We start from the raw sequence: 216,388 nt of genomic DNA, 5'->3' as shown, positions 1-216,388 counted from the left end.
GAGCATTCCGACCCGGGCATTACGGCACCAGCGCGGGCGCCGGCATGCTGGCGATGCGGTTATCAAACCGCAGCTCCAGCAACCAGTCCTTCGGCCGGGCGCGGTACTGCGCGATCTGCTCAGGTGTCAGGGCGAACTCGGCCTGGGTCGATTGGCCGATGGGAGCCCGGCTGCCGCCCCCGCCGCCGAAGGGAAAGCTGATGCCCACGCCGGTGCCGAAGCCGCCGCTCGATCCGGCCGAACCGCCGACGCCGACGGTCGGCCGGTTCCAACTGTCGCTGCCGGCGCTTTGCAGGGTTTCGGGCTGGCTCAGGCGCTGGGTCAGGATGTGACGGCCGTCAGGCATGGTCAGGCGCGCATCGCGCAGCGGCTGTTCGGCGATCACGCGCATGAACAGCAGGCCGCTCTGTTCGCCCTGCCAGACCGCGACGCGCGGCGGCGCCGGCTCAGATGTGGAGCAGGCCGCGAGGGCGACCAGTGACAAGGCTGCGAGGACGCTACGGAAGGTCATGACATCCTATATAGGGGCTGTGGCTGCGGGTTCCCAGAGCCCTCACGCTGTGTTTAAGCTGCGGCCCTAATCGTCAAAAAACACAGGAAACGTCATGTCTGGCACGCTGTTCGATCTCAAGGGCAAGGTCGCGATCATCACCGGCTCCAGTCGCGGCATCGGCCGGGCCATCGCGCTCCGCATGGCCGAGCATGGCGCGAAAGTGGTGGTGTCGAGCCGCAAGGCCGAAGCCTGCGAGACGGTGGCCAGCGAGATCAAGGCCGCCGGCGGTGAAGCCATCGTCGTACCCTGCAATGTGTCCGACAAGGCGCAGTTGCAGGCGCTGGTTGATGCCACGCAGAAACAGTGGGGCCGCGTCGACATTCTGGTCTGCAACGCCGCGGTGAACCCCTTCTTCGGGCCTTCGAAGGATATCCCCGACGACGCCTTCGACAAGATCATGGCTGTCAACATCAAGTCGAACCACTGGCTGGCCAACATGGTGGCGCCGGGCATGGCCGAGCGCAGCGATGGCGCAATCATCGTGATCTCGTCCGTGGGCGGGCTGTTCGGCTCCAACACGCTGGGCGCCTATGGCATCTCCAAGGCCGCCGACATGCAACTGGTCCGCAACCTGGCCGTCGAATGGGGGCCGCAGAATGTGCGGGCCAACTGCATCGCGCCGGGTCTGATCCGCACCGATTTCGCCCGGGCGCTGTGGGAAAACCCCGATATCGCCAAGAAGGCGACCAAGGGCTATGCGCTACGCCGCATCGGCGAGCCCGACGAGATCGCCGGCGCCGCTGTTTTCCTCAGCTCCGCTGCGGGCCGTTTCATGACCGGCCAGACCATGGTGATCGATGGCGGCGGCATGGTGAATTTCCAGGCCGTCTGAATATAGGGATCGGTAAGGAAAAGCCCTATATAGAAGGCTATGAGCTCGTTCCGGCCCCTCATTCCCGATCCGCGCCAGATCATCGACCGCAAGGCGCTGACGCTGCAGCTTGATGCGCTGGGCGGCGAGGGTGCCCATGGCACCCGGGAGCAGCGCGCCCAGGCGTTGGTGCTGCTGAAGGCGGCGCTCAGCCAGGGTCGCCAAGTGGTGCGCGACCGCTTCCAGGCCGGGGCCTCGGCGCTGGCCACGCGTCAGTCGCTCGCCTTCCTGACCGACCAGGTCATCCGGCTCGCCCATGACTTCACCATCAACCGGGTCTACCGCCTGCCCAATCCCACGGCGGCCGAGAGGCTGTCGGTCGTCGCCGTCGGCGGCTATGGCCGCGGCGAGATGGCGCCGTTTTCGGATGTCGATCTGCTGTTCCTGTTCCCCTACAAGCAGACCCCCTGGGGCGAGCAGGTGGTGGAATACATGCTCTACCTGCTGTGGGACCTCGGCCTCAAGGTCGGCCATGCCACGCGCTCGGTGGATGAATGCATCCGGCTTTCCTTGGGTGACATCACCATCCGCACCGCGATCCTGGAGCAGCGTTGGATCTGGGGCGACCAGGATTTGGCGGTGCAGCTCAAGACCCGCTTTCAGAGCGACGTGGTGGCCAAGACCGGCCCTGAGTTCATCGAGAAGAAGCTGGCCGAGCGCGACGAGCGCCACCGCCGCATGGGTGACTCGCGCTATGTGGTCGAGCCCAATGTGAAGGAAGGCAAAGGCGGGTTGCGTGACCTGCACACGCTGGTCTGGATCAACAAGTATGTCTACGGCATCGACGACGCCAGCGAACTGGTGGTGCGCGGCCTGCTGCTGCCCGAGGAGCAGCGCTCTTACGTCCAGGCGATGGAATTCCTCTGGACCGTGCGCATCCATCTGCATTATTTGGCCAACCGGCCGGAAGAGCGCCTGACCTTCGACATGCAGGTCGAGATCGCCAAGGCGATGGGCTACGCCGACCGGCCTGGCCGCAGCGACGTCGAACGCTTCATGAAGAAGTATTACCTGGTCGCCAAGGAAGTGGGCGACCTGACGCGCATCTTCGCTGCCGCCCTGGAAGAGCGTCACAAGAAGAAAAAGCCGCTGGCCGCCATCCGCGCCAAGATCAAGCGACCCAAGCAGCTCGATGGTTTCGAGGTCGACAACGGCCGCCTCAATGCCGGCAAGGCCGACCTGTTCGAGACGCAGCCGATGAAGATGCTGCAGCTGTTCCATGTGGCGCAGGAGCATGGGCTGGACGTCCATCCCGAAGCGCTGCGTCTGGTGCGTCGTCATCTCAAGCTGATCGACGGCAGGATGCGCAACGATCCGGCCGCCAACCAGCTGTTCATGGACATGCTCTGCTCGACGCATGATCCGGAAACGACCCTGCGCCGGCTCAACGAGGCCGGCGTGCTCGGGCGGTTCGTGCCCGATTTCGGCCGCGTGGTGGCCCAGACCCAGCACGACATGTACCACACCTACACCGTGGACGAGCACACCATCCGCGCCATCGGCCTGCTGTCGAAGATCGAGAGCGGCGCGCTGAAGGAAGATCATCCGCTGTCGGTCAACGTGATCAAGGAAGTGATCTCGCGCCGCGTGCTCTATGTTGCCGTGCTGCTGCACGATATCGCCAAGGGCCGCGGCGGTGACCATTCCATGCTGGGCGAGAAGGTGGCCGAGAAGCTCGGGCCGCGTTTTGGCCTCAATGCCGGCGAAACCGAAACGGTGGCCTGGCTGGTGCGCCAGCATCTCGCCATGTCGGCCACCGCCTTCAAGCGCGATCTGGGCGATGCCAAGACAGTCGTCGATTTCTCGCAGCTGGTGCAGAGCCCGGAACGCCTGCGCCTGCTGCTCTGCCTCACGGTCGCCGATATCCGCGCTGTTGGTCCGACGATCTGGAACGGCTGGAAGGGCCAGCTGCTGCGCGAGCTCTATTATCGCGCCGAGGAATATCTCTCGGGCGGCTTCGCCGGCCGCGGCCGCGATCAACGCATCGCCGAGACCAAGGAGAAGGTGCGCGCGGGCTTGAGCGGCTGGAGCAAGGCCGATGTCGACCGCCTGCTCAAGCGCCATTACGAGAATTACTGGTACTCCAACGAAGCCGACGCGATCCTGCGCCATGCGCAGATGATGCGTGAGGCCGACGCCGCCAGCCGCACGCTAACCACGCTGACCCGGGCCGACAAGTTCCGCGCCGTCACCGAGTTCACGCTCTACGCGCCCGATCATCCTGGTCTGTTCGCGCGCGTCGCCGGTGCGATGGCGGCGGTCGGCGCCAATATCGTGGACGCCAAGGTCTTCACCACCAATGACGGCATGGCGCTCGACAGTTTCTATATTCAGGATATGGACGGTGCTGCCTTCGACAAGGCCGACCGGCTAAAGAAACTGTCCACTGCCATCGAACGCGCGCTCTCGGGCGATCTCAAGCTGCGCTCGGCCATCGCGCTGGAAAAGCCGGGCCAGAACAGCCGCACCCGCGTCTTCAAGGTGGCGCCGCGTGTGCTGGTCGATAACACGGCATCGAATCGCTACACCGTGATCGAGGTCAACGGCCGCGACCGACCGGGCTTCCTCTACGACGTCACCCGCGGACTCTATGATCTCAATCTCACCATCGGCTCGGCGCATATCGCCACCTACGGCGAGCGCGCCGTCGACGTCTTCTATGTGCAGGACCTGACCGGCATGAAGCTGACCGACAAACGCCGGCTGCAGCAGATCGAGAAGCATCTGCTCAAGAAGATCTCGCCGGCCGCCGAAGAGAAGCCGGCAACCAAGGCCGCCGCGGCCGCCAGGGCGGCGTAACCGCCGCGTAATCGCGTGCCATAATCGCGTGACGTAATCGTCATCACCAAATCGGCCGCATGGTTGCCGCTGCGGCATCTAAGAGTGGTGCGGTGTCGGAGGCTTGCCTATACTGACGGCCTTCGCTTCGAGAATCCGTCCCTCATGTCCCTGTTCCGCGCCATTGCCACGATCGGCGGCCTCACCATGGTGAGCCGTATTGCCGGTTTCGTGCGCGACCTGCTGATTGCGCGCTACCTGGGCGCGGGTCCGGTCGCCGACGCTTTCTTCGTCAGCCTGCGCCTGCCCAACTTCTTCCGCTCGCTGTTTGCCGAGGGTGCTTTCACGGCCGGCTTCCTGCCGCTGTTCAGTCGCACCGAGGAGAAGGAAGGCCGGGCGGCGGCGCAGAATTTCGCCGAGCGCGCGCTGGCGCTGCTGCTGCTGGTGACGCTGGCCTTCACGCTGGTGGCGCAGATCGCCATGCCGCTGGTGATCCTGGTACTGGCGCCGGGCTTCGCCGGCGACCCGCTGCGCTTCCCATTGTCGGTGACGCTCACCATCATCACCTTCCCCTATCTGCTGTTCATCAGCCTGGCTTCGCTCTATGGCGCGGTGCTGAACTGCCTGGGCCGCTTCTTCGCCATGGCGGCGACGCCGATCCTGCTCAACCTGGTGATGATCGCGGGCATGCTGTGGCTGACGCCGCACATGCCCAATGCCGGCTATGCGCTGGCCTGGTCGACGCTGGTCGGCGGCATCCTGCAGTTCCTGTGGCTGGCCTGGGACGCGCATCGCGCCGGCATGGCGCTGCGTCTGCGCCGCCCGGTGATCAATGACAAGGTGCGCCGGCTGTTCCGGCTGGTGCTGCCGGCCGCGCTCGGCGCCGGCGCGACGCAGGTCAACCTGATGGTCGGGCTGATCCTCGCCTCGCTGCTGCCCGCCGGCGCGGTGTCGTATCTCTTCTATGCCGATCGCGTGAACCAGCTCACCGTCGGCGTCGTCGGCGCGGCGATCGCCACGGCGCTGCTGCCCACCCTGGCGCGCCATCTGGCGCGCGACGATCACAAGGCGGCGACCTACACGCAGAACCGCGCCATCGAATTCGGTCTGATGCTGGGCCTGCCGTCCTGCACGGCGCTGCTGGCGATTCCCTTCCCGATCATCTCGATCCTGTTCCAGCGCGGCGAATTCGATCTCGTCACCGCGCAGCAGACCGCCTACACGCTGTTCGCCTATGCCTTCGGCCTGCCCGGCTTCGTGCTGTCGCGCACGCTGACGCCCAGCTTCCATGCCCGCCAGGATACCCGCACGCCGGTCAAGCTGGCCCTGGTGTCGATCGCGGTGAATATCGGCCTCAGCATCGCCCTGATGCCGGTACTGGCCCATGTCGGCCTGGCGCTGGCCACCGCGCTGGCGGCCAACACCAACACCGCGCTGCTGCTCTATACCCTGCACCGGCGCGGCCACTGGCGCAGCGATGCGCGCCTGACCACCCGCAGCCTGCGCCTGCTGCTGGCCGCCATCGTGATGGCGCTGCTGCTGGTGGCGCTGGACCAGTGGGTGCTGCCGCCCTGGTATGCCGGCGGTTTCTGGATGCGGGTCTCGGCGCTGGTGGTGCTGGTCGGCAGCGGCGTCGCTGCCTATATCGCCGGCATCCTGCTGTTCGGCGCCAGCCGCCCCAGCGAATGGAAGGCGATCTTCCGCCGCGACTGACGCGGGCCTATTGACCATCCGCCTATTGACCATTCTGGCGCATCCGGCGATAACCGGCCGCCTTCAATCCTTCCCATCACCGGGGCCTTCCACCGCCCCATCTCATCAGGGATATCCATGGCCTTCCAACGGCGCATCTTCTCGGGCATCCAGCCCACCGGCAATCTCCATCTCGGCAATTATCTCGGCGCGGTGCGCAATTGGGTCGCGCTGCAGAACGAATACGAGTGCATCTTCTGCATGGTCGACATGCATGCGATCACTGCTTCGCTCCAGAATGCCGACGAGCTGCGTCGCAGCACGCGCGAACTGGCCGCAGCCATGATCGCCTCCGGGATCGACCCGAAGAAGAACATTCTGTTCAACCAGTCGCAGAATCCCGACCACGCCACGCTGGCCTGGATCTTCAACTGCGTTGCCCGCCTCGGCTGGATGAACCGCATGACGCAGTTCAAGGAAAAGGCCGGCAAGGATCGCGAGAATGCCTCGCTCGGCCTCTATGCGTATCCTGCCCTGATGGCTGCCGACATCCTGGCCTACAAGGCGACCCATGTGCCGGTCGGCGAAGACCAGAAGCAGCATCTGGAGCTGACGCGCGACATCGCGCAGAAGTTCAACCACGATTACGGCCAGGACTTCTTCCCGCTGACCGAGCCGCTGATCTTCGGCACCGCGACGCGCGTGATGAGCTTGCGCGACGGATCGAAGAAGATGTCGAAGTCCGATGCGTCCGACCAGTCGCGCATCAACCTGACCGACACGGCCGAGCAGATCGCCGACAAGATCAAGCGCGCCAAGACCGATCCCGAGTTGCTGCCGGCGACAGTGGAAGGCCTGGAGGGCCGCCCGGAAGCGCAGAACCTGATGGGCATCTATGCCGCGCTGTCGGGTCAGACGCTGGAGCAGGCGGTGGCCGACACCGCCGGCAAGGGTTGGGGCGATTTCAAGAAGATGCTGACCGAGACGGCCGTTGCCGTGCTCGGCCCGATCACCGCCGAGATGCGCCGCCTGATGGCCGATCAGGCCTATGTCGACGGCATCCTGCGCGAGGGCGGTGAAAAGGCGCGCGCGCTCTCGGCGCCGATCATCCGCGAGGTTTACGATACGGTTGGATTCTTGCGCCCGTAAGGGCGCGGGTGGATTCCTACGCCCGTAATCAGCACTGGCATCTTGAATGCATCGCAAGGCGCGCCCACATTAAGGACCCGCCTTTTTTCCGAACGGCAGTGATCCCATGCTCGACGACGCGAATACCGGCGCTTCCATCAAGGCCTGGCTGCGTGCCCGCTGGCTGCCCGTCGCCGTCATCGCGGTGATCCTGATCTTCGGCCTGTATTATCCGGTCGGCATGCTGCTGACGCACAAGATCGACGACCGTCTGGATTACCAGGTGGCTGCTTCCGATCTGCCGCCGGGTGGCAGTCGCACCGTGGCGATGGCGGCTTCGCTGATCGACCGCGAGGTCAACCGCAACGGCTGGGTCGCCAACGATCCTTTCTTCATGCCGGGTTCGATGCTGGACAACATGCCGAACTACCAGCTCGGCATGATCCATGCGATGGGGCGCTTCGCCTTCCAGCTGGTCGACCAGATCGGCCGCACGCGCGGCTCCAGCCAGACCGACCGCGACCTGCAGGAAGCCGCCGGGCTGCTGCAGTATTCCGGCACCAAGTGGATTTTCGATTTCTCGACCTCGCTGCTGCCGACGGCGAAATCGGAAGAGCAGTACCGCAAGGCCCGCAGCTCGCTGCTGGCCTACAACCAGCGGCTTTCGGCTGGTCAGGCGGTGTTCGAGCGCCGCGCCGACAATCTGCAGGCCACGCTGGATCGCATCGCGCTGGATATCGGGTCCAGCGCGGCGGCGCTGGATCGCCGCATCCAGGACGGTAGCAACGCCTTCCTCGACTGGGAAGGCGACGATGTCTTCTACAGTGTGAAGGGGCAGCTTTACGCCTATTACATGATCCTGCGCGAGCTGAAGCAGGATTATCCCAATCTGGTGCGCGACCGTGAAATGGGCGCGACCTGGGATCAGATGCTGGAATCCTTTGCGGCCGGCGCCAGCCTGAAGCCGCTGGTTGTCTCGAATGCCAAGCCCGACGCGGTGATCCTGCCCAATCACCTTGCCTCAATGGGCTTCTATGTCGAGCGTGCCCGCACCCAGATCTACGAGATCATCAATATCCTGCAGAAATAGGCGCGGGCGGCGTTGCCGTCAGGTATCGCTGCCGCGCTGCTGCGCGATCGCCATGGCGAACTTGCCGTTGCCGACCGACCAGTCGGAATAGTCATTTTCATGCGTGAAGATGAAAACGTCGCGTGGGCTGACCTTGGCGTCCTTTTCCAGGTTGGCGGCGATGGCTGCGTAAAGGTCGCGCTTCATCGCATCGCTGCGGCCGCGCCGCATGGTCAGTTCCACCACCACCAGATCGTCTGAGCGTTTGATGCCATTGAAGCTGCGGCTGTAGGAAAAGTCCTCGGGCGCATATTCGGCGACCGCGTTGAACAGCTCATCCTCCGGCATGCCGATTGCGCTGATCAGCGCGGCATGGATGCCCATGACAATGGCGTGCTTGCGGGCGGGCGTGGTGCCTTGGCGGACCAGGGTGCGGACGAATGGCATGACGAACAGGCTCCTGAAAGAGGGTTGTGTGATCTATGATCACGATGCTGCTGTCATAACGGCTGGTTTATTAATTGAAAAACGATCAATTTTCTGGCTTTCTGTGAGAATTACTCACAGGACAGGGTCATGCGCCGCCGTTTGCCCTCACTCAATGCGCTCCGCAGCTTCGAGGCCGCCGCCCGCCATGGCAGCATGACGCGCGCTGCCGATGCGCTGGGCGTCACCCATGGCGCGGTCAGTCGGCAGGTGCGCGGGCTGGAGGCGACGCTCGACCTGTCGCTGCTGGAGAACCGGCGCGGGCGTCTGCAATTGACCGAGGCCGGCACGCGCCTGCTCGGCGTGCTGGAGGATGCCTTCAGCCGCATCGCGCGCGGCATCGACGAGATCGCAGCGCAGGCCTCCACCGATATCGCGGTGTCCAGCTTCGGTACCTTTGCAATGCGCTGGCTGATCCCGCGCCTGCATCGCTTCCAGAGCGCGCGGCCCGAGCTGATCGTGCGGCTGACGACATCCGACAGCGACGTCGATGCGGCGCGGGGCGCTTTCGATCTGGCCATCCGCGTTGGCGAACCATCGGCCTTTGACGACGATGTCGAGGTCGTGCCGCTGTTCGCCGAATATGCCGGGCCGGTGCTGTCGCCGTCATTGGCGCTGCGCCAGGGCATCGCGACGCCGGCAGCCCTGGCGCGCGCGCCGCTGCTGCATACCACCACGCGCCGCGCGGCCTGGCCGGAATGGTTTGCCGCGCAGGGTGTCGCGATGCCATCCGAGGCAGGCGATGCCCAGAATTTCGAGCATGTCTATTTCATGCTGGAAGCGGCGACCGCCGGCCTCGGCGTCGCCATCGGATTCTGGCATCTGGTCGCTGACGACATGACCAGCGGACGCCTGGTCGCGCCGTTTGGCTTCACGCCCACCGGTCGTCAGTATCTGGCGCTTCTGCCGCGGCCCGCATCCTCAGCGGCACGGATATTTGCGCAATGGCTGCAGGAAGAAGCGGCGGTTTTCATGCGGGACCAGCCGCCGGCCGCTTGATCGCCCACCGATGACGGCTTGCATAATTGCCACCCGCAGTGGCACGCTGCCGCCATGAGCGACAGCAAACAGCCGACCGCCGCCGAACTGCGACGCCGCAGCAAATTCCTTGTCGTTGTCGACGACACCGCCGAAGTGCGTGTCGCCGTGCGCTATGCCACGCGGCGCGCGCGCAATGTCCGCTGCGGCGTGGTGATGCTGCGTGTGGTGTCGCCGGTCGATTTCCAGCAATGGGCCGGCGTGGCCGAGATGATGCGCTCCGAGGCGCATGAAGCAGCCGAGGATTTGCTGCAGAAATTGGCCGAGCAGGTGAATCAGGAATCTGGCCTGCTGCCCGAACTGGTGATCCGCGAAGGCGTGGCCAAGGACGAGATCCTGAAGCTGGTCGAGGACGATCCCGATATCCGCATGCTGGTGTTGGCTGCCGCGCCGGGCGGCGAGGGACCGGGTCCGCTGGTCAGCGAACTGGCCGGACAGAAGGCGGGCGAGCTCAGCTTCCTGGTCACCCTCATCCCCGGCAGCCTCACCGATGAGCAGATCGACCGTCTCACTTGAACGGCGCCATGGCGCACCCTAGATCCGCTGCGTCTCGCATATCTCTTGAGGGGGAAATCATGCTCAATCATCTGTCGTTCGGCGTCAGCGACCTGCAGCGCGCCACCGGTTTCTACGATGCGGTGCTGGGCGCGCTGGGCTATCGCCGCACCCGCAGCACCGCCGAAGACGTCGCTTATGGTCCGGGTGAGGACCAGACCTTCTGGCTCTATCCGACCGATGGCGCGGTGGCCGGCGCGCGCATGCATCTGGCTTTCGATGCGCCCGATGAAGCGGCCGTGCGGGCCTTCCATGCCGAGGCGCTCAAGCGCGGGGCGCGCAGTGTGCGTGAACCAGGTTTGCGGCCCGATATCAACGATACGTATTTCGGCGCGATCATCGACGACCCGGACGGCCATCGCATCGAGGTCGTGGTCGCCCCCTCCACGATGCACTAGGCGATGATGCCCTAGTCGTCGTAGCCGGCCAGTCTTTCCTTCGGCAGGCCATACAACTCCTGCGGCTCGCGCACGCCGCGCAGCGCATGGAAGCCCAGGGATTGCAGGCGCTGATCGGGCAGGCTGTCTGGCGCGTTGATCTCGGCGGCAAAGGCCGCCGAGGCCAGCAAGGGCCGGCCCAGTGCCTTGGTTTGCGCCTCCAGGCGCGCCACTTCATTCACTGCGCGGCCGATCACGGTGAAGTCGAGGCGGTCGCGCGCGCCGATATTGCCGAACACCACCTTGCCCAGATGCAGGCCGATGCCGACGCGCAGCGGCGGGGCGCCGGCAATCGCACGGCCCTGGTTCAGTTCATGCAGGCCGGCGAAGGCGCTTTCGGCTGCCGTGAGTGCGCGCCGGCAGGCGGCCTCCAGCGTGTTGCCGTCTTCCACGCGGAAGATCGCCAGCATGCCGTCGCCGATGAATTTCAGCACCTCGCCTTCATGATTCTGGATTGGCACCGCCATGGCGTCGAAATAGCGGTCCAGCGTCGCCACCACCTCGGTCGCCGTGTTGCGGTCGGAATATGCCGTGAAGCCGCGCAGGTCGGACAGGAAGATCGCCGCCTCCACCTCGTAGCCTTGACCGCGCAGGATATTGCCGTTCAGCACGCGCTTGGCCGGGCCATGGCCCAGATAAGTGGTCAGCAGGTCCCGGGTCATGCGCCGCGAGGCCTCGAGTTCCAGCCGCAGGGCCACGATGGGCATCAGCTCCATCAGGTAGCTCAGGTGCTCGGGCCGGAAGCCGCCCTGAGCGTCGGTGGCGAAGCTCATGAAGGAGACATTGGCGCCTTCCTCGCGCCCGATCATCCCCGGCCCCTGGGTGAAGCGCATGGGCAGGATCAGGTAGTCGGTGACCCCCATCTCTTTCAGTTCGGCCAGGATGCCGAAATCCATCGGGGTCTCGGGCAGCTCGAGCTGCCGGCGGATCGCCGCCACCCCCTGGTGGATCACGGCGATGGGGCTGTTGAGGTATTCGGCCGTCTTCAGCACCCCGTGCGGGCGCTCGGTCATCGTGACTCCCACATTCCGTTGCCAGGTGAAGCCGCGTGTATAGGTCTGGGGGTGCATCGAGGGCAGTCCGGTCATCAGCCGGAACAGCGGAATGCCCTCGTCGACCAGATGGCGGCAAAAACCCTCGATCAGATCGACCAGCGGCATGGCTTTTCCGTCGTGATCGACCAGCCAGCGGGCCGCCGGGGTCATCGAAATACGCGAATCGGGCCAGGTCGGGAGGCGCAAAACGCTCTTCGCCGAGTCGGTCATTGCTCCACAGCCCTGGGGACAACTCGCAGTTTTATCCACATCGCTTTAAATTCTTCCAAAACTGGCGTCCGGAACGCAACTTTATTGCTGTGCCTCGGTTTTGCCACGGTCTTCGTCCTTGATATTTGAGGACCCCCCACCCAATTTCCAGTCCAGCTTTCAACCACCCAGCTTCTGGCTCACCCACTATCTAATGTTCATTCAGACCGAGACCACGCCAAATCCGGCGACCCTGAAGTTCCTCCCCGGCCGCGACGTGCTGGGCGGAGACTTTGGCTCGGTGGATTTCACGGATGCCGAGGCCGCCAAGGCCTCCCCGCTGGCCACCCGCCTGTTCGCGGTCGCCGGGGTCGAGGGCGTCTTCCTGGGGGCCGACTTCATTACCGTCACCAAATCCGATCCCCGCGACTGGACCGAGCTGAAGCCGGCCCTGCTGGGCGGGATCATGGAGCATTTCATGGCCGGGCTGCCGGTCATGAACGATGCCGCCGGCACCGGCAGCGTCGAGGAGACTTTCGACCCGGCGGATGCCTCGCTGGTCGTCCAGATCAAGGAATTGATCGACACGCGGGTGCGTCCCGCGGTCGCTCAGGATGGTGGAGACATCATCTTCCGCGGGTTCGAGCGGGGGGTGGTTTTCCTGCAGATGCAGGGCTCCTGTTCGGGTTGCCCCAGTTCGACGGCAACCCTGCGCTACGGCATCGAGAACATGCTGAAGCATTACGTGCCTGAAGTATCCGAAGTTCGGGCTGTCTGAGTTCGTCACCCGGTTTCTGGGGTCTTCAGGAACCGAATAGTTTTCACTGCGTTTCCTGGTGGGGGATCGCACATAGGGCAGCGCCCGGCGCAGTCCCGACGATGTTTTGTCGGCTGTGTCGCGGGATTGGCGCTGATAACTGTGGAGGTTTGACCCATGACGGCACATCGCGATCGGCGGTTGCTTGCCATTGGATCAGACGTACGTCTGATTGTTGCCGGTTTCGGCCTGTTACTGGCCGTCGGTTTGATTTCGGGAGTGGGGGTGGGCCTTATGTCCAGCCGTCAGCTCTCGCGCGTTCCCGATATTCAGGTCCAGCAGGCCTCGCTCGGCGATGGCGTGCATGATGCCTGGGATCGCCTGCGTCAGGTGACCCAGCTCGATTGGCGTGCGCTGATCGAGCCGCGCAGCGTCGCGACCGCCGATGCCGCCAAATCCGCGCCGCGCAACGGCGACGAGCAGCCGGCCGTCAGCGCCGCCGATGCCTCGCGTCGCATCGCCGAAGTGCGCCAGTTCTCGCCGTACCGCACGGCCCTGCGCGCCGATTCCGACCGCACCGTCGATGCGATGCTGCGTCGCTTTGAACAGGAAGGCTTTGACCTCGCCGAGCTGCGCAATGCCGCCGGCCAGGTGGAGGTGCCGCGCATCTTCCTGGCCTCGCTGCCGGTCGATATCGCCGACGTCAACCTGACCGAAAAGCGCAAGCGTGCCTTCCTGAAGGTGATGCTGCCGCATATCCTGCGTGAGAACGAGCGCATCAGCGCGGACCGCGAGCGTCTGCGCGACCTGCGCAAGCGCACCGAATTCGGCCAGAGCCTGTCCGTGCGCGACCAGCAGTGGATCGAGCGGATGGCTGACCAGTATGGCGTCGATGACGGCGACCTGGGCGAACTGCTGATGCGTGTCGACGTCATCCCGCCGGGTCTGGCGCTGGCGCAGGCGGTGGAAGAGTCGGGCTGGGGCACCTCGCGTTTTGCCTTGATGGGCAACGCCGTCTTCGGCATGTGGACCTGGAATCCGGGTTCGGGCCTGGTGCCGGAAAACCGTCCCGATGGCGAGACCTATGAAGTGCAGCGCTTCAAGAGCCTGGAGCATTCGGTCGCCGCCTACATGCGCAACCTGAATTCCAAGGCCAGCTATCGCGACTTCCGCGACAAGCGCGCCACCATGCGCGAGAAGAATACCCTGGACAGCTATCAGCTCGCCGGCACGCTGCATCGCTATTCGGTGCGTGGCGCGGATTACATCCGCACCATCCGGTCGATCATGAAGTCGAACAGCCTGGATACCTTTGACGCCGCCAAGCTGGCCGACGAGCCGGCCCCGCTGTTCTCGACCCTGGATTTCTTCAGCAAGTCGTAAATTGAGCGATGCGCTAACCATAAAAAGCCGGCCGATGCTGATTCGGCCGGCTTTTTCATGCCTGCTGCGGAGCAGGGGTTACCGGCCCCGGTCTTGCAGGCGTCTGAACCCGACCAATATACTGTAGGGACCGGATTCGCCGGCGCCCCGGCCCCCGGAACATCTCCAGGGGCAAGGCGGCGCCTGAGGCGGATACAGGCCGGTCGGCTTACGAGGACCACCCATGATCACCCGTCTTTCTACCCGTCTCCTGCTGGTGCCCGCCCTGCTGGGCAGCCTGGCGCTTGCCGGCTGCCAGAACAGCGGCAGCGGTCAGGGTCCGCAGATGAACAAGGAAAACGTCGGCACCGTGCTCGGCGGCATCGGCGGCGCCGTGCTGGGCGCCCAGTTCGGCAGCGGCACCGGCCGTCTGGTTGGCGTCGCCGCCGGCGCGCTGGCCGGCGCCTATCTGGGCAACCAGATCGGCAGCTCGCTCGACAAGGCTGACAAGGCCCATATGGAACAGGCCAGCCAGAAGGCCACGACGGCTCCGATCGGCCAGCCGATCTCCTGGCGAAACCCCGACAGCGGCAATGCCGGTACCGTGACGCCGACCCGCGAAGGCACCGCGTCGAATGGCGATTACTGCCGCGAGTTCCAGCAGTCGGTGACGGTCGGCGGCAAGACCGAGCAGGCCTTCGGCACCGCCTGCCGTCAGCCCGATGGCAGCTGGAAGGTCGTCAACGGCTAAAGGCATGCACAGCAGCGTAACGACGTCGCGCAGGCGGGGTCCGGCCGGCGGCCTTGTGGCCGCCGTCTTGCTGTCGGCTGCGCTGCTGGTGTCGGCTCCCGCGCGCGCCGATTTCGCCGACGGCGTGCGCGCCTACGAGGCCGGCAATTACGCCGATGCCTATGCCTACTGGCTGCCGATCGCCGAGAAGAACGATGTCGCCGCGATGCGCAACATCGGCCATCTCTATCGCTGGGGCCAGGGTGTCGAGAAGGACATCGGCAAGGCGATGGACTGGTATCGCCGCGCCGCCGAACTCGGCTTCTCGCGCGCCCAAGCCAATCTCGCCGCCATCTATCTGCAGGGCGAGGAGGGCGTGCCGGTCAATTACGAGGAAGCGCATAAGTGGTTCGCCGCCTCGGCCATCCAGGGGCTTGCGGTCGCGCAGTATAATCTCGGCCTGATGTTTGAACTCGGGCTCGGTGTCGAGAAGAGCGAACCGCGCGCGCTCGGCTGGTACAATCTCGCTGCCAAGGCCGGCCAGCCCGAAGCGCTGGAGCGCCTGTCGCAACTGGTGAAGAAATCCGAGACGCCGCTGGTCTCGGGCGTCAATCTCGCCACGCCCCAGACACTGCCGCTGGCTGCGACGGCCGATAGCAAGACTGAGACCCGCACAGAGGCCCGCCCCGAGACTCGCCCTGAGACGAAGCCGGAGCCGATGCCGGCCGCATCTGCGCCAATAGCGACTCCCACATCGACGTCCGTGCCGGCACCCGTGGAGGCGCCGAAAGCCGACGCGCCGGCTGCCGATGCTGCGCCTGCAGCCGACAAGCCGGCCGAGCCCGAACGGCCCGGTCTGCTGTCGCGCTTTTATTCGGCGATTTCCTCGGGTGGCGGTGCCTCGATTCCTGATATCTTCGGCGCCAATGACGACAAGCCCGAAAAGCCCGGCACCGACGCGCCCCAGCCCGAGCCGGCTGGCAAGAACTGGCCATGAGGATGCGGCATGCGTGATCCCTATACGGTGATCGGCGTCGCCCGCGGCGCTGCCCAGGACGATATCCGCAAGGCCTATCGCAAGCTGGCCAAGGAATTCCATCCCGATCGCAACCAGGGCAACGAAAAGGCGTCCGACCGGTTCAAGGAAATCTCGGCCGCCTATGACATCATTGGCGACCCCGACAAGCGCGGCAAATTCGACCGCGGCGAGATCGATGCCGCCGGCCAGCCGCAGCGCCGCGGCTTCAATCCCGGTGCCGGCGCGCGCGGGCCGTTCGGCGGCACGTCGCGCGGCCCCTACACCAGCACCGGCGGGGCCAGCGATTTCTCCGGCTTTGATGCCGGCGGCGCGGAAGACATCTTCGACGAGATCTTCAGCCAGATGCGGCGCGGCAAGCCCGGCGGCGGCTTCGGTGCGGCCGGAGCGGGCGCGCGCAGCAACCGGCCGCTGCGTGGCGGCGACCGCCACTTCAATCTGAAGATCGGCTTCATGGACGCGGCGCGTGGCACCAAGCGCCGGCTGACCATGCCCGACGGCAAGCAGCTCGATGTCACCATTCCGGCCGGCCTGATCGATGGCCAGCAGATCCGTCTGCGTCATCAGGGCGACGGTGGCCGCCATGGCGGCGAGGCTGGCGATGCGCTGATCGAGGTGACGGTCGAGCCGCATCCCTTCTTCACCCGCCAGGGCGACGACATCCATGTCGAGCTGCCGGTCACCATCGACGAGGCCATCCTGGGCGCCAAGATTCCGGTGCCCACCATCGACGGCATGGTCGCTGTCGCCGTGCCCAAGAGCGCCAGCTCGGGCACCACGCTGCGACTCAAGGGTCGCGGTTTCCCGGGCAAGACCGACCAGCGCGGCGACCAGTATGTGAAGCTGAAGGTGGTGCTGCCCGAAAAGCCCAATTCGGCGCTCGAAAAGCTGATCGAGGGCTGGGTCAAGGGCAACAAATACGACGTGCGCGCCAAATACACGGTCGACTGAGTCCGGTCAGGGCACATCCGGGCCTTAACGAAGCCTTCACCATCTCCTGAGAGCCTAGGCTACGGACTTCTCTTCACACGCCAATTCTGTTGCGAGGGAGTCCGACGGATTCTATCGTCCGCCGCATCGTCACCGATTCGCGGCGACCACCTGATTCGTTCGGTGCAGAAGCTCGATGTACACACGGCGTCTTGTCATTTCCTCGCTTCTCGGCCTGCTCGGCAGTACTGCCCTGCCGGGCCTGGGGCTGGCTGCCGCCAATAACGCCGACCGCAGCCCGCCGCTGCCCGGCCGCAAGCCGGCGGCCAAGGAGCTGCCGAAAACGCCGCCGCGCCCGCCCGCCATCGTCGTGCTCGATCCCGGCCATGGCGGCCGCGATCCCGGCGCCATCGGCGTCACCGGCACGGAAGAGAAGGACGTCACGCTGTCGATCTGCCTCGCCATCAAGCAGGCGCTGGCATCCAATCCGAATATCAAGGTCTTCGTGACGCGCGAGCGTGACAGCTATATCGCCCTGCCCAGCCGCGTCGCCTTCGCCCATGACAAGGGCGCCGACCTGTTCATCTCGATCCATGCCGATGCCGCGCCCAACCGTTCGGCCCGCGGCCTCTCGGCCTATACCCGCGCCGAAAAAGCGACCGACGATTTCTCCCGCCGCCTGGCCGACCGCGAGAACCAGGTCGATGCGATCTACGGCTTCGACGCTCATGGCACCGACAAGCAGACGGCCGCCATCCTGATCGATCTGGCGCGTCGCCATGGCCATAATGCTTCGTTGAACGCCAAGCGCCGCATCGTCACCGGCGTCGGCCGCCGGGTCGAGCTGCTGGAGAACCCCATGCGCGCCGCCAACTTTGCGGTGCTGCGTTCGCCGGCGCTGCCCAGCGTGCTGATCGAGACCGGCTTCCTGACCAATCCACAGGACGAGAAGATCCTGCGCAATCCGAAAAGCCGCGCCGAGCTCGCGCGCTACCTCGCCGACCAGATCAGCCCTGTCGCGCTCGACCTGCGCGAGGCGTGATCGCCACCTTCATTGTCGCCTGACAATTCCGCGGATACACCCCGCTGTGCCAGCTGCTAAGGTTGCGGCTGCTGCCCACCTTCGCATTCCCGGGATGCTCCATGCACAGCAACGCCGCCCTCGTCATCATCGATATGCAGCGCGGCATGCTGCCCGAGAATACCGGGCCGAGAAACAATCCTCGCGCAGAAGACAACATGGCGCGGCTGCTGCATGTCTGGCGCGAGCAGGGGCGGCCGGTCGTGCATGTGCGGCACATGTCGCGCCGGCCCGAGGGATCATTCTGGCCCGGTTCGCCGAACTGCGAGTTCCAGCCCCGCTTCGAGCCTTTGGCGTCCGAACACAGGATGGAGAAGAACGTCAACGATGCCTTCGCCCATAGCGGCCTGGAGCGGTGGCTGCGCCTGCGCGACATCAATGATCTGGTCATCATCGGCGTCAGTACCAATAATTCGGTGGAGGCCACCGTGCGCGCAGCATTTTGCCTGGGCTTTAACGTCATCCTTCCTGGCGACGCCTGCTACACCTACGATAAAGCGGATTATCTGGGTGTCATGCGGCCGGCCGAGGAGTGGCATCTGATGGCTCTGTCCAACCTGCATGGCGAATATGCCACGGTGAAGCGGACTGATGAAATTTTGACGTAAGAACCGGCATGCTGCCCGATATTCTTCCGCTGTTCCTCGCGCTTTCGGGCGTGGCCCTGATCGCCTTCATGCGCGGTGCCTTTGGCGGCGGCTTCGCTATCGTCGGCATTCCGCTGCTCTCGCTCAGTCTCGATCCGATCACCGCCGGTGCGCTGCTGGCGCCGCTGTTCATCGTCATCGACCTGTTTGCGCTGCGCTACTGGAAGCCCAGCACCTGGTCGAAGCCCGATCTGAAACTGCTGCTGCCCATGCTGCTGTTGGGCATTGCGACGGGGGCCGTGCTGATGCGCGTGCTGGATCGCCATGTGATCGAGATCGCCATGGCGCTGATCACGCTGCTGTTCGCGGGCCTGTGGTTCAAGGGCGGCGGCGAGGTGCGCGTGCAGCCGCGCAAACCCGTGAAAGGCCTGGCTGCCGGCTTCTGCTCCGGCATCACCACGATGGTGGCGCATGCCGGCGGCCCGCCGCTCGCCATGTATCTGCTGCCGCTCGGGTTGTCGAAAATGGTTCTGGCTGGCACCACCAGCCTGTTCTTCACCGTCGCCAATGCCGTGAAGGCCGGGCCGTGGCTGTGGCTGGCACGGCCAGGTGTCGATGTATGGATTTTGATGGCCTGCTGCTTGCCGGTGATTCCGCTCGCCGTCTGGGGTGGCTGGCGCCTGCATGAGCGGCTGGACCAGCGCCAGCTCTATCGTATCTGCTATGGGCTACTGGTCGTCACGGCCTGCAAGCTGCTGTGGGATGGCGCCAGCGGTCTACTTTACGGCTGACCAGAAATCCTCGGCGATCTTCGTCGCGCGTTCGCGCCCCCGGTACAGTCTGATCTCGACTGGGATGATCCAGCTGTCATCGCCGGCCGGCATCAGTGCTTTCGACGCAAGGTCATCGGCGATCAGGCTTTGCGGCAGCCAGGCGAGGCCGCGGCCATCTCTGGCCATCGCCTGCAGCACGGTGGCCAGTGGCGAGATGAACACAGGCTTCAGCGCCGGCGCGGCGCTGCGGCGGGCCAGCACGGCGGTGACGATACGGCCCAGCCCTGAATCCTCCGCGTAAGACAGATAGGCGGCTGAAGCCGCATCCAGCGAATGATCCACTGCTGCTGCCGCGCGCACCGGGATCAGGCGATCCTCGGCCAGCACGCGATGCTGGAAACGGTCGGGCGTCAGGCGGTTCATCACGGTGGCATGGCCATGGCAGAGCAGGAACTGGCTCTGGCCCGCCATCAGCGCTTCCTCTCCGGCCTGCATGCTGCCCGACATCAGGCGGATGGCGCCAAGGCGCGCGGCGATGTCGAGGCTGCGCAGCCAGTCGGGGAAGTAGGTGAGCGACAGTGCCTGCGTGGCCGCAAAGGTCAGCGTCGCGGTTTCGGCCTGCTCGGCTTGACGCGCTTCCTCGCGGCCCTGCATCAGCTTCCGCAATACATCGCGGACAGTGGGCAGGAACTGCTCGCCGGCGGCGGTCAGTTTCACCGGCTGGGTCGAGCGGTCGAACAGTCCGACGCCGGCCCAGTCCTCCAGTGCGCGGATGCGGCGGCTGAAGGCCGGCTGGGTCATATGGCGGGCCTCGGCGGCGCGGCTGAAATTGCCGGTTTCCGCGAGCGTGAGGAAATCCTCCAGCCAGTTCAATTCCATAAGGCGATGCTTTCCACGAATGGCGCGATCAGAACTTGGCATTGGCCACGGGTTCCTGTCCACGCCTAGGATGCCGGCCATAGACACAGGAGCCGCCTAAATATGCGTATTGTCGAAGTCCGTGAAAAAACCGCCTCGATCGCCTCGCCGATCGCCAATGCCTATATCGATTTCTCCAAGATGACCTGCTCGGTCGTTGCCGTGATCACCGATGTGATCCGCGATGGCAAGCCGGTGGTGGGCTTTGGTTTCAACTCCAACGGCCGCTACGGTCAGGGCGCGCTAATGCGGGAGCGCTTCCTGCCGCGCCTGATGGAGGCCAACCCCGAGACGCTCATCGACAAGACGAATGACAATCTGGATCCCTTTGCGATCTGGAAGGTGCTGATGAGCAACGAGAAGCCCGGCGGCCACGGCGAGCGTTCGGTCGCGGTCGGCACGCTCGACATGGCGGTGTGGGATGCCGTGGCCAAGATCGCCGGCGTGCCGCTCTGGCGCCTCTTGGCCGACCGCTATCGCGGTGGCGTCGCCGACGACAAGGTCTGGGTCTATGCCGCCGGCGGTTATTACTATCCGGGCAAGGACCTGTCGGCCCTGCAGGACGAGATGAAAAGCTATCGCGATCGTGGCTATCGTGTCGTCAAGATGAAGATCGGCGGCGAGCCGCTGAAAGATGATCTCAAGCGCATCGAGGCGGTGTTGAAGATCGTCGGCGATGGCCAGAATCTCTGCGTTGATGTGAATGGCCGCTTCGACATCAAGACCGCGATCGAATACGGCGACGCGATCAGGCCTTACAATCTCTTCTGGTATGAGGAAGTAGGCGATCCGCTGGATTACGCGCTGCAGGCCGAGCTCGGCAAGCATTACGACAAGCCGATGGCGACGGGCGAGAACCTCTTCTCGCATCAGGATGCGCGCAACCTGATCCGTTTCGGCGGCATGAACAAGGATCGCGATTTCCTGCAGTTCGACTGCGCGCTCTCTTACGGTCTGGTCGAATACCTGCGCACGCTGGATGTGCTGAAAGAGCATGGCTGGTCCAGCCGGCGCGTGGTGCCGCATGGCGGCCACCAGATGTCGCTCAATATCGCGGCCGGTCTGCATCTGGGCGGCAACGAGAGCTACCCCGATGTGTTCAAGCCCTTCGGCGGTTTCGCCGACGGCATCGCGGTGAACGACAGCTATGTTTCTTTGCCGCAGATTCCCGGCGTCGGTTTCGAGGCCAAGGCCGAACTCTACAAGGTCATGAAGGGCTTGCTGGATTAAGCCTGCGTAACTTTCGCTCCGCGGGACCGCTCGCGGGGCGATTGACAGTCTACGAACTACCCGGCACCCTCTGGTGCATAAGGCGGCGGGCGATGACCCGCTGCCAGAGGAAACACCGGAGACTTACCATGCGCCATTCCCATCTGCTGGCTGCCGCCGCCATTGCCGTCGCGACCACCTTCGCGGGTACGGCTATCGCCCAGACCACCATCAAGCTCGCCTATGCGCTGGCGCCGAACTCGCATTACGGCGTCGCCGCCAATTCCTTCAACGATAACCTGCAGAAGCTGGCGCCCGGCCGCTTCAAGGTCGAGCAGTTCCCCTCCAGCGCGCTGGGCGGTGAACGCGAGACCATCGAGAGCCTGCAGCTCGGCAATCTGGAAATGGTCGTCACGTCGTCGGGCCCGGTGATCAACTTCGTGCCGGAAGCCGGCATCATGGACATTCCTTTCCTGTTCCGCGACTCAGCCCATGCGCGTGCCGCGCTGGATGGCGCGCCGGGTCAGGAAATCCTCGCCAAGTTCCCGGCCAAGGGCCTGGTCGGCCTGGCCTGGGGCGAGCAGGGCTTCCGCCATCTCACCAACTCCAAGCATGCGGTGAACACGCCGGCCGACATGAAGGGGCTGAAGCTGCGCACCATGGAGAATCCGGTACACATGACCGCGTTCCGCACGCTGGGCGCCAGCCCGACGCCGATGGCCTGGCCGGAAGTGATCCAGGGCCTGCAGCAGGGCACCATCGACGGCCAGGAAAATCCGATGTCGGTGATCGTCAGCGCCAAGCTGCCGGAAGTGCAGAAGTATCTGACGCTGTCGCGCCATGTCTACTCGCCGGCCATCCTGATCATGTCCAAGCGCACCTTCGACAAGCTGAATGATGCCGACAAGAAGGCGGTGCAGGATGCCGCCAGGATTGCCGCCAGGGACATGCGCGCCTGGGTCGATGGCGTCGAAGCCAAGGCGGTGGCCGATGTGAAGGCCGCGGGCATGACCGTGGTCGAGAAGGTGGATACCGCCGCCTTCCAGACCGCGCTGGCGCCGGCGTTCGAGGAATATGCCAAGCGCTTCGGCAAGGACAAGATCGAAGCCATTCGCAACTTCAAATAACGCATCGCCTTTTGTAAGAGTCCCGGGCGCGGCTTCAGCTGCGCCCGGTTTCATTTCGGGAAGCCCTCATGCTGCTGTTGCGTCAGATCGACCGCGCCATCCTCCAGGTCAATCGCCTGATCCTGATCATCGCCATGGCGGTGATGTCGGTGATCGTCTTTGCCAATGTGGTGTTGCGCTATACCACCGGCGATTCGATCCTGTGGTCCGAGGAAGTGGCGCGCTACCTGATGATCTGGCTGACCTATCTGGGAATAGGCCCGGTGCTCAGGCTCGGCGGCCATATGGCGATCGACACGCTGCAGGCCGGCCTGGGCGAACCGCGCGCCAAGATCCTGCGCGCGCTGATCGTGGCGCTGATGCTGGGCTTCTGCGTTGTCATGGTGCTGGTCGGCATCGATTTTGTCGACCGCACCTCCGTGCAGTCGACGCCGGTCACCGACATTCCGTTCAGCTATATCGCCGCCGCCATCCCGGTCGGCTTCGCCCTCACCATCTGGCATCTGCTGGCAGTGGCCAGCGGTTTCGTCAGTGACAAGGCCTTTGAAGAGTCGGCCGATCTCGATCCCGACCAGGCGGCCTCCGTATGATCACCGCGATCCTCTTCGGCAGCCTCATCGTCCTGCTGGCACTGGGCATTCCCGTCGCCTTCGCCATCGGCATGTCCAGCCTGGCCGCCATGCTGGCCAACGGGCTTCTCCCGATCAGCCTGGCGCAGAAACTGCTCACCGGCGTCGACAGCTTCCCGCTGATGGCGCTGCCCTTCTTCCTGCTCGCGGCCGAACTGATGACGGGCGGAGCCCTCGCTGAAGTGCTGCTGCGCTTTGCCGCCATGTTCGTCGGCCATCGTCGCGGCGGCCTTGGCTATACCAACATCCTGACGCTGACTTTCTTCTCCGGCATCAGCGGCTCTGCCTTGGCCGATGCCGCCGGTCCGGGCTCGATCCTGATCCGCATGATGCGCAAGTCGGGCTATCCGGCGCCCTATGCGGCGGCGCTGACCGCCAGCACCGCCGTTGTCGGCCCGATCATTCCGCCGTCGATCATCATGATCATCTACGCGCTGCAGGATCAGAATGTCTCGGTGGTGAACCTGTTCATCGCCGGCATCATCCCGGGTCTGCTGATCTCGGGCGCGCTGATGGGCTACAATTTCTGGGCCAGCCACACCCGCAATTTCCGCGGCGAAGGCCAGGCGCCCGATCTCAAGACCATCATCGCCACGACATGGCGGGCTTTACCGGCGTTGGTTCTTCCCGTGATCATCGTGGTCGGCATCCATGGCGGCGTCTTCACGCCGACCGAGGCCTCGGTGATCGCCGTCTTCTATGCGCTGGTCTGCGGCATGTTCGTCTACCGCACGCTCACCTGGTCCATGCTGCCCGGCATCCTGGCGCGCGCCGCCTTCATGACGGCGGCGGTGCTGGTGATCGTCGCCATGTGCTCGGCCTTTGCCTGGGTGCTCACCATCCTGAAGGTTCCGCAGGGCCTGGCGCTGTGGATCGGCAGCCTCGGCCTCGATCCGCTTACCTTCCTCTTGGCGGTCAATATCCTGCTGCTGCTGTTCGGCATCTTCATCGAGCCGCTGCCCGGCGTGATGGTGCTGGTGCCGATCCTGGCGCCGATGGCCTATGCGCTCGGCATCGACCCGATCCATTTCGCCATCGTGGTGATCGTCAACCTCACCATCGGCATGATCACGCCGCCGGTCGGCGGATTGCTGTTCGTCACCGCGATGGTGGCCAAGATCAGGCTCAGCGAGCTCAACAAGGAACTCTATCCGATGCTGGCGGTGCAGCTGGTCGTGCTCGCCCTGATCACCCTGGTGCCGCAGATCAGCACGTGGTTGCCCCAAGCCTTGAAGTGAAGCGATCCTGCAATGAACCAGATGACAATGAAACCCGCGCGCCGCAAGCTGCCGGCGCGCTTCAACGCCATCGCCGTACCCTTCCTGCTGTCGCTGCTGATGACCTGTGTGGTCTCCGGGATTTCCACCATCAACGGCATCGGCCTTGCCGATGGCGTGGTCGGCAAATGGATGCAGGCCTGGGGCCTGTCCTGGATGATCGCGTTTCCGGTGATGATGGTGGTGCTGCCGCTGGTGCGGCGCATCGTCGCGCTGGCGGTGGAACCGGTCGGCTTTACGCCGCCTTCTGAAGACTGACGGCGAAAAAGCCGTCCATGCCGCCGCGCCCCGCCCACATCGAGGGCAGGGTGCGTAGCGCGCCGTCATGGGCCACGGCTTCCGAGGGCAGATGCAGCGCCGCTGCGTCTGCCGGTATCAGTGTTGCGCCTTGCAGGGCCAGCAGATGGCGGATCTGGTATTCGGCTTCCTCGGGCTGCAGCGAGCAGACGCAGTAGACCATGCGGCCCCCGGGCACCAGCAGGCTCCAGGCCTTCGCAATCAGCCGGCGCTGCAGTTCGGCCAGTTTGGCCACATCGGCCTCGTCCTTCAGGTAGGGCAGGTCGGGATGGCGGCGGATGGTGCCGGTCGCCGAGCAGGGCGCATCCAGCAGCACCGCATCGAATTGCCGCGTAGTGTTCCATTCGGCGATCTCGGCGGCCACCACTTCGGCCTGCAGATGCAGCCGCGTCATGTTCTGTTCCAGGCGGCGCAGGCGCTGGGCCGAGCGGTCCACCGCCGTCACCGTCGCGCCCAATGCCGCGAGCTGCGCGGTCTTGCCGCCGGGTGCGGCACAGAGATCGACCACGCGTTTGGCCTTCACTTCGCCCAGCATCTTCACCGGCAGCGCAGCCGCCGCATCCTGCACCCACCAGGCGCCCTCGGCGAAACCCGGCAGGCTTTCGACGCCGCCGGCAGCGGCGCGGCGCAAGCTGCCGCTCGGCAGCAGTTCGGCTTCCAGCTTTTCCGCCCAGCCTGCGGCATCGTCCTTCACGCTGATATCCAGCGGCGCTTCATTCAGATGCGCAAAGGCGATGTCGCGTGCGGCGTCCTCGCCATAGGCGTTGATCCAGCTCTGCCAGAGCCAGTCCGGCGTGTTGGCCTTGGCAGCGTCCTGTTGCGCCACGATGGCGGCACCCTCGGTGGCGACCTTGCGCAGCACGGCATTGATCAGGCCGCGCGGCTTCTTCTGCTCGGGATGCATCAGGTTGACGGCTTCGCCGACAGCGGCATGTGGCGGCGCATCGAGGAACAGCAGCTCGGCCGCGCCCAGCCGCATCGCCTCGCGTGGCAGGCCCTTGGGCCAGAGCGTGAGGAACTTGCGCAAGACGCCATCGATCTGGCCGCGCCGCCGTAAACAGGTCGCCACCAGCCGGCGCACGAAGGCGCGGTCGCGCTCGGACAGCTCGCGGAAGCCGTTCTTGCCGTCCAGCAGCGCATCGTCGAGCGCCCGGCCATGGCCCAGCACGCCGTCCAGCAGGCTGGCGGCGACTCGCCGCGCGGTGGGCGGGGCCGGGGGCGTCTGGTCGAGAGACTGATCGGGGGTGTCGGACATGGCGCTGTTCTAGCGCCGGGGTAGCGCATAGTCGAGCGACTCGCCCTGAAGGGTCATGGGCGGGGTGACGAATCCGGGGTTTCACCAGGACGTGCCCCCTTCGGTCCCGGCCCCTTGCTTGGCGGCGGCGGCCAAATTTGCTACGCCTGCACTATGCCGCAGCAACCCACCCGAATCGCCCCGTCAATCCTCTCGGCCGACTTCGCCCAGCTGGGTTCGGAAGTCGTCGCCATCGACAAGGCCGGCGCCGATTACATCCATATCGATGTGATGGACGGCCATTTCGTGCCCAACCTCACCATCGGGCCAGGCGTGGTCGGCGCGTTGCGCAAGCACACGAAAAAGGTCTTCGACGTGCATCTGATGATTTCGCCCATCGATGCCTTCATCCCGCAATTCGCCGAAGCCGGCGCTGACATCATCACCGTGCACCCGGAAGCCGGCCCGCATGTGCATCGCACGCTGCAGCTCATCCGCTCGCTGGGCAAGAAGGCCGGGCTGTCGCTCAATCCGGGCACGCCGGTCGAGGCCGCGCTGTCGGTCTTGGACATGGTCGATCTCGTGCTGGTGATGAGCGTCAACCCCGGTTTTGGCGGCCAGAAGTTCATTCATACCCAGCTCGACAAGATCAAGACGCTGCGCGCCGCCATCGACAAGAGCGGTCGCGCCATCGACCTGGAAGTCGACGGCGGCATCAATGCCGAAACCGCGCAGCTTGCCGTCGATGCCGGCGCCGATGTGCTGGTGGCTGGCACCGCCACCTTCCAGGGCGGCCCGTCGGCCTATGCCGACAACATCGCGCGGGTGCGCGCGTCCCGTACCAAGTGAGCTGACGTGACTGCGGCCCTGCTGCAGGACTCACTGACGAGCAAGCTGCGCCGGCATCTCGCCGGCCTGTGGCATGGCACGCGGTTGTATGGCATCACGCTGCCGCGCAAGGCGCCGCTCGAATTGCCGCTGCTCCCTGATGATTGTTTCCCCGGCACAGTCTCCAATGCCGATCGCCTGTTCCAGGGCCGCTTCGTCTTCGCCGGCGCCGAGATCGTTTCGCCGCATGCCGCCCCCTGGGCGATGACCGCCGATCAGGCCAGGCTCGATGCGCAGAATTTCGCCGCCTGGGCCGCCGGCCTGCATGGTTTCGGCTGGCTGCGCGATTTCGCGGCGCAGGGCGGCGACATGGCGCGCAAGATGGCGCGGTCGCTCACCGCCGACTGGATCGCCAGACACGATCGCATCCATGGCCTGCCCTGGCGCGTCGATGTCGCCGGCCGCCGCCTCACGCACTGGATCCTGGCGGCGCATTTCCTGCTCGATGGCGCGGATGAGCGCTTCGCCCATGATTTCCTGCTCTGTATCGCGCGCCATCGCGCCCATCTGGGCCGCGCCGCGCTGCATGCGCCGGTTGGCCTGCCGCGCTTCCATGCCATGCTCGGCCTGGTCTATGGCGTCGAGGCGATGGGCGAGGGCGACAAGGCCGGCGCCGCCGCCATGCGCGAACTCTGCGACAGCCTGGAGGCACAGGTCTTCGCCGATGGCGGCCATGTCTCGCGCAATCCTTCCGCGCTGCTGCGGTTGACCCGCGATGTGATCGCGCTGTGGCGTTTCTTAAGCGCCGTCGATCCCGAACGCGCCGGCCCGTTGCAGATCATGCTGGACCGCATGGCGCCGATGCTGCGCTTTTTCCGCCACGGCGATGGCGGGCTGGCGCTGTTCCATGGATCGGAAGAAGAGCTGCCATCGCAGATCGACCTCACGCTCGATCTGTCGGAGGCGCGCGGCAAGCCGCTCAGTTCTGCCAGCCACAGCCGCTACGAGCGCGCCGCCGCCAAACGCGCGCTGCTGCTGCTCGATGCCGGTCCGACGCCGGTCGGCATGGCGCCGCAGCCGCATCGCGGCCTGCTCTCGGCGGAATTCAGCCATGGCAAGGATCGCCTGATCGTCAATTGCGGCGCCGCGCGCCAGGTCAGCGGCAGCTGGGCGGTTGCGCTCAGCGGTATCGCCGCGCATAGCACGCTCAGCCTTGGCCCGGTCAATGGAAAGCTGTGCGAGCCGGCGCTGACGGCTGCAGTCACGGTGACGCGCAACGAACTCGACGGCGCGATCTGGTTCGAGGCCGAACATGACGGCTGGCATGCCAGCCACAATCGTATTCACCGCCGCCGCCTCTATCTGGCGGCGGGCGGCGAGGATCTGCGCGGCGAGGATATCGTCACCGAAGCAGCCGGCATGCCGGCCGAGGCCACGCTGCGCCTGCATTTGCATCCGTCCGTTCACGCCTCCCTGATTGGCAGCGGCGACACGGTTATTCTGAAAGCGTGCAGCGGCCAGGGCTGGCGCTGGCGCGGCGCAGGGGGCATGGTGCGCCTGGAAGACAGCATCTATTTTGGCTTGGCTGGCGAAGCGCGCCGTACCCAGCAGATTGTCATGACCGGATCGGCCGGCACGGATGCCCTGGTGTTCAAATGGGCCCTTACAAAAATAAACTAGGCAAGTTCGGACCGGTGCATGTGCTGACCGAGGGTCAGCAGGCCGGCCCCGGCGCGGCCACCGACAGCCAGCTGCTCAGCCTCGCCTCGCTGCCGTCGCAGCCGTGGAAGAATGGCTGCGGCGTCACCACTGAAATCGCCATCGGTCCGGTCGGCGCGACGCTGGAGAATTTCCGCTGGCGCGTTAGCCGTGCGGTGATTGACCGCGAAGGGCCCTTCTCGGTGTTTCCCGACGTCAATCGCTGGATCGCGCTGATGGAGGGGCCGGGTGGCCGCATCGATTTTTCCGACGGCACCGGCTTCGATCTGGTGCCGCATCGCGTTTTCACCTTTCCCGGCGATCTCAAGGCGATGTGCCGGCTGAAACGCGGGCAGGTTTGCACGGTGATCAACGTGATGGCGCGCAGGGACATGGTGATGCGCGTCAATATCGCGCGCAGCACGCAGCCGATCCCCTCGCGCGGCCATGCGGCGGTATCGAGCTCCGGCGTTGCCGTGCGCCTTGATGCCAACCATGTGCTGACCGCGGATGCCGACCAATGAGCGGTGGCCAATGAGCGATGATGCAATCGAAATGGGGCTGATCGACCTGGCCGCGCTGCCGGCGCGGCCGTGGAAGAATGGCGGTGGCGTCACCACCGAGATCGCCGTGTATCCGCCGGGCGCGTCGATGGATACCTTCAGCTGGCGCATCAGCCGGGCGCAGATCGATCAGGATGGACCCTTCTCGGCTTTTCCGCATGTCACGCGCTGGATCACGCTGCTCAGCGGCAACGGCTTCGAACTCGGCTTTCCCGGCGGCCGCGCGCTGGTGGTGAACCGGCCTTTCGTGCCGCATCGCTTCGACGGCGGCCTGGCGACGCAGTGCCGCCTGCTCGACGGCCCCTGTGTCGATCTCAATGTGATGGCGCATAAGAGCCTCAGTGTCGCCATCAGCGTCGATGCCCCCACGCCTGATGCTCCGCCCGACGGCCATGCCCTGCGCCGGCCCGGTGCCATGCTGATCCGGCTCAGCCCGGATCGCGTCATGCGGCTGTTGATTTCCGGCTGATGTTTCCTATATGTTCTATTTAGCGCTTCGCTCAGGTGATTAACCTGAGCGAAAACAGTGGCTTATGCCTTGAGATCGGCGGGCTGTTCAAATCCGGCGGGAAGCCAAACGAACGCAAACGAGCCGAAACGAACGGAAACGAAGCCGAACGAACGGAAACGAAGCAAAACGAACGCAAACGAACGCCAGCGACGCCAAACGAACGAAAACGAAGCCCTTAACCCTTTGCCTTGGCGACCAGCGGCTTCAGCGGCGCGGCCGGGCGCGGGCCGATATGGGCGATCACTTCTGCGGCACAGAGCGAGCCCAGCGTGCCGGCCTGATGCAGGTCGAAATCATGGGTGAAGCCGTAGAGGAAACCGGCCGCGTACAGGTCGCCCGCACCGGTGGTGTCGATCACCTTCACGCCCTTCACGGCATCGATGATATGCACGGCCTCGCCGGCGATGATCACCGAGCCTTTTTCCGAACGGGTGAGGGCTGCGACATCGACATGGCCGCGCACATGCTGCAGCGCCGCGTCGAAATCCTGCACCTGGTAGAGCGCGGTGATCTCGGCCTCGTTGGCGAAGAGGATGTCGATGTGATGTTCGACCAGATGCATGAATTCCGCGCGGTGACGGTCGACGCAGAAGCTGTCCGAGAGCGACATCGCCACCTTGCGGCCGGCGTCATGCGCCAGCGAGATGGACTTGCGCATGGCGTCCTTCGCCTTGGGCTGGTCCCACAGATAGCCTTCCAGATACACGATTTCCGCGGCATTCACGGCATTCGCGTCGATGTCGTCGGGCGTCAGGTCGATGCTGGCGCCCAGATAGGTGTTCATGGTGCGCTGCGCATCGGGCGTCACCATGATCAGGCAGCGCGCGGTCGAGGCGCCTTCGGTGGCGGCCGGCGTGTCGTATTGCACGCCCAGCTTGCGGATGTCGCTGGTGAAGCTGACGCCCAACTGGTCGTTGCGCACGCGGCCGATGAACTGCACCGTGCCGCCCAGTGCGGCGAGGCCGGCGGCAGTGTTGGCGGCCGAACCGCCCGAGGCTTCGACGCGCTCGGGCATGGCGTTGTACAGCTGCTCGGCGCGACCGCCGTCGATCAGGGTCATGCCGCCCTTGGGCATGCCATGTTCATCGAGGAAATGGTTGTCCACCCGTGCCAGCACATCGACGATGGCGTTGCCGATGGCGAGGACGTTGTTGCGGGGAGCAGTCATTGGCGTCTTTCCGGATGAGGGTGAATGCCGTTACTCTGTAAACAATCGACAGAAGGAAGGCAAATATGGACGCGTTGATCCGGATGACCGCCCGCCAGGCCGTGGCGGCCCTGAAAAAGCGGGAGGTGACCCCGGCGGAGCTGATCGACGCAGCGGCCGCCCGCATCGCGGCGGTCGAGCCCCAGATCAACGCCCTGCCCACGCTCTGCCTGGACCGCGCCCGGGCGCTGGCCGCCAAGCTGGTGCCGCCCGATCCGGCCCCGCCGGGCTACCTCTACGGCCTGCCGATCGCCACCAAGGACTTGGTCGATGTGGCCGGTGTGCGCTCCACCCAGGGCAGCCGGATCTTCGCCGACCATGTGCCGACCAAATCCGGCTGGTCGGTCGAACGGCTGGAAAGTAACGGCGCGCTGATCGTCGCCAAGTCGAACACGCCCGAATTCGGCGCCGGCTCGCAGACCTTCAATGATGTCTTCGGCACCACCACCAATCCGTGGAACACGTCGACCACGCCGGCGGGATCCTCGGGCGGTGCTGCGGCCTGCCTCGCGGCCGGCGAGGTCTGGCTCGCCGATGGCTCCGATCTCGGCGGGTCTTTGCGCATTCCGGCCAGCTTCACCGGCGTGGTGGGATTGCGCCCGTCGCCTGGGCGCGTGGCCTTCGGTCCGCGCGCCCTGCCGTTCGATCCGCTGTCGGTCTATGGCCCGATGGCGCGCAATGTCGGCGACTGCGCGCTGATGCTCGATGCGATGAGCGGGTTCGATCCGCGTGATCCGCTGTCGATCCCCGCGCCAGAGCGCAGCTTCGTTGCGTCGGTCGATCACGCCATGGTCACTGGGCGGCTTCCGAGTCGGTTTGCTAGTGGCTGTCGTGTCGGCTGGTCGCCGGACCTCGGTCTGTCGCCGGTCGATCCGGAAGTCCTCAGCCTGTGCGAAGCCGCGGTGAAGCGGATCGAGGCATTGGGCGCTGCGGTCAGCGAGGACGTGCCGGATTTCAGCGGGGCGGAAGAGTGTTTCCAGACATTGCGCGCGTCGAATTTCGCAACCACCGTTTGGCCCAAGATCAAGGACAAGCAGGATCTGGTCAAACCGGAGGTGATCTGGAATGCCGAGAAGGGCTTGAAGCTCACCGGCGTCGAGCGCGCCGAGGCCATGCGTGTGCAGGGCCTGATCTACAATCGCGTGGCGGCCTTCTTCGAGAAGAACGATTTTCTGGTGCTGCCCACTTGCGTGGCGCCGCCCTTCGATCATCGCAAGCGCTATCTGGAAGAAGTCGCCGGCCGCAAGTTCGATACCTATATCTCCTGGCTGGTGCTCACTTTCGCGATCACCATCACCGGCACGCCGGCGATTTCGATTCCCTGCGGTGTCACGCGCAAAGGGTTGCCGGTTGGGTTGCAGATCGTGGCGCGGCCGCGCGGCGAGGCCGAACTCTTAGCCTTCAGTGCGGTGCTCGAAGCCACGCTCGGCCTGAGCGGCAAGGTACCGCTCGATCCGATCAACGGCAGTCCGGACTAGAGCGCTGCCATGATCGCAAGCTCCTTCAGCCGCGCACTCTCGCAACTGCCCGATCCGGCCTTCCAGCGCGTGCTGGTCAAGTCGCTGCTGATCAGCATGGTGGTCTTCGGCCTGCTGGCCGTCGGCCTGTGGTCGGCGCTACTGCTGCTGCCCGACACCCAGCAGACCTGGCTCGACTGGCTGATCGGCACGCTGTCGGCGCTCGGCTTCTTCCTCGGCATGATGCTGCTGTTCCCGGCCGTGATGACGGCCGCGATCGGCTTGTTCCTCGACGACATCGCCGATGCGGTGGAGCAGCGCTATTACCTGGGCGAGGCGCCCGGCCGCCCGCTCAGCTTCTGGCCGGCGCTGGGCAGCGCGTTGCGCTTCCTCGGCACCGTGCTGCTGATCAACGGCCTGCTGCTGCCCATCTACGCCGTGCTGCTGTTCTTCCCGCCGCTGTCCTTCATGCTATCGCTGCTGGTGAACGGCTGGCTGGTCGGGCGGGAATATTTCGAGCTGGTGGCCTTCCGCTACCTGCCACGCTCCGATGCCGACCGGCTGCGCCGCCAGAAGCGGGGCGACGTCTGGCTCTGCGGCGTGCTTATTGTTCTTCTGTTAACCATTCCGCTGGTAAACTTTCTCGTCCCGATAGTAGCAACCGCGTTCATGGTTCACGTCTACAAACGGTTACGGACGACGGAACGGCCTTAACACGCCGGCAGTAACAGGCTGCTGGACGGATCGGAGGAGTACCGCGCATGTTTGGTCGCAAGAAACCGAGTACCGAGAGCGCCGCTTTCCCGCCGGCGCCCGAGCTGGAGCTGAAGCAGCCCGAAACGGCTGCAGCGCCGGCCGCAGCGCCGACGCCGATCAAGGCGGTCGATGACGAGCTGCCGCCGATGCCCAGTCACCTGCGCGCCGTTGGCAAGCCGGTCCTACCCACTGCACCCACCGCCGTATCCGCTACCGCTGGAGCTTCCGCCATGACCGAACCAACCGCACCGACCCCGACCTTCCGCCCCGAAATCGCCAAGCGCCCGGTCGACCTGGCGCCCAAGGCCGTCGTGCAGGCCACGGCTGGCGCCGCGCCGGCGAGCGGCTCGCAGTCGTCCAGCAATGCCGAGCCGAAGGTTCTGCTCATCGGCCGCGAAATCAGCCTGACCGGCCAGATCACCGCCTGCGACAAGGTCGTCGTCGAAGGCCGCGTCGAAGCCCAGCTCACCGACAGCCGTTTCGTCGAGATCACCGAGAGCGGCCAGTTCAAGGGTTCCGCCGAAGTGGACGAGGCCGAAATCCGCGGCCGCTTCGAGGGTCGCTTGAGCGTGCGCGGCCGCCTGCTCATCCGCGGCTCGGGCAAGGTCTCGGGCGAGATCGCCTATGGCCAGGTCGAGATCGAATGCGGTGGCGAAATCTCCGGCACGGTGCAGACCGTGGCGGCGGGCCGCACATCTTCGTCATCCGCGGCGGCTGAATAACTTTTCTTCCGCCTCACGTCTGTTTAAGCTGCGCGGCGTGAAAACGCCGCGCATTCTTTTTGCCCTCATCCTGCCGCTCGCCCTGGCGGCCTGCGGCGGCCGTTCCGCCGGGCCCGCCGCATCCGGCGAGGTGCTCGACCTTTCGCTGGTCCATGCCCGGCCCAACGATCCCCCCCGCCGCGCCGTGTCGGCCGATGTGGTGCGCAAGTCCGAGGCCGAGGCGCGCGCGCTGTTCGGCACACCGACCACGCTGCGCCGCGAACCGCCGGGCGAAGTCTGGCAGTACCAGGCCGAGGCGCCGCGCTGCACGCTGCTGCTGTTCCTCTATCCCGATGATGCCGCCGCGCGGCTGCGCGTCAGCCATGCCCAGGTCTTGAGCCGCGTGCGTGGCCAGACCGTGGATGACAGCGACTGCCTTGCCGCTCTGCTGAAAACCCCGCAGCCCGGCCGTCCGGTTTCCTAAGACAGAAATTCCCTTCTGAAGGCGGCGTAGGTCAGCACACGCAGGCCCGATTGCGTTATCCCTGTGTCGTCGGTCACCAGCAGATCGCAATGCTGCGCCGCCGTGGCTGCGATCACCGCATCGCGCGAGGCATCCATCGGCAACTCTACAGCTGGCACGCGCTGTGCCTTCAGCTGATGCAATAAATCGAACAGCCTCTGCCGCCGCGTCGCATCGGCGATCTGGTGCAGCTCTTCCGTCTGCACGGAAGTGATCACGATGGTGATGTCTGCAGCCAGGATTCTCTCGGCGTCGTCATGCGCCAGCGCGGCATCGAAGGCGTTGCTGTCGAACATCACGCGGGTCATGGCGCGCTTTTACGCCATTCCGCCGGCGTTTGCCCGGTCCAGCTCTTGAAGGCACGATGGAAGTTGGCGACATCGGCAAAGCCCAGCCGCGCCGCGATTGCCGGCACGCTGCGCTCCGCGTCGCGCAGCAGGTCTTTCGCCAGCGCACAGCGCAGGCTGGTCACTTCCGCCTGAAAGCTGGTGCCGCGCTCGGCCAGCCGGCGCTGCAGGGTGCGCGGCGTCATGCGTAAGGCGGTTGCCGCGCCCTCGATGCCGGGCTGTGTGTCACCCGCGAAAGCCGCGCGGAGGCAGTCGGCCAGGTCGCGCAGCAACGCATCGCCGCCATCGTTCAGGCGCGATAGCTCGGCCTGCGCATAGCCCGACAGCACCGACTTCAGCCCGGCATTGGCCTGCCGCACCGGCAGTGCCAGCACCTCCTCGGAGAGCAACAGCGAGTCATCCTCTGCCCCGAAGATAATAGTCACCGGCCCGAAGATGCGGCGGTGTTCCTCCAGGCTGGCGGGCGCCTCGTGGCGGAAACGCACCGCCTGCGGCAGGATCGCCTGGCCGCAGAGCCAGCGTGTGAAGGTGAGTGTCGCCGTGAGCACCGCTTCCACGCGCTGCCGCCGGCAGGGCCAGTCAGGATCGAAGGGCAGATACAGCAGCCGGATAGCGCTGCCTTCGTCGCGCGCCGCGAACCGCCCGCCGCCGCCGACCAGCGGCGCGAAGCGTTCGGCCTGGGTGGCCGCCTCGCGTAAGCTCTCACAATTCATCAGGAGCTGGCCCAGCGCATCGAAGGAGCCCGGCCGCGCCTGCTCGCCCACATGCAGGCCGAGCGCCGTATCGCCGGTCAGCCGCTGGGCGGCGAGCCAGATATTCGAGACCGCGTCATGGGGCAGGCGCGGAGCCGGGCCATCGAGAAGCCCGGCTGGCAGCCCGGCTTCGGCCAGAATCATGGCCGGTGCAGCAGCACGATGGCCATGTGCCTGCACCGCATCCAGCAGGGTGCGCACATAGCCCGCCGCCACGCTGCGCGACCAATCCTCAGGCCCGGTATCCGTCATTGCGTCCTCAGGGGCCGGCGGGCTGGCGCGGAACGACAATGCCCTGTCGCGTTGCGCCATCGCCTCCCGGCCGGTTTGGCCCCAGAATGCCGCAGCAAGCCGGCGGGAACAACCACAGCCGGCAGGGAGGAAATCATGGCCGATGCATCGCTTGATGCCGTGCTGATCCAGATCGATTCAACCGGCCAGCTGGTTCTGGGGCTGGTTCTGGCCCTGATCATGTTCGGCGTGGCGCTGGATTTGCGCTTCAGCGACTTCGCTGAAGTGCTGCGCCGGCCGCTGGCGCCGCTGTCGGGCCTGGTGGCCCAGCTTGTCCTGCTGCCGGCGGTCACCTGGGCGATCACCATGATCATGCAGCCGCTGCCCAGCGTGGCGCTGGGCATGATCGTGGTCGCCGCCTGCCCGGGCGGCAACCTGTCCAACCTGATGACCCATATGGCGCGCGGCAACACCGCGCTCTCGGTCAGCATGACTGGCATTTCCAGCCTGTTGGCGGTGGTCACCACGCCGCTCAACATCATCTTCTGGGCCTCGCTCAACCCGGCCACCGCCGTGCTGCTGCGGCAGGTGAGCATCGAGCCGGTGTCCTTCATCGGCTCCACCGTGCTGCTGCTCGGTGTGCCGATGGTGGCCGGCATGACCACGGTGCGGCTATGGCCCAGGCTGGCGGAAAGGTTGCGCCGCCCGTTCCAGATCCTGTCTTTCCTGTTCCTGATCGTCTTCATCGTCGGCGCCACGGCGTCGAATGCAAAGCATCTCACCGCCTTCCTGCTGCAGATCCTGCCGCTGGTGGCCCTGCACAATACCGTTGCCGTGCTGCTCGGCTGGCTGACGGCGCGGGTCTGGCGCCTGAGCGACTTCGACACCCGCGCCATGACCATCGAGGTCAGCATGCATAACTCCGGCCTGGGGCTGGCGCTGATCCTCAACCATTTCGACGCGCTGGGCGGTGCTGCCCTGATCGCGGCCGGCTGGGGCGTGTGGCATATCGTGTCGGGCTGGGCGTTGGCGGCCTGGTGGAAGCGCAAGGACCGCCTGAAGGAACAGGCGGTATGAGCAACGCCAATAGTTATGGGGGCACACTGGTCACCGGCGCGGCCGGCTTCATCGGTCATGCGCTGATCAAGGCGCTGCAGCATGATCCGGCCGCCCAGCCGCTGATCGCTTTCGACCTGCGCGAGGTGCCGGCGGAGAAACGCTTGCCCGGCGTGACGTATCTCACCGGTGATATCCGCGACGCCAGCATAGCCGTGCTGTTCGCGCAGTACCGGCCGCGCTGCGTGGTGCATCTGGCCTCGGTGGTGGCCGCCGGCGGTGATGAGAAACGCGACTACGAGATTGATGTCACCGGCACCGGCCATGTGCTGCAGGCCTGCCTCGCGGCCGGCACCAGCCATGTGATCGTCACCTCCAGTGGTGCGGCCTATGGCTACCATGCCGACAATCCGGTTCCCTTACGTGAAAATGATGCGCTGCGTGGCAATGAGGATTTCGCCTATGCGCGCCACAAGCGCCTGGTCGAGGAACTGCTGGCCGGCTGGCGCGCGAAATACCCGCAACTGAAACAGACCGTGTTCCGGCCCTGCACCGTGCTGGGTCCGGGCACGACAAACCAGATCACCGCGATGTTCCGCCGGCCGCTGGTGCTGGGCCTCACCGGCACGGCGACGCCGTTCTCGCTGATCAGTGATGGCGATGTGGTGGCGGCGCTGGCGCAGGCGGTGCGCGATGGCCGCGCCGGCATGTATAATCTGGCCAGTGACGGCACCATGAGCCTGCGTGCGATCGCGCAGCGTCTGGGCAAGCCGTATCTGGCGATCCCGCCAGCGCTGCTGAAAGCCGTGCTGTGGCTGCTCAATCTGCTGGGCACCACCAAGCTCGGGCCTCAGCATGTGAAGTTCATCCAGTACCGCCCGGTGCTGGACAATACGCGGCTGAAATCCGAGTTTGGCTATGCGCCGGTGCTGGATGCAGCGGCGGTGTTCGAACGCTTCGTGCAGGCGGAAAAGTCATGACCTATCTGGTGATCGGTGCCGGCCCGGCCGGCCTTGCCGCACTCAAGAGCCTGAAGGCCGCCGGCCTGCCTGTGGAGGCCGTCGAGCGTCATGCCGATGTCGGCGGGCAATGGTTCTATGGTGGCTCGGCCAGCGCAGTCTATGCCTCCACCCATCTGATCTCGTCCAAGCGCACCACGGCTTTTGCCGATTACCCGATGCCGGAAGACTGGCCGGCCTATCCCGGCCGCGCCCAGGTGCTGGAGTATTTTCGCGGCTTTGCGAAACATTTCGATCTGTATCCGCTGATCCGTTTTGGTACGGGGGTCAAGACACTCACGAAGCAGGGCGAGGGCTGGCGCGCCAGCTTCGATGACGGCAGCAGTCGCGATTATGCCGGCGTGGTGATTGCCAACGGGCATCTCAGCGATCCGCTGCAGCCGCGCGTGCCCGGCGATTTCACCGGCACCGTGATGCATGCCAAGGATTACAAGTCACCTGATATCTTCAAGGGCAAGCGTGTGTTGGTGGTCGGCATGGGCAATACCGGCTGCGATATCGTGGTTGACGCCATTCACCATGCGACCCAGGTGCTGTGGAGCGTGCGCGGCGGCAATCACTTCGTGCCGAAATTCCTCGCCGGCAAGCCAGCCGATGAGGCCAACCACAAGCCCAAGCGCTTTATCCTGCCGCCGAAGCTGCGCGCCATGCTGCATGAGCCACTGTTGCGCCTGCTGGTCGGTCCGCCGGAACGATTCGGCCTGCCGAAGCCGCAGCATCGCCTCTATGACCGCACGCCGATCGTAAACTCGCTGGTACTGCAGCATCTGGGGCAGGGCGATGTGGCGCTGCGTAAACAGGTAAAAGCGTTCAAGGGCGAGCGCGTGGTCTTTGCGGATGGCGTGGAAGACGCCGTCGACCTGGTGCTCTTCGCCACTGGCTATCGCATCACCTTCCCATTCCTCGACGACTTGGCGCTGTTGAACTGGCAGCCGTTGCAGGCCGCGCCGCGGCTCTATCACAACATCTTCCCGCCACAGGATAACGGCTTGTTCGTGGCCGGGCTGCTGGAAGGGGCGGGTGTCGGCTGGCCGGGCCGGGCGCTGCAGACCGACCTGATCGCCGCCTATCTAACCGCGAAGCAGAAGCGCCCGCAGGCAGCCGCAGCATTTCGCCGCAAAATCTCCGATACGTTGGCCGCGCCGGCCAAGGATGCCGGCGCCCATGGCATCTTCGTGGATTTCCTGACCTACAAGCGCGATCTGCAGAAAGACATTGTGGCCCTGCAGTGACTACCGTTCGTCCGGCGCCTTGGTCTTGGGCTTGAAGTCGCAGTCCATGGCGACGACGCAGCGCCAGCAGTCCGGGCTGCGCGCCTTGCAGATGTAGCGGCCATGCAGGATCAGCCAGTGATGGGCATGCTGGCGATATTTCGCCGGCACGACTTTTTCCAATTTCAACTCCACGGCCAGCGGGGTTTTGCCCTTGGCCATACCGGTGCGGTTGCCGACGCGGAAGATATGTGTGTCGACCGCGATGGTATGTTCGCCCCACAGCACGTTCAGCACCACATTGGCGGTCTTGCGCCCCACGCCGGGCAGCGCTTCCAGCGCGGCGCGGTCGTGCGGCACCTCGCCGCCATGGCGGTCAATCAATAGCTGGGAAAGGGCAATGACGTTCTTGGCCTTGGAATTAAACAGCCCGATCGTCTTGATATGCTGCTTCAGGCCCTCTTCGCCCAGCTTCAGCATCGCCGCGGGGGTGTTCACCGTCTTGAACAGCGTCTCGGTCGCCTTGTTGACGCTCACATCGGTCGCCTGGGCCGACAGCGCCACCGCCACCAGCAGTGTATAGCCGTTGACGTATTTCAGCTCGGTCTGCGGCTCCGGATTGGCGGCCGCCAGCGTGGCGAAGAAATGTTCGATCTGGGCGGGCTTCATGAGGCTTGCTTGGACGGGGGCTGGTGCATGATCTTTAGACCGTCATGAAACCCTTAGGCAAGCTCGCTCTCCTCTTGGTGTTCCTGTCCGCCACCGATGCCGTGGCGCAGGAACAGTGCCGCCTGCCGTCGCGCATCGAAACGAATGCCTGTCCTGCACAGGCCCGCGAAGGGTCGCGCGGCACGAAGGGCGATTTCGATCACTATGTCCTGAGCTTCAGCTGGTCGCCGGCTTTCTGCGAGACGCCGGCCGGGAAGCGCAGCGCCATGCAGTGTCGCGACAACCGCTTCGGCTGGGTGGTGCATGGCCTGTGGCCGCAATATACCGACCGCCGCGCGGGACAGTTATGGCCGCAATACTGCGCGCCGGTGCAGCCGGTGCCCGAAGCTGTGCTGCGCCGCCATCTCTGCGCCTCGCCCGATCCCCGGCTGATGCAATGCGAATGGGCCAAGCATGGCAGCTGCAGCGACTTCGCCGATCCGGCCGGCTATTTCGCCGCCATCGAAAGGCTGCGCGCGGCGCTCAGCCTGCCGGAACCGCAGCCGGGCCAGAATTCGGCTGCGTTGGCAACCGCGGTGCTGAGTGCCAATGCGGGCCGTGGCCTTGAGCGCCGGCATCTGCGCGTGCTGGGCGATGGCCGGAGTGGCATTCGCGAGCTGCGCCTGTGTTTCGACCGGAATCTCGAGCGCAGCGTCCCCTGCGGACATTAAATAGCGATAACCTCTGCGCGTATCGAGATTGTCCTTACACGTCCTGTGCTATTGTTTACGCGGATAATCCGTGTGAAATTTCCAGGAACGGCATCGTCGCCGCTGGGGGGATAAAACCATGTTTCAACGCTCAATCGGGGCGCGGCTGATCGCGGCCATGCTTGGCATCACCTTCGCCGCCATTGCGGTGATCGCCGGCTACATGTTCATCAAGCAACTGCGCACTGCTGATGAGGACCTGCGCGACGATCTGATGACGAAATACGAGGCCGTCCAGGAAGGCATCGAATTCGAGGGCCGCTCCATTTCCGCCGCCAGCGCCATTCTCAGCGGTATGAAATCGCTGCAGGAGATCGTCGCCCGCGCCGATCGCGAGGCGGGCCTGGCGCTGCTGGCCGAACCGATGAAAAATGTCCGCGAGCGCCTTGGCATCGGCCTGATCACGGTGCAGCTGCCGACCGGCGTTGCGCTGCTCCGTGCCCATTCTCCGGCCAACCACGGCGACAACGTGTTGAGCCGCCGCCAGACGGTGAAGCAGGCCATCGAGACATCCAAGCCCTATACCGGTATCGAGCCAGGCCGCGAGACGCTCAGCCTGTTTTCTTCGCATCCGATCATGCATGAGGGAAAACTGGTCGGCGTTGTCGATACCGGCACCAACCTGGGCGAGGATTTCCTGCAGCGCATGAAGCGTCGCCTGAATGTCGACCTCACGCTGCATCTGCTGAGTGACGACAAGATCATCGTCTATTCCAGCACCTTTGCTGAGAAGACGCTGACCGGCGAGGCCGATTATCGCGCGGCGCTGGCCGGCGAGCGGCCGGTCAAGCGCGGCGTGCTGAAGGGCCACCAGGTCACTGCGATGCTGGCCCCGGTGAATAATTTCTCGGGCAAGGCCATCGCCGTGCTCGAGATCGTGCAGAATACCGAGAAGCAGGCAGCCGAAGCACGCAACGAGCTGATCATTTTTGGCCTGATCGCATTGGTCACCCTGCTGCTGAGCGGCGGCATCGCCGTCTGGATCAGTCGCGGCTTGACGCAGCCGATCTCGGCCATGACGGAAGCGATGCAGACTTTGGCCGCCGGCAATCTGGATTGCACCATTCCGGCGCAGGATCGCGTCGATGAGCTGGGTGCCATGGCCAAGGCCGTGCAGGTCTTCCGTGAACAAGGCGAGGAAAACCGACGCATGTCGGCTGAACGCGCCAGCCAGCGCGAGGCTTTTGAGGAGCAGCGCAAGGCACAGGAAGCCGAACTCGACCGCTCGATCGGCGGCATCGTTGCCGCCGCGGCCCAGGGCGACCTGAGCCAGCGCATCGCCGTCGACAATATGGAAGGCGTGATGCGACGCCTGGGCGATGGTGTCAACGTGCTGGTATCCACCACTGACGGTGCGCTGAAGGAACTGGGCGTCGTGCTGAACCGGCTCGCCGAAGGCGATCTCGGCGGCCGCGTGCAGGGCAATTATGCCGGCGTCTTCGCCGAGCTGCAGCGCGCCACCAACAGCATGGCCGAGCGCATCAGCGACGTGGTGCGCAGCCTGTCGCAGAATGCGGAATCGGTGAATGCGGCGGCATCGGAGATTTCCTCGGGTAGCCAGGATCTGGCCAGCCGCACGGAAAGCCAGGCGGCTTCGATCGAAGAGACGGCGGCCTCGATGCACGAGATCACCACCACCGTGCGCCAGAACGCTGATAACGCCCAGGCTGCCAACCAGTTGGCGCTGGCGGCGCGTGATACGGCGGAGAAGGGTGGCAAGGTTGTCGCTGACGCAGTCACTGCCGTGACGCAGATCGAGGGCAGCGCCCAGAAGATCTCCGATATCGTGTCGCTGATCGACGAGATCGCCTTCCAGACCAACCTGCTGGCGCTGAATGCCTCGGTTGAGGCGGCCCGTGCGGGCGAGGCCGGCAAGGGCTTTGCCGTCGTGGCACAGGAAGTGCGAGCATTGGCGCAACGCTCGGCCAATGCCTCGAAGGACATCAAGGCGCTGATCTCTGAATCGAATGCGCAGGTGAAATCGGGCGCGGCGCTGGTCAACCAGACCGGCAGCTCCCTGGCCGAGATCGTCAATGCGGTGAAGAAGGTGTCGGATATCGTGGCCGAGATCGCGGCGGCGTCGCGTGAACAGGCCACCGGTCTCGATCAGGTCAACACCGCTGTCGGTTCGATGGACGAGATGACCCAGCGCAATGGCGCGCTGGTGGAAGAGACCTCGGCCTCGGCCCAGGCGCTCTCCGGTCAGGCGCGCGAGCTGGCGCAACTGGTCGGCTTCTTCCGCCTCAAGTAACTGCTGTCCGCTGCAGGTCGTATCCGGACGATATGGCCTGCACGCGGGAGCTGCGTCGATAGGCGCATGCTCTTATGGAAGTATACACCAGTTACTAGTTTTTAATGACACATTGTACAACCTGAATCGCGTATTCTGATCCCGGGTTTTGGCAGGGGTCGGACGGTGAGCCTTTCAGGGGAAAGCAAGCGATTGCGGCGCGAGGCGCTCGGTCTGCTGGCGCAGGTCGAGAAGCAGGGGCTGGAAATTGCCCGGGCCTATCAGCATGGCGCCGAGGCATCGGGCAGCTTCGTCGATTTCCGCCGCTTCATCGAGAAAGTCGACCATTTCTACGTTTTCGTCGATCTGGTGGAAGACCGCCTGCCGCGCTTCGAGGATGAGCGCCGCGCGGCACTGATGCGACATCTGGCCGATATTCGCTGGCGTATCGTCATCGTCGAGGTCGATACGACGCAGATCTTCCTGGTGCGCATCGGCGAGTCGAGCCAGCCTTGGCCATTGGGCAGCCGTCAGTTCCTGCAGCGTCGTCTTGAGCGGCTGAACGAGATCGGCGCCTATTACGACGTTTTTGGTGAACGCTACAATCTCTCGCCGCTCAGCGAGACGATGGTGCGTGCGGTGGGCGATCTGCTGAAGGCGCAGATTCCGAAGACCACGGCGCTGAACGATTTCAGTATTGATGCGCCGGTCGAGCGGGTTCGTTCCGGTGACATGTCGATCCAGCTCGATCGTGGCGCGTCACCGCGCAAGGCGTCTCCCCGTCCGTTGCCGCCGAGCCCCTCGCCGCCACCTTTCCGGGTGCGCGAGATGGACGGGCGGTTCTATGTGGATCGCGAAAGCCTGATCGCGGTGACCGAAGCCTGCCGCACGGCAGATCTGGGGCTTGACGATCTGGCGCGTCAACTGGGCATCAACCGCCCCACGCTGGTGCTGCTGCTCAATGGCAACGATCCGATTGCGCGCGGCCCGATGGAGGAGATCCGCGCCTTCGTCAGTCGCCACGGTGGCCGCTGTGCCTGACCCACTCCCGCCTGGTTCGGCGACTGTCGCGCCCGGCGGGTCCAGTGCGCAGTTGGCCTATGAAGTCGATGAAATCAGCCGCGTCATCACGGTCGCCTATATCGGCGAACTGAATGATCAGATCGTGCTGGATTTCTATCGCGGCCTGGTCGTCCACCGGCCCGATGCCCCGGATTACGACTTCCTGCTCGATCTGCGTTACACTGTATGGGCGGCCCAGATGGAGACTATCGTTGCAATCGATAGCCTGTTCGACGATACGGGCGCGCCCGGCCGGCGTGTCGCCGTGGTGCGCAAACCGCATACACTGACAACCGACGAACGCAACAGCGCCCTCATCCGCCATGGCATCGGCCGTCGTGAAATCCGCTACTTCGGTGCGCTTGATCAGGCGACGGATTGGCTGACTGGGCGTCGCGGGTGAAACTCATCCGCATCCGACGCAATGGTCCATGGCAATCGCAGGGCCGATCTCAGGAAAGTGAGGCCGGCCCTGCAAATACTCCTGCGCGGTATCGCTATTCGCGCTTAAGCTTTAGCCGGGCGCAGCGCCCAGAGGGTAGTTGGTGATGGGCGGGGGAACAGGCGATGGCCACGCGGCAGCGCTGGGTCTGATCACGCAGTTCGAGCGTCAGTCGCTCGGTCTTGCGCGCGACTACAATAATGGCGACGGCATCGCCGACAATTACACCGCCTATCGTTCCCTGACCGAGCGGCTCGACGAATTCCATGTCTTTGCGCGACTGGTGGAGAACCGCCTGTCCGATATCGATCCGGCCAAGCGCGCAGCCCCGACACGGCAGGTTGTGGATGTGCGCGCCCGTGTCCTGCTGATGGAAGTCGATGCCATGCATAATTTCCTGGCGCGCTTCGCCGATGGCGGCAAACCCTGGCCGCTGGGCAGCAAGGCCTTTCTGACAAAGCAGCAGTCCCGGCTCGAGGAAATCGCGGAAGACCATCGCGACCTGGCGGAGCGGCATGGACTGGAGCCCATGGATGCAGCCCGGATCGCCGAGATTGTCGCGCAGTTTGTCGCGCAGTTCGAGCGCATCCAGGGACAGGAAAGCTTTGGCACCCGTGATTTCAGCGCGGGCCTGGAGGATTTCTCGCTCTCGATGCGCCGCCGTCCGGAGCCGGAGCCGGAACCGCCTGCGGCACCGGCGGTCGCTGCCGCACCGCCGGCTGAAGATGAACCACAAGCCGCAGATGCGGCGCCGTTCGTCGCCGAACCGGTGGGAGAGAGTGTCGAGGAGTTCCCGATACCGCTGTCGCCCACGCCGCCGCCGCCACCGCCTGCTGCCGCAGCGCCGCGTCCAGGCAAGGCGGCCGCCGCGGCGGCCGCGGGTAGCTTCCTGAAGCCCAAGCAGAAGTTCAAGGTCAAGAACAGCAACGGCAACAACTATGTCGAGGCCGGCGGCCTCGCCATCGTGGAGGATGCCTGCAAGCACGCCAAGCTCACGCTGAACGACCTGGCCCGTGAGATGGGCATCAATCGCGCGGCCCTGGTGCTGATGCTGAACGGCAGCGATGCAATCGAGAAGAAGCCGCTGACGCAGCTGCGCGCCTTCATCATGCGCAACGGCGGCTTGATCTGAGGCTCAGGGCTACTCGGTCAGAATTCGACGTCGAGTTCGTCGAGGTCTTCCGGTTCGGCCTTCGCGTCGGCAATCCAGTCCTGCATGATCGGCCAAGCCATCACGGTCTGGCAGTAGGCGGTGCAGGCCGGATCAAGTTTCACATCATAAGTCAGGAAGCGCGTGCAGACCGGCGCATACATCGCATCGGCCACCGTCGGCTTCGATCCAAACAGCCAGGGACCGTTATAGGCGGTGAAGCAGTCGCGCCAGATGGTGACCACGCGGTCGATATCGGCCTGGGCGCCGGCCCAGACCTTGAAGCCCGGATACTGCGCCTTCAGGTTCATCGGCAGGGCCGAGCGCAGGTTTGAGAAGCCAGAATGCATTTCGCCGCTGATCGAGCGGCAATGCGAGCGCTGCACCTTGTCGACGGGCAGCAATCCGGCATCAGGGAAGATTTCGCCCAGGTAAGCGGCGATTGCCAGCGTGTCCCACACGGAAATCTGTCCATGGGTGAGTCGCGGCACCAGGAAGGACGGCGACAGCAGCAGCAGTTCGGCCCTGGTGGAAGGGTCGTCACTGGAAAGCAGCTTTTCCTCGAAATCCAGCCCGGCCATGCGGCAGAGCAGCCAGCCGCGTAGCGACCATGAGGAATAGTTCTTACTGCTGATGGTGAGCGTGGCCTTCATCAAGCGGTCCCCCGGACTTTCGTCTGATACATATATCTCGCATTGCAGCACAAACTGCATTAGCTTTTTTCATGAAACCGGAACGGCAGCCGTGGGGGAGTGCCGCCGGTGGGGGCACAGGGTGAACCCCGCGCCCCCGGACCATCGAGGCCCATGCTTTATTTCGCCTATCAGACCCAGGCCGACCTCATGGCCCCGCTGCGCCGGCTGGCCGAAAGCGCCCTGCCGGGCCTGCAGCAGATGGCTGCCTTCAATCCGGGCCTGCGGGCGCTGGCCGCCTATACCGAGATGGTGTCGCGCGCCGGCATCAGCCATGCCCGGCCGCCCTATCACATCGATAGCGTGCGGGTGGGCAACCGCGAGGTGGGAGTCATCGAGGAGCCGTCCCTGGTCACGCCGTTTGGCACGCTTTTACATTTCAAGAAGGACATTGACGCCAGCCAGTCGCATATCGGCGTGCAGCCACGCGTGCTGGTGATCGCGCCGCTGTCAGGCCATTTCGCCACGCTGCTGCGCGACACCGTGCTGACCATGCTGCCCGATCACGATGTCTACATCACCGACTGGCATAATGCGCGCGACGTGCCGCTCAGCGCTGGCCGCTTCGGCTTCGAGGAATATGTCGAGCATCTGATCACCTTCCTGGAGACCATGGGTCCGGGCGCGCATATGGTGGCGGTGTGCCAGCCCTGCGTGCAGGCGCTGGTGGCGGCTGCCGTGATGGCCGAGAGCAAGAACAAGGCGCAGCCGCGCTCGATGACGCTGATGGCTGGGCCGATCGATACCCGCCTCAATCCCACCAAGGTGAATGTGCTCGCCCAGGAGCATCCGATCGAGTGGTTCCGCGAGAAGCTGATCTCCACCGTGCCGCCGGGCCTGCCCGGTGCCGGCCGCAAGGTCTATCCAGGCTTCGTGCAGCTCACGGCTTTCATGAGCATGAACATGGACCGCCATGTGAAGGCGCATGTCGAGCTGTTCGAGAATCTGTGGCGCGGCGATATCGAGCCGGCGATGAAGACCAAGGATTTCTACGACGAGTATTTCGCCGTGCTCGATCTGACGGCGGAATTCTATCTCGAGACCGTGCAATGGGTGTTCCAGGAGCATCGCCTGCCCAAGGGCGAACTCACCTATCGCGGCAAGCCGGTGAACCCCAAGGCGATCAAGCGCACGGCATTGCTCACCGTGGAAGGCGAGCGCGACGACATCTGCGCCATCGGCCAGACGGTGGCGGCGCATGACCTCTGCACGGGGCTGAAACCCTACATGAAGCGCCATCACCTGCAGGCCGGCGTGGGCCATTACGGCGTGTTCAGCGGCAAGCGCTGGGCCAACCAGATCTATCCGCTGGTGAGAAACACCATCCTGGCGAGCGAATAAGGCTTAAAGCTCCGCCATCGATCCGGCCGGATAGGTCGCGTCCTGCGACCGTCTCTCACCTGCAGGGGCATTCGCCGCCCACGGCGCGTTTTCATTTGCCCATGTCTGAATCTCAACCTGACACACGCTGCCATCCTGCGGCATAGCTGCGTTCGCAACGAACAGTCCCGTTCCGGAGCGCAGTATGATTATTGCCGCCAATCCAGTGCTCAAGGCTGCCCATGACTTCTGGCGTAGCTTGCCGCAACCGGTGAACATTCCCGATATCCGCCTGCTGGATGTGGCGACGATCCCGCGTGCCATCCTGCCGCATCTGGTGATTGCCGAAGTCACCCGGGCGAATTTCGATTTCGGCCGCCTGCGGCTGTGTGGCAGCGAAATTATGCGCTGGTTCCGCGAAATGCCCGAAGGCATGGATGTGAAGGCGCTCGCCGCCCTCACCGAACCCACTTATATCCAGCATCTGCGCGATCTGATGGCGGAACTGATCCAGCGCCGCAAGCCGATCTACAGCCGCAGCATTTACACTCTGCCCGGGCTGACCGAGGGTGATCCGGAAAACGTCATCACCGCCGAGCGCCTGGTGCTGCCGATGGCCGATGGTGGCACGCCGGTGGAATGCCTGGTGATGGTGCAAACCCTGCACGCCAGCGATAGCCGCGCCGCGCCGATCCGCTTTCTGCCGCCAGAGCCAGGCGTTGCCATGCGGCACGATCCGTTCGAACCAATCTCCTGATCATCGAACCCGGCGTGGGCCAGCGGCTGGCGATGGAGTAGGGCTGGAAATTGGTGGAGCCGAGGGGAATCGAACCCCTGACCTCCTCATTGCGAACGAGGCGCTCTCCCATCTGAGCTACGGCCCCAAGCCGGTGCGCCAGCCGATCAGAAAGGGGACCTCGCAAGGGTCCCGGCCGGGCGGGCTAGCAAGTACCAAAGCGGCCGGGTTTTGTCTACCGCCCCCGGCATGATTCGGCGGTCTGCCCGGCTCCGGCTCCGGACCCTGACCGGGCCTGATCCGGGGTGCCGGTTCTGGCGGCCGGCATGCTTTTCCGGTCTTTTCGAGGGGACGGAGACACCCGTCACGCCGGCTCGGGTTGCGTTTCCCGGGCCCTGCCGGTATCACTCGGGGCCATCACCGCGCCTGTCCGCGATCCCGGAAATGCCCCGGGTACCCGGGCGGCCCAGAGGAGCCCGGAAAGGTCGATGCATTCGTTATTCTGGCTGCTGGATACCATCCTCGAAATCTACACCTGGCTGCTGATCGCCTCGGCGATCCTGAGCTGGCTGGTCGCCTTCAACGTGATCAACACGCGCAACCGTGCGATCTATCTGATCGGCGACTTCCTCTATCGCGTCACCGAGCCAGTGCTGCGCCCGATCCGGCGCATCCTGCCCAACTTGGGCGGCATCGATATCTCGCCGGTTATCCTGATCCTGCTGATCCTGTTCCTGCGTCAGCTGATCCGGAACGACATCGCGCCGCTGGTGCTCTAAGAGCCGCCGCTGATCGCAGCGAAACCATACCGCCTGCAACAGGACGGCCTACGGCTGTTCGTACGCCTGACCCCGAAAGCCGGTCGCGACAGTATCGATGGGCTGAAGCCCACGGTGGATGGCGGCGTCGAGCTCGTGGCGAAGGTCACCGCCGTGCCGGAAAATGGCAAGGCCAACGCGGCCCTCCTGAAGCTGCTGGCCAAGAGCATGAAGCGTCCGGTCTCGCAGTTCGATCTCGTTGCCGGCGCCACCGACCGCCACAAGCAGATTCTCATCGGCGGCAACGCCACGGAAATAGAAGCCGCGCTGGCACCCTGGTTCGCCGCGCTATTGCTGAAGGAGTAATGCCATGACTGCAATCCAGATCGACGGCAAGGCCGTCGCTGCCGGCCTGCGCACCGAGATTGCCGCGAAGGTGCAGCGTTTCCAGGCCAAGGCGAAGCGCCTGCCGGGCCTCACGGTGGTGCTGGTCGGCGATGATCCGGCCAGTGAAGTCTATGTGCGCAACAAGGGTGTGCAGACGCGCGAGGCCGGCATGGTCTCCAACGAGATCAAGCTGCCGGCCGACACCACGCAGGCGGCCTTGCTGGAGGTGGTGGCCAAGCTGAATGTCGATCCGGCCGTGGACGGCATCCTGGTGCAGATGCCGCTGCCCAAGCAGATCGATACGCAGGCCATCATCGCCGCCATCGATCCCGCCAAGGATGTCGATGGCCTGCACCCGGTCAATGCGGGCAAGCTGAACCAGGGTATTGAGGCGCTGGTGCCCTGCACGCCGCTGGGCTGCATGATCCTGCTGGACAAGGCCGGCGTGAAGGTCAGCGGCGCCAATGCCGTGGTGATCGGGCGTTCGATCCTGGTCGGCCGGCCGATCGCCGCCCTGCTGCTGGCGGCAGACGCCACCGTGACGATTGCGCATTCGCGCAGCCGCGATCTCAAAGCCATCGTGTCCCAGGCCGATATCGTGATCGCTGCTGTCGGCCGGCCGCAGATGGTGCCGGGCGACTGGATCAAGCCGGGCGCCGCCGTGATCGATGTCGGCATCAACCGCATCCCCAAGGATGATGGCAAGACCAGGCTGGTCGGCGATGTCGATTTCGCCTCGGCTGAAAAGGTTGCCGGCGTCATTACCCCGGTGCCGGGCGGCGTCGGGCCGATGACCATCGCTTGCCTGCTGCAGAACACCCTGACGGCGGCCTGCTATCGCGAAAAGCTCGATCCGAAGACACTGTAAAGCCTGCGCCGTAACGGCATGCCGCCACGTCACGTCTTCCCAATCGCCCGGACAGGCATAATCTGAAGGCATGGCAAAGCGTCTGCCGCCCCTTCTGGCCCTCGAGGCCTTCGACGCCGCCGCGCGCACCATGAGCTTCAAGGCGGCGGCGGCCGAGCTCAATCTCACGCCCTCGGCGATCAGTCATCGCGTCAAGCAGCTGGAGCAGCATCTTGGCCTGTCGCTGTTCCGCCGGCTTAATCGCGAGATCCGTCTCACGGAAGCCGGGCAGGACTACTACAACACCGTGCGCCGCGCTTTCGACCAGGTCGCCGATGTCTCGCGCCGCGTCGGCCAGTCTAAGCGCATCGAGGAGCTGCGGCTGTCCTCGGTGCCGATCGTCGCCGCCACCTGGATCATTCCCAACCTGGCGGAATTCCTCGATACCCAGCCGGCGCTGCGGCTGTTCGTCGAATCGTCGCAGCGCAATGCCGATTTCGCCCGCGATGCGGTGGATGCGGCGATCCGCTTCGGCGACGGGCGCTGGCCCGGCCTTGCGGCGGTGAAGATCACCGATATCGCCATGGCGCCGATCTGCACGCCGAAGCTGGCGCAGAAACTGAAAAGCCCGCAGGACCTGCGCAGCCAGACGCTGATCCATCTCAGCACCTTTCCCGATGCCTGGCCGATGTGGCTGCGTGCCGCCGGCATCGCCGATCTGGCGGGCGGGCGGGAAATCTGGGTCGACAACGTGGCGCAGACGACGGAAGCCGCCGAGCGCGGGCTGGGCGTGGCGCTGGGCGTGGCGCCGCTGATCGCGCCGCGCATCGCCGAGCAGAAGCTGGCCATGCCATTCGCGCCGCTGGTGAAGGCCGAGCATGGCTACTGGTTCGTCTGTCGCCGCGCCGATGCCGACAAGCCGGCGCTGCAGGCGTTGCGCGACTGGCTGCTGGTGCTGATGCGGCGCGCCAACCGGCAGATGAAGCCGCTGCTGCCCCGATCTGCGGTGAAGGGGGCGGCGGCCACCAAGACCGCAGCCAATGGTATGCGACGCAAGCGGAGCTGAGCCGTCACGCTAATTCTTGAGGGCTACGCCTTCAGGATCAATTGAATCACGTTCATGCGATTTCGTTCGATTCACGGGTTGTGACGCCCTTTTGGGTGATCTTAGGTCGCCCGCATGGAACAGTCCCGATTCGACATCGCCGCAGTCTCCATTCCCGTTGCAGACGGACAGCGCCTTGCCGGTACGCTGGCCTGGCCGGCGCAATCGAATGGCGTCAGCGTCCAGATCAACAACGCCACCGGTGTCTCGCGGCGCTACTATGCCAGCTTCGCCAGCTATCTGGCCTCGCGCGGCTTCACGGTGCTCACCTTCGACTATCGCGGCATTGGCGGTTCGCCGCAGACTCCGGGCGCGCCGCCGCCGCGTATGCTCGACTGGGGCCGTCGCGACATTCCGGCAGCCGCGGAATTTCTCGCCAGCCGCACGCCGGGTGAAAACCGCGCCATGGTCTGCCATTCCTTCGGCGGCCAGATGTTGGGGCTGATGCCGAAGATCGGCGAGATCGACGCCGTGCTCGCCATCGCCTCTCAGAACGGTTACTGGCGCAACTGGTCGCTGCGGCACCAGTTCCGGCTGTTCCTGTCGTGGTATGTCGCCTTTCCGCTGGTGGTTAGCCTGCTCGACCGGATTCCAGGCTGGTGGCTGGGGGGCGAGGCGCTGCAGGGCAGTATCGCGCGCGACTGGCGCCGCTGGTGCTGCACGCCGGAATACCTGGTCGATGACGACGGCAAGCCGCTGCGGCCCTATAACGCGCAGCTGCGTGCCGCCATGCGGCTGATCAGCTTCGACGACGATCATGATTTCGGCCCGAAGAAGGGCGTCGACGAACTGATGAAATTCTATCCGGTGACCGATATCGAACGCCTGCATGTCGCGCCCAAGGACTGGGGCGTCAGCCGCATCGGCCATTTCGGTTTCTTCCATCGCGACTTCCCGACCAAACTCTGGGCCAAGCAGGCCGACTGGCTCTATGCCGCCGCCAAGCGCCAGCATTGGACCCATACCCAGGATTCGGCAGTCGGCCGCAGCGTCAGGTGAACGAAGCTCATCTGACCCCCGGGCTTTTGCGGTTGCCCGGGTCCGGAGAGCGCTTTTATGGTCGCCGGCATGAGCAAGACCGACATCACGATTCCCTGTGCCGATGGCCAGATTCTGGCCGCCAGCCTGTTCGAGCCGCAGGCCTCTAATGGCCTGAGCCTGCAGATAAACGGCGCCACCGGCGTGCCGCGCCGCTATTACGAAGCCTTCGCTGCTTTCATGACCGCACAAGGCTTCACGGTGGTGACATTCGACTATCGCGGCATCGGCGGATCGCTGCACACGCCGGGTGCGCCGTTGCCGCGCATGAATGATTGGGGCCAGCAGGACTGCCCGGCCGTGCAGGCCTGGCTGCAGCAGCGCCATCCCTCGCTCACCGCCACGCTGGTCTGCCATTCCTTCGGCGGCCAGGTGCTGGGCCTGATGCCGCAGGCGGACAAGATCGCGGCGGTGACGACCATCGCCTCGCAGCATGGCTACTGGCGCAATTGGGCCATGCGCTTCCAGCTGAGGCTGGTGCTGGTCTGGTATCTGTTCGTGCCACTGGTTCTGGCACTGCGTGTCCGGGCGCCGGCGGCGCTGTTCGGTGGTGAACCGCTGCCGCGTGGCGTGCTGGCCGACTGGTCGCGTTGGTGCCGGTCGCCGCATTATGTCTGCGACGAGGCTGGCCGGCCCTGGCGACCCCATAACGATGCGGTGAGCGCTAGCATCCGCATGATCAGCATCGCCGACGATCACGACTTCGGCCCGAAGCGCGGTGTGGATGCGCTGCAATCCTACTATCCCAATGCGCATATCGAGCGGCAGCATGTGGTGCCGACTGACTGGGGCCTGCCCCGCATCGGGCATTTCGGATTCTTCCGCAAGGAGATGCCGGCCGAACGCTGGGCTGATATCGGTGCCTGGCTGGTGCGGGCCGCAGCGCGCAAGGGTGAAAAGGCCGCCTGATCCTTAGCGACCCCGCGTGCCGCCCAGGGCGGGAAAACCGCCTGGTTGCGGATCGGGCCCGCGGCGCAGGATTTCCAGTCGCGCCCGCATTGCCTCGATCTCGGCCTGCTGCGCGGCGATGATCTCCTCGGCCAGGCGGCGGGTCAGCGGATCCTCGCCATGCTCCAGGGTCAGCCGCGCCATGTCGATGGCACCTTGGTGATGCGGAATCATCATGGCCAGGAAATCGATATCCGGATCACCGCTGTAACCGGGCGCATGCATGTCCTGCATCATCCTGGCCATGTCGAGCTCCATGCGGGCCTCAAAGGCGGACGTCCGTTTCGCCGCGCCATGCGCGCGACCATGCATGTACATCGGCGGGGTTGGCATATCGAAGGCCAGCGCCGCCGCCAGCAGCGATACCAGCAGCAGTGCACCGCTCAGATATTTCGGTTTCATGGTCAGCCCGAATGTGTCGGGCTGCCGGGCCGGTAATAGACCAGGTTGATGCTCTTCTTGTTGCGCAGCCTGCCCGACGGCAGATCAAGATGCCCGAGCGGAATCTGTGCGACGAACCTCGGGGTATGGGGATCCGAAACGTCGAAGGCCGTGCAGACGGTCTGGCCTTCATTCGGTGTGCCGGGTAGCTCGTCCTGCTCATGCGCGACATAGAGCATGGTGTGCGACGGGTTGGTCCACAGGCCATGCGCCTCGCGGCCATGGCTGAAGAAGCTGCCGGTCACCTTACGCTGGCCTGGCGCGGCGGCACGGTCGATGATGGCAATGCGGCTGGAGGCCACGCCGCCGGGGCCACCGTCATCCACGCGGGCGAAGCTGGCATAGACCACCTTGCCACGGGCATTCTCGACAAATTCCACATGGTTGGGTCGCGCCAGTTCGCCCAGCGGCACATGATCGACCAGGCGGACGTCGCCATCAATGCTGCGGGCCGACAGGCCGTCGGCCAGCTTGTGGCTCAGCCACATCTCGCGGCCATCCGGCGCCATCTTCAGGAAAGGTGTGAAGCCGAACCTGTCCTGCTCGGCGATATCCACCGTGCTGCGCAGGCGCGGTCGACTGTAGCCGTCCTTGCCCACATTGGTATCGTAGATGGCGATCTTCGGCACTTTCTGCGACACGGCAAAGGCCAGCGCGCCATCGCGCGAGAACCAGACTTGCGCCGGGCCATGCACCGTCGGCACATAGCCGCGGATGGCGCGCACATCCTCGCCGGCCGATTCACGCTTGGCCAGCTCGACATCGACGATGGCGAAGCGGTCTTCACCGCGCAGCGATACCCAGATTTCCTTGCCGTTGCGGCTCCAGGTCGGCTCATGCGGTTCGCGGCCGACCAGAACGCCGCTGGTGATCGCTTCCTTGCTGGTGATTTCACGCGCCAGCGGATTGAGCCGATTGCCGATCACGCGCCTGGTGCGCACATCGATCAGGTAGATGTTGCTGCTGCCGCGACCGGTGACGGCGGCCATGGTCTGGTCGGGTGAGGGCGCTGCGCCGTGGATATTGATCGCGCCGTGATATAGCGGCTTGGTCACCATCGCGGCATGGGTGGGGATGGTGCCGCCGGTGACAAAGCGGAAGGGCGGGCGCGGGTCGGCGTCGAAGCTGGTGAGGTTGATCGTGGATTCGACTTTATTGGTATTTGGATCGATCACCGACAGCGTGTTGGAATCCTCGTTGCAGATCAGGATGCGGTCGCCGGGCTCTATATCGGTGGCATGAGCTGCGCCCGGCCATGATGCGCCGCCAAGCGTGGCGAGTGCGCCGGCCGTGGTGGCCATGAGCATCTGTCGGCGATTGAGGTCCATCTCGTGTCTCCAGCGATTGCGTCGTGGAGATGAGACTCCGTTGCGGGATGTTTATTCCCGCACGCGGGCTTTTTTTAAGATCGCCGCGGTCATAATCCACGCACGCTAACCCTGTGGAGTTAGTCCCTTTGCGCTAAGGGGCCGATCACGCTGCCGTCCCAGCCGCCGCCCAGCGCCTTATAGAGGTCGACACTGGCGCCAAGCCGGCCGAGCGAGGCCTGTACCATGGCGTCATTGGCGGAGAAGACTGAGCGCTGTGCATCCAGCAGTTCGAGGAAGCCGACGGTGCCAGCGCGATAGCGCGCCTCGACGATGCGATAGGCATCGCTGGCCTGGGCATAGGCTTCCGACGAGAAGCCGTACTGGCGGCCGGTATTGACGGTGGCGCCCAGGGCATCCTCGGTATCGCGGAAGGCGCTCAGGATCGCGCCGCGATAGGTTTCGACCAGCTCATCCTTGCGGGCGCGCGACAGTTCCTCACCGCCTTCCAGGCGGCCGCCCTGGAAGATCGGTGCGGTGAGCGAGGCGGCGATCGAATAGATCATGGTGCCGGGATCGAACAGCGCGCCCGTGGTGCCGGCCTGGGTGCCGGCGCGGCCGGTCAGGTCGAGGCTGGGGAAGCGCGCGGCGCGCGCGGCACCGATGTCAAAATTGGCGGCCTTCAGATCGGTCTCGGCCTTGCGCAGGTCGGGACGGCGCAGCAGCAGTTCCGACGGCAGTCCGGCGGCCACGCGCGGCACGGTCAGGTTGGCCAGCGTGGCGCCTTCGACGCGGAACCCTTGAGGGTTGCGGCCGAGCAGCACGGCCAGGGCATCCAGAGTCTGGCGCTCGGTCTGTTCCAGCACGGCGACCGAGGCGCGCTGGGTCGCGACGCTGGCACGCTGCGTGGCGACTTCGTAATCGGTGATGATGCCATTGCGGCGCTGGGTCTCCAGCAGCTCCAGCACGCCCTCGGCCGAGCGCAGCGTCTCGTTGGCGAGCCGCACGCGGTCGCGCACCGACAGCAGCTGGAAATAGGTGTTGGCAATATCGGCATAGAGCGTGATCGCCACTGTCTCGCGGTCGTAGCGGCTGGAATCAAGCCGCGACAGCGCTGCATCGGCATTGGCGGAATTCGCGCCGAACAGGTCGAGCTGGTAGCCCACGGTCAGGTTGCCGCTGAAGCTGTTGCGGATGATCGCGTCGTTGCGGCTGCTGCTCGTGGTGGTCGTGCCGCTGCTGCTGCTCGCGGCCTGGCGGCCCGAGCGGGTGCGGCTGGCGCCGGCATCGATGCCGACGGTGGGATAGAGCGCTGCCCCGGAAATCTTGGCCTGGGCCTCAGCCTGGCGGATGCGGGCGACGGCGGCGCGCAGGTCGGTGTTGTTTTCACGCGCCGAAGCGATCAGGCGGTCGAGCTCGGCCGAACCGAATCCGGTCCACCAGCTCGCTTCCGGCCAGACATTGGCGCCGTCCTGGCGGCTATCCCAGGCGGCAGGCGCCTCGACCTTGGGCTTGAAGTAATCCGGCACCATCGAGCAGGCGCCCAAGGACAGGCTGGAGACGGTAAGCAGCGCGACAGCCGCGGTGGAAGAAAGCATGCGCATGGGGAGTGTTCCGATATTTTTTATTCAGCCGCGAGGGCGACGACGGGATCGAGATCGGCGGCCTTGCGCGCCGGCAGGTAGCCGAACAGCAGCCCGGTGCCGAAGGCGCAGAAGAAGGCGAGCAGCACCGGCTCGACGGAGAAAATCACCGGCCGGCCGAAGGAGGCGAACAGCCAGGTGGTGCCAAGGCCGACGGCTACGCCGATCAGACCGCCCAGCGTGCAGATGGCCAGCGCCTCGGCGTTGAACTGCATCATGATATTGAGCCGCCGCGCACCCGTGGCCATGCGCACGCCGATCTCGCGCGTGCGCTCGGTGACGCTGACCAGCATGATGTTCATCACGCCGATGCCGCCGACCAGCAGCGAGATGGCGGCGATCGACCCAAGCAGAATGGTGAGCGTATTCTGGGTTTCCATGGCGGTTTCGATGATGGAGGCCATATTACGGATCTGGAAATCCTCAGACCTATGGCGGGCCATCAGAAGCTGGCGGATTTCTTCCTGTGTGTCATTGATCCGCGTCACATCCTGGACCTGGACTGTGATGGTGCGCACATAGCGCTGGCCGAACAGCCGCAGCATGCCAGTGGTCAGTGGCACATAGGCGACATCGTCCTGGTCGGCTCCCCAGGGCGTCGCACCCTTGGGTGACATGATGCCGATGACCTGGAAGGGAATATTGTTCAGCAGCACATATTTCCCGATCGGATCGAGATCCTCGAACAGGTTGGTCGCCACGGTCTGGCCGATCACCACCACCGGGATGTAGGACTTCACGTCGTCATCGGAGAAGAAAATGCCCTCGCGCACCGGCCATTCCCGCGCCACCGGGAAGGGCGCGGTGGTGGCGTTCACTTGGGTGACATAGTCGCGGCCGTTGGCGCGCACGGTGACGTTGCTGGCATATTCGGGCACGGCGGCCAGAATGTTGTGCAGTTCGGCGCTGATCGCCTCGGCATCCTCGGCGATCAGCGTCGCCGTCACGCCGGTCGGACGGATATTGGGGGCGCCCGGCCGGATCAGCAGAAGGTTGGTGCCCATGGCTGTGATGCGATCCAGAACCTGCTGCTTGGCGCCATCGCCAATCGCCAGCATCGCCACCACTGAGGCCACACCGATGATGATGCCAAGCAGGGTGAGCAGCGTGCGCAGCAGATTGCTGTGCAGGGCCTGCAGCGCCATGCGGCCGGCTTCCAGCGCATCGAACAGGGCAAAGGCGCGGCTGCGGTGGCGTGAGGGCTGCTTCGGCGCCGCGATGGCGGCGGGCGGTGTTTCATGCTCGACCGGCTGGTCGGCCAGCACGTCGCCGTCCTTCAGTTCGATGATGCGGTTGGCCTGGCCGGCCACCTCATGATCATGCGTGATCAGCAGAATGGTGTGGCCCTGGGCGTTCAGGTCGTGCAGCAGCCGCATGACCTCCTGGCCGCTCTTGCTGTCCAGCGCGCCGGTGGGTTCGTCGGCCAGGATGACGGCGCCACCATTCATCAGGGCGCGTGCGATCGAGACGCGCTGCTGCTGGCCGCCTGAAAGCTGTGTCGGGCGATGGTCCAGCCGGTCGGCCAGGCCCAGCATGCCCAGCAGGGCCTCGGCGCGCCTAGTGCGTTCAGCGCGCGGCAAGCCGGCATAGATCGCCGGCATCTCGACATTGGCGGTGGCGGTTTCGGTCGGCAGCAGGTTGTACTGCTGGAAAATGAAGCCGAAGGACTCGCGGCGCAGCAGCGCCCGCGCATCGGCATCCAGCGCCGAGACTTCCGATCCGTCAAAGCGATAGCTGCCGCTGGTCGGGCGGTCCAGCAGACCGATCAGGTTCATCAGCGTCGACTTGCCCGAACCGGACGCGCCCATGATGGCGACGAATTCGCCGGGATAGATGTCGAGTGACACGCCATGCAGAACCTCGACGGCCAACGTGCCGCGATAGAAGGTCTTGCGGATGTCGCGTAGCGCGATGATCGGCGCAGGGTCGCTTGCCGTTCGAGTCTCGCTGCCGGGTGCCATTCGGTTCATGGCGTTGCCCTGACGTTACAGGCGCGGGGTGCGCGGCGGCGTGCCGGCCGGCGTCTTGGTGGCCACGATGTCGATCACCACTTCCTCGCCGACCGCCACGCCACTGCTGACCGCGGCATTGACGCGGTTGCTGGCGGCGATCTCGACCGTGCGGCGCACTGGCTGGCCGTTCTCCAGCACGCGCAGCGCATAGCGGTTCTTACCCTGCGGCAGCGGGCGCAGCGCGGCCATCGGCACGACGGGCAGATTTTCAGCCTTGGAGATGACGAAGAAGACCTGCGCGCTCATCTGGGTCAGCAGGTCGTTTTCCGGGTTCTCGACATCGAACAGCGCAGAATAGAGCACGACATTGTTGACGACTTCCGGCGTGGGCAGGATCTGGCGCAGGCGGCCCTCGCGACGCTTGTCGGGCTTGCCCAGCGTGGTGAAATAGGCCGGCATGCCGACGGTCAGCTTGGGCACGTCGGCTTCCGACACCTGGGTCTTCACCGTCATGGTGTCGAGATCGGCAATGCGCAGCACGATGGGCGCCGACTGGTTGGCATTCAGGGTCTGGCCCTGGCGCGCGATGATGTCGACTACGGTGCCGGTCATCGGCGCGTAGATCTTGGTGTAGCTCAGATTGGCCTGATCGGATCGCAGCGTCGATTCGCCCTGCTGGATCTGCGCGTCCAGCACGGCGATCTGGGCGACCAGCGACTTGCGGCCGGCTTCCGCGCTGTCATAGGCATCCTGGCTGGTGGCGCGGTCGCTCAGCAGCTTCTTCTGCCGCTCGAACTGGCGGTCGGCGAGGCCGAGCTGTACCTGCTTGTCGGATTTCTGCGCGCGCAGCGCCTGCAGGTTGGCAAGGTCGGCGGCGACGCGCGCCTCGTAGATGGTGGGATCGATCTGCGCCAGCAGTGTGCCCTGCTCGACGCGCTGGCCGAAATCGACATTGATCATCTTGAGCTGACCCGAGACCTGGGTGCCGACATCGACATAGTTCAGCGGCTGCAGCAGGCCGACAGCCGAAACCGTGTCCTCGACGCTGCCCATGGCCACGGTCTGGGTGCGGAAGGCGGGTTTGGTGTCGGCGCGGGCCGACCAGAACCACCAGGCCCCGCCGGCGAGGGCGATGGCGGCGACGGCGGCGGTCAGGATGAAGCGGGAGCGTTTCATGGTGTGGGATATGGAGTGGTTTGAAGATTAAACGGAAGCGCTTTCTGAATCCTGCGGTCTGGACCGCCTGCCGGGACTAGGGCCAGCGACAGGCGGAAACCACACAAAGCATTGATATAGAACATATTTATTTTAGAACGGGGCCTGTCACACCGTACCGCTGCCGCCCGTCTTTAGGATATCGTGCAGCGGATCAGTGAGGATAGCGGCGGATGGACGCCAAGACGCAAAGCTTCGAACAGCATCGCAAGCGCCTGTTCGGCCTGGCCTACCGCATGCTGGGCAGCGTCGGCGACGCCGAGGATGCCGTGCAGGACACCTATCTGCGCTGGCATCGCACCGACACCGACGCGATCCAGACGCCAGAGGCCTGGCTGGTGACGGCCTGCACGCGGCTGTGCATCGACCGCCTGCGCGCCGCCAAACAGGAGCGTGAGAATTATCCCGGCATTTGGCTGCCCGAGCCGCTGGTCGAGTTGGAGATCAGCGTGCCGGCGGCAGATTCAGGCAAGGAGATGGCAGACGACCTTTCCATGGCGCTGCTGATGGTGATGGAGCGACTGTCGCCGGCGGAACGGGCCGCGTATCTGCTGCGCGAGGCCTTTGACTACGACTATCCGCAGATCGCAGCAGCGTTGCAGAAGACCGAAGCCGCCTGCCGCCAGCTGGTCAGCCGGGCGCAGAAACACCTGAAGGAGGCGCGTCCGCGTTTCGATGCCGATGCAGCAGCGGCGCGCGCCCTGGCGGATAAGTTCGCAGCGGCGACGAAGGCCGGCGACGTCTCGATGTTCGCGGGTTTGCTGGCCGAGGACGCCATGCTGTGGGCCGATGGCGGCGGCAAGGCGCGCGCCGCCCTCAACGTCATTCACGGTGCCGAGAAGGTTGCGCGCTTCTTCGCCGGTGTGAAGCGCAAGCAGCCTGAAGCCCTGCGGCGCGTTTTCGCCATGGTGAACGGCCAGCCGGGCTGGCTGCTTTACGATGGCAAGACGCCTTATCTGGCTCTGGCGCTGGATATCGCCGATGGCGTGGTGCGCAACGTCTTCATCATGCGCAACCCCGACAAGCTGGCACGTCTGCCGGCCGTCAGATCAGGATTGTCTGATCAGGCGTAGATGTCGATGTAGCGGCCCATGCCGTTGCGGATGGCGCCCAGGACGCGACGGAAGGAGCGGCGCTCCTTCTTCTCAGTCTTTTCCGGGGTGCGGGCCGGCTCCGGACGCGGGCCGTCCAAACGGCTGAGCGCGCGCTGCCACAGGCGCTCTTCCATATAGCGTTCATTGGCCTTCGCCGTGCGGCGGTAGACAGTGGCCGGCGGTATGACGCTCACGCGGGTGACGATCATGGCGGTTCTCCTGTCTTCTACGGGAGCAGGCCGATGGGCCTGCGGCCCTTTCGGGTCGTGACAGGAAAAGTAGAGGTAAAGCGGGCGCTTAGGTTGCGACCAGACTGTGGCCTTCCGTGACAAGATCGCGACAAAAGCCCATGTTTTTCAATGGAATCAGGCAATTTCACCCGATAGGTCACAATTGCGCAAAGCGGCCCGGCAGCGCAGCGGAGCTGGGCCGTTAACGAAAAAGGCGGGGACCTGAATCCCCGCCTTGTCATGTCGGTATGCTTGAACCGCTCAGCCGTTCTGGCGGTTCAGCAGGCGCAGGCGCAGCGCGTTCAGCTTGATGAAGCCGGCGGCATCCTTCTGGTCATAGACCGAGTCCGCCTCGAAGGTGACATGCGCCAGCGAGTAGAGCGACTTGGGCGACTTGCGGCCGACCACGTTGACCGAGCCCTTGTAGAGCTTCAGGCGCACGCTGCCTTCCACATTCTCCTGGCTCTTGTCGATCAACGCCTGCAGCATCTGGCGCTCGGGCGAGAACCAGAAGCCGTTGTAGATCAGTTCGGCATAACGCGGCATGATCTCATCCTTCAGATGCGCCGCGCCGCGATCCAGCGTCACCTGCTCGATGCCGCGATGCGCCATATGCAGGATGGTGCCGCCAGGCGTTTCGTAGATGCCACGGCTCTTCATGCCTACGAAGCGGTTTTCCAGCAGATCAAGACGACCGATGCCATGCTTGCCGCCCAGCTCGTTCAGCTTGGTCAGCAGCGCAGCCGGCGACAGCTTCTCGCCGTTGACGGCGATGGCGTCACCCTTCTTGAACTCGATCTCGACATATTCCGGCTTGTCCGGGGCCTTTTCCGGATCGACGGTGCGCGAGTAGACGAAGTCGGGCGCTTCCACCCACGGATCTTCCAGCACTTTGCCTTCGGCCGAGATGTGCAGCAGGTTGGCGTCAACCGAGAAGGGCGCTTCGCCGCGCTTGTCCTTGGCGATCGGGATCTGGTGCTTCTCGGCGAAGTCGATCAGCGCCGTGCGCGAATTCAGATCCCATTCGCGCCAGGGTGCGATCACCTTGATGTCGGGCTTCAGCGCGTAATAACTGAGCTCGAAGCGCACCTGGTCGTTGCCCTTGCCGGTGGCGCCATGGCAGACCGCGTCGGCGCCGACTTCGCGGGCGATCTCGATCTGGCGCTTGGCGATCAGCGGACGGGCGATGGAGGTGCCGAGCAGATACAGGCCCTCATACATCGCGTTGGCGCGGAACATCGGGAAGACGAAGTCGCGCACGAATTCCTCGCGCACGTCCTCGATGAATATCTGCTTCACGCCGAACATCTCGGCCTTCTTGCGCGCCGGCTCCAGCTCTTCGCCCTGGCCCAGATCGGCGGTGAAGGTCACCACCTCGCAGCCATAAGTCTCCTGCAGCCATTTCAGGATCACCGAGGTGTCGAGGCCGCCGGAATAGGCCAGAACCACCTTCTTGACGCTGCCATGCTTGCTGCCGCTCATCGGGCGCACTCCTGATTGGGAAATGTTTAGAAAATCGGGCCGGAGTATAGGCATGGCCATAGGGCATGCAAGCCGTGCAGGGCGGGTCTGCCGCCGCAATTCCGGCGCAATCGGGTCCAATATGGGCTTCAGAAGTCGGAGACGATGCCCTTGCGCTCCCAGTCGCCGTAGCGGGTGGGCTCGGGGCCCTTGGGGCCGTCTTCCTCGCCGGGTGCCTGGGTCAGCTTGATCGCCGGCTTGGCCGGTGCCAGCGGCTTGCCGGTTTTGGGATCGACCGGACGGCTGTCGACGGCGTTGCCGTCCAGAGTGGGGACGCTGGCGGCTTCGGGAGCGGATTTTGGATCGTCGACCATTGGCGGGCTTCTTGCGGAGGGGTCTGGCGATCTTAAATATAGCGGTGCGGGCCGACTGGAAAGCCACAGGATATATTCTGTGGCTGCCTGGCAGGCAGGTCGGCCGCAGAACGAGGGTGAAAGATCATGAATTACATGAAGACGGCATTACTGCTGGCGGCTATGACGGGCCTGTTCGGTGCGGTCGGCTTCCTGATCGGCGGCGAGGCGGGCATGCTGATCGCGCTCGGCCTGGCTGCGGTGATGAACCTGTTCGCCTACTGGAACAGCGACAAGATGGTGCTGTCCATGTATGGCGCGCGCGAGGTCGACGCCCAGACCGCGCCGGAATTCTACGGCCTGGTGCAGGGGCTGGCGCAGCGTGCCGGTCTGCCGATGCCGCGCGTCTATGTGATGGACAATGACCAACCCAACGCCTTTGCCACCGGCCGCAACCCGGAGAATGCCGCCGTCGCGGCCACCACCGGGCTGCTGCACATGCTGAGCCGCGAGGAAATCGAAGGCGTGATGGCGCATGAGCTGGCGCATGTGAAGAACCGCGACACGCTCATCATGACGGTGACGGCGACGCTGGCCGGCGCCATCGGCATGCTGGCTAACTTCGCCATGTTCTTCGGCGGCAGCCGCGATTCCGAAGGCAACCGCGGCGGTCTGGGTATGATCGGCAGCCTGCTGATCATGATCCTGGCGCCGATCGCCGCCATGGTGGTGCAGATGGCGATCAGCCGCAGTCGTGAATATGCCGCCGACCGCATGGGTGCCGAGATCAGCGGCAATCCGCATGGTCTGGCGTCGGCGCTGCAGCGCATCAGCGGCACGGTCGAGCGTGTGCCCAACGAGCGCGCCGAAGGCAATCCGGCTACTGCGCATATGTTCATTATCAACCCGCTGCACGGCCGCGGCATGGACAGCCTGTTCTCGACCCATCCGAGCACTGACAACCGTGTCGCCGCGCTGATGGAGCTGGCCGGGAATGTGCGCGGCGGCGGCCGCTCCTACGAGCAGACCGCCTTTGCGACTGCGCCTTCTGCGCGGTCATCGATGTCGCGCGGCACCAGTTCGGTGCCGACCTCGGGCACGGCCAAGCGCCGTCGTCCCTGGGGTTAAGTCAGCGTCAGCAGCGCCGGCCCACCGGCAGCGGCGGGCTTCAGCTCGGCATGTCGCTTGTGGAAGGCCTGCAGCGCCGGCCGGTGACCGACGCTGAGCACAGCGGTGTTGGGCAGGTTGCGGCGCAGGGCATCGAGTGCTTTCGCCTCGGTGGCCTCATCCAGCGCCGAGGTCGCCTCGTCCAGATAGAGCCATTTCGGCTTCAGCAGTAAGGCGCGGGCGAACTGCACGCGCTGCTGCTCGCCGCCCGACAGCTGCTGGTGCCATTGCGCATCCTCGTCCAGGCGCGGTGCCAGTTTCCCCAGATCGAGCGCCTCGAGCGCCGCATGATAGTCAGCATCGCTAAAAGCAGCCGGATCGCGCGGATAGGCCAGCGCGCTGCGCAGGGTGCCGAGCGGCAGATAAGCCTTCTGCGGCAGGAACAGGCTCTGCGCATCGCCGGCGCGCTGCAGCCTGCCGGCGCCGAAAGGCCAGAGTCCTGCAATGGCGCGCAGCAGCGTGGTCTTACCGTTGCCCGACTTGCCACTGATCAACAGGCTCTCGCCGGCATTGAGTGCCAGGCCGTCGATCTGCAGCAGCGGCTTGCCATCGGGCAGGCTGAGCGCCAGGCCGTCGACTTTCAGACCGCTGTCGCCAGTCTCCACGGCCACTTGCGACTGCGCAGCCAGCGTCCTGGCTTTCTCCAGCCCGCTGCGGAAGCCGGTCAGGCGTTCGATCACCGCGCGCCATTCGGCGATGTCGGTATAGGCGGTGATGAGATAGCTCAGCGCTTCCTGAACCTGGCCGAAGGCCGAGACGATCTGCATCAGGCCGCCGAGCTGGATCGCACCGCTGAAATAGCGCGGGGCGCCGACCACGAATGGGAAGATCAGGGCGAGCTGGCCGTAACCTGCCGTAAACCAGGTAAGCTGCTTGGTCTTGCGCATGATGTCGTAGAAATTCTCGAATACGCCTTTGAAGCGCGCCAGCAGACCGGCCTGCTCGACGGGTTCGCCATGCTGGAAGGCGATGCCTTCGGCATGTTCGCGTACGCGCACCAGGTGAAAGCGGAAATCGGCTTCCAGCCGTTGCTTGTCGAAATTCATTTTCACTAGCGGCCGGCCGATCAGATGGGTGAGTCCAGTGCCCGCGGCGGCATAGACGATGGCAACCCAGACCATATAGCCGGGAACGGAATATTCCGTTCCGCCGAGCGTGATGCTGAAGTCACCTGACAGCGTCCACAGGATGCCGAGGAACGAAGCCAGTGTGACGATGGCATTCATCAAGCCGAGCGTCAGCGTCAGCGAATAGAGCGGGAAGAGTCGCAGGTCTTCCGCGAGGCGCTGGTCCGGGTTGTCGGTGCCCAGGCCGGCCATCTGCATGTGGTAATAATGCTTCCGGCTGAGCCAGTCGGCGGTCCAGTTTTCGGTCATCCAGCGGCGCCAGCGGATCTGCAGCATCTGCTGCAGGTACAGCCGGTAGACGGCAACAACGATGAAAGCGAGGGCAACGCCGGTGAAATGCAGCAGCAATGTCTTGAAGCTGTCGAAGTCCTTCTCCTGCAGGGCATTATAGAAGTCGTTGTACCACTGGTTGAACCACACGCTCAGACCCACGCTCGCCAGATTCAGGATGACGATGACGCCGAGCAGGCTCCAGGCGCTCACCCGCTCCTTCGGATCGAGGAAATAGGGCTTGGCCAGTGACCAGAAATCGCGGCAGAAGGCGGTGAATGTTGACATGATGGCCTCGGATGGAAAACGGCGCCGGGATGAACCGGCGCCGTGAGCCTAACGCGAGGAGTGTGGCGAAGTCTTGGCCCGGAACGCCTCCGGGCCGCAGATGAACGAAGTTTAATCCTACCAGCGATACTCGATGCCGCCGTAGACGGCGCGGCCGTCGCCCGGATTGAACAGGGCCGAGTTCGCCGTGGCGGTGGTGGTACCGCTGGCATTGGAGATATAGGCCTTGTCCAGCAGGTTGCGGCCATCGAGGAACAGCTTCAGTCCGTTGCCGAAATCGTAGCCGGTCTTGAAGCCCAGCAGGGCGTAGGGATCGGTCTTCAGCGTGTTGGCGTTGTCGACGAAGTAACCCTGGGGCACCCATTCCACATTCGGGCCGGCATACCAGCCGTCGGCATGGCTGTAGCGCAATTCCGCGCGGATATAATGACGCGGCGCGCCGGGGATGTCGTTGTCGCGGAACACCGGATCGTGATCGAAGCGGAACTCGCTGTAAGTATAGGCGCCGCGCAGCGATGTCTTGTCGTTGGCGCTGACCAGGCTGCGCAAGGCCACCCATTCGCCGCCCAGCTCGATGCCCTGATGGATGGTGTTGTCGGCATTCGACTGGATGCTGAGCGCCGGATTGGTGGGGTTCTGCAGGGTCTGGATCTCGTTATGCAGCCAGGCACGATAGATCACGGCATCCCAGGCGAAGTCGGCGCGCTTGCCGCGCGTCCCGATTTCCAGCGTCTTCGACTGCTGCGCCTCGGCCGAGACCACCGTGGTGGCGGTGCCAAGTTCAGAGAACGGCGGCGGTTCGGTCGACCAGCTGAAATTGGTGAAGCCCTGGGTGTCGGGCCTAATATCCCAACGCGCGCCGAGCTTGGGGTTGGTGCTGTTATAGCCGCGCTCCACCGAGGCATTGCCGTCGGTGAGGAACTTGTCGTCCAGCTTGCGCCGCGCCAGCGTGCCCTGCAGGCCGCCGATCAGGGCGACATCGGGTACGACATAGAAGGCATCCTCGCCGTAAAGCTCCAGCGTGTCGGACGTCTGCTCCGAGTTGCCGGTCAGCGCGCCCTTGCTGCCGCCCGCATTGGCGAAGGTGCGTGCCTTGTTCATGCCGGTGAAGTAATTGATGCCCAGCGTGGTCTCGTTGCGATGGCCGGCGAGCTGCTGCTCATCCACCCAGCGCGCGAAGCCGCCGCCATTGGTTTCGTCATTATCGACCAGGATCGTGCCGTTCAGCGGATGGAACAGCTGCTTATTGGCCGCGAAAACCCCGAAGCTCGCCTCACCAGTATCGGTCAGTACCGTGGTCTTGCTGGCGCCACGAAGGCTGTCGATGTTGCGCTTGGTGTTGCCGGTGAAGCTGCTGGCAAGCGTCGACTTCGGATTGTTCAGCGCCTGCGCCTTGGTCACGCTGGCCGGAATCTTCTGGTTGATATTGGCGGCGCTCAGGAAAACCCGTGTCTCGACACGGTCATTGGCGCGCCAGCCGACATTGCCGTTCAGGCGCATGTAATCCTGATCGGTATGATCGCGGAAGCCGCTGCTATGACTGTAGGTCGGCGTGACATAGTAATCGTAATCGCCGCTGGCGCCGCCAGCACCGAACTGGCTGCGCAGCGTGTCGAAGCTGCCAAATTCCTGGCGAACCAGGAAGCCTGGCTGGCTGCGGCCGGTGGGGCTGACGAAGTTGACCGCGCCGCCCAGCAGCGAAGCGCCATACTGCAGGGCATTGGCGCCCTTGTAGACTTCAGTGTAATCCACGGCGAGTGGATCGATCTCCATGGTGTCGCCTGCGCCATCGGCATCGGTGATCGGCACGCCGTCGCGCAGGATTCTGGTGCCGCGCAGATGGAAGCTGCGCGACAGGCCGGAACCACGGATGGAAAGCCGCGAATCCTCCTGACCGTATTTCGGCTGAGCGTAGACGCCGGGCACGTAATCCAGCACGTCCTTCACGGTATTGGCGCGGCCGTCGCGTACCTCGTCATTGGGTACGATATCGACGCCGCCAGCCGTCTTCTCGATGCGGCGGCGAGCCTCCTCGGTGGTCGGCACGGTGGCGGATTCGGCTTCGGGCTTCGCCGTTACGGTGATGGGCGGCGTCACGGTTTGCGCCAGAACGGCGGTGGGCAGGCTGGCCAGCAACAGGCCATAGGCAATACGGGTCATGGATGTCTCGCAATTCATAGAACCACGGGCGCGCGGTTTCTCTGCCGCAGCACGGACTCGTGGCGTCCTGTTGGATGAAGAGGCTGATCAGTGGTGGTGCTGGTGACCGCCGCCGGCGGGTGCAGCACCTGCGCCGGCTTTCAGTACCGGCACCTGCAGCGTCACCTTGCCGGCCTTCTCGAAGGTCAGCGTCAGCGGGAACTGCGCGCCGTCTTTGAGGGGCTGGCGCAGGTCGATCAGCATGATGTGATAGCCGCCGGGCTCCAGCGCGGTCTGGCCATTGGCCGGCACCGGAATATTTTCGACCGGGCGCATGCGCATGGCATCGCCGTCCTTCACATGGGTGTGTAGCTCGACGCTGGCGGCCACCGGGGATTCCGCCTTCAGCAGCCGGTCGGCGCTGCCGCCGGCATTCTTCAGGGTCAGGAACACGCCGCCGACCTTGGCCGGCGTGGCGCGGGCAAACGGCTGCACCACCTGGATGTCGCCAGCGCTGGCCGCGGCAGATGGCGCGTCGCCGGCGATGCGGATCAGCGCGGCGGGACGATCGGCCTTCTGTCCGGCGGCCGGAATCTGGTCCCAGCGCGCCTCACCACCGGCGCAGGTCTGCAGGATCGGCAGCCAGAGCTGCTGGCCCGGCGCATCGGGCAGCTTCAGCACCAGGCCGAATTCATCGAACTGTTCGTTGGGCAGGCTGCCGCCGCTCCAGGTGATGGCACTGACCACCGTGTCGGTCTTGCGGCCATGACCGGCATCCACCGGCTGCGCCAGCTTGGTCGTCTCGACCTTGATCTCCCAGCCCGGCTTGGGCTGGGCGCTGGCACTGTAGATGCCCTCGGGGATGGTGACGCGCACCGCGGTGGTGGCCTTGCCAGCGCCACAGCCATGGCCGACGCGCAAGGCCGTGCGGAAGTAGCTGCCTGGCTTGGCCTCGGCCGGATCGGCGACGATATGGGCGAAAGACGGCGCCGAAAGCAACGTGATGAGCGCCGCAGCGCTCGTAAATCTGATAACCGACATGGGAAAACTCCCGGTAATCCTGAAAACGAAGAGGGTGGCGTGGTTCAGGACAGGGAGAGGGGTGGCGCGCGCGCCTGTGGTGAATGGGTATGGGCCTGGGCCAGCGTGCTGCTGCCGGCCGCGCCGTAGAGCACGGTGACGGCCAGTTGCGGCAGGGGCAGGTCATGCGCCACCGGTAGGATGGCATGGGCGAGCGTGGAGGTGGCGCCAAAGCAGACCGGGCAGAGCTTGCTGGTCTTTTCCGCCTTGGCCGGATCGGTGTCTACCGGCTGGCCGTCCTGCAGGGCCAGGATGCGCAGGCCGAGCGCCGAGCAGAGCACGACCTGCTCGATGCCGTTGGCGGCCTGGGCCTGGCGGGCGGCCTGCTGGGTCAGCGGCAGCGCGGCATGGAACAGCAGGGCGAACAGGGCTGCCATCGCCGCCAGGCGAGGCAGGCTGAAGGGCCCGGTCATGGGAAAGCGGCTGCGCATGGCGCACAGGCTTACCCCCGGACTGGCCGATCGGCAAGGGCGGTATTGCCGCAGGGGCGGCCTGTTCGGCAGGCGTTGCCGGCGTTTGACGGGACGAAGACCGCCACTTAAGGTCGCCACAAAGATCCACGACTGGCGATTCGGCCGCCCGTTCGACGTCCCGCACAGGAGGTGCACCATGCTCCGTTATTTCGCGTCTGCCGCCATCGCCCTGACCAGCATGGCTGCCGCCATCCCGGCCTTTGCCCATCACGGCATGGACGGCGAAACCCCGAACACGCTGACCACCGGCCTGATCTCCGGTCTCGCTCACCCCGTCATCGGGCTGGATCATCTGGCCTTCATCCTGGCCGCCGGCCTGCTGGCGGCGCCTCGTGCCCGGGGGCTGCTTCTGCCACTCGCCTTCGTGATCGCCTCTGCGGTTGGTTCGGTCCTCCATCTGACCGGTTTCGCCCTGCCGGCCGGTGAAATCCTGGTCGCTGCCTCCGTGCTGCTGCTGGGCGTGCTGCTGGTGATCCAGGCGCGCATCGGTGATGGTCTGTTTGCCGCCATTCTGGCGTTGTCAGGCCTGTTTCACGGCTATGCCTTCGCCGAAAGCATCTTCGGCGCAGAGCAGACCCCGCTGCTCGCGTATCTGGCCGGCCTCGCCCTGATCGAATACGTGCTCGCCGCCGCTGTGGTGGTGGCCTGGCGCATGCTCAACCGCAATCACGCCGCGCTGCTGCCGCAGCTCAGCCGCCTGGCCGGTGCGGCCGTCACGGCGGCTGGCACCTTCTTCCTGGTCATGAACCTGACGGCCTGACCAAACCGTCCGGATCGCTATTTTGTTACGGGCGGGCGATTGCATCGGCAGTCGCCCGCCCTTGACTTAGGCCCGGGCGATTGCTATTTCGCTTAGGCAACCGGCCCATCCTTCTCTCGGGCCGGGGCCGATCCGGCACCTTCCGCAAATCAGATTTCAGTATGTAAAGCGGAACCTGCGCGGGCGGCTCACGACACCACACCCCCCTCACTGGTTGCTGCGCTCCGTCCCGGATGCGGCGCCCAAATCTCCCAAACAATACCGACCTGCCGAGTCCGCGAGTCCGTCCATGAATCTCCAGGAACTGAAAACCAAATCCCCGACTGATCTTCTGGCGTTTGCCGAAGAGCTGCAGATCGAGAACGCATCCACCCTGCGCAAGCAGGACATGATGTTCGCCATTCTCAAGCAGCTGGCCGATCGCGAAGTCGAGATCACAGGCGAGGGCGTGCTGGAAGTGCTGCAGGATGGCTTCGGCTTCCTGCGCTCCGCCCAGGCCAACTACCTGCCGGGCCCCGACGACATCTATGTCAGCCCGAACCAGATCCGCCGCTTCGGTCTGCGCACCGGCGATACCATCGAAGGCACGATCCGCGCGCCGAAGGATGGCGAGCGTTACTTCGCGCTGCTCAAGGTCAACACGATCAATTACGAAGACCCCGAGCAGACCCGTCACAAGGTCCATTTCGACAACCTGACGCCGCTCTATCCGACTGAACGCCTGCGCATGGAACTGCCGGCGATCGAGGAAGAGGCTCCGGCGGCACCGGCCGCGGCGCCCAAGACCCCGACGATCAAGAGCCGCGGCGGCGAGAAGCGCGAGAAGATCATCTCGGCGCCCAAGCGTGACGTCTCGGCCCGCGTCATCGATCTGATCTCGCCGCAGGGCAAGGGCCAGCGCGCCCTGATTGTGGCGCCGCCGCGCACGGGCAAGACGGTGCTGCTGCAGAACATCGCGCATGCGATCAGCCACAATCACCCGGAAGTCTACCTGATCGTTCTGCTGATCGATGAACGTCCGGAAGAAGTCACCGACATGCAGCGCACCGTGAAGGGCGAGGTCATCTCCTCCACCTTCGACGAGCCGGCAAGCCGCCACGTGCAGGTTACCGAAATGGTACTCGAAAAGGCCAAGCGCCTGGTCGAGCACAAGCGCGACGTCGTCATCCTGCTGGATTCGATCACCCGTCTGGCGCGCGCCTACAACACCGTGGTGCCGTCGTCGGGCAAGGTGCTGACCGGCGGTGTGGATGCCAACGCGTTGCAGCGCCCGAAGCGCTTCTTCGGCGCCGCGCGCAATATCGAGGAGGGTGGTTCGCTCACCATCATCGCCACCGCGCTGATCGAAACCGGTTCGCGCATGGACGAAGTGATCTTCGAAGAGTTCAAGGGCACCGGTAACTCGGAAATCATCCTCGACCGCAAGCTGTCGGACAAGCGTACCTTCCCGGCCATCGACATCACCAAGTCGGGCACCCGCAAGGAAGAGTTGCTGGTCGACAAGGGCGTGCTGGCCAAGATGTGGGTGCTGCGCCGCATCCTCATGCCGATGGGCGGCCAGGACGCGATGGAGTTCCTGCTCGACAAGATCAAGCACAGCAAGACCAACGCCGATTTCTTCGATTCGATGAATACCTGACCCGGACACTCATCCGGATACGGCCAACGGGCGGGGCGCAAACCCCGCCCGTTTTTTATGGTTTTCCGAGCCGGTGGAGTTTTTTCGCTCTATATCTGTTGATGGTCGTATCAATCCAACGGGAGGAACACATGAAACGTCTTCTATCCGGTATTGCGATCCTGTCCGCGGCGCTCCTGGCCCTGCCGGTCATGGCCGCTGAAAAAACCATCACGATCAATGCGATCAGCGCCACCGGCGTCGGCGAAAGCATCGGCACCATCACGGCGAAGGACAGCCCCCAGGGTCTGGTGCTGACGCCCAAGCTGGTCAAACTCGGCCCCGCCGGTCCGCATGGTTTCCACATGCATGAAAAACCCGATTGCGGCCCCGGCCCCAATCCGGCCGCCAACAACCAGGCGGCGGCGGGCTTCGCGGCCGGCGGCCATTACGATCCGAAAAAGACCGGCATGCATCACGGCCCGGGTCATAAGGAAGGCCATGTCGGCGACCTGCCGGTGCTGGTGGTGAATGGCGATGGCACGGCCAATCTGCCGATGGTGGTGCGGCACCTGAAGGTGAAGGACCTCGCCGGCCGCTCTCTGATGGTCCATGCCGGCGGCGACAATTACAGCGACACGCCGGCGCCGCTGGGTGGTGGTGGTGGCCGCATTGCCTGCGGCGTGGTGAAGTAGCAGACTGCAGGCATGGCGACTGCGCAGCACGGCCGCGACTGGTTCGATTTCGCCCGCGATCCGTTCAGCGGCACCGAGGCTGTGCATGCGCAGTTTCATGCCCATGCCTATGATCCGCATTTCCACGATCAGGTTCTGGTCGGCATCACCGAGCAGGGGCTGCAGCAGTTCCGCTGCCGCCGCGAAACCCAGCGCAGCACGCCGGGCCGCGTCATCCTGATGGAGCCGGGCGAAATCCACGACGGCGAAGCTGGCGCAGATGGCGGCTTCACCTATGCGATGCTGTATTTCGATCCTGCCTGGCTTCGACAGGCCGCCGGTCTTTATGGCGGCCGGGATCCCGGCGAGCGCGTCTTCAGTTTTCCCGCCGTGCTGAACGATGATGCGCCGCTGGCGCGCGCCGTGCTGGCGGCCTGCCGGCAGATCGACCGGCCCGACAGCCGCATGGCGCGGGAAGCCGCGCTGGATGATGTCGCGGCCTTGCTGGCGCAGCGTTTCGGCGGCATGGCGGCGCCGGCTGCGGATGCCTCGCCGCTGCTGGCCCGCCGCGCGCGCGAGGCGATGATCGCGCATCAGGCGGAAGACCTTGGCCTGCAGGCACTGGCCGATCTGGCCGGCACGGATCGCTTTCGCCTGCATCGGGTGTTCAAGGCCGCCTATGGCCTGTCGCCGCATGCCTGGCTGGTGCAGTGCCGGCTCAACCGCGCGCGCCACATGCTGGGACAGGGTGCGGCGCCGGCCGATGTGGCGGCAGCTGCCGGCTTTGCCGACCAGAGCCATCTCGGCCGCTGGTTTCGCCGCGCCTATGGCATGACGCCGGCCGTCTACCGGCGCAGCTGCACAAATCTTCCAGACAGCCCTGCCGCCTGACGGCATCCTGGCCCTCCCATCGCTGGAGAGGCCCGTGTTCACCACCAAGATCGCCATTGTCGTCCGCGCAGACCTTGCCGTCTGGCAGAAGCTGAATGTCACCGCTTTTCTCGCCACCGGCATCGCCGCCACGGTCCCCGACTGTATCGGCAGCCCATATGTGAACGGCGCGGGCCAGGCCTATACGGCGATGTGCGGCCAGCCGGTGCTGGTCTTTGGCGGCGATGGGCCTGCCTTTCAGAAAGCGCATGACCGCGCACTGACGCAGGGCCTGGTGATCGTGCCCTATATCGAGGCGATGTTTTCAACCGGCCATGACGCGGCCAACCGCGCGGTGTTTGCCGAAGGCGATCCGGCGGCGCAAGCCTGGGTCGGACTGGCCTTTCATGGTGATCGCAAGGCGGTCGACAAAGCGGTGAAGGGCCTGACGCTGCATCCCTGATGCCGCATCCGTGATAGTCAGATTCCCGGATCGCTGAATTCGACGGCGAGGACGATCATGTCGACTGTCTCGCCATCCGAGCCCAGCGGCAGACGCACGATCTCATAGTCGTGGACGCGGTCGTCGATCAGCATGTCGAGCCGCTCCACCAGCGGCAGGCGCTTGGTCACCACGTCGATGTAGCTGTCGTGCAGATGGCTGCGATATTGCTGCTCGTGCATCTCATCCAGCCATTTGCCGGTCATGTCGTAGCGTAGACGCTGCACCACGCGTGTGCCGACGAGGCGGAAGCGGTAACGCGGCTTGCCCGCGCCATCGCGATGCACTTCCAGCAAAGAGAGATTGCCCAGGATCCACGGGAAGTGCAGTGGATCAATATCGGCACGCGCCGGCATGATCCGGCTGCCGCGCTGCCGGTGCCAGTATTGCAGCAGGCGCTGCAGGCGCGGCCCGCCTACCGTTTCTGGTGTCGCCGCAATCTGGCCCGACACGAAATCCCCCGATGGCCCCATTCTTGGCGGCGTCTGGCGACTATTAGCCCGCTGAAATCAGGCCTGCCCAGAAAAATCGGCGTGAAGGCGTTTTCCCGCTTGTAATTGAAAATCATTCTCATATAATCGGAGGCATCGCGCTTCGGTGCGGTTTCTTAGGTCGGCCCCGCCACTCTGCTGGTCGTGTCGGGGTTCGTGGTCGGTCCGGTGTATGGGGCATTACCGGGCCGACCCCGACCGAATTTTCCCATAAACTATTGAAATTGTTTGCACATGGTCCAAAGCCATGCATTTTTTGCGTGTGAGTTATGTTTTGTTTGCGAATTCTTGTGTGGATTTCACTTGATTTGCAAAATTGTGTGTAGAATATAGAGATCATCCAGTCCGGCTTGAAAAGGGCGGACAGGATCGCGGGATTTGAAGGGCAGCTTGCGCCGCGTCACCAACGCTAAAGCGCCACGGCCAGGCATTACACCTGGGTCGTGGGCCCGGCACTGATCGTTCGGAGTGAACCCATGACCGTATCCTGCAAGACCATCCGCCTCTGTTGTTGTCGCTGAGCGCAAGCCACCGGTTTTTGCGTTTTCCCTGAAGCGACCTTTCACCGGCAGTTCTGCCGGACAACGGAGATATCCCATGAGTGAAGCCTATCTGATCGAGGCGGCCGGCGAGGCCGCCGGTGTGGTGATCCGCGAACGGAGCGGATTCCGCTTCTTCGCCTCCGGCCCGCAGTTCAGCAGCCTGGAGCAGCGCGTCTATCGCCGCACGTCTGATGCGACCCGCGCCGCCCAGGCGCTGGCCCGCGAAGCCGCCAATGACAACAGCCGTCGTCGGAACTGGAGCTAAGTCATGACCGAGATTATGCTCGTTTCTTCACCCAGGCCGGGCTTTATCGACCGCCTGCAGGCCGCGCTTGGTGCCTTCGTGTCGCCGGAGCGGCTGAAGCCGGCCAGCAACGACAACCAGACCGTGGCCGTCGAGGACTATGCCAGCTCGCTGGCCGATCCGCTGGCGCTGCCGCCGGACTGGCATGCGGCGGGCGATCTGCTTAGTCTCAGCTTTCTCCCCTTCGACCGCTGAGATTTCGCCAGACCCATGATTGAACTGCGTGGCATCACCAAGCGCTTTGCCAGCGCCTCCGGTTCTGTTGAAGCCCTGCGCGACGTGTCGCTGACGGTCGCGCAGGGTGAGATTTTCGGCGTGATCGGCCGCTCGGGCGCCGGCAAGTCGACGCTGATCCGCTGCATCAACCTGCTGGAGCGCCCCACCGACGGCAGCGTGCATGTCGCCGGCCGCGACCTGACCGCGCTGTCGGCCGCCGAATTGCGCACCGCGCGGCGCGACATCGGCATGATTTTCCAGCATTTCAACCTGCTGTCCTCGCGCACGGTGTTCGACAACGTGGCGCTGCCGCTGGAGCTGCGCGGCGAAAGCAAGGCGGCGGTCAAGGCCAAGGTCGAACCGCTGCTCGAGCTCGTCGGGCTTTCCGACAAGGCCGACCGCTATCCGGCGCAGCTCTCGGGCGGGCAGAAGCAGCGTGTCGGCATTGCGCGCGCGCTGGCCACCGACCCGAAAGTGCTGCTCTGCGACGAGGCGACCTCGGCGCTCGATCCGGAAACCACCGAGCAGATCCTGACCCTGATCAAGGATATCCGCGACCGCCTCAATCTCACGGTGGTTCTGATCACCCATGAGATGGCAGTGGTGAAGGAAATCGCCGACCGCGTCGCGGTGATGGAGCTGGGCAGCGTGATCGAGCAGGGCGAGACCTTTGATGTCTTCACCCGGCCGCAGCATCCGACCACCCGCAGCTTCGTCGCCGACCTGATCGGCTTCGACCTGCCGCCGGCACTGCAGAAGCGCCTAGCCGCGGCCGAAAAGCCCGGCGCCAATTCACGCCTGTGGCGCATTCTTTTCACGGGGCCCCATGCCGACGAGCCGGTGATCGCCGAGCTGTCGCGCAACCTGGGGCTCGACCTGAACATCCTGCATGGCCGGATCGACGAGATCCAGGGACGCCCGTTTGGCGTCATGGTCGTGCAGGCCCGCGGCGACGAAGCCAAGCTGCTCGCCGCCAAATCCTATCTTGCCAGCCGTCAGCTGGTCGTCGAGGAACTGGAAGATGTCGTCGCAATTGATCGCGCTGCTGTTTGACGGCCTGTGGGAAACGCTGGTGATGGTTGGCATCTCCGGCGGCGTGGGCGCGGCCTTCGGGATTCCACTCGGCGTCATCCTGATTCTGACTGACCGTGGCGGGATTCTTCAGAATGTGTCTGTCAATCGCATCCTCGGCCTGATCATCAACGCCGCGCGCTCCACGCCCTTCATCATCCTGATGGTGGCGATCATTCCGTTCACGCGCCTGGTCGTCGGCACGTCCATCGGCACGGCGGCAGCCATCGTGCCGCTGACCATCGCCGCCATCCCCTTCATCGCGCGGCTGGTGGAAACCGCTTTGCGCGAAGTGCCGTCGGGCCTGATCGAAGCCGCCGATGCCATGGGCGCAACGCCGCTGCAGATCGTCGTGAAAGTCCTGTTGCCCGAGGCGCTGCCCGGCATCGTCGCTGGCCTCACCATCACGCTGGTCAGCCTGATCGGCTATTCCGCCATGGCTGGCGCCGTGGGTGGCGGCGGCCTGGGCGATATCGGCATCCGCTATGGCTACCAGCGCTTCCTGCCCGAGGTGATGGCCGCCGTTGTGCTGGTGCTGATCGTCTTCGTGCAGGGCGTGCAGTCGCTGGGCGACCGCCTGGTCCGCAAACTCAGTCATCGTTAAGTCAGTTCGGTCTCCCTACAGAAAAGGAAAAACACCATGTCTCTCACTCGCCGCACTCTTGCCGCCCTGGCGCTCGCCGCTCTGGCCGCGTCTCCCGCTCTGGCCCAGGACAAGCCGATCAAGGTTGGCGTCACCGCCGGGCCGCATGCTGAAATCTTCGAGGTGGTGAAGAAGGTCGCCGAGAAGGACGGCCTGAAGATCCAGATCGTGGAATTCAGCGACTACATCCAGCCCAACGCCGCGCTCAATGCCGGCGACCTCGACGTCAATTCCTACCAGCACCTGCCGTATCTCGAGGCGCAGGTGAAGGATCGCGGCTACAAGATCGTCAACATCGGCTACACCGTGAACTTCCCGATGGGCGTCTATTCCAAGAAGGTGAAGTCGCTGACCGACCTGCCGGCCGGCGCGCGCGTCGGCATCCCGAACGACCCGACCAATGGCGGCCGCGCCCTGCTGGTGCTGGAATCGGCCGGCCTGATCAAGCTGAAGGACGGCGCCGGCCTGAAGGCCACGCCGCTCGACATTACCGACAACGCGAAGAAGATCCGCATCGTCGAGCTCGATGCCGCCCAGTTGCCGCGCGCGCTGGATGAACTCGACGCCGCCGCCATCAACACCAACTACGCGATCCCCGCTGGCCTCTCGCCGGTGAAGGATGCCATCGCCACCGAAGGCACCAAGGCGCCCTACGTGAACATCATCGCGGTGCGCACCCAGGACAAGGACAAGCCGGAATACGCCAAGCTGGTGAAGGCCTATCAGTCGGCCGAGGTGAAGGCCTTTGTCGAACAGAAATACCAGAAGGCCGTCGTGACCTCCTGGTAAGACCGTCCGCCTAAAGTCCTCCCCGGACGCCGGACGTAAAGAAGCCCGCCCGTCACCGGATGCACTCCGGGGCTGGCGGGCTTTTTCTTGTATGCAGCCCGCCAGGGCTTCGTTTCAGTTCGTTTGGCTTCGTTTGTGTTCGTTTTCGTTCGTTTGGGTTCGTTTTGCTTCGCTGGGGTTCATTCCGGTTCGCTGGAGCCCGCTACGGTCCACTGGAGCCCACTGCGGTCCATTCGTGACCGCTGGCGACAACTACGGACAATCCAGAACAACTTCCGACAACTCCACGCTATTCGATGCAATTTCAGACAATTCGAGACAAATACGAACAACTCGAGCCAAATCCGGACAGTCAGCGACAGTCCGCATCTTCCAGTATTCACGATTTCCAAGAGCGCAAAGGCAAAATAGGGAGTGACTAAGAATTAGAACATATAGTGCACTTTTCTGATGGGAAAAGAGCTAATAATTGAGGATCGAGCTTGGGTTTTGACAATCGGCCTCAACATAAAAACGTATGCTTGAAATTTTTATCTGCAGCTAGAGAGAGGGGTGAACCGAGGGTGAAGACTATTGAAATCGAACGCCGTGCTTTAGATGATTGCTTCGTTTGGAGATGTGAATTTATGCCGCCAAACAATCGCGTTCACCTCTTCAGATCGTAAAAAGCATATGAGCGCATACAGCATTTATTGTGACGAAAGTTGCCATCTCCAGAATGATCAGCAGCGTGCGATGGTCATTGGGAGTGTTTGGTGTCCAACAGATAAAGTGGAGAAAATTTCGGAACGCGTGAAAGAGATCAAAGCGAAGCATGCTTTGACTCCCTATTTTGAATTGAAATGGACAAAGGTATCCCCATCCAAGGCGGAATTTTTTATAGAGCTAATCGACTATTTCTTTGATGATGATGATCTGCATTTTCGTTCCGTTGTTATCCCAGATAAAGCTAACTTGAATCATCAGAAGTACAATCAGACGCATGATGATTGGTATTATAAAATGTTCTTCATTCTTCTGGAGAGGATCATTAATCCAGAAGACAGCTATAGAATTTATTTAGATATTAAGGACACTCGCAGCGCCCATAAATTGGAGAAGCTAAGAGAAGTTCTTGCTAACGCTAATTATGACTTCAATCGCTCTATAATCGAGCGAATGCAATTTGTTCGATCCCATGAAGTGCAGCTGCAGCAATTGTCAGATTTGTTAATAGGTGCAATTTCGTATGTATCGCGTGGGATGAATGGCAGTCCTACCAAATTGGCATTGGTGGAGCGTATAAAGAAACGGTCTGGCTACAATTTAAAGAAATCTACCTTGCCAACCGAAAAGAAATTTAATGTTTTCCATTGGCGAGCAAATAATTAATGCACGCACCTTGGCTGCCAAAAGAAGAAGTGACTAATGGGGATTGGCTGAATGAAGTTGAGCCAAGGCTCTACAGAGTTTTTGAAAATGACTTTAAGGGTAGGTCTGTTTTTTTAGATGGAATGATTGTCCACCATGATCGGAGGATTCTTCCGGATTATAAATTTGAAGAAGGTTTTTATCATCTTATATCCCGTAAAAATGCAGTTTCAGGGGATAGAGAGCCAGACTTCTCTCGAGCTAGAAAACTTCGTTGGTGCAGAGCGCTGATTGATAATTGCCAGGCAGCGGAAGTGCTGAGTTGGGATTGGAGAGATGATCGAGGTAAAAGGCGTCGATATCTCTGGCTCAAAGATTGCGACTACGTAGTAATCTTTGAGACGAAACCCGGCAAGACCATGACTATTGCTCATTTAATTACAGCATTTTGTGTCGATGGGCCGCGGACGCGGTCTCAGTTGGAAGACCGGTATAACAAGCGCGAAAAATAATGCAGTCGACGCCGTAGCGGCGACCGATCTCCTTCCACATCATGGTGGATGAGGCTGCGGTTTAAATAGGTCGGACTCTCTAGGTTGTCAAGTAGTTCTCATAATAGGTAATAATTCCTATTATTCGGCACCTAAGGAGTCTTTAGGCGGAATTTCGGGCCTTCTTCACCAGCCGCACCAGTTCGATCCGTGCCTGCTCGGCGCTGGTAATGTCGGTCTCGAACGGCAGCCGCGTGACGCGGCCTTCGCGGATCAGGTCGGCGCCCTCGGCGTCGATGCCGCAGAGCGTCCACCCGTCGCCGCGCTTGTTCAGCAGTTTCTGCGCATAGAGCTGCACGGCATCGAGATGGTCGTCGTTCATGTGGTCGATGATGTCGGCCTCGGCCTCGGCCAGCGCCGCCCAGTCGCCGCCATAGCTGTAATCGTCCAGCCAGTGGATCTTGCCAAAGCCGGCCACGATATGCGCGCGCTCGACATGAATTTTGTAGAAGGCGAAATCGGCGAAGCCGGCATACATCTCGGCCGAGGGATGCCGCGCCAGGTAGCGCGCCTTGTGCCGGGCGTCATCCGTCTTTTCGGCGCGGCCGAGCAGGGTGACGCGCGGGCCGGTCAGCGGCTCGGCGACATGCGCCGTGCCGTCGCAGAGCAGCGCCACGCGGTCGTCATGCAGGATATTCTTGGTATGCTCGGCCAGCCGCGAGATCAGCAGCAGTGGCGCTGCGTCATGATCGAACGCCGTCAGCACCAGCGAGACATAAGGTTGACCGGACCCATCCGCCATGGTGGTGGAGAGCGCGGCCGTGCGGCAGGCGCGCGCCACGGCACGGGCCTGCTGGGCCGGGGTGGGGCCAGTGGCGAGAACGTCGGTCATGTGAACCGCTCCGCCCGATTCATCATGTGAATCGCTCCGCTCGGTTCATCATGTGAACCGCTCCGCTCTGGCCACTTCCACATCCGAGAGATAGACAATCGCCACCGCATCGGTGAAGCGGGCATGGAAGCCGTCCAGCACCTGGCGCGCCACGGCCTCGGTGGTCACCGCCACGATCATCACATTGTCAAACGCCCGCGTGATGTCGTCGCCGCTGCGCTCGCCTTGTTGCCCGCCGCCGATCACGCGCGGCAGCAGGCTCCAGCCCTTCACGCCCTGAGCGGAGAGCCACTCGAGAACGGAGCGCTGGAGCGGCGCCTCGACGATGATCTCGATCTTCTTGCGCGGATGCGTGGTCTTGTTCGATTCCATGGCCATGATCTCAGGCTCCGAACAGGCGCTGCGCCACCGTCAGGTAAAGCGGCAGGCCGATGGCGACATTGAAGGGGAAGGTGATGGCCAGCGCCAGCGTCACCGACAGCGACGGGCTGGCGGCCGGCAAGGCGAGGCGCATCGCGGCCGGCACGGCTATGTATGATGCGGACGCGCCCAGTACAGCTAACAGCATGGCGCCGCCAACCGAAAGCCCGAGCGCCCAGGCGGCGATGAAGCCGCAGGCCGCGCCGATCGGTGGCATGACGAAGCCGAACAGGATCAGCGCCCGGGGGAAGCGCTTGGCGGCGCGACCCTGGCGCACGGCCACCAGACCCATATCGAGCAGGAAGATGCAGAGCGCGCCATTGAACAGGTCGGACACGAAGGGTTTGATCTTGGTCATGCCGGCATCGCCGGTGACCCAGCCGATGACAAAGCCGCCGACCAGCAGCATCACCGAGCCATTCACCAGCACTTCGCGCACCAGCGCGCCGCGTTCGCTGCTGCCGGGCTGCATGCCCTGCTGCACCTGGCGGCCGGCGAGCAGCAGCCCGACCAGGATGGCGGGCGTCTCCATCACCGCCGTCATGGCGACGAGATAGCCCTCATACGGGATGTCGCGGCTGCGCAGGAATTCGGCCGCCGTCACGAAAGTCACGATGCTGATCGAGCCGTAATGGGCGGCGATGGCGGCGGCGTTGACCCGGCTCTGGCCCCAGACGCCCCGCAACAGGCCGAAGGCGATCAGCGGCAGGGCGAGGCTTAAAATGAGCGCCGCGACAATGGCGCCGACCAGCGCCCAGCCGCTGGCGGTGTGCATGGCGACGCCGCCCTTGAAGCCGATGGCGAACATCAGGTAGATCGCCAGGCCTTTCGCCGCGCCCTCGGGGATTTCCAGGTCGGAGCGCAGGCCGGCCGCCACCGCGCCCAGCACGAAGGCCAGGATCATCGGCGACAGCAGGTTGCCGGCGGCGAGATGCAAAAGGTCGGTCATCGCGAAGCCCGTAGCGAAAGCCCGTAGCGAAAGCCCAGGGTGAAAGCCAGGGCGAAAGCCCAGGGCGAAAGTCCGGGGATGAAAGCCCGTTGCCGGGCCGCGCGCAACCGTTTGGCCCCGACTCGACTCGGGCGCACGGCGCGCCGGATTCGAGTCGGGCCGGGTTTAGGCGCCGCCGGACTGCGGAATTCCGCCACCGGGACGGTTTTGACGGTTTATCAACGCGCGTGGCCACGCGCGCCGGCGCATCCTGTGCAGGGTGATTTGCATTGGGGGAAAGACATGCGTCGCGTAATCCTGGCCGGCCTTTCAGGGGCGGGCCTGCTGCTGGCCAGCTGTTCATCGGTGACCGAAGGCAGCTCGCAGACCCTGACCTTCCAGACCAACCCGCCGGGCGCCGACTGCGTGCTGACCCGCAACGGCCTGACCATCGGCCGCACGGTGACCCCGGGCAGCGTGCAGATCCAGAAGGCGCGCGCCGACATCGAGGTGGTGTGCCGCAAGGAGAGCTTCGAGGAGGCCAAGGGTGTCGTGAAATACGACATGGCGGCATCCACGCTGGGCAACATCCTGATCGGCGGCCTGATCGGCGTGATGGTCGATACCGCCACCAATGCCAATGTGAAATACGATCCGGTGACCGCCATCGCGCTGGCGCCGTCTGCCGGCGGCCCGCCATCGGGGGGCACGGCAGCGGCAGTCGGCGGCAAGGCTGTCGATGCGACCGCGGCTGCGCCGGCCATGGCCTCGGCGGAGGCCGCAACGCTGCCGCGCATGAAGCGCAGCAAGGAGGCGCTGTGGACAATCAGCGAGCCGATGCTGCGGCGGCATTTCGAGGATAACCGGCTGCAATACGGCTCGTATCTCGATACCCGCAACCCGCATACCATGCAGTTGCATCGCATGCTGCTGGTCGACGGCTTCGAGACCGATCGCTCTGAGAATGGTGGCGCCTTCGAGCTGGTGGTGCGGGTGGAAGGTCAGGGCGCCAAGAGCGGTATTTCCGGCCCGGCCTCGCTGGGGCGGGACTTCTATTTCCGCATGCGGGAGCAGGGGCAGGTGGTGTCGGTCGAGGACTGGCGCGCCCAGCGGCGGTGAGATGACAGATAGCCGATGAATACGGGTCCGGCCAACCGGACCCGTATCGGATTACGGCAGCAACAGCGTCGAGCCGGTGGTCTTGCGCGCTTCCAGATCGGTATGGGCGCGCGCCGCATCCTTCAGCGCATAGGTCTGCGGGATTTCCACCTTCACCTTGCCGCGCTTCACCACATCGAACAGCGCGTTGGCCGAGGCAACCAGATCGGCGCGCTTGGCCGTGTAGGTCACCATCGTGGGTCGCGTGAGATAGAGCGAGCCCTTGCCCGCGAGAATGCCGATATCGGTCGGCGGCACCGGGCCCGACGCATTGCCGAAGCTGACCATCAGGCCGAGCGGCTGCAGGCAGTCGAGCGAGGCCGGCCAGGTATCCTTGCCGACGCCGTCATAGACCACGGGCAGCATCGCGCCCTTGGTGAGTTCCTTCACGCGCTCGACGAAATTCTCGGTGCGGTAGTTGATGATGTGGTCGTAGCCATGGGCTTTCGCCAGCTTGGCCTTGTCGTCGCTGCCCACGGTACCGATCACCGTCGCGCCGAGCGCCTTCGCCCACTGGCCGAAGATCAGCCCGACGCCGCCGGCGGCGGCATGGAACAGCACGGTGTCGCCGGCCTTGATCTTGTAGGTGCGCAGCACGAGATATTCCGTCGTCATGCCCTTCAGCATGATGGCGGCGGCCTGGCTGTCGCTGATCCCGTCCGGTATCACCACAACGCGGTCGGCCGGCATCAGGCGCTCTTCCGCATAGGAGCCGAGCGGTGCCGAGGCATAGGCGACGCGGTCGCCGACCTTCACGTCACTCACGCCATCGCCCACTGCCGTCACCGTGCCGGCACCTTCCATGCCCAGCACCAGCGGCAGCGGCTGCTTGTACAGACCGCTGCGATGGTAGGTGTCGATATAGTTCAGGCCGGCCGCCGTGGTCTTGAGGCGAATCTGGCCGGCGCCGGGCGCGCCGACCTCGACCTCTTCCCACTTCATCTGTTCGGGGCCGCCGGTGGCGTGGATGCGGATCGCGTGAACCATGATGTGTGTCGCCCCTTAACCGAGATGCTTCTTGAAGAAATCAGCACTGCGCGCATTGGCGCTATCGGCGGCGGCTTTGTCATAGTGATCGCCACCGGTACGCGCAAAGGCATGGTCGTTGCCCTGGTATTCATGCAGCGTGACATTCGGGTTGGCGGCCACCGCCGCCTTTACCTTGGCCTGCTGGTCCTTGGGCACGAATTTGTCTTCGGTGGCGACATGCATCAGCAGCGGCTTCTTGATGTTGGCCACCTCGCCGGTGTGGTCGGCCAGGCCGACGCCGTAATAGGACACGGACGCATCAATGTCGCTGCGCGTCGCCATCAGGAAAGCCAGCTTGCCGCCGAGGCAGTAGCCGACCGTGCCGACCTTGCCGGTGACGCCGGGCAGCTTGCGGATGGCGGCGAGTGTGGACTTCAGGTCCTCGATGCCGAGATCGAGATTGAAGCCGCCGAACAACGCAAAAGCCTTCTTCCACTCGGCTTCGCTCTTGTCGGTGATGTCGACGCCGGGTTCCTGGCGCCAGAAGATGTCGGGGCAGACCGCGACATAGCCCTGTTTGGCCAGGTCGTCGCAGATGTCGCGCATCACCTTGTTGACGCCGAAAATCTCCTGGATGACCAGGATGCCGGGGCGCCCAGAAGCAGTATTGGTGTCGCCGGCCTGATAGGCGGTGAAGCTGCCGCCATCATGGGCGCTGATCGTGATGGTCTTGGCCATTGCGCGTTCCTCCTGGTTATCCGGGGAGGAACTCTAACCAGAGCGCATGGCGTGCGGCAACCGGGGCCATATGGTCCCGGTCACATCAGCACGAGCCTGTGAAATCGGTTACAGCAGGGTGACCTGCTCCGAGGGCACATAGGCGCCCTCGTGGCGCAGCAGCCAGCGTTTGGTTTCCAGTCCGCCCTTGCCCGAATAGCCGCCGGCATCGCCGCCGGCCGCAAGAATCCGGTGGCAGGGAATGATCACCGGGATCGGATTGGCGCCGCAGGCACTGCCAACTGCCCGGGAGTCGATCGGCCCGCTGCCGATGGCGGTCGCGGCCTCGCCATAGCTGCGCGTGCGGCCGGCCGGGATGGCCAGCATGAAGTCCCATACGGCGCGCTGGAAGTCGGTGCCGGCCGGTTCCAGCGGCAGGTCGAAGGCATGCTTGCCGTCCCGGAAATAGATCTCGAGCTGACGGGCGGTTTCGGCCAGCAGGGCCTCGGCCTCGGGCGGCATGTCGACGTCGGCGGCTTTGGCGCCCCGGCCGCCCCAGTCGAGCTTGACGACGGCCGTGGCGGTGGCGGTCACGGTGAGGGAGCCGAGCGGGCTGGGAACGGTGATGGAATAGGTTTTTGCCATGGTTTCTGACGCTCTGGCCGGGTCTGGACCCAAGACTGGACTCTGAGGGCGAGGCCACTATGGTTACGCCCCGATATTCAATATAAGGCCTGCTTCGTAGCATGGCCATGCCGGCCGGAGATATCCGCTTATGTCACAGTCATCCGAAAATATTCAGACCCCCGTCACCGTGCTGACCGGCTATCTCGGCGCGGGCAAGACCACGCTGCTGAACCGCATCCTGACCGAGCAGCACGGCAAGAAATACGCCGTTATCATCAACGAATTCGGCGAAATCGGCATCGACAACGAACTGGTCGTGGATGCCGACGAGGAAGTCTTCGAGATGAACAACGGCTGCATCTGCTGCACCGTGCGCGGCGACCTGATCCGCATCATCGAGGGCCTGTTCAAGCGCAAGGACCGCTTCGACGCCATCATCGTGGAGACTACGGGTCTGGCCGATCCGGGTCCGGTGGCGCAGACCTTCTTTGTGGACGAGGATGTGGCCCGCCGCGCCCGTCTTGATTCGATCGTCACCGTGGTGGATGCCCGTCATCTGCCGCTGCGCCTGAAGGACAGCCGCGAAGCGGAAGAGCAGATCGCCTTCGCCGACGTGATCGTGCTGAACAAGACCGACTTGGTGACCAAGGACGAGTTGGCCGATATCGAGCGCCGCATCCGCAGCGTCAACCGCTTCGCGCAGATTCATCATGCGACGAAGTGCGATGTCGCGCTCGACAAGGTGCTTGACCGCGGCGCCTTCGACCTCAACCGCATCCTCGACTTGGAGCCGGATTTCCTGAATCCGCCACATGGTGAGGCTGGTCATGTGCATGACGAGCATTGCGGGCATGACCATGATCATGACCACGGGCATCACCACCACGACCATGGCCACAACCCGGCCCATGGCGAAGCCGGCCATGTGCATGATGAGCATTGCGACCATGATCATGGCGACAGCATCCACGACACCACGGTGAAAAGTGTGTCGCTGACCGTCGATACGCCGATCGATTCGCGCAAGTTCGACGCCTGGATCAGCGAACTGCTGGCCAGCAAAGGCCAGGACATCCTGCGCAGCAAGGGCATCCTGGCTTTCCAGGGCAGCGACAAGCGCTTCGTCTTCCAGGCCGTGCATATGATCAAGGATGGCGATTTCCAGCGCGACTGGCGCGTCGATGAAAAGCGCGTCTCGCGCCTGGTCTTCATCGGCCGCGATCTTGACCGCAACGCTCTGCAGCGGGGTTTCGATGCCACCCGCGCCTAAGTCGCAGATCGGTTTCCGCGCGTATCTGTGGCAGTTCAAGTCCGGCGTCGTCGCGGTCGCGGCGGCTGAGGGTGCGGGCACCGCAGGTTTCGGTCTGGGCGACGGCTCGATCGCGCTGCGGCCCTTCGACGAGCCCGATGCCGACACCACGCGGCGGCTCGTTGCGCATCCCGACGCGGCGCTGCTGTGCCTGGCCGCTTCCACCGATGGCGAGGGTTTCGTCTCGGGCGGCGATGACGGCAAGCTGATGCTGACTGCTGTCGATGGAACGGGACACGAGCTCGCCGCCGTGCCGCGCAAATGGATCGAACAGGTGGCGGTGTCGGAAGGCGGCATTGCCTATGCCGCCGGCAAGCGCGTCGGCCTGCTCAATCCGCGCGGCGAGCCGGGTGCCATCTTCGAGGATCACCCCAGCACGATCAGTGGCATTGCCTTCAATCCGAAGGGGAAGCGGCTGGTGGTGTCGCATTACGGCGGCGTCACATTGTGGTGGGCCAAGGCCGAGGCGCAGCCGGCGAAAAGGCTGGCCTGGAAAAGCTCGCATGTCGCGGTGACCTGGTCGCCCGACGGCAAGTTCATCATGACCGCGACGCAGGAAAACGAGATGCATGGCTGGCGGCTCAGCGACAGCGCCGACATGCGCATGAGCGGCTATCCCAACAAGCCCAAGAGCATGAGCTGGTCGAAGGACGGCCGCTGGCTTGCCACCTCGGGCGCTGAAACGGTGGTGGTCTGGGACTGCAAGGGCAAGGGTCCGATGGGCTCGGCGCCGGTCGAACTCAGCCGCGGCGCCGTGGCGACAGTGGTGGCCTGCCATCCGCGCCACGGTCTGGTGGCGTCGGGCGACGTGAACGGCCGGCTCAAGCTTGGCCGCATCAATGATGAGTCGAGTATCGATCTCGAAACGCTGGGCCCGGCGCCGGTGACGGCACTGGCCTGGACCTCCGATGGCCGCTATCTGATGGCCGGGGCGGAAGACGGCGCGGCGGGTATTCTCGATTTCGGAGAGTAAGGCCTAGCGGCTGACGCGGGCTGCGCGCGCTATGCGCAGCAACGCGTCGCCGCAGGCAGCCGCCGCCGGCATGCCGGTGCTTTTGGTCAGCAGCTCGGCATCGGTCAGGATTTCCAGCGCGCGCATCAGCCGGTCGCTCGACCACATCTTGGTCTGCCGCTCGAAGCCATCGCGCCGCGTCCAGTGCACGCCCAGCCGCGTCGGGTCGGCGCGCCCGCCACTTTCGCGCTGGGCCGCGGCCAGATGCAGCTTCTGGCCATGTTTTTGCGCTACACGCAGGATCGCCACCGGCGACTCGCCCGCACTTTCGCAGCGAGTGAGGGCATCAGTCAGCGTGTTGAAATCGCCGCCGAAAGCGGCAAAAGCAGCGTCGTCGAGAAACAGCGTGGAGCTGTCGCCGATCGTGGCCTCGCAATCCTCCAGGCTGACCGGCGTCGTGTCGTCGCCCTTGTAGAGCATCAGCTTGGCCAACTCGCCACGGCTGACCATGCGGTCGGTGCCGAGATTGTCGAGCAAGTAGGCCATGGCTTCGGGTGCGACCTTCTTGCCGGCTTCGCGCGCCACGTCTTCCACCAGGCCCTGCAGGGCGCGGTTGTCATCGGCGTAGCAGGCGATGGCGGCGGCAATCGGTGCTTCCTCGAAGGCAACGCGCAAGCTTGAGCGCGCGGTGAGCTCGCCGGCCTCGACCACGACCAGCGTGTCGCCGACGGGCGCTTCGAGAAAGGCTTCAAACAGTTTGGCGTTGCGGTCACCGGCTCCTGACACCATGACGACGCGGCGGCCGCCGGTCAGCGCAATCGCACCGGCCTCATCGGCCAGCCGGGCCGGGTCATCCTGCAACTGTGCACCGGTGAGGGTGGAAACGCGAAAAGGATCGCTCAGGTCTTCACAGGCGCTCTTGGCGATGATTTTGGCGCGTTCGCGGATCAGGCCGGCGTCAGAGCCGAACAATAGCACCGCCCGGATATCGGCGCGCGGCCGTTTGACGAAGGCTTCAGCGTCGCGTGTCGCGAGCTTCATTGCGTGCGGGGCTGTCCGGCAGCCGACCGGCGATCGAAGAAGTTGCCTAGCCGCAGGCGCATCTGCTCGGCGATGTCCTTGAGGCTGCGCTCGCGAGCATTCTTCTCGCTGACGAGATTGGCATAGTCGGCGAGCGTCAGATTGTAGGAGGCCAGGCTTTGCACCGACTGGCTGTAGACGGGCTTGCCGGTTTCATAATCCCGCAAGGTATAATAGACCGCCATCTGGAGGTTGTTGCGGGTGATCTCTTCACTCCGCGTCACGAAGACGGACCCGATATTCTCGGTCAGCCGGTATTCCAGGATATAGCGGGGCTTCTGCGGCTCACCATGCGGTGTCAGCGAGTCGAGCAGATAGTTTCGCAGCTGCTGGCTCGGCCGGTCCTCAGGCTGTGCAATGCTGATCTGACTGAATTGCGGCACCACGTCGCCAGCGCTGTCCGTGCGGTACAACGGCTTGAAGCCACAGCCTGCCATCAGCATGACCAGCATGCCGGCAATCAGGAGCTTGCTGGGCCTAGACCACAACATTGACGATCCGGTTCGGGACGACGATGACCTTGCGCACGGGTTTGCCCTCCATGGCACGCAGGACATTGTCGTTGGCCAGCGCCAGTTTTTCCAGCGCTGTCTGCTCCATGTCACGATCCACCTCGATGGTGGCGCGCAGCTTGCCCGACACCTGCACCGCGATGGTGACGGTTTCATCCCGCGCCAGGGCGGCATCGGCCACCGGCCAGGGCTGGTCCAGCAGCAGACCGTCATGGCCCATCGCCTGCCAGATTTCCTCGGCTAGATGCGGCACCATGGGGCCGATCAGCTTGGACAGGGCCTCCAGCGCCTCACGGCGGGCCCAGGCAGTGGCGGCATCGTCGCCCTTGGCCGCTTCCAGCAGGTTGGTGAATTCGTGAATGCGGGCCACTGCCTTGTTGAAATGGAAATTTTCCAGATCGCCGGTCAAGGCCAGGATGGTCTTGTGCAGGGCGCGCCGCAGCTCCAGGGTCGGGGCCGGCCATTCGCCGGGCAGGCTTGCACCCTTGGCGGCAATCGGGCCGCGCGGCTCGTCGACCAGGCGCCACAAGCGCTGGGTGAAGCGCCAAGCGCCTTCAACGCCGCCTTCGCTCCATTCCAGATCACGCTCCGGCGGGCTGTCGGACAGCATAAACCAGCGCGCGGTATCGGCGCCGTAGGTGTCGATGATCAGGCCGGGGTCGATGACGTTCTTCTTCGACTTCGACATCTTTTCGGTACGGCCGACCGTCACCGGTTCGCCGGTGCGCAGATGCACGACCTTGCCACCGTCCTTCTTCACTTCGGTCGGCTGCAGCCAGGCGCCGGAGGCATCCTTATAGGTCTCGTGACAGACCATGCCCTGGGTGAACAGGCCTTCGAAGGGTTCGCCGCTGGGCAGCGAGATATGGCCGGTGTCGCGCAGCGCACGGGTGAAGAAGCGCGAGTAGAGCAGATGCAGAATCGCGTGCTCGATACCACCGATATACTGATCGACCGGCAGCCAGTAATCGGCCGCCGCTTTCTCGACGGGCAGATCGGCGCGCGGGCTGCAGAAGCGGGCGAAATACCACGACGAATCGACAAAGGTGTCGCAGGTGTCGGTTTCGCGCCGGCCCTTGCCGCCACAGGTCGGGCAGGTCACATGCTTCCAGGTCGGATGCAGATCGAGTGGATTGCCAGGCTTGTCGAAGGTGACATCGTCGGGCAGTTCGACCGGCAGGTCTTTCGGCGGCACCGGCACGATGCCGCAGGCATCGCAGTGGATCACCGGAATCGGGCAGCCCCAGTAGCGCTGGCGCGAAACGCCCCAGTCGCGCAGGCGGAAGGTGACGGTGCCTTCGCCCGATTTCATCTGCTCCAGCTTCTGGATCGCGGCGCGCTTGGCGGCCGTGACATCCAGGCCATTGAGGAAATCCGAATTGATCGCGACCGTGTTGTCGGTCTCGGTGAAGGCTTCGGTGCCGATCTCGATGTCGCCCTGGCCTTTCGGAGCGACGACCGCCTTCACGGACAGATTGTATTTGCGCGCAAAATCCAGATCGCGCTGGTCATGACCCGGGCAGCCGAAGATGGCGCCGGTGCCGTATTCCATCAGCACGAAATTGGCGACATAGACCGGCAGCGCCCATGACGGATCAAAGGGATGCAGGGCGTCGACCGGAATGCGGTAACCCTTCTTCTCGGCCTTTTCCAGCTCGGCTTCCGCTGTGCCGGTCTGGCGACATTCCTCGATGAAGGCCGCGAGCTCGGGATCATTTTTCGCCATCTCGGCGGCGATCGGATGATCGGCGGCGATGGCGACGAAGCTGGCGCCGTACAGTGTATCGGGCCGCGTCGAATAGACTTCGATCTTATCGGCACGGTTCTTCAGCGCGAAGCTGAAGCGTGCGCCTTCCGATTTGCCGATCCAGTTCTGCTGCATCAGTTTGACGCGCTCGGGCCAGCGTTCCAGCCCGGTCTGTAGCGTGGTCAGCAGGTCATCGGCATAGGCGGTGATCTTGAGGAACCACTGCGACAGCTTGCGGCGTTCAACCAGCGCGCCCGAGCGCCAGCCGCGTCCGTCGATCACCTGTTCATTGGCGAGCACGGTGTGATCCACCGGATCCCAGTTGACGAAACTTTCCTTGCGATAAATCAGCCCGGCTTTCAGGAAATCCAGGAAGATCTGCTGCTGATATTTGTAGTAGCCGGGATGGCAGGTCGCGAGCTCGCGGCTCCAGTCCAGCGACAGGCCCATGCGCTGCAGCTCGCTACGCATGTTGGCGATGTTGTCGTAGGTCCAGGCGGCGGGATGGACCTTCTTTTCCTGTGCGGCGTTTTCCGCCGGCAGGCCAAAGGCGTCCCAGCCCATCGGATGCAGCACGTTGAAGCCGCGTGCGCGCTTGTAGCGGGCGACGACATCGCCCAGCGTGTAGTTGCGCACATGGCCCATATGGATGCGCCCCGACGGATAGGGAAACATCTCAAGGACGTAATACTTGGGTCGCTGGGTGTCGTTTTCGGCGCGGAACGACTGACGCTCGTCCCAGACGGCCTGCCACTTGGTTTCGACCGCCTTGGCGTTATAGCGGGACATAAGACTGATCCGGTGCTTCCTGCTGCGTCTGTGGAACGTCGCCGCTTAGCGGCGCGCTTCGGCTTCCATGCGGAATTCGCGAGCCCGCTGCAGAATGGCATTTTCCATGCTCACGGCAGTGTTGGGCGCCGCAGCCTGATCAAGCCAGCCATCGCCTTGGCGCACCTGGCGGAAAACGCCAACGCGCAGGCCATCGGCCCGCAGGGCGCGATCCAGGATGTAGACGGTGACCTTGAAACGCTCGTTCGGGGTCTGCGGCGGCACATACCAGTCGGTAATGATAACGCCGCCGAAGGGATCGGCAGAGGCCAGCGGCATGAAGGAGATGGCATCCAGCGAGGCGCGCCAGAGGAAGCTGTTCACACCGATACCGCCGCTGCCACCCTGATCGTCGGTCTTCTTGTTGCCGCCGCCCAGAATATTGAGGCCGCCGGGGCCGAAAATGGTGGAGCGCTCGGCACTCTGCGGCGCTGGGTTGTAGTTGCCGCTGCCATCCTTTTCAGGATAGGAGGTCTGGGTCTGGCCATCGCCCGGCGAGCTGCAGCCGGCCAGGACGACGAGGCTGCCGGCGACCAGCAGGACAGCCAGATGCGATCCGACTCGGGCCAGTCGATACGGCAGGGGCCAGCCGGAAATCGAGCGCAAAATCTGCGGGCGCGCAAAAGCCATCGCAGCCGTCCTCCTGAAACGCGTTAAGGATGCGTGGAATAGCACAGTTTCAGGCGGCCCGCCAATCGTCTGGTCCTTGGTGAGCGGAGGATTGCCAGCTTCCGGGAAAAGCCTTAAAGCCGGCGCTGATGCCGCTGACGGATGCCGCCATCGATGACCTTTTGCGCCGCGCCTGGGACGCCCAGGCCGCAGGCAATATCGATGCCGCCATCGCGCTTTACCGGCAAATCCTGGCCGAGCGCGATATTCCGCCGGCCTGGCTCGGCCTTGGGCAGTGTCATCTGGAGCGCAAGGATAGTGTCGGGGCCCTTGATGCTTTCCGCCGCGCCGGTGCGCTGATGCCCAATTCCGGCGCGATCCGCCACATGATCGCCATGCTGGAGGGCGGGGTGCCGCCGGATCGGGCCCCGGACGACTACGTCCTGTGGGTCTTCGACGGCCATGCGGATCATTTTGACGCCCATCTGGCGGCCCTGCAGTATCGCGGACCGCAGATGATCGCCGCCCTGGCCGAAGCCGCCTGGCCGAAACAGGCGACCCGGACGATTCTCGACCTGGGCTGCGGGACCGGGTTGAATGCCCCCCTGTTCCGGCCCTATGCGACGCGGCTCGATGGCCTGGATCTGGCCGCGCGCATGCTCCGGCAGGCCAGCGACCGGGGTTATGACCATCTCTACAAAGCCGAGATTCACACCTTCCTGCGCCGCCCCCCTGTCCGGTATGACGTGCTGCTGTCGACCGATGTGTTTATCTACATCGGCAAGCTGGATGGGATTTTTAATCTTTCAAAACAGAATCTTAGCGAGAGTGGTGAAATTCTGTGCACCATTGAGTTGGGGGCGCCAGATGATCCGCCGATCCAGCTCATGCCCCGCGGGCGGTTCCGGCAGACCGATGCCTATATCCGTGCCTGTGCGGAGGCGGCGGATTTCGAGGTCGTGACCTTTGCCGACGAGACACTACGCATTGAAAATGGACAGCCGGAGCCCGGTCGGGCGTATCATTTTCGGCGCCGCAAATAGGGCAAAAAGCGGATCGCATTTTGATCGTCAAATCCAGTATAAGCTTTTGACAAGAAAAGAAAATTTCACGAAATACGGCAATATTGTGGCCCAATTGCAACACCGCGCGCAAAAAGCACCGGGAAAACGCTGCTTTTATTGACACTTGCAGGGGGGGGATGGCTTGATCCTCGACGATCACATGGCCGGAGTCGGCTGTCTGTTCGCTGCTAGTGACTAGCATTGAAACCCTAATCCCGGTGGGAGAGGAAAGAGGAAAATGAAGAAGACTCTGCTTCTGCAAACCGCGCTTGTTGCCGCTGCTGGCCTGTTCGTGGCCGACATCGCTTCCGCGCAAGTCAAGGCTGAACCGATCAGCGTCACGGTCGGTGGCTACATGAATCGTTCGTTCAAGGTCCAGGACCGCTCTAAAGCGGCCGGGAGCGCCCAGACCGACCGTTCGGCCGCCACCTTCGGCGCACCAGACGCGGAAATCTGGTTCAACATCCGCGCGGTGCTGGACAATGGCCTGAAGGTCGGCGGCCGCATCGAGCTGGAAGGCGCCACCGACGGCGACCAGATCGACGAAAGCTACATGTGGTTCGAAAACGATTCTTTCGGCCGCATGGAAATCGGCTCGACTGATCGGGTCACTTCGAAGATGAACTATTTCGCTCCTAGCGCCATCCCAGGTTATTCGACCGGTTCGTCGGCCTCGGAAAATTCAGCCTATATTACTCCGGCAAACAATCGCGCTGGTGGCACCACGATGTGGTTTGCTAACGCTGCTCATGATACCGAAGGTCTTAACCTGTACACCGCTTCGAACCGCTACTTTGGTTCTAAGGTGGGCAAGGGCCTGCAGCTCGGCTATTCGTATATTGCTGACGGTTGTCAGGACTATGCTAACACTAGTTCTCTGCAGGGCACTGCCGCTGCGGGCACCTGCCCTGTTGGCTTCGGCGTGACCAATGACGCTGGCGTTCACAACAACCATCAGGTTGCTGCGAACTACATCGAATCGTTCGGTGCCTTTGGCTTGGCTCTGTATGGCGCTTACATCAGCACCAACTTGGAGACTGCGACTGCTCCGGCCGTGCGGGATCGCGTTGATGGCTGGCAGGCCGGTGGTCAGTTGACCTTCAATGTCGGTGACGGCTCGACCGTCACCTTCGGCGGTGGCTACAAGTCGGAAGAAGTGAGCACTACGATTGACCGCAAAGCCTACAACGCTGGCCTGCGCTATCTGACCAACGGTGTGGCGCCGGGTTCCATCGGTCTGGGTGCGGAATATCTCCGCGTCAAGGGTGAGGAAACTGGTTTCGCTGACGATAAGTATGATCTGCTTCAGGCCGGTCTGACCTATCAGCTTGCCGCTGGCATCCTGCTTTATAGCGGTATCGGCGCCTATGACTACGAGGACGGCAACAATGTTGCTGCCAACCAGTCCAAGGCGACCTTTGGCGTGATCGGCGCTCGCCTCGACTTCTAAGCCGATACACTCGGTTTGATCCGGGAAAGGGGCGGGTTTAACCCGCCCTTTTCTTTTTGAACGGCGATTTGTAATTTCCGCGTTTCGATCGAGGAATGTGATGGTCGACACAGGAAGTGGCGGCTTTCGGATCACAGTAGGTGGCAAATTCTTCCGCCCCTGTCGCAGTTACGCTCCTTTCGTTGACAACGGCCGGCCTGGAAATCAGGGTTCGTCCCGCGCTTAGCGCCATTCGTGGGTCGCCCCCGGCGATGCTGACATATCCTCACCTAGAAGGACCCAACGGATGAAAAAGACCCTACTGCTCCAGACTGCCTTGGTTGCCGCTGCCGGCCTGTTCCTGGCCGATATTGCATCCGCTCAGGTCAAGGCCGAGCCGATCAGCGTCAGCGTCGGCGGCTACATGATGCGCACCTACAAGTTCCAGGATCGCGATAACACCCCGGCGCATCTTGATCGCAGCTCCAACACCATTGGCGCCGGCGACACCGAAATCTGGTTCAATATTCGCGGCGTGCTCGATAACGGCCTGGTGGCCGGCGGCCGCATTGAACTGGAAGGCAACACCGACGGCGACCAGATCGACGAAAGCTACATGTTCTTCGAACGCGCCGATATAGGCCGTGCGGAAATCGGTTCCACTGATCGTGCGTCCTCGAAGATGGTCTATGGCGCCCCCTCGGCCCTGCCGAATATCGGAACCATCGATCCGGCCGCCAACACCAATGTGATCAACGCCCCTTCGGGTGCGCGCACGACCGGCCCGCTCAGCAAGTTTGGAGCCTCCGGTGATGATACTGAAGGTCTGAACCTGTATACCGCTTCGAACCGCTATTTCGGCTCGAAGGCCGGTAAGGGTCTGCAGCTTGGCTTCTCGTATGTTCCGGATGGTTGCCAGGACTTTGCCAACGCCTCCTCGCTGCAGGGGACGCCCAGCGCCAACGCCTGCTCACCGGGCTTTGGCCTGACCACGGATCCGGGTCAGTTCACCAAGATCTACTCGGCGGCGGCGAACTACATCGAGTCGTTCGGCCCGGTCGATCTCGGTGTGATGGTTGGCTACAACCACTACAACATCGAAGCCAACGGCACGGCTCCGACTGCTGCCTCGGGCGGCGCTCAGATCTTCAAGCAGAATGGTCTTGAGGGCTTCATGGCCGGCGCCACCGCCACCTACAACATCGGCGATGGTTCGATCGTGCAGGTCGGCGGCGCTTGGAAGACCGAAGAGACCGGTACCAAGAATCCGCTCACCAATGCCGGTGGCGACCAGCGCGATGTCTACAGCCTCGGTGTGAAGTACCTCACCAACGGCACCCGTCCGGGTTCGGTCGGTGTCGGTGCGGACTTCTCGCTCAGCAAGACCGACCAGGGCAACATTGGTGGCACCGCCGTCGGCGGCCGCGACAAGTTCACCTGGTACAGCGTCGGCGTCAGCTACCAGCTGGCCAGCGGCATCCTGCTGTTCGGCGGCGGCGGTCAGTATGACTTCGACGATGCCTACAGTGCCGGTGCGACCCCGAACGGCGTTGCCGCTCAGGCGAACAACGACGCCAAGGCCACCTTCGGCCTCGTCGGCGCGCGCTTCGACTTCTGATCCGAACCGATCAGTGCAAACGGGAAGGGGCCGGGAAACCGGCCCCTTTTCTTTTGGCGATCAAACGAAAAGTGCGAGTGCCAGCAGTGTGGCAATCGCCCATAGCGCCCAGAGAAGCGGCCGTCGCCGGCGCGCCTGGGCCTCGGCATGACTCTCGGCCAGCGCCAGGATGCTGGCTGTACTTAAGTGCAGGCCGTCTGCCTGCGCCGTTTCGGCCAGGCTTTCCAGATCGCGCGCCACCTTGGGCAGGCGTTTGGCGAAATCGACCAGCGTGCCGGCGGCTTCGCGCATATAGGCTTCGGGTCCCATATTCGTGCGCGCCCAATCCTCGATCACTGGCCGTGCTACTTCCCAGAAATTGATCTCTGGATCGAGGCTGCGCGCCACACCTTCCACAGTCACCATGGTCTTCTGTAGCAGCAGCAGATGAGTCTGCGTCTGCATCCCGAAGGTTTCGGTGATCTGGAACAGCTGCGCCAGCAGGCGGCCGATGGAGATTTCGGTGACCGGTCGATCAAGAATGGGTTCGCCGATGGAGCGGCAGGCCTGGGCGAAGGCGTCGACGCTGCGGTCGGCCGGTACATAGCCGGCCTCGAAATGCACTTCGGCGGCGCGACGCCAGTTACCGGTCAGGAAGGCGCCGAGCATTTCGGCCATGAAGCGGCGGGTCTTGAGGTCGAGCCGGCCCATAATGCCGAAATCGACCAGCTCCAGTCGGCCATCGGCGGCCACGAACAGATTGCCATGATGCATGTCGGCATGGAAATAGCCGTCGCGCAAAGCCTGCTTGAGGAAGACCCGGATGACGCGTTCGGCCACCGCCTTCACATCGACGCCGGCCGTCACCAGGGCGGCCCGATCCTCGATCGGCGTGCCGCTGATCCGCTGCACGGTCAACACGCGGCGCGCCGTGCGTTGCCAGTCGATGGCAGGCACGATCACATCGACATCGTCGAGGAAATTGTCGCGCAGCTCGGACGCTGCCGCCGCTTCGAGCCGCAGGTCGAGCTCGATGGCGACCCAATCGCGCAACGACATCACCACTTCGCGCGGCCGCAAGCGTGCCATGCCCGGGGCGCGCAGTTCTGCCGTTTCCGCGATCCAGGCAAACAGCGCCAGATCGCGGGCAAAGGCTGCTTCCACGCCTGGCCGCAGGATTTTCACCGCCACCGGCAGGCCTTCGCTGGTTTCGGCCAGGTGGACCTGCGCCACACTGGCGGCCGCCACAGGTTCGGGGGTCACATGATTGAACAGCGTCTCGACCGGCACGCCGAGTTCTGTTTCCAGAATCATTTTGGCCTGCGTCCAGGAAAATGGCGGAAGCTTGTCGCGCAGACGACCCAGATCCTCGGCAATTGCCGTACCCACTACATCGGGGCGCACGGACAGCACCTGGCCCAGTTTGATGTAGCTCGGTCCCAGATCACCCAGCGCCGCTGCCAGCCGCTCACCGGGTCGCAGGGCAGGGTGGCGACGGCCGAACACCGTCTGGAACAGTTTCAGCGCCACACGGGCGCTGCGCGGGGTGAAGGCTGAATCCTGCAGCAGGAACAGCGCATCGTGGCGCGCGAAACTGCGTCCGGTGACGAACAGGCGAAGCAGATGGCGCAAGTCGGTCAGCACAGCCACGGAAAGCTCAGATGCGATAGGCGGAATGGAGCGCGGCGATGCCGCCGGTGAGATCGCGCACGGAAACCTGGTCGAAACCGGCCTCGGTGATCATGGCGGCGAAGCGCTCCTGATTCGGGAACTTGCGGATGCTTTCAGCCAAATAGCGATAGGAGTCTTCATCCTTGGCGACGATACCGCCGATCTTGGGCAGCAGGTTGAAACTGTAGACGTCGTACAATGCCGCCATAGCCGGATTGCGCACGGTGGAGAATTCCAGGCAGAGGAAGCGGCCACCGGGCTTCAGCACGCGATAGGCCTCGCGCAGGGCGGCGTCGATATGGGTCACGTTGCGGATGCCGAAAGCAATGGTATAGGCATCCACCGAACGGTCAGGCAGCGACAGGTGTTCCGCATCCATGCAGGCCCAGGTCAGCCGCGACAGCCTTGCCTGATCGATGGCGCGATTGCGGCCCTGCTCCAGCATGGAGGTGTTGATGTCGGCGACCAGCACTTCGGCCTGCGGGGCGCGGTCCAGAATGCGGAAGGCGATGTCGCCGGTGCCGCCGGCCATGTCCAGCACGCGCATCGCACCATGGGGGTTGAGCCAGCCGATCATGCTGTTCTTCCACAGCCGGTGTATGCCGCCCGACATCAGGTCATTCATGATGTCGTAGGAGCCGGCCACCGAGTCGAACACGCCACGCACCAGCCCGGCCTTTTCGCTTTCCCGCACGGTGCGGAAGCCGAAATGGGTCTCATCGCCGGGATTCGGGCCTGTCTGGGTCATGCGGGCCAGACCATAGCCGAATTGGCCCTGTAACGGTATAGACGGAGGCATGCCTGAGCTGCCCGAAGTCGAGACCACCCGCCGGGGGCTGGCCCTGAAACTGGAGGGCCGGCGCATCACGCGCATCGAGGCGCGGCGGCCGGACCTGCGGTTTCCGCTGCCCAAGAATTTCGCCAAATCGATCCAGGGCCGCCGGGTCGAGACGCTGGAGCGCCGGGCCAAATACATCCTGGTTCGCCTGGAAGGCGACCTGGTCTGGATCATTCATCTTGGCATGTCGGGCCGCATGGTGATGCGGCAGGGCTGGCCCAACGACATCGGCCCGCATGACCATGTGATTTTCGGTACCGACGAGGGCTGGGCCGTCACCTTCAACGATGCCCGCCGTTTCGGCATGATGGACCTTGTTCCCAGCAGTAAGCTGGTAGCCCACAAGCTGCTGGCCGGAATCGGTCCTGAGCCGCTGGACGATGCCTTTACGGCCGCCGTCCTGATCGAGGCCCTGAAGGGCAAGAAGGCGCCGATGAAGGCCGCCCTGCTGGATCAGACCGTGGTGGCGGGGCTGGGCAACATCTATGTCTGCGAGGCGTTGTTTCGCGCCGGCATCCATCCGGAAAAACTTGCCGGCAGCGTGAAGGCCGACAAGCTGCACAAGCTCGTGCCGGCCATCAAGGCCGTGCTGACCGAAGCGCTGAAGGCCGGTGGCTCTTCCCTGCGCGACTATGTGCAGTCGGATGGCGAACTGGGCTATTTCCAGACCCGGTTCCGGGTCTATGACCGCGAGGGGCAGGCCTGCGTCACCTGCAAGGCCGCCGTTCGCCGGATCGTCCAGTCGGGACGCTCCACCTTCTATTGCGGCCGCTGCCAGAAATAGCCTGATAAAGGCCGGATTCGGCCCCGGATTCCCTGTGTGATTCCGGGCCTCCGGGGCTTCCAACCGACGGCCTGATCTGCCAAATTCCCGGCCATGTTCCGCCCCGGCTGGAGGTTCTTCCCGGTCCCGGCGCTAGCTGCACTTTTCGTCCTTGCCACACCCCCCGTGAGCGGTGTCGTCATTGGCGGTCTGGCGCTGGCGGGGATTCGTGCAAGCCTCATCAGCCACGCTCATGCGGCGGCCGGCTTTCTTTCCATCGCTGAAGACGTGCCCTTGATGCCCGGTCTGGCTGAAAATGCCGACGCCGCCACGGTGTTCGACAAGCCGACTGGCCGCATCGGTAGCACCGAGGCCAAGGGTAATGTCACCGCCGCCGCCGTGCGGCAGTTCTATGCCGCCACCCTGCCGCAGTTGGGCTGGCAGGCCGCCGGGTCGGAAGAATTCCGCCGCGATACCGAACAGCTGAAAATCAGCTTCGCCGGCCGCGATGGTGCACTCACCGTGCGCTTCGAGCTGCTGCCCAAATAAAACCTGAGGAACGTTCGTCATGGCCTATGAAAACATCCTGGTGGAAACGCGCGGCCCGGTCGGCCTGATCACGTTGAATCGGCCGCAGGCGCTGAATGCGCTCAGCACGCCGCTGATGCAGGAACTGACCAAAGCCGTGGATGCGCTCGAGGCCGACGACAAGATCGGCTGCATCGTGTTGACCGGTTCGGAAAAGGCTTTTGCCGCCGGCGCCGACATCAAGGAAATGCAGCCCAAGGGCTACATGGATGTCTACAAGGAGGATTTCATCACCCGCGACTGGGAGCGCGTGGCGCGTACCCGTAAGCCGGTGATCGCGGCGGTGGCTGGCTATGCGCTGGGCGGGGGCTGTGAGCTGGCGATGATGTGCGATTTCATCATTGCCGCCGATACGGCCAAATTCGGCCAGCCCGAAATCACCATCGGCACTATTCCCGGTTCGGGCGGCACCCAGCGCCTGACGCGTTTCGTCGGCAAGTCCAAGGCGATGGAAATGTGCCTTACCGGCCGCATGATGGATGCCGCCGAGGCCGAGCGCTCCGGCCTGGTCAGCCGCATCGTGCCGGCCGCCGACCTGTTGAACGAGGTGGTCAAGACGGCGGAAAAAATCTGCGCGTTGTCGCAGCCTATCGTGATGATGGCCAAGGAATCGGTGAACCGTGCCTACGAAACCACGTTGGCCGAGGGCATCAAGTTTGAGCGTCGCGTCTTCCACTCCACCTTCGGGACAGAAGACCAGAAGGAAGGCATGAGCGCCTTCGCTGAAAAGCGCAAGCCCGCCTTCAAGAACAGGTAACGGGCAGCATCACGATGGCACCGCGCGAACGCAACCCTGCGAATGATGGCGACATGAGCGCTGCGGCTGGCCTGCTGCCGGCTGGCCTACGCGACGTGCTGCCGTCGCGCGCCGAGGCCGAGGCGAAGGCGACCGAGGCGCTGCTGGGCGCTTTCACGGCGCAGGGTTATGCACGAGTCAAGCCGCCGCTGATCGAATTCGAGGAGACCCTGCTTGCCGGTTCGGGCCAGGATCTGGCCGGTCAGATGTTCCGCGTCATGGATCCGGTGTCGCAGCGCATGATGGGCCTGCGCACTGACATCACGCTGCAGGTGGCGCGCATCGCCGCGTCGCGCCTGAAAGACTCTGCTCGTCCGCTGCGCTTCGCCTATGCGGGCCAGGTGCTGCGCGTGCGCGGGACGCAACTGCGGCCCGAACGCCAGTTCGCCCAGGCCGGCGTTGAGCTGATCGGATCGGATGCGCTGGCTGCCGATGTGGAAGTCGCCGTGCTGGCGGCCGAAGCGGTTGCAGCCCTCGGTGTCGGCGGCCTGTCGCTGGATATCACACAGCCTTTGCTGGCGCCGGCGATCATGGCCGCACATGGCCTGGAACCGAAACAGGCCCGCGCCGCGCGCCGCGCGCTGGATCGCAAGGATGCCGCCGAGCTGAAGGAAGCCGGCGGCGCCGCTGCGCCGACGCTGCTCAAGCTGCTGCCGCTGACCGGGCCGGCCCGCGCTGCGCTGGACGGCCTGAACAAACTCAAGCTGCCCGAGACCGCCGCCAAGATCGTTGCTGATCTCGATGCGCTGGTGCGCGAGGTCGCCGCCGCCGCGCCTGATCTGCAGATCACGCTCGATCCCGGCGAATTCCGGGGCTTCGAGTATCACACCGGCATTGCGTTTACGCTGTTTGCCCGCAATGTGCGTGGCGAACTCGGCCGGGGCGGCCGCTATGTGACGCCGGCCGGCGAGGCCGCCACCGGCTTCACGCTCTATCTCGACAGCGTCATGCGCGCCCTGCCGGCACAACCGGCCGCGCCGCTGGTTTATCTTCCTCATGGTACGCCACGCACGGCGGCGGCAAAGTTGCGCCAGGATGGCCATGCCACCTGGGCGGCGTTGCAGGACCAGGGTGATGTGAAAAAAGCGGCCAAGGCCGCAGGGTGCAGTCACTGGTGGGACGGCAAGGCCGTCCAGCCGCTTTGAGCTTAAGGATTTCGATATGAGCAATGTGGTTGTGGTCGGCGCCCAGTGGGGCGACGAGGGCAAGGGAAAGATTGTCGACTGGCTGTCGCTCCGCGCCGATGTGGTGGTGCGGTTCCAGGGCGGCCACAATGCCGGCCATACGCTGGTCATCGGCAATAATGTCTACAAGCTGTCGCTGCTGCCTTCGGGTATCGTGCGCAAGAACAAGCTGGCCGTGATCGGCAACGGCGTGGTGGTCGATCCCTGGGCGCTGTTCGCCGAGATCGACAAGCTGCGCGGGCAGGGCGTGGAGATCGGCGAGCATAACCTGAAGGTCGCCGATAACGCCTCGCTGATCCTGCCGTTGCATCGCGAGCTGGACGGCCTGCGCGAGGACGCCACTGATGGCGGCGTCAAGATCGGCACCACGCGTCGGGGCATCGGCCCGGCCTATGAAGACAAGGCCGGTCGCCGCGCCATCCGCATCTGCGATCTGGCCGACCAGGCCACGCTGGGCCGCAAGGTCGACGGCCTGCTGTCGCATCACAACGCGCTGCGCCGCGGCTTCGGCGTCGAGCCTGTGGATCGCGAGGCGCTGCTCAAATTGCTGGCCGAGATCGCCCCGAAGATTCTGCCTTACGCCGCCCCGGTCTGGCGCGATCTGGATGAGTCCCGCCGCGCCGGCAAGCGCATCCTGTTCGAGGGCGCGCAAGGCTCGCTGCTCGATGTCGATCATGGCACCTATCCGTTCGTGACCTCGTCCAACACCATGGCGGGTTCGGCTTCGGCCGGTTCGGGCCTCGGCCCGGGTTCGCTGGGCTATATCCTTGGCATCGTGAAGGCCTATACCACCCGCGTCGGCGAAGGCCCGTTCCCGACCGAGCTGACCGACGATATCGGCCAGTGGCTGGGCGAGAAGGGTCATGAATTCGGCGTCGTCACCGGGCGCAAGCGCCGCTGCGGCTGGTTCGATGCCGTGCTGGTACGCCAGACCGTGAAGCTGAACGGCATCCACGGCATCGCGCTGACCAAGCTCGACGTTCTGGATGGCCTGAAGGAATTGAAGATCTGCGTCGGCTACGAGGTGAACGGCAAGACGCTGGATTACTTCCCCGCCGGCATGGGTGATCAGGCTGCCGCCAAGCCGATCTACGAGACCATGGAAGGCTGGAGCGAAACCACGCGCGGCGCGCGCAGCTGGGTCGACCTGCCGGCCACGGCGGTCAAATATGTCCGCCGCATCGAGGAGCTGATCGGCGCACCGGTGGCGCTGCTCTCTACCTCGCCCGAGCGCGAGGACACCATCCTCATGAAGGATCCCTTCGAGGATTGACCGACAGATTGAGCGGCGCGGATTGATCGGCGCGGAAATCCGCCTGTATTCCTGCCATATCGCTGCCTGCCGGCCTGCGGACTTGCGTCGAATGACAGGGTAAACCCGTGCCGGTGGTGCCGCAGGTTATCGACTCTTAATGCCGCATTATTGAGCCGTAACCTGCCGCTTCGGGCCGCCCGGGGAGAGACTGCGTCCATCGAGTTCGCACCCCGGAGGAGGGGCCCATGCTCAGGACGCAGGAAGCAGCACTTTACAATTTCGGCGCTGGCGGCATGACCGCCCTGTGCGAGGCGATCTGCCTCGATGCCGTGGATGTCGCCGCTGTCAGCCGCGTGAGCATCTGGTTCTTCGACGACAAGGGCGACATGGTCTGCCAGCGTCTGCTGGATGCCCGCGACGGCCGCTTCCAGCAGGGCGCGGTGATCCCGCAATCCGCCACCTCCGCCTATATCGATGCCGCCAGCCAGGGCGTCTCCTCGATGGTCACAGAAGATGCGCCGGTCATGGACGGCCCCGCCGAAGACGTGAAGGCGCGTCTTGATATGCTGCTGGTCGATACGCACGGCCGGCCCACCGCTATTTTCCGCTGCGAGCGCCATACCGGCAATGACGACTGGCGCAGCCGCGACGTCACCATCCTGCGCAATCTGGCCCAGACCCTGGCCGCCGCCCTGCGGCAGCAGCAGGCGGGCCGCGATCTCACCCGTGACGCGCTGTCGGACCTGTCGTCCCGCGGCCTGGCGGATATGGGATCGGTGAAGCAGGATCTGTCCCGCTTCTATCGCGGCACCGAAAAGGCCATCTGGCTGCAGTCGGTGGATGCCGCGCGCGCCTTCGACGCACTGGGCCTCGATGGCCCGATGCCGTCGTTGGACATGGATTCGCTGTTCGAAAGCGATGAGGACGAAGCCTACGACTAGGCTTCGCCCCCTTTAAAACCGGCTTTTTTTCGACGTTCAGGCTTCGGCGGGTACGCCGTTCATGCCCTTCTGGGCCGCTGCGTTGCGCACGGCCTTCTGCAGCTTTTCAAAGGCTCGTACCTCGATCTGGCGCACGCGCTCGCGGCTGATGCCGTAGCGCGCCGACAGGTCTTCCAGCGTGGTCGGTTCCTCGGTGAGGCGACGCTGGGCCAGGATGTCGCGCTCGCGTTCGTTGAGCTGCGCCATCGCCGTGGTCAGCAGCGCCTTGCGGCTGTCGAACTCGTCGCCTTCCACCAGGCGAGCTTCCTGGTTCGGCGTCTCGTCCACCAGCCAGTCCTGCCACTCGCTGCCGCCGTCCTCGTCGCTACGCAGCGGCGCGTTCAGCGAACTGTCAGGACCGGCCAGACGGCGGTCCATGGTGATGACCTCGTCCTTGGAGACATCCAGCTGGGTGGCGATCTTCTCGACCTGGTCGGGCGTGAGCTGGCCGCCGTCGATCGCCTTCATCTGGCCGCGCAGGCGACGCAGGTTGAAGAACAGCTTCTTCTGGGCTGCCGTCGTGCCGATCTTCACCAGCGACCACGAGCGCAGGATGTATTCCTGGATCGAGGCGCGGATCCACCACATGGCATAGGTCGAGAGGCGGAAGCCGCGATCCGGATCGAAACGCTTCACCGCCTGCATCATGCCGACATTGCCTTCGGAGATCAGTTCACCGACCGGCAGGCCGTAGCCGCGATAGCCCATGGCGATCTTGGCCACCAGGCGCAAATGGCTGGTTACAAGTTTATGCGCTGACTGCACGTCACCATGATCCCGCCAGGACTTGGCGAGCATGTATTCCTCCTGCGCTTCCAGCATGGGGAAGCGGCGGATTTCGGCGAGGTAGCGGCCAAGGCCGCCCTCGACCGAGGACAAAGCAGGCAGGCTGACGGTGGTCGACATCTTCGGTGAAACTCCCCCGCCCGGTCGCGCTTTTTCGGCGTCCGGCGCTGGTTCAGAAATGGGTGCCCTGTCTTTCATTTGCAATAAGATGAGCGGTCAAATACGGCGGAAGTGCGACTGCCGAAGCCCGGTCTGGACGCCTCGGCGCGCTTTTGTGATAGTGCTCACAGGCATGGTGCAACCTCAAGGGGTGGTTATGGGGTGGGTCCGGATCCGGGTTATCGGGCTGGTCGTATTGGGGGCCGGTCTGCCCCTGCCGGCCATGAGCCAGATCAAGGAAATCATCGAATTCCAGAGCACCTCGCGCAGCGGTCCGGTGACCGTGAAGGCGGAGCTGTTCCTGCCCGAGGGTGGCGCGACCGGCCTGCCGGCCATGGTGATCCACCATGGCAGCGGCGGGGTTACGGACAGCCGCGAATACGCCTATGCGCGCGAGTTCATCAAGATGAATGTCGCCGCCATCATCCCGGACTCCTTCACGCCGCGCGGCGTGAAAAGCACGGTGGCCGACCAGAGCACAGTCTCGACCAACGACATGATCACCGATGCCTTCGGGGCCCTGAAGCTGGCGGCCGCACATCCGCGCATTGATCCAGCCCGCATCGGCATCACCGGCTTCTCCAAGGGCGGCAGCGTGGCCATGCGCACCGGCCTGCAGTTGATGGCGAACCGTCATGTGCCGAACGGCCCACGCTTTGCGCTGCATGTGCCGTTCTATGCCGGCTGCGACAGCATGTATCTGAACATGCGCACGACCGGTGCGCCGATGCTGGTGCTGATCGGCGGCGCCGATACCTATGTGGGGACGGAGCGCTGCATCGATGCGGTTGACCGCATGAATGCGGCGGGCAGCGCGGTGGAGATGATCGTCTATCCGAATGCCCAGCATGGCTGGGACGGGACTGGCCGGCCCTGGAACTATTCCAACGGCGAAAACTACAGCAAATGCGTCTATGTCGAGCAGCCTGACCGTAGTTGGGTCGAGCAGACCTCCGGCCTCACCACATCAGGTCGCGATGGCCGCGTGATCCCGGAGGCCGCGCAGAAGGCCTTGGCCGCCTGCCGCACCATGGGCGTCAGCGGCGGGCCGGACGCGGAGGCCAAGGCGAAGTCCATGGAGGCCCTGAAGGGCGCGATGCGCGCGGCTTTCAAGCTTTAAGCGTCACCGCGGCGTCGAGCGCTGCGTCGACAGCAGCTTCAGCAGATTGGCGAAATCCGCCGGCAGAGGGCTTTCGAAGCGTAGCGCCTTGCCACTGACCGGATGGCGGAAGCCCAGGGTGGCGGCATGCAGCGCCTGGCGCTTGAAGCCGCTCAAGGCGGCCCGCGCGGCATCGCTTAACTGATAGCGCTGCAGGTTGCGGGCGCGGCCGTAGGTGGGGTCGCCGATCAGCGCATTGCCCTTCGCTGTCATATGCACGCGGATCTGATGTGTGCGGCCGGTTTCCAGCGTGCAGCGCACCAGCGCGCAGACCGGCTGGCCCTTGGCGTCGAAGATCATCTTCTTGGTTTCGTAATGCGTGATGGCGTCCTTGCCGCCGCGCTCGACGATGGCCATGCGTTTGCGGTCCTTGGGGTCGCGGCCGATCGCGCCCTCGATGGTGCCCTGCAGCGGATTGGGGTGACTCCAGACCAGCGCGTCGTAACTACGCTCGATGTCATGCTCGGCGAACAGCGCCGCCAGCCCGTGATGGGCACGGTCGGTCTTGGCGGCGACCACCAGGCCTGACGTATCCTTGTCGATGCGATGCACGATGCCCGGCCGCTTGACACCGCCGATCCCTGAGAGGCTGTCGCCGCAATGATGCAGCAGCGCGTTGACCAGCGTCCTGTCGGGGCTGCCGGGGGCGGGATGCACCACCAGCCCGGCTGGCTTGTCGACCACGATCAGCTGGTCGTCCTCGTAGACCACGTTGAGCGCGATGTCCTGCGCCTCCGGGATCGCCGCCACGGCGGCTGGCTGGCCCACGGTATAGACCTCACCCGGTTTGATCTTGCGCGAGGGGTCGGTTATCGTCGCGCCATTAAGATGCACATGGCCGTCGAGGATCAGCGATTTCAGACGCGACCGCGACAGCGACGCCTCATCCCCGCCCGGCAGGCCGGCGAGCACCGTCGCCAGATAGCGGTCGAGCCGTTCGCCGGCGGTATCCGGCGGAACGGGCGGCAGGTCTTGCAGGGCCGTGATCGGGTTGGGGGCGTCGGACATGCGACTGGAGATTTCTTCACAATGAGCGAGACACAGGAACAGACCCTCAAGATACGGTGGCTGAAGGCTGTCGTCATCGGTCTGGGCGTCATCTTCGTCGGTCTCGCCACCCTTCTGATCGTCCTGATCATGACTGGCGGGCCGAAACGCACGGCTAACACACCGGCGGCTGCCCCGCGCAACGTGACGATCGAGGATATGGTGTTCAGCCTGCCCAAGAACAGCCGCGTCGCCGATGTGCTGTCGACCGGCAACCGCATCGTGCTGCGGGTGCGGCTGGCCGATGGCACCGAGCGGCTCTATGCGCTCGACAGCGAGACGCTGAAGCCGCTGGGCAGCATCACGGTTCAAGTCGAGAAATGACCCTGCGGCTGACGCCCGCACAGGCGGCGCAGCTGACGGCTCTGGCCGAGGCGGCCTGGCCGCGCGAGGCCTGTGCACTGCTGGTCGGGAATGAAGACCTGCGCGTCACCGAGATCGTGCCGGCGAAGAATCTGGCGACGACGCCCGAGCGCGAATTCGAACTCGATCCCGCCGTGCATGTCGCCGTGATGCGGCGCCTTCGTGAAACCCAATCTTCCGAGACTGGCGGGACCAATCGCATAATTGGTCACTGGCACAGCCATCCGAACGGCCGGCCGTCGCCTTCCGTGCAGGATGCGGCGATGATTTACGACACGGCTCTGGTCTGGCTGATCAGCGCGGTGCAGGATGGGCGCGCGGGCGCGCCGCAGGCCTGGCGGCCGGACGCTGCCGCCACCGGATTTGCACCGCTTGCCCTCGAGATTGAACAGCAGGACGTCTGAAGATGGATTTTCGCAGCGATAACGTGGCCGGCGCCGCCCCCGAGATCATGGAAGCCCTGATCGCCGCCAACAAGGGCACACAGTCCTCCTACGGCGCCGATGACTGGAGCATGGAACTCGACGGCGCCTTCTCGGTGCTGTTCGACCGTGAATGCAAGGTGTTTCCTGTCGCCACCGGCACTGCCGCCAATGTGCTGAGCCTGGCCTGCATCAGCCCGGGCCATGGCGCGATCTACTGCCATCAGGATGCGCATATCGTCACCGATGAATGCAATGCGCCGGAATTCTTCACCGGCGGCGCCAAGCTGGTCACCCTGCCGGGCGAGCAGGGCAAGATCAGTCTCGATGCTTTGAAAGAAGCGCTGTCGCTCGGCTGGGCCGGGTCGCAGCATAACCCGCAGCCCTCGGCGGTCAGCATCACGCAGGCCACGGAATCGGGCACGCTCTACACACCCGATGAAATCGCCGATATCGCCGGTCTGTGCCGCGAGAACAACATGCGTCTGCATATGGATGGCGCGCGTTTTGCCAATGCGGTCGCCGGCCTGAACTGTTCCGCGGCCGACATCACCTGGCGCGCCGGCGTCGACGTGCTGAGCTTCGGCGCCACCAAGAATGGCGCTTTCGCCGCGGAAGCCGTGGTCTTCTTCAAGCCCGAGCTGGCCGAAAGCTTCCTCTATCGCCGCAAGCGCGGCGGCCACCTGTTTTCCAAGGCGCGTTTCCTGTCGGTGCAGCTGCTGGCCATGCTGCAGGATGGGCTGTGGCTCAAGCTGGCCCGTCAGGCCAATGCGGCGGCGCGTGAATTGGCCGATGGCCTGGCGCGCATTCCCGGCGTGCAGATCACCACGCCGGTGCAGATCAACGAAGTCTTTGCCGTGCTGCCGCCCAAGCTGGCCGAAGGCCTGCGCGCCCAGGGCGCCAAGTTCCATCCCTGGAGCGCGGACGGCTCGCTCAACCGTTTCGTCTGCTCGTTTGACAAGAGCCCGGCCGAGATCGCGGCGCTGATCAAGGCCGCCCAGGCCCTGGTTTAATCAGGGCTTCATCAGCCAGGGCGGTTCCGGCGTGAACTGCTCGATCAGGTAATCGGCGAAGACTCGTACTTTCGCGGCCAGATGCTTGCGCGCCGGATAGACCACATGGATCGGGCGCAGGACATCGGCCGTGTGTTGTGTCAGCACCGGCACCAGCCTGCCTTTCTCGATGGCCGGCTTGATGCCGAAGTCGGCCGCATAGCACAGCCCCACGCCATCCAGCAGCATGCGAAAGATCGCATCGCCGTTGCTGCTGCGGAAATTGCCGCGGATGGGTCGGCGCTCGATGCTGCCGTCGGGACGATGGAAGGGCCATTCGTTCAGGCCCTCCGGCCCGTCGAACAGCAGGCAGTTGTGATGCGCCAGGTCGTCGGGTGTCTGCGGTGTGCCATGCTTTTCCAGATAGGCCGGCGCCGCGCAAATGATGCGGCGATGCTCGCCGAGTTTGCGCGCGATGAGCGTTTCATCCTGAAGCTGGCCGGTGCGGATGCCGACATCCTCGCCCTCGGCGACCAGATCGACCACCTGGTCGGCGAAGGTGATCTGCACGTCGATCTTGGGATAGCGCGCCAGGAAGCCGGGCAGCAGCGGCACGATCTGCGTCATGCCGAAACCATGCGCGACATTGACGCGCAAGCTGCCGCGCGGATCGGCCTCGGCGCCGCCGACGCTGGCCTCCACCGCATCGATGTCGGTCAGGATCTCGCGCACCTGATCGGCATAGACGCGGCCCTCGGCGGTGAGGCTGACGCGGCGTGTGGTCCGCTGCAGCAGTCGCGCGCCCAGCCGGTCCTCCAGCCGCGAGATCAGCTTGCTGACGGCAGACGGGGAGAGGCCCAGCGTCTTGGCGGCTTCGGTGAAGCCGCCCTGATCGACGACCTGGATAAACGCCTGCATTTCGCCATAACGATCCATGAGGACCTTATTTATGAATTTCAGTCATTAAATACTGACATAATTCCGCATTAATGAAAAGTGCAGTGCAGCATAGGATCATGCCCAGTCCACCCAGCAAGAGGAGGGCCTCCCATGACCCAGCTGACCCATCCCACCAATCTGATGACTGACATCGACAAGCGTTTCCAGATCGGCGAGGGCTTCCCGGCCATCCGCTACATCTCGTCCGACGAGATGGCCTACCTGCGCGCGCGCGCCGTCACGCTGCGCGGCGAAACCATCCGAGCCTTCATTGGGCGAATCGCGGGCCTGTTCCGCGCCCGCCCGACCGAGTGGGCACGGCCTGCCATGAATGGGCCGCTTGCCGCTGGCGAGTAACCGGCAGGTAAGTCGTCACTGACCGGTAACGTCTTGCAGGGCCGGCGACGCTGGCATAGGTGATGCCCATGTCATTGCCGGCCCTGTTCATCAGTCATGGTTCCCCGATGCTGACGCTTGAGACCGAGCGTCCGGCGCATCGGTTTTTGCTGCAGGCCGGCCCGCGCTGGCAAAAGCCGAAGGCGATTCTCGCGATCTCGGCGCATTGGGAAACCGCGGCGCCTGAAGTGGCCGCCACGCCGCAGCCCGCCACCATCCACGATTTCTACGGCTTCCCGCCCGCGCTCTATCAGATGGCATATCCCGCGCCGGGTTCGCCGGCGCTGGCCCAGCGCGTGAAATCGCTGCTGGATGATGCCGGCTTTGGCGCGCGCCTGAATCCGGAGCGCGGCCTCGATCACGGCGCCTGGTCGCCGCTGCTGCTGATCTATCCGCAGGCCGACATCCCGGTGCTGCAATTATCCTTGCAGCCCGATCTTTCGCCCGCCCATCACATGGCGCTCGGCCGCGCGATTGCGCCCCTGCGCGACGAGGGCGTGCTGATCATGGCGACCGGCTCGCTCACCCATAACCTGCGCCAGCTCGATCGCCGCGACAACGGACCTGTTGTTGACTGGGCACAGGCTTTCGCCGACTGGATGGCGGATAAGCTGCAAAGCCGCGACGATGCGGCGCTGGCGGATTACCGGCGGCAGGCGCCGCATGCGGCGATGAATCATCCTACCGATGAGCATCTGCTGCCGCTCTATGTGGCGCTGGGCGCGGCGACGCCGGGCAAGGCGGCCGAACGCATGCATGCCAGCTTTGCCTATGGCTCGCTGGCGATGGACAGTTATCTGTTCAACTGAAGGGCCTAGCGGCCGATGTCGCCGAGCAGGCGTACGATCACCATCGCCAGCACGACCACATAGAAGATCATCACGCCGAGGATCACGTAACGGTGCACGTCGCTGCTGGCCTTGGGCTTGAGGCGGCGCGCGGTGCGGGCGAAGTTCGACAGGTCGCTGGCCAGGTAGGCCTGTTTGGCATGCTCGCGATTCTGCCAGACCTGCAGCATCAGCAGCACCCCGACGATGGCGGCGCCGACGAAGATCAGGAAGCCCGAGACGAAGTTTGCCACATCCTGCGCAAACGGCATGACGATGCCGATGGCGGCCAGGGCGATCGAGAGCAGGGTGAAGTATTCCAGCACGCGCCACTGCTGCCGCTTGGCGAACAGCACGTTGCGCGCGGCCTCCTCGTATAGCAGGCGATATTCGGCATGGGTGAGGTCATCGAGCGATGTGGACTCGAGCTGCTCCTTGCCGGCCTCGTCATCGGGATAGGTGCTGACTGCGGGCCCTTTGGGCGCCAGCGGGCGCGGCGGTGCGCCGGTCACGGGAGGTTTTTGCGGTGGCAGGCTCATGGGGTGAGTCTAGCGCCGTTTGCAGCTTATGCCAGCGCGAAGTCGATATAAGTGTCGGCCAGCGTGACCGTGAAGCCCAGCGTATCGCCGGCTTTCACGCTGCGATCCTCGGGCAGCCAGCAGGCGGCCTGGCCCCAGTGCCGCATGGCGCCGCCCGGGCCAGTGGACAGCATGATCTCGTCGTCGAGCCAGAGATCGAACCAGAAGACCAGCGCCTGTGCCATGCCATCCGCCGTGATCGGGGCCTGCCATTGCATGGTCTGCGGCCGGGTCCAGTCGGGTGGGCTGGCGAATTCCACCAGCCGCACCGGCAGCACGGCGCTCAAAGGCTCGTAACGCTCGTGATCCAGCCGCACATTGCCATGCGCGCTGGTGTTGCGGAACTTGTCGAAGGCCGAGAGATCGAAGCCACTGATGCTGCGCAACGGATTGACCGGCCGCAGCACCGGCAGGCTGACCACCTGTGCCAGCACCTGCGCGCGGGCGGGAATGATCTGTGCGCCTGGTTTTGCCAGGCGCTTCAAGGCATCGCGGGCCGTCGGCAGCATGCCCTCGCCGATCAGACCGGTGTCCAGCACCTCCGCCACGATCAGGTCGGCCAGGGCTGGCATCTCTTTCTGCGGGTCGATCTCGGTCGAGCGTTTGGGGATGACCGTGATACGTGCGTCGGCCTTGTTCTGCGCCACGATCTCGCGTGCGGTCTCGGCGATCAGCGGATGAGCTTCGGCGGCGATCACGGCTTTCGCGCCGGCGCGCGCCGCCATCAGCGCCAGCAGGCCAGACCCGGTGCCGATATCCAGCACGGTCATGCCCGGTGTCACGGCTTTCTTGAGCGCGGCATCAAAGGCCTCGTTGCGCGCCGTATCGGCCAGCATGGGGAAATGCCAGCCGGGAATGAGGCCGCTTAAGAGTCCTGATAGCGCCGCCTTCACCTCGGGGTGATCGGGCGCCAGTTTAGCCGCGCGCTGGAAGGCCCGCATGGCGGTGGCGGTATCGCCGATCTCGCGCGCCGATTGGCCGATCGCCATATGGCCGACGACCAGATTGGCATCTAGAGCCACGGCCTGTTTCAGCGCCACGATCGCATCGCGGAAGCGGTGCTGCTTCTGCAGCGCCAAGCCGAGATTGAGATGTGCGACTGCGAGCGTCGGCTGCTGTTCGGCGGCGGCGCGATAGGCCGCGGTGGCAGAAGGAAGATCGCCGGCCAGCTCATGGGCAATGCCGAGGTTGACGCGCGCGGCGACAAACTGCGGCGCGCTTTGCAGCAGGGCGCCATAGGCGGCGATGGCGGCGGGATAGTCGCCGCGTTCGCGCTGCAGGTTGGCGCGATTGAACTGCGCCTCGGGGAAGGCAGGGCGCAGGCGCAACGCCTCGGCATAAGCGGCATCGGCATCGGCAGGGCGGCCAAGCAGCGCCAGCGCCAGGCCCAGATTGTTGGCGGCCTCGGGGCTGTCAGGGTTGCGGCTGCGCGCCTGCTCGGCCATGCGCAGCGCCTCGGCCGGCTGGCCGGCGGCGATGAACAGCATGGCGGCGGTATTGAAATAGGCGAGCTGCCCGGGCTGCAGCGACAGGGCGCGCTGGACGTATTTCACGCCCTCGGCCGGGCGCCCGGCCTGATGGTGTAGCAGGCCGAACTGGTAGAGCACCTCGGGCTGCTGGGGATTGCCCCGCAGCATGGCCTGGTAAATCTCGGCGGCCTGGGCCAGGCGGCCGGCCTGCTGGTGCTGCAACGCGGTCTGAAACGGGTCTGACATGGGGCCGGACCTTAGCCGCTCCATCCGGGCAAGGCGACCGGCAGAAGGGGCGCAGGATAGGTCATGGGGCACCGGCAGAAATTGCCGGCCGGCAAGTCCAGACCGCGGTTTCGAGCGCATCGCTCAAATTTATACAAATAAAATCAATATCTTAATATGAAAAACCGAGTTGGCCCGGCGCTTGCTACCAGAGGAGCGTCGAATGAGGATTCCCATGCAAGTCACCTCGGTCAACAGCACTGCCGCCTCCGCTTCCGCTTCTGCCGCCGACGATATCGGCCGCCGGGCGGAGGATTTCTCGCGCGTGCTGCAGAATGCCTTCTACGGCGCCGGCAGCCAGGCCGTGGCGCGCAGCGGCGAGCAGGCGACTCAGGATGTGCCGGCCCCCCGCACCGAGACCCGTCAGGTTGAGCGCACCGAGCGCGCTGCCGCTGCCGAGCGTCCGGCCACCGACCGTTACAGCGAAGATCGCACCGAAGCCCGCGCGCCGGCTGCCAAGCCCGCCGAGACCGATACCCGCGACGCCGCGTCGGCTGAAAAGACTGCCGACAAGCCGGCCGAGAAGCCTGTTGAAAAGCCGGTTGCCAAGGCCGACGACAAGCAGGTGGCCAAGGATCAGACCGAAGCCGCGCCGGCCGATAAGGACGCTGCGCCCAAAGCTGAAGACAAGCCCAAGACCGAGGCCGCCAAGCCGAATGCCGGCGAGACCGAGGTCGCCGAAGACGAGACTTTGGAAGATGACGCTGCCAAGCCGGTGGTGGCCGAAGCCCCCGATGCGCTGCTGATCCTGAATCTGCTGCAGCAGGTGCCGGTCGTCGCCGCGCCGGCTGCCACTGCCGTCGCTGTCGATACCAAGGTTGCTGTTGCCGCCGCGCCGGTGGTCACCACGCCGGTCGTCGCCGCGCCGGTGGCCGCGCCTGCCGCTGCTGTTGCCGCTGCCGCCGCCATTCCTGCAGCGCCGGTCGCCACCGCTGCTGACGCCGCTGCCCAGGCGCTGGCCGCCGCGCAGGCCTCGGTCGAGGCTGCTGCCGTTCCGACGCAGGCGCCGGTCGAGATGCCGGTGCAGACTCCGGTAGCGCAGCAGGCCGCTGCCGATGCCGCGATGAAGGCCGCCGTCGCCAAGGATGCGACCGAGACCAGCGTGGCTGCCCTGCTGTCGCAGCAGCAGACCATGACCAAGGAAGATTTCGCTGCGATCCGGCAGACCCTGCAGGCTCGGGCGGAAAGCCAGCTGCAGCAGAATGTTCAGACCGTGACCGCCGAGCCGCAGCCGCAACTGCAGGTGCAGGTCGTTCAGGCGGCCGGCGTGGCCGTGCCGAAGGCCGATGGCAAGAGCGACAAGTCGCTGGCCGTCGATATGCAGCCGGTGACCGCCGCGACGCCGAAGCCACTGGTCGACCAGGCCGCGCTGATGGCTATGCAGAACGAGGGCGACCATGCCGACGCCGCGCTGCTTCAGCAGCAGCTGCAGGCCCAGACCGAGCAGCAGCAGCTGAATGCCGCACCGGAGATGAAATTCGCCGCCGCCCTGCAGAAGCATTTCGGCGCCGAGATCGTCGTGCCGCAGGGCACTGCTGGCGCCACCCAGCAGAATACCCCGGCCCACGTGGCGCAGCAGCAGACCGCGCTGGCGACGCCGGCCGCGCAGTCCACCGCGGCCAGCCAGCATGCCAGCAACCAGACGCTGGCGCGCGGCCTCAACGCCTATATCTCGGCCGGCGAACAGGTTGCCGTGCAGATCAAGAAGGGTGCCTCCGAAGGCCTCGACAAGATTTCGATCCGCCTCGATCCGGGTAATCTGGGTCAGGTGGAAGTGAAGCTGGAAGTCGGCCATGACGGCCGCCTGATGGCCGTGATCGCCGCCGACAAGCCGGACACCCTGCAGATGCTGCAGAAGGACGCCGGCGCGCTGGAGCAGTCGCTGCGCGACGCTGGCCTGAAGACCGACCAGCAGTCGCTGAGCTTCTCGCTGCGCGACCAGAACCAGGCCCAGGAAGGCCGCGAGAATCAGGGTGGCCAGGGCCGCCGTGGCCGCGGCCATGAAGAATATGCCGAGACCACCCGCATCGATCCGGTGCAGGCCGCTGCCGCCCAGGCGCAGCGTGCTGCGGCCGCCCGCGGCGGTCTCGATATCAAGATCTAAGGAGACCGACCATGGTTACCGCAGTCACCTCCGTTCCGAGCACCACCAACGCCACGCCGACCCAGTCGGAAAACGCGGGTGTGTCGCTGGCAAAGAACTTCGACACCTTCCTCACGCTGCTGACCACACAGCTGAAGAACCAGGATCCGACCTCGCCGATGGACTCCAAGGAGTTCACCACGCAGCTCGTGCAGTTCAGCCAGGTCGAACAGGCGATCAACCAGAACAAGAACCTCGAGAAGCTGATCTCGCTGGTCGGTTCGCAGCAGAGCTCGAATCTGGTCAGCTATATCGGCAAGCAGATCGACATCGAGTCGGACAAGTCGACGCTCAGCACCTCGCAGAGCGCCGCCTGGCTGTATGACCTGCCGTCCACGGCGACTGCCGGCGAGCTGCGCGTCATCAACAGCAGCGGCAAGGTCGTGCATACCGCGGCGCTGGACAAGGCCAAGGGCGAGCATGCCTTCATCTGGGACGGCACGCTGGCCGGCGGCGGCAAGGCCCCGTCGGGCAACTACCGCCTGGAAGTCGTGGCCAAGGATGCGGCTGGCAATTCGATGGAATCCACGATCAAGACCCGCGGCACAGTCTCGGCTGTCGAACGTGTCGATGGCGTGGATTTCCTGGTCGTCAACGGCGAGAAGTACTCGGTCGCCGACGTGCTGGCCCTGCGCGATCCGCAGGTGCTGCCGACCAATCCGCAGGAGAACGGCTCCTATGTGAATTACATCGGCAAGGAGATCGAGTTCTTCGGTGCCAAGAGCGCCACGCAGAGCAACAGCACGAACTGGACCTATGGCATGAACGCCAATTCGTCGACGACGAAGATCCAGGTTCTCGATGCCGACAACAAAGTGGTCTACGAGACCACGGGCAATACGACCAAGGGCCGCCACGACTTCAACTGGAATGGCGTCAAGTCCGACGGCACCACGGCGCAGAACGGCGAGATCTACACCCTCAAGGTCGAGGCCAAGAACTCCGACAACCAGGCCGTCGCCGTCGACGTGCTGGGCCGCGCCAAGGTCGACAGCGTCGCCTACGAAAACTACCAGGCGATCTTCCTTATCGGCACGCTCGGCATTCCCCCGGGCGCGGTCGTCACGGTGCGCAGCTAATCCTCTTAACCTTCAGTCCAAAGTTTTCGTCAGAAAGGCGGAAAACCACCATGCAGAACCTTCACAGCTTTCCCTCCCGGCCGCATATGGTCTCCGCCCAGGCACCGGCCAGCGTGATTGGTCCCGAAGGTCAGCGCATCACCCTGGACAGCCTGCCGCCGTCCAACACGAAACGCTGGGTTATCCGCCGCAAAGCCGAAGTCGTCGCCGCCGTGCGCGGGGGCTTGCTGACCCTGGACGCCGCCTGCGAGCGCTATGCCCTGACGGTGGAGGAATTCGCTTCCTGGCAGCGCGCCATCGACCAGCATGGCCTGCCCGGCCTGCGCACCACCCGTTTACAGGAATATCGGCCCGGCAGCCTGCCGGAGCGTGGCCTGCGCCCAGCCCGTATTTCCCCGTAAATCGCTAAATAAATCTCACCATTCAGGGCAACATCCCGGTAGGCAAATTTTGCCGGGATGTTAACCTCTCCTTCATCCCGCTTTCCTACCTTGCACACAAGGCAGGAAGGGCCTGCCGCAACGCGTGCCTGGTGCATGGGGTGATGCCGTGAATGGTATTATGAATATGATGCGGAATATCGGTCCGGCTCGCCTGGCGATGCTGGCGGCGACCGCAGCCGTGCTGATCGGCTTTTTCGTATTCCTTGGCATGAAGATCACGCAGCCCAAGATGGCGCTGCTCTACGGCAACCTGGACCTGCAATCCTCGGGTGAGATCGTCGCCCGCCTCGAAGCCCAGAAAATTCCCTATCAGATCGGCTCCAACGGTACCCAGATCCTGGTGCCGGAAGACCGCGTGCTGCGCGCCCGCATGCAGCTGGCCGAAGGCGGCCTGCCGTCCGGCGGTGGCGCCGGCTACGAAATCTTCGACAAGGCCAATGCGCTGTCGGCCACCAATTTCATGCAGAACCTGAATCATCTGCGCGCGATGGAAGGCGAGCTCGCCCGCACCATCCGCTCGATCGATCAGGTGCAGTCGGCCCGCGTCCATCTTGTGCTGCCCAAGCGCGAGGTGTTCAGCCGCGACCAGCGCGAGCCCTCGGCCTCGATCGTGATCAAGACCCGTGGCGGCCGCCTCGACCAGCCGCAGGTCCGCGCCATCCAGAATCTCGTCGCCTCGGCCGTGCCTGACCTGAAGCCCTCGCGCATCGCTGTGATCGACGATCGCGGCAACCTGCTCGCCGGCACCCAGGAAGAACCCGATGCGGCGACCGCCACGGCCGGCCGCATGGCCGACATGCGCCGCCAGACCGAGGAGCGCCTGCGCAAGAATGTCGAGGCGCTGCTCGAGCGTTCGGTCGGCGTCGGCAACGTGCGTGCCGAGATTTCCGTCGACATGGATTTCGACCGCGTTACCACCAATCAGGAACTGTTCAATCCTGACCAGCAGGTGGTGCGTTCGACCCAGACCATCACGGAGAACAACCAGAGCTCGGAAGGCCAGCAGAACGTCTCGGTTGCCAACAACCTGCCCGAAGCGCAGGGTCAGGGCGGCTCGCAGCAGTCCTCGTCGGGTAACCGCACCGAGGAACTGGTCAATTACGAAATCTCCAAGACCATTCGCACCCAGGTGCGCGAGGCTGGTGTGCTGCGCCGCGTCTCGGCCGCCGTGCTGGTCAACAACATCATCCAGGTTGACGGCCAGGGCCAGCGCTCCTACCAGGCCCGGTCGCCGGAAGAGATGGCCCAGCTCAATGCCCTGGTGCGCAACGCCATCGGTTTCGACCAGCAGCGCGGCGACACCATCGAAGTCGTGACCATGCGCTTCGCCGAGCCGGGCGACATCCCGGAAGAGATCGATCCGGCCAGCATCCCGATCTTCATGGGCCTGACCAAGGCCGACTTGTTCCGCATCGGCGAGATTGCCGGCTATGTACTGCTCGGCCTGCTTGCCATGCTGCTGGTGGTGCGCCCGCTGATCAAGCGCGTGCTGGAAGCCTCGCAGGAAGGCGACGATATTCCGCCGGGCATGCTGACGCCGGCGATGCCGGGCCTGCCCATGGTGGTGGGTGGCGCGCCGATCGCCGAACTGCCGGCCGCACCCGATGCCGGCATGGCGCCGCCGACGCCCGGCATCGAATCGATGATCGACATTGCGCGTATTGAAGGCCAGGTGAAGGCCTCGTCGCTCAAGAAGATCGGCGAGATCGTCGACAAGCATCCCGAAGAGGCTGTGTCGATCATCCGCAACTGGCTCTATCAGACCACCTGACGGCTGCGGACTAGGAGCGCCTCATGGCAGAAAAAGATTTCCGACAGCTCAAGGGCCCCGACAAGGCTGCCGTGCTGATGCTCGCGCTCGGCGAGGAGCATTCGTCCAAGATCTGGCCGCTGCTCGACGACGAAGAGATCAAGGAAATCTCGCAGAACATGGCCAACCTCGGCGCGGTGAATTCCGACGTCGTGGAAAAGCTGTTTCTTGAGTTCGTCAACAACTTCTCCTCCACCGGTTCGCTGACGGGTACGTTCGACAGCACCGAGCGACTGCTGATGAAGGCGCTGCCGTCCGAGCGCGTCAATCAGATCATGGAAGAGATTCGCGGTCCGGCCGGCCGCACCATGTGGGACAAGCTCGCCAACGTGAACGAAAACGTTCTGGCCAGCTATCTCAAGAACGAATATCCGCAGACCGTCGCCGTGGTTCTCTCGAAGATCCGCCCCGAGCATGCCGCGCGCGTGCTGGCGGCATTGCCGGAAGAATTCTCGATGGAAGTCGTCATGCGCATGCTGCGCATGGAGGCGGTGCAGAAGGAAGTGCTCGACAAGGTGGAGCAGACGCTGCGCGCCGAATTCATGTCGAACCTCGCGCGCACCAACCGCCGCGACGCCCACGAAATGATGGCGGAAATCTTCAACAGCCTGGATCGCAATACCGAGTCGCGTTTCCTCGCGGCCCTGGAAGAGCGCAGCCGCGATGCGGCCGAACGCATCAAGGCGCTGATGTTCACCTTCGAGGATCTGATCAAGCTCGATCCCTCGGGCGTGCAGACCCTGCTGAAGAACGTGCCGAAGGAAAAGCTCGGCCTGGCGCTCAAGGGCGCGTCCGAGACGTTGCGCGACCTGTTCTTCTCCAACATGTCCGAACGCGCCTCCAAGCTGCTGCGCGAGGAAATGGAATCGATGGGCCCGGTGCGTCTGAAGGACGTGGACGAGGCGCAGATGCTGATGGTGACCACCGCCAAGGAGTTGGCGGCCAAGGGCGAGATCATGCTCGCCGACAACAAGGGCGAAGACGAACTCATTTACTGACGGGACGCGGCGTAAAACAGTATGGCAAGCAAGGCGAAATTCCTGTTCGACATGCCCTTCGACGGCACCCGCCCGAAGGTGGAGCGGTCGTATGCGCCCAAGCCGCCGCCGCAGAAATTCTCGGTCGAGGAAATCGACAGCGCGCGCAGTACATCCTATGCCGAGGGTGAGGCTGCTGGCCGCGAGGCCGCTTATGGCGAGCACCAGATGCGACTGGAGCAGGCGCTGCAGGCGATCGCTGCGCAGCTGGGCGCCATTGCGGCCGGCGAGGAGCGCGCCCAGGTCGCGGCGCGCGCCGAGGCGGTTGAACTGGCCGTGGCGATTGCGCGCAAGCTGGCCGGCAGCCTGATCGAACGCCAGCCTTTCGACCAGATCGAGGCCCTGGTGCTGCGCTGCATGGACGACATGCGCGACGAGCCGCGCCTGGTGGTGCGGGCCGCCGAGCCGGTGATTCAGCATCTGGACCAGAAGATCGACCAGCTGGTGTCCCAGTCGGGCTTCGGCGGCAAGGTCGCCTTGGTCCCCGACGAGACGATGGCGGTCACCGACTGCCGCATCAACTGGGCCGATGGCTCGGCCGAACGGCGTCAGGCGGCGCTGGACAAGGATGTCGCCCAGGCGGTGGAACGGTATATCGCCGGGCTGCAGGCGCAGCTCGCGACCGAGGAGTAAGGGTTTATGGCTGACAGTGATGATCTTGAACTGAAGGACCTGGGGCAAACCCCGGGCATGATGGATGACGACGATCCCAATGCGGCGCGCACTGCCGCGGATCTTCAGGCCGTCTTCGATATTCCGGTGCATGTCTCGGCCGTGCTGGGCAAGGCCAACATGCAGGTCAGCCAGTTGCTGAAGCTCGGTCGCGGCGCGGTGGTCGAGCTTGACCGTAAGGTCGGCGAAGCGATCGACATCTATGTGAACAATCGTCTGGTGGCCCGCGGCGAAGTCGTGGTCGTGGAAGACCGCCTGGGCGTGACCATGACGGAAATCATCAAGGGTGGCCGCGGCGGTTGATGCGGCCAGCGTGTTGCCTGAAGCCTTGTTGGCGCAGGCCGTGATTAAAGCGGGAAGTTGGGGCGAAACGATATGCGACTGATCATTATCGGCACACTGAACGGACAGATTGGTGCAGCGACGCGCATCGCGTTGCAGCGCGGCGCCAAAGTCATGCAGGTGGACGATATCGAGCAGGCCCTGAACACCCTGCGCGCCGGCAAGGGCGCCGATCTCGCCATGATCGATGTCAGCCTGGATGTGAAGCTGCTGGTCGACAGCCTGAAGAACGAGCGCATCAGCCTGCCGGTGGTCGCCTGCGGCATCGGCAACGATGCGCGCGCCGCCGTCGCCGCGATCCGCGCCGGCGCCAAGGAATATCTGCCGCTGCCGCCGGAGGCCGACCTGATCGCCGCCGTGCTGGAAGCGGTGGCCGAAGACAGCCACCAGATGATCTTCCGCGATCCAGCCATGGGCCAGGTGGTCAAGCTGGCCGAGCAGATCGCGCCGAGCGGCGCCTCGGTGATGATCACCGGTGAAAGCGGCACCGGCAAGGAAGTGATGGCGCGCTTCATCCATTCGCGCTCGCCGCGCAGCGACAAGCCCTTCGTGTCGCTCAACTGCGCCGCCATTCCGGAATCGCTGCTCGAGTCCGAGCTGTTCGGCCACGAAAAGGGTGCCTTCACCGGCGCGGTGGCGCGGCGCCTGGGCAAGTTCGAGGAAGCCAACGGCGGCACGCTGCTGCTCGATGAAATCAGCGAGATGGACGTGCGCCTGCAAGCCAAGCTGCTGCGCGCCATCCAGGAGCGCGAGATCGACCGCATCGGCGGCAACAAGCCGATCAAGGTGGATATCCGCGTCATCGCCACCTCGAACCGCAATCTGGCCGATGAAGTGGCCAAGGGCAATTTTCGCGAAGATCTTCTGTTCCGCCTGAACGTGGTCAACATCAAGCTGCCGGCGCTGCGTCAGCGCCCGGCCGATGTCGAACTGCTGGCTGTGCATTTCCTGAAGAAGTATGCCGAAGCCAACGGCGTGCCGGAGCGGCCGATGGCGCCCACCACGCTGGAGGCCCTGCGCCAGGCGCCCTGGCGCGGCAATGTGCGCGAATTGGAAAACACCATGCACCGCGCCGTGCTGCTGGCGCTTGGTCCGCAGATCGAGCTGGAAGACATCCGCCTGCCCGATGGCACGGCACTGGCCGATGCGATCGGCCGTCCGCTCGGCGATGCCGCCAGCGGTGGTGAAGCCGGTCCGGCGCCCAACCTGGTCGGCCGCACCGTGGCCGATGTGGAGCGCGACCTGATCATCGACACGCTGAAGCATTGCCTGGGCAACCGCACGCATGCGGCGACCATCCTGGGCATTTCGATCCGCACGCTGCGCAACAAGCTGAAGCAGTATACCGACGAGGGCATGGCCGTTCCGGCCGCCAATGAAGGTTCGCGCGTCACGGCCTGAGCTGTGACGTTTTACGGGGTTGAGGAGTAACGGGTAATGGCCGAGAACCTGCCGGCGGAGAGCTCTCCGGCCGCCTCACAAGGCGGTGGCGGCGACATGTTCGGCTGGATGCGCAACATCAGTCAGCATGGCGATATCATGCTGGCGCTCGGCGTCATGGCCATCCTGTCGGTGCTCATCCTGCCGATGCCGACCTGGCTGCTCGATATCGCCCTCGCGATCTCGATCACCATCTCGGTCATGGTGATGATGACGTGCCTGTTCATCCAGCGGCCGCTGGAATTCTCCAGCTTCCCGACCGTGCTGCTGATCACCACCATGCTGCGGCTGGCGCTGAACCTGGCGTCGACCCGCCTGATCCTCGGCCACGGCCATGAAGGCACCGATGCTGCCGGCCATGTGATCGAGGCCTTCGGCCAGTTCGTCATGAGCGGCAATCTGGTGATCGGTGTGATCGTCTTCGCGATCCTGATCATTGTGAACTTCGTCGTCATCACCAAGGGTTCGGGTCGTATTGCCGAAGTGTCGGCGCGTTTCACCCTCGACGCGATGCCCGGCAAGCAGATGGCGATCGACGCCGATCTTTCGGCCGGCCTGATTGACGAGGCCACGGCGCGCATCCGCCGCAAGGAACTGGAAGACGAGTCGAGCTTCTTCGGTTCGATGGACGGTGCCTCGAAGTTCGTGCGCGGCGATGCTGTCGCCGGCATCATGATCACCTTCATCAATCTGATCGGTGGTGTGCTGATAGGCGTGATCCAGAACGGCGTCAGTTTCAGTCAGGCGCTGAACACCTACTCGATCCTCACTGTCGGTGACGGCCTGGTGGCGCAGATTCCGGCGCTGATCATCTCGGTCGCCGCCGGTATCATGGTGTCCAAGGGCGGTGTCACCGGTTCCACCGACAAGGCGCTGTCGCGCCAGCTCTCCTCGGTCAAGGCCCTGACCATGTCGGCTGTGCTGGCCGCCGCCTTCGCGCTGATTCCGGGCATGCCCTTCATCCCTTTCATCCTGCTGGCCGCCATCACCGGCGGTCTGGCCTATGCCTCGATGGAGGCAGAGAAGAAGGCGCGGATCGCTGCCTTCGTGCCGCCACCCGAACCCCTGCCGCCGGTCAGCCCGCTGGACGAACCGGTCACCAATGCGCTGGCGATCGATGATCTGCGCATGGAGCTTGGCTTCAGCCTGCTGCCGCTGATCAATGACGCGCGCGGCTATCGCTTGACCGACCAGATCAAGGCGCTGCGCCGCCAGATCGCCATCGATATGGGCTTCATCATGCCCAGCGTGCGCATTCTGGATAACATGCAGCTGCCCGGCACCACCTATGTGATCCGCGTCAAGGAAGTGGAGGCGGCGCGTGGCGAAGTGCGGCCGAACATGCTGCTGGTCATGGATCCGCGCGGCGAGCGCATCGCGCTGGCCGGCATCGAGACGGTCGAGCCGACCTTCGGCCTGCCTGCCATGTGGGTCGACGACAGCATGCGCGACGAGGCGATGTTCCGCGGCTATACCGTGGTCGATCCGGGTACCGTCATCACCACCCATCTCACGGAAGTGGTGAAGGACAATATGTCCGATCTGCTCAGCTTCGCCGAGACGCAGAAGTTGATCGAGGAGTTGAAGAAGAACAACGAGAAGCTGGTCAGCGAAGTGATCCCGAATCGCATCAACGTCAACGGGGTGCAGCGCGTGCTGCAGAACCTGCTGTCCGAGCGCGTCTCGATCCGCGACTTCGCCACCATCCTGGAGGCTGTCGCCGAAGCCAGCGGCTATACCCAGTCGATCACCCAGATCACTGAACATGTACGTTCGCGGCTCGCCCGCCAGATTTCGAACGCCAATGTCAGCCCGGACGGCTATATCCCGCTGGTGACCCTGTCGCCGCAATGGGAGCAGAATTTCGCCGAGGCGCTGGTTGGGCAGGGCGAGGAGCGCCAGCTCAGCATGCAGCCTTCGCGCCTGCAGGACTTCATCGCCCAGGTTCGCCAGACCTTCGAGCGCATGGCCTCTGAAGGCCATATGCCGGTGCTGCTGACCAGCCCGACGATCCGCCCCTATGTGCGGTCGATCATCGAGCGCTTCCGCCCGGCCACTGTGGTGATGTCGCAGCAGGAAATCCATCCGAAGGCCAAGCTTCGGACGGTAGCGCAAATCTGAGGACGACCTAGACGATGCGGCTTAAGACCTTCCAGGCGGCAACGATGAGCGAGGCGATGGACCTCGTGCGCCAGTCCTTGGGCGAAGACGCGATCATCGTATCGACCTACAGCCATCGCAACGGCGAGGGCGTCGAGATCACCGCCGCTATCGAGCAGCATACCGACGACGACTTCGCGACGCCGGAGGCGCAGGCGATGCGCTACGGCCAGGGCAACGGCCGCCTGTTCGTGCCAGGCGACGACTTCGCCGATCATAGCGCTGATCAGGTGGGTGAGCTGATTCTCGGCGCGCTGCAATGGCATGGCGTGCCGGCCCGGGTGGCCGAGCGTCTGGCCCAGGCGGCAATGCGCGTCGGCCTCGACGATGCTGTCGGCGCGCTGGCTGAGGCGCTGGACGAGACTTATCGGTTCCCCGGCCTGAGCAGCGACAACCGGCCGGTGATCCTGATCGGCCCGCCGGGCAGTGGCAAAACCATCGTGGCGGCCAAGCTGGCCGCGCGCTGCGTCATCGACCGCCGTGGCGTCCATGTCGTGTCCTGCGACGGCAGCCGCGCCGCCGCCGGCGAACAGCTCGCCGCGCTTTGCCGTGTCATGGCCACGCCCTTCATGGAAGCGCCGACGCCGCGCGATCTGGCGCTCGCCATCGATACCGTGCCGCCCTCGGCCAAACTGGTGATCGACACTGCCGGCATCAACCTGCATGACGCGGCCGAACGCCGTGGCCTGAAGGGCCTGATCCAGGCCAGTGGTGCCGAACCGGTCGCCGTCTTTGCCGCTGGCACCGACGCCATGGAAGTGGGCGAGCTTGCCGCCCAGGCCGTGGCGCTGGGTGCGCGCCGCTATGTCGCCACCCGCCTTGATTCGGCCCGCCGCCTTGGCGCGCTGGTCGCCGCCGCCGATCTGGGCGGCCTGGCCTTCGCCGATGCCAGCGCCAGCGCCTTCGTTGGCAAGGGCTTTGAACGCTTCGACGCCCTGATGCTGGCTCACCGCCTGCTGGCCGACCCCGATGCCCAGTCTCCGGCTGTCGACGCTGATATCGACAGCCGCCACTTCGCCCCCAAACCCGCAGCCATGAAGGCCGCAGAATGACCGTGATCGCCATGACGCAAACGCCGACGACGCCTTCCGCCGCTGCTCGCCCGATCCGCCATCCATCCACCGCGCAGCGCATGTCCAACGTGATCGCCATCGCCTCGGGCAAGGGCGGTGTCGGCAAGACCTGGCTTTCGGTCACGCTGGCGCACAGCTTCGCCCGCCAGGGACAGCGCGTGCTGCTCTTCGATGGCGATATCGGCCTCGCCAATGTCGACATCCAGCTCGGCCTGATGCCCGACCGCGACCTGGGCAGCGTGATCGCCGGCCGTTTCAGCCTGGCTGATGCCGTGATGCCGTCGGAAGCCGGCTTCGACATCATCGCGGGCAAGTCGGGTTCGGCCTCGCTTGCCACGCTCGACCAGGCGGCGCTCACGGGGCTGCGCGACGAGCTGATGCTGCTGGCCAAGAGCTATGACCGCGTGATCATCGATCTGGGCGCCGGCGTCGACGCCGTGGTGCGCACCTTCTCGATGGCTGCCGGCATCACCGTGGTGGTCACCAATGACGAACCGACCGCGCTGACCGATGCCTATGCCTATATCAAGCTGGCGCGCATGGCCGACCGCAACGCCGATGTGCGCGTGGTGATCAACATCGCCGCGACGACGCGCGAGGGTGAACGCACCTATGCCAAGCTGAACAAGGCCGCCGAGAATTTCCTGAAATATTCACCGCCACTGGCCGGCGTTGTGCGTCGCGACGACAAGGTGCGCGATGCCATCCGCAACCAGGTTCCCCTGCTGACCCGTCATCCGATGTGCGAGGCGGCCGAGGATATCGAGGCGCTGATGAACAGCCTGCTGCGTGTCGGCCAGCCGGCGCAGCCCTGATCGTCATGCCATGAGGGGCGGGGATACCGCGTGAGCGATCTCGGCCCAGTAGCACCGCCACCGCCGGTCGTGCCGGCGACTCCGGTTGCGCCAACACCTGCACCCGCCGCACAAACCCCGGTGGCCGTACCGCCGACGCCGTCTGGCGGTCAGCCTTCGGGTGGCCAGGCCGGCGGACAGGGCGGCGTGCCGACGCAGTCGCAGCCGTCGCCCAGCACGATCCTGCAGGGCGATGCCTCGCAGATCGCCGCCAGCTCCAGCGAATTGACCAAGGGCGGCGAGATTTCCGCGCAGGTGGTGGCGCGCGACAATGCAGCGCTGCTGGTGCGCACGGCGGCGGGCAATGTGCTGAGCCTGGCGTCGACCCTTGCAGCGAAGCTGGAGCAGGCGAATATCGCCGTGCTGACGGCGGCGCTCACGATTCAGCTCAATCCGGAAAACCCGCAGCAGGCCACGATCACCAGCGCCAACGGTGTGACCTTGCAGCCGCCGCTGGCGGCGCAGGCGCAGCCGCCGACCGCCGCGCAGCTGGCACAGGCCGTCGCGCCGCCGCAGCCAGGCAACACCGCCGCGCCGGTGCTGCCGCAGACGGGACAGACTCTCACCGCCACCGTCGTGCCGGCGCAGGCCGGCGGCAATCCTGCCGCTGCGGCCCTGCCGGCCGGCAGCCAGATCCAGGTCGTGGTGCAGAGCGCCACGCTGCCGGCGACGACGGCGCTACCGCAAGTCACCGCCGCGCCGGTGCCGCCTTCCGTGACGGTACCGGTTCCCGCAACACCGCCGGCTCCCGCAGCAGCGCCCGCGGCGGCTCCAGCCGTGCCGTTGCCAGCTGTGCCCGCCAGTCCGCCTGCCCCGGCGGCAGCGCCGCCGGCCGGCACAGTCTCGGTGCCGGCCACCATTCCCTCGCCGATTGCCGTGACCCTGCTGCAGCAAGCCGCGACGCCGGCGCCGACGGCGCCGCAGGTCGTGCCGCCGCAAATCCCGACGCAGACTCCGCCGCCGCTGCCGCAGCAGCCCGTCGCAGCGCAGCCGGTTATGCCGCAGCCGGTTGTCCCGCAACCGCAGGCGCCAATGCCCAACAGTCCGGCCGCCGCCGCCATCGCGGCGCAGGCGCAGGCCGTGCCGGTCTCCACCGGTCAGGTACTGTCGGGCGTGGTATCCGGTCAGGCCGCCAATGGCCAGGTGCTGGTCAGCACGCCGCAGGGCGTGCTCTCGCTCAGCCTGTCGCAGCCGTTGCCGCCCGGCACGCAGCTGTCGCTGGAGCTCGCCTCGATCACCCGGCCGCCGATGTCGACGCCGACCACACTTGGGCCGCCGCCGCTGGCCGGCGTGTTGACCAGGCTGCAGGGCGAGTGGCCTGCCTTGCAGATGACCCTGGATGCCGTGCGTGCCGCTGATCCGGCGCTGGCGCAGCGCCTGCAAGCCGAGTTGCTGCCGCAGGCCAATGTGCGGCTGGCGGCGACGGCATTGCAATTCATGGCTGCGGCGGCTGCCGGCAATGCGCAGGCTTGGCTCGGCTCGGAAGCCGTGAAGAAGCTTGAGCAGCAGGGCAAGGGCGAGCTGCTGAAAAAGCTGGATGACGATTTCCGCGAGCTTGGCCGGCTCAACAGCCGTCAGTCGGATAGCGACTGGCAGGCGCTGGTGATGCCGATGCTGGTGAATGGCAAGGTCGAGCCGGTGCAGATCTTCATGCGCCGCCGCAAAGACAAGGAAAAGAAGCAGGCGCAGACCCGGTTCCTGATCGACTTCGATCTGGAAAGCACGGGGCCGATCCAGTTCGACGGTTTCGTCAGCGCCAAGCAGCTCGATCTCGTCCTGCGCTCGGAAACCGAATTCGGCCCGGCTTTCAAGATGGATGTCACAGCGATCTTCACCGGCGCGCTGGAAGTGACCGGCATGGTCGGCTCGATCCGCTTCCATGATCGCGAGAAGCCGCTGGCCTGGCCCAGCCCGGAGCTGGAAGCCAAGGGCCATAGTACCGAGATCAAAATCTAGCGACGGGTCACCAGCCAGATGCCGATGGCCACGGGAATGATCCCGAGGAAATCAATGGCATTGAGCGGTTCCGACAGCACCAGCCAGCCTATCAGCAGGCCCAGCGGCGGCATGATGAAGTGCAGGCTGCTGGCCTGTGTGGCCGACCCGCGCCGCAGCAGCATGAACCACAGGGCATAGGCGCCGACCGAAATGGGGCCGGCGAGATAGAGCATCGCGCCGAACAGCGACCAGCTCGGATGGATGGCGGCGGTATCTTCCAGCAGCAGGGCGACCGGCAGCAGGGCGCTGCCGGCAGCAATCATCTGCACGCCCAGGCCGGCGAAACTGTCGCTCTGTGTGGGCAGTTTCTTGTAGAGGATGGTGCCGGCAGCCAGGCCGACGGCGGCGGCGATGCTGAACAAGATGCCACCCAGATCATCATGACCCACGGTCAGGCGACTGCGCAAAATCACGGTCACGCCCATCAGGCCGAGCAGCAGGCCGAAGCCTTTGCGCCAGGTGAAGCGCTCGCCCAGCAGCAGCGCGGCCAGCAAAGCGGTCAGGATCGGGTTGGTGCTGACGATCACGGCGGCGAGGCCCGACGAGATCGTCTTCATGCCCCAGTAGCCCAGACCGAGGTAGAGCGCGTAATTGAGAATGCCGAGCAGAGCCAGGCGACCGATCTCGGCGCGCCGGATCGCTTGGCTGCCGCGCCAGAACAGCATCACGGCGGTGAGTACGAGTCCGGCGGTCAGGAAACGGATCGCCAGTAGCAGCAACGGCGGCGCATCGAGAATGCTGATCTTGCCTGCGGTGAACGCCGAGCTCCACAACAGGCAGAACAGCAGGATCAGCGCCGGCTGGATCCATTTTTCAATGGAAACGCGGCGGGCGGGGATGGCCAGGGGCAGGCTGGTATCGGTCATGCCCCCCAGATAGGCCTTTGGCTTTTAATTTAGAAATTAAATGATATTATATTATTTATCGTATTTCATAATGAATGGCGGTTTTCGGCCATGACCCACGATCTGGACATCGACCTGCTGCGCGCCTTTGTAGGCGTCGCCGAAAGCGGCAGCTTCACGCGCGCTGCTGAGAAGCTGAATCGCACGCAATCCACCGTCAGTCAGCAGATTCAGCGTCTGGAGCTGGCGGCCAATGCGCCGCTTCTGCTGCGCGATACCCGCAGCCTGCACCTGACCGAAGACGGCGACCGCATGCTGACCTATGCGCGCCGGCTGCTCAGCCTGCATGACGAGGCCCGTGCCGCCATCGGGGGCGTCAGCCATAGCGGCGAGGTGCGACTCGGTGTTTCTGAAGATATTGCACCGGTGGCGCTGCCGCGGGCGCTGGCGGAATTCAGTCGTGTGCATCCGCGCCTGCATATCGCCATGCACTGTGATCTCTCACTCGTGCTGACAAAGCAATTCGACCGCGGTGATCTCGATGTAGCCGTGGTGAAACAGGATCCGGCCGTCCGCAGCGGCGAGCGGTTGAAGGTTGATCCGCTGGTCTGGTTCGCTGGCCCTGGCCTGGTGCTCGATCCAGCCGAGCCGCTGCCGCTCTGTCTCTGGCCGCAGGGCTGCATTTTTCGCGACCGCATCATCAATGCGCTGGATGCCGCCCGCATCCGCTGGCGCGTCGCTTATACCAGTCCCAGTCTGGCTGGGGTGCGCGCTGCCGTAGCCGCCGGCCTTGGGGTCAGCGCGATGATGGCCAGCGTTATCGAACCGGGGCTGAAGCTGGTCGATCGCCGCCGGCTGAAACTGCCAGATCTGGGCGAGGTGGCGCTGGCCTGCCATGTCACCGCCAAGGGCAAGCGCGTCGCTGCGGCACGGGACCTGGCGCAATTCATCGCCACGGCTCTCGCGCAGTCTGCCGCCAAGGTTGCGTGATATTGGGCCGCCTGACCGCAAGAAGCGGATAGGCATCGTCCATGAACAAAGCTAGACAGCGCGCATGACAGATCAACGTATGACGGCGCAAGTCTGGGGCCTGCTGCTCGCTCTGTCGGTGCTATGGGGCGGATCGTTCTTCTTTATCGGCATCGCCGTGCGCGAACTGCCGCCGCTGACCATCGTGGCGGCGCGGGTCGGTATCGCGGCCCTGATCCTGTTGCCGATGCTATACCTGCTCGGTCGCCGCCTGCCGCCCGATCAGGATGTGTGGCGCGCCTTTCTGGTCATGGGTGTGCTTAACAATGCCGTGCCCTTCACGCTCTTTGTCTGGGCGCAGGGCCAGATCCCCAGTGGCCTGGCGTCCATCCTCAATGCCACGACACCGATCTCGACCGCGCTGGTCGCCCATGCCTTCACCCAGGATGAGAAGCTGACGTCCAATCGCGTGATCGGCGTGCTGCTGGGCCTGGCCGGCGTGGTGGCGATGCTGGGGCCGGACTTGATCTCGGGTCTGGGCCATAACGTGCTGGCGCAATGCGCCTGCCTGCTGGCCACGCTCAGCTATGCCTGCTCGGGCGTCTATGGGCGCCGCTTCCGCCGCATGGGCGTCGAGCCTGTCGTGGTTGCCGGCGGACAACTGGTGATGTCGTCGCTGATCCTGCTGCCGCTGGCGCTGCTGATCGAGCATAGCTGGCAGTTGCCGCTACCTTCGGCATCGGCCATCGCGGCGCTGCTGGGCCTGGCAGTGCTGTCGACAGCTCTTGCCTATGTGCTGTTCTTCCGCGTGATGGCTTTGGCTGGTAGCAACGTCAACCTGGTGACCCTGCTGGTGCCGGTCAGCGCCATCCTGCTGGGTGCGCTGGTGCTGGGCGAGCGGCTGGAACCGCGGCATTTCATCGGGATCGGCGCGATTGCGCTTGGGCTGGCGGCCATTGACGGGCGGCTGCTGGCGCGGTTGTGCCGCTAACTGGCTTTATGAATTGGCCGGCGGCGTGCCGTCCTGCTCCTGGCGGCGGCGGAAGCCCTGCAGGCCGGCTTCGTCCATCTCGGCCTGCTCGCGCTTCTCGCGCTTGAGGCGTTCGCGCTTTTCCCAGTTCTCGAGCACGAGTTCGTATTTCTTCTGCTCGCGGAAGGCGGCTTTCACCTCTTCCTGCGCGGCGGCGATGCGGTCGATCAGCTCTTCGCGCGAGACTTCGAGGTTGGCGCGGCGCTCGCGGTTCATCTTGCGATAGTTGGTGAAGCCGAAGCTGGCGTCGTAATGCTGGGTGGCGACCTTGCGCTCCTGCTCCAGCTCGATATCCAGCGCATCCATCTGGCGCTCAAAGTTGGCGCGCATGATTTCCAGGTCGACGACGATGCGGCGGCGCTCGTCGAGCCGCCATTTCCACAGCCGGATCAGGGCGTCGACGCCCTTCATTATTCACCAGCCTGTGAGGTCAGGCCTTCGCCTTCGAGGAAGATTTCCGCCAGCTTGGCATAGCCCGAGGGCAGGTCGGCGCGTTCGACCTTCTGCTGCTTGAGGAAGGCCTCCAGCATCGGCTGGTAGCGGATCGCCTCGTCCACCTTGGGGTCGCTGCCGGCGCGATAGGCGCCGAGCCGGATCAGTTCGGCCATGTCGTCGTAGGTGGCCATGAGCTGGCGCGCGCGCGTCACCAGCAGGTTTTCATCCTCGGTGTTGCAGCCGGGCATGGTGCGCGAGATCGAGCGCAGGATGTTGATGGCCGGATAGCGGCCGCGTTCGGCAATGCCGCGCTCCATCACGATATGGCCGTCGAGAATACCGCGGGTGGCGTCGGCGATCGGTTCGTTATGGTCGTCGCCGTCGACCAGCACGGTGAACAGCCCGGTGATGCTGCCGTCCTGGGTGCCGGGGCCGGCGCGCTCCAGGAGGCGCGGCAGTTCGGCAAAGGTGGTCGGCGGATAGCCCTTGGCCGTCGGCGGCTCGCCGCCAGAGAGTCCGATCTCGCGCTGCGCCATGGCAAAGCGCGTGACCGAGTCCATCAGGCAGAGCACCTGCTGGCCCTGGTCGCGGAAATACTCCGCCACCGCCAGCGTCATGTAAGCCGCCTGGCGGCGCACCAGCGCCGGTTCGTCTGATGTCGCGACGACGATCACGGTGCGGGCGAGGCCCGACTTGCCCAGATCATCCTCGATGAATTCCTGCACTTCTCGACCGCGTTCGCCGATCAGGCCAACCACGTTCACATCGGCTTCGGTGTAGCGTGCCATCATCGACAGCAGCACGGACTTGCCGACGCCCGAGCCGGCGAAGATGCCCATGCGCTGGCCGCGGCAGCAGGAGATGAAGGTGTTGATCGAGCGCACGCCCAGATCGATTTTCTTGCCGACGCGCTTGCGCGAATTGGCCGGCGGCGGATTGGCGCGCAGCGGATAGGGCTGGGTGCCGTTGATCAGCGGCGGGCCACCATCCAGCGGCCGGCCCATGCCGTCGATGACGCGACCGCGCCAGCTCAGATCGGGATAGATCACCGGCTGGTCCTCGCCGACAACGGCGCGGCTGCCCAGGCCAATGCCTTCCAGCGAGCCATAGGGCATGAGGAGGGCGCGGTTCTGGCGGAAGCCGACCACCTCGGCCTCGACCTGGCGGTTGTCGCGGGTGATCAGATGGACGCGGGAGCCGATGGAAAGGTGGCGTTCGACGCCGGCAATTTCGACCAGAAGGCCCTGAATCGAGGTCACCCGGCCGGTAAAGCTGACATCCTTGATCCGGTCCAGATCCATCAGCAGGCTATGCATGGTGCCTCATCATCGGTGTTGGAAAAACACCTTAAAGCTCAAAGCCTTAACCGCTGGTAAAACCGCAGCTTTGAGCGCCCGGACTGGCCGAATTTACCATGGTTTTTTGGGTTCAGCCTGCCCATATAAGAGACAGAGTTAAAGAATGCGTTAACTTCATTTGTTAACGATGGTAAATTAGGGCGAATCGGGCGGAAAAACGCCAAACCTAGGATCGAGGGTCTGTTGATAACTTTCGGTCCGCCAACGCCACCGCGCGTGGGGGTGTAGCCATGCGAGTGCTGCTTATCGAAGACGACGCCAATATGGCCAAGAGCATCGAACTGATGCTCGGGGCCGAGGGCTTCAATGTCTACCGGACGGAATACGGCGAAGAGGGCTTGGACCTCGGCAAGCTGTATGACTACGACATCATCGTGCTCGACCTGAACCTGCCCGACATGCACGGCTACGACGTGCTGAAGAAGCTGCGCGCGGCTAAGGTCAACACGCCGATCCTGATCCTTTCGGGCATGGGCGAGCCGGACAAGAAGGTGAAGGGTCTCGGCTTCGGCGCCGACGACTACATCACCAAGCCCTTCAACAAGGACGAACTGATCGCGCGCATCAACGCGATCGTCCGCCGCGCCAAGGGCCATTCCCAGTCGGTGATCCAGACCGGCAAGCTGACCGTCAACCTCGACGCCAAGTCGGTCGAGGTCGAGGGTGGCCGCCTGCATCTGACCGGCAAGGAATACGCCATGCTGGAACTGCTGAGCCTGCGCAAGGGCACCACGCTGACCAAGGAGATGTTCCTCAATCATCTCTACGGCGGCATGGACGAGCCGGAGCTGAAGATCATCGACGTCTTCATTTGCAAGCTGCGCAAGAAGATCGCCTCCGCCACCGATGGCGACAACTACATCGAAACGGTCTGGGGCCGCGGCTATGTGTTGCGCGACCAGGTCGAGCCGGTGGCCGCCGGCGCCAAGCGGGCCGCTGGCGCACGGTAAGCTCCAGATGCAAGGAAAATGGACAAGCCGGCACACTGCCGGCTTTTTCATGCCCGGTTTCCTGGCATGGCTCGTTGTCGCGATAATTGCCGGCGACGTGCAGGCGCTGGTCAAGGTTCCGGCCCTCCGGGAGGGCGGACCATTTGTCGAGGCGCGGACCGAACTCATCAGGAGTGGCTGGATTCCCCGCATCACGGAACGGAAATATGCAGACGGCACGTTGATGAAGGAGAGCGGCGAGGCCACCGCGCTGTTGAGGGCGGGATATCCGGAAATTGACTATTGCAGTGGGACCGGTATGAACTATTGCTTCTTCCACTACACGAGGCGGAACGAGTGCCTGCAGATCGTCACCACCGGCGAGTATCGCGATGAGGCCAGCCTCAAGGTGCTGCGGTGGTCGCAGGAGTGTTATCCGGAATGACCGGCCATTCCATTGATCTTCGTACCGGCGACGCCTTGGACATACTGGCCACGCTGCCAGAAGCCTCTGCCGATCTGGTGATCGCCGATCCGCCGTATAACCTGAAGAAGGATTATGGCAACGAGTCCGATCATCGCGACTTCGACGCGTATCTGGATTTCTCTCGCCAGTGGCTGAGCGAATGCCGCCGCGTGATGAAGCCGCATGCCACGCTCTATGTCTTCATGGGCGTTCGCTTCATCTCCTATATCTACGACATCCTGGAACGGCAGCAGGGTTTGCAGTTCAACAGCTGGATCTGCTGGCATTACACGCAGGGTCTGGGCAAGACACGCGGCTTCTCGCCGCGCCATGACGACATTCTGATGTTCACGGCGTCGGATGCCTTCACCTTCAACCTCGATTCCGTACGGGTGCCGCAGAAGTATTACCGCGAGCGCAACAATATGCGCGGCGCCAATCCGGGCGATGTCTGGGGCTTTTCCCATGTGCATTACTCGCACCCCAACCGACAGCCGCATCCCACGCAAAAGCCTGAGGGCCTGATCGAGCGCATGGTGAAGGCGTCAAGCAACTCCGGCGACCTGGTGCTGGATCCCTTTGCCGGCAGCGGCACGGTGCCGCGCGTCTGCCAGCAGCTCGATCGCCGCTGCATCGGTATCGAGCTCAATCCCGATTACGTCGCCGGCATCGAGCAGCGATTGGCGCAGCCCTTCGAGGGCTTCGACAGCATCGATCCGCGCATGGAGCGCGTGCCGCTCGACCTGCGCCGGCCGGATTTACGCGCAAGCTACCTCGCCAATCATGAAGACTGGTTTCTCGACAAGCATGAGAATGCGCTCGGCAAGTTCCGCAAGGAAGTGAAGCGGGTCTATGGCGGCAAGGGCGATCTGCCATCCAGCCCCGATGACGACGCGGTCTTCGACGAGCAATGAAAAGGGCGACCATTGCTGGCCGCCCTGCTCGCTCCGGCTGTTGCCGGTCTTACGGCTTCACCTTGAAGGTCAGTGAGGCGTTGTAGAAGGTGCCTTCCACGCTATTGGCATCCAGCTTCTTGAAATAGCTCACTTCGACACCGGCATAGGGGCGCACGGGCACGGTCACGGCGACTTTGCCATCCGCATCGGTCTTCACCTTCTTCGGCTTGGCGCTGTGCGGGACATAGATGTCCTCGACCAGATCCGCATCGGCCAGCGGCTTGCCTTCCAGCAGCAGCAGTATCGGCAGCTTGTCGCCGGCCTTCATCGTGGTCGGATCAGCCAGCGGCACGATCTCCAGCGCCAGGCCAAGCGGCTTGGCGAAGGCGGTGGTTGGCGCCAGATGTGCCTTGGGGAATTTGAACGACGGGCCGGCAATGGTGGGGTTGGCCACCGTGCCCTTCGGGCCGTTGTTCCATTTGCCGTCCGGGCCCTTGGCCCAATACTTGTTGTCGAACATCGCGGCGACTATGGCGGCCGCGGCTGGAGCGTTGACTGAGGCCGACTTCTCGGCTCGCACCACGCTGGCATCGACCGCCTTGCCGTCTTTGTCGATGGCCCAGGCCTTGGTGATGCGGGCAGGGTCATACGGATCGGATGGTTCGCCTGGATCGCCATTTTCGATCACCAGTTTTCCGTCCTTGTCCAGCTCCAGCCAGACCGAATGGGCAGAGGCCGTCCCGGCGGCCAGCAGCAGCGTGGCAGTCAGTGCATAGATGAACTTCATGAGTGGGTTCCTTTCGTTGCAGGCATGGATGATCAGAATTTCACGCTGAGTGTGGCCAGTGCGCTGAGTGGCTGACCCGGCACGACGCGGGTGGCACCGAAGGCGCGTTCGTAATATTCCTTGTCGAAGATGTTGTAGATGTTGAGTGAGAGCTTGGCCGCGTCGGTAAGCTTGTAGAATCCCAACAGATCGACCTTGGTATAATAAGGCAGCAGGAAGGCGTCGTTTGTGCTGCTGCCAGCGCGGTCGTCGACTGCGGTGACGCCGCCGCCGAAACCGAGACCCTTCAGGGGACCGTTGAGGAATTCGTATACGGTCCACAGGCCGACGGTATGCATCGGGATATTCTGCAGTCTCGCACCGACCGGAATGGTGCTGTCTTTGGTCACTTCGGCATCGATATAGGCATAGCCGCCGATCACGCGCCATTCCGGTGTGATGGCGCCGGATATGTTGAGATCGAAGCCTTGGCTGCGTACTTCACCGGTCTGGATTTGCGTGGTGGGATCGGCCGGATTCGTGGCCAGCACACCCTGTTTGGTGATGTGAAACAGCGCGGCGGTTAGCCCTAGGCGCTTGTCGAAGAATTCCGTCTTCACCCCGGCCTCGTAACCCAGACCGGTTTCCGGCTCGAAGGGCTGGCCGCCGGCGGCGGTCGAGAAGCCGGTGTTGGAATCCATCACCGGACGGAAGGATTTTGCCACGCTGGTATAGACGGCAACCTCTGGCACGATCTTGTAGGTCAGGCCGGCACGTGGGCTGAAGCCGCGGCGCGACTGTGGCGCCGAGCGTCGGGTGGCGCGATCCTCGAACTCCTGCTCGAACCAGTCTGCGCGGAAGCCGAGCTGCGCTTGCAGTCGCTCAGTCAGTTCGATCTGGTCCTGAACGTAGAGCGCGTAGGTGTCTGAGACATCGAGCAGGTCGGAGAGCAACGCGGGCGTGACATTGCTCTGGCCGTAGACCGGATTGTAGATGTTGATGCTGCCGGCATTGCTACGGAACAGGTGTTCGCTGCCCCGGGCATGTTCGTATTCCACACCACTCAGCAGAGTGTGCTTGATGACGCCAGTATCGAAATGCCCCAGCAATTCAACCTGGCCAGTGGTGCTGTTCCAGTTGAAATCCCGCAGCGCACGTCGGCGGGTCAGAATGCCGGTGGCGGCGTTGAGGGCGTTGGCTTCGGTGGTGTAGCCATACAATGATCCGCTCTTGGCCTGCAGCGCGGTGCGCAGAGTCCAGTCGTTGTCCAGATCATGCTCGAGGCGGACCGAGGCGAGATAGTTCTCGTTTCTGATCTTGCCGTCGTTGGGCTCACCGAGGAACCGCGTGATCGGGATGGCGCCAACTTTTCCGTTCACCGCAACGACGCCGCGATCGAAGACGCGGTCGTCACGGATCGCTTCGGCCTCGATGGTCAGGCGGTTGCGGTCGTTGGCCTGCCAGGTCAGCACCGGCGAGAAGAACTGCCGCTCGGACGATACATGGTCGCGGAAGCTGTCGCGGCTTTCGACGGCCAGATTGGAGCGGCCGAGCAGGCTTTTGTCGTTGCTCAGGATGACGTTGCTGTCCAGCGTTCCGCGGAACAGGCCGTGCGTGCCGATTGTACCCTGCAGTACGCTGCTGTTCTCACCTAGTGGCTTTTTGGTGACGATGTTGATGAAGCCGCCGGGGTCGCCGCGACCATAAAGCGAGGCCGATGGACCGAGCAGCACATCCACCTGTTCGATATTGGCGGCATCGGAGGTCGCGTCGTAACGCCGGCTGCCTGTGAAGCCGTTCTTAGCCGAGTTGGTGGTCTTCAGGCCGCGCAGATTGAGTTCATAGAGATTGAGGCCACCGAAATTGTTGCCCTTGCTGGTGGCGGGCACATAGTCGAGCACGGCTTCGACATTGGTGCTGCCAATATCCTCCAGCACCTGCCTGGGCACCGGCACGACGGTTTGCGGCACGTCGATCAGTGGTGTGTCGGTCTTGGTCGCACTTGTGCTGCGCGGCGCGCGGTAGGACTCGCTGGTGTCGTTGTCAGTTGGTGCACTGCCTTCGACCTTCAGCGGCGGCAGAATGGTCGGCGCGGTTGTTTGTTGCGCCAAAGTGGCGGGTGCGACCAGGCAGACGAGGCTGGCGAGCAGGGCGCTAAGGCCCATCGGCTTGTAAAACATATGAAATCCCCCAGGAAGTTCAGATATTGATATATTATAACGTTATAATATATCAACTCTTAAGCAATGGAGAGCGTGGGGGCAAATCGAAAAGTTGGAAGGAATGGTCATGGCTAGGTCTCGGTGTGGCACGTCACCCGCACGCCGACGTCAGCCCGCCGTCCTCAGGACGGAAACCGACACATCGAGACACCCCGCCCAATGCGCGCACGCGTGACCACGGCTGACGGCAGGTCTCCTGGCTTGCGGGTCGTCGTGTTGCGTCGCCTTCCCAATGCGCTGGCATCAGTGGCTCAGGACGCAACACTCGCCGCTTACAGTTGCGGGGGCAGCTGCGGCATAGAGTGATAAAATCACCCGCACCGCATTCCCTGTTAGGCCCCGAAGGGCACCGTCATCGCAATGATAGGAAGAATGACCCGACAGGTCAAATGATCAGCGCGTGAAGCGCAATGTCACCGATGTCTCTGTGGTTTCAGTCCGCAGTGCGAAGCCGGCGCTCTTCGCCTGCTGCAGCATGTAGCGGCTGATCGCCGCCGCCGGTTCGGTCAGCTCAACCTGCGCCATATCCAGTCCGGCGGCCATATGCTCGTTCCAGCGCAGCATGGGACCTTCGCCACGGATGCTCCAGCCGTCGCCGTGCGGCGTCAGGCCGAGCGTGCCGCCGCGCGGCAGGGCTGCGCCAGCCTGAGCCAGTCCAAGCAACAGCGCCTTGCCCAGCGCCTTGGGCAGATCGGCATCCTGCTGCGGCAACTGCAGGGTCAGCTTGCCGCCGACGAAATAGGCCAGGGCCACGCGGGTCAGCTCCTGCAGATGCATGGTGTCCTGCAATCCGCCGGATGCGCCGAGCGCCAGCCGGAAAAACGCCAGCCGGCGCGCTGCATCACTCGCCGACTGCGCGATCAGCCCGATGGCTTCCTCGCGCATCGCGGCATCGGTTTCCTCGGCCAGCAGTTCGACGCCGTTGTTCACCGCGCCGATGCTGCCGGCAAGATCGTGGCAAAGCCGCGAACAGATCAGCGCGATCAGGTCGGTTGACTGGGCGGCAAACGGATTTCCCATGCGATTTCCCGGCTCGGCATATGGCAGGACTGTCCCGCCCTGTTTAGAATGTCCGCAACAGGCAGGCAACAGCGAGTAGTGCACATGCTGGCACCCTTTGCGCCGGGCGACTGGGTGGAGAATCCGCTGGAACGGGACTGGGGGCCGGGGCAAGTGCAGTCTGCCGTCGGATCGCGCGTCACCGTGAATTTCCTGCATGCCGGCAAGCGCCTGATCAACACCGAGCAGGTGTCGCTGAAGCCCGTGCGGCCCCCGGAAGACTGAATGACCCTCGACCTCAACCGGCTGGCCGTTGCCCTCCTGCCGCTCGCCCGCGCTGCCGGCGATGCGATCATGACGGTCTATGCCACCAACTTCGCCACCCGCAGCAAGGATGACCGCAGCCCGGTCACCGATGCCGACGACATGGCCGAGGCGATCATCCTCAAGGGCCTGCATGAACTGACGCCCGATGTGCCGGTGGTGGCCGAGGAGCAGGTGTCCAAGGGGCATATTCCGCAGATCGACGGCGCGTATTTCTGGTTGGTCGATCCGCTCGATGGTACGCGCGAATTCGTCGGCCGCAATGGCGAGTTCACGGTCAACATCGCGCTGATCGCCCATCGCAAGCCGGTGCTGGGCGTCGTGTCGGCGCCGGCGCTAGGCGATACCTGGCTCGGCCAGCCGGGCCTGAGCACGCGGCGGTTTCGCGGTCATGATGATATGGTTGGCGTGGTCGTGCGGGCGCGACCCGTGCCGCCGGTCGGGCCGATGGTGCTGACCAGCCGCAATCACCGTGAAGCGGAAGTTGATAACTTTCTCAAAAAGCAGCTGGCGCCGAATACCTGGACGGTGGGCAGTTCGCTGAAATTCTGCCGCATCGCCGAGGGCGAGGCCGATCTCTATCCGCGCTACATTTCGATCTCGGAATGGGATACAGCGGCGGGGCAGGCGGTGCTGGAAGGGGCCGGCGGCAAAGTGCTGACCTGGGACGACAAGCCGCTGGATTACGGCAAGCCGAATTTCCGTAATCCCGGTTTCCTGGCGCGCGGCGCCTAGACGCCAGACACCTAGACGCCAGACACCTAGACGATTGCGACGTCCACCAGGATAGCCGCATAGTGACAGGCGGCGGCGGCCAGCACGAAGACATGCCAGATCGCATTCTGGAACGGCAGCCGCTCCCACAGATGGAAGACGACGCCCAGGCTGTACAACGCGCCGCCGGTGATCAGCAGCACCAGGCCGGCCAGTGACGCGCTGCTGACCAGCGGCTGCAGCGCTGCCAGCACGGTCCAGCCCAGCACCAGGTAGACGACGACTGACAGCTTTTCGAAGCGCAGCGGATAGAGCAGCTTCATCGCCACGCCGATGATGGCGATGGTCCAGACGAAGCCGAGCAGGGCCCAGCCCCAGGTGCCACCGATCAGCATCAGGCTGAAGGGCGTGTAGGTGCCGGCGATCATCACGAAGATGGCGGCATGATCGAAGCGGCGGAACAGCGCCTTGCGCTGCGCATGCGTGGTCAGATGATAGAGTGCCGAGCAGATGATGGTGGCGAGCAGGCCGAAGGCATAAAGCCCGAGGCTGATGCCGCGCGGCAGGTCGGGGGAGAGGCAGAGAAAGACGATCAGTGTCGTTACGGCGCCGACGGCAAAGGCCAGGCCCAGCAGATGCACCACGGCATCGGCGATCCGTTCGGCGCGGCTGCAGGTTCGGGGCAGGGGTACGCTCGACATGGGCAAGTCTCCGGCGGCTGGCAACCAGCATAGCGGAAGAAATGCGGCGGGAAAAAGACTGTTCCCGTGATCGTGGAGAGTTTCAGCGATCCAGATCGTCGTGGCGCGAGCTCTGCTGCTCGCCGGCCGGTTCAAAACCGCGCAGCGCAGCGAAGTGCAGCAACTGGTCCGGTGTCAGCAGATCGCGGGCGGCCAGATGGCTGCGCAGGCGGGCGGCGCGCATGCGGCCCTGCAGGCTGCCGATTTTCTGGGTCACGGCGTCGATGCGAGTTGCCTCGATATTGCCTTCGGTAAAGGCGCGGTCGAGCCGGCGATCCTCGATCAGGATGCGGCGGCCCAGCGCGGTTACCTCGCTGTCGAGATCATGCTGCAGCTGGCGCAGCTTCTGGCGCTGATCCTGCTCGAGCTCGAGCGCATCGGCCATCTGCAGCAGGCTCTGCGGCGCGGGAAACAGGTTGCGCTCGGCCGCCGTCATGTCGGCGACGTTGTTGGGCACCAGAATCGTGGCGGTCGGCGGAATGGTGGGAATATCGGTCTCCGCCGTCACTTCAGGCGGTACTGCAGTATGCTGTCGGCTGATCGAACCCAGCGCCACACCGGCGGCAAGGGTCAGGCCGAACGCAAGCGTGGCGACCAGGCGGCGCGGCACGGGCGTGTCTCCCCAAATTGACTGTCAGGCCGAATCATTATGTGGATTCGGCAGAGAGCGTAATCTAGGGCGGCAGAGGTCAGCAGTCGGTGACGACGATCACGCTGGCATCGGGTGAATCGGCATAGAGGCGCATCACATCGGCGTGACGGCGCTCCAGCGTGGCGCGCTGGTTGATGTAGCCCTTGTCGGTGATTTCGTTGGCATCGATCGACGGCGGCTCGGCCAGCAGCAGAACGCGCGCGATTTTCAGCGAAGAACCGCCCTGCGTACGATTGTGTGCTGCCAGTTTGGCTGCGATCTCGCTGTGCAATTGCTCCGGCGTCAGGTCTTTTGCCGCAGCGGAAGGCCAGGCGAGCAGCCCGATATAACTTTTGTCGTGCCCAGTCACCACCGCATCCTGCAGCAGCGGGGAACAGGCCGCGATGGATGCGACGCGCACGCCGCCCACATGCACCCAGGTGCCGGTGGTCAGCTTGAAGTCTTCCGCGATACGGCCGTCGAACACCACGCCCTTGGCTGGATCGCCGGCATCGGCCAGCTTCGCCGCATCGCCGATGCAGTAGAAGCCCTCGGCATCGAAGGCCTTCTGCGTCTGCGCGGCGTCATTGACATAGCCTGGGGTCACGTTGGGGCCTTTGACGCGCAGTTCCAGCTTGCCGCCGGTCGGTACGAATTTCAGCTGCACGCCTGGCACCGGCACGCCGATCACGCCGGCGCGCTCGATGGGGAAATGCGCCGCCGTCGCCAGCGGCGCTGTCTCGGTCGAGCCCCAGGAGGACGTCATGCAGACGCGCTTGCCCAGCGTGCGGATACTGAGCGCTTCCAGGCGGGCCCAGAGATCGGGCGGCAGCGCGGCGCCGGCATAGAAGATCAGTTGCAGCCGGCTGAAGAACTGGCGGCACAGCGCTTCGTCCTTTTCCAGATGCGGCAGCAGCATGGCGTAGCCGGCCGGCACGTTGAAATACACCGTGGGTGCGATCTCACGCAGGTTGGCCACCGTCTTGTCGACCAGGCCCGGCGCCGGCTTTCCGTTGTCGATATACAGCGTGCCGCCCTGGCGCAGCACCATGTTGAAATTGTGGTTGCCGCCGAAGGTGTGATTCCACGGCAGCCAGTCGAGCAGCATGGTGCGCTGCTGCTGCAGGAAGGGCCAGATCTGCGCGATGGCCTGCTGGTTGCTGCTCAACATGCGATGGGTGTTGATCACGCCCTTGGGCAGACCGGTCGAACCGGAGGTGAAGAGATACTTCGCCACCCAGTCGGGCCGGATGCTGTTGAAGCGCGCATCCACATCGGCTGTCGGCTTCGTTTCCAGCAAAGGCTTAAGGTCGGTGATCTGCTCGATGTCGGCAGGCAGCGTGGCCAGAACCTTGGCGAAGGGCGCAGCGCCTTCGGCAAAGATGAGGCGCGGTTTCACCTGGTTGACGATGTGATGCACCTTGGCGAAATCGCCGCTCATCAGCGAATAGGCCACGCTCACCGGTGTCACCGGCACGCCGGCGACAAAGCCGCCCAGCATCAGCAGTGCATGATCGATGCTGTTGCCCGAGAGAATGACGACGGGCGTGCTCTGGTCCAGGCCGCGATCCAGCAGGCTCTGCGCAATGCTTCGGGCGGCTGTCCAGGCGGCATTATAGGTGAGGCGGCGCCAACCGGTGCCGGCCGCATCGCGTTCGGCGAGGAACAGGCCGTCGGGCTGCGCCATCGCCTGCTGCCGCAGCACCAGGCCGAGATGGTCGGGATGGGCGTCGAGCGCGGTTTCGGATTCGAGGATGAAGCTGCCATCCGCACGGTCCGTGCGGCGGATGCGCGGCGTGGCGAGCTCAAGCGGCAGAAACGGCGGTTTCGCACCCGGCCGGGATTCCCCCTGCTGGATCATGTTCCCTCCCAGGACACGGCGCTGCATTTTTGTAAGGCAGCATTACAATATGGGAAAGATCATAACCAAGCGGTGCGGGGGCGCAAGCCTCATTCGTCACCCCGGCCAAGCGAAGCGCGAGCCGAGGTCCCATTGATGGGACGAAAACGGGATGCCCGCTTTCGCGGGCATGACGAAAATTATTTTACTTATTGATATCCAGCACCACGCGGCCGCGGATCTGGCCGCCGAGAATCTTCGGCGCCAGATCGAAGACGGCCGACAGCGGATATTCCTCGGTGATGGCGCCCAGCTTGTCCTTGGGCAGGTCCTGGGCGAGCTGCCACCAGGCGCGCTTGCGCTTGTGCATCGGCGCCATGACGCTGTCGATGCCGAGCAGGCTGACATTGCGCAGGATGAACGGGAAGACGCTGGCTGGCAGGTCGTTGCCGCCGGCGAGGCCGCAGGCCGCGACATAGCCGCCGTATTTCACCTGGCTCAGCACGGTGGCGAGCGTCTGGCCGCCGACGGAATCCACCGCCGCCGCCCAGCGTTCCTTGGCCATCGGCGCGCCCTTCTGCGCCAGTTCGTCGCGGGCGATGAAACCTTTTGCGCCCAGCGATGTCAGATAGTCATGGGTTTCCGGCCGGCCGGTCGCGGCGATCACCGTGTAGCCGCGCTTGGCTAGCAGGCTGATCGCGATCGAGCCGACGCCGCCGGCGGCACCGGTGACCAGCACTTCGCCATCCGCCGCGTTCAACCCGGCATCCTCCAGCGCCTGCACACAGAGCATGGCCGTGTAACCCGCCGTGCCGATGGCCATGGCCTGTTGCATGGTGAAGACATCGGGCAGGCGCACCAGCCAGTCGCTTTTCAGCGAGGCGAAGCGGCTGTAGCCACCCCACTGGGTTTCAGACAGGCCATAGCCGTTGACGATCACCTTCTCGCCCGGCTTGAAATCCGGGTTGCCCGAGACGACGACGGTGCCGGCCAGGTCGATGCCGGCCACCATCGGTAATTTACGCGCGATGCGGCCGCCGGTGAGCGCCAGGCCGTCCTTGTAGTTCAGGGTGGAATAGCCCACCTCGACCAGCACGTCGTTGGCCGGCAGCTCTTTCTTGGTCAGCTCCTTGAAGCCGGCCTTGGGCTTGCCGTCGACGTCTTCGATGACGACGGCGCGGAATGTCTCGGCCATAAACTCTTTATCCCTTTTTGATTGTCATGCCCGCTTTGACCGGGCATCCCATTTTTAATGGGACCCCGGGTCAAGCCCGGGGTGACGTGCAACTCTGTTTACCGCAACGGCTCGAGAATCGAGACGTAATTGGCGACGGCGACGCCCCCCATGTTGAATACGCCGCCCAGCTTGGGGTTCTTGATCTGGATGTCGCCCGCCGTGCCGGAGAGCTGCATCGCCGCCATCACATGCATCGACACGCCGGTGGCGCCGATCGGATGGCCCTTCGACTTCAGGCCGCCCGAGGGATTGACCGGCAGCTTGCCGTCGACCTGGGTCCAGCCTTCCATGATCGCTTTCGCGCCCTGGCCTTTTTCCACCAACCCCATGGCTTCGTATTCGATCAACTCGGCAATCGTGAAGCAGTCATGGCTTTCGGCAAACGAAAGATCCCAGACGCTCAGGCCAGCCTCGCCCAGCGCATCGGCCCAGGCCTTGGCCGGACCCTCGAAGGCGATCACATCGCGCTTGGCCATCGGCAGGAAGTCCTGCACATGCTTCGCCGCCCGGAAGGCGATAGCCTTCTTCATGCCCAGCGCGGTCTGCACATCGGTCAGTACCAGCGCGGCCGCGCCGTCCGACACCATCGAGCAGTCGGTGCGACGCATGCCGCCCACCACCAGCGGGTTCTTGTCGGATACGGTCTTGCAGAACTCGTAGCCGAAATCCTTCTGCATATGCGCCAGCGGATTCTTCGCGCCATTCTTGTGGTTCTTGGCGGCGATCATCGCGGTGGCATCGGACTGGTCGCCATAGCGCTGGAAATACTGCTTCTGGATCGAATCGAACACGCCGGCGAAACCGCCCTCGTTGAAGATTTCGGTCTTCTTGTAGCTCGCCTTCACCAGGATGTTGCCGACCATCTCGGTTGAGGCCGAGGTCATTTTTTCAACACCGACGCAGAGCACGAAACGCGCCTTCCTCGCCGCGATGGTGTTGAGGCCCTGGTAGATCGCGGCCGAGCCGGTGGAGCAGGCATTTTCCACGCGGGTGGCGGGCTTGAAGCGCAGGTCGGGGCTGGCCTGCAGCACGAGAGAGGCCGTGAAATCCTGGTCGATCAGGCCGCCGTTGAAATGGCCCAGATAGATGGCATCGACATCCTTCGGCTCGATGCCGGCATCCTTGATGGCCTGCACGGCGACTTCGACGATCAGGTCTTCCGCGTCGCGACCGTCCAGTTTGCCAAATTTGCTGTGGCTCCAGCCGACGATGCAGGCGGTCATGTCTCTCTCCCTGTGTCTTTTTGAATCGATCCGTTCGGATGGCCCGTAAGGAGAGGGCGGCGCGCGGTAACCGTCAAGGCGCGGAGAGCGCGTTGTGACCGTCGAATCCGGTGCTGTAGTCGTCGAATCTGATGCTGTAGCCGTCAAATCTGGTGCTGTAGGCGTCGAATCCCGTCGTACCCGTCTCGTTCAACCACTGCCAGTTTTGGCTTACGCAGCGGCACAACTAAAACGCACAATTCATCTAAGTCATTGATATTAAACATTACAGTTATAGAACATTTAGAGAAAATGTTCTTGAAATCAAGCCCGCCTCGCTCTAATGTTCCTGTATCGTTCAACAGGGAGCTGCCCCATGACGCACAACCCCATGACGCACCATGCGACCGACTTCAGCGATCCTCTTTATGGCGACCTGGCGGCCCAGGCGTCCATTCAGGCCCCCGTTCAGGGTGATGCCGGCCTCTATGCCGATAGCCGCCTGTTCGAGCTGTCGGCCGCCATCGGCCCGGGCCTGCTCAACCGCCGCGCCGACGTGTTCAAGCTGCAGACCCTGCTGCACCGGGAAGGCTACCTGCCCGATGCCGGCCCGGATGGTGGCTGGGGCGGCGACTGGAGCAACCGCGACGACTATGCGTTGCGCCGCTTCCAGCGTGACAACGGCCTGGATGTCGACGGCGTGGCCGCGCCGGCCGGCGAGACCATCACCACATTCCGCGGCTTCTACATGCAGCAGTCCCCGCTGCAGTCCCTGAAGCCGCTGTCCGGTCAGTCGGGGCAGGTGAGTGGCCGCGCGGCGTAAGCCGTGACCCACCCGGCCGCTTGCCTGCAATGCGGGATGGCGATGATGAGACCCTTCGTCATCCCGCATACTGACTGCCACATTCCCCGGCTCACATTCCTGGCTCACAATGCCGTTAAAGCTGCATCAAACCGATACAATCGGGACAATCGTTTCGTTGTGAGCGCGTGATGACGGGTGTTATGCAGGCTGCATCGCAGTCTTCATGAGGCGGCCGCCATGCTCGACATCGACACCATCCGCGCGCAGACGCCGGGCTGCAGCGTCGTGACGCATTTCAATCACTCCAGCTGCTCGCTGCCGGCCGCGCTGATGACGCGCACGGTGACCGATCATCTGCAGCGCGAGGCGCTGAACGGCCCCAGCGAAGTCGGCGTCGCCGTGGCGGCCGACGTGCAGGAGACGCGCAGTCTCGCCGCCCAGCTGTTCAACTGCACGCCTGAGGAAATCGCGCTCTGCACCAGCGGCTCGCAGGCCTGGGGCGTGGTCTTTGCAGCCCTGCCGCCGATGCAGCCCGGCGACCGCATCCTGGTCGGCCGCCAGGAATGGGGCGGCAATCTCAGCACGCTGCAGGCCGCCGCCGCGCGCAGCGGCGCGAAGATCGAGGTGATTCCCTGCGAGGATGACGGATCGGTCTCGGTGACGGCGCTGGCGCGGATGATCGACGACCGCGTGCGCCTGATCGCGCTCACCTGGCTGCCAGCCAACAGCGGCCTGATCAATCCGGCCGCCGAGATCGGCAGGCTCGCGCGCGCCGCCGGCATTCCCTATTTCATCGATGCCGGCCAGGCGATTGGCCAGATTCCCGTCGACGTGCAGGCGATCGGCTGCGACATGCTGAAGGGCGCCGGCCGCAAATACCTGCGCGGCCCGCGCGGCACCGCGCTGCTTTACGTGCGGCGCGATTTTTTGCAGCGCCTGCAGCCGGCCTATCTGGATGTGCTGTCGGCCGGCTGGACTGGCAGCCTGCCCGACATCCGCAACGACGCGCGCCGCTTCGAGACGGCGGAGAATTCTTTCGGCCTGCAGCTTGGCCTGGGTGCGGCGATCCGCCATGCGCTGGCGCTCGGCATTCCCGCCATCCGCGCGCGGATTGCCGCGCTGGCCGAACAGCTGCGTGCTGAACTCTCCGGCATTCCCGGCGTGACGCTGCGCGACCTGGGCTCGGGTGAGCGTTCGTCCATCGTCGCCTTCACCACCGCCAGCCGTGCGCCGGCCGAATTGCAGAAGCTGCTGGCGGCCGAGCGCATCAATGTCGCCGCCATCGGCGCGGCCTATACGCCGCTCGACATGCAGGCGCGCGGGCTGGAGGCGATCAACCGCGCCTCGGTCAGCTATTTCACCACGGTGCAGGAAATTGAGCGGCTGGGTGCCGCCATCCGCAAGGCTTTGTAGCGCCGCCGTTGCTGGCAGTCGGAATCACCGAGTGCCAATCGGCGTCACGTTTACACAATCTTATTGCAACAGATCGCAGACTGCCGGCAGGCTTTGACTGTTGGTGTGCCGGCTCCCGAGTCGGTGTTGGCGACGCGCCCTAAGCCACTCGGGTGTCGGCTCCCGCATATGCAGGAGGCGAGATGTCTGTTCTGTCCCCAGATGATTCACCTGTCAGAAAAACCGACCATGCCGCGTGGCTGCAGAAGCTGCTCACGCACCGCCTGACCACGGCGGAAATCCTCTATCACATGCCCGATCATCCCACCCTGCTGCAGACCTATGTCTGGCAGGATTACGATCTGGCGCCGCGCTTTCCGGGCCTGAAGAAGTTTCTCGATTTCTGGGAAAGCCAGCTCGATGGCAAGCTGCACAGCGTGCGCGTCGTCTCGGCCCGGGTGGTCAGCCCGGCCGAAATCCGTGCGGCGGCGGCCAGCTACCACCTGCATTAGGCGGTCGGCGCAATATCAGGGCGCTTCGGCGGCTGGAGCCGGAGCGGTGATATGCTAGTCTGGCGCGGCCCTTTCCGTTGTCCGAGAGCCAAGCCGACATGTCCGTCATTGCGTATCTGGAAGAGTCCGCCACCCTGATCCGAAAGGCGGCGACCGCCGAAACGGCGACCGCCGTGGAGAAGGCGATCGAGGCGATCACGGCAGCGCTGTGCCATGATCTGCCGCTGCTGGTCTGCGGCAATGGCGGCTCGGCCTCGGATGCCATGCATATCGCCGGCGAACTGGTCGGCCGCTTCCTGAAGGAGCGCCGCGCGCTCAACTGCATCGCGCTCGGCGTCGATGCCGCCGTCACCACGGCCTGGAGCAACGATTACGATTACGCCAGCCTGTTCGCCCGCCAGGTGCAGGCCTATGGCCGCGAGCGCGGCGTGCTGCTCGGCATCTCCACCTCGGGCAATTCCGCCAATGTGATCCAGGCCGCCGAGGCCGCCAAGGCCAAGGGCATGACGGTGATCGGCCTGACCGGCGAGACCGGCGGCAAGCTGAAGGCGCATTGCGATGTGCTGATCGCGGCGCCCTCGCGCCACACGCCGCATATCCAGCAGATCCATGCCTGCTATTACCATTACATCTGCGAGCAGGTAGAGGCGCGCCTTGTCGGCTGACAGCAAGACGCTGGTGCAGGATGCACTGGCGGTCGTGCAGAAGCAGATATTGACGCTCGAGACCGGTGAGACGCTGGTCTGCCATCACCGGCCGGGGAACGGCCCCGGCCTGCTGGTTGCCGGCGGTTTCGGCAGCCTCGGCCCGATGCGCAAGTCGCTGGGCGTCGTTTCGATGGTCTACGGCTTTCGGCGCAATCAACACATCACCGCTTTCGATTACCGGGGGCAGGGTGACTCAAGCGGCACGCCCTGGAGCATGACGCTGCCCGGCATGAGGGCCGATATCCTCGCCGTCGCCGATCATTTCGGCCTGCAGGGCTGCATTGGCGTCGGCGCCAGTCTGGGCGCCTGGGCCATGCTGGCGGCGCAGCAGTCGCGGCCCGGGCTGCTGTCTGCCATGGTGGCACTGGCGCCGGCCTTCGACTGGGACCAGACCTATCTGGCGCCGCGCGTGCGGGATGGTCGGTTGACGCTGGATGGCGAGGGCAGATACCTGGATCACAGCCAGCAGCTCTGCATCGACCCGACGCTTTTCTCAACGGCGGGCGAATGCCGGCTGGTGCCGCCGATGATTCATCTGCCGGGCGGCTTGCTGGCCCTGCATGGCGCAAAGGATGCGATGGCCGATATCGAGCATGCGACAAAGGTGTTGGCCGAACTGGGCAAGCGCAGCCCGGTCTCCATGCACCGCATGCCGGGGCAGGATCATGGCGTGTCTGTCCTGCAGGGCGTGGACGTTCAGACCGCCTATTACCAGGCCTGCGACCGGCTGTTGCAGCAGGCCGGCGCGATCTAGTTCTTTTCCAGATCGGCCTTGAGGTAGCTGAGAACCGGATAGAGCCCGGCCATCAACGCAATCAGGAAGCCGTAGCGGCCTTCGCGATAGCCCTTGCGGCCGACATAGCATTTGTAGAAGCGGCTGAAGATGCGGCGCACATTATGGCCGAAGCTGCCGATATCCTTGCCTTCGGCGCGCAGGGCGCGCAGGTCGGCGGCCTTGGCGCTGGTATAGCGGTTGAGCCGCGCGATCATGTCGGTGATGTCGCGGTCGACATAGTGGATCATGCGCGATTTCAGGAAGCGCTTCTCGCCCTTGAGCTCCAGCGCCGGATGCACGCGCTGTTCACCCCAGCGCTTGGCGCCCTTGGTGAACAGCCGCGGCGCCATCATCACACCGAACGCGCCACCCCAGCCGTAGCGCACCAGCCGGTCGCCCACGTAATTGTCGAAGGGCACCAGCACATGGCCGAAGCCGGCGCGCGCGATCAGGTCGCGGATTTCGCGCGCCATCTCGGCCGGCACGCGCTCGTCGCTGTCGACTTCCAGGATCCAGTCGCCGCTGCAGGCTTCGATTCCGGTGTTGCGGCGCGGGCCTTCCAGCGGCCAGGCGCCCTCGACGATCTTGGCGCTGAAGCCCAGCGCGATCTCTTTCGAATGATCGGTGCAGCGATCCAGCACCACCACGATCTCGTCGGCGAATTTCAGCCGCGACAGGCAGTCGGCGAGCTGCGCCTCCTCGTTATGGGCGACGACCAGTGCAGAGAGTTTGGGGGCGCTCATCGCAGTCACTCCTGGGCCAGACGCCACATGTCCTGCGCCGCCTTCTGCGCCTTGTCGACGCTCAGGCTCAGCATGTGGCTCTGCTGGCTGGTGTAATCATACTCGGGCTGGCTGGTGATTTCCTCATAGCTGAGGTCGGTGCGCACGGCGTTGTTCTTCTCGCCCCAGGGGCCGTAGACGGTTTCGCGGCTGGGGCCGAACAGGCCGAGCGTCAGCGTGCCGGCGGCGGCGGCCAGATGCATCAGGCCGCTGTCGTTGCCGATATAGAGGTTGCAGCGCTGCATGGCGGCGGCGATCACCGGCAGGTCGATCTTCCCCACCAGGTCGACGGTGCGATCCGCAGGCAGCGCGGCGATGACCGGCCGTGCCAGCGCCTCTTCGCCGGGGCCGCCGAAGACGACGATGCGGGCATCGGGCAGGATGCCGCCGTCTTTTGCGGTCAGGCGTAGCGCCAGCTCGGCAAAGCGCTCGGCCGGCCAGATCTTGCCGCCCCAGTTCGCGGTCGGGCCCAGCGCTAGCACCGGGCGGCCGTCATCGGGCCACAGCGCGGCGGCCGCGGCCTTGTGGGCGTCGCTCACCCAGACACGCGGCGTGGCGGGCAGCTTGAACTTCATGAAGTTGCTCAGCACGATCACCTTGTGCAGGCGCGAGCCCGAGCCGGTGAAGGTGCGGCGGCGGCGCGCCATCAGCAACTGGCCGATGGCCGAGCCGCGCAAGTCGATGATCAGCCAGAAACGGGTGAGCGCCACCTGCTTCCACAGCTCCCACCAGTGCCGGCCCCAGGGCTGCTTGCGCATGACGATCAGCCGTTCGAGCCCAGGCATCGCCTCGAAGACGCCGGCCGCGGCCGGGCCGGTCACCACGGTGAACTTCGCCTTGGGGAACTGCAGCTGGATCTGGTCGAGCAGGCCGGTCGAGAGGATGTCGTCGCCCAGGCGGTTGGCGGTGATGAACAGGATGCGCATGGCCCAATCTCAAATGTTGGCTGGTTATAGGTGCCGGGGCGGCTTTTGCCAAGCAAGCGCCGCTTGCCAAGCGGTCGTCGCTCCCATACCTCAGAGGGGTCGATTCTGGAGGTTTTATGGCGAATCCGACCTGTGCCGTGCTGTCCGACCGGGCCCTGCTGGGCCTGCGGGGGGACGAGGCCGCCGGCTTCCTCAACGCCCTGGTATCCAACGAGGTGACTGGCGTGGAACCGGGCCGCGCGGTCTATGCCGCGCTGCTGACCCCGCAGGGCAAGTTCCTGCATGATTTTTTCGTCACGGCCGATGAGCATGGCCTGCTGATCGACGTGGCGGCCGAGCGCCTGCCCGACCTGCAGCGCCGCCTGACGCTCTATCGCCTGCGCGCCAAGGTGGAGATCGCGCCGCTGGATGGCTGGCGCGGCTATGCGCTGTTCGATGCCCGCATGCAGCCGGCGGCGGTGAGCGGCATCCTGTTCGCCGATCCGCGCCTGCCCGCCATGGGCTGGCGCCTGTGGCTGCCGCCCGATGTCGAGCCGGCTTTCCCGCCTGTGACTCTCGCCGCCTACGAGGCGCATCGCCTGGCGCTGGGCGTGCCCGACGGCGCGCGCGATATTGAAGTTGAGAAAGGCATTCTCCTCGAAAACCATTTCGAAGCGTTGCATGGCGTCGATTTCAGGAAGGGCTGCTATATCGGCCAGGAGCTGACGGCGCGAACCAAGTATCGTGGCCTGGTGAAGAAGCAGCTCTATCGCGTGCGGGCGGATGCGGATCTGCCGGCGGCGGGCACCGCGATCACGGCGAACGGCCAGGAGGTCGGCCAGTTGCGGTCCAGTGCCGGCGGCACCGGTCTGGCGCTGCTGCGGCTCGATGCAATGACATCGCAAGATCTGGATGCGGCGGGGATTGCGCTGAAAGCCGAGCGGCCTGACTATGCCGGGCCCGTTCCCGAAGCGAAGTCATAAGAAGACCAGCATGAGCAAAGATGCCTCCAACCTCGGCCATGACGGCCGCTGCCGCTGCACCTGGTGCGGCACCGATCCGCTGTACATGGACTATCACGACACCGAATGGGGCGTGCCCGAATGGGATAGCCGCGCGCTGTTCGAGAAGCTGATCCTGGATGGCTTCCAGGCCGGCTTGAGCTGGATCACCATCCTGCGCAAGCGCGACAATTTCCGCAAAGCCTTCGACGGCTTCGTGCCCGAAAAGATCGTGCGCTATACGCCGAAGAAGCTGGATGCGCTGATGCAGAATGAAGGCATCATCCGCAACAAGGCCAAGATCCACGGCACGGTGGCGAATGCGCGCGGCTGGCTGGAGATCATGGAGCACGAGAAGGGCGGCTTCTCGGGTTATCTGTGGAAGTATCTCGACGGCAAGCCGCTGCAGAACACCTGGGACCTGAAGAAGCAGGTGCCGGCGGAAACGCCGCTCAGCCAGACGATCTCGAAGGATCTGCGCAAGCGCGGCTTCACCTTCGTCGGCCCCACCATCGTCTATGCCTTCATGCAGGCGGTGGGCATGATCAACGACCACACCACCGACTGCTTCCGGCACAAGCAGGTGCAGAAATTGAAAAAGCCGCGTAGCTGATCAGGGCAGCTACGCGGCTTTTCCGTCAGTCAGGCACCGGAGGGAATCACGCCGCCTGGCCGTCGGCCGTCAGACCCAGCGCCAGCCGGCCCGACAGGCGCTGCTGCGGCAGGGTGGTCAGCGGGTGGTAGCGTGCGGCCTGCAGGTCGCGGAACAGCCGCTCGATGCCGGTGTCGCGATAGAAGGCGGCGCCGCCGGCCGCATCCATGGCCAGGTTGCCCATCGCGATCAGGTTGTCGGAGACGATGCCCTTCAGCGTCATGATCTGCGCTGTGACATCCGGGCCCGGCGTCGCCGTCGCGCCCAGCGCCAGCATCTGCTCATGCGCCGCCACCGCGGTGGCCAGCGCCTTCTGCATCGCGCCGACCTGCAGCTGCGCGTCGCCGTCGTTGCGGCGGCGATGGGCGACCTTCACCACCTCGTCGCGCAAGCGTTCGGCCACGCCGCGATAGACGCTGTAGATCAGCGGGAAGGCCACCAGCGACACCAGGTGGAAGAAGGGATGCCATACGCCGGCGGGACGGCGCGCCGAGATCGAGCCTTCCGGCACGAAGACATTGTCGAGAACCACGTCATGCGAGCCGCTGGCGCGCATGCCCAGCGTCTTCCAGGTCTTCTCGATGGTGATGCCCTTGGCGCTCATCGGGATGGCCGCGTGCAGCACTTCGTTGCCGCAGATGGCCATGGTCATCATCAGGTTGCCGGCCTCGCAGCCGCTGACAAACCGCTTGCGCGCCGAGAAGTGATAGCCGCCCTCGACCTGCTTGGCGGTGCCCGAGCCTTCCAGCCAGTCGTTGCCGCCGGTGGAGAGCAGCATCAGCTCTTCGGCCGCGATCTTGCGTAGCGGGGCTTCGACGGCGGCTGGATCGTTGCGCCAGCGCCGCACCAGCATGGCGACCGGATGGGTGTGCATGGCAAAGGCCAGCGCCGTGCCGCTGCACTGGCGGGCGACGATGCCGAGCATGTCGGCCAGCTCGCGATAGCTGGCGCCGCCGCCGCCCAGCTCGGTCGGGATGCCGATTGAGAAGAGGCGGTTGGCTTTCAACTGGGCGAAATTGTCGGCTGCGAAGCAGTCCGTCGCGTCATGGCCGGCGGCGGTGGCGGCGAATCCCAGGGCCAGCGCCTGCACCTTCTGGGTGAGGTCGTCATTAGCGGAAATCCGGGAAATATTTGCGTTGGCGGTCATGGTCACTCATCCTGAAGAGTCATTGGCGAGGCGGGACCATGCCTGCTACATACGCCAAAGAGATAGTTCATAAATTGAACTCGCCGCATTTCCACGACCCAGGGTAAGTGTGCCACGATGACAACAGGCTATGGGATTTTCTGTCCGGTGGCGAAGGCTGCCGAAGTGGTGGCCGGGCGCTGGACGCCGCTGCTGCTCACCGAGCTGATGAAGGGGCGCGAGCGCTTCAGCGATATCCAGAACGGCGTGCCGATGATGCCGCGCAGCCTGTTGGCCCAGCGCCTCAAGGAAATGGAGCTGGCTGGCCTGATCACCCGCACGGCCGAACCCGGCAAGCGCGGCCATGTCTACCGGCTGACCGAGAGTGGCAACGCGCTGCGGCCGATGATCAACATGCTGGCCGAATGGGGCAGCACCTGGCGGCTGCCCTATCTCGACGACAAGGACCGCAATGTCAGCTACCTGATGCGCTCGGTACGCGACCTGCTGCTGGTGCAGACGGCGCTGCCGGCGCGCTGCGTGCTGCAGTTCGATTTCCGCAATGTGCCCAAGCGCGACCACAAGCTGCGAACCTGGTGGGTGATTCTGCGCGATGGCGCGGTCGAGCTCTGCTACACCGACATGGGCTTCCAGACCGATCTGGTGATCCAGGCCGATCTCGACACGCTGACCCGTGTGGTGATCGGCACCGCCAGCTTGCACGCCGCGCGCAAGGCCGGCGCTGTCACCTTCTCCGACAACCCGGCGCTGGTCTCGCAGTTCATTGCGGCGCTGGCACTGAGCGAGCCGCCGCAGCTGCGGCTGATGCGTGTGCCGGCGTCGCCCGAGCTGGTGCCGCCGCCGCCGCCGTCACTCAAGCTGTCGGCGCTGACTAAAATGAAGAGCCGGGCTGCTTAAGGAAATCGATCTCTTCCGCTGAGCTCTGCCGCCCCAGCGCCGCGTTGCGATGGGGAAAGCGGCCGAAGCGCGCGATGACGACGCGATGCTTCTCGGCCCAGCCAGCCAGGTCCTGGCCGGGCAGTTCCTTGTCCAGCGCCGAGAACAGCAGATGCGCCAGGTCCTGGTCGGGCAGGTGTTCGCTATGCTCGAACGGCAGGTAGAAGAACAGCCGCGTCACCGGCGGCAAGGCAATATCGAAACCGCGATCGACCGCCTGTCGCGCCACGATGCGGGCGCGCGCATCGCCGGCAAAGGCCTTGGCCTGGCCGCGGAACATGTTGCGCGGGAACTGGTCGAGCAGGATCAACAGCGCCAGCGCGCCTTCGGGTGTCTCGGCCCAGTCGGCGAAGCCTTCAGCGAGCGCCGATTCCACTGCCATGCCGAAGCGTTCGGCGATCTGCGCGTCGAAGGCGTCGCTCTTCTCGAACCAGCATTTGCGGAAATCCTTGGGCTTCCCGTCGAACCAGAAGTCGAGCACGCTGTCGGGTGTTGTCGTCACGGTTCCAGATTCTCCCAATGCCAGTAGCCGATCACATGGCGCGGCTGGCCGGCCTCATCAAGCAGGGGTGCGAGAATTCGCTGGAACATGATGAATTCCCGATTCTGCTTCAGCGAGGAGCGCCGCGCGAAGGTCGGCTCGCCACCCAGCAGGATGGCGCGGTATTCGCGCTCGAAAGCCAGAACCTGTTCAGGCGTATAAAGTTCATCGAACCAGCGGCCGCTGTAGTCGCGCCCGGTGGCGCGGCGGTGGCCTGTGCCGAGCAGGCGGAAGCGCAGGTTGAGCCGGGCGTCCGAAGTCAGGCTGCCGCCAGGCTGCGCCTCGACCAGGCCGATATGGGGCAGCAGGTGGCGGGGGATCAGCAGCGGATCGACCGCATGCTTGGGCGGGACGGCGCCAGCCGCCTGCCGGAGTGCGCGCCACCAGGCAAGGAAGTCCACCAGCGCGGGCGGCAGCACCGCCGGCCAGGTCCGGTCGTCTGTTATCTCGGGCGTGTTCGACATCGCCCCTCCCATGCGGCCAGACTAGGCCGGCCACGCCGGAATGCCCAGATATCTAAAAACGTGTGGCCCTGTGAAAAGGGGCGCGGCTTCTGCTAGCCTGTCGCAAACGGGAGAGAAACGATGAATCAGATCGAGTTGAAGGGTAAGCGCGGCGTGGTCACCGGCGGGGCGCAGGGCATCGGCCGGGCGGTGGTCGAACGCCTGCTGCAATCGGGTGCGTCGGTTGCCATCTGGGACATGGATGTCGCGCTGGCGCAGAAGACGGCGCAGGCATTGTCCGGTCTTGGCACCGTCATCGCGGTGAAGGCCGATGTTACGAACTGGTCCAGCATCGAAGCGGCGGCCGCAGAGACTGTGAAGGCGCTGGGCGGCATCGACCTGCTGGTCAACAATGCCGGCATCGCCGGGCCGAATGCGCCTGTCGATGCCTATCCGCTGGATGCCTGGCAGCAGGTGATCGATATCGATCTCACGGGCGTGTTCCATTGCTGCCGCGCCGTGGTGCCGCAGATGAAGGCGCAGAAATACGGCCGCATTGTCAATGTCGCCTCGATCGCCGGCAAGGAGGGCAACCCCAATGCGAGCGCCTACAGCGCCGCCAAGGCCGGTGTGATCGCACTGACCAAGTCCCTGGGCAAGGAATTGGCCGGATTGGACATCGCGGTCAACTGCATCACCCCGGCGGCCGCGAAAACCGCCATCTTCGACCAGATGACGCAGACCCATATCGACTATATGCTGTCCAAGATACCCCGTGCCCGTTTCGTGGCCGTGGAGGAGATCGCCGCCATGGTGGCCTGGCTGCTGTCGGCCGAGAACTCCTTCACCACGGGCGCGGTATTTGACGTCAGCGGCGGCCGGGCGACCTACTGAGCCGGCCGTGCAGTGATTTGAGGATGTAATGGCGGAAAAGAGCCGCGAGCGCGAGGCGAAGTTTGCGATCGGCGATGTGGTGAAGCATCGCCTGTTCCCGTTTCGCGGCGTGATATACGATGTCGACCCGGTGTTCAACAATACCGAGGAATGGTGGCAGGCGATTCCGCCCGATCTGCGCCCGCGCAAGGATCAGCCCTTCTATCATTTGCTGGCCGAGAATGCGCAGGGGCCTTACGTGGCCTATGTGTCCGAACAGAACCTGCTGTCGGACTCCGACTCAGGCCCGGTCAACCATCCCGATATCGGCAAGCATTTCGGCGCCTTCCGCGCCGGCCGCTATCAGTGGCGGACCAGCGCCGTCACCCGCATGTAATCAATCGCCCCATTCAATCGCCCCATTCAATCGATGGGGAAGACCTGGCCGCGCTTGGCGGTCAGCGTCACGCGGTCGCCCGGCTGCAGCGGGCGCAGCGCGAAGCGGTCATGCAGCTGCATCACCTCCACCACCCGGCCATCGGGCAGTTCGGCCTCGCTGCGCACCAGCGCGCCGACCGGCGAGATGAAGCGGATCACCGCCTTGCCGTCCGTCGTCGGCTCGGCGTTGATGTCATGCGGCCGCACGTAAAGCCGCGCCGGCCCGTTGGGCAGATGCACGGTCGACAGCACGGAGGTGTCCAGCCCCGGCACATGCGGGCGGCCGGCCACGATATTGCAGTCGATCTCGTTCACATCGCCAAGGAAGTGGCTGACGAACGGCGTCTTCGGATTGCTGTAGAGCGCGACCGGCGTATCGACCTGTTCGATGCGGCCCCGGTCCATCACCACCACGCGGTCGGCCAGCTCCAGCGCCTCTTCCTGGTCATGGGTGACGAAGACCGAGGTCATGCCGAGCTGCTCGTGCAGGCGGCGCAGCCAGCGCCGCAGCTCCTTGCGCACCTTGGCATCCAGTGCGCCGAAAGGCTCGTCCAGCAGCAGCACCTGCGGCTCGATGGCCAGCGCGCGCGCCAGCGCGATACGCTGACGCTGGCCGCCCGAGAGCTGCGAGGGCATGCGGTCGGACAGCCAGTCGAGTTGCACGAGCTGCAGAAGCTCGGTCACGCGGCGCGAGATGTCCTCGTCGCTCGGGCGGTCCTTCTTGGGGCGCACGCGCAGGCCGAAGGCAACATTCTCGAACACCGTCATGTGGCGGAACAGCGCATAATGCTGGAACACGAAGCCGACATGGCGTTCGCCGACCGGGCGCTTGGCGGTGCTCTTGCCATCGAAACGGATGTCGCCTGCGTCGGGGCGGTCCAGCCCGGCGATCAGGCGCAGCAAGGTGGTCTTGCCCGAGCCTGACGGGCCGAGCAACGCCACCAGCTCGCCGCTCTTGATGGTGAGGTCGACGCTGCGCAGCGCTTGGAAGCTGCCGAACTGGCGGCTGACGCCGGCGATTTCGATCTGCATGGGTCAGTCCTTGTCCGGCCGAGTGCTGCGCGCCAGTTTCCACTCCAGCGCCGTCTTGGCCGCCAGTGTCACGATGGCAAGCAGGGCCAGCAGCGAGGAAACGGCAAAGGCAGCCACGAAATTGTATTCGTTGTAGAGAATTTCGACATGCAGCGGCATGGTGTTGGTCAGGCCGCGCACATGGCCCGACACCACCGAGACGGCGCCGAACTCACCCATGGCGCGTGCGTTGCACAGCAGCACGCCATAGAGCAGCGCCCATTTCACGTTCGGCAGGGTGATGCGCCAAAAAGTTTGCCAGCCCGATGCGCCCAGCGAGATCGCGGCTTCCTCTTCCGTGGTCCCCTGTTCCTGCATGATCGGGATCAGCTCGCGGGCCACGAAGGGGAAGGTGACGAAGGTGGTCGCCAGCACGATGCCAGGCAGGGCGAAGATGATCTTCAGGTCGTGGTCGCGCAGCCATGGGCCCAGCCAGCCCTGAAGGCCGAACAGCAGCACGAAGACCAGGCCGGAGATGACGGGCGAGACCGAGAAGGGCAGGTCGATCAGCGTGATCAGGAAGCTCTTGCCGGTGAATTCGAACTTGGCGATGGCCCAGGAGGCGAGCAGGCCGAAGACCAGGTTGAGCGGCACGACGACGAGCGCGGTGCCCAGGGTGAGCCAGATCGCCGACAGCGCGTCCGGATCGGTCAGCGCCCTGATATAGGCCTGCCAGCCCTGACGGAAGGCCTCGACAAAGACCATCACCAGCGGCACCAGGATAAATCCGAAAATGAAGACCAGCGCGATGCTGATCAGCGACCAGCGCCACAAAGCCGCGCCCGGCCGTTCGATGCGCCGCGCCTGGTTGCGCGTGCCCGCGATTGCCGCCCCCGCCATGGCTACCTCCGCTTCTCGCGCCGCTCGGCCCAGCGCTGCAGGGCGTTGATGGCCAGCAGCAGGGTGAACGAGGCCATCAGCATGACGGCGGCGATGGCGGCCGCGCCGCCATAGGAGAACTCCTCCAGCTTGATCACGATCAGCAGCGGCGCGATCTCCGACACCATCGGCAGGTTGCCGGCGATGAAGATCACCGAGCCGTATTCACCGAGCGCGCGCGCGAAGGCCAGTGCGAAGCCGGTCAGCGTGGCCGGCAGGATGCTGGGCCAGATCACGCGGCTGAATACCTGCCAGGGCGTGGCGCCCAGGCTTTCGGCCGCCTCTTCCACCTCGCGATCGAAATCCTGCAGCACCGGCTGCACCGTGCGCACCACGAAGGGCAGGCCGATGAAAACCAGCGCGAGCACGACGCCCAGCGGCGTGAAGGAGACCTTGATGCCGTAATCGGCGACCAGGCTGCCGAGCCAGCCATTCTCGGCCCAGAGCGTGGTGAGCGCGATGCCGGCAATCGCGGTGGGCAGCGCGAAGGGAATGTCGATCAGCGCATCGATGGCGCGCTTGCCGGGAAACTCGTAGCGCACCAAAACCCAGGCGACCAGCAAGCCGAAGACGGCATTGATGGCGGCGGCGATCAGCGAGGCACCGAAGCTCAGGCGCAGGGCGGCCAGCACGCGCGGCGTGCTCACCGTGGTCCAGAAGCCGTCCCAGCCGAGCGTGGCGGATTTGAGGAACAGCCCGGCCAGCGGCACCAGCACGATCAGGCAGAGCCAGAACAGGCTGAGACCCAGCGTGATCCCGAAACCGGGGATGACGCTGGGCTGGGGCTTGAAGGGAATACGCGAGAGACCGGAGGCCATGATCGACTTAATTGCCCGGCTTGTAGATCTGATCGAAGACGCCGCCATCGCCGAAATGCGCCTTCTGGGTCTTGGCCCAGCCGCCGAACTGCTCATCGATGGTGAACAGCTTGAGCTTGGGGAAGGTATCGGCGTGCTTGGCCGCCACCTCCACATTGCGCGGGCGGTAGTAATGCTTGGCTGAAATCTCCTGGCCTTCGCGGGTGTAAAGGAAGTTCAGATAGGCCTCGGCCACCTTGCGGGTGCCGCGCTTGTCCACCACCTTGTCGACCACGGCCACCGGCGGCTCGGCCAGGATCGAGATGCTGGGCACCACGATGTCGAACTTGTCCTTGCCCAGCTCATTGATCGCCAGGAAAGCCTCGTTCTCCCAGGCCAGCAGCACGTCGCCCAGATTGCGCTGGACAAAGGTGATGGTGCTGCCGCGTGCGCCGGTATCCAGAACGGGGACGTTCTTGAACAGCGTCTGCACGAACTTCTTGCCCTCTTCCTCGCTGCCGGTCTTGCGGGCGGCATAGCCCCAGGCGGCGAGGTAGTTCCAGCGCGCGCCGCCCGAGGTCTTCGGGTTCGGCGTGATCACCTTGACATCGGGCTTGATCAGGTCGTCCCAGTCCTTGATGGCCTTGGGGTTGCCCTTGCGCACCAGGAAGACGATGGTCGAGGTGTAGGGCGAGGCGTTATCGGGCAGCTTCTTCTGCCAGTCGGTGCTGAGCAGCCCGCGCTCCGCGATCTCGTCGATGTCGGACGCCAGCGCCAGCGTCACCACATCGGCCTCCAGGCCGTCGATCACCGAGCGCGCCTGCTTGCCCGAGCCGCCATGGCTGGCGCGGATGGTCAGCTTCTGCTTGTTCTGCGCGTCCCATGCCTTGGAAAACGCCGCATTCACGTCCTGGTACAGCTCGCGCGTCGGGTCGTAGGACACGTTGAGCAGGGTCACACTGCTCTGGGCAGAGGCGGCGGACGTGGCCGTGGCCAGCAGGCCGGCCGCAAGAAGGGCTATGACGCGTCGCATGTCGTCTCTCCTGTGCAGGTCAGTCGACGAAAGATACGGATCGGCCGGCGATCAGGTTCCCGAAGTGCCGGTGAAGGCGTCTTCGGCATAGTGTAGCAGATCGGCGGCGGTCTGCGCCAAGGGGCGCGTGCTGCTGTCGAGCACCAGGTCGGCACGGCTGGGGGCTTCATAGGGCGCGGAAACGCCGGTGAACTGCGCGATATCACCCTTGCGGGCGCGCTTATACAAGCCCTTGGGGTCGCGCGCTTCGCAGGTCGCAAGATCGGCCTGCACGAAAATCTCGCGGAAACCGCTGCCGATGATGCCGCGCGCCAGATCGCGATGGATCTGCAGCGGTGAGATCGCCGAGACGATGACGATCAGGCCGCTCTGGGCCAGCAGGCCGGCCACTTCGGCAAGCCGGCGGATATTCTCGCTGCGGTCGGCATCGCTGAAGCCCAGGTCGCGGTTGAGGCCGTGACGCAGGTTGTCGCCATCCAGCACGGTGACCTGGCGGCCCTGCGCGAACAGCGCGCTCTGCACCGCCATGGCGATGGTGGACTTGCCCGAGCCGGACAGGCCGGTGAGCCAGAGCACGCCGCCACGATGGCCGTTGGCGCGCGCACGGTCTTCAGGCGTCACGCTGGAATCGACGGCGACGATATCGTTGGCCACCTGCTGGTTGCTGGCCGCCTCGATGATCAGGCCGCCGCCGATCTGCGGCCCGCGGATCAGCACGCCGCGGCCGGTGCGTGGCTGCGTTTCGTAGAGATCGACGGCCAGCGGCTTGCGGCTGCGCAGGATCACGCGCGCCACGCCGTTGCGGTCGATCTGGGTGGCATCGGCGCTGCCCAGCGTCTCGACATCCAGCGCCTCGGTGATAGCTTCCACCTCGACCTCGCGTTCGGCGGTGCCGATCTTCAACGTCAGGCGGTCGCCCTTCTTCAGCACCTCGCGATCCATCCAGAACAGCCGCGCGGTGATGCGGTTGGCCTCGCGCGGGCGGTTGTCGGGGCTGCTGGCCAGCGCGCCGCGCTCGACGAAGACCTCTTCATCCAGCGTGAAGGCGACGCTTTCGCCGGCAAAGGCTTCCTCGCGTGCTGCCGGCGCGCCGGCCGAGCTCCAGGCTTCCAGCGTCGCCACCGTGGCCTCGCGGCCAAGCGGCGCGAAGCGGATCCGGTCGCCGACCTTCAGGCGGCCACTTTCGATGCGGCCAACGACAATGCGCTTGTCCTCGAAGCGATAGAGATCCTGCACCGGCAGGCGCAGCGGCTGGTCGACCGGCTGGGCGCGCGGGGTGAAGGCATCCAGCGCGCCGATCAGCGTCGGGCCCTGATACCAGGGCGTATCAAGCGAGCGGTCGACGATATTGTCGCCCTGGCGCGCCGAGACCGGCACCAGCGCCGCCGCCTCGATGCCGATATCGGCCAGGTAACCGCGCACGGCCTCGGACACCGCGTTGAAACGGGCCTCGTCATGGCCGATCAGGTCGATCTTGTTGACGGCGACGGCGACCTTGCGAATCCCCAGCAGGTGCAGCAGATAGGCGTGGCGCTTGGTCTGCTCGGCCAGGCCCTGGGCCGCATCCACCACCAGGATGGCGGCGTCGGCCTGGGCGGCGCCGGTCACCATGTTCTTCAGGAATTCCTTGTGCCCGGGCGCGTCGATGATCACGTAGCGGCGGCGCGGCGTGGTGAACCAGATCTGCGTGGTGTCGACGGTGATGCCCTGGTCGCGCTCGACCTGCAGCGCATCGAGCAGGAAGGACCATTCGAATTCCAAGCCGCGCTTGGCCGAAACCGCCTTCAACTGCTCCAGCTTGCCTTCGGGCAGGCTGTCCGTGTCATGTAGCAGGCGACCGACCAGGGTCGACTTGCCATGGTCGACATGGCCGACGATGACGATGGGAAAGGCCCGGCCCTTGATGACGCTGGCCTTCTGGGCGGCCGCTTTCGGATGCACGGCGATATCGACGACGCTCATGATACTGGCTCCGCTCACATATAGCCGGCGACGCGCAGGCGTTCGAAGGCGTCTTCGGAATCGTGGTCCATGGCGCGGCCGGCGCGTTCGGGCTCACGGGTGATTTCCAGCTCGGCAATGACCTCTTCGATAGTGCGGGCCGGGCTGTCGATCGGGAAGGTGATGCCGATCTCACCCAGTGAGCGGAAGCGCTTGTTGGTCTTGTCGGCGAAATACAGCGGCACCACGGGGATGTTTTCGCGCTGGATGTAGCGCCAGATGTCGATCTCGGTCCAGTGCAGCAGCGGATGCACGCGCATATGCACGCCAGGCGGCAGATCGGAGGCGAAGTGATCCCACAGCTCCGGCGGCTGGTCGCGGAAGTCCCAGGCGCCATCGTCGCCGCGCGGGCTGAAATAGCGCTCCTTGGCGCGTGTCGCCTGCTCGTCGCGGCGGATGCCGGCGATCACGCCCTTCCAATCATACTTGGAGATCGCCTCCTTCAAACCCAGGGTCTTGCGCGCGGCGATGCGCGAGTTATGCGGCAGGGTCGGATCGGTGGCCTCGATCGGCGGGCAGGCATCCTTGATCAGATCCAGGCCCCATTCCTTGGCAAAGCGGTCGCGAAACGCATAGGTCTCGGGGAATTCCAGGCCGGTATCCAGATGCGCCACCGGGAAGGGCACGCGGCCGAGGAAGGCCTTCTTGGCCAGCCAGATCATCACGTTGGAGTCTTTGCCCAGCGACCACAGCATGGCCAGGGGTTTGATGCGGCTATAGGCTTCGCGCAGGATGTAGATGCTTTGGGCTTCGAGCCAGTCGAGATCGTCGGTCATAACGCGGTGTCGTTTCTGGTCTTGGCCGCCGGAGGAAGATTGGTGGGCGGCTGGGAAGAGTGAGGCGGTTCAGGTGCGCCGATTCACATGCGACTGTGAATCCCGCATTCGGTTTTGTCGCTGCCTCGCCATCGGCCGGCGCGGGCGTCTTCACCATCGCTCACAGGCTGGGTACAGGGCGCGCAGCCGATCGAGGGATAGCCTTGCGCCACCAGCGGATGACGCGGCAACTCATGCCGGGTGAGATAGGCTTCGATTTCTGTTGGACCCCAGGCGGCCAGCGGATTGAATTTGAGCCGTGCGCCATCGACCTCGACGGCTTCGAGCGTCTGCCGCGTATTTGACTGGAAGCGTTTGCGGCCGTTGATCGAGGCGGCAAACGGCTTGAGGGCACGCTCAAGCGGCTCGACCTTGCGGATGCGGCAGCAGGCATCGGTATCGCGGAACCACAGCGTACCGGCTTCATCCAGCGCGGCCAGCGCCTTCGGGTCGGGGCGCAGGTTGCGCACGTCTGTCAGTCCCAATCTCTGTATCAGCAGATCGCGATAGGCGAGGGTCTCGTCGAACAGCTTGCCGGTTTCGAGGAACAGTACCGGCGTCGCGCGGTCGACCTGCGCCGCCATATGCAGCAGCACGGCGGATTCGGCGCCGAAGGACGAGACCAGCGCGATCTCGCCGGGGAAGAGGTCGCGGATGGCGACCTGCAGGATGTCCTCCGCCGTCTGCCCGCGCAGACGGGCATTCAGACCGGCGACGTAATCGCCGAGGTCGAGGCTGGCGAAGGACAGGGCGCTCATTCGGCGGCGTCCGTCTTGCGGGCTGCGGCGAGGCGCTGGCGCAGCGCCGTCGGCCGGCCGTCGACGGTCGGCTGATACACGGCGCTGAAACTCTGCATCGCCTTGGCAAAGGCTTCGGCGGCATCGGGCCGCGCAATCTCAAAAGCGTCGAAGCCGCTGCGCTGCATATGCCAGAGCTGGTCCTGCAGCACATGGCCGGTGGCGCGCAGCTCGCCCTTGTAGCCGAAGCGGCTGCGCAGCAGGCTGGCCTGGCTATAGGCGCGGCCGTCGCTGAACTTGGGGAAGCTCAGCACGATCAGATCGAAGCGGTCGGCCTCCGGACCGAAATCCAGCACGTCGAGATTGTTGGGCAGACTGATGCCCAGTGGCGTGTTGCGGCCGCTGATCTGGTCCTTCTCGGCCTGCCAGCGCGCATAGGAGATCAGCACCGGCTTGTTGTCGGGCAGCGCGTCCTCGTCGCCGACCGGCACGAAGGCATCCTCACCGACAACATGGCCATTCTTAAGCAGTGACATAGACGGCCTCCTTGAACGGTGCGAGGCCGACACGGCGATAGGTGTCGAGGAAACGCTCGTCGCTGCTCTGGCGCAGGCGCAGATAGGTCTCGACGATCGTGTCGATGGCATCCACGGCCTGGGTGGTGTTCAGCGACGGGCCGATCAGGTCGCCGATGGCGGCCTGGTCGTCGGCCGAACCGCCGAGCGTGAGCTGGTAGAATTCCTCGCCGTTCTTGTCGACACCGAGAATGCCGATATGGCCGACGTGATGATGGCCGCAGGCATTGATGCAGCCCGAAATCTTGATCTTCAGCTCGCCGATGCTGTGGGCGCGTTCCCAGTTCTTGAAACGCAGGGCGATCTGCTGGGCGATCGGGATCGAGCGGGCATTGGCCAGCGCACAGTAATCCAGGCCGGGGCAGGCGATGATGTCGGATGCCAGGCCGATATTCGGCGTGGCCAGATCGTAAGCCTGCAGCGCCTTGAACACGGCGGGCAGATCGGACTGCTTCACATGCGGCAGCACCAGGTTCTGCTCATGCGTCACCCGGATTTCGCCAAACGAATAGCGGTCGGCGATATCGGCGATCGCGTTCATCTGCTCGGCCTTGGCATCGCCCGGCGCTTCGCCCTCTTTCTTGAGCGAGATAGTGACGATGCTGTAGCCCGGCTGCTTGTGCTTGAAGGTGTTGCGGCGCGCCCAGAGGCCGAAGTCGAAATCGGTGCGGAAGGCATTGGCGTAATCCGCCGCCACGCCGCCCGGCAGCGTCTCGAAGGCCGGCAGGGCGAACTGCGCCGCGATCTGGTCGATGGCTTCCTGCGGCAGCTTCAGCGCACCGTACCTGGTGGCCTGCCATTCGGCTTCCACCTTCTCGCGCACCTTTTCGATACCGAGTTCATGTACCAGGATCTTGATGCGCGCCTTGTACAGGTTGTCGCGGCGGCCGAACTGGTTGTAGACGCGGAGGATGGCTTCCAGATAGCTCAGCAGGTCCTGCTTGGGCAGGAAGTCACGGATGGTCTTGCCGATGAAGGGCGTGCGGCCGAGGCCGCCGCCCACGATCACCTCGAAGCCCACCTCGCCGGCAGCATTCTTGTGCATGCGCAGGCCGATGTCGTGCACGCGCACGGCGGCGCGGTCGTTCGGCGAGCCGGTGACGGCGATCTTGAATTTGCGCGGCAGGAAGCTGAATTCCGGATGGAAGGTCGACCACTGGCGGATGATCTCGCACCAGACGCGCGGATCCTCGATCTCGTCATGGGCGGCGCCGGCAAACTGATCCGTCGTGGTGTTGCGGATGCAGTTGCCGCTGGTCTGGATGGCATGCATCTGGATCTTGGCCAGGTCGGCCAGGGCATCGGCCGTGTCTTCCAGCTTGATCCAGTTGTACTGCAGGTTCTGGCGCGTGGTGAAATGGCCCCAGCCGCGATCATACTTGCAGCCGATCTGAGCCAGGCCGCGCAGCTGGCGCGAGGACAGCGTGCCGTAGGGAATGGCGATGCGCAGCATGTAGGCATGTAGCTGCAGGTACAGGCCGTTCTGCAGACGCAGCGGCTTGAACTCGTCTTCGCTGATCTCACCCGACAGCCGGCGGGCGACCTGGTCGCGGAACTGCGCAACGCGCTCATCCACGAGGGTCTGGTCTATGGCATCGTACTGGTACATTGCAGGTCCTTAAAAAGCAGATGGGGGTGCTTAGGCTGCGGGTTTACGGATTTCGGTGGTGGGACCGTCGGCGCGGATGATCTCGCGATACTGGATAGGCCGAGGCGGCGTCACCGTGGCATCGACCGGGATCAGATACGGCGCGACGACGATATTCATCTTGGCCTGGGCTTCGGCCACGGCGAGCAGGGCCGCGCCGGCCTCGGCATTGGCGACGACCGAGGCTTCACCGATCTTGCGGCTCCAGCTGGCAGCCTGGGTCAGGTAAACCACATCGCCGCTCAGAAGGTCGTTGGCGGTGACGACCTGCGGCTGGTTGGCGAGTTTTGGGGCTTTGGCCATAGATGTCTCCTCAGGCCCGCCGCTGCTGGCGACGGGTATCGGTGGTGGCCTGCGCATACGCGGCCACTTTGCCGATGATCAGAAGCACCGGGCCGTCACCATGGACGGCCGCGAGCGCGGGCAGGGCGTGGAGCGAACCGGCCGAGACCTGCTGGTCGGGCCGGGTGCCGTTCTCGATCAGGGCGACCGGCAGCGAGGGCGCGACGCCGGCCTGCAGCAGGCGGTCGCGGATGCGGGATGCCTGGCTGACACCCATATAGACGACGACGGTTTCGTCGTGGGCACGGTCGGCCCACTGGAAGGCGTCGGTGTCGTCTTTCAGATGGCCGCTAATCAGGGTGATGCCATGGCTGAGATCGCGATGGGTGAGCGGAACGCCGGCTGCCGCCGCGCAGCCCAGTGCGGCGGTGATGCCTGGGACCACCTGCACGGCGATGCCGCGGGCTTCGAGATAATCCAATTCCTCGCCGCCACGGCCGAAGACGAAGGGATCGCCGGCCTTCAGCCGCACGACGCGTTTCCCTGCTGCCGCGTGCTCTGCAAGCAGGGCATTGATGCCGTCCTGGGTGATGCGATGCGCGCCCTTGCGCTTGCCGACCGAGATGCGTTCGGCGTCGCGGCGCACGCGGTCGAGAATGGCCGGGGCGACCAGGTCGTCATAGAGTACCACATCGGCATTCATCAGCGCGCGCTGGGCTGCGAGTGTCAGCAGATCGGGATCGCCGGGGCCGGCACCGACCAGATGCACGCTGCCTTCGGCAGTCGTCTGCGCCCCGTTCAGTTCGGCCAGCAGCGCGCTGCGCGCACCGGCGCTGTCGCCGCCCAGCAGGCGCGTGGCCACCGCGCCATCGAAGACGCGTTCCCAGAAACGCTTGCGCGCGGTACCGTCGGTGATGACGCGCGCCACCGTGCTGCGGAAATCGCCGGCCAGCGTGGCGAGATCGCCGAGCCGCGCGGGCAGCAGCGCTTCGATCTGCGCGCGGATGCGGCCGAGCAGCAGCGGCGCGGTGCCGTTGGAGGAAATGCCGATGGTGATGTCGCCGCGCTCGACGATGGCCGGCACGATGAAATCGGAAAGATCAGGGCGGTCGACCACGTTGACCAGCAGGTTACGTGCATGTGCGGCAGCCACTACGGCCTCGTCGCCATCGTCAGCCAGCGTGCTGACCACCAGGCGCATGCCGTCGAGATGCGACGGCGCGAAGTCCTGGGCGCGATGGCGGATCAGCTTGGCCGCAGCCAGATCGGAGAGTTCGGCATTCAGCGCGGGCGCAATGACGGTGACGTCCGCGCCGGCCTTGCGCAGCAGACGAATTTTGCGGGCGGCGTTTTCACTGCCGCCGACGACGAGGACCGGACGGTCCTGCAGGATCAGAAATCCCGGAAAAGTCTGCATGAGTCCCACACCACACTCATTGTGTAGGCGCTTATATTTAACAGTGAGGATACAGAGTCAATATATTAACACGCAAAATTGGGAGAGTTTATTTTATTTAACAAAATAAATAAGTATTATAGAGACAAATCCATCCAGGGCCTTATTACCTACTTGGTAATTGATAACACTCTGATACAGAATGATTATTTACTCCATATCCGCCTTTGGAAAGGAGCCCGTTATGACCCCGCACCCGACTTTCCCCCTGATCCTGCGTGCCGATTCTGCCCTCTGTCTCACCTGCGGCCTGCCGGGGCTGCTGGCCCCGGACTGGTTGGCCGGTTTCCTGCTACCCCACCAGCCGGCGGTGTTCGGTATCGCCATGTCCACGGTAATGCTGGAGCTCGGCATCCTGCTGGCGGCCTATGCGGCCCTGCTGCTCGTCGTCTCCACCCGCCGGGCCATCCCGCGCAGCATCGTCAGCGTCTCGGCCCTTGCCGATGCGGGCTGGGTGCTGGGCACCGCAGTGCTGCTGCTCAGCTTCGGCAGCGCCTTCAGCCTGTGGGGCAGCATTGCCTTGGGCGTGGTGGCGCTGGATACCGGCCTGATGGGTCTGTGGAAGCTGCAGGCCCTGCGGCGCGGCGCGGCCGTTACGGCCTGATGCGCAGGCCGGCGGATGCAGCCTGCGCTGGACGTCCGCCGGCCTTTTCTCCCAGACTGATGAAAACGTCCGGAGCGAACGCCATGAGCGAAGCCACGCTGCAACTCTCTCCCCGCAATACAGCGCAGGCTGGTTTCGGCACGCTGATGCGGCAATGGCGTCGGCGGCGGGGCCTGAGCCAGATGGAGCTGGCCGAAACCGGCGGCGTGTCGCAGCGTCATGTCAGCTTCCTGGAATCTGGCCGCGCGCGGCCCAGCCGCCAGATGGTGCTGCATCTGGGCGAGATGATGGATCTGCCGCTGCGCGAACGAAACCGCCTGCTCCATGCTGCCGGGTTCGCCGCCGCCTATCGCGAAAGCCGGCTGGATGAACCTCAATTGGTGGCGGCGCGGCGCGCGCTCGAGCTGCTGCTGAAACAGGCCGAGCCGTTCCCCGCCGTCGTGGTTGATGCGGCCTGGACGGTGCAGCTCGCCAATCAGGCGGCGCTGCGCATGCTGGGCTTCCTGCTGGGCGAGCGCTTCGATCACATGCAGCGCTCCGGGCAGCCCGTCAACTTCATGAAGCTGCCGTTGCATCCGCAGGGGGCGCGGCCCTATATCGTCAACTGGCGCGAGATCGCCGGGGCGTTGCTGCATCGCCTGCAGCGCGAAGCCATGGACAGCCCGGCCGCTGCCGCCGTGCTGGCCGAAGTGCGTGACTATCCCGATGTCGATGCGCTGTGGCGCAATGTCGACTGGGAGGCCGAGCCGCAGCCGCTGTTGCAGTTCCGCGTCGAGAAGGATGGCCTCAGCCTCAACCTGCTGACCATGATTGCCACCTTCGGCACACCGCAGGATGTGACCTTGCAGGACCTGCGGATCGAAAGCTTCCTGCCAGCCGACGAGGCCACCGAGCAACTGCTGCGCAGCTTGGCGCAGAATTGATCCGAATCAAGGCGGGCCTGCCCCCTGGCTGGCAGGCTGCTGGCATTGAAACGGAGATGCCAGATGAAAGCCGTCGATATCATGACTACCCCGGTCTGCAAGCTTCGCAACGACGCCACGGTTGCGCAGGCGGTTCGCATGATGCTGCAGCACCATATCAGCGGCCTCCCGATCGTCGACCAGAATGATGTTCTGGTCGGGATGATCACCGAGGGCGACTTTCTGCGGCGGACGGAGCTCGGCACGGCACTGCAGCGGCCGCGGTGGTTGCAGTTTCTGCTCGGCACTGGCGCAGATGCCGCCGCTTATGTGCAAAGTCACGCGCGCGATATCGATGCCCTGATGACCCATGATGTTGTCAGTGTCCAAGAGCAAACCCCGTTGTCCGATGTCGTGCGTCTCATGGAGGCGCGTCGGATCAAGCGTGTGCCGGTTGTCCGTGACGGCAAGGTGGTGGGTATCGTCAGCCGGGCCAACCTGCTGCATGCTTTCGCCGGCGCACTGGCCGACGTCAAACCTGTAACGGCGCATGATTCCGAGATTCGTCGGGCCATTCTCGCGGCCATGAAGGACCAGGCATGGGCGCCGACCGGCAGTACCGACATCATCGTGCGGGACGGGGTGGTGCATCTGTGGGGCACGGTCTTCGATGAGCGCGCGCGCGCCGCCCTGAAGGCGCTGGCTGCGGAAACCCCCGGCGTTAAGGCCGTGGAGGATCACATGGTCTGGCTGGAGCCGCTGTCGGGCATGTATCTCGACCCGCCGCCCGCCGCCTGATCCTGTGAATATCCGGTCGCGGCATATCGCATTCCGGAAAAATCTGCGACACAATTGCGGCCAGTCGCATTGGAAGGATCATGCCCATGGCCGCGCTTACCCTGCCGAAATGGAATCTCACCATCGGTGACGGACAGTCCCTGTTCGCCATCCTGGGGCTGAATGTGCTGGAGGACGTGGACCTGGCCCTGCATACGGCGACCGAGCTGAAGCAGATTGCCGCCGACCTCAAGCTGCCCTTCGTGTTCAAGGCCAGTTTCGACAAGGCCAATCGGTCCTCGATCAACAGCTATCGTGGCCCGGGCCTGAAAGAGGGCCTGAAGATTCTTGCCACTGTCAAAGACAAGCTGAACGTGCCGATCGCCACCGACCTGCATGAGCCGGGGCAGGCCGAAGCGGTCGCCGCCGTGGCCGAGCTGGTGCAGATCCCCGCCTTCCTGGTGCGGCAGACCGATCTGATCGTCGCGGCCGCGCAGGCGACCCAGAAGAACAATGGCCTGCTGCATGTGAAGAAGGCGCAGTTCCTGGCACCCAATGACTGTAAGAGCATCCTGCACAAGATCGAGCAGGCGGCGAAGCCGGGCATGACCATCCTGTGCGAGCGCGGCAGTGCATTCGGCTACAACAACCTGATCGTCGACATGCTGGCGATCCCGGAGATGCAGAAATTCGGCGTGCCGGTGACCATCGACGCCACCCATGCCGTGCAGTTGCCCGGCGCGCGGGCGGTCGAAGGTGGCGGCGTCGCGGCCGGCGGCCGACGCGAGGGCGTGGCGGTGATCGCGGCTGCCGCCGTGGCGGCCGGCGCCGATGGCGTCTTCCTGGAATTCCATCCCGATCCGGACAAGGCCAAATGCGATGGCCCGAGCTGCCTGCCGCTGAGTGGCGCCCGTAGCCTGCTGACGCGCCTGAAGGCCTTGCACGCCGTCACGCGGCAATAGGGTGCGCGCATGAAAAACGCCCCGCCGGCGAAGGCGGGGCGTTTCGCTGTCGGGACGTTTATGCCGATTTAGCTCTCGTTGCCGAGCTGGCCCGAGATCACCTTGGCATCGGCGATATGCTTGCGGGTCACCGGCACCATCTCGTTCGAGGTGGTGCGCAGCGTCGCCTGCTCGCCGTTCTTGGCGTAATTGTTATGCAGGCGCAGCTCGCGTTCCTGTGCCTCGAGCTGCGTATTGATATACATGCGGTCGAAGGCCGCATCCGAGGCGTTACGCAGGTCATTCAGCTTGGTGAGCTGCTTGGCGGTCAGGGTCACGGTCGCCGGGGCCACGCCGGCCTGCTGGGCCGCTGCGCTGACCTTGCTGCTCGTGGTGGCGTTGTCGCTCACCACACGGGTGGCATATTCACGCACATCCTTGTTCTGGGCGCGCTGCACCGCGATCTTGGCCGCTTCCGATTCAAACAGATCGGCGGTCTGCGCATACAGCACATAGTTGCCGGCCGTGATCGGACGCACCACCGATTTCTCGGCCTTGGTGGTATTCGGCACGCGCTGGCTTGACGGGCTGTCATTCGGCGTCTGCGCCGGCGCCTTGTACTGCTGGTTCTGCTGCTGCGTCGATGTCTGGGCCTGAGCCAGCGGCGTCACAACCACCGAAGCCGCAGCCAGAGCGGTGGCGCCAAGCAGGGCAAGCGAAAGGGACTGTTTCATAATGTACCTCCACAGGTTTCTGGAGACAGGGCGCCAGAGAGTTTCCTGGGTTTCCTGTCGGGTCACTGCATATAAGGGCTGATCGCTGCGGAACCAGTGAAACGCCAGGGGCCATTTTGTGACGTCTTGCGGGCACGACTGCCACAAAGATGAAGCCTGTCGCGGCAGGGTGACTATCGCGTGACCCGCGCCAGCAAAACATCGCCGGAAACCGGCAATGAAAGCGTATTGCCACGAACAAGCGAAGCGGGTGATGGAGCAATCCGTCGCCGGTTTCGTGTGGGCGCTCTGAAAATTTCGATTTTTGTCACGGAACGGCATCGGTGCGCTGCGGTTATTCCTGCAGCATGTTCATGTGCAGCCTGATGGAGGCGACAATGGCACGGTCGATGACGGGTTACGCGCTGGGTTTGGCGGCAATGATCCTGGCGGCGGCGCCGGCGATGGCCCAGACCGCCGGCGGCAGTGCGAGCACCACCACGGGCGGTAACGCCAACACCAGCACGAATGCCGGCGTGAGCTATGGCTCGAGTTGGAATTCCGGCGTGCAGGGCAATGTGCAGAGCAACGGGCAGATGGGTGCGCCGCTGAGCATCCTGCCGGGCGGCAGCGGCAATGCCGGCGTGGTGATCGGCAATCGTCAGGCACAGACGCAACCCGACGCGCCGCCGCAAAACCCTGACGAGAATCGCGCAGCCCTGCCGCGCGACGGCAGCAGCCAGGCTGGCATGAGTCAAAATACCACGGTTCAGGGCGGGGCCAGTGAAGGCAGCGGCGTGCAAGTTGACGGCGGTGGCGTTTCCGGCGTCGGCAGCGGTGGAGTCACCGGCGTCGGCCCCGGCAACGCCACCCTGAATGGCAACGCCGCGCTGCCGGAGATGCAGATCCAGCGCCGGCCGGGCGAGACTGCCGGCACGGTGCAATAACGGGCGGTTTAAGCCGGCCCGATCTTCCAGCGCGGCCGGGCGATCATCACCAGATCGCCGGTCGCGTCGCGCAGCTCCACGCGACCTTCCAGGCTCTGCGCCTGGCTCCAGTCGAGAGCGGCCACTTCGCATTGCGCGGTGATCGTGCCGCGCGCTTTCTTCAGATATTCGCTGTCGAAGCCGGTGATGATCCAGCGCGCCCCCTTGGGCGGCTGCCGGCTCATCAAGGCAAGATTGCCGGTCATCTCGGCCAGATTGGTCAGCGCCACGGCATGCAGTGAGCGCAGATGGTTGCGCAGCCGGCGGCGGTCGGCCATGCGGGCGCGCGCCAGGCCCGGCGACAGCGTCTCGACCTCGGGGCTGATGCTGCCGGCATAGGGCACGGTGAAGCCGATCAGCCAGTTGAAGATGCGACGGCCGAACGGCAGCCGGCCCATGCCCTGCCACTGCTTCAGCACCACAGGATGAGCCAGAACGGCATCGGTCATTTCAGTTTCCTTCTGACGGGCGGGACGGCGATGGCGTCCCAGATCAGGTCGGCCAGCAGCTTGGCGGCCGGCCCCCATTTCACCTTTGCGCTGCCGGCGCGCTGCATGCGCAGCCAGGTCTGGATCGGTCCCAGCACCATGCTGAGCATCAGCTCGGGCGGCAGCGGCTTGAGGATGCCAGCGGTAATGGCCGGCTTGAGCCGGCTGAACAGCGGGCGCAGGAAATCGCCGGTGCCCTGGTTGAGCTTGTCGTCGCCTGCCGTCACGGCGCGATGGCGGCGATATTCGGCCAGGAAACGCGCGGCGGCCGGATTCTGCATCGACCACGAGATATGCACGGTGACGAAACTGTCGAGCAGGGCACGCGCCGTGTCATGGCGGGCGAAATCGGCGGCGATGACGGTGCGATAGCGCGCCAGCAGGTCGTCATAGAGCGCGGCGACCAGGCCTTCGCGGCTGCCGAAATGGTGATACAGGCTGCCGATGGAAATGCCGGCCGCATCGCGCAGCTGCTCGATGGTGGTGGCATCCACGCCATGGGCGTCGAACAATGCCAGTGCCGCCGCCAGCGCACGCTGCCGCGTGCCGCCCGCCTGATCGGCGGGCAGGGCCAAAACGTCATCGGGCTTGCGGACGGCCTTGGTCATGGCCGGCGTTATAGCCCGGCCTAGAATAAAATTCTAGAAAAATATTCTAATCTGGTTGCCGCAGCGTTTTCAGGCCCGTTTCCGCGCGGCGGGGGCGGTGGCCCTGCCGTCAGATTTGCAGGCGGAAATAAAGCTGCGCATGGCGGCGCTGGCGTAAGCATCGCGCCGTTGCACGAACAGGGTATCGACCTGCGCCTCCAGTTTGCCGATCGGCTGGATGCGGATGCTGTCGCGGATCGCGTGCCGCTCCACGGCGGCGCGCGGCAGCAGGGTGATGCCGATATCGGCGGCGACGCAGCCCAGGATGCCTTCCAGCGTGCCGAATTCCAGCCGCCGCACCGGCAGCCAGCCTTGCATGGCGATATGCTGTTCCAGCCGCTGGCGATAGGAGCAGCCGGTACGGAAGACGATGGCGGTGATGGTGCGATTGGCCTGGCGATAATCGTCGACGTCGCGCCAGCTCTTTGCCATTGCCAGAACCAGTTCCTCGCGGAAAATCGGCGTGGAGACGAGTTCGGGATGATCCACGGGGGCCGCGACGAAGGCGCCTTCCAGCGTGTGGTCCAGCACCTTCTCCAGCAGTGTCGCGGTTGGCCCGGTGGTGATGTCGAGATCGACTTCGGGGTTGCCGGCATGATAGCCGGCCAGGATCGGCGGCAGGCGGATCGCCGCCGTGGTCTCCATCGCGCCGATCAGCAGCGGACCTTTCGCGGTGCCGTCATCGCGAGCTGCCCGCTTGGCCTCGCCCACCAGCGCCGCCACCTGTTCGGCATAGGGCAGCAGACGCTGGCCGGCACTGGTCACGATCATGCCGCGGCTATGGCGGCTGAACAGCGGCAGGCCGATTTTCTCCTCCAGCAGCTTGATGCGCATGGTCACGTTGGATTGCACGGTGTTGAGCTGCTGGGCCGCCTTGCTGATGCTGCCGCAGCGCGCCACCGCCGAGAAGAAGGCCAGGTCGGAAAGCTCCATGTTTCACCCTATCTGTAAAACAGATCGAAGAAATCACTTATATTCACTATATAGAATACCACGTCACGGCTAGAATGACAGGACTTTCGGGAGGACCCATAAAATGACGCTATCCACCGCGCTGACCCGGCGCCTCGACATTCGCCATCCCGTGCTGCTGGCGCCGATGGATCTGGTCGCCGACGCCAAGCTTTGCAACGCCGTTACTGCGGCGGGCGGCTTAGGGATGCTGGGCGGCGGCTATGGCGATGAAGCCTGGCTGAAGCGCGAGATCGCCGTGCTGCAGGCGATGCCGGCCAAACGCCGCCATGGCGTCGGATTCATCACCTGGAGCCTGGCCAAGCAGCCGCATCTGCTCGATGTCGCGTTGAGTTCCCATCCGACGGTGGTGATGCTGTCGTTTGGCGATGTGTCGCCGTTCATCGGCAAGATCAAGAAAGCCGGCGCGCTGGCGGTCTGCCAGGTGCAGACGGTGGCGATGGCGAAACAGGCCGCCGCCGAGGGCGCCGATATCATCGTGGCGCAGGGCGGCGAGGCTGGCGGCCATGGCGTGTCGCGCGGCACGCTGGGTCTGGTGCCGGCCGTGGTCGACGCGGTGCCATCATCCATTCCGGTGGTGGCGGCCGGCGGTATTGGCGACGGGCGCGGGCTGGCGGCAGCCCTCAGCCTGGGCGCGGCCGGCGTGCTGGTCGGCACGCGCTTTTACGCGACCCATGAGGCGGCCGGCATGGATGCGGCGAAGGCGCGCATCTGCGCGGCATCGGGCGACGACACGACGCGTAGCATTGTCTTCGACATCTCGCGCGAGAATGTCTGGCCTGCGCCCTTCAACGGGCGCTGCGTGGTGAACGAGCATGCCAAGCGCTGGCTCGGCCGCGAGGTCGAGCTGATGCGCAACATCCGCGAAGAGGCGCCGCGTTATCGCGAGGCGCGTGCGGCGGGCAATTTCGACATCGCTGCCGTGATTGCCGGTGAATCCGCCGATACGATCACCGAAGTGGTGTCGGCGCAGGCAGTGGTGGAAACCATAGTGCAGCAGGCCGAGGATGTGCTCAGCCGGCTATCCGGCCAGCTGGCCTCATAAGAAAGCGACGACATGAAGCTGTTTTTCAACAAGACCTCGCCCTACGCCCGCAAGGTGCGCATCGCCGTACTGGAAAAGAATCTCGCCGGCCGCGTCGCATTCGTGGAAACCGACCCCTGGGTCAGCCCGCCCGACCTGCTCAGCGTCACGCCGCTGTCGAAAGTGCCGGCGCTGCTCACCGACGATGGCCGGGTGGTGACCGAGAGCGACACCATCATCCAGGTGCTGGATCTGCTGGAGAGCGGCAGGCCGCTGCTGCCCGCCGATCCGACCGCGCGTATCGACACGCTGGCGCGCGCCGGCCTGTGCCAGGGGCTGATCGACGCCAGTTTCATCTCGGTGATCGAGGGGCGCCGGCCGAAACCCGCCCAATGGGCCGACTGGGTGCAGCGCCTGCGCGGCGTGGTCGAGCGGGCATTGGTCCATGCCAATGGTTTCAGCCTCAGCCCGCAGCGCTTCGATCTGGGCGACATCGCGCTGGCCTCGGCGCTGGGCTATCTGGATTTCCGCCTGCCTGATATCGACTGGCGGCAGCAGTATCCGGGTCTGGCCGTCTGGTATGACGCTATGGCCCAACGGCCGTCGATGCAGGCCACCCGCCCAGAGTGACTTGGCGGACTGACCAAATCCCATCTGTGCAACTGCGAAATCCGGTCCGGCCCTTGTCATCGCCGGACCGGGCTTTAGAGTCGCCGGGTCTTTGTGGTCCGGGACCCCAGATCATCCGGGGCCTACTCTTGGGAGTGAAACATGGCGAGCGAGCTTCATCATTTCATCGGCGGCAAGAAGGTGGCGGGCAAGTCCGGCCGCTTCCTCGATGTCTACAATCCGACCACCGGCGAGGTCGCCTCGAAGGCGCCGCTGGCCACCAAGGCCGAGGTGGAGGGCGCGATCGCCGACAGCCAGAAGGCCTTTGCCGAATGGAGCATGACCTCGCCGCTGACGCGCGCCCGTGTCATGTTCAAGTTCAAGGAGCTGTGCGAAAAGAACGCCGATGAGATCGCCAAGCTGATCGCCAACGAGCATGGCAAGGTGATTTCGGATGCCAAGGGTTCGCTGCAGCGCGGCCTGGAAGTCGTCGAATTCGCCTGCGGCATCCCGCATCTGCTGAAGGGCGAGTATTCCGACAACGTGGCGCGCGGCATCGACGTCTATTCGATGCGCCAGCCGCTCGGCGTCGTCGCCGGCATCACGCCGTTCAATTTCCCGGCCATGGTGCCGATGTGGATGTTCGGCGTCGCCATCGCGGCGGGCAACACTTTCATCCTCAAGCCCAGCGAGAAGGACCCGTCCTGCCCGCTGAAGCTGGCCGAGCTGATGCTGGAAGCCGGCGCGCCTCCGGGCGTGCTGAACTGCGTGATCGGCGACAAGGAGTCGGTCGACACGCTGCTCACCGATCCGCGCATCCAGGCGATCAGCTTCGTCGGCTCGACGCCCATCGCGCAATATGTCTACGCCACGGCGGCGGCGCATGGTAAGCGCGTGCAGGCCATGGGCGGCGCCAAGAACCACATGATCGTCATGCCGGATGCCGACATGGACCAGGCCGTGGATGCGCTGATCGGCGCTGCCTACGGCTCGGCCGGTGAACGCTGCATGGCGGTCTCCGTCGCCGTGCCGGTCGGCAAGGGCACCGCCGACAAGCTGGTGGAGGCGCTGGCCCCGCGCGTGCGGGCGCTCAAGATCGGCCCCAGCACCGACAAGGATTCCGAGATGGGCCCGCTGGTGACGGCGGAGCATCTGGCCAAGGTGAAGGGCTATGTCGATACCGGCGTCAAGGAAGGCGCCAAGCTGGTGGTGGATGGCCGCGGCCTGAAGCTGCAGGGCTACGAGAAGGGCCATTTCATGGGTGGCTGCCTGTTCGACAATGTCACACCCGAGATGCGCATCTACAAGGAAGAGATCTTCGGCCCGGTGCTCAGCGTCGTGCGCACCGAAAGCTTCGAGGAAGCCGCCCGTCTGCCGACCGAGCATGAATTCGGCAACGGTGTGGCGATTTTCACCCGCGACGGCGATGCCGCCCGCGACTTCGCCGCGAAAGTCCAGGTCGGCATGGTCGGCATCAACGTGCCGATTCCGGTGCCGCTCGCCTTCCACACCTTCGGCGGCTGGAAGAAGTCGGCCTTTGGCGACACCAACCAGCATGGCCCGGAAGGCGTGAAGTTCTACACCAAGATCAAGACGGTGACGGCGCGCTGGCCGACCGGCATCCGGTCCGGTGCCGAGTTCAACATCCCGACCATGAAGTAATCCGCTTTCAGCGGCTTCGGGCGGGCGGCAGGTGACACTGCCGCCCGTTCTGTTTTAAAGAGATTGTATGTCCATCCTCGAAACCTATCGCGGCAGGCTGCAGTCCGGCGACCTGGCGGAAGACCCGGCCCAGGCCCTGGCGGCCGAGAAGCTGGAGCTGCTGAGCCAGCGGCTGAAGCATTATCAGCCTAGTAAATCTGCCTGGGGCGAGGACGGTTGGCTGCAGAAGCTGTCATTCGGCCGCAAGCGTGAGCCGGCGCCGCAGGGCCTCTATATCTACGGCGATGTCGGGCGCGGCAAGTCGATGCTGATGGACCTGTTCTTCAAGGAAGCCACCGTCGAGAAAAAGCGCCGGGTGCATTTTCATGCCTTCATGCAGGAGGTGCATGCGGAAATCTTCCGCTATCGCAAGCTCGCCGAGGATGATCCGGAGAAGAAGGCTGGCGGCGACGATCCGATCCGGCCGCTGGCCAGGAAGATCGCCAAGACCACCTGGCTGCTCTGCTTCGACGAGCTGCAGGTCAGCGACGTCGCCGATGCGATGATTCTGGGCCGCCTGTTCGAGAAGCTGTTCGACCGTGGCGTGGTGGTGGTCGCGACCTCCAATCGCCACCCGGACGACCTCTACAAGAACGGCATCAACCGCGGACTGTTCCTGCCCTTCATTGCGCTGTTCAAGGACAAGCTGGATGTGCTGCATCTGGCCGCCAGCCGCGACTACCGCCTGCAGCGCCTGCAGAAATCACCGGTCTGGTTCAGCCCGATCAGCGCCAAGTCCACCATCGCGCTGGACCGCATCTGGAACCTGCAGACCGATGACGCCGAGGGCGAACCGCTGGAGATCGAGCTGCTGGGGCGCAAACTGAAAGTGCCATGCCAGGCGCGCGGCGTGGCCCGCTTCACCTTTGGCGACCTCTGCGAACAGCCGCTCGGCCCGGCGGATTTCCTCGCCATCGCCAAAAGCTTCCACACGGTGATGATCGATAATATCCCTACTCTCAGTCCAGCGCGCCGTAACGAAGCAAAACGCTTCGTCACGCTGGTGGATGCGCTCTATGAGGCGAAGACCAAGCTGGCGGCGACGGCCGATGCACCGCCGGAAACGCTCTATCCCGATGGCGAAGGGGCGTTCGAGTTCCAGCGCTGTGTCTCGCGCATCAACGAGATGCAGAGCGCGGATTACCGCGCGCTAGTACATCAAGCCTAGGCACCTATCAGCGGGCCAGGGTGGAACCAGCAGACCAATTAACGTTAATTGGGCAGCAGAAGGTCGCGCGCGCGATCGAGGCGGGCGTTATCGAGCTGCGCACCGGCGAGGTTCGCGCCCGAGAAGCGGCCATCCGTCAGATCGGCGCCGGTGAGATCGGCACCGGCCAGATTGGCGTCGCGTAAGTCCGCCGCCACCAGGCTCGCGCCCGACAGGTTGGCGTTGATCAGCAGGACCTTCTTGAGCTTGGCCGCGCCCAGATTGGTGCGGGCGGCGCGCGCATTCGGCGCTTCGTCGCGGATCGCGGCCAGGTTGGCGCCGGAGAGGTCGGCGCCGTCCAGATTGGCGCGGCTCAGGCTGGCGCCGCGCATGTTGGCGCGGGCGAGATTGGCGTTGCGCAGATCGGCGAAATTCAGGCGGGCCAGCGCCAGGTTGGCATTGGTCAGCACCGCGTTGGTGAAGCAGGCGCGTTCCAGCAGCGCACCCATCAGGTTGATGCCGCGCAGGTCGCGATCGGAGAAATCGAAATCGCTCAGGTCGGCGCGCAGGCCCTGACGGCCTTCGGAATGCACCCAGAGCTCGTGATGCCGCAGCACCTCGGTCAGATCCTCGATGGTGTGACGCGAGGCGGCGGCGAAGATGGCAGCAGCCAGTTCCGGCAGGTTGCGGCTGGCGGCATCGACAATGGCGCCGCGCAGATCGGCATTGGCGAAATTCGCGCCGCCGAGCTGCGCGCCCGACAGGCTGGCGCCCGAGAGATTGGCGCCTGAGAAATCGGACTGCTGCAGGTCGGCGCCTTCCAGGCGGGCCGACATCAGCTGCGCCTTGCGCAGATCGGCGCCGCGCAGGTTGCTGTCATCCAGATTGGCATCGGCGAAATCGGCATGCAGCGCGAAAGCCTTGGGCAACTGTGCGCCCGACAGGTCGGCACGCTGGGCCGAGGCGCCCGAGAGATCGATGGCGCGCTTGGACGGGCCGCTGTCGCTGATGCGGCCATCGGCGTCATAGATGGGAGCGAGCGCTTCGGCGCCGTTCGACTCAGCCATGTTGGCGTCGTTCAGGCCGGCGGCGCGCAGGCAGGCGCCACGCAGATCGGCCCAGCGCAGGTCGGCGCTGTCGAGCGTGGCGTTGCGGAAATCGGAACCGCCGCATTTGGACATCGAGAGGCGGGCGCCGTCGAGACGGGCGCGATGCAGGCGCGCGCCGGTCAGGTCGGCCAGCGTCAGGTTGGCCCCGGTCAGGTCGGCGTCGGAAAGATCGGTGAAAGCCAGCATGGCCGGCTGCGCGCCGGGCTTGCCGGCCAGATGGGCTTCATGCTCACGCAACACGTCGCGCAGTTTGTCTGCGCCAACTTTTGTCAGGTGCGGAGGAGCTCCGCGGGTGAAATCGCCCATAACGCTGTGCGGCCTTACCTGGAACGCGTGAACAGAAGATTCGACCGCAAATTTAGCGCGAATCGGCTAAGCCAATCCAGCCGTCTCCCCCTAAGACTTTGGCCGCAATCTACCAGATCAGCCGCGTCGTTCCACCATCAGCTTCTTAATTTCACCGATTGCTTGCGCCGGATTTAGCCCCTTGGGGCAGGTCTGGGCGCAATTCATGATGGTGTGGCAGCGATAGAGTCGGAAGGGATCTTCCAGGTTGTCCAGACGGTCGCCCGTCATCTCATCGCGGCTGTCGGCGATCCAGCGATAAGCCTGCAGCAGCACGGCCGGGCCCAGATAACGGTCGGAATTCCACCAATAACTGGGGCAGGAGGTCGAGCAGCAGGCGCACAGGATACACTCATAGAGGCCGTCGAGTTTCTTGCGCTCCTCCGCCGATTGCAGGCGCTCGCGAGTCGGCGCCGGGCTCTGGGTCTTCATCCAGGGTTCGATCGAGGCGTACTGGGCGTAGAAATTCGTCAGGTCCGGGACGAGGTCCTTCACCACCGGCATATGCGGCAGCGGATAGATCTTCACGTCGCCGTCGATGTCCTCGCAGGCCTTGGTGCAGGCCAGCGTGTTGCCGCCGTCGATGTTCATGGCGCAGGAGCCGCACACGCCTTCGCGGCAGGAGCGGCGGAAGGTCAGCGTCGGGTCGATCTCGTTCTTGATCTTGATCAGCGCGTCCAGAACCATCGGGCCGCAGTCGTTCATGTCGACCTCATAGGTGTCGACCTGCGGGGTCTTGCCGTCATCCTGGTTCCAGCGATAGACGCGGAACTGCTTGACCTTGCGTTCCTCGCCGGCCTTAGCAGGCGGGAGCGACCAGGTCTTGCCCTCGGTGATCTTGGAATTCTTCGGCAGCGCGAACTCGGCCATGGGGAGGTGTCCTTGTGTCTTCGATGGTCGCGCTTAGTACACGCGCTTCTTCGGCTCGATATACGAAATCTCGTTGCTCAGCGTGTAGGTATGCACCGGACGGTAGTCGATGGTGACATTGCCCTTGTCGCCGAACCACGACAGGGTGTGCTTCATCCACTCCTTGTCGTCGCGATCCGAGTAATCTTCACGCGCATGGGCGCCGCGGCTTTCCTTGCGGTTCTCGGCCGAGTGCATGGTGACCACGGCCTGGCCGATCAGATTGTCGAGCTCCAGCGTCTCCACCAGGTCGGAATTCCAGACCAGGCTGCGATCCTGCACCGACACGTCCGGCATCAGCTTGTTGACTTCGTCGATCAGGCCGACGCCTTCCTTCAGCACGTCGCCGGTGCGGTACACCGCGCAGTTGTTCTGCATGGTGCGCTGCATCTTGTCGCGGATCTGCGCGGTCGTATGGCCGCCCTTGGCATTGCGGAACTTGTCGAGGCGGGCCAGCGCATTGTCGCCGGCGCCCTTGATGTCGCGATGCTTGGCGTTCTTGTCGACCACCTGCGCGGCGCGGATGGCGGCGGCGCGGCCGAACACGACCAGATCGATCAGCGAGTTCGAGCCCAGGCGGTTGGCGCCATGCACCGACACGCAGGCGGCTTCACCGATGGCCATCAGGCCGGGCACCACGCTGTCGGGGTTGCCGTCCTTCAGGGTCAGCACTTCGCCGTGATAGTTCGTCGGAATGCCGCCCATGTTGTAATGCACGGTCGGCAGCACCGGGATCGGCTGCTTGGTCACGTCGACGCCGGCAAAGATCTTGGCGCTTTCCGAGATGCCGGGCAGGCGCTCATGCAGGGTCTTCGGATCGAGATGATCCAGATGCAGGAAGATGTGGTCCTTGTTCTTGCCCACGCCGCGGCCTTCGCGGATTTCCATGGTCATGGCGCGGCTGACGACGTCGCGCGAGGCCAGATCCTTGGCCGACGGCGCATAACGCTCCATGAAACGCTCGCCTTCGGAGTTGACGACATAGCCGCCCTCGCCGCGCGCGCCTTCGGTGATCAGGCAGCCCGAGCCGTAGATGCCGGTCGGATGGAACTGCACGAACTCCATGTCCTGCAGCGGCAGGCCGGCGCGCAGCACCATGCCGCCGCCGTCGCCCGTGCAGGTGTGGGCCGACGTGCAGGAGAAATAGGCGCGGCCGTAGCCGCCGGTCGCCAGAACCACCATCTTGGCGCGGAAGCGATGCATCGTGCCATCGGCCAGGTTCCAGGCCATCACGCCGCAGCAGGTGCCTTCCTCGTCCATGATCAGGTCGAGGGCGAAGTATTCGATGAAGAACTCGGTGTCGAACTTCAGCGACTGCTGGTACAGCGTGTGCAGGATCGCATGGCCGGTGCGGTCGGCGGCGGCGCAGGTGCGCTGGGCCGGGCTCTCACCGTAATTCTTGGTCATGCCGCCGAAGGCGCGCTGATAGATCTTGCCCTCTTCGGTGCGGCTGAACGGCACGCCGAAATGCTCGAGTTCGATCACGGCCGGCACGGCTTCACGGCACATGTATTCGATGGCGTCCTGATCGCCCAGCCAGTCCGACCCCTTGACGGTGTCGTACATGTGCCAGCGCCAGTTGTCCTCGCCCATGTTGCCAAGGGCTGCCGAGATGCCGCCCTGCGCCGCCACGGTGTGGCTGCGGGTCGGGAAGACCTTCGAGATGCAGGCGGTCTTCAGACCGGCCGCGGCGAGACCCATGGTGGCGCGCAGACCCGCGCCGCCGGCGCCGACAACGACAACATCGTAGAAGTGGTCCTGGACCTGATAGCTGGCGGGCATGGCGTTAGGCTCCGAAAAACAGCTTGAGCACCGACAGGGCGGCGATGCCGCCCACGACGAAGGTGGCGAAGGTGATGGCGAGCAGCGAGGCCATCTTCAGGCCTTCGCTGTGCACGTAATCCTCGATCACCACCTGCAGGCCGAGCTTCAGGTGCCAGAAGACGGCCAGGATGCTGAGCAGGGCGACGACGGCGAGCAGCGGATGCTTGAAGGCGGCGGCAACGGCGGCATGGTCGCCGCCCGCCAGCTTCAGCACGGTGACGACCATGATCAGCAGCAGCGGGATCATGGCAACGGCGGTCACGCGCTGGATCCACCAGTGCTGCACGCCTTCCTTGGCGGCGCCGAGGCCGCGCACCTTTTTCAGCGGGGTGCGCATCGTGTTCGTGGACTTGCTCATGATGCGTTCCTCACTTCCAGCTGTAGGCGAGAATCCAGGCCAGCACGGTCAGCACGACCGAACCGAGGATCACGGCCCAGCCCGACTTGTTGGCGACCGGGATAGTGTAGCCGTAGCCGCTGTCCCAGAAGAGATGACGGATGCCGTTCAGCAGGTGATAGAACAGCGCCCAGCTGAAGCCGAGCAGGATGAGCTTGCCGATGATCGAGCCAAGGCAGGCCTGCACCAGCGCGTAGTAGTCCGGGCCGGCGGCGGCGGCGCAGAGCCACCAGGCCAGCAGCAGCGTGCCGGCGGCCAGACCGCAGCCGGTGGCGCGATGCAGGATCGACGTCGCCATGGTGACGGGCCAGCGATAGATTTGCAGGTGAGGGGAGAGCGGTCGCTCGACGTTCGCCATTTTTTGCGCCTTCGCCCGACTGGGCATTCGCGGATGGGGCGTGCGCCGGCGACAGCAGGGGAAACGCGGTCGAGTCGGCGCCCGAAATGCAGGGCGGATACTAGTCCCGGACCCTGCTTAGTCAATCATCGGGTGACTCTGTTTTTAATGGCCTAAACCCACCACCGGCAAGGGAAATTACCGGTAACGTCGGGTGCGCAGGGCCGCAAAAACCTGCGAAGGATTCGCAAGTCGGCGGAGCCTTTCTCAAGGCCCCGCCGGACCGCAATGATCAATGCCGATCGCCGTCTTAATGCAGATCGTAGGCCCGCTCGCCATGGGTGGTGATGTCGAGGCCGTCGAACTCGTCTTCCTCGGTCACCCGCAGGCCGGTGGTGGCGCGCAGGCCGGCGAAGATCCCCCAGGAGACGACACCGGCCCAGGCCGCCGTGACGCCCAGGCCCAGCAGCTGGTTGCCAAACTGCGTGACCGCGTCGACGCCTTCGGCAAAGCCGGTGCCGCCGAAGCCGGGCTGGCCGACGACCGCGACCAGCAGGGTGCCGAGCGCGCCGCCCACGCCATGCACGGCGAAGACGTCGAGCGAGTCATCCAGCTTGATCGTCTGTTTCAGCAGGTTGGTCACGGTGAAGCAGACCATGCCGCCGCACAGGCCGATCAGCACCGCGCCCATCGGGCCGGCGACGCCGGCCGCCGGGGTGATGGTGGCGAGACCCGCGACAAGCCCGGTGACCGTGCCGATCAGCGACGGACGGCCATGGCGCATCCATTCGATGGCCATCCAGGTCAGCGCGCCGGTGGCGGCCGAGACATGCGTCACCAGCATCGCCATGCCGGCGCCGCCGCCAGCCGCCAGAGCCGAGCCGGCATTGAAGCCATACCAGCCGACCCACAGCATGCCGGCACCCGTGGCGGTCATGCCCGGATTGTGCGGCAGCAGCGGTTCATGCGGGAAATCGCGACGCCGGCCCACCATCACGGCGGCGACGATCGCGGCCATGCCCGCGGTGACATGCACCACCAGGCCACCGGCGAAATCGATCACGCCCAGTGCGGCCAGCCAGCCGTTGCCCCAGATCCAGTGGCAGACCGGGACATAGACCAGGAACAGCCAGAAGATCGTGAACAGCACCACGGCCGAGAAGCGGATGCGCTCGGGCCAGGCGCCGACGACCAGCGCCGGCGTGATGATGGCAAAGGTCATCTGGAACATGAAGAACAGCGTCTCGGGCAGGCCGTCGCGCAGCGTGTCGACGCTGACGCCGGCCATGAAGGCGCGGTCGAAACTGCCGATCCAGCTTTGCAGGTTGCCGCCATCGGTGAAGGCGAGGCTGTAGCCGGCGATCAGCCAGAGCAGCGAAACCAGCACCGCGATCAGCACGCAATGCATGACGACGCTGAGCGCATTCCGTGCGCGCACCAGACCGGCATAGAACAGCGCCAGGCCCGGCAGGGTCATGAACAGCACCAGCGCCGTGGCGGTCAGCAGCCAGGCGGTATTGGCCGCATCCAGCGGCTTGTCCTCGGCGGCAAAGGCCGGCAGGGACATGAGAGGCAATAGGAGAGCGGACGCCGCAAGGCGGCGCAGCGAAAAGACGGTCATTGGGAATCCCACCCTGTTTTTATCGTTTGGCGAAACGGTTCGGCCGTCCTCTGCCGGCGGGCGAAACGCCGGCAAATTGGGCAGGATGCCCAAGCAAAGGGCATGCCGGTGAGGCGGCACGGGAAATGCTGGAAAACAGGTAGGCGGGCAACGAGAGTATAACAGTTGCCGCCAAATTCGGCAAATTTCTGCCGAAAGGCTGTGCTTTTGCCTAAATTAACATCAATTTCGAGGTGTCAGGCCCGCTGCGGCATCAGCACCCAGTAATCCAGGTCCAGCACTACGCTGTCGGGGTATTTGCCGGCCGCGTCCTTGTCCGGGAAGCCGGCGCCTGGTTGATCCTTCAGCCCGATGGTGCGGATGCGCAAGGCGCCGAGATCGCGGCGACCCGGCAGCTCGGCCTTCTCCAGCACCTCCGACCAGGCATAGACCGTATGGCCGGCCAAGGTCGGGTTCACATGGCGGCCGCCATTGATGGCGGCGACGAAGATCGCGTTGGCCAGCCCGTTGAAGCTGAGGGCGCGCACCAGGCTGATGACATGGCCGCCATAGATCAGGCGGCGGCCGAGCTTGTCCTGACCCTGCCGGAACTGGTCGAAATGCACCTTCGCGGTGTTCTGGTAAAGCCGCGTCGCCAGCATGTGCTCGGCTTCCTCGATCGTCATGCCGTCGACATGGTCGATTCTCTCGCCCACGGCATAATCGTCGAAGGCCTGGTTGCTGCCGGCCAGCGTCCAGTCGTAAGTCTTACAGTTCAGCCCGGCCGGTATCTGCAAGTCTTCCGGCGCGACACGGTCGCTGAGCTGCGGCACTTTCTCGTCCGCGATGACAGCGCTCTCGTCGCGCTTGCGCACCATCACCCAGCGCACGTAATCCAGCACGGCCTCATTGCCGCGATAGCCGACGCTGCGCACATAGACCACGCCGGTCTTCTTGTTTGAATTCTCTTTCAGGCCGATCACGGTCGACACGGTGTGCAGCGTATCGCCGGCGAATACCGGCTTCAGCCAGCGGCATTGCGCATAGCCCAGATTGGCCACTGCGTTCAGTGACACATCCGGCACGGTCTTGCCGAAGATCACATGAAAGGCCAGCAGATCGTCGATCGGCGCGCCTTTCAGACCGATGGATTGCGCGAATGTATCGGCTGACTGCACGGCGAAGCGTGGGCCATAGAGTGCCGTGTACAACGCCACATCGCCCTGCGTCACCGTGCGCGGTGTCGCATGGCGTAGCTCCTGGCCGAGCTTGAAATCCTCGAAATAGTTGCCCGGATTGGTCTTGGTACTCATCAGGCAGCCGCCTGCAGCCTGGCGATGGCATCGGCCAGCGCCGCCAGCTTCTTCGCCTGCTCGACATGCAGGTTTTCCACCAGCTTGCCGTCGACCAGCACCACGGCCTTGCCCTCTTTCGTGGCGGCCTCGAAGGCGGCGATGATCTTATGCGCATGTGCCACCTGGGCGGCACTCGGCGCGAAGACATGATTGGCGATGGCGATGGTCTTGGGATGGATCAGCGTCTTGCCGTCGAAGCCCAGCTCCAGGCCCTGGCGGCAGGCGGCCTCGAAGCCAGCGTCATCATCGAGATCGAGATGCACGCCGTCGAGGATGGTCAAGCCGTACGCGCGGGCGGCGAGCATGCACAGGCCCAGCGCAGTGATGACGGGCAGCCGCATCGGCGTGTGCTGCGCGTTCAGGTCCTTCACCAGATCGGATGTGCCCATGACAAAAGCGGACAGGCGCTTGGAGGAGGCCGCGATGGTTTCGGCATGCAGGATGCCTTTCGGCGTTTCCATCATGCACCAGATGGTGGTCTTGTCCGGCGCGCCATGCTGGTTCAGCAGCTGCTCGGCCTCCTGCACCTGGGCGGCGGTTTCCACCTTGGGCAGCAGGATGGCATCGGGGCCGGCTTTCGCGGCGGCGATCACGTCTTCCACGCCCCAGGGCGTGTCGAGACCGTTGGTGCGGATGACCAACTCGCGCCCGCCATAGCCGCCGGCATTGACGGCGACGCAGACCTGCTCGCGGGCCAGCGTCTTCTGGTCCGGCGCCACGGCATCTTCCAGATCGAGGATCAGGGCATCGGCCGGCAGGGTCCTGGCCTTCTCCAGCGCCCGGGCATTGGAGCCCGGCATGTAAAGCACGGAGCGGCGGGGACGGACGGAAACGGTCATGCGGCTGTCTCTTTGGCTATGCTGCAATGCAAAAGGCCCCGCCACTATAATCGGGGGCAGGGTCGTGGCAAGTTTCCGTCACGACAGCAATCGTCCGTGTAATTACGACCTTGGGACCCCCGGCCATGCGCGTGCTCAGCATCCAGAGTCAGGTCATCTACGGCCATGTCGGCAACAATGCCGGCGTGTTTCCGCTGCAGCGCCATGGCATCGAGGTCTGGGCCATCCCCACCGGCCTGCTGGCCTTCAATCCCTCCTACGGCCCGCCGGCGCATCGCCCCACCGCGCCCGAGGAAATGGATGCCTGGATCGCTGCGTTGCAGACGCGGCCTGAATGGCGCCAGATCGATGCCGTGCTGCTCGGCTGGCTCGGCAACCCGCGCACGGCCGAAGCCGCCGGCCGCGCCGCGCTGGCGGTCAAGGCCGCCAACCCCAATGCCGTCTTCCTCTGCGACCCGGTGATGGGCGATACCGACAGCGGGCTGTATGTCGATGCCAGCCTGCCGGCTTACATCCGCGATCATCTGTTTCCTTCGGCCGACATCATCACGCCGAACGGTTTCGAGCTGGATTTCCTCACCGGCGGCGCGGTGCGCGACCTGCCGGCAGCACTGGCGGCCTGCGATGCGCTGCGCCTGAAGGGTCCGCCGACAGTGATCGCCACCACGCTGCATCGGGATGACGGCGGCCAGGGCAAACTGGAGGCGCTGCTGGTGAATGGCGATGGCGCCTGGCTTGCCGCCGTGCCCGATCTGGGCGAGGGCCTGCCCAAGGGCGCCGGCGATCTGTTCGCGTCACTGTTCCTCGCCAACCGGCTCAAGGGCCGCAGCGCCAAGAAGGCACTGCTGCAGGCGATGGCGGGCACCTTCACCCTGTTGCGCGATGCGCAGGAACACCATGTGCCGGAAATGCGGCTGGAGCTGCTGCAGGATGCGCTGTTGAAGCCGCAGGTCGAGCCCGATATCCAGCGCGTGCGCTGAAAACCTATAGCGCGGCGCGGATGATGGCGCCGTGGCTGTCGTAGAAGATGGTGAAGCCGAGCAGCATGTCGACGGTCTCGCCGTCGGTGGCCAGCGGCAGCAGCAGGCGCTCCAGCGAGGCCGCGCTGCTGTTGAAGCCGAAGCGCGGTTTGCCCTGGCGGTAGCTTGGTTCGTGGCGGTCGACAGCCGCGATGTAAGGCGCCTGCATGACCGGATCGGTGGCAAAGGCCGGTTCGGCCTCGTCGAACCAGCGCCCGGTCTTGGATGAGCCGAAGCCCAGATCGACATGACTGCCGACCAGGCGATAGTGCAGCCGCAGGCCGCCCTGCGGCGTGCGGTGCACGTCCAGCAGCCACAGATGCGGCAGCAGCCGGGGAATGATGGTCGGCTGGATATGCTGTCGTCCCGGCAGCCGGTCGCCGGCCGGCGCGATGGCGCGCCACCATGCCAGCCCGTCCTGCATCAACGGATGCGCCGTTTCGGGCAGCGTGATCATCAGCCCGGATCCATCAGCTTGCCGCTGGCCGAGAGGAACAGGGAGACGCAGAACAGCATGTCGACATGGCTGCCGTCGGCGGCCAGTGGCATGAACAGCCGCTGCACCGTCAGATGCTCCAGGCCCAGCGGAAACGCCGGTACGCCCTTGCGATAGGCCGGCTGGCCGCTCAGGGTCGGCGCGGCAAAAGCCTCGTAGCGCCCGCTCGGGACGAAATCCGCATCGACCTCGTCGAGCCAGCGGCCGACCACGGTTTCGCCGCTGTCCGTCACGCGGCGCACGGCGGTGCCGAGCAGGCGATAGCGGAAGCGCAGCGGCGGCTGTTCGCCCGGCTGCTGCTGCACGTCGACCATCCAGAGATGCGACAGCAGCCTGGGGATCGCGGTGGGCTCCACATGCTGGCGGCCGGGCAGGCGGTCCGGCGCCGGGCGCAGACTGGTCCAGTAGTCGAAGGCCTGCCGGATCAGCGCATGGGCCTCGGCGGGCAGGATGAAAGCGTCGCTCATGGGTAAGGTCCGATCACGGTGCCATCGGGCATGTAGAACAGTGTGACGCAGAACAGCATGTCGACGGTGACGCCATCGCGCGCCATCGGCAACAGGATGCGCTCCAGCGCGTGATACAGCCGGTTATGGGCGAACAGCGGCACGCCCTTGCGATAGTTCGGCTGCGGCGCCGTCAGCATGGCAAGGTAAGGCCCGCAGACCGCGGGCTTGAGGAAGAAGTCCGGCATCACCTCGTCCATGCGCTGGCCGGTATGGGTGCGACCCATGGCGCGATCCACGGCCGTGCCGACCAGGCGATAGCGGAAGACCGGCGGCGGGCCGGTGCTGACATCGACCAGCCAGACATGCGGCAGCAGGGATGGTATATCGAGCGGGTCGAAATGCTGCCGTCCCGGCAGCAGACCCGGCGCAGGCACGATCTGCTGCCAGTAGTCGTGGGCCTGACGGATTTGCGGGCTGGCGTCGTCGGGAAGGGAAAAAGCGGTCATTGATGACCGCATTACAGCGAAGCTTGGTCGCCGGCGCAACGCACCAATTCTGTCAGGCGCCCCGGGCGCTTGGCCCAGGCGCCTGGCCCAGGCATCTGGGCAGGGTGGTCGGAAGATTGGGAAAAACCGGGTGCCGGCGCTGCAGCACCCGGGTCAGCGCCGGCTTATTTCTTCATATCGTCCTTCTTCATGGTGCCGGCCGTATCCTTCATCGGCATGGCGTCCTTCATGGCGAGGCCAGGCCGGCTGCCACGGAGAGGGCGCCGGCCAGCACGGCGGCGATCAGGTGGGGCTTGGTGAACAAGGCATTTCCTTCGCAACCGCGGGGTTGATGAGCGGCACGGCGTCTCGGCCTGTATTGCACGCATCTGCAGATCATTCGCCGCCGCTCGTTCCGGCGTCACACCGCTCACGGCTTCGTGTGGGAAAAGTTTTTTTGCCATCGGGGCGTAACATCGGGCTATATGCCAGCGAATGATGAGCGTGAAGGAATGACGAGCGCGCCGGCAACTGACCGGGCCGAAACCGAATGGGCGCCCTTGATGCAGGCTGCCTTGAGCGGCGACGGCATGGCCTACCAGGCCCTGCTCGCGGCACTGGCCCCGGTGCTGCGCGTGGCTGCGCGACGCGGCTGCCTGCGGTTCGGGCTGACAACGGCGGATGCGGAGGATGTGGTGCAGGAGACATTGCTGGCCATCCACCTGAAGCGGCAGACCTGGCAGACCGACCTGCCGATCGGCCCGTGGATCCGCGCCATCGCCCGCAACAAGCTGGTCGATGCGCTGCGCCGTCGCGGCCGTCGCGGCATCGAGCTGGATATCGACGTGCTGAGCGATGTGTTGGCCACGCCGGAACCGGAACAGACCACCGTGCGGCAGGATGTGGCGCGTCATCTCGATGCGCTGGCGCCGGGCCAGCGCAAGGTGGTGGAAGCCATCGCCGTGGAAGGCGTGTCGATCCGCGACACGGCGGGGCGGCTTGGGATGACCGAAGGTGCGGTGCGTGTCGCGCTGCATCGTGGCCTGGCCGCACTGGCGCTGCGCCTGAGAGGAGCCGAAGGATGAAAACCGACGATCTGATCCGCGCCCTGGCCGCCGATGCGCCGGTCCGCGGCTTTGGCCTGCAGCAGCGCGTGGCGCTGGCCACGATCGGCGGACTGGTGGTCGCAGTGGCGCTGTTCCTCTGGTTGCTGGGGCCGCGTGCCAATGCGCTGCAGTCGCTGGACAATCTGCGCTTCCTGCTGAAATTCGCGGTCACGCTCAGCCTGGCGGTTGCCGCCACCGGCCTGGTGCTGCGGCTGATCCGTCCGGGCCTGCCGCTCGGCCTGTGGCGCATCGCCATCTTCCTCGCGCCGGGCCTGCTGCTGTTCGGCGTCGGGCTCGAACTCTCGGCCTTGCCGGCGTCGGACTGGGGCGCGGCGCTGGTCGGGCGCAATGCGCGCACCTGCATCACCTACATCCCGCTGATGGGTCTGGCGCCGCTCGGCCTGCTGCTGCTGGCGCTGCGGCGTGGCGCGCCGGGCCACCCGGCGCTGGCCGGCGCTGTGGCCGGGCTGGTGGCCGGTGGTTTCTCGGCTGCGCTCTATGCGGCGCACTGCCCCGACGACAGCCCGCTCTTCGTGGTCACCTGGTATTCCATCGGCATTGCGATGCTGGTGGCGCTGGGCGCATTGATCGGGCGGCGCGTCTTGCGCTGGTGACCAAAGAAAACGGGCCGTCCCTTGCGAGACGGCCCGTAAAGTTGGAACTCAGCTTCTACTGTAAAGCTTACGCCGCCTGCTTTTTCAGATGCTTGGCGGCCAGAACTTCGGCGATCTGCACGGCGTTCAGCGCCGCGCCCTTGCGCAGGTTGTCCGACACCACCCACATGACCAGGCCGTTATCGACGGTGAAGTCCTCGCGGATGCGCGACACGAAGGTGTTGTAGTCGCCGGCGCAATCCAGCGGCGTGATGTAGCCGCCGTCCTCGCGGCGATCCAGCACCTGCACGCCCGGCGCGGTCGAGAGGATTTCAGTCGCCTCTTCGGCCGAGATCGGCTGCTCGAATTCGATATTCACGGCTTCGGAATGGCCGATGAACACCGGCACGCGCACGCAGGTGGCGGTCAGCTTGATCTTGGGGTCGAGAATCTTCTTGGTCTCGGCCGTCATCTTCCATTCCTCCTTGGTGTAACCGTCGTCCATGAAGACGTCGATATGAGGAATGACGTTGAAGGCGATCTGCTTGGTGAACTTCTCGCGCACCACCGGATCGTTGACCAGGATCTGCTTGGTCTGGCGCTCCAGCTCGGTGACGCCTTCGTTGCCGGCACCCGAGACGGACTGGTAGGTGGCGACGACGACGCGCTTGATGGTGGCGCGATCATGCAGCGGCTTCAGCGCGACCACGAGCTGCGCGGTCGAGCAGTTCGGATTGGCGATGATGCCCTTCTTGGTGTAGCCGCCGATGGCGTCGGCATTCACTTCCGGCACGATCAGCGGAACGTCCGGGTCCATGCGCCACTGGCTGGAATTGTCGATCACGATGGCGCCCTGGGCGGCCACGCGGGGTGCCCATTCCTTCGAGGTGGCGCCGCCGGCCGAGAACATCGCGATGTCGGTGCCGCGGAAGTCGAAGTCTTCCAGCGCCTTCACCTTGATATGCTTGTCGCCATACATGACGTCGCGGCCGACGCTGCGGCGCGACGCAAGGGCAACGACTTCCGAAACCGGGAAGCGGCGCTCGTGGAGGATGTTGAGCATTTCACGGCCCACCACACCGGTGGCGCCGACAACGGCGACCTTATAGGTCATATCTGGCCTTCTTTCGCTGCGTCCGGCAGGTCGACACCCGGCGGACTTAGAGGAACACGAGACGAATGTTGGTGCCCGGCAGGCCGCGCCCGGCAGGCGAGGCGGAAATTAGGCCGCTAAACCCCGCATATCAAGCGGGAAATTGCACTGGTTGACACCGGCGGGCCAGTATTGTACCTATCAGTACAATAAAATCCCTAGAGCCAAGCATGTCCCGTCCGCCCCTGCCGCCCTTCACCGCCGAGACCGCTGCCCAGAAGGCCCGCATGGCCGAGGATGCCTGGAATAACCGCGACCCGGCCAAGGTGGCGCTGGCCTATACCGAGCAGAGCATCTGGCGCAACCGGGCTGAGTTCATCCGGGGCCGGGTGCAGATCGAGGAATTCCTGACCCGCAAATGGCAGCGCGAGCTGGACTACCGCCTGATCAAGGAAGTCTGGGCCTTCACCGGCAACCGCATCGCGGCGCGCTTTGCCTATGAATGGCGCGACGATAATGGCCAGTGGTATCGCAGCCATGGCAACGAGCAGTGGCAGTTCGACGCCAATGGCCTGATGGAGCGCCGCGAGGCCAGCATCAACGACGTGCGCATCAATGAATCCGACCGCAAGTTCCATTGGCCGCTCGGCCGCCGTCCGGATGATCATCCGGGATTGACGGATTTGGGGCTGTAATGCCCGCAGCCCTGATCACCCGCGAGGAGGCGATCGCCCGTATCGCCGAAGTGTTCCGCGCGCAGGGCTTCGAGGGCGCGAGTTTGAGTGCCATCACCGAAGCCTCGGGGCTGGGCAAGGGCAGCCTGTACAACCATTTTCCCGGCGGCAAGGACGAGATGGCGGCCGAAGTGCTCGGTCATGTCGACCGCTGGTTCGAGACCGAGGTTTTTGCGCCGCTGCGGGCCTCCGATGATTCGCGCGCAGCCGTCACCGCCATGTTCGATGCGACCGAGGCCTATTTCCGCAGTGGCCGCCGCATCTGCCTGGTCGGCGCCTTCGCGCTGGACGCCACACGCGACCGCTTCGCCGTCGCCGTGCAGGCCTATTTTGCGCAATGGATCGCAGCGCTCAGCGAAACACTGACGCGCGGTGGCGCAAAGGATCCCCGTATCCTGGCGGAAACCGCTGTCTCCGGTATTCAGGGCGCACTGGTGCTGAGTCGCGCGCTGGATAATCCTGCGGTCTTCTCGCGGCAGCTCGCACAATTGCAGGACCAGCTGTTGTCCGCCCTTGCCTGACGTAACGGCAGCGGCCTTAATCTTCCCGCAAAGGTAATAACCGGAGGGACCCGAGAATGGCCGAGCTGATCCTGCACCACTATGGCACTTCACCCTTCTCGGAGAAGGTGCGCATCGCCTTCGGCATCAAGCAGGCGGCCTGGCAGTCGGTGAAGATTCCGCCGATGATGCCCAAGCCCGACCTCACCGCGCTGACCGGCGCCTATCGCAAGACCCCGGTGATGCAGATCGGCGCCGATATCTACTGCGATACCCAGATCATCCTGCGCGAAATCGAGCGCCGGCATCCCTCGCCCAGCTTCTATCCCGGCGCGTCCAAGGGGCTGGCCGAGGGCGTCGCCTACTGGGCCGACCATCAGCTCTTCTCGGCCTCGGTCGCCATCGCTTTCGGCCTGATGGGCGAGCAGATGCCCGATGCCTTCCTCGAAGATCGCGCCAAGTTTTCCGGCCGCACCATCGACCGCAGCAAGATGAAAATGCAGGCCGCGGTGATGAACGGCCCGCTGCGCGCGCATCTGGGCTGGATCGAGGATGCGCTGCATGACGGCCGCAAATTCCTGTTCGGTGATGCACCCAGCCTCGCCGATCTCGCGGTCTATCACTGCGTCTGGTTCGTGCGCGACCGGGCGAAAGCCACCGATCTCGCCGATTACACGGCGCTGAATGTCTGGGCCGACCGCATGAAGGGCTTCGGCCATGGCAGCCCGACCGAGATGGACTCCAAGGCCGCCATCGAGGTCGCGAAAAATGCCGAGCCGGCGCCGCTGAAAGGTGGCGTCTGCGCCAACACACTCGGCCTCGCCGAGGGCGCCATGGTCAGCGTGACGCCCGACGATACCGGCCGCGATGCCACCATCGGCGCGCTGGTTGGGCTGGACGCCCAGAGCGTGACGATCCGCCGCGAAACGCCGGAGACCGGCACGGTGCATGTGCATTTCCCACGCGCCGGCTTCATCCTGGTGCCTGCCAAGGCATAGCAGAGCTTTATTTTTTTGATTCCATTCCGCGCACCGAAGCTGTCCAGAAACGATTGGCGACGTTTTTGTATATGCCTTGCAGACCTTCAAAGTCGGGAATATCGCCGGAAGTTATGGTTTTTATGTCGCTGATAATGGGCAAACTAAAATCAAGTAAATCGGTTATGTAGCCTAATTTCGGTAGTGGATCTTCCTCAACATCTAGGAGACTATGAGCTAGGTGGTTGTTTCTGAAATCTCGTAAAGTTCTTAACCACATACTGTGTGGCTCACTACCTAAGGAATGGCATGCATCATCAAACTTCTTTATGAGTTCGCGAGTGTGTTGCTCATAGAAGTTCTGTTGCTGGAGTTCATGTGCTCTTGCCCTGGCTTTGGAGGCAAATATTTCAACGACATTCTGATCTGAGAGTAAGTGCCGCGCGTGTTTGAAGCACGCTCGATCCAGATTGTCGTTTCTATTCGGATCAAATGTGTCGTGAACCTTCACTATTATTAATATCATCTCTTGAAGGAGTATTTGGGTTAATCCGTTTAACCCATGCACTTCGTAAGAATTGTTGAATGCTTTTACAACGTCATCTTTGCGATTTGCTCGATCAAACAGATTTCTAAAAATGATCGCTCGTTCCGCTTCCCGTTCAAGGTTGGCAGAAATTTTTTCAAGCCGTTCGGCTTTTTCTATCGGCGAGTGATTTTTAGCCATTTTTGGTTCATTTAAATGCAGACCAATAAAGAGGCATCAATCTGATGAAAACAATAGAATTCTTCTACGACGTCTCTTCTCCGTGGACCTATCTGGCCTTCACCAACATCCAGCCGCTGGCGGCCGAGTTCGGGGCGAATATCGTCTGGCGACCCTTTCTGGTCGGCGGCGTGTTCAATGCCATCAATCCGACCATGTACCGCATGCGCGAGAATCCGGTGCCGGCGCGCGATGCCTGGGTGCAGCAGGACATGCAGGCCTGGGCGAAACTCGCCGGCATCACCATCACGTTTCCGCCCGCCGTCTTTCCGGTGAACAGCGTGAAGGCGCTGCGCGCCATCCTGTGGGCGAAAGATTTCGGCAAGGATGCCACGCTGTCGCAGGCCGTCTTCGAGATGTACTGGGCCGAGAACCGCGATATCAGCCAGGACGACGTGGTGGTCGAGGCGGCGACCCGCGTCGGCCTCGACGCAGCGCGGATGGCGCAGGCGATCAACGATCCGGCGATCAAGGCGCAGCTCAAGGCCAATACGGATGAAGTGATCGCGCGGGGCGGCTTCGGCTCGCCGACGATCTTCGTGGATGGTCAGATGTTCTTCGGCAACGACCGCCTGCCGCTGGTGCGGGAAGCGCTCAAGAAAAGCTGATCAGGAGCGCTTGAGCAATCCGGTGGCCGAGTGCGCGAGTGCCTGCAGGCCGAAGCCGATAAAGATCACGCCGCTGATGCGGGTGATCCAGAGTTCGTGGCGCAGATACAGCCGCCGTACCGGTGCGGCGCCGATCATGTAGAGCAGCATGGCATAACCGAGGATGAAGCCGCAGAAGGCGGCGGCCAGCAGCGGCGGCAGGCTCGCCCAGCTCAAACTACCGGCCTGGGCCGCCAGCAGCGCGGTGAACATGGCGATCGCCACCGGATAGGCTTTCGGATTGGTGAGGCCGAAGGCGAGGCCGCGGCGCAGCGGCTGCGTCACCTGCGTGTCCAGCGCGCCATCCTCGCGGCGCTTCACCATGATGGCGCGCCAGCCCAGCAGCATCAGGTAGATGCCGCAGGCGAGACCGAGGATGTCGAAGACCAGCGTGCCGAGGCTGGCCGAGCCGATGATGGCGGTCAGCGCCAGCGTGCCCCAGACGATGTCGCCGGCCAGATGTCCGGCCAGGAAGCGCAACCCGGCGCGACGCCCTTGTCCGGCGCCGATGCCGAGCAGCGCCAGGAAAGCCGGTCCGGGTGTCACGGCATAGAGGATGCCGGCGAAGGCGGCGGCGAGGGCGAGCGAGAGGGTCATGGCCTGAGCCTAGCGGATCGCGCGCCGGCTTGAGAAGCGCTAAGCTGGCGCCATGTTTGCCGTGATCGCGGTTCCGGAGTTTTCAGCGGCCGATGCGGCCTGGATCGATGCGATCCGCCGCGCCCATGACCCGCAGCATGAGCGCGTCGCCGCGCATGTGACGCTCTGCTTTCCGCATGACCCCGCGGACCAGGCCTGGTTCGCCGGCCAGGTGATGGCAGTGGCTGCGGTGACCGGGCCGTTCGCTGTGACGTTCAACCGCATCGAGCGGATGGAGGATCCGCATCAGCCGAAATACCGCTTCCTCAATGTGCTGATGACGGATGCGGCCAGTGCTGTGCCGCTGACGGCGCTTTATCGCGATCTCGGCGGGCGCGACGACTATGCGCCGCATCTGACGCTGACCCGTTTTGGCGTGGTGTTTTCGGCCAAGGCGCTGGAGCGCCAGATGGGGCCGTTCCAGAAACCAATTGCGGGTCGCATTGCGGCGCTGGACCTGCTGCGGATCGAACACGGCAATATCCGCCTGCTCGCCAGCCATGCGCTGAAGGGTTAGGGCGTTTCCAGCTTGTGCGCCTGGAAGCAGGGCAGTTTTTCCGCGCGGTCGGTCAGGTCATAGAGATTGGGATAGAGACCTGCCGGTACCAGGTCGTCGGGCAGCATCGCGCGCAGGAAGCTGACCAGCACGGCGGCCGTGATATCGGCCATGCTCAGTTGTTCGCCCAGCAGCCAGGGACCCATCTTGTGGGAGTCGAGCGCCGCCAGTCCGCCGCTGGCCTGGCGTAGCAGATGCTGCCGCCAGGGTTCGTGCACCTTCTCGGCCGGCCGGCGCTTCACCTCGTAGATGGCGTTCACCGCCTTGTCCATCACGCCGCTGCCGATCGACATCAATTGAATGCAGTCGCGGCGTGTGCGGCCATGCGGCGGGATCAGGCTCTTCGCCGGGCCGACCAGCTCCATCACATAATCGAGGATGGCGGCGGATTCGATCAGGCGTTCGCCGCCGTCCAGCTCCAGCACCGGCACGCGGCCGACCGGATTGAGCTCCAGCCCGCGTTCGGGATCGGCGGTGACCGAGAGATATTCGCGGGTATGGGGAATGTCGAGCAGTGTCATCGCCACGGCGACGCGGCGGGAATAGGGCGACATGTTGCGGCCGATCAGTTTCAGCATGTGTCACCCTCCCAGACGACGGCCAACAGTCGCCGAAATCCACGGGGTCATGCAAGACAAGAAAAAGGCCGGGAGAAGTCCCGGCCTTGATCTTTCGTCATATGACAGATGGCTTACGCGGCCAGCTTGTCGAGCTCCATCAGCAGGGCGTCGCCCATGCCGGTGGTGCCCACGCGGGTGCCGCCACCGCCCAGATCGGCGGTGCGGATGCCCTTGCTCAGCACATTCTCGGCCGCCTGGTCGATCAGGTCGGCATCCGCGCTGAGGTCATAGGCATAGCGCAGCGCCATCGAGAAGCTCTGGATGGTGGCGAGCGGATTGGCGATGCCCTTGCCGGAAATGTCCGGCGCCGAGCCATGCACCGGCTCGAACAGCGCCATGCGGCGGCCGGTGGCCGGGTCGGCGGCGCCAAGCGACGCCGACGGCAGCATGCCGAGCGAGCCGGTCAGCATGGCGGCGGCGTCCGACAGGATGTCGCCGAACAGGTTGTCGGTCACCATGACATCGAACTGCTTGGGCGCGCGCACCAGCTGCATGGCGCCGTTATCGGCATACATATGCTCCAGCTGCACGTCCTTGAACTGCTCCTGGTGCAGCTTGGTGACTTCCTCGCGCCACAGCACGCCGGATTCCATCACGTTGGCCTTTTCCAGCGAGGTCACCTTGTTGCCGCGCTTCTTGGCCAGTTCGAAGGCGACAGCCGCCACGCGGCGGATTTCGCTGGTGGTGTAGACCTGCGTGTTGATGCCGCGGCGCTCGCCGTTGGGCAGCGTCTCGATGCCGCGCGGCTGGCCGAAATACACGCCACCGGTCAGTTCGCGCACGATCATGATGTCGAGGCCCCTCACGATCTCGGGCTTCAGGCTGCTGGCATCCACCAGCGCATCGAAGCACTTGGCCGGACGCAGGTTGGCGAACAGGTCCATCTCCTTGCGCAGGCGCAGCAGGCCGCGCTCGGGCTTCTGGTCGAAGGGCAGGTTGTCCCATTTCGGGCCGCCGACGGCGCCAAGCAGCACCACGCCGCAATCCAGCGCATCCTGCATCGTCTTGTCAGCCAGCGGCGTGCCGTGCTTGTCGAAGGCCGAGCCGCCGACCAGGTCTTCCTTGACGTCGAAGGAGACATGCCGGCGCTTGTCCATCCAGTCGATGACGCGGCGGACCTCGCCCATCACCTCAGGGCCGATCCCGTCGCCGGGCAGCATCAGCATCGTACGATTGGAAGCCATTCTTGTGTTCCTCTGTTCTTTCTATTCTACGTCACCCCGGGCTTGACCCGGGGCCCCATTAAAAATGGGATCCCCGCTTTCGCGGGGATGACGATAATGGGGCGTGGGTTACCGGCCCGCCTGGGCGTAGAGCCAGGGCTGGGTGCCATGCTGCTTGCCCTCGAAGCTGTCGATCTTCGACTTCTTCTCCAGCGTCAGCCCGATATTGTCGAGGCCATTGAGCAGGCAATGCTTCTTGTGCGCATCGATCTCGAACTTGATCACGTTGCCATCGGGGCCGGTGACTTCCTGTTTTTCCAGGTCGACGGAAATGCGGGCATTGTGGCCACGTTTGGCGGCGTCCATCAGCTTGTCGACATCGGCCTTCGGCAGCGTGATCGGCAGGATGCCGTTCTGGAAGCAGTTGTTGTAGAAGATGTCGGCGTAACTGGTCGAGATCACGCAGCGGATGCCGTAGTCGAGCAGCGCCCAGGGTGCATGCTCGCGCGACGAGCCGCAGCCGAAGTTGTCACCGGCGACCAGGATCTGCGCACCCTTGTACTGCGGCTGGTTCATGAAGAACTCCGGCACCGGCTTGCCGTCCGGGGTCTCGCGCAGTTCGAAGAACAGGCCTTTGGCCAGGCCGGTGCGCTCCACGGTCTTGAGGAACTGCTTGGGGATGATCATGTCGGTGTCGACATTGATCATCGGCAGCGGGGCGGCGACGGCGGTCAGCGTGGTGAACTTGTCCATGATCTCTCTCCCGCTCAGATCTTGCGCACGTCGGTCAACGTGCCGGCGATGGCTGCGGCGGCCGCCATGGCCGGGCTCATCAGATGGGTGCGGCCGCGCGCGCCCTGGCGGCCTTCGAAGTTGCGGTTCGACGTGCTGGCGCAGCGCTCTTCCGGTTTCAGCTTGTCGGCATTCATCGCCAGGCACATCGAGCAGCCGGGCTCGCGCCATTCGAAGCCTGCTTCGCGGAAGATCTTGTCCAGACCCTCTTCTTCGGCCTGGTTCTTCACCAGGCCCGAGCCGGGCACCACCATCGCATGCACACCGGCGGCCACCTTGCGGCCCTTGGCGATAGCGGCGGCGGCGCGCATGTCCTCGATGCGGCCGTTGGTGCAGGAGCCGATGAAGACGCGCTGCACCGGCACGGTGTCGAGCTTCTCGCCGGCCTTCAGCCCCATGTAATTGAGTGCGCGTTCCAGCGCCGCCCGCTTCTGCTCGTCCTTCACATCGGCCGGGTTCGGCACCACGCCGGTGATCGGCGCCACGTCCTGCGGGCTGGTACCCCAGGTGATATGGGGTGCAATCTCGGACGCCTTCAGTTCGACGACGGTGTCGTAATGCGCGCCATCATCCGACGGCAGCGTCTTCCACCAGGCCAGCGCCTGCTCGAAGGCCGCGCCCTTGGGGGCATGCGGCTTGCCCTGCACATAGGCGAAGGTCTTTTCATCGGGGGCAATGAGTCCGGCGCGCGCGCCGGCTTCGATCGACATGTTGCACACCGTCATGCGGCCTTCCATCGAGAGCGCACGGATGGCGCTGCCAGTGTATTCCATCACATAGCCGGTGCCGCCGGCGGTGCCGATCTTGCCGATGATGGCGAGGATGATGTCCTTGGCGGTGACGCCCGGGCCCAGCTCGCCGTCGATGTTGATCTTCATGTTCTTGGCCTTGCGCTGCGGCAGGGTCTGGGTGGCGAGCACATGCTCGACCTCCGAGGTGCCGATGCCAAACGCCAGGCTGCCGAAGGCGCCATGGGTCGAGGTGTGGCTGTCGCCGCAGACAATCGTCATGCCGGGCTGGGTATAGCCCTGCTCCGGGCCGACGATATGCACGATGCCCTGGTTGACGTCGTTCATCGGGTAGTAGTTGACACCGTATTCCTTGGCGTTGCGGTCCAGCGTCTCGACCTGGATCCGCGCTTCCTCATCCTCGAACACGAACTGCAGGCGGTCCGGCGTGGTCGGCACGTTATGGTCGGGGACGGCGACGGTGCGGTCGGGGCGGCGCACCTTGCGGCCGGCGGCCTTCAGGCCGGCGAAGGCCTGCGGCGAGGTGACCTCATGGACCAGATGCAGGTCGATGTAGAGCAGGCCGTTGCCGTCGGCGTCGATATCGACGAGATGGCTGTCCCAGATCTTGTCATACAGGGTGCGGGGCGCGGTCATGGCTGCTGGTCCGATTTATTAAGATGTTCAGGGGCGTTACGGAGGCGGGATTCAAGCCTAGCGGGACCCTCCCGTCCAGTGGGGATGGCTGGATTTAAATTCCCCTCCGGCTTAAAAGAAATTCCCATGGCCCACCTGCCCAGCCGCCGCCTGCTGCCCCTCAATGCCCTGAAGGCCTTTGAGGCCGCCGGCCGCCATCTCAATTTCACCGCCGCCGCCGAGGAGCTCTCGGTGACGCTGTCGGCGATTTCCCACCAGATCCGTCAGCTGGAGGAGCTGTTGGGCGTGCCGCTGTTCCACCGCACCCGCAAGGGTCTGGTGCTGTCGACCGAGGGCCAGCTCATCCTGCCGGACGTGCAGCAGGGCTTCGACTACCTGGCCAGCGCACTCAGCAAGCTGGAGGCCCGGCGCGGCGAAGGCACGCTGACGCTCAGCATGCTCTCCACCTTCGCCATGCGCTGGTTCATCCCGCGCCTGCCGCGCTTCCAGGAAGCCTATCCCGACATTGAAGTGCGCATCACCACCTCGCTGAAGCCCGCCGACCTGGAGCGCGAGGGCATCGACTGCGCCATCCGCTATGGCGACGGCGACTGGCCGGGCCTGAAGTCGACGCGGCTGTTTGCCGAAGCGCTGGTGCCGGTGGCGCATCCCAAGTTCAAGGACCAGATCAGGAAGCCGTCTGATCTGAAGACGCAGAAACTGCTGCATTCGCAGAACCGCCGCGAGGACTGGCGTGTCTGGCTCAAGGCCGCCGGTCAGACCGACATCGATCCTGTCGTCGGCCAGATGTTCGAGACGCGCTCCTACGCGATCCAGGCGGCTGTTCAAGGCATGGGCATCGCGGTGATGGATCCGGCGATGGTGGCCGAGGAAGTCGGCGCCGGGCGTCTGGTGCAGCTGTTCGATGTGACGCTGCCGCTCAGCAACGCCTACTGGTTCGTCTGCCTCGAGCATATGGCCGATGCGCCGCGCATCAAGGCGATGCGCGACTGGCTGACCGAGGAAGTGAAAGAGACGGCCTAGGTCGTCGTTTGACGCCTGGCTTGACGATCTTTTCACGGCGCGCGCCCCGGCCTGCCGCTATGATGGTCCGGCGTTATCGGGAGGGCCCGCGTCATGCGTAACGGACTGATGGCGGGGCTTGTATTGCTCCTGTCATGCGCGGCCTATGCCGCCCCGATCCCGACCGGCGATGGCTATCAGGTCGTGAAGATCGGCGACTACAATCTCGAAGTCTTCACCTACAAGCCGGTCAGCTACTCCAATGGCCCGCTCCTGATGGTTTTCCACGGCGTCGAACGCGACGCCGATGCCTATCGCGATAATGCGAAAACCATGGCCGATCGCTTCGGCATGGTCGTGGCCGCGCCGCTGTTCGACAAAGCCCGCTTCCCCAGCATGCTCTATCAGCGCGGCGGTATCGCCAACCAGAAAAACCTGCTGCCGCAGGACAAGTGGATCGGCACGACGGCGATCGCGCTGGTCGACCAGTTGCGCAAGGACGATGGCCGGCCGCAACCCGATTACTATCTGATCGGCCATTCGGCCGGCGGTCAGTTTCTGGCACGGCTGGCGCCCTTCGTGCCGCATGCGGCCAAGCGCATCGTGGTGGCCAATCCATCCTCCTGGGTATTCCCGACCACGAAGGAGGCGTTTCCCTTCGGCCTGGGCGGCGCGACGGCGTCGCTTGGCAATGATGATTTCCTCAGGCGCTACCTGGCCGCGCCGCTGACGATCTATCTCGGCATGGCGGATACCGGTGACCGGCACCGCGATGACAGCGAGGATGCGGCCGGGCAGGGCGCGACGCGTTACGAGCGTGGCCTGAATTTCTACAAAGCCGGGCAGGCGCTGGCGCAGGAAAAAGGCTGGGTGTTGAACTGGCGTCTGGTGGAAGTGCCGAAAGTCGGTCACAGCAGCAAGCGCATGTTCGATGCGCCGCAGGTCAAGGCTGCGTTATTCGGCGACTAGCCGCTTGGCCAGCTGCTTCACCATGCTGCGCACGATCAGCTTGTGGAAGGGCATGATCAGGGCCAGATAGGCGCGGCCCAGGCGATTGTGGGTGGCGACCGCGGTGGTCAGCGTGATGCGGCTGCCGGCTTCATGCGCATCGACGCGCATCAGGGCGCGGAAGTCCAGATGGCCATCATCCAGGCCCGACACCACTTCCGTTTCAGACTCGCGGATCACCGGAAAGCCCTTGCGGATTGCGGGCGCCTTGTAGCCGAGCCGGCCCATGATGGCATTGCGGATGTCGAGCAGCGCGCTGGCCCAAGCCGGCGGCGTGCTGAAGAACTCCGCCGACAGGATGCGGGCGTCGAGATCACGGCGTGGCACGATAACGCTGAAGGCATCGGCGAAATCGCAGCCGGGCAGGCTGGCGACAAAGGCCGGATCGGCGGGAACGACGGTGACCGCAGCGGGGCGCATGCCGGCACTATGCGGTGGATATGTCCTCGCGTCTCGCTTCACGATGTCGCAGGCGGCGGCCTTTAGATGCTCAGCCGTTCCGCCACGCGTTTCAGCAGGCTGCGCACCACCAGCTTGTGAATCGGCATGATCGCCGCGAGATAGACGCGGCCCAGCCGGTTGTGGGTGCGCACGATGGTGGTGACGGTGATCAGGCCCAGATAAGGCCCATCGGGGCCGAGCGGAATGGTGTCGACGCGGAACTGGGTGCGGAAGTCCAGGTGGTTGTCGTTCAGGCCGACCACCACCTCGTCGCGGCTTTCGCGCAGCACCGGCAGGCTCTGCACCATCTCGTCGGTCTTCAGCCCGAAGGGCCGCATGACGATGTTGCGGATCTTCAGCAGCCAGCCGGCCCAGTCAGGCAGCTTGCTGAAGCACAGCGCCGCCACGTCGCGCGCATCCAGCCCGGCGCTCGGCAGCGTCACCGCGAAGGCATCGGAAAAGTCGCAGCCCGGCAGACTGTCGACAAAGGCCGAGTCGGCCGGTGCGGCGACGATGCGGGATACGGACATCGGCGCAGCATGGGAAATCCACGCTGCGCCGTCCAGTATCCGAAGGAACGAGGGTAGGGTGGGCCACTCAGACGGCGGCCAGCGAAACCCCCAGCTTGCCGGCGATATAGCGCCGCTCCTGGGTCAGGCCGCCGAAGCCGTAAGCGTAACCGTACACGTCATGCACATAGACGTAGCTTTCGGTATGCAGCGGGCCCAGCAGTTCGCCCATGGTCTTGAATATCGCCGAGATGAAGGCGGCCTTCTCGTCCTTGGTGTTGGTGCTTTCCACGATCTTGATGTCGAGGAAGAAGCTGGCCAGCTTCTGTTCGGCCAGCGACGGCCCGCCGACGAACCAGTTCTCGGCCGGTACGACCTCCACGGTCACGGCGGTGAGTGACTGGTCCTTGCGCAGCTGCTCGGCCGAGATGCGGCTGGCGGCCGCGGCAACGGCCTGCACCAGGCCGGGCTTTTCGCTGGGGGTGGAATATTTGACCTGGATGATCGGCATGGGGTGGCTCCTGTCTGGGGGCGTTTATTGCCCGTGGACAGGAGAATAGGTCCGGCCCTATCATAACAGAACTGGACAAATGTTCATTTTATACATAACTGAATGATATGATTGTCAAAGACCATATAAGCGGTGCACTCGACATCGATGCCCTGCGCGCCCTGGTGCTGGTGGCGGATTACCGCAGCTTCACCCGCGCGGCCGAGGCGCTCAGCACCAGCCAGGCGGCGATCAGCCTGCGGCTGAAACGGCTGGAGGTGCGGCTCGACCGCCGCCTGCTCGAGCGCACGCCGCGGCTGGTGCGGCTGACACCCGATGGCGAAACGCTGGTGAAAGAATCCCGCCATGTGCTGGCCGCCCATGATGCGGCACTGGCCGCGCTCAACGAGAAGCCGAAGCGGCCGCTGGTGCTGGGGATCAGCGACCAGGCCGTCGGCGCGCAGTTGCCGGGCCTGCTGGCGCGCGTGCGGTCGCGGCTGCCGGGCCTGAGGCTGGAGGTGCGCATCGGGCTTTCGCGTGATCTCAGCGAGCTATACGAAGCCGGCCAGCTCGATGCCGCCATCCTGCATCAGGTGGGCGACACATCACCGCGTGGTGCGGAGTTGCTATTGAAGGACCGGCTGGGCTGGTTCGCCGCACCGGATTTCGACCTGAAGGCCGGCGAGCCGCTGCCGTTGGTGGCGCTGGCCGCGCCCTGTTCGGTGCGCGCGGCTGCCATTCGCGCGCTCGACAAGGCCGGTGTGACATGGACCGAGGCCTTCACCGGCGGCGGGGTCGGCGCGCTGGCGGCGGCGCTGACGGCCGGCCTGGGCGTCGCCGTGCTGGGGCGTCGCGCGCGCCTGCCCGGCATGGTGGAGCTGACAAAAAAACAGCGGCTGCCGGTGTTGCCGGCAACCGCCATTCTTTTGCTCTCGCGCGTCAGCGATCCTTTGCTGTCGCGCGCCTTGCGTGAGATCGCCTCGGCGATCCGTGCTGATCAGTGATCAGCCGCGACGGTCGACGCTCAAGGGGCCGGCGCCGAAGCTGGCAAAGGCCAGCAGGCCGCCGGTGATCGCCATATTCTTGAAGAAGTGGGTCTTCTGCAGCATGACCTGGGCTTCCGGCACGGCCCAGTAGTTGTGGAAGATGATGGCGGCCGCAGCCGTGAAGACGGCAAGCACCAGGGCGGCATAACGGGTCTTGAAGCCGACCAGCAGGGCGGCGGCAACCACCACCTCGACGAAGATGGTGCCGGCGGCGGCGACCTGCGGCAGCGGCAGGCCCTTGGAGGCGATGTAGCCGACGGTGCCTTCGAAATTGCCGATCTTGCTGATGCCGAAGGGAATGAAGAGCGCGGCGATCAGGATGCGGCCAAGCAGCGGGCCGAACTTGTCGAGCAGTGCCATGGGAGTGTGTCCTTCTTTTCTCTTGATGGTTTGTTGTTGTGATTCGTTAAAAGGGCGACGCGAGTTTAGCGCGCCGCCCCGGTCGGGTCTTTCAAAAAAATGTCAGCTCTGGACTCAGGCTGCCTTGTCCATCGCCTCGAGGGCTTCGGCCTCGCGGGCCAGCGCCTTCTGCACCGCCGGACGCTGCTTCATGCGCTCGAAATGCTTGGCGTAGTTCGGATAGGCCGAGACATCGAGGCCGAGCTTGGTGGCCCAGTTGAAGAAGACGAAGATATAGGCGTCGGCTGCCGACCAGTTGCCGAACACCCATTCCTTGCTGCCGAGCGTCTTCTCGACGATGGCGAAGTTGGCGGCGGTGGCCTTGGCGGCGAGTGCCTTGATGTTGTCGGCGGTGTCGGGCAGGTCGGAGAAGTTCTGCGGGCCGAAGAAGCGGCCCATCACCGGATGGATGCCCGAGGCGCACCAGGCAATGAAGGCCAGCGCTTCGGCTTCCTTCAGCGCATCGCCTGCCGGCAGCAGCTTCGCATTGGGGAAGCTGCGATTGAGATAGGTCATGATCGCGGTGTTTTCAGTCAGCATGGTGCCGTCGATGCCGAGCATCGGCACCTTGCCCTTGGGATTCAGCGCCAGGTATTCCGGCGTGCGGGTCTGGCCCTTGCGGGTGTAGGTGACCTTCGGCGTGAAGGTGGCGCCGGCCTCTTCGAGGCAGATATGGGTGGCCAGCGAGCAGGCGCCGGGCGAGAAGTAGAAGTCGAGTTTGGCCATGGTAACGGGTCCCTCCGGTTACGGTTTCCCCGCGCAATGTCTTGGCGAGAGCGCGGCGGGGTTCAGAGGCATAGCCTAGCACAGTATCGATTTGCAAGAAGGCACCCAAAAGCCCTATACTTACCGAATGGCTACTGAGAAAGACCTCGATTTCCGGCATGCGCTGACCGCCGACGGTCAGCCGCTCTGCGCCCGCATGATCTGCGCGACGCTCGACCTGATCGCCAACAAATGGGCGGTGCCGATCATTCTCACATTGTCGCGCGCCGGCGAGCAGCCGTTGCGCTTTTCCGAAATGGCGCGCGCCATTCCGCTGATCACGCAGAAGGAGCTGACCAAGCAGCTCCGTGCGCTGGAGGCCGCCGGCCTGGTCGGCCGCCGCGTGCATGCGGCCGTGCCGCCGAAGGTGGAATACTGGCTCACCGACATGGGCCATTCGCTGCGCCCGGTGATGGACGAGCTCGGCCGTTGGGCCGCCAAGAATGGCCCGCGCATGGCGCAACAGCGCAAGGCGCTGCCGGAGAGCGCGTCGGCCATGGTCGACGCCGCCGACTAGCCGCCTGACGGCGTGGCGGCAACGCCCGCCCTGGCCAGCACGACGCCCAGTTCCGATGCGATATAGGGCTTGTCGATGAAAGACAGCAGCGTGACGCCCGAGAAGCGCTGCTGCAGCACCGCATGGCCGTAGCCGCTGGCGATCACCACCGGCAGGTCGGCCCGGATTTTCCGCAACTCCTGCAATAGCTGTTCGCCGCGCATGTCGGGCAGGCCGATGTCGATCACCGCCGCATCGATGCCGGCGGGGTTACCGCGCAGGATGGCAATGGCGGCCTGGCCGGTGGTCACCGCCTCGACGCGATAGCCCAGATCCATCAGCCCGTCGGCCATCACCGACTGCATCAGCGCATCGTCCTCGACGAACAGCAGGCAGGGAGCGGTGGCGGCCTGCTGCGGCGCATCGAGGATGTCGCGCACCTTGCTCGCCAGCGCCGCATAGGTGAAGGGCTTGGTGATCAGCTGCACGCCCGCGTCCAGCCGGCCGTGATGCACCACCGCGGTCTGCGCATAGCCGCTGGTGAACAGCACTTTCAGCTGCGGATAGCGCGCCTGCGCGGCATCGGCCAGCTCGCGCCCGTTCATGCCGCCGGGCAGGCCGATATCGGTGAACATCAGGGCGATGTCGTTGCGCTCGGCCAGGATGTTCAGCGCATCATGCCCGGTGCCGGCCTCCAGGATGCGGTAGCCCAGATCGGCCAGGATGTCGCGCGAATGGGCGCGCACATCGGGATCGTCCTCCACCACCAGAACGGTTTCGCTGCCGTGGCGCGGCGGCTCGGGTTCGCGCCGCAGCGCGGCCTCCTCGGCGATCGTCGCAGCCGATTGCAGGCGCGGCAGGTGGATCGTCACTGTCGTGCCCTGGCCGGGTGTGCTGTCCAGCCGCACATGGCCGCCGCTCTGCTTGACGAAGCCATAGACCTGGCTGAGGCCGAGGCCGGTGCCATGGCCGACATCCTTGGTGGTGAAGAAGGGCTCGAAGGCCTGCTCGATCACGTCGCGCGGCATGCCGATGCCGCTGTCGCTCACCATGATCTGCACGTAATCGCCGGCTGCCATGTCATCCTGGGCCGTCACCGTCGCATTGGTGGTGACGATCTCCAGCCGCCCGCCGCCCGGCATTGCGTCGCGCGCATTCACCGCCAGGTTCAGCAGTGCATTCTCCAACTGGTTGGGATCGACATGGATCGGCCACAGGCCCTTGGCCGGTTGCGCATCCACCGTCACCTGTTCGCCCAGCGTGCGGCGCAGCAGATCCGACATGCCGCTGACCAGCACATTGACGTCGACGGCCCGGGGCTCCAGCGGCGCGCGGCGCGAGAAAGCCAGCAGGCGCTGGGTCAGCGAGGCGGCGCGTTCGGCGCCGCGGGCGGCGCTGTCGATGGCGCGCAGCATGCGTGCGGTATCGGGCGCCTCGCGCTTCAACTGCCGCTGCAGGGTTTCGATATTGCCCATGATCACGGTCAGCAGGTTGTTGAAGTCATGCGCCACGCCACCCGTCAGCTGGCCGATGGCTTCCATCTTCTGGGCATGGCCGAGTGCTTCCTCGGCGCGGGCGCGCTCGTTGATCTCGTTGCGCAGCCGTTCGTTGGTGGCAGTCAGTTCGCGTGTGCGCTCGTTGACTTTCTTTTCCAACGTGGAGTTGACGTCGCGGGCCACCGCCAGCAGCAGCTCCTGCTGGTCTTCCATGTTCTTGCGGTCGGTCAGGTCGATCACCGAGCCGATATAGCCGAGGAAATTGCCCCGGCTGTCGAAGCGCGGCGCGGCAGCCCCATGCATCCAGCGATACTGCCCGTCGCTGCGGCGCAGCTGGTATTCGACCTGGAAGGTCTCGCGCTTCGTACTGGCAGCCATGAAGACGGCGAAGGCGCGTTCGCGATCCTCGGGATGGATGGCCTCCAGGCTGCCGGTGCCCAGGCTCTGCTCCATGCTCTGACCCGTCATTTCGGTCCAGCGCGGATTGATGTAGGTGAGCTGGCCGTCAGCGTCCGTGACCCAGATGATCACTGGCGCGCTGTCGGCCATGGTGCGGAAGCGCGCCTCGCTTTCGCGCAGCGCCGCCTCGGTCTTCTGGCGCTCGGCGATCTCGATCTGCGCCGCCTTGTAAAGCTGGGCGTTGTCGATGGCGATGGCGGCCTGGGCGGCGATGCCCGAGAGCAGGCGTTCGCTGCGCTCGTCGAACATACCGGGTTCCGGGTGGCCGAAGAACAGCCCGCCCAGCACCTCGCCGTTGCGCGAGATCACCGAGCTGGCCAGATAGCTGCGCACCGGCAGGTGGCCTTCGGGCATGCCCTTGTTGGGGGCATTGCGGCCATAACGCGGGTCCTTGGTGATATCGGCCGAGCGCACGATGCCCGCGCCGCCAAAGGTCGGCGCGAAGATGTCGGTGTTGCGCGGCATCGGGAATTTGGCGAAGGCCTCGCGCGGCACGCCCGACAGCGTGTAGAGCATGTAGCTCTCGCCGGCATCGTCTTTCACATTGTAGAAGAAGGCGCCGAAAGCGGCTCCGGTCAGGCGCGTCGCCGCATCGGTCACCGCCTGCACCACGGCATCGAGATTCAGTTCGGCCGAGACCATGGCGCCGACGCGACCGAGGATTTCCAGGGTCGCGGCTTCCTCCATCAGCGCCTTTTCGGTTTCGCGGCGGAAGCGCGCCATCTGCAGGTTGCGCGCCACCCGCGACAACATTTCGCGCGCCGAAAACGGCTTGACCAGATAGTCGTCGGCACCGGCATCCATGCCTTCGATGCGGGCCTCCTCGCCGGCGCGGGCCGAGAGGAAAATCACCGGCGTGTGGCGCAGCAGCGCGTCGCCGCGCAATGTCTTCAGCAGGTTCAGGCCGTCCATGCCCGGCATCATGATGTCGGAGAGGATCAGGTCGGGCATGCGCCGCCGCGCCGCCGCCAGTGCCGCTTCGCCATCGGCCACCGCCTCGACGCTGTAGCCTTCCGCCGCCAGCAGGCGGCGGATGTAATCGCGCATGTCGGGGTTGTCGTCGGCCAGCAGGACATGCTGCCCGCCGCTCACCGGTGGCGGCGGCAGGTCGGCATCGGTGGCGGCAGTCGGCAGGCTTTCGTCGACGGCGGCATTGCCGCCAGCGCCGGGCAGCCAGCGCAGCGCCTCGGCCACGAAGCTGTCGGACTGGATGCTGGCCGGCGTGATGGGCGTGGTGGAGACGATGCTTTCGGCCGGCAGATGCGCGGTGCCGATCGGAATGGTGACGATGAAGCTGCTGCCGCGGCCGGGCTCGCTTTCCACCGCGATGGCGCCGCCATGCAGCCGCACCAGTTCCTGCACCAGGGCGAGGCCGATGCCGCTGCCCTCGAAGCTGCGGCCGGGCGCGCCGGCAACGCGGTAGAAGCGCTCGAACAGATGCGGCAGGGCCTCGGGCGCGATGCCGCTGCCGGTGTCGGTGACGATCAGGATGGCGTTGTGGCCGTCAGACGATGCCTTCAGCGAAACGACGATTTCGCCCGACAGCGTGAATTTGAAGGCATTGGACAGCAGGTTGAGGACGATCTTTTCCCACATGCCGGGATCGACATGCACCGGGCCGGGCAGCGGCAGGCAGTCGACGCGGTATTTCAGGCCCGCCTGCGTGATGGTCGATTCGAAGCTGGCCGCCAGTTCGGCGGTGAAGCCGGCGAGATCGACGGGGCTGTACTGGATCTGCGCGCGGCCGGCCTCCAGCCGCGAGAAATCCAGCAGCGTGTTGACCAGCTTGAGCAGCCGCAGGCCGTTGCGATGGGCGATCTCGACCAGCGGCGTGGCCGGGGACGGCGGCTTGGCGAGGACTTCCTCCAGCGGACCCAGCATCAGGGTCAGCGGGGTGCGGAATTCATGGCTGACATTGGAGAAGAAGGCGGTCTTGGTGCGGTCGATCTCGGCCAGCGCATCGGCGCGCTCGCGCTCGGCCTCGAACAGTTGCACGCTGACCAGGTTGGCCTCGATCTGGCCGGCCAGCAGGTTGATGAAACCGGCATAGCCCGGGTCGTAGCGGCGATAGGGATTGAGGCCGATGGCAAGGAAGCCGTTGAGCTGGGTCTGGCGCATCAGCGGCACCAGCACCATCTGCTGCATCATGGCGCCGCGTCGGTCGGCGCTTAAGGGGCCGCCGAAACGCGCCGGCAGATTGTCGATCACCATCGGCCCCTGGCCATTCAGAATCGCGGCCACCGGCAGTGGCATCGCATCCTCGGGCCGCACCAGCAGCGGGAAGCGGTTGCGGTCGGCCTGCGGACCGACAAAGCAGATACGCGTGGCCTGGCCGCGGCCATCGGCATCGAACAGATACAGCGCCAGCAGCGGCATGTCGGGACGGTCGCCCAGAATCTCGGTCAGCGCCGGGCAGACTTCCTCCAGGCTGCGCGCCAGCGTGAAGTCGGCCGCAAGGTCGCGCAGCAGCATCATGCGCCGCTCGGCGATCACCCGTTCGGTGGTTTCGGTCACCACACAGAGCATGCCGACGATGATGCCGGCGTCATTGGCCAGCGGGCTGTAGGAGAAGGTGTGGTAGGTCTCCTCGGGGAAGCCGCTACGCTCCAGGAACAGCAGCAGGTTCTCGTCCCAGGTGGCCTCGCCGGTTTTGAATACATGCTCGATGCGCGGCCCGGCGAACTCCCAGACCTCGGCCCAGACCTTGCGCGACGAACTGCCCAGCGCCCAGTCGGCCTTCACGCCCAGGGTCGGCCTGTAGGCGTCGTTGCAGAAGAAGGTGAGGTCGGGGCCCCAGGCCATCCACATCGCATAGCGCGAGGACAGCAGGATGCGGATGGTGGTTTTCAGGCTCTGCGGCCAAAGATGCGCCGGCCCGAGCGGTGATGCCGCCCAGTCGTAGGATCGCATCGCCGCGCCCATCTCACCGCCCCCGGCGAGAAATTCCAGCCCCCGAGTGATATCGGCGGCTGGCGCGGTCTTCATCGTCACATCGTTCACGGCCCGTAAAACTCCGGTGCCCCGATGCCTGCCGAACGGTACTAGACCGTATTCAGATGCGTGCCGCCACTGCTTTCAAATCGGTTTCGGCGGAAAAACAAAAGCCGCCCGCCGGAACTTTTCCGGCAGGCGGCTTGAGTGCTTGCAACCGACGGCCGGCAGAGGCCGGCCGGAAGACCCAGAGGCTTAAGCCTTGGGCTGGATGTCGCGCTTCTCGGTGATGCGGGCGGCCTTACCGGTACGACCACGCAGGTAGTACAGCTTGGCGCGACGCACATCGCCGCGGCGGACCACGACGATCGATTCGATGCGGGGGCTGTAGAGCGGGAAGATACGCTCGACGCCTTCGCCGTACGAAATCTTGCGCACGGTGAAGGAGGAGTTCACACCGCGGTTCGAGCGGGCGATGCACACGCCTTCATAGGCCTGCACGCGCTCGCGGCCGCCTTCGACCACCTTCACGTTCACGGTCAGGGTATCGCCGGGGGCGAATTCCGGCACCGCACGGGCGGCGACGAGAGCATCGGACTGCTCTTTCTCGATCTGCTGCATCAGGTTCATGGCACTCTGCCTTTCTTCTTTCAAAGTTCAAACGCGTTTCAATTCTTCCCCGCCGGCTTGCGCCGACGGTAACTCTCCCACAGGTCCGGGCGGCGTTCGGCGGTGATTTTCTCCGCCATCTCGCGCCGCCAGGCTGCGATCTTCTCGTGGTGGCCGGACAGCAGCACATCGGGCACTGCCAGGCCTTCCCACTCCTGCGGCCGGGTATACTGGGGATATTCCAGCAGGCCGTCCGCGAAACTCTCCTCGGTGCCGGACTCTTCGGCACCCATCACTCCGGGCAGCAACCGCACGACTGCATCCAGCAGCGCGTATGCGGCGATCTCGCCACCCGACAGGACGAAGTCGCCGAGGCTGACCTCGACAACGGGGCGCGCCTGCAGCAGGCGTTCGTCCACCCCCTCAAAGCGGCCGCAGAGCAATGTCGCCCCGCCTGCCGCCTTCACCTCATGCACCAGCGCCTGATCCAGGCGCCGGCCACGCGGCGAGAAATAGATCAGCGGCTGCCCGCCGATCTCGCCATCCGCACCCGCCAGCGTCGCATCGAGCGCACTGGCCAGCACATCCGGCCGCATCACCATGCCCGGCCCGCCGCCAAACGGCGTGTCGTCGACGGTGCGGTGCTTGTCGCGCGCGAAGTCGCGAATATCCGTCACCCTCAGCGACCAGCGCCCTTCACTCAAGGCACGCCCGGCCAGGCTTTGCCCCAGCGGACCGGGGAACATCGCGGGATACAGTGTCAGTATCCGCGCGTTCCACGGCGAAGCCGGGACGGTACTCATTACTCTCCGGCCTGTTCGGCCGCCCGTTCGGCTGCGAGCTGTTCAGCCCGGGCCGCGCGATCCTCCTCGGTTTCCGGTCCGCCGAGCCAGAAGGCCGGTTCCACCGTCACCGTACCGCCGGCGAGGTCCACATCGGGCACCGCGTCG

225 protein-coding genes, 1 tRNA gene and 1 riboswitch (1 of these 227 cut by a window edge) are annotated in these 216,388 nt (G+C 64.5%); of the genes, 127 read left to right on the top strand and 99 right to left on the bottom strand.

Annotation, left to right across the window (positions count from 1 at the left end; genetic code table 11):
• Positions 1 to 19 precede the first annotated feature (19 nt).
• A complete protein-coding gene (locus AC1RRT_RS07350; protein WP_493013124.1) occupies positions 20 to 511 on the bottom strand; it encodes a hypothetical protein in 492 nt (163 codons plus the stop codon).
• A gap of 94 nt (positions 512 to 605) precedes the next feature.
• On the opposite strand from AC1RRT_RS07350, the gene AC1RRT_RS07345 reads away from it, so the two are divergent.
• The 5 genes from AC1RRT_RS07345 (at position 606) to AC1RRT_RS07325 (ending at position 8,112) form a co-directional block, all read left to right on the top strand.
• Positions 606 to 1,385: an SDR family NAD(P)-dependent oxidoreductase gene (locus AC1RRT_RS07345; protein WP_493013123.1), complete on the top strand. Its 780-nt coding sequence runs from the start codon at positions 606 to 608 to the stop codon at positions 1,383 to 1,385.
• A 39-nt stretch (positions 1,386 to 1,424) separates the two neighbouring features.
• The gene (locus tag AC1RRT_RS07340) at positions 1,425 to 4,223 is read left to right on the top strand and encodes a [protein-PII] uridylyltransferase (protein WP_493013122.1); all 2,799 of its coding nucleotides are present in this window, start codon (positions 1,425 to 1,427) and stop codon (positions 4,221 to 4,223) included.
• 144 nt (positions 4,224 to 4,367) lie between these two features.
• On the top strand, positions 4,368 to 5,915 hold the full coding sequence (gene murJ, locus AC1RRT_RS07335) for a murein biosynthesis integral membrane protein MurJ (RefSeq protein ID WP_493013121.1): 1,548 nt from the start codon (positions 4,368 to 4,370) through the stop codon (positions 5,913 to 5,915).
• Positions 5,916 to 6,032: 117 nt separating this feature from the next.
• On the top strand, positions 6,033 to 7,043 hold the full coding sequence (gene trpS, locus AC1RRT_RS07330; RefSeq protein ID WP_493013120.1) for a tryptophan--tRNA ligase: 1,011 nt from the start codon (positions 6,033 to 6,035) through the stop codon (positions 7,041 to 7,043).
• Positions 7,044 to 7,149: 106 nt separating this feature from the next.
• Positions 7,150 to 8,112 (top strand): DUF2333 family protein, encoded by a 963-nt coding sequence (locus AC1RRT_RS07325; RefSeq protein WP_493013119.1) that lies wholly within the window; start codon positions 7,150 to 7,152, stop codon positions 8,110 to 8,112.
• An 18-nt stretch (positions 8,113 to 8,130) separates the two neighbouring features.
• On the opposite strand, the gene AC1RRT_RS07320 is transcribed toward AC1RRT_RS07325, so the two are convergent.
• Positions 8,131 to 8,538, bottom strand: a complete 408-nt coding sequence (locus tag AC1RRT_RS07320; protein ID WP_493013118.1) for a tautomerase family protein — start codon at positions 8,536 to 8,538, stop codon at positions 8,131 to 8,133.
• Between the two features lie 129 nt (positions 8,539 to 8,667).
• Here AC1RRT_RS07320 and AC1RRT_RS07315 point away from each other — a divergent pair, with 129 nt between their 5' ends.
• From AC1RRT_RS07315 to AC1RRT_RS07305, 3 genes are read left to right on the top strand one after another with little or no spacing between them, the layout of a single operon-like run.
• Positions 8,668 to 9,576: a LysR substrate-binding domain-containing protein gene (locus AC1RRT_RS07315; protein WP_493013117.1), complete on the top strand. Its 909-nt coding sequence runs from the start codon at positions 8,668 to 8,670 to the stop codon at positions 9,574 to 9,576.
• A gap of 54 nt (positions 9,577 to 9,630) precedes the next feature.
• The gene (locus tag AC1RRT_RS07310; RefSeq protein WP_493013116.1) at positions 9,631 to 10,131 is read left to right on the top strand and encodes a universal stress protein; all 501 of its coding nucleotides are present in this window, start codon (positions 9,631 to 9,633) and stop codon (positions 10,129 to 10,131) included.
• 59 nt (positions 10,132 to 10,190) lie between these two features.
• Positions 10,191 to 10,568, top strand: coding sequence for a VOC family protein (locus tag AC1RRT_RS07305; RefSeq protein ID WP_493013115.1), 378 nt, complete (start codon positions 10,191 to 10,193; stop codon positions 10,566 to 10,568).
• Positions 10,569 to 10,579: 11 nt separating this feature from the next.
• Here the strand turns inward: AC1RRT_RS07305 and AC1RRT_RS07300 are convergent, their stop codons facing one another.
• Positions 10,580 to 11,812: an adenylate/guanylate cyclase domain-containing protein gene (locus AC1RRT_RS07300; protein ID WP_493013114.1), complete on the bottom strand. Its 1,233-nt coding sequence runs from the start codon at positions 11,810 to 11,812 to the stop codon at positions 10,580 to 10,582.
• Positions 11,813 to 12,065: 253 nt separating this feature from the next.
• On the opposite strand from AC1RRT_RS07300, the gene AC1RRT_RS07295 reads away from it, so the two are divergent.
• From AC1RRT_RS07295 to AC1RRT_RS07260, 8 genes are all read left to right on the top strand, one after another.
• Entirely contained in the window at positions 12,066 to 12,629 is a 564-nt protein-coding gene (locus AC1RRT_RS07295) for a NifU family protein (RefSeq protein ID WP_493013113.1), read from the top strand.
• Between the two features lie 273 nt (positions 12,630 to 12,902).
• Complete coding sequence (locus tag AC1RRT_RS07290) at positions 12,903 to 13,991, top strand: glucosaminidase domain-containing protein (RefSeq protein WP_493013112.1); 1,089 nt, start codon at positions 12,903 to 12,905, stop codon at positions 13,989 to 13,991.
• A gap of 223 nt (positions 13,992 to 14,214) precedes the next feature.
• Positions 14,215 to 14,721, top strand: coding sequence for an RT0821/Lpp0805 family surface protein (locus AC1RRT_RS07285; protein WP_493013111.1), 507 nt, complete (start codon positions 14,215 to 14,217; stop codon positions 14,719 to 14,721).
• 55 nt (positions 14,722 to 14,776) lie between these two features.
• On the top strand, positions 14,777 to 15,697 hold the full coding sequence (locus AC1RRT_RS07280; protein ID WP_493013110.1) for a tetratricopeptide repeat protein: 921 nt from the start codon (positions 14,777 to 14,779) through the stop codon (positions 15,695 to 15,697).
• Between the two features lie 9 nt (positions 15,698 to 15,706).
• A complete protein-coding gene (locus tag AC1RRT_RS07275; RefSeq protein ID WP_493013109.1) occupies positions 15,707 to 16,687 on the top strand; it encodes a DnaJ C-terminal domain-containing protein in 981 nt (326 codons plus the stop codon).
• Between the two features lie 175 nt (positions 16,688 to 16,862).
• Complete coding sequence (locus AC1RRT_RS07270) at positions 16,863 to 17,708, top strand: N-acetylmuramoyl-L-alanine amidase family protein (protein ID WP_493013108.1); 846 nt, start codon at positions 16,863 to 16,865, stop codon at positions 17,706 to 17,708.
• Between the two features lie 62 nt (positions 17,709 to 17,770).
• Positions 17,771 to 18,355 (top strand): cysteine hydrolase family protein, encoded by a 585-nt coding sequence (locus AC1RRT_RS07265; RefSeq protein ID WP_493013107.1) that lies wholly within the window; start codon positions 17,771 to 17,773, stop codon positions 18,353 to 18,355.
• 8 nt (positions 18,356 to 18,363) lie between these two features.
• On the top strand, positions 18,364 to 19,125 hold the full coding sequence (locus AC1RRT_RS07260) for a sulfite exporter TauE/SafE family protein (RefSeq protein WP_493013106.1): 762 nt from the start codon (positions 18,364 to 18,366) through the stop codon (positions 19,123 to 19,125).
• Here AC1RRT_RS07260 and AC1RRT_RS07255 read toward each other — a convergent pair.
• Positions 19,111 to 19,986: a LysR family transcriptional regulator gene (locus tag AC1RRT_RS07255; RefSeq protein ID WP_493013105.1), complete on the bottom strand. Its 876-nt coding sequence runs from the start codon at positions 19,984 to 19,986 to the stop codon at positions 19,111 to 19,113. The two genes, AC1RRT_RS07260 and AC1RRT_RS07255, sit on opposite strands and share 15 nt — an antisense overlap.
• A 102-nt stretch (positions 19,987 to 20,088) precedes the next feature.
• Between AC1RRT_RS07255 and AC1RRT_RS07250 the strand changes: the two genes are divergently transcribed.
• From AC1RRT_RS07250 to AC1RRT_RS07230, 5 genes are all read left to right on the top strand, one after another.
• Positions 20,089 to 21,255, top strand: a complete 1,167-nt coding sequence (locus AC1RRT_RS07250; RefSeq protein ID WP_493013104.1) for a mandelate racemase/muconate lactonizing enzyme family protein — start codon at positions 20,089 to 20,091, stop codon at positions 21,253 to 21,255.
• 128 nt (positions 21,256 to 21,383) lie between these two features.
• On the top strand, positions 21,384 to 22,361 hold the full coding sequence (locus AC1RRT_RS07245) for a TRAP transporter substrate-binding protein (protein WP_493013103.1): 978 nt from the start codon (positions 21,384 to 21,386) through the stop codon (positions 22,359 to 22,361).
• A 68-nt stretch (positions 22,362 to 22,429) separates the two neighbouring features.
• Complete coding sequence (locus AC1RRT_RS07240) at positions 22,430 to 22,951, top strand: TRAP transporter small permease (RefSeq protein ID WP_493013102.1); 522 nt, start codon at positions 22,430 to 22,432, stop codon at positions 22,949 to 22,951.
• Positions 22,948 to 24,228, top strand: a complete 1,281-nt coding sequence (locus AC1RRT_RS07235) for a TRAP transporter large permease (protein WP_493013101.1) — start codon at positions 22,948 to 22,950, stop codon at positions 24,226 to 24,228. The genes AC1RRT_RS07240 and AC1RRT_RS07235 overlap by 4 nt, the downstream gene beginning before the upstream one ends.
• Before the next feature lie 21 nt (positions 24,229 to 24,249).
• The gene (locus AC1RRT_RS07230; protein WP_493013100.1) at positions 24,250 to 24,525 is read left to right on the top strand and encodes a DUF2798 domain-containing protein; all 276 of its coding nucleotides are present in this window, start codon (positions 24,250 to 24,252) and stop codon (positions 24,523 to 24,525) included.
• Here AC1RRT_RS07230 and AC1RRT_RS07225 read toward each other — a convergent pair.
• Positions 24,503 to 25,819, bottom strand: coding sequence for an RsmB/NOP family class I SAM-dependent RNA methyltransferase (locus tag AC1RRT_RS07225; protein ID WP_493013099.1), 1,317 nt, complete (start codon positions 25,817 to 25,819; stop codon positions 24,503 to 24,505). The genes AC1RRT_RS07230 and AC1RRT_RS07225 overlap by 23 nt on opposite strands.
• Before the next feature lie 153 nt (positions 25,820 to 25,972).
• On the opposite strand from AC1RRT_RS07225, the gene rpe reads away from it, so the two are divergent.
• Genes rpe through AC1RRT_RS07205 form a run of 4 tightly spaced genes read left to right on the top strand, consistent with a single transcriptional unit; the run spans position 25,973 to position 29,356 of the window.
• Complete coding sequence (rpe, locus tag AC1RRT_RS07220) at positions 25,973 to 26,647, top strand: ribulose-phosphate 3-epimerase (protein ID WP_493013098.1); 675 nt, start codon at positions 25,973 to 25,975, stop codon at positions 26,645 to 26,647.
• A gap of 6 nt (positions 26,648 to 26,653) precedes the next feature.
• A complete protein-coding gene (locus AC1RRT_RS07215) occupies positions 26,654 to 28,306 on the top strand; it encodes a heparinase II/III family protein (protein ID WP_493013097.1) in 1,653 nt (550 codons plus the stop codon).
• On the top strand, positions 28,282 to 28,848 hold the full coding sequence (locus AC1RRT_RS07210; protein ID WP_493013096.1) for a HutD/Ves family protein: 567 nt from the start codon (positions 28,282 to 28,284) through the stop codon (positions 28,846 to 28,848). The genes AC1RRT_RS07215 and AC1RRT_RS07210 overlap by 25 nt, the downstream gene beginning before the upstream one ends.
• 10 nt (positions 28,849 to 28,858) lie before the next feature.
• Complete coding sequence (locus AC1RRT_RS07205; protein ID WP_493013095.1) at positions 28,859 to 29,356, top strand: HutD/Ves family protein; 498 nt, start codon at positions 28,859 to 28,861, stop codon at positions 29,354 to 29,356.
• 217 nt (positions 29,357 to 29,573) lie between these two features.
• On the opposite strand, the gene AC1RRT_RS07200 is transcribed toward AC1RRT_RS07205, so the two are convergent.
• Positions 29,574 to 30,566, bottom strand: coding sequence for an adenosine kinase (locus AC1RRT_RS07200; protein ID WP_493013094.1), 993 nt, complete (start codon positions 30,564 to 30,566; stop codon positions 29,574 to 29,576).
• 65 nt (positions 30,567 to 30,631) lie between these two features.
• On the opposite strand from AC1RRT_RS07200, the gene AC1RRT_RS07195 reads away from it, so the two are divergent.
• From AC1RRT_RS07195 to AC1RRT_RS07180, 4 genes are read left to right on the top strand one after another with little or no spacing between them, the layout of a single operon-like run.
• Complete coding sequence (locus tag AC1RRT_RS07195) at positions 30,632 to 32,083, top strand: amidase (RefSeq protein WP_493013093.1); 1,452 nt, start codon at positions 30,632 to 30,634, stop codon at positions 32,081 to 32,083.
• 9 nt (positions 32,084 to 32,092) lie between these two features.
• On the top strand, positions 32,093 to 32,776 hold the full coding sequence (locus AC1RRT_RS07190) for an EI24 domain-containing protein (protein ID WP_493013092.1): 684 nt from the start codon (positions 32,093 to 32,095) through the stop codon (positions 32,774 to 32,776).
• A gap of 47 nt (positions 32,777 to 32,823) precedes the next feature.
• Entirely contained in the window at positions 32,824 to 33,540 is a 717-nt protein-coding gene (locus AC1RRT_RS07185) for a bactofilin family protein (RefSeq protein ID WP_493013091.1), read from the top strand.
• A 37-nt stretch (positions 33,541 to 33,577) separates the two neighbouring features.
• Complete coding sequence (locus AC1RRT_RS07180) at positions 33,578 to 34,003, top strand: hypothetical protein (RefSeq protein ID WP_493013090.1); 426 nt, start codon at positions 33,578 to 33,580, stop codon at positions 34,001 to 34,003.
• Here AC1RRT_RS07180 and AC1RRT_RS07175 read toward each other — a convergent pair.
• Positions 34,000 to 34,350, bottom strand: a complete 351-nt coding sequence (locus AC1RRT_RS07175; protein WP_493013089.1) for a PIN domain-containing protein — start codon at positions 34,348 to 34,350, stop codon at positions 34,000 to 34,002. The genes AC1RRT_RS07180 and AC1RRT_RS07175 overlap by 4 nt on opposite strands.
• Entirely contained in the window at positions 34,347 to 35,393 is a 1,047-nt protein-coding gene (locus AC1RRT_RS07170) for an AraC family transcriptional regulator (RefSeq protein WP_493013088.1), read from the bottom strand. Before AC1RRT_RS07170 ends, AC1RRT_RS07175 begins: the two co-directional genes overlap by 4 nt.
• Before the next feature lie 135 nt (positions 35,394 to 35,528).
• On the opposite strand from AC1RRT_RS07170, the gene AC1RRT_RS07165 reads away from it, so the two are divergent.
• From AC1RRT_RS07165 to AC1RRT_RS07155, 3 genes are read left to right on the top strand one after another with little or no spacing between them, the layout of a single operon-like run.
• Entirely contained in the window at positions 35,529 to 36,449 is a 921-nt protein-coding gene (locus tag AC1RRT_RS07165) for a bile acid:sodium symporter family protein (protein ID WP_493013087.1), read from the top strand.
• Positions 36,446 to 37,408 (top strand): SDR family oxidoreductase, encoded by a 963-nt coding sequence (locus AC1RRT_RS07160; protein ID WP_493013086.1) that lies wholly within the window; start codon positions 36,446 to 36,448, stop codon positions 37,406 to 37,408. The genes AC1RRT_RS07165 and AC1RRT_RS07160 overlap by 4 nt, the downstream gene beginning before the upstream one ends.
• The gene (locus AC1RRT_RS07155) at positions 37,405 to 38,679 is read left to right on the top strand and encodes a flavin-containing monooxygenase (protein WP_493013085.1); all 1,275 of its coding nucleotides are present in this window, start codon (positions 37,405 to 37,407) and stop codon (positions 38,677 to 38,679) included. Before AC1RRT_RS07160 ends, AC1RRT_RS07155 begins: the two co-directional genes overlap by 4 nt.
• Here the strand turns inward: AC1RRT_RS07155 and nth are convergent, their stop codons facing one another.
• Positions 38,680 to 39,327, bottom strand: a complete 648-nt coding sequence (gene nth / locus AC1RRT_RS07150; RefSeq protein WP_493013084.1) for an endonuclease III — start codon at positions 39,325 to 39,327, stop codon at positions 38,680 to 38,682. It lies immediately after the preceding gene.
• A 44-nt stretch (positions 39,328 to 39,371) separates the two neighbouring features.
• Between nth and AC1RRT_RS07145 the strand changes: the two genes are divergently transcribed.
• The 5 genes from AC1RRT_RS07145 (at position 39,372) to AC1RRT_RS07125 (ending at position 44,942) form a co-directional block, all read left to right on the top strand.
• The gene (locus AC1RRT_RS07145; protein ID WP_493013083.1) at positions 39,372 to 40,037 is read left to right on the top strand and encodes a ribonuclease T2 family protein; all 666 of its coding nucleotides are present in this window, start codon (positions 39,372 to 39,374) and stop codon (positions 40,035 to 40,037) included.
• Positions 40,038 to 40,155: 118 nt separating this feature from the next.
• A complete protein-coding gene (locus tag AC1RRT_RS07140) occupies positions 40,156 to 42,327 on the top strand; it encodes a methyl-accepting chemotaxis protein (protein WP_493013082.1) in 2,172 nt (723 codons plus the stop codon).
• 165 nt (positions 42,328 to 42,492) lie between these two features.
• On the top strand, positions 42,493 to 43,347 hold the full coding sequence (locus AC1RRT_RS07135) for a hypothetical protein (protein ID WP_493013081.1): 855 nt from the start codon (positions 42,493 to 42,495) through the stop codon (positions 43,345 to 43,347).
• Positions 43,340 to 43,771: a hypothetical protein gene (locus tag AC1RRT_RS07130; RefSeq protein ID WP_493013080.1), complete on the top strand. Its 432-nt coding sequence runs from the start codon at positions 43,340 to 43,342 to the stop codon at positions 43,769 to 43,771. The genes AC1RRT_RS07135 and AC1RRT_RS07130 overlap by 8 nt, the downstream gene beginning before the upstream one ends.
• Positions 43,772 to 43,916: 145 nt before the next feature.
• Positions 43,917 to 44,942, top strand: a complete 1,026-nt coding sequence (locus AC1RRT_RS07125; RefSeq protein ID WP_493013079.1) for a hypothetical protein — start codon at positions 43,917 to 43,919, stop codon at positions 44,940 to 44,942.
• A gap of 17 nt (positions 44,943 to 44,959) precedes the next feature.
• Here AC1RRT_RS07125 and AC1RRT_RS07120 read toward each other — a convergent pair whose 3' ends face one another.
• On the bottom strand, positions 44,960 to 45,613 hold the full coding sequence (locus AC1RRT_RS07120; RefSeq protein ID WP_493013078.1) for a glutathione S-transferase family protein: 654 nt from the start codon (positions 45,611 to 45,613) through the stop codon (positions 44,960 to 44,962).
• Between the two features lie 153 nt (positions 45,614 to 45,766).
• Here AC1RRT_RS07120 and AC1RRT_RS07115 point away from each other — a divergent pair, with 153 nt between their 5' ends.
• Positions 45,767 to 46,993: a polyhydroxyalkanoate depolymerase gene (locus AC1RRT_RS07115; RefSeq protein ID WP_493013077.1), complete on the top strand. Its 1,227-nt coding sequence runs from the start codon at positions 45,767 to 45,769 to the stop codon at positions 46,991 to 46,993.
• 184 nt (positions 46,994 to 47,177) lie between these two features.
• A complete protein-coding gene (locus tag AC1RRT_RS07110) occupies positions 47,178 to 47,729 on the top strand; it encodes a PAS domain-containing protein (protein WP_493013076.1) in 552 nt (183 codons plus the stop codon).
• A 51-nt stretch (positions 47,730 to 47,780) separates the two neighbouring features.
• On the opposite strand, the gene AC1RRT_RS07105 is transcribed toward AC1RRT_RS07110, so the two are convergent.
• Positions 47,781 to 47,856: transfer RNA gene (locus AC1RRT_RS07105), tRNA-Ala, on the bottom strand.
• A gap of 340 nt (positions 47,857 to 48,196) precedes the next feature.
• On the opposite strand from AC1RRT_RS07105, the gene AC1RRT_RS07100 reads away from it, so the two are divergent.
• The 6 genes from AC1RRT_RS07100 to AC1RRT_RS07075 all read left to right on the top strand — a co-directional run bounded on the left by AC1RRT_RS07100 (position 48,197) and on the right by AC1RRT_RS07075 (position 52,752).
• Entirely contained in the window at positions 48,197 to 48,487 is a 291-nt protein-coding gene (locus tag AC1RRT_RS07100) for a YggT family protein (protein ID WP_493013075.1), read from the top strand.
• A 9-nt stretch (positions 48,488 to 48,496) separates the two neighbouring features.
• Positions 48,497 to 48,832, top strand: a complete 336-nt coding sequence (locus AC1RRT_RS07095; RefSeq protein ID WP_493015153.1) for a DUF167 family protein — start codon at positions 48,497 to 48,499, stop codon at positions 48,830 to 48,832.
• Positions 48,833 to 48,836: 4 nt separating this feature from the next.
• Positions 48,837 to 49,721 carry a bifunctional methylenetetrahydrofolate dehydrogenase/methenyltetrahydrofolate cyclohydrolase FolD gene (gene folD, locus AC1RRT_RS07090; protein ID WP_493013074.1) on the top strand — a complete coding sequence of 295 codons (885 nt, stop codon included), beginning with the start codon at positions 48,837 to 48,839 and terminating at the stop codon, positions 49,719 to 49,721.
• 70 nt (positions 49,722 to 49,791) lie between these two features.
• Entirely contained in the window at positions 49,792 to 50,766 is a 975-nt protein-coding gene (gene gcvA, locus AC1RRT_RS07085) for a transcriptional regulator GcvA (protein WP_493013073.1), read from the top strand.
• Between the two features lie 114 nt (positions 50,767 to 50,880).
• Complete coding sequence (locus AC1RRT_RS07080) at positions 50,881 to 51,804, top strand: alpha/beta hydrolase family protein (RefSeq protein WP_493013072.1); 924 nt, start codon at positions 50,881 to 50,883, stop codon at positions 51,802 to 51,804.
• 69 nt (positions 51,805 to 51,873) lie between these two features.
• Positions 51,874 to 52,752: an alpha/beta hydrolase family protein gene (locus tag AC1RRT_RS07075; RefSeq protein WP_493013071.1), complete on the top strand. Its 879-nt coding sequence runs from the start codon at positions 51,874 to 51,876 to the stop codon at positions 52,750 to 52,752.
• 3 nt (positions 52,753 to 52,755) lie between these two features.
• Here the strand turns inward: AC1RRT_RS07075 and copM are convergent, their stop codons facing one another.
• The 5 genes from copM to AC1RRT_RS07050 all read right to left on the bottom strand — a co-directional run bounded on the left by copM (position 52,756) and on the right by AC1RRT_RS07050 (position 59,310).
• Positions 52,756 to 53,193 (bottom strand): CopM family metallochaperone, encoded by a 438-nt coding sequence (gene copM, locus AC1RRT_RS07070; RefSeq protein WP_493013070.1) that lies wholly within the window; start codon positions 53,191 to 53,193, stop codon positions 52,756 to 52,758.
• A gap of 2 nt (positions 53,194 to 53,195) precedes the next feature.
• The gene (locus tag AC1RRT_RS07065; protein WP_493013069.1) at positions 53,196 to 54,560 is read right to left on the bottom strand and encodes a YncE family protein; all 1,365 of its coding nucleotides are present in this window, start codon (positions 54,558 to 54,560) and stop codon (positions 53,196 to 53,198) included.
• 119 nt (positions 54,561 to 54,679) lie between these two features.
• Positions 54,680 to 56,143 carry an efflux transporter outer membrane subunit gene (locus AC1RRT_RS07060; RefSeq protein ID WP_493013068.1) on the bottom strand — a complete coding sequence of 488 codons (1,464 nt, stop codon included), beginning with the start codon at positions 56,141 to 56,143 and terminating at the stop codon, positions 54,680 to 54,682.
• A gap of 20 nt (positions 56,144 to 56,163) precedes the next feature.
• On the bottom strand, positions 56,164 to 58,143 hold the full coding sequence (locus tag AC1RRT_RS07055; protein ID WP_493015152.1) for a MacB family efflux pump subunit: 1,980 nt from the start codon (positions 58,141 to 58,143) through the stop codon (positions 56,164 to 56,166).
• Positions 58,144 to 58,167: 24 nt separating this feature from the next.
• Positions 58,168 to 59,310, bottom strand: a complete 1,143-nt coding sequence (locus AC1RRT_RS07050; protein ID WP_493013067.1) for an efflux RND transporter periplasmic adaptor subunit — start codon at positions 59,308 to 59,310, stop codon at positions 58,168 to 58,170.
• 212 nt (positions 59,311 to 59,522) lie between these two features.
• Here AC1RRT_RS07050 and AC1RRT_RS07045 point away from each other — a divergent pair, with 212 nt between their 5' ends.
• Positions 59,523 to 60,422 carry an RNA polymerase sigma-70 factor gene (locus AC1RRT_RS07045; protein WP_493013066.1) on the top strand — a complete coding sequence of 300 codons (900 nt, stop codon included), beginning with the start codon at positions 59,523 to 59,525 and terminating at the stop codon, positions 60,420 to 60,422.
• Here AC1RRT_RS07045 and AC1RRT_RS07040 read toward each other — a convergent pair.
• The 3 genes from AC1RRT_RS07040 to AC1RRT_RS07030 all read right to left on the bottom strand — a co-directional run bounded on the left by AC1RRT_RS07040 (position 60,413) and on the right by AC1RRT_RS07030 (position 62,508).
• Positions 60,413 to 60,652, bottom strand: a complete 240-nt coding sequence (locus AC1RRT_RS07040; RefSeq protein WP_493013065.1) for a hypothetical protein — start codon at positions 60,650 to 60,652, stop codon at positions 60,413 to 60,415. The genes AC1RRT_RS07045 and AC1RRT_RS07040 overlap by 10 nt on opposite strands.
• Before the next feature lie 282 nt (positions 60,653 to 60,934).
• Positions 60,935 to 62,155, bottom strand: a complete 1,221-nt coding sequence (locus tag AC1RRT_RS07035) for an argininosuccinate synthase (RefSeq protein ID WP_493013064.1) — start codon at positions 62,153 to 62,155, stop codon at positions 60,935 to 60,937.
• Between the two features lie 128 nt (positions 62,156 to 62,283).
• Complete coding sequence (locus tag AC1RRT_RS07030) at positions 62,284 to 62,508, bottom strand: DUF1674 domain-containing protein (RefSeq protein WP_493013063.1); 225 nt, start codon at positions 62,506 to 62,508, stop codon at positions 62,284 to 62,286.
• Positions 62,509 to 62,634: 126 nt separating this feature from the next.
• Here AC1RRT_RS07030 and htpX point away from each other — a divergent pair, with 126 nt between their 5' ends.
• Positions 62,635 to 63,615, top strand: a complete 981-nt coding sequence (gene htpX / locus AC1RRT_RS07025; RefSeq protein ID WP_493013062.1) for a zinc metalloprotease HtpX — start codon at positions 62,635 to 62,637, stop codon at positions 63,613 to 63,615.
• Here the strand turns inward: htpX and AC1RRT_RS07020 are convergent.
• From AC1RRT_RS07020 to AC1RRT_RS07005, 4 genes are all read right to left on the bottom strand, one after another.
• Entirely contained in the window at positions 63,612 to 65,339 is a 1,728-nt protein-coding gene (locus tag AC1RRT_RS07020; RefSeq protein WP_493013061.1) for an ABC transporter ATP-binding protein/permease, read from the bottom strand. The two genes, htpX and AC1RRT_RS07020, sit on opposite strands and share 4 nt — an antisense overlap.
• Positions 65,340 to 65,456: 117 nt before the next feature.
• Positions 65,457 to 67,499, bottom strand: a complete 2,043-nt coding sequence (locus tag AC1RRT_RS07015; RefSeq protein ID WP_493013060.1) for a TonB-dependent receptor family protein — start codon at positions 67,497 to 67,499, stop codon at positions 65,457 to 65,459.
• 87 nt (positions 67,500 to 67,586) lie between these two features.
• On the bottom strand, positions 67,587 to 68,519 hold the full coding sequence (locus AC1RRT_RS07010; protein ID WP_493013059.1) for a DUF1775 domain-containing protein: 933 nt from the start codon (positions 68,517 to 68,519) through the stop codon (positions 67,587 to 67,589).
• A gap of 44 nt (positions 68,520 to 68,563) precedes the next feature.
• Positions 68,564 to 68,971: a DUF2946 family protein gene (locus AC1RRT_RS07005; protein WP_493013058.1), complete on the bottom strand. Its 408-nt coding sequence runs from the start codon at positions 68,969 to 68,971 to the stop codon at positions 68,564 to 68,566.
• Positions 68,972 to 69,167: 196 nt separating this feature from the next.
• Between AC1RRT_RS07005 and AC1RRT_RS07000 the strand changes: the two genes are divergently transcribed.
• The 5 genes from AC1RRT_RS07000 (at position 69,168) to AC1RRT_RS06980 (ending at position 73,416) form a co-directional block, all read left to right on the top strand.
• Positions 69,168 to 69,791, top strand: a complete 624-nt coding sequence (locus AC1RRT_RS07000) for a HupE/UreJ family protein (RefSeq protein WP_493013057.1) — start codon at positions 69,168 to 69,170, stop codon at positions 69,789 to 69,791.
• Between the two features lie 289 nt (positions 69,792 to 70,080).
• Positions 70,081 to 71,430 carry a transcription termination factor Rho gene (rho, locus tag AC1RRT_RS06995; RefSeq protein WP_493013056.1) on the top strand — a complete coding sequence of 450 codons (1,350 nt, stop codon included), beginning with the start codon at positions 70,081 to 70,083 and terminating at the stop codon, positions 71,428 to 71,430.
• Positions 71,431 to 71,561: 131 nt separating this feature from the next.
• Positions 71,562 to 72,104 carry a superoxide dismutase family protein gene (locus tag AC1RRT_RS06990; RefSeq protein WP_493013055.1) on the top strand — a complete coding sequence of 181 codons (543 nt, stop codon included), beginning with the start codon at positions 71,562 to 71,564 and terminating at the stop codon, positions 72,102 to 72,104.
• A 12-nt stretch (positions 72,105 to 72,116) separates the two neighbouring features.
• The gene (locus AC1RRT_RS06985; RefSeq protein WP_493013054.1) at positions 72,117 to 72,974 is read left to right on the top strand and encodes an AraC family transcriptional regulator; all 858 of its coding nucleotides are present in this window, start codon (positions 72,117 to 72,119) and stop codon (positions 72,972 to 72,974) included.
• A gap of 34 nt (positions 72,975 to 73,008) precedes the next feature.
• Positions 73,009 to 73,416, top strand: coding sequence for a DUF2000 family protein (locus AC1RRT_RS06980; protein ID WP_493013053.1), 408 nt, complete (start codon positions 73,009 to 73,011; stop codon positions 73,414 to 73,416).
• 17 nt (positions 73,417 to 73,433) lie between these two features.
• Here AC1RRT_RS06980 and AC1RRT_RS06975 read toward each other — a convergent pair whose 3' ends face one another.
• A complete protein-coding gene (locus tag AC1RRT_RS06975; protein WP_493013052.1) occupies positions 73,434 to 73,907 on the bottom strand; it encodes a PAS domain-containing protein in 474 nt (157 codons plus the stop codon).
• 636 nt (positions 73,908 to 74,543) lie between these two features.
• On the opposite strand from AC1RRT_RS06975, the gene AC1RRT_RS06970 reads away from it, so the two are divergent.
• From AC1RRT_RS06970 to AC1RRT_RS06940, 7 genes are all read left to right on the top strand, one after another.
• Positions 74,544 to 74,753: a hypothetical protein gene (locus AC1RRT_RS06970; protein WP_493013051.1), complete on the top strand. Its 210-nt coding sequence runs from the start codon at positions 74,544 to 74,546 to the stop codon at positions 74,751 to 74,753.
• 3 nt (positions 74,754 to 74,756) lie between these two features.
• Positions 74,757 to 74,987: a hypothetical protein gene (locus AC1RRT_RS06965; protein ID WP_493013050.1), complete on the top strand. Its 231-nt coding sequence runs from the start codon at positions 74,757 to 74,759 to the stop codon at positions 74,985 to 74,987.
• Positions 74,988 to 75,002: 15 nt separating this feature from the next.
• Complete coding sequence (locus AC1RRT_RS06960) at positions 75,003 to 76,061, top strand: methionine ABC transporter ATP-binding protein (RefSeq protein ID WP_493013049.1); 1,059 nt, start codon at positions 75,003 to 75,005, stop codon at positions 76,059 to 76,061.
• Positions 76,030 to 76,683 carry a methionine ABC transporter permease gene (locus AC1RRT_RS06955; RefSeq protein ID WP_492979080.1) on the top strand — a complete coding sequence of 218 codons (654 nt, stop codon included), beginning with the start codon at positions 76,030 to 76,032 and terminating at the stop codon, positions 76,681 to 76,683. The genes AC1RRT_RS06960 and AC1RRT_RS06955 overlap by 32 nt, the downstream gene beginning before the upstream one ends.
• A gap of 36 nt (positions 76,684 to 76,719) precedes the next feature.
• On the top strand, positions 76,720 to 77,511 hold the full coding sequence (locus AC1RRT_RS06950) for a MetQ/NlpA family ABC transporter substrate-binding protein (protein ID WP_493013048.1): 792 nt from the start codon (positions 76,720 to 76,722) through the stop codon (positions 77,509 to 77,511).
• A gap of 597 nt (positions 77,512 to 78,108) precedes the next feature.
• Positions 78,109 to 78,882, top strand: a complete 774-nt coding sequence (locus AC1RRT_RS06945) for a DUF3800 domain-containing protein (protein WP_493013047.1) — start codon at positions 78,109 to 78,111, stop codon at positions 78,880 to 78,882.
• Positions 78,882 to 79,373, top strand: coding sequence for a hypothetical protein (locus AC1RRT_RS06940; RefSeq protein ID WP_493013046.1), 492 nt, complete (start codon positions 78,882 to 78,884; stop codon positions 79,371 to 79,373). The genes AC1RRT_RS06945 and AC1RRT_RS06940 overlap by 1 nt, the downstream gene beginning before the upstream one ends.
• Before the next feature lie 142 nt (positions 79,374 to 79,515).
• On the opposite strand, the gene AC1RRT_RS06935 is transcribed toward AC1RRT_RS06940, so the two are convergent.
• Genes AC1RRT_RS06935 through AC1RRT_RS06925 form a run of 3 tightly spaced genes read right to left on the bottom strand, consistent with a single transcriptional unit; the run spans position 79,516 to position 81,613 of the window.
• A complete protein-coding gene (locus AC1RRT_RS06935; RefSeq protein WP_493013045.1) occupies positions 79,516 to 80,244 on the bottom strand; it encodes a HugZ family pyridoxamine 5'-phosphate oxidase in 729 nt (242 codons plus the stop codon).
• Between the two features lie 48 nt (positions 80,245 to 80,292).
• Positions 80,293 to 80,622: a P-II family nitrogen regulator gene (locus AC1RRT_RS06930; protein ID WP_493013044.1), complete on the bottom strand. Its 330-nt coding sequence runs from the start codon at positions 80,620 to 80,622 to the stop codon at positions 80,293 to 80,295.
• A gap of 4 nt (positions 80,623 to 80,626) precedes the next feature.
• Positions 80,627 to 81,613, bottom strand: coding sequence for a sodium-dependent bicarbonate transport family permease (locus AC1RRT_RS06925; protein WP_493013043.1), 987 nt, complete (start codon positions 81,611 to 81,613; stop codon positions 80,627 to 80,629).
• Between the two features lie 282 nt (positions 81,614 to 81,895).
• On the opposite strand from AC1RRT_RS06925, the gene AC1RRT_RS06920 reads away from it, so the two are divergent.
• On the top strand, positions 81,896 to 82,711 hold the full coding sequence (locus AC1RRT_RS06920; RefSeq protein WP_493013042.1) for a hypothetical protein: 816 nt from the start codon (positions 81,896 to 81,898) through the stop codon (positions 82,709 to 82,711).
• A 51-nt stretch (positions 82,712 to 82,762) separates the two neighbouring features.
• On the opposite strand, the gene AC1RRT_RS06915 is transcribed toward AC1RRT_RS06920, so the two are convergent.
• The 3 genes from AC1RRT_RS06915 to AC1RRT_RS06905 form a co-directional block, all read right to left on the bottom strand.
• Positions 82,763 to 83,737: a quinone oxidoreductase family protein gene (locus AC1RRT_RS06915; RefSeq protein ID WP_493013041.1), complete on the bottom strand. Its 975-nt coding sequence runs from the start codon at positions 83,735 to 83,737 to the stop codon at positions 82,763 to 82,765.
• 15 nt (positions 83,738 to 83,752) lie between these two features.
• Positions 83,753 to 84,457: a dienelactone hydrolase family protein gene (locus tag AC1RRT_RS06910; RefSeq protein WP_493013040.1), complete on the bottom strand. Its 705-nt coding sequence runs from the start codon at positions 84,455 to 84,457 to the stop codon at positions 83,753 to 83,755.
• A gap of 108 nt (positions 84,458 to 84,565) precedes the next feature.
• Positions 84,566 to 85,081: a methylated-DNA--[protein]-cysteine S-methyltransferase gene (locus AC1RRT_RS06905; protein WP_493013039.1), complete on the bottom strand. Its 516-nt coding sequence runs from the start codon at positions 85,079 to 85,081 to the stop codon at positions 84,566 to 84,568.
• 130 nt (positions 85,082 to 85,211) lie between these two features.
• Between AC1RRT_RS06905 and AC1RRT_RS06900 the strand changes: the two genes are divergently transcribed.
• Positions 85,212 to 86,333, top strand: coding sequence for a CobW family GTP-binding protein (locus tag AC1RRT_RS06900; RefSeq protein WP_493013038.1), 1,122 nt, complete (start codon positions 85,212 to 85,214; stop codon positions 86,331 to 86,333).
• Positions 86,317 to 87,345 (top strand): WD40 repeat domain-containing protein, encoded by a 1,029-nt coding sequence (locus AC1RRT_RS06895; RefSeq protein WP_493013037.1) that lies wholly within the window; start codon positions 86,317 to 86,319, stop codon positions 87,343 to 87,345. The genes AC1RRT_RS06900 and AC1RRT_RS06895 overlap by 17 nt, the downstream gene beginning before the upstream one ends.
• Positions 87,346 to 87,348: 3 nt before the next feature.
• Here the strand turns inward: AC1RRT_RS06895 and holA are convergent, their stop codons facing one another.
• From holA to AC1RRT_RS06875, 4 genes are read right to left on the bottom strand one after another with little or no spacing between them, the layout of a single operon-like run.
• Positions 87,349 to 88,365, bottom strand: a complete 1,017-nt coding sequence (gene holA, locus AC1RRT_RS06890; RefSeq protein ID WP_493013036.1) for a DNA polymerase III subunit delta — start codon at positions 88,363 to 88,365, stop codon at positions 87,349 to 87,351.
• A complete protein-coding gene (lptE, locus tag AC1RRT_RS06885; protein ID WP_493013035.1) occupies positions 88,362 to 88,856 on the bottom strand; it encodes an LPS assembly lipoprotein LptE in 495 nt (164 codons plus the stop codon). The genes holA and lptE overlap by 4 nt, the downstream gene beginning before the upstream one ends.
• A 25-nt stretch (positions 88,857 to 88,881) precedes the next feature.
• A complete protein-coding gene (gene leuS / locus AC1RRT_RS06880) occupies positions 88,882 to 91,452 on the bottom strand; it encodes a leucine--tRNA ligase (RefSeq protein ID WP_493013034.1) in 2,571 nt (856 codons plus the stop codon).
• Between the two features lie 45 nt (positions 91,453 to 91,497).
• On the bottom strand, positions 91,498 to 92,121 hold the full coding sequence (locus tag AC1RRT_RS06875) for a DUF3576 domain-containing protein (protein WP_493013033.1): 624 nt from the start codon (positions 92,119 to 92,121) through the stop codon (positions 91,498 to 91,500).
• A 128-nt stretch (positions 92,122 to 92,249) separates the two neighbouring features.
• Between AC1RRT_RS06875 and AC1RRT_RS06870 the strand changes: the two genes are divergently transcribed.
• The 3 genes from AC1RRT_RS06870 to AC1RRT_RS06860 all read left to right on the top strand — a co-directional run bounded on the left by AC1RRT_RS06870 (position 92,250) and on the right by AC1RRT_RS06860 (position 96,211).
• Positions 92,250 to 93,143, top strand: a complete 894-nt coding sequence (locus AC1RRT_RS06870; protein ID WP_493013032.1) for a tetratricopeptide repeat protein — start codon at positions 92,250 to 92,252, stop codon at positions 93,141 to 93,143.
• A gap of 259 nt (positions 93,144 to 93,402) precedes the next feature.
• Complete coding sequence (locus tag AC1RRT_RS06865) at positions 93,403 to 94,614, top strand: porin (RefSeq protein WP_493013031.1); 1,212 nt, start codon at positions 93,403 to 93,405, stop codon at positions 94,612 to 94,614.
• A 286-nt stretch (positions 94,615 to 94,900) separates the two neighbouring features.
• Positions 94,901 to 96,211 (top strand): porin, encoded by a 1,311-nt coding sequence (locus AC1RRT_RS06860; RefSeq protein ID WP_493013030.1) that lies wholly within the window; start codon positions 94,901 to 94,903, stop codon positions 96,209 to 96,211.
• Between the two features lie 60 nt (positions 96,212 to 96,271).
• Here AC1RRT_RS06860 and ubiB read toward each other — a convergent pair whose 3' ends face one another.
• Both ubiB and ubiE read right to left on the bottom strand, forming a co-directional pair.
• Positions 96,272 to 97,840, bottom strand: a complete 1,569-nt coding sequence (gene ubiB / locus AC1RRT_RS06855; protein WP_493013029.1) for a 2-polyprenylphenol 6-hydroxylase — start codon at positions 97,838 to 97,840, stop codon at positions 96,272 to 96,274.
• A 7-nt stretch (positions 97,841 to 97,847) separates the two neighbouring features.
• A complete protein-coding gene (gene ubiE / locus AC1RRT_RS06850; protein ID WP_493013028.1) occupies positions 97,848 to 98,609 on the bottom strand; it encodes a bifunctional demethylmenaquinone methyltransferase/2-methoxy-6-polyprenyl-1,4-benzoquinol methylase UbiE in 762 nt (253 codons plus the stop codon).
• Between the two features lie 49 nt (positions 98,610 to 98,658).
• Here ubiE and mutM point away from each other — a divergent pair, with 49 nt between their 5' ends.
• From mutM to AC1RRT_RS06820, 6 genes are all read left to right on the top strand, one after another.
• Positions 98,659 to 99,483, top strand: a complete 825-nt coding sequence (gene mutM / locus AC1RRT_RS06845) for a bifunctional DNA-formamidopyrimidine glycosylase/DNA-(apurinic or apyrimidinic site) lyase (RefSeq protein ID WP_493013027.1) — start codon at positions 98,659 to 98,661, stop codon at positions 99,481 to 99,483.
• A 165-nt stretch (positions 99,484 to 99,648) separates the two neighbouring features.
• Positions 99,649 to 100,011 carry a hypothetical protein gene (locus tag AC1RRT_RS06840; RefSeq protein WP_493013026.1) on the top strand — a complete coding sequence of 121 codons (363 nt, stop codon included), beginning with the start codon at positions 99,649 to 99,651 and terminating at the stop codon, positions 100,009 to 100,011.
• A gap of 19 nt (positions 100,012 to 100,030) precedes the next feature.
• On the top strand, positions 100,031 to 100,807 hold the full coding sequence (locus AC1RRT_RS06835) for an enoyl-CoA hydratase (RefSeq protein WP_493013025.1): 777 nt from the start codon (positions 100,031 to 100,033) through the stop codon (positions 100,805 to 100,807).
• A gap of 53 nt (positions 100,808 to 100,860) precedes the next feature.
• Positions 100,861 to 101,991: an ATP phosphoribosyltransferase regulatory subunit gene (locus tag AC1RRT_RS06830; protein ID WP_493013024.1), complete on the top strand. Its 1,131-nt coding sequence runs from the start codon at positions 100,861 to 100,863 to the stop codon at positions 101,989 to 101,991.
• 16 nt (positions 101,992 to 102,007) lie between these two features.
• Positions 102,008 to 103,303 (top strand): adenylosuccinate synthase, encoded by a 1,296-nt coding sequence (locus AC1RRT_RS06825; RefSeq protein WP_493013023.1) that lies wholly within the window; start codon positions 102,008 to 102,010, stop codon positions 103,301 to 103,303.
• Positions 103,304 to 103,530: 227 nt separating this feature from the next.
• Positions 103,531 to 104,226 carry a hypothetical protein gene (locus AC1RRT_RS06820; RefSeq protein WP_493013022.1) on the top strand — a complete coding sequence of 232 codons (696 nt, stop codon included), beginning with the start codon at positions 103,531 to 103,533 and terminating at the stop codon, positions 104,224 to 104,226.
• Between the two features lie 36 nt (positions 104,227 to 104,262).
• Here AC1RRT_RS06820 and rpoH read toward each other — a convergent pair whose 3' ends face one another.
• On the bottom strand, positions 104,263 to 105,171 hold the full coding sequence (rpoH, locus tag AC1RRT_RS06815) for an RNA polymerase sigma factor RpoH (RefSeq protein WP_493013021.1): 909 nt from the start codon (positions 105,169 to 105,171) through the stop codon (positions 104,263 to 104,265).
• Positions 105,172 to 105,367: 196 nt separating this feature from the next.
• Between rpoH and AC1RRT_RS06810 the strand changes: the two genes are divergently transcribed.
• On the top strand, positions 105,368 to 106,330 hold the full coding sequence (locus AC1RRT_RS06810; protein WP_493013020.1) for a dienelactone hydrolase family protein: 963 nt from the start codon (positions 105,368 to 105,370) through the stop codon (positions 106,328 to 106,330).
• Positions 106,331 to 106,333: 3 nt separating this feature from the next.
• On the opposite strand, the gene AC1RRT_RS06805 is transcribed toward AC1RRT_RS06810, so the two are convergent.
• Positions 106,334 to 107,377 (bottom strand): RluA family pseudouridine synthase, encoded by a 1,044-nt coding sequence (locus AC1RRT_RS06805; protein ID WP_493013019.1) that lies wholly within the window; start codon positions 107,375 to 107,377, stop codon positions 106,334 to 106,336.
• Positions 107,378 to 107,398: 21 nt separating this feature from the next.
• Here AC1RRT_RS06805 and AC1RRT_RS06800 point away from each other — a divergent pair, with 21 nt between their 5' ends.
• From AC1RRT_RS06800 to AC1RRT_RS06790, 3 genes are read left to right on the top strand one after another with little or no spacing between them, the layout of a single operon-like run.
• Positions 107,399 to 107,740 carry a hypothetical protein gene (locus AC1RRT_RS06800; protein WP_493013018.1) on the top strand — a complete coding sequence of 114 codons (342 nt, stop codon included), beginning with the start codon at positions 107,399 to 107,401 and terminating at the stop codon, positions 107,738 to 107,740.
• On the top strand, positions 107,737 to 108,183 hold the full coding sequence (locus AC1RRT_RS06795) for a M67 family metallopeptidase (protein WP_493013017.1): 447 nt from the start codon (positions 107,737 to 107,739) through the stop codon (positions 108,181 to 108,183). The genes AC1RRT_RS06800 and AC1RRT_RS06795 overlap by 4 nt, the downstream gene beginning before the upstream one ends.
• Before the next feature lie 2 nt (positions 108,184 to 108,185).
• Entirely contained in the window at positions 108,186 to 109,214 is a 1,029-nt protein-coding gene (locus AC1RRT_RS06790; protein WP_493013016.1) for a threonine aldolase family protein, read from the top strand.
• Here the strand turns inward: AC1RRT_RS06790 and AC1RRT_RS06785 are convergent, their stop codons facing one another.
• Positions 109,215 to 110,129, bottom strand: a complete 915-nt coding sequence (locus tag AC1RRT_RS06785) for a LysR family transcriptional regulator (RefSeq protein WP_493013015.1) — start codon at positions 110,127 to 110,129, stop codon at positions 109,215 to 109,217.
• A 114-nt stretch (positions 110,130 to 110,243) separates the two neighbouring features.
• Here AC1RRT_RS06785 and AC1RRT_RS06780 point away from each other — a divergent pair, with 114 nt between their 5' ends.
• Positions 110,244 to 110,489, top strand: a complete 246-nt coding sequence (locus AC1RRT_RS06780; protein WP_493013014.1) for a hypothetical protein — start codon at positions 110,244 to 110,246, stop codon at positions 110,487 to 110,489.
• Positions 110,490 to 110,557: 68 nt separating this feature from the next.
• Positions 110,558 to 111,337, top strand: coding sequence for a DODA-type extradiol aromatic ring-opening family dioxygenase (locus AC1RRT_RS06775; RefSeq protein WP_493013013.1), 780 nt, complete (start codon positions 110,558 to 110,560; stop codon positions 111,335 to 111,337).
• Between the two features lie 5 nt (positions 111,338 to 111,342).
• On the opposite strand, the gene AC1RRT_RS06770 is transcribed toward AC1RRT_RS06775, so the two are convergent.
• Entirely contained in the window at positions 111,343 to 111,867 is a 525-nt protein-coding gene (locus AC1RRT_RS06770) for a hypothetical protein (RefSeq protein ID WP_493013012.1), read from the bottom strand.
• Positions 111,868 to 111,920: 53 nt separating this feature from the next.
• On the bottom strand, positions 111,921 to 113,648 hold the full coding sequence (locus AC1RRT_RS06765; protein WP_493013011.1) for a tetratricopeptide repeat protein: 1,728 nt from the start codon (positions 113,646 to 113,648) through the stop codon (positions 111,921 to 111,923).
• Positions 113,649 to 113,862: 214 nt separating this feature from the next.
• On the opposite strand from AC1RRT_RS06765, the gene AC1RRT_RS06760 reads away from it, so the two are divergent.
• The 12 genes from AC1RRT_RS06760 to AC1RRT_RS06705 all read left to right on the top strand — a co-directional run bounded on the left by AC1RRT_RS06760 (position 113,863) and on the right by AC1RRT_RS06705 (position 128,696).
• Positions 113,863 to 115,791: a flagellar hook-length control protein FliK gene (locus AC1RRT_RS06760; protein ID WP_493013010.1), complete on the top strand. Its 1,929-nt coding sequence runs from the start codon at positions 113,863 to 113,865 to the stop codon at positions 115,789 to 115,791.
• A gap of 11 nt (positions 115,792 to 115,802) precedes the next feature.
• On the top strand, positions 115,803 to 116,909 hold the full coding sequence (locus AC1RRT_RS06755) for a FlgD immunoglobulin-like domain containing protein (RefSeq protein WP_493013009.1): 1,107 nt from the start codon (positions 115,803 to 115,805) through the stop codon (positions 116,907 to 116,909).
• A gap of 50 nt (positions 116,910 to 116,959) precedes the next feature.
• Positions 116,960 to 117,310, top strand: coding sequence for a CtrA inhibitor SciP (gene sciP / locus AC1RRT_RS06750; protein ID WP_493013008.1), 351 nt, complete (start codon positions 116,960 to 116,962; stop codon positions 117,308 to 117,310).
• Positions 117,311 to 117,470: 160 nt separating this feature from the next.
• Entirely contained in the window at positions 117,471 to 119,123 is a 1,653-nt protein-coding gene (gene fliF, locus AC1RRT_RS06745) for a flagellar basal-body MS-ring/collar protein FliF (RefSeq protein WP_493013007.1), read from the top strand.
• A gap of 23 nt (positions 119,124 to 119,146) precedes the next feature.
• On the top strand, positions 119,147 to 120,160 hold the full coding sequence (fliG, locus tag AC1RRT_RS06740; protein WP_492979026.1) for a flagellar motor switch protein FliG: 1,014 nt from the start codon (positions 119,147 to 119,149) through the stop codon (positions 120,158 to 120,160).
• 21 nt (positions 120,161 to 120,181) lie between these two features.
• Complete coding sequence (locus AC1RRT_RS06735; RefSeq protein ID WP_493013006.1) at positions 120,182 to 120,832, top strand: FliH/SctL family protein; 651 nt, start codon at positions 120,182 to 120,184, stop codon at positions 120,830 to 120,832.
• 6 nt (positions 120,833 to 120,838) lie between these two features.
• Complete coding sequence (gene fliN, locus AC1RRT_RS06730; protein ID WP_493013005.1) at positions 120,839 to 121,174, top strand: flagellar motor switch protein FliN; 336 nt, start codon at positions 120,839 to 120,841, stop codon at positions 121,172 to 121,174.
• Between the two features lie 72 nt (positions 121,175 to 121,246).
• The gene (flbD, locus tag AC1RRT_RS06725) at positions 121,247 to 122,614 is read left to right on the top strand and encodes a sigma-54-dependent transcriptional regulator FlbD (RefSeq protein ID WP_493013004.1); all 1,368 of its coding nucleotides are present in this window, start codon (positions 121,247 to 121,249) and stop codon (positions 122,612 to 122,614) included.
• A gap of 36 nt (positions 122,615 to 122,650) precedes the next feature.
• Positions 122,651 to 124,774, top strand: coding sequence for a flagellar biosynthesis protein FlhA (flhA, locus tag AC1RRT_RS06720; protein ID WP_493013003.1), 2,124 nt, complete (start codon positions 122,651 to 122,653; stop codon positions 124,772 to 124,774).
• Between the two features lie 14 nt (positions 124,775 to 124,788).
• Positions 124,789 to 125,865: a flagellar biosynthesis protein FlhF gene (locus tag AC1RRT_RS06715; protein ID WP_493013002.1), complete on the top strand. Its 1,077-nt coding sequence runs from the start codon at positions 124,789 to 124,791 to the stop codon at positions 125,863 to 125,865.
• Positions 125,862 to 126,701, top strand: coding sequence for a MinD/ParA family protein (locus tag AC1RRT_RS06710; RefSeq protein WP_493013001.1), 840 nt, complete (start codon positions 125,862 to 125,864; stop codon positions 126,699 to 126,701). Before AC1RRT_RS06715 ends, AC1RRT_RS06710 begins: the two co-directional genes overlap by 4 nt.
• Positions 126,702 to 126,731: 30 nt before the next feature.
• Entirely contained in the window at positions 126,732 to 128,696 is a 1,965-nt protein-coding gene (locus tag AC1RRT_RS06705; protein ID WP_493013000.1) for a hypothetical protein, read from the top strand.
• Here the strand turns inward: AC1RRT_RS06705 and AC1RRT_RS06700 are convergent.
• On the bottom strand, positions 128,693 to 129,604 hold the full coding sequence (locus tag AC1RRT_RS06700; protein ID WP_493012999.1) for a DMT family transporter: 912 nt from the start codon (positions 129,602 to 129,604) through the stop codon (positions 128,693 to 128,695). The two genes, AC1RRT_RS06705 and AC1RRT_RS06700, sit on opposite strands and share 4 nt — an antisense overlap.
• Positions 129,605 to 129,694: 90 nt before the next feature.
• On the opposite strand from AC1RRT_RS06700, the gene AC1RRT_RS06695 reads away from it, so the two are divergent.
• Both AC1RRT_RS06695 and AC1RRT_RS06690 read left to right on the top strand, forming a co-directional pair.
• On the top strand, positions 129,695 to 130,573 hold the full coding sequence (locus AC1RRT_RS06695; protein ID WP_493012998.1) for a LysR substrate-binding domain-containing protein: 879 nt from the start codon (positions 129,695 to 129,697) through the stop codon (positions 130,571 to 130,573).
• A gap of 64 nt (positions 130,574 to 130,637) precedes the next feature.
• Complete coding sequence (locus AC1RRT_RS06690; RefSeq protein WP_493012997.1) at positions 130,638 to 131,543, top strand: DMT family transporter; 906 nt, start codon at positions 130,638 to 130,640, stop codon at positions 131,541 to 131,543.
• Between the two features lie 6 nt (positions 131,544 to 131,549).
• Here AC1RRT_RS06690 and AC1RRT_RS06685 read toward each other — a convergent pair whose 3' ends face one another.
• Positions 131,550 to 131,993 (bottom strand): flagellar export protein FliJ, encoded by a 444-nt coding sequence (locus AC1RRT_RS06685; protein ID WP_493012996.1) that lies wholly within the window; start codon positions 131,991 to 131,993, stop codon positions 131,550 to 131,552.
• A complete protein-coding gene (gene fliI, locus AC1RRT_RS06680; RefSeq protein WP_493012995.1) occupies positions 131,993 to 133,333 on the bottom strand; it encodes a flagellar protein export ATPase FliI in 1,341 nt (446 codons plus the stop codon). The genes AC1RRT_RS06685 and fliI overlap by 1 nt, the downstream gene beginning before the upstream one ends.
• A 272-nt stretch (positions 133,334 to 133,605) precedes the next feature.
• On the opposite strand from fliI, the gene ctrA reads away from it, so the two are divergent.
• From ctrA to AC1RRT_RS06665, 3 genes are read left to right on the top strand one after another with little or no spacing between them, the layout of a single operon-like run.
• Positions 133,606 to 134,325 carry a response regulator transcription factor CtrA gene (gene ctrA / locus AC1RRT_RS06675; protein WP_492979013.1) on the top strand — a complete coding sequence of 240 codons (720 nt, stop codon included), beginning with the start codon at positions 133,606 to 133,608 and terminating at the stop codon, positions 134,323 to 134,325.
• Positions 134,326 to 134,374: 49 nt separating this feature from the next.
• The gene (locus AC1RRT_RS06670; RefSeq protein WP_493012994.1) at positions 134,375 to 134,749 is read left to right on the top strand and encodes a hypothetical protein; all 375 of its coding nucleotides are present in this window, start codon (positions 134,375 to 134,377) and stop codon (positions 134,747 to 134,749) included.
• Positions 134,746 to 135,684, top strand: coding sequence for a DNA methyltransferase (locus AC1RRT_RS06665; protein ID WP_493012993.1), 939 nt, complete (start codon positions 134,746 to 134,748; stop codon positions 135,682 to 135,684). The genes AC1RRT_RS06670 and AC1RRT_RS06665 overlap by 4 nt, the downstream gene beginning before the upstream one ends.
• Positions 135,685 to 135,733: 49 nt before the next feature.
• Here AC1RRT_RS06665 and AC1RRT_RS06660 read toward each other — a convergent pair whose 3' ends face one another.
• The 3 genes from AC1RRT_RS06660 to AC1RRT_RS06650 form a co-directional block, all read right to left on the bottom strand.
• Entirely contained in the window at positions 135,734 to 136,453 is a 720-nt protein-coding gene (locus AC1RRT_RS06660; RefSeq protein ID WP_493012992.1) for a DUF4198 domain-containing protein, read from the bottom strand.
• A gap of 32 nt (positions 136,454 to 136,485) precedes the next feature.
• Complete coding sequence (locus tag AC1RRT_RS06655; RefSeq protein ID WP_493012991.1) at positions 136,486 to 138,612, bottom strand: TonB-dependent siderophore receptor; 2,127 nt, start codon at positions 138,610 to 138,612, stop codon at positions 136,486 to 136,488.
• Positions 138,613 to 138,823: 211 nt separating this feature from the next.
• A riboswitch (cobalamin riboswitch) is annotated at positions 138,824 to 139,023 on the bottom strand.
• Positions 139,024 to 139,047: 24 nt separating this feature from the next.
• Complete coding sequence (locus AC1RRT_RS06650; protein ID WP_493012990.1) at positions 139,048 to 139,674, bottom strand: histidine phosphotransferase family protein; 627 nt, start codon at positions 139,672 to 139,674, stop codon at positions 139,048 to 139,050.
• 84 nt (positions 139,675 to 139,758) lie between these two features.
• Here AC1RRT_RS06650 and AC1RRT_RS06645 point away from each other — a divergent pair, with 84 nt between their 5' ends.
• Positions 139,759 to 139,938, top strand: a complete 180-nt coding sequence (locus AC1RRT_RS06645) for a DUF3553 domain-containing protein (RefSeq protein WP_493012989.1) — start codon at positions 139,759 to 139,761, stop codon at positions 139,936 to 139,938.
• Positions 139,939 to 140,712, top strand: coding sequence for a 3'(2'),5'-bisphosphate nucleotidase CysQ (cysQ, locus tag AC1RRT_RS06640; RefSeq protein ID WP_493012988.1), 774 nt, complete (start codon positions 139,939 to 139,941; stop codon positions 140,710 to 140,712).
• A gap of 26 nt (positions 140,713 to 140,738) precedes the next feature.
• Here cysQ and trhA read toward each other — a convergent pair whose 3' ends face one another.
• From trhA to AC1RRT_RS06615, 5 genes are all read right to left on the bottom strand, one after another.
• The gene (gene trhA / locus AC1RRT_RS06635) at positions 140,739 to 141,392 is read right to left on the bottom strand and encodes a PAQR family membrane homeostasis protein TrhA (RefSeq protein WP_493012987.1); all 654 of its coding nucleotides are present in this window, start codon (positions 141,390 to 141,392) and stop codon (positions 140,739 to 140,741) included.
• 82 nt (positions 141,393 to 141,474) lie between these two features.
• Positions 141,475 to 142,041, bottom strand: a complete 567-nt coding sequence (locus AC1RRT_RS06630) for a Spy/CpxP family protein refolding chaperone (RefSeq protein WP_493012986.1) — start codon at positions 142,039 to 142,041, stop codon at positions 141,475 to 141,477.
• Between the two features lie 79 nt (positions 142,042 to 142,120).
• On the bottom strand, positions 142,121 to 143,923 hold the full coding sequence (locus AC1RRT_RS06625) for a feruloyl-CoA synthase (protein WP_493012985.1): 1,803 nt from the start codon (positions 143,921 to 143,923) through the stop codon (positions 142,121 to 142,123).
• Between the two features lie 184 nt (positions 143,924 to 144,107).
• Positions 144,108 to 145,097 (bottom strand): acrylyl-CoA reductase (NADPH), encoded by a 990-nt coding sequence (acuI, locus tag AC1RRT_RS06620; protein WP_493012984.1) that lies wholly within the window; start codon positions 145,095 to 145,097, stop codon positions 144,108 to 144,110.
• Positions 145,098 to 145,195: 98 nt separating this feature from the next.
• On the bottom strand, positions 145,196 to 146,362 hold the full coding sequence (locus AC1RRT_RS06615; RefSeq protein ID WP_493012983.1) for an acetyl-CoA acetyltransferase: 1,167 nt from the start codon (positions 146,360 to 146,362) through the stop codon (positions 145,196 to 145,198).
• 355 nt (positions 146,363 to 146,717) lie between these two features.
• Here AC1RRT_RS06615 and AC1RRT_RS06610 point away from each other — a divergent pair, with 355 nt between their 5' ends.
• The 5 genes from AC1RRT_RS06610 to AC1RRT_RS06590 all read left to right on the top strand — a co-directional run bounded on the left by AC1RRT_RS06610 (position 146,718) and on the right by AC1RRT_RS06590 (position 150,511).
• Positions 146,718 to 147,164 (top strand): peptidoglycan-binding domain-containing protein, encoded by a 447-nt coding sequence (locus tag AC1RRT_RS06610; RefSeq protein WP_493012982.1) that lies wholly within the window; start codon positions 146,718 to 146,720, stop codon positions 147,162 to 147,164.
• A gap of 219 nt (positions 147,165 to 147,383) precedes the next feature.
• Positions 147,384 to 148,559, top strand: a complete 1,176-nt coding sequence (locus tag AC1RRT_RS06605) for an aminotransferase class V-fold PLP-dependent enzyme (RefSeq protein ID WP_493012981.1) — start codon at positions 147,384 to 147,386, stop codon at positions 148,557 to 148,559.
• Between the two features lie 182 nt (positions 148,560 to 148,741).
• Positions 148,742 to 149,050 (top strand): usg protein, encoded by a 309-nt coding sequence (locus AC1RRT_RS06600; protein ID WP_493012980.1) that lies wholly within the window; start codon positions 148,742 to 148,744, stop codon positions 149,048 to 149,050.
• 98 nt (positions 149,051 to 149,148) lie between these two features.
• A complete protein-coding gene (locus tag AC1RRT_RS06595) occupies positions 149,149 to 149,715 on the top strand; it encodes a D-sedoheptulose-7-phosphate isomerase (RefSeq protein WP_493012979.1) in 567 nt (188 codons plus the stop codon).
• Positions 149,705 to 150,511, top strand: coding sequence for an alpha/beta hydrolase family protein (locus tag AC1RRT_RS06590; protein ID WP_493012978.1), 807 nt, complete (start codon positions 149,705 to 149,707; stop codon positions 150,509 to 150,511). The genes AC1RRT_RS06595 and AC1RRT_RS06590 overlap by 11 nt, the downstream gene beginning before the upstream one ends.
• On the opposite strand, the gene AC1RRT_RS06585 is transcribed toward AC1RRT_RS06590, so the two are convergent.
• Both AC1RRT_RS06585 and AC1RRT_RS06580 read right to left on the bottom strand, forming a co-directional pair.
• Complete coding sequence (locus AC1RRT_RS06585) at positions 150,508 to 151,275, bottom strand: glycosyltransferase family 2 protein (RefSeq protein WP_493012977.1); 768 nt, start codon at positions 151,273 to 151,275, stop codon at positions 150,508 to 150,510. The genes AC1RRT_RS06590 and AC1RRT_RS06585 overlap by 4 nt on opposite strands.
• Before the next feature lie 5 nt (positions 151,276 to 151,280).
• Entirely contained in the window at positions 151,281 to 152,240 is a 960-nt protein-coding gene (locus AC1RRT_RS06580) for a glycosyltransferase family 9 protein (RefSeq protein ID WP_493012976.1), read from the bottom strand.
• Between the two features lie 116 nt (positions 152,241 to 152,356).
• On the opposite strand from AC1RRT_RS06580, the gene ygfZ reads away from it, so the two are divergent.
• A complete protein-coding gene (ygfZ, locus tag AC1RRT_RS06575; protein ID WP_493012975.1) occupies positions 152,357 to 153,202 on the top strand; it encodes a CAF17-like 4Fe-4S cluster assembly/insertion protein YgfZ in 846 nt (281 codons plus the stop codon).
• A 10-nt stretch (positions 153,203 to 153,212) separates the two neighbouring features.
• Positions 153,213 to 153,833, top strand: a complete 621-nt coding sequence (locus AC1RRT_RS06570; protein ID WP_493012974.1) for a DNA-3-methyladenine glycosylase I — start codon at positions 153,213 to 153,215, stop codon at positions 153,831 to 153,833.
• A 46-nt stretch (positions 153,834 to 153,879) separates the two neighbouring features.
• Here the strand turns inward: AC1RRT_RS06570 and AC1RRT_RS06565 are convergent, their stop codons facing one another.
• The gene (locus AC1RRT_RS06565) at positions 153,880 to 155,019 is read right to left on the bottom strand and encodes an acyl-CoA dehydrogenase family protein (protein ID WP_493012973.1); all 1,140 of its coding nucleotides are present in this window, start codon (positions 155,017 to 155,019) and stop codon (positions 153,880 to 153,882) included.
• Between the two features lie 117 nt (positions 155,020 to 155,136).
• On the opposite strand from AC1RRT_RS06565, the gene AC1RRT_RS06560 reads away from it, so the two are divergent.
• Positions 155,137 to 155,916, top strand: a complete 780-nt coding sequence (locus tag AC1RRT_RS06560; protein WP_493012972.1) for a winged helix-turn-helix transcriptional regulator — start codon at positions 155,137 to 155,139, stop codon at positions 155,914 to 155,916.
• On the opposite strand, the gene AC1RRT_RS06555 is transcribed toward AC1RRT_RS06560, so the two are convergent.
• Entirely contained in the window at positions 155,891 to 156,457 is a 567-nt protein-coding gene (locus AC1RRT_RS06555) for a DUF924 family protein (protein WP_493012971.1), read from the bottom strand. The two genes, AC1RRT_RS06560 and AC1RRT_RS06555, sit on opposite strands and share 26 nt — an antisense overlap.
• On the bottom strand, positions 156,454 to 156,960 hold the full coding sequence (locus AC1RRT_RS06550; RefSeq protein ID WP_493012970.1) for a PAS domain-containing protein: 507 nt from the start codon (positions 156,958 to 156,960) through the stop codon (positions 156,454 to 156,456). The genes AC1RRT_RS06555 and AC1RRT_RS06550 overlap by 4 nt, the downstream gene beginning before the upstream one ends.
• Positions 156,961 to 157,080: 120 nt before the next feature.
• Between AC1RRT_RS06550 and AC1RRT_RS06545 the strand changes: the two genes are divergently transcribed.
• Together AC1RRT_RS06545 and hspQ are read left to right on the top strand one after the other, a co-directional pair.
• A complete protein-coding gene (locus AC1RRT_RS06545; RefSeq protein WP_493012969.1) occupies positions 157,081 to 157,833 on the top strand; it encodes an SDR family NAD(P)-dependent oxidoreductase in 753 nt (250 codons plus the stop codon).
• A 28-nt stretch (positions 157,834 to 157,861) separates the two neighbouring features.
• Complete coding sequence (gene hspQ, locus AC1RRT_RS06540; protein ID WP_493012968.1) at positions 157,862 to 158,209, top strand: heat shock protein HspQ; 348 nt, start codon at positions 157,862 to 157,864, stop codon at positions 158,207 to 158,209.
• A gap of 26 nt (positions 158,210 to 158,235) precedes the next feature.
• Here hspQ and AC1RRT_RS06535 read toward each other — a convergent pair whose 3' ends face one another.
• The 11 genes from AC1RRT_RS06535 to cysG form a co-directional block, all read right to left on the bottom strand.
• Positions 158,236 to 159,282, bottom strand: coding sequence for a sulfate/molybdate ABC transporter ATP-binding protein (locus AC1RRT_RS06535; protein ID WP_493012967.1), 1,047 nt, complete (start codon positions 159,280 to 159,282; stop codon positions 158,236 to 158,238).
• Positions 159,283 to 159,285: 3 nt separating this feature from the next.
• Entirely contained in the window at positions 159,286 to 160,161 is an 876-nt protein-coding gene (gene cysW, locus AC1RRT_RS06530) for a sulfate ABC transporter permease subunit CysW (RefSeq protein WP_493012966.1), read from the bottom strand.
• Between the two features lie 2 nt (positions 160,162 to 160,163).
• Complete coding sequence (gene cysT, locus AC1RRT_RS06525; RefSeq protein WP_493012965.1) at positions 160,164 to 161,018, bottom strand: sulfate ABC transporter permease subunit CysT; 855 nt, start codon at positions 161,016 to 161,018, stop codon at positions 160,164 to 160,166.
• A 7-nt stretch (positions 161,019 to 161,025) separates the two neighbouring features.
• Entirely contained in the window at positions 161,026 to 162,030 is a 1,005-nt protein-coding gene (locus tag AC1RRT_RS06520) for a sulfate ABC transporter substrate-binding protein (RefSeq protein WP_493012964.1), read from the bottom strand.
• 51 nt (positions 162,031 to 162,081) lie between these two features.
• The gene (gene cysC / locus AC1RRT_RS06515; protein ID WP_493012963.1) at positions 162,082 to 163,992 is read right to left on the bottom strand and encodes an adenylyl-sulfate kinase; all 1,911 of its coding nucleotides are present in this window, start codon (positions 163,990 to 163,992) and stop codon (positions 162,082 to 162,084) included.
• 14 nt (positions 163,993 to 164,006) lie between these two features.
• Complete coding sequence (cysD, locus tag AC1RRT_RS06510) at positions 164,007 to 164,807, bottom strand: sulfate adenylyltransferase subunit CysD (protein ID WP_493012962.1); 801 nt, start codon at positions 164,805 to 164,807, stop codon at positions 164,007 to 164,009.
• 83 nt (positions 164,808 to 164,890) lie between these two features.
• Positions 164,891 to 165,604 (bottom strand): phosphoadenylyl-sulfate reductase, encoded by a 714-nt coding sequence (locus tag AC1RRT_RS06505; RefSeq protein WP_493012961.1) that lies wholly within the window; start codon positions 165,602 to 165,604, stop codon positions 164,891 to 164,893.
• Positions 165,601 to 166,119, bottom strand: coding sequence for a DUF934 domain-containing protein (locus AC1RRT_RS06500; RefSeq protein ID WP_493012960.1), 519 nt, complete (start codon positions 166,117 to 166,119; stop codon positions 165,601 to 165,603). Before AC1RRT_RS06500 ends, AC1RRT_RS06505 begins: the two co-directional genes overlap by 4 nt.
• Positions 166,106 to 167,767 (bottom strand): nitrite/sulfite reductase, encoded by a 1,662-nt coding sequence (locus tag AC1RRT_RS06495; RefSeq protein ID WP_493012959.1) that lies wholly within the window; start codon positions 167,765 to 167,767, stop codon positions 166,106 to 166,108. The genes AC1RRT_RS06500 and AC1RRT_RS06495 overlap by 14 nt, the downstream gene beginning before the upstream one ends.
• Positions 167,768 to 167,797: 30 nt before the next feature.
• Positions 167,798 to 168,109 carry a DUF2849 domain-containing protein gene (locus AC1RRT_RS06490; RefSeq protein ID WP_493012958.1) on the bottom strand — a complete coding sequence of 104 codons (312 nt, stop codon included), beginning with the start codon at positions 168,107 to 168,109 and terminating at the stop codon, positions 167,798 to 167,800.
• A 10-nt stretch (positions 168,110 to 168,119) separates the two neighbouring features.
• On the bottom strand, positions 168,120 to 169,505 hold the full coding sequence (gene cysG, locus AC1RRT_RS06485; RefSeq protein ID WP_493012957.1) for a siroheme synthase CysG: 1,386 nt from the start codon (positions 169,503 to 169,505) through the stop codon (positions 168,120 to 168,122).
• A 223-nt stretch (positions 169,506 to 169,728) separates the two neighbouring features.
• Here cysG and AC1RRT_RS06480 point away from each other — a divergent pair, with 223 nt between their 5' ends.
• The 4 genes from AC1RRT_RS06480 to kdsA all read left to right on the top strand — a co-directional run bounded on the left by AC1RRT_RS06480 (position 169,729) and on the right by kdsA (position 172,789).
• The gene (locus AC1RRT_RS06480) at positions 169,729 to 170,148 is read left to right on the top strand and encodes a hypothetical protein (protein ID WP_493012956.1); all 420 of its coding nucleotides are present in this window, start codon (positions 169,729 to 169,731) and stop codon (positions 170,146 to 170,148) included.
• An 83-nt stretch (positions 170,149 to 170,231) separates the two neighbouring features.
• Positions 170,232 to 171,071, top strand: a complete 840-nt coding sequence (locus AC1RRT_RS06475) for a helix-turn-helix domain-containing protein (RefSeq protein WP_493012955.1) — start codon at positions 170,232 to 170,234, stop codon at positions 171,069 to 171,071.
• 63 nt (positions 171,072 to 171,134) lie between these two features.
• Positions 171,135 to 171,848 (top strand): CBS domain-containing protein, encoded by a 714-nt coding sequence (locus tag AC1RRT_RS06470; protein WP_493012954.1) that lies wholly within the window; start codon positions 171,135 to 171,137, stop codon positions 171,846 to 171,848.
• A gap of 86 nt (positions 171,849 to 171,934) precedes the next feature.
• Positions 171,935 to 172,789: a 3-deoxy-8-phosphooctulonate synthase gene (gene kdsA, locus AC1RRT_RS06465; RefSeq protein WP_493012953.1), complete on the top strand. Its 855-nt coding sequence runs from the start codon at positions 171,935 to 171,937 to the stop codon at positions 172,787 to 172,789.
• 68 nt (positions 172,790 to 172,857) lie between these two features.
• Here the strand turns inward: kdsA and AC1RRT_RS06460 are convergent, their stop codons facing one another.
• Complete coding sequence (locus tag AC1RRT_RS06460; RefSeq protein WP_493012952.1) at positions 172,858 to 173,502, bottom strand: DUF4142 domain-containing protein; 645 nt, start codon at positions 173,500 to 173,502, stop codon at positions 172,858 to 172,860.
• Positions 173,503 to 173,879: 377 nt separating this feature from the next.
• On the opposite strand from AC1RRT_RS06460, the gene AC1RRT_RS06455 reads away from it, so the two are divergent.
• Positions 173,880 to 174,428 (top strand): hypothetical protein, encoded by a 549-nt coding sequence (locus tag AC1RRT_RS06455; protein WP_493012951.1) that lies wholly within the window; start codon positions 173,880 to 173,882, stop codon positions 174,426 to 174,428.
• Positions 174,429 to 174,436: 8 nt separating this feature from the next.
• Here AC1RRT_RS06455 and AC1RRT_RS06450 read toward each other — a convergent pair whose 3' ends face one another.
• The 3 genes from AC1RRT_RS06450 to AC1RRT_RS06440 all read right to left on the bottom strand — a co-directional run bounded on the left by AC1RRT_RS06450 (position 174,437) and on the right by AC1RRT_RS06440 (position 176,535).
• Positions 174,437 to 174,916, bottom strand: coding sequence for a DUF4442 domain-containing protein (locus AC1RRT_RS06450; RefSeq protein ID WP_493012950.1), 480 nt, complete (start codon positions 174,914 to 174,916; stop codon positions 174,437 to 174,439).
• Positions 174,913 to 175,563 carry a TetR/AcrR family transcriptional regulator gene (locus AC1RRT_RS06445; RefSeq protein ID WP_493012949.1) on the bottom strand — a complete coding sequence of 217 codons (651 nt, stop codon included), beginning with the start codon at positions 175,561 to 175,563 and terminating at the stop codon, positions 174,913 to 174,915. Before AC1RRT_RS06445 ends, AC1RRT_RS06450 begins: the two co-directional genes overlap by 4 nt.
• A 69-nt stretch (positions 175,564 to 175,632) precedes the next feature.
• The gene (locus AC1RRT_RS06440; RefSeq protein ID WP_493012948.1) at positions 175,633 to 176,535 is read right to left on the bottom strand and encodes a LysR family transcriptional regulator; all 903 of its coding nucleotides are present in this window, start codon (positions 176,533 to 176,535) and stop codon (positions 175,633 to 175,635) included.
• A 103-nt stretch (positions 176,536 to 176,638) separates the two neighbouring features.
• Here AC1RRT_RS06440 and AC1RRT_RS06435 point away from each other — a divergent pair, with 103 nt between their 5' ends.
• The 4 genes from AC1RRT_RS06435 (at position 176,639) to zapE (ending at position 181,076) form a co-directional block, all read left to right on the top strand.
• Positions 176,639 to 177,619 (top strand): NAD(P)H-dependent flavin oxidoreductase, encoded by a 981-nt coding sequence (locus AC1RRT_RS06435; protein WP_493012947.1) that lies wholly within the window; start codon positions 176,639 to 176,641, stop codon positions 177,617 to 177,619.
• Positions 177,620 to 177,631: 12 nt separating this feature from the next.
• Positions 177,632 to 178,228 carry a glutathione S-transferase family protein gene (locus AC1RRT_RS06430; protein WP_493012946.1) on the top strand — a complete coding sequence of 199 codons (597 nt, stop codon included), beginning with the start codon at positions 177,632 to 177,634 and terminating at the stop codon, positions 178,226 to 178,228.
• A gap of 141 nt (positions 178,229 to 178,369) precedes the next feature.
• A complete protein-coding gene (locus AC1RRT_RS06425; RefSeq protein ID WP_493012945.1) occupies positions 178,370 to 179,869 on the top strand; it encodes a CoA-acylating methylmalonate-semialdehyde dehydrogenase in 1,500 nt (499 codons plus the stop codon).
• Positions 179,870 to 179,936: 67 nt separating this feature from the next.
• Entirely contained in the window at positions 179,937 to 181,076 is a 1,140-nt protein-coding gene (gene zapE / locus AC1RRT_RS06420) for a cell division protein ZapE (RefSeq protein ID WP_493012944.1), read from the top strand.
• 44 nt (positions 181,077 to 181,120) lie between these two features.
• On the opposite strand, the gene AC1RRT_RS06415 is transcribed toward zapE, so the two are convergent.
• From AC1RRT_RS06415 to AC1RRT_RS06380, 8 genes are all read right to left on the bottom strand, one after another.
• Entirely contained in the window at positions 181,121 to 182,404 is a 1,284-nt protein-coding gene (locus AC1RRT_RS06415) for a pentapeptide repeat-containing protein (RefSeq protein ID WP_493012943.1), read from the bottom strand.
• Between the two features lie 183 nt (positions 182,405 to 182,587).
• The gene (locus tag AC1RRT_RS06410; RefSeq protein ID WP_493012942.1) at positions 182,588 to 183,379 is read right to left on the bottom strand and encodes a succinate dehydrogenase iron-sulfur subunit; all 792 of its coding nucleotides are present in this window, start codon (positions 183,377 to 183,379) and stop codon (positions 182,588 to 182,590) included.
• Between the two features lie 33 nt (positions 183,380 to 183,412).
• Positions 183,413 to 185,200 (bottom strand): succinate dehydrogenase flavoprotein subunit, encoded by a 1,788-nt coding sequence (gene sdhA / locus AC1RRT_RS06405; RefSeq protein ID WP_493012941.1) that lies wholly within the window; start codon positions 185,198 to 185,200, stop codon positions 183,413 to 183,415.
• Between the two features lie 4 nt (positions 185,201 to 185,204).
• Positions 185,205 to 185,600, bottom strand: a complete 396-nt coding sequence (gene sdhD / locus AC1RRT_RS06400; protein ID WP_493012940.1) for a succinate dehydrogenase, hydrophobic membrane anchor protein — start codon at positions 185,598 to 185,600, stop codon at positions 185,205 to 185,207.
• Between the two features lie 10 nt (positions 185,601 to 185,610).
• Positions 185,611 to 185,997: a succinate dehydrogenase, cytochrome b556 subunit gene (sdhC, locus tag AC1RRT_RS06395; protein ID WP_493012939.1), complete on the bottom strand. Its 387-nt coding sequence runs from the start codon at positions 185,995 to 185,997 to the stop codon at positions 185,611 to 185,613.
• Positions 185,998 to 186,286: 289 nt separating this feature from the next.
• Entirely contained in the window at positions 186,287 to 187,543 is a 1,257-nt protein-coding gene (locus tag AC1RRT_RS06390) for an ammonium transporter (protein WP_493012938.1), read from the bottom strand.
• A 290-nt stretch (positions 187,544 to 187,833) separates the two neighbouring features.
• Positions 187,834 to 188,889 (bottom strand): MaoC family dehydratase, encoded by a 1,056-nt coding sequence (locus AC1RRT_RS06385; protein ID WP_493012937.1) that lies wholly within the window; start codon positions 188,887 to 188,889, stop codon positions 187,834 to 187,836.
• On the bottom strand, positions 188,889 to 189,770 hold the full coding sequence (locus AC1RRT_RS06380) for an HpcH/HpaI aldolase/citrate lyase family protein (protein ID WP_493012936.1): 882 nt from the start codon (positions 189,768 to 189,770) through the stop codon (positions 188,889 to 188,891). The genes AC1RRT_RS06385 and AC1RRT_RS06380 overlap by 1 nt, the downstream gene beginning before the upstream one ends.
• Positions 189,771 to 189,895: 125 nt before the next feature.
• Between AC1RRT_RS06380 and pdxY the strand changes: the two genes are divergently transcribed.
• Positions 189,896 to 190,750 (top strand): pyridoxal kinase, encoded by an 855-nt coding sequence (gene pdxY, locus AC1RRT_RS06375; RefSeq protein ID WP_493012935.1) that lies wholly within the window; start codon positions 189,896 to 189,898, stop codon positions 190,748 to 190,750.
• Between the two features lie 4 nt (positions 190,751 to 190,754).
• Here the strand turns inward: pdxY and AC1RRT_RS06370 are convergent, their stop codons facing one another.
• From AC1RRT_RS06370 to AC1RRT_RS06360, 3 genes are read right to left on the bottom strand one after another with little or no spacing between them, the layout of a single operon-like run.
• Positions 190,755 to 191,246, bottom strand: a complete 492-nt coding sequence (locus AC1RRT_RS06370; RefSeq protein WP_493012934.1) for a PAS domain-containing protein — start codon at positions 191,244 to 191,246, stop codon at positions 190,755 to 190,757.
• Positions 191,246 to 191,752: a PAS domain-containing protein gene (locus AC1RRT_RS06365; protein ID WP_493012933.1), complete on the bottom strand. Its 507-nt coding sequence runs from the start codon at positions 191,750 to 191,752 to the stop codon at positions 191,246 to 191,248. Before AC1RRT_RS06365 ends, AC1RRT_RS06370 begins: the two co-directional genes overlap by 1 nt.
• Positions 191,749 to 192,240 (bottom strand): PAS domain-containing protein, encoded by a 492-nt coding sequence (locus AC1RRT_RS06360; protein WP_493012932.1) that lies wholly within the window; start codon positions 192,238 to 192,240, stop codon positions 191,749 to 191,751. Before AC1RRT_RS06360 ends, AC1RRT_RS06365 begins: the two co-directional genes overlap by 4 nt.
• Positions 192,241 to 192,731: 491 nt before the next feature.
• Here AC1RRT_RS06360 and AC1RRT_RS06355 point away from each other — a divergent pair, with 491 nt between their 5' ends.
• On the top strand, positions 192,732 to 193,304 hold the full coding sequence (locus AC1RRT_RS06355; protein WP_493012931.1) for a sigma-70 family RNA polymerase sigma factor: 573 nt from the start codon (positions 192,732 to 192,734) through the stop codon (positions 193,302 to 193,304).
• Positions 193,301 to 193,939 carry an NrsF family protein gene (locus AC1RRT_RS06350; RefSeq protein ID WP_493012930.1) on the top strand — a complete coding sequence of 213 codons (639 nt, stop codon included), beginning with the start codon at positions 193,301 to 193,303 and terminating at the stop codon, positions 193,937 to 193,939. The genes AC1RRT_RS06355 and AC1RRT_RS06350 overlap by 4 nt, the downstream gene beginning before the upstream one ends.
• 67 nt (positions 193,940 to 194,006) lie before the next feature.
• Here the strand turns inward: AC1RRT_RS06350 and AC1RRT_RS06345 are convergent, their stop codons facing one another.
• Entirely contained in the window at positions 194,007 to 195,032 is a 1,026-nt protein-coding gene (locus tag AC1RRT_RS06345) for an aspartate-semialdehyde dehydrogenase (RefSeq protein ID WP_493012929.1), read from the bottom strand.
• A 209-nt stretch (positions 195,033 to 195,241) separates the two neighbouring features.
• Here AC1RRT_RS06345 and AC1RRT_RS06340 point away from each other — a divergent pair, with 209 nt between their 5' ends.
• From AC1RRT_RS06340 to AC1RRT_RS06330, 3 genes are read left to right on the top strand one after another with little or no spacing between them, the layout of a single operon-like run.
• A complete protein-coding gene (locus tag AC1RRT_RS06340; protein WP_493012928.1) occupies positions 195,242 to 195,706 on the top strand; it encodes a nuclear transport factor 2 family protein in 465 nt (154 codons plus the stop codon).
• Positions 195,706 to 196,266 carry a TetR/AcrR family transcriptional regulator gene (locus AC1RRT_RS06335; RefSeq protein ID WP_493012927.1) on the top strand — a complete coding sequence of 187 codons (561 nt, stop codon included), beginning with the start codon at positions 195,706 to 195,708 and terminating at the stop codon, positions 196,264 to 196,266. Before AC1RRT_RS06340 ends, AC1RRT_RS06335 begins: the two co-directional genes overlap by 1 nt.
• Before the next feature lie 56 nt (positions 196,267 to 196,322).
• Positions 196,323 to 197,243 (top strand): glutathione S-transferase family protein, encoded by a 921-nt coding sequence (locus AC1RRT_RS06330; RefSeq protein WP_493012926.1) that lies wholly within the window; start codon positions 196,323 to 196,325, stop codon positions 197,241 to 197,243.
• Positions 197,244 to 197,250: 7 nt separating this feature from the next.
• Here the strand turns inward: AC1RRT_RS06330 and AC1RRT_RS06325 are convergent, their stop codons facing one another.
• Positions 197,251 to 197,949 (bottom strand): AbiU2 domain-containing protein, encoded by a 699-nt coding sequence (locus AC1RRT_RS06325; protein ID WP_493012925.1) that lies wholly within the window; start codon positions 197,947 to 197,949, stop codon positions 197,251 to 197,253.
• 44 nt (positions 197,950 to 197,993) lie between these two features.
• Between AC1RRT_RS06325 and AC1RRT_RS06320 the strand changes: the two genes are divergently transcribed.
• Positions 197,994 to 198,596, top strand: coding sequence for a 2-hydroxychromene-2-carboxylate isomerase (locus AC1RRT_RS06320; protein ID WP_493012924.1), 603 nt, complete (start codon positions 197,994 to 197,996; stop codon positions 198,594 to 198,596).
• Here the strand turns inward: AC1RRT_RS06320 and AC1RRT_RS06315 are convergent, their stop codons facing one another.
• On the bottom strand, positions 198,597 to 199,232 hold the full coding sequence (locus AC1RRT_RS06315) for a LysE family translocator (protein ID WP_493012923.1): 636 nt from the start codon (positions 199,230 to 199,232) through the stop codon (positions 198,597 to 198,599).
• A gap of 52 nt (positions 199,233 to 199,284) precedes the next feature.
• On the opposite strand from AC1RRT_RS06315, the gene AC1RRT_RS06310 reads away from it, so the two are divergent.
• Positions 199,285 to 199,788: a 2'-5' RNA ligase family protein gene (locus tag AC1RRT_RS06310; protein WP_493012922.1), complete on the top strand. Its 504-nt coding sequence runs from the start codon at positions 199,285 to 199,287 to the stop codon at positions 199,786 to 199,788.
• Here the strand turns inward: AC1RRT_RS06310 and AC1RRT_RS06305 are convergent.
• From AC1RRT_RS06305 to leuC, 4 genes are all read right to left on the bottom strand, one after another.
• On the bottom strand, positions 199,785 to 200,405 hold the full coding sequence (locus AC1RRT_RS06305; RefSeq protein ID WP_493012921.1) for a glutathione S-transferase family protein: 621 nt from the start codon (positions 200,403 to 200,405) through the stop codon (positions 199,785 to 199,787). The two genes, AC1RRT_RS06310 and AC1RRT_RS06305, sit on opposite strands and share 4 nt — an antisense overlap.
• A gap of 113 nt (positions 200,406 to 200,518) precedes the next feature.
• Positions 200,519 to 201,631: a 3-isopropylmalate dehydrogenase gene (gene leuB, locus AC1RRT_RS06300; protein WP_493012920.1), complete on the bottom strand. Its 1,113-nt coding sequence runs from the start codon at positions 201,629 to 201,631 to the stop codon at positions 200,519 to 200,521.
• A gap of 108 nt (positions 201,632 to 201,739) precedes the next feature.
• Complete coding sequence (leuD, locus tag AC1RRT_RS06295) at positions 201,740 to 202,363, bottom strand: 3-isopropylmalate dehydratase small subunit (RefSeq protein WP_493012919.1); 624 nt, start codon at positions 202,361 to 202,363, stop codon at positions 201,740 to 201,742.
• A 14-nt stretch (positions 202,364 to 202,377) separates the two neighbouring features.
• The gene (gene leuC / locus AC1RRT_RS06290) at positions 202,378 to 203,787 is read right to left on the bottom strand and encodes a 3-isopropylmalate dehydratase large subunit (protein WP_493012918.1); all 1,410 of its coding nucleotides are present in this window, start codon (positions 203,785 to 203,787) and stop codon (positions 202,378 to 202,380) included.
• A gap of 126 nt (positions 203,788 to 203,913) precedes the next feature.
• On the opposite strand from leuC, the gene gcvA (AC1RRT_RS06285) reads away from it, so the two are divergent.
• Both gcvA (AC1RRT_RS06285) and AC1RRT_RS06280 read left to right on the top strand, forming a co-directional pair.
• A complete protein-coding gene (gene gcvA / locus AC1RRT_RS06285; protein WP_493012917.1) occupies positions 203,914 to 204,810 on the top strand; it encodes a transcriptional regulator GcvA in 897 nt (298 codons plus the stop codon).
• 93 nt (positions 204,811 to 204,903) lie between these two features.
• A complete protein-coding gene (locus AC1RRT_RS06280) occupies positions 204,904 to 205,758 on the top strand; it encodes a hypothetical protein (protein ID WP_493012916.1) in 855 nt (284 codons plus the stop codon).
• On the opposite strand, the gene AC1RRT_RS06275 is transcribed toward AC1RRT_RS06280, so the two are convergent.
• From AC1RRT_RS06275 to AC1RRT_RS06265, 3 genes are all read right to left on the bottom strand, one after another.
• Complete coding sequence (locus tag AC1RRT_RS06275) at positions 205,744 to 206,217, bottom strand: DUF2867 domain-containing protein (RefSeq protein WP_493012915.1); 474 nt, start codon at positions 206,215 to 206,217, stop codon at positions 205,744 to 205,746. The genes AC1RRT_RS06280 and AC1RRT_RS06275 overlap by 15 nt on opposite strands.
• Positions 206,218 to 206,279: 62 nt before the next feature.
• Complete coding sequence (locus tag AC1RRT_RS06270) at positions 206,280 to 206,768, bottom strand: DUF2867 domain-containing protein (RefSeq protein WP_493012914.1); 489 nt, start codon at positions 206,766 to 206,768, stop codon at positions 206,280 to 206,282.
• Positions 206,769 to 206,835: 67 nt separating this feature from the next.
• Positions 206,836 to 207,258 (bottom strand): tautomerase family protein, encoded by a 423-nt coding sequence (locus AC1RRT_RS06265; RefSeq protein WP_493012913.1) that lies wholly within the window; start codon positions 207,256 to 207,258, stop codon positions 206,836 to 206,838.
• Positions 207,259 to 207,365: 107 nt separating this feature from the next.
• Between AC1RRT_RS06265 and AC1RRT_RS06260 the strand changes: the two genes are divergently transcribed.
• The gene (locus AC1RRT_RS06260; RefSeq protein ID WP_493012912.1) at positions 207,366 to 208,241 is read left to right on the top strand and encodes a LysR family transcriptional regulator; all 876 of its coding nucleotides are present in this window, start codon (positions 207,366 to 207,368) and stop codon (positions 208,239 to 208,241) included.
• Here AC1RRT_RS06260 and AC1RRT_RS06255 read toward each other — a convergent pair whose 3' ends face one another.
• Both AC1RRT_RS06255 and AC1RRT_RS06250 read right to left on the bottom strand, forming a co-directional pair.
• Positions 208,242 to 208,643, bottom strand: a complete 402-nt coding sequence (locus AC1RRT_RS06255; protein WP_493012911.1) for a DoxX family protein — start codon at positions 208,641 to 208,643, stop codon at positions 208,242 to 208,244. It abuts the gene before it with no gap.
• A gap of 114 nt (positions 208,644 to 208,757) precedes the next feature.
• Positions 208,758 to 209,408: a glutathione S-transferase family protein gene (locus tag AC1RRT_RS06250; protein WP_493012910.1), complete on the bottom strand. Its 651-nt coding sequence runs from the start codon at positions 209,406 to 209,408 to the stop codon at positions 208,758 to 208,760.
• A 127-nt stretch (positions 209,409 to 209,535) separates the two neighbouring features.
• Between AC1RRT_RS06250 and AC1RRT_RS06245 the strand changes: the two genes are divergently transcribed.
• Positions 209,536 to 209,964 (top strand): winged helix-turn-helix transcriptional regulator, encoded by a 429-nt coding sequence (locus tag AC1RRT_RS06245; protein ID WP_493012909.1) that lies wholly within the window; start codon positions 209,536 to 209,538, stop codon positions 209,962 to 209,964.
• Here the strand turns inward: AC1RRT_RS06245 and AC1RRT_RS06240 are convergent.
• The 4 genes from AC1RRT_RS06240 to rimM form a co-directional block, all read right to left on the bottom strand.
• Positions 209,961 to 214,898, bottom strand: coding sequence for a response regulator (locus AC1RRT_RS06240; RefSeq protein ID WP_493012908.1), 4,938 nt, complete (start codon positions 214,896 to 214,898; stop codon positions 209,961 to 209,963). The two genes, AC1RRT_RS06245 and AC1RRT_RS06240, sit on opposite strands and share 4 nt — an antisense overlap.
• Positions 214,899 to 215,084: 186 nt before the next feature.
• A complete protein-coding gene (gene rplS, locus AC1RRT_RS06235; protein ID WP_493012907.1) occupies positions 215,085 to 215,459 on the bottom strand; it encodes a 50S ribosomal protein L19 in 375 nt (124 codons plus the stop codon).
• Between the two features lie 38 nt (positions 215,460 to 215,497).
• Positions 215,498 to 216,241 (bottom strand): tRNA (guanosine(37)-N1)-methyltransferase TrmD, encoded by a 744-nt coding sequence (gene trmD / locus AC1RRT_RS06230; protein WP_493012906.1) that lies wholly within the window; start codon positions 216,239 to 216,241, stop codon positions 215,498 to 215,500.
• A protein-coding gene (gene rimM / locus AC1RRT_RS06225; protein WP_493012905.1) for a ribosome maturation factor RimM crosses the window boundary here: on the bottom strand, positions 216,241 to 216,388 show its 3' end. Its footprint extends 431 nt past the window's final position; 148 of the gene's 579 nt are visible here — the last part of the coding sequence; the start codon falls outside the window, past its right edge — the gene reads right to left on this strand; its stop codon occupies positions 216,241 to 216,243. The genes trmD and rimM overlap by 1 nt, the downstream gene beginning before the upstream one ends.

The organism is Ferrovibrio sp. GW821-FHT12B10, from assembly GCF_058807515.1.
Note: the sequence above shows the minus strand (reverse complement) of the source record. Positions and strands in the feature narration are given on the sequence as shown.

What these genes read in the sequence shown, in the direction of transcription:
- AC1RRT_RS07350 (WP_493013124.1), bottom strand. Translation starts at nt 511, where the DNA reads ATGACCTTCCGTAGCGTCCTCGCAGCCTTGTCACTGGTCGCCCTCGCG.
- AC1RRT_RS07345 (WP_493013123.1), top strand. Translation starts at nt 606, where the DNA reads ATGTCTGGCACGCTGTTCGATCTCAAGGGCAAGGTCGCGATCATCACC.
- AC1RRT_RS07340 (WP_493013122.1), top strand. Translation starts at nt 1,425, where the DNA reads ATGAGCTCGTTCCGGCCCCTCATTCCCGATCCGCGCCAGATCATCGAC.
- murJ (WP_493013121.1), top strand. Translation starts at nt 4,368, where the DNA reads ATGTCCCTGTTCCGCGCCATTGCCACGATCGGCGGCCTCACCATGGTG.
- trpS (WP_493013120.1), top strand. Translation starts at nt 6,033, where the DNA reads ATGGCCTTCCAACGGCGCATCTTCTCGGGCATCCAGCCCACCGGCAAT.
- AC1RRT_RS07325 (WP_493013119.1), top strand. Translation starts at nt 7,150, where the DNA reads ATGCTCGACGACGCGAATACCGGCGCTTCCATCAAGGCCTGGCTGCGT.
- AC1RRT_RS07320 (WP_493013118.1), bottom strand. Translation starts at nt 8,538, where the DNA reads ATGCCATTCGTCCGCACCCTGGTCCGCCAAGGCACCACGCCCGCCCGC.
- AC1RRT_RS07315 (WP_493013117.1), top strand. Translation starts at nt 8,668, where the DNA reads ATGCGCCGCCGTTTGCCCTCACTCAATGCGCTCCGCAGCTTCGAGGCC.
- AC1RRT_RS07310 (WP_493013116.1), top strand. Translation starts at nt 9,631, where the DNA reads ATGAGCGACAGCAAACAGCCGACCGCCGCCGAACTGCGACGCCGCAGC.
- AC1RRT_RS07305 (WP_493013115.1), top strand. Translation starts at nt 10,191, where the DNA reads ATGCTCAATCATCTGTCGTTCGGCGTCAGCGACCTGCAGCGCGCCACC.
- AC1RRT_RS07300 (WP_493013114.1), bottom strand. Translation starts at nt 11,812, where the DNA reads ATGACCCCGGCGGCCCGCTGGCTGGTCGATCACGACGGAAAAGCCATG.
- AC1RRT_RS07295 (WP_493013113.1), top strand. Translation starts at nt 12,066, where the DNA reads ATGTTCATTCAGACCGAGACCACGCCAAATCCGGCGACCCTGAAGTTC.
- AC1RRT_RS07290 (WP_493013112.1), top strand. Translation starts at nt 12,903, where the DNA reads ATGTCCAGCCGTCAGCTCTCGCGCGTTCCCGATATTCAGGTCCAGCAG.
- AC1RRT_RS07285 (WP_493013111.1), top strand. Translation starts at nt 14,215, where the DNA reads ATGATCACCCGTCTTTCTACCCGTCTCCTGCTGGTGCCCGCCCTGCTG.
- AC1RRT_RS07275 (WP_493013109.1), top strand. Translation starts at nt 15,707, where the DNA reads ATGCGTGATCCCTATACGGTGATCGGCGTCGCCCGCGGCGCTGCCCAG.
- AC1RRT_RS07270 (WP_493013108.1), top strand. Translation starts at nt 16,863, where the DNA reads ATGTACACACGGCGTCTTGTCATTTCCTCGCTTCTCGGCCTGCTCGGC.
- AC1RRT_RS07260 (WP_493013106.1), top strand. Translation starts at nt 18,364, where the DNA reads ATGCTGCCCGATATTCTTCCGCTGTTCCTCGCGCTTTCGGGCGTGGCC.
- AC1RRT_RS07255 (WP_493013105.1), bottom strand. Translation starts at nt 19,986, where the DNA reads ATGGAATTGAACTGGCTGGAGGATTTCCTCACGCTCGCGGAAACCGGC.
- AC1RRT_RS07250 (WP_493013104.1), top strand. Translation starts at nt 20,089, where the DNA reads ATGCGTATTGTCGAAGTCCGTGAAAAAACCGCCTCGATCGCCTCGCCG.
- AC1RRT_RS07245 (WP_493013103.1), top strand. Translation starts at nt 21,384, where the DNA reads ATGCGCCATTCCCATCTGCTGGCTGCCGCCGCCATTGCCGTCGCGACC.
- AC1RRT_RS07240 (WP_493013102.1), top strand. Translation starts at nt 22,430, where the DNA reads ATGCTGCTGTTGCGTCAGATCGACCGCGCCATCCTCCAGGTCAATCGC.
- AC1RRT_RS07235 (WP_493013101.1), top strand. Translation starts at nt 22,948, where the DNA reads ATGATCACCGCGATCCTCTTCGGCAGCCTCATCGTCCTGCTGGCACTG.
- AC1RRT_RS07230 (WP_493013100.1), top strand. Translation starts at nt 24,250, where the DNA reads ATGACAATGAAACCCGCGCGCCGCAAGCTGCCGGCGCGCTTCAACGCC.
- AC1RRT_RS07225 (WP_493013099.1), bottom strand. Translation starts at nt 25,819, where the DNA reads ATGTCCGACACCCCCGATCAGTCTCTCGACCAGACGCCCCCGGCCCCG.
- rpe (WP_493013098.1), top strand. Translation starts at nt 25,973, where the DNA reads ATGCCGCAGCAACCCACCCGAATCGCCCCGTCAATCCTCTCGGCCGAC.
- AC1RRT_RS07210 (WP_493013096.1), top strand. Translation starts at nt 28,282, where the DNA reads ATGGGCCCTTACAAAAATAAACTAGGCAAGTTCGGACCGGTGCATGTG.
- AC1RRT_RS07205 (WP_493013095.1), top strand. Translation starts at nt 28,859, where the DNA reads ATGAGCGATGATGCAATCGAAATGGGGCTGATCGACCTGGCCGCGCTG.
- AC1RRT_RS07200 (WP_493013094.1), bottom strand. Translation starts at nt 30,566, where the DNA reads ATGACTGCTCCCCGCAACAACGTCCTCGCCATCGGCAACGCCATCGTC.
- AC1RRT_RS07195 (WP_493013093.1), top strand. Translation starts at nt 30,632, where the DNA reads ATGGACGCGTTGATCCGGATGACCGCCCGCCAGGCCGTGGCGGCCCTG.
- AC1RRT_RS07190 (WP_493013092.1), top strand. Translation starts at nt 32,093, where the DNA reads ATGATCGCAAGCTCCTTCAGCCGCGCACTCTCGCAACTGCCCGATCCG.
- AC1RRT_RS07185 (WP_493013091.1), top strand. Translation starts at nt 32,824, where the DNA reads ATGTTTGGTCGCAAGAAACCGAGTACCGAGAGCGCCGCTTTCCCGCCG.
- AC1RRT_RS07175 (WP_493013089.1), bottom strand. Translation starts at nt 34,350, where the DNA reads ATGACCCGCGTGATGTTCGACAGCAACGCCTTCGATGCCGCGCTGGCG.
- AC1RRT_RS07170 (WP_493013088.1), bottom strand. Translation starts at nt 35,393, where the DNA reads ATGACGGATACCGGGCCTGAGGATTGGTCGCGCAGCGTGGCGGCGGGC.
- AC1RRT_RS07165 (WP_493013087.1), top strand. Translation starts at nt 35,529, where the DNA reads ATGGCCGATGCATCGCTTGATGCCGTGCTGATCCAGATCGATTCAACC.
- AC1RRT_RS07160 (WP_493013086.1), top strand. Translation starts at nt 36,446, where the DNA reads ATGAGCAACGCCAATAGTTATGGGGGCACACTGGTCACCGGCGCGGCC.
- AC1RRT_RS07155 (WP_493013085.1), top strand. Translation starts at nt 37,405, where the DNA reads ATGACCTATCTGGTGATCGGTGCCGGCCCGGCCGGCCTTGCCGCACTC.
- nth (WP_493013084.1), bottom strand. Translation starts at nt 39,327, where the DNA reads ATGAAGCCCGCCCAGATCGAACATTTCTTCGCCACGCTGGCGGCCGCC.
- AC1RRT_RS07145 (WP_493013083.1), top strand. Translation starts at nt 39,372, where the DNA reads ATGAAACCCTTAGGCAAGCTCGCTCTCCTCTTGGTGTTCCTGTCCGCC.
- AC1RRT_RS07140 (WP_493013082.1), top strand. Translation starts at nt 40,156, where the DNA reads ATGTTTCAACGCTCAATCGGGGCGCGGCTGATCGCGGCCATGCTTGGC.
- AC1RRT_RS07125 (WP_493013079.1), top strand. Translation starts at nt 43,917, where the DNA reads ATGGGCGGGGGAACAGGCGATGGCCACGCGGCAGCGCTGGGTCTGATC.
- AC1RRT_RS07120 (WP_493013078.1), bottom strand. Translation starts at nt 45,613, where the DNA reads ATGAAGGCCACGCTCACCATCAGCAGTAAGAACTATTCCTCATGGTCG.
- AC1RRT_RS07115 (WP_493013077.1), top strand. Translation starts at nt 45,767, where the DNA reads ATGCTTTATTTCGCCTATCAGACCCAGGCCGACCTCATGGCCCCGCTG.
- AC1RRT_RS07110 (WP_493013076.1), top strand. Translation starts at nt 47,178, where the DNA reads ATGATTATTGCCGCCAATCCAGTGCTCAAGGCTGCCCATGACTTCTGG.
- AC1RRT_RS07100 (WP_493013075.1), top strand. Translation starts at nt 48,197, where the DNA reads ATGCATTCGTTATTCTGGCTGCTGGATACCATCCTCGAAATCTACACC.
- folD (WP_493013074.1), top strand. Translation starts at nt 48,837, where the DNA reads ATGACTGCAATCCAGATCGACGGCAAGGCCGTCGCTGCCGGCCTGCGC.
- gcvA (WP_493013073.1), top strand. Translation starts at nt 49,792, where the DNA reads ATGGCAAAGCGTCTGCCGCCCCTTCTGGCCCTCGAGGCCTTCGACGCC.
- AC1RRT_RS07080 (WP_493013072.1), top strand. Translation starts at nt 50,881, where the DNA reads ATGGAACAGTCCCGATTCGACATCGCCGCAGTCTCCATTCCCGTTGCA.
- AC1RRT_RS07075 (WP_493013071.1), top strand. Translation starts at nt 51,874, where the DNA reads ATGAGCAAGACCGACATCACGATTCCCTGTGCCGATGGCCAGATTCTG.
- copM (WP_493013070.1), bottom strand. Translation starts at nt 53,193, where the DNA reads ATGAAACCGAAATATCTGAGCGGTGCACTGCTGCTGGTATCGCTGCTG.
- AC1RRT_RS07065 (WP_493013069.1), bottom strand. Translation starts at nt 54,560, where the DNA reads ATGGACCTCAATCGCCGACAGATGCTCATGGCCACCACGGCCGGCGCA.
- AC1RRT_RS07060 (WP_493013068.1), bottom strand. Translation starts at nt 56,143, where the DNA reads ATGCGCATGCTTTCTTCCACCGCGGCTGTCGCGCTGCTTACCGTCTCC.
- AC1RRT_RS07055 (WP_493015152.1), bottom strand. Translation starts at nt 58,143, where the DNA reads ATGGCACCCGGCAGCGAGACTCGAACGGCAAGCGACCCTGCGCCGATC.
- AC1RRT_RS07050 (WP_493013067.1), bottom strand. Translation starts at nt 59,310, where the DNA reads ATGAAACGCTCCCGCTTCATCCTGACCGCCGCCGTCGCCGCCATCGCC.
- AC1RRT_RS07045 (WP_493013066.1), top strand. Translation starts at nt 59,523, where the DNA reads ATGGACGCCAAGACGCAAAGCTTCGAACAGCATCGCAAGCGCCTGTTC.
- AC1RRT_RS07040 (WP_493013065.1), bottom strand. Translation starts at nt 60,652, where the DNA reads ATGATCGTCACCCGCGTGAGCGTCATACCGCCGGCCACTGTCTACCGC.
- AC1RRT_RS07035 (WP_493013064.1), bottom strand. Translation starts at nt 62,155, where the DNA reads ATGAGCGGCAGCAAGCATGGCAGCGTCAAGAAGGTGGTTCTGGCCTAT.
- AC1RRT_RS07030 (WP_493013063.1), bottom strand. Translation starts at nt 62,508, where the DNA reads ATGGTCGACGATCCAAAATCCGCTCCCGAAGCCGCCAGCGTCCCCACT.
- htpX (WP_493013062.1), top strand. Translation starts at nt 62,635, where the DNA reads ATGAATTACATGAAGACGGCATTACTGCTGGCGGCTATGACGGGCCTG.
- AC1RRT_RS07020 (WP_493013061.1), bottom strand. Translation starts at nt 65,339, where the DNA reads ATGTCAACATTCACCGCCTTCTGCCGCGATTTCTGGTCACTGGCCAAG.
- AC1RRT_RS07015 (WP_493013060.1), bottom strand. Translation starts at nt 67,499, where the DNA reads ATGACCCGTATTGCCTATGGCCTGTTGCTGGCCAGCCTGCCCACCGCC.
- AC1RRT_RS07010 (WP_493013059.1), bottom strand. Translation starts at nt 68,519, where the DNA reads ATGTCGGTTATCAGATTTACGAGCGCTGCGGCGCTCATCACGTTGCTT.
- AC1RRT_RS07005 (WP_493013058.1), bottom strand. Translation starts at nt 68,971, where the DNA reads ATGACCGGGCCCTTCAGCCTGCCTCGCCTGGCGGCGATGGCAGCCCTG.
- AC1RRT_RS07000 (WP_493013057.1), top strand. Translation starts at nt 69,168, where the DNA reads ATGCTCCGTTATTTCGCGTCTGCCGCCATCGCCCTGACCAGCATGGCT.
- rho (WP_493013056.1), top strand. Translation starts at nt 70,081, where the DNA reads ATGAATCTCCAGGAACTGAAAACCAAATCCCCGACTGATCTTCTGGCG.
- AC1RRT_RS06990 (WP_493013055.1), top strand. Translation starts at nt 71,562, where the DNA reads ATGAAACGTCTTCTATCCGGTATTGCGATCCTGTCCGCGGCGCTCCTG.
- AC1RRT_RS06985 (WP_493013054.1), top strand. Translation starts at nt 72,117, where the DNA reads ATGGCGACTGCGCAGCACGGCCGCGACTGGTTCGATTTCGCCCGCGAT.
- AC1RRT_RS06970 (WP_493013051.1), top strand. Translation starts at nt 74,544, where the DNA reads ATGAGTGAAGCCTATCTGATCGAGGCGGCCGGCGAGGCCGCCGGTGTG.
- AC1RRT_RS06965 (WP_493013050.1), top strand. Translation starts at nt 74,757, where the DNA reads ATGACCGAGATTATGCTCGTTTCTTCACCCAGGCCGGGCTTTATCGAC.
- AC1RRT_RS06960 (WP_493013049.1), top strand. Translation starts at nt 75,003, where the DNA reads ATGATTGAACTGCGTGGCATCACCAAGCGCTTTGCCAGCGCCTCCGGT.
- AC1RRT_RS06955 (WP_492979080.1), top strand. Translation starts at nt 76,030, where the DNA reads ATGTCGTCGCAATTGATCGCGCTGCTGTTTGACGGCCTGTGGGAAACG.
- AC1RRT_RS06950 (WP_493013048.1), top strand. Translation starts at nt 76,720, where the DNA reads ATGTCTCTCACTCGCCGCACTCTTGCCGCCCTGGCGCTCGCCGCTCTG.
- AC1RRT_RS06945 (WP_493013047.1), top strand. Translation starts at nt 78,109, where the DNA reads ATGATTGCTTCGTTTGGAGATGTGAATTTATGCCGCCAAACAATCGCG.
- AC1RRT_RS06940 (WP_493013046.1), top strand. Translation starts at nt 78,882, where the DNA reads ATGCACGCACCTTGGCTGCCAAAAGAAGAAGTGACTAATGGGGATTGG.
- AC1RRT_RS06935 (WP_493013045.1), bottom strand. Translation starts at nt 80,244, where the DNA reads ATGACCGACGTTCTCGCCACTGGCCCCACCCCGGCCCAGCAGGCCCGT.
- AC1RRT_RS06930 (WP_493013044.1), bottom strand. Translation starts at nt 80,622, where the DNA reads ATGGCCATGGAATCGAACAAGACCACGCATCCGCGCAAGAAGATCGAG.
- AC1RRT_RS06925 (WP_493013043.1), bottom strand. Translation starts at nt 81,613, where the DNA reads ATGACCGACCTTTTGCATCTCGCCGCCGGCAACCTGCTGTCGCCGATG.
- AC1RRT_RS06920 (WP_493013042.1), top strand. Translation starts at nt 81,896, where the DNA reads ATGCGTCGCGTAATCCTGGCCGGCCTTTCAGGGGCGGGCCTGCTGCTG.
- AC1RRT_RS06915 (WP_493013041.1), bottom strand. Translation starts at nt 83,737, where the DNA reads ATGGTTCACGCGATCCGCATCCACGCCACCGGCGGCCCCGAACAGATG.
- AC1RRT_RS06910 (WP_493013040.1), bottom strand. Translation starts at nt 84,457, where the DNA reads ATGGCCAAGACCATCACGATCAGCGCCCATGATGGCGGCAGCTTCACC.
- AC1RRT_RS06905 (WP_493013039.1), bottom strand. Translation starts at nt 85,081, where the DNA reads ATGGCAAAAACCTATTCCATCACCGTTCCCAGCCCGCTCGGCTCCCTC.
- AC1RRT_RS06900 (WP_493013038.1), top strand. Translation starts at nt 85,212, where the DNA reads ATGTCACAGTCATCCGAAAATATTCAGACCCCCGTCACCGTGCTGACC.
- AC1RRT_RS06895 (WP_493013037.1), top strand. Translation starts at nt 86,317, where the DNA reads ATGCCACCCGCGCCTAAGTCGCAGATCGGTTTCCGCGCGTATCTGTGG.
- holA (WP_493013036.1), bottom strand. Translation starts at nt 88,365, where the DNA reads ATGAAGCTCGCGACACGCGACGCTGAAGCCTTCGTCAAACGGCCGCGC.
- lptE (WP_493013035.1), bottom strand. Translation starts at nt 88,856, where the DNA reads ATGCTGGTCATGCTGATGGCAGGCTGTGGCTTCAAGCCGTTGTACCGC.
- leuS (WP_493013034.1), bottom strand. Translation starts at nt 91,452, where the DNA reads ATGTCCCGCTATAACGCCAAGGCGGTCGAAACCAAGTGGCAGGCCGTC.
- AC1RRT_RS06875 (WP_493013033.1), bottom strand. Translation starts at nt 92,121, where the DNA reads ATGGCTTTTGCGCGCCCGCAGATTTTGCGCTCGATTTCCGGCTGGCCC.
- AC1RRT_RS06870 (WP_493013032.1), top strand. Translation starts at nt 92,250, where the DNA reads ATGCCGCTGACGGATGCCGCCATCGATGACCTTTTGCGCCGCGCCTGG.
- AC1RRT_RS06865 (WP_493013031.1), top strand. Translation starts at nt 93,403, where the DNA reads ATGAAGAAGACTCTGCTTCTGCAAACCGCGCTTGTTGCCGCTGCTGGC.
- AC1RRT_RS06860 (WP_493013030.1), top strand. Translation starts at nt 94,901, where the DNA reads ATGAAAAAGACCCTACTGCTCCAGACTGCCTTGGTTGCCGCTGCCGGC.
- ubiE (WP_493013028.1), bottom strand. Translation starts at nt 98,609, where the DNA reads ATGACCCAGACAGGCCCGAATCCCGGCGATGAGACCCATTTCGGCTTC.
- mutM (WP_493013027.1), top strand. Translation starts at nt 98,659, where the DNA reads ATGCCTGAGCTGCCCGAAGTCGAGACCACCCGCCGGGGGCTGGCCCTG.
- AC1RRT_RS06835 (WP_493013025.1), top strand. Translation starts at nt 100,031, where the DNA reads ATGGCCTATGAAAACATCCTGGTGGAAACGCGCGGCCCGGTCGGCCTG.
- AC1RRT_RS06830 (WP_493013024.1), top strand. Translation starts at nt 100,861, where the DNA reads ATGAGCGCTGCGGCTGGCCTGCTGCCGGCTGGCCTACGCGACGTGCTG.
- AC1RRT_RS06825 (WP_493013023.1), top strand. Translation starts at nt 102,008, where the DNA reads ATGAGCAATGTGGTTGTGGTCGGCGCCCAGTGGGGCGACGAGGGCAAG.
- AC1RRT_RS06820 (WP_493013022.1), top strand. Translation starts at nt 103,531, where the DNA reads ATGCTCAGGACGCAGGAAGCAGCACTTTACAATTTCGGCGCTGGCGGC.
- rpoH (WP_493013021.1), bottom strand. Translation starts at nt 105,171, where the DNA reads ATGTCGACCACCGTCAGCCTGCCTGCTTTGTCCTCGGTCGAGGGCGGC.
- AC1RRT_RS06810 (WP_493013020.1), top strand. Translation starts at nt 105,368, where the DNA reads ATGGGGTGGGTCCGGATCCGGGTTATCGGGCTGGTCGTATTGGGGGCC.
- AC1RRT_RS06805 (WP_493013019.1), bottom strand. Translation starts at nt 107,377, where the DNA reads ATGTCCGACGCCCCCAACCCGATCACGGCCCTGCAAGACCTGCCGCCC.
- AC1RRT_RS06800 (WP_493013018.1), top strand. Translation starts at nt 107,399, where the DNA reads ATGAGCGAGACACAGGAACAGACCCTCAAGATACGGTGGCTGAAGGCT.
- AC1RRT_RS06795 (WP_493013017.1), top strand. Translation starts at nt 107,737, where the DNA reads ATGACCCTGCGGCTGACGCCCGCACAGGCGGCGCAGCTGACGGCTCTG.
- AC1RRT_RS06790 (WP_493013016.1), top strand. Translation starts at nt 108,186, where the DNA reads ATGGATTTTCGCAGCGATAACGTGGCCGGCGCCGCCCCCGAGATCATG.
- AC1RRT_RS06785 (WP_493013015.1), bottom strand. Translation starts at nt 110,129, where the DNA reads ATGGATCGTTATGGCGAAATGCAGGCGTTTATCCAGGTCGTCGATCAG.
- AC1RRT_RS06780 (WP_493013014.1), top strand. Translation starts at nt 110,244, where the DNA reads ATGACCCAGCTGACCCATCCCACCAATCTGATGACTGACATCGACAAG.
- AC1RRT_RS06775 (WP_493013013.1), top strand. Translation starts at nt 110,558, where the DNA reads ATGTCATTGCCGGCCCTGTTCATCAGTCATGGTTCCCCGATGCTGACG.
- AC1RRT_RS06765 (WP_493013011.1), bottom strand. Translation starts at nt 113,648, where the DNA reads ATGTCAGACCCGTTTCAGACCGCGTTGCAGCACCAGCAGGCCGGCCGC.
- AC1RRT_RS06760 (WP_493013010.1), top strand. Translation starts at nt 113,863, where the DNA reads ATGCAAGTCACCTCGGTCAACAGCACTGCCGCCTCCGCTTCCGCTTCT.
- AC1RRT_RS06755 (WP_493013009.1), top strand. Translation starts at nt 115,803, where the DNA reads ATGGTTACCGCAGTCACCTCCGTTCCGAGCACCACCAACGCCACGCCG.
- sciP (WP_493013008.1), top strand. Translation starts at nt 116,960, where the DNA reads ATGCAGAACCTTCACAGCTTTCCCTCCCGGCCGCATATGGTCTCCGCC.
- fliF (WP_493013007.1), top strand. Translation starts at nt 117,471, where the DNA reads ATGAATATGATGCGGAATATCGGTCCGGCTCGCCTGGCGATGCTGGCG.
- fliG (WP_492979026.1), top strand. Translation starts at nt 119,147, where the DNA reads ATGGCAGAAAAAGATTTCCGACAGCTCAAGGGCCCCGACAAGGCTGCC.
- AC1RRT_RS06735 (WP_493013006.1), top strand. Translation starts at nt 120,182, where the DNA reads ATGGCAAGCAAGGCGAAATTCCTGTTCGACATGCCCTTCGACGGCACC.
- fliN (WP_493013005.1), top strand. Translation starts at nt 120,839, where the DNA reads ATGGCTGACAGTGATGATCTTGAACTGAAGGACCTGGGGCAAACCCCG.
- flbD (WP_493013004.1), top strand. Translation starts at nt 121,247, where the DNA reads ATGCGACTGATCATTATCGGCACACTGAACGGACAGATTGGTGCAGCG.
- flhA (WP_493013003.1), top strand. Translation starts at nt 122,651, where the DNA reads ATGGCCGAGAACCTGCCGGCGGAGAGCTCTCCGGCCGCCTCACAAGGC.
- AC1RRT_RS06715 (WP_493013002.1), top strand. Translation starts at nt 124,789, where the DNA reads ATGCGGCTTAAGACCTTCCAGGCGGCAACGATGAGCGAGGCGATGGAC.
- AC1RRT_RS06710 (WP_493013001.1), top strand. Translation starts at nt 125,862, where the DNA reads ATGACCGTGATCGCCATGACGCAAACGCCGACGACGCCTTCCGCCGCT.
- AC1RRT_RS06700 (WP_493012999.1), bottom strand. Translation starts at nt 129,604, where the DNA reads ATGACCGATACCAGCCTGCCCCTGGCCATCCCCGCCCGCCGCGTTTCC.
- AC1RRT_RS06695 (WP_493012998.1), top strand. Translation starts at nt 129,695, where the DNA reads ATGACCCACGATCTGGACATCGACCTGCTGCGCGCCTTTGTAGGCGTC.
- AC1RRT_RS06690 (WP_493012997.1), top strand. Translation starts at nt 130,638, where the DNA reads ATGACAGATCAACGTATGACGGCGCAAGTCTGGGGCCTGCTGCTCGCT.
- AC1RRT_RS06685 (WP_493012996.1), bottom strand. Translation starts at nt 131,993, where the DNA reads ATGAAGGGCGTCGACGCCCTGATCCGGCTGTGGAAATGGCGGCTCGAC.
- fliI (WP_493012995.1), bottom strand. Translation starts at nt 133,333, where the DNA reads ATGCATAGCCTGCTGATGGATCTGGACCGGATCAAGGATGTCAGCTTT.
- ctrA (WP_492979013.1), top strand. Translation starts at nt 133,606, where the DNA reads ATGCGAGTGCTGCTTATCGAAGACGACGCCAATATGGCCAAGAGCATC.
- AC1RRT_RS06670 (WP_493012994.1), top strand. Translation starts at nt 134,375, where the DNA reads ATGCCCGGTTTCCTGGCATGGCTCGTTGTCGCGATAATTGCCGGCGAC.
- AC1RRT_RS06665 (WP_493012993.1), top strand. Translation starts at nt 134,746, where the DNA reads ATGACCGGCCATTCCATTGATCTTCGTACCGGCGACGCCTTGGACATA.
- AC1RRT_RS06660 (WP_493012992.1), bottom strand. Translation starts at nt 136,453, where the DNA reads ATGAAGTTCATCTATGCACTGACTGCCACGCTGCTGCTGGCCGCCGGG.
- AC1RRT_RS06655 (WP_493012991.1), bottom strand. Translation starts at nt 138,612, where the DNA reads ATGTTTTACAAGCCGATGGGCCTTAGCGCCCTGCTCGCCAGCCTCGTC.
- AC1RRT_RS06650 (WP_493012990.1), bottom strand. Translation starts at nt 139,674, where the DNA reads ATGGGAAATCCGTTTGCCGCCCAGTCAACCGACCTGATCGCGCTGATC.
- AC1RRT_RS06645 (WP_493012989.1), top strand. Translation starts at nt 139,759, where the DNA reads ATGCTGGCACCCTTTGCGCCGGGCGACTGGGTGGAGAATCCGCTGGAA.
- cysQ (WP_493012988.1), top strand. Translation starts at nt 139,939, where the DNA reads ATGACCCTCGACCTCAACCGGCTGGCCGTTGCCCTCCTGCCGCTCGCC.
- trhA (WP_493012987.1), bottom strand. Translation starts at nt 141,392, where the DNA reads ATGTCGAGCGTACCCCTGCCCCGAACCTGCAGCCGCGCCGAACGGATC.
- AC1RRT_RS06625 (WP_493012985.1), bottom strand. Translation starts at nt 143,923, where the DNA reads ATGATCCAGCAGGGGGAATCCCGGCCGGGTGCGAAACCGCCGTTTCTG.
- acuI (WP_493012984.1), bottom strand. Translation starts at nt 145,097, where the DNA reads ATGGCCGAGACATTCCGCGCCGTCGTCATCGAAGACGTCGACGGCAAG.
- AC1RRT_RS06615 (WP_493012983.1), bottom strand. Translation starts at nt 146,362, where the DNA reads ATGACCGCCTGCATCGTCGGCTGGAGCCACAGCAAATTTGGCAAACTG.
- AC1RRT_RS06610 (WP_493012982.1), top strand. Translation starts at nt 146,718, where the DNA reads ATGACGCACAACCCCATGACGCACCATGCGACCGACTTCAGCGATCCT.
- AC1RRT_RS06605 (WP_493012981.1), top strand. Translation starts at nt 147,384, where the DNA reads ATGCTCGACATCGACACCATCCGCGCGCAGACGCCGGGCTGCAGCGTC.
- AC1RRT_RS06600 (WP_493012980.1), top strand. Translation starts at nt 148,742, where the DNA reads ATGTCTGTTCTGTCCCCAGATGATTCACCTGTCAGAAAAACCGACCAT.
- AC1RRT_RS06595 (WP_493012979.1), top strand. Translation starts at nt 149,149, where the DNA reads ATGTCCGTCATTGCGTATCTGGAAGAGTCCGCCACCCTGATCCGAAAG.
- AC1RRT_RS06585 (WP_493012977.1), bottom strand. Translation starts at nt 151,275, where the DNA reads ATGAGCGCCCCCAAACTCTCTGCACTGGTCGTCGCCCATAACGAGGAG.
- AC1RRT_RS06580 (WP_493012976.1), bottom strand. Translation starts at nt 152,240, where the DNA reads ATGCGCATCCTGTTCATCACCGCCAACCGCCTGGGCGACGACATCCTC.
- ygfZ (WP_493012975.1), top strand. Translation starts at nt 152,357, where the DNA reads ATGGCGAATCCGACCTGTGCCGTGCTGTCCGACCGGGCCCTGCTGGGC.
- AC1RRT_RS06570 (WP_493012974.1), top strand. Translation starts at nt 153,213, where the DNA reads ATGAGCAAAGATGCCTCCAACCTCGGCCATGACGGCCGCTGCCGCTGC.
- AC1RRT_RS06565 (WP_493012973.1), bottom strand. Translation starts at nt 155,019, where the DNA reads ATGACCGCCAACGCAAATATTTCCCGGATTTCCGCTAATGACGACCTC.
- AC1RRT_RS06560 (WP_493012972.1), top strand. Translation starts at nt 155,137, where the DNA reads ATGACAACAGGCTATGGGATTTTCTGTCCGGTGGCGAAGGCTGCCGAA.
- AC1RRT_RS06550 (WP_493012970.1), bottom strand. Translation starts at nt 156,960, where the DNA reads ATGTCGAACACGCCCGAGATAACAGACGACCGGACCTGGCCGGCGGTG.
- AC1RRT_RS06545 (WP_493012969.1), top strand. Translation starts at nt 157,081, where the DNA reads ATGAATCAGATCGAGTTGAAGGGTAAGCGCGGCGTGGTCACCGGCGGG.
- hspQ (WP_493012968.1), top strand. Translation starts at nt 157,862, where the DNA reads ATGGCGGAAAAGAGCCGCGAGCGCGAGGCGAAGTTTGCGATCGGCGAT.
- AC1RRT_RS06535 (WP_493012967.1), bottom strand. Translation starts at nt 159,282, where the DNA reads ATGCAGATCGAAATCGCCGGCGTCAGCCGCCAGTTCGGCAGCTTCCAA.
- cysW (WP_493012966.1), bottom strand. Translation starts at nt 160,161, where the DNA reads ATGGCGGGGGCGGCAATCGCGGGCACGCGCAACCAGGCGCGGCGCATC.
- cysT (WP_493012965.1), bottom strand. Translation starts at nt 161,018, where the DNA reads ATGGCCTCCGGTCTCTCGCGTATTCCCTTCAAGCCCCAGCCCAGCGTC.
- AC1RRT_RS06520 (WP_493012964.1), bottom strand. Translation starts at nt 162,030, where the DNA reads ATGCGACGCGTCATAGCCCTTCTTGCGGCCGGCCTGCTGGCCACGGCC.
- cysC (WP_493012963.1), bottom strand. Translation starts at nt 163,992, where the DNA reads ATGAGCGTCGTCGATATCGCCGTGCATCCGAAAGCGGCCGCCCAGAAG.
- cysD (WP_493012962.1), bottom strand. Translation starts at nt 164,807, where the DNA reads ATGACCGACGATCTCGACTGGCTCGAAGCCCAAAGCATCTACATCCTG.
- AC1RRT_RS06505 (WP_493012961.1), bottom strand. Translation starts at nt 165,604, where the DNA reads ATGAGCGCCCTGTCCTTCGCCAGCCTCGACCTCGGCGATTACGTCGCC.
- AC1RRT_RS06500 (WP_493012960.1), bottom strand. Translation starts at nt 166,119, where the DNA reads ATGTCACTGCTTAAGAATGGCCATGTTGTCGGTGAGGATGCCTTCGTG.
- AC1RRT_RS06495 (WP_493012959.1), bottom strand. Translation starts at nt 167,767, where the DNA reads ATGTACCAGTACGATGCCATAGACCAGACCCTCGTGGATGAGCGCGTT.
- AC1RRT_RS06490 (WP_493012958.1), bottom strand. Translation starts at nt 168,109, where the DNA reads ATGGCCAAAGCCCCAAAACTCGCCAACCAGCCGCAGGTCGTCACCGCC.
- cysG (WP_493012957.1), bottom strand. Translation starts at nt 169,505, where the DNA reads ATGCAGACTTTTCCGGGATTTCTGATCCTGCAGGACCGTCCGGTCCTC.
- AC1RRT_RS06480 (WP_493012956.1), top strand. Translation starts at nt 169,729, where the DNA reads ATGACCCCGCACCCGACTTTCCCCCTGATCCTGCGTGCCGATTCTGCC.
- AC1RRT_RS06475 (WP_493012955.1), top strand. Translation starts at nt 170,232, where the DNA reads ATGAGCGAAGCCACGCTGCAACTCTCTCCCCGCAATACAGCGCAGGCT.
- AC1RRT_RS06470 (WP_493012954.1), top strand. Translation starts at nt 171,135, where the DNA reads ATGAAAGCCGTCGATATCATGACTACCCCGGTCTGCAAGCTTCGCAAC.
- kdsA (WP_493012953.1), top strand. Translation starts at nt 171,935, where the DNA reads ATGGCCGCGCTTACCCTGCCGAAATGGAATCTCACCATCGGTGACGGA.
- AC1RRT_RS06460 (WP_493012952.1), bottom strand. Translation starts at nt 173,502, where the DNA reads ATGAAACAGTCCCTTTCGCTTGCCCTGCTTGGCGCCACCGCTCTGGCT.
- AC1RRT_RS06455 (WP_493012951.1), top strand. Translation starts at nt 173,880, where the DNA reads ATGGCACGGTCGATGACGGGTTACGCGCTGGGTTTGGCGGCAATGATC.
- AC1RRT_RS06450 (WP_493012950.1), bottom strand. Translation starts at nt 174,916, where the DNA reads ATGACCGATGCCGTTCTGGCTCATCCTGTGGTGCTGAAGCAGTGGCAG.
- AC1RRT_RS06445 (WP_493012949.1), bottom strand. Translation starts at nt 175,563, where the DNA reads ATGACCAAGGCCGTCCGCAAGCCCGATGACGTTTTGGCCCTGCCCGCC.
- AC1RRT_RS06440 (WP_493012948.1), bottom strand. Translation starts at nt 176,535, where the DNA reads ATGGAGCTTTCCGACCTGGCCTTCTTCTCGGCGGTGGCGCGCTGCGGC.
- AC1RRT_RS06435 (WP_493012947.1), top strand. Translation starts at nt 176,639, where the DNA reads ATGACGCTATCCACCGCGCTGACCCGGCGCCTCGACATTCGCCATCCC.
- AC1RRT_RS06430 (WP_493012946.1), top strand. Translation starts at nt 177,632, where the DNA reads ATGAAGCTGTTTTTCAACAAGACCTCGCCCTACGCCCGCAAGGTGCGC.
- AC1RRT_RS06425 (WP_493012945.1), top strand. Translation starts at nt 178,370, where the DNA reads ATGGCGAGCGAGCTTCATCATTTCATCGGCGGCAAGAAGGTGGCGGGC.
- zapE (WP_493012944.1), top strand. Translation starts at nt 179,937, where the DNA reads ATGTCCATCCTCGAAACCTATCGCGGCAGGCTGCAGTCCGGCGACCTG.
- AC1RRT_RS06410 (WP_493012942.1), bottom strand. Translation starts at nt 183,379, where the DNA reads ATGGCCGAGTTCGCGCTGCCGAAGAATTCCAAGATCACCGAGGGCAAG.
- sdhA (WP_493012941.1), bottom strand. Translation starts at nt 185,200, where the DNA reads ATGCCCGCCAGCTATCAGGTCCAGGACCACTTCTACGATGTTGTCGTT.
- sdhD (WP_493012940.1), bottom strand. Translation starts at nt 185,600, where the DNA reads ATGAGCAAGTCCACGAACACGATGCGCACCCCGCTGAAAAAGGTGCGC.
- sdhC (WP_493012939.1), bottom strand. Translation starts at nt 185,997, where the DNA reads ATGGCGAACGTCGAGCGACCGCTCTCCCCTCACCTGCAAATCTATCGC.
- AC1RRT_RS06390 (WP_493012938.1), bottom strand. Translation starts at nt 187,543, where the DNA reads ATGTCCCTGCCGGCCTTTGCCGCCGAGGACAAGCCGCTGGATGCGGCC.
- AC1RRT_RS06385 (WP_493012937.1), bottom strand. Translation starts at nt 188,889, where the DNA reads ATGAGTACCAAGACCAATCCGGGCAACTATTTCGAGGATTTCAAGCTC.
- AC1RRT_RS06380 (WP_493012936.1), bottom strand. Translation starts at nt 189,770, where the DNA reads ATGACCGTTTCCGTCCGTCCCCGCCGCTCCGTGCTTTACATGCCGGGC.
- pdxY (WP_493012935.1), top strand. Translation starts at nt 189,896, where the DNA reads ATGCGCGTGCTCAGCATCCAGAGTCAGGTCATCTACGGCCATGTCGGC.
- AC1RRT_RS06370 (WP_493012934.1), bottom strand. Translation starts at nt 191,246, where the DNA reads ATGATCACGCTGCCCGAAACGGCGCATCCGTTGATGCAGGACGGGCTG.
- AC1RRT_RS06365 (WP_493012933.1), bottom strand. Translation starts at nt 191,752, where the DNA reads ATGAGCGACGCTTTCATCCTGCCCGCCGAGGCCCATGCGCTGATCCGG.
- AC1RRT_RS06360 (WP_493012932.1), bottom strand. Translation starts at nt 192,240, where the DNA reads ATGACCGCTTTTTCCCTTCCCGACGACGCCAGCCCGCAAATCCGTCAG.
- AC1RRT_RS06355 (WP_493012931.1), top strand. Translation starts at nt 192,732, where the DNA reads ATGACGAGCGCGCCGGCAACTGACCGGGCCGAAACCGAATGGGCGCCC.
- AC1RRT_RS06350 (WP_493012930.1), top strand. Translation starts at nt 193,301, where the DNA reads ATGAAAACCGACGATCTGATCCGCGCCCTGGCCGCCGATGCGCCGGTC.
- AC1RRT_RS06345 (WP_493012929.1), bottom strand. Translation starts at nt 195,032, where the DNA reads ATGACCTATAAGGTCGCCGTTGTCGGCGCCACCGGTGTGGTGGGCCGT.
- AC1RRT_RS06340 (WP_493012928.1), top strand. Translation starts at nt 195,242, where the DNA reads ATGTCCCGTCCGCCCCTGCCGCCCTTCACCGCCGAGACCGCTGCCCAG.
- AC1RRT_RS06335 (WP_493012927.1), top strand. Translation starts at nt 195,706, where the DNA reads ATGCCCGCAGCCCTGATCACCCGCGAGGAGGCGATCGCCCGTATCGCC.
- AC1RRT_RS06330 (WP_493012926.1), top strand. Translation starts at nt 196,323, where the DNA reads ATGGCCGAGCTGATCCTGCACCACTATGGCACTTCACCCTTCTCGGAG.
- AC1RRT_RS06325 (WP_493012925.1), bottom strand. Translation starts at nt 197,949, where the DNA reads ATGGCTAAAAATCACTCGCCGATAGAAAAAGCCGAACGGCTTGAAAAA.
- AC1RRT_RS06320 (WP_493012924.1), top strand. Translation starts at nt 197,994, where the DNA reads ATGAAAACAATAGAATTCTTCTACGACGTCTCTTCTCCGTGGACCTAT.
- AC1RRT_RS06315 (WP_493012923.1), bottom strand. Translation starts at nt 199,232, where the DNA reads ATGACCCTCTCGCTCGCCCTCGCCGCCGCCTTCGCCGGCATCCTCTAT.
- AC1RRT_RS06310 (WP_493012922.1), top strand. Translation starts at nt 199,285, where the DNA reads ATGTTTGCCGTGATCGCGGTTCCGGAGTTTTCAGCGGCCGATGCGGCC.
- AC1RRT_RS06305 (WP_493012921.1), bottom strand. Translation starts at nt 200,405, where the DNA reads ATGCTGAAACTGATCGGCCGCAACATGTCGCCCTATTCCCGCCGCGTC.
- leuB (WP_493012920.1), bottom strand. Translation starts at nt 201,631, where the DNA reads ATGGCTTCCAATCGTACGATGCTGATGCTGCCCGGCGACGGGATCGGC.
- leuD (WP_493012919.1), bottom strand. Translation starts at nt 202,363, where the DNA reads ATGGACAAGTTCACCACGCTGACCGCCGTCGCCGCCCCGCTGCCGATG.
- leuC (WP_493012918.1), bottom strand. Translation starts at nt 203,787, where the DNA reads ATGACCGCGCCCCGCACCCTGTATGACAAGATCTGGGACAGCCATCTC.
- gcvA (WP_493012917.1), top strand. Translation starts at nt 203,914, where the DNA reads ATGGCCCACCTGCCCAGCCGCCGCCTGCTGCCCCTCAATGCCCTGAAG.
- AC1RRT_RS06280 (WP_493012916.1), top strand. Translation starts at nt 204,904, where the DNA reads ATGCGTAACGGACTGATGGCGGGGCTTGTATTGCTCCTGTCATGCGCG.
- AC1RRT_RS06275 (WP_493012915.1), bottom strand. Translation starts at nt 206,217, where the DNA reads ATGCGCCCCGCTGCGGTCACCGTCGTTCCCGCCGATCCGGCCTTTGTC.
- AC1RRT_RS06270 (WP_493012914.1), bottom strand. Translation starts at nt 206,768, where the DNA reads ATGTCCGTATCCCGCATCGTCGCCGCACCGGCCGACTCGGCCTTTGTC.
- AC1RRT_RS06265 (WP_493012913.1), bottom strand. Translation starts at nt 207,258, where the DNA reads ATGCCGATCATCCAGGTCAAATATTCCACCCCCAGCGAAAAGCCCGGC.
- AC1RRT_RS06260 (WP_493012912.1), top strand. Translation starts at nt 207,366, where the DNA reads ATGATTGTCAAAGACCATATAAGCGGTGCACTCGACATCGATGCCCTG.
- AC1RRT_RS06255 (WP_493012911.1), bottom strand. Translation starts at nt 208,643, where the DNA reads ATGGCACTGCTCGACAAGTTCGGCCCGCTGCTTGGCCGCATCCTGATC.
- AC1RRT_RS06250 (WP_493012910.1), bottom strand. Translation starts at nt 209,408, where the DNA reads ATGGCCAAACTCGACTTCTACTTCTCGCCCGGCGCCTGCTCGCTGGCC.
- AC1RRT_RS06245 (WP_493012909.1), top strand. Translation starts at nt 209,536, where the DNA reads ATGGCTACTGAGAAAGACCTCGATTTCCGGCATGCGCTGACCGCCGAC.
- rplS (WP_493012907.1), bottom strand. Translation starts at nt 215,459, where the DNA reads ATGAACCTGATGCAGCAGATCGAGAAAGAGCAGTCCGATGCTCTCGTC.
- trmD (WP_493012906.1), bottom strand. Translation starts at nt 216,241, where the DNA reads ATGAGTACCGTCCCGGCTTCGCCGTGGAACGCGCGGATACTGACACTG.